Source organism: Kitasatospora sp. NBC_01250, assembly GCF_036226465.1.
Lineage (GTDB): Bacteria > Actinomycetota > Actinomycetes > Streptomycetales > Streptomycetaceae > Kitasatospora.
The window spans coordinates 6,282,403-6,511,018 of the sequence record NZ_CP108476.1 but is presented as its reverse complement, the minus strand read 5'-3'; the positions used below and the strand labels follow the sequence as shown (position 1 = coordinate 6,511,018).

The following is a 228,616-nucleotide window of genomic DNA, read 5'->3' as shown; positions in this document are numbered from 1 at the left end:
CCCGGCTCGACATCCCGGCCTGGTGCGACATGCGCGAACAGACGTACGAAGGCGAAGCCCCGGCCAGCGCCTACGGGGCGGACCGGGGCTTCGCCTACCGGGTGCGGCGGGTCGGCTGACCCGCCGCCGGCCCGGCGGCCGGTGGAGCTCAGGCGAGCTTGGCGCGCACCTCGGCCGCGGCGGCCTCGCCGTAGGCGGCGGCGAAGCGCTCCAGGAAGTGGCCGGTGCGCAGCTCGTACTCCTGGGTGCCGACGGTCTCGATCACCAGGGTGGCCAGCGCACAGCCGATCTGGGCGGCCCGCTCCAGGCCCAGGTCCCAGGACAGGCCCGCGAGGAAGCCGGCCCGGAAGCCGTCACCGACGCCGGTCGGGTCGGCCTTCTTCAGCTCGGGGACGCACCCGACGGTCAGCGACGGCTCGCCCTTGCGGTCGATCCGCACGCCCTTGCTGCCCAGCGTGGTGACCCGGATGCCGACCCGGTCCAGCACGTCGGCGGCCGACCAGCCGGTCTTCGACTCGATCAGCCCGGCCTCGTACTCGTTGGTGAACAGGTAGGCGGCGCCGTCCACGATCTCGCGGATGTCGTCGCCGTCCAGCCGGGCCAGCTGCTGCGAGGGGTCGGCGGCGAAGGCGTAGCCGCGGGTGCGGCACTCCTGGGTGTGGCGGATCATCGCCTGCGGGTCGTCCGCGCCGATCAGCACCAGGTCCAGGCCGCCGACCCGGTCGGCCACCGGCTTCAGCTCGATGTTGCGCGCCTCGGCCATCGCGCCGGTGTAGAACGAGGCGATCTGGTTGTGGTCCTCGTCCGTGGTGCACATGAAGCGGGCGGTGTGCCGCGTCTGCGAGATGTGCACCGACTCGGTGTCCACGTTGTGCCGCTCCAGCCAGGCCCGGTACTCCTCGAAGTCCGCGCCGGCCGCGCCCACCAGCACCGGGCGCAGCCCGAGCAGGCCCATGCCGAAGGTGATGTTCGGGGCGACCCCGCCGCGACGGATGTCCAGGGTGTCGACCAGGAAGGAGAGCGATACCGCGTGCAGACGGTCGGCGACCAGCTGGTCCGTGATACGACCCGGAAAGGTCATCAGATGGTCGGTGGCGATCGAACCGGCGACGGCGATGCGCACGACTGGGCTCCTCGGTTGGGGGCAGCAGGTGAACCCCCTTACGGTACCCGGCAGCACCACGGTCAAAGGTCGTAACGGCCGCGCTCACGTCCGGGGGACTACCTGTGGGTAGGTATGGCCCGATTCGCGTCGGCGGCCTAGGGTCGCGAACGTGAGGCTCGTCATACGCCTCCCGCCCGCGCGCGACCGGGCCCAGGCCGCGTGTCCAAGCGCCCCCGTGGATCGGAAGTCACCGATGCTTGCCAGCCACTCCCCCGTCCAGGCCCGCCGAGTACGACAGGGCGAGGCCGATGGCCTCCTGGGCGAGGCGGACACCGACACCCTCGACGAGCTGGTGGACTCCTCGCGCCGGCTCGGCGCCTTCTGGCCGTTGCTGGCCGGGGGCGAGGAGCCCGGCGGCGCACCGGGCGGACCGATCACGGTGCCCGCCCGCACCCGCGCGTTGGTCGCGGGGATGGCCGAGTACGGGGTCTAGGACAGGCCCCAGCCGCCCCCTCCTCTCCTCCTGACCCGTCCGCGTCAGCCCAGCGGAACCGGATCCCGCCGTGCCACGTCACATCCGCGCAGCCAACGCTGCCGTAGGGATCCGCAGACCTCTGGAGGACGTCGCACCATGGACGAGAACACCACCGCCGAGCAGCTCCACCACCGCGCGGCGCCCCGCTCGAACGGGTCGCTCGGGCGCCGGCGGCGGAGTCTGGCAGCCGCCGCCCTGCTGCTCTCGCTCGCCGCGACGGTCAGTGCCTGCAACAGCGACGGGAGCGCCAAGAACACCGCCGCCGCGAGCAGCACCGGCGCGTCGGCGACCGGGTCGCCCAGCGGTTCCGCCAGTGGCTCCGCCAGCCCGACGCCCTCCGCCGGCGGCTCGGCCGGCGCCGGTACGACCACGGCGCCCGGTTCGGCCCAGCCCAGCGCCCCGGCCGGCAACCCGACGCCCAGCGCGCCCATCAAGTCGGCCCCGGGCACCCCGGCCCCCGCCCAGCCGACCACGCCGGGCGGCGGCGCCCCGTCGCCCGTCACCCCGCTGCCGGTGGACCCGCAGGCGCAGCTGAAGCCGTCCAGCTACCTGGCCAAGGGCAACCAGCTGACGATCTTCTTCTTCGGCGGCGTCTGCGACAAGTACGGCCTGAAGGCGGACGAGAGCAAGGCGGGCCAGGTCACCGTGCAGGTGGTGATCACCCAGAAGCCGCCGGCCGGGCAGAACTGCCCGGACCTGGTCAAGCAGCAGGGCGTGACCACGGACCTCGCCCAGCCGCTGCAGGGCCGCACGGTGCTCTCCTCCACCGGGGCGGACGTGCCGCTGGAGTCGGCGCCCAACGGCGGCCCGGTCAGCGCGAGCAACTGACCGCGGGGGCGTACCGGCCCCGAACACGACGGCGGCGGCCCCGGAAGGATTCCGGGGCCGCCGCCGTCGTCAGGAACTAGCTGAACGAGTCGCCGCAGGCGCAGGAGCCGGTGGCGTTCGGGTTGTCGATGGTGAAGCCCTGCTTCTCGATCGTGTCCACGAAGTCCACCGTGGCACCGCCGAGGTAGGGGGCGCTCATCCGGTCGGTGACGACCTTGACGCCGTTGAAGTCCTTGACGACGTCGCCGTCGAGCGAGCGCTCGTCGAAGAAGAGCTGGTACCGCAGGCCGGAGCAGCCACCGGGCTGCACGGCGACGCGGAGCGCGAGGTCGTCGCGGCCTTCCTGATCCAGCAGGCCCTTCACCTTGGCCGCAGCGGCATCGGTAAGGAGCAGACCACTCTCGACGGTGGTCTCGTCCTGGACGGTCATCTGCTTACTCCCGGTCTATGACGACATACTGCCGCCAGTGCCAACCAGCGGCCGCCCGGATTGATTCCGGGCAGTGGGTCCGATCCGCGGACGGTGGTCCGCGCTCCGTCCATCCATGCTCGCACACCGCGCCCGGGGCGGTCACCGAGCGCTCGGCCGGGCGGAGCCCCGACGGTGCTGGTCGGATGCCCGCAAGCAGCCGCGGACAGCCACGGCGAACCGGGAAGATGGACGGATGATCCTGCGTCAGATCCGCGACAGCCGCGCGGACGCCGAGACCGTCCGACTGATCGCGGCCGAGGCCTTCGGCGCGCTGGGGGGCGCCGCGGGCACCGGGGCCGGACCGGCGCCGACCCCGGCCCAGATCGCCCGGCACCAGGCGCGCACCAGGCACCTGGCCGGCACCGACCCGCAGGGCTGCTGGCTGGCCGAGCAGGACGGGCGGGCGATCGGCTTCGCGCTCTCGATGCGCCGCGAGGGCATGTGGATCCTCGCGCTGACCGCGGTGCTGCCCGAGTTCCAGGGCAAGGGGGTGGGCCGGCTGCTGCTGGAGCGGGCCGCCGAGCACGGCCGGGCCTGCCTGCGCGGCATGACCACCGTCTCCGCCGACCCGGCGGCCGCCCGCCGCTACCGCAAGGCCGGCTTCAGCCTGCACCCGACCATGCGGCTGACCGGCCCGGTCGACCGGGCCGGCCTGCTGGACCCCGGCAGCATCCCGGTGCACCCGGGCAACGCGACCCACCTGGAGCTGGTGGACTCGATCGACCGCCGGCTGCGCGGCACCGCCCACGGCCCTGACCACCGGCTGATGCTCGCGCACTACGACGAACTGCTGGTGGCCGACACCGTGTTCGGCAGCGGCTACTGCTACCGGCTGGGCGGCAGCGTCGAGCTGCTGGCGGCCACCTCGAAACGGCTGGCGGTGCGGCTGCTGCGCGAGGCGCTGGCCCGGGTGCCCGAGGACACCGGGGCCACGGTGGGGTTCCTCACCGCCGAGCAGGAGTGGGCGGTGGACGTCGGCCTGGAGCTGGGGCTGAGCCTGACGAACAGCGGCTGCCTCGCGCTGCGCGGGATGCGGCCGCCGGTGCCCTACCTGCCCAGCGGGGCCTTCCTGTGAGCGTCAGACCATCGTGTCCAGGATCTCCTGGACCATCTCCATCGTGGTGCCCGGGTGCAGGAAGGCGAACCGGGCGACCGTCTCGCCGTCCCAGCCGGTCGGGGTGACGAAGCCGATCTGGTCGGCGAGCAGCCGCTGCGACCAGGCGTAGTAGTCCTGCTCGGTCCAGCCGGTGCGGCGGAAGCAGACGGCGGACAGCTGCGGGTCGTGCAGCAGCTCCAGGTGCTCGGTGCGGCGAATCGTTTCCGCAGTCTCCCGGGCCAGCGTGAGGCCGGCCTCGATCGCGTCGGTGTAGGCCTGGGTGCCGTGCACCGCGAGCGAGAACCAGAGCGGCAGGCCACGGGCCCGGCGGGTCAGGTGGTAGGCGTAGTCGGTGGGGTTCCACTCGTCGCCCTCGTGGTGCAGCACGTCCAGGTAGCCCGCGTCCTGGGTGTGCACGGCCTTGGCCAGGCGCGGCTCGCGGTAGATCAGCGCGGCGCAGTCGAAGGGCGCGAAGAGCCACTTGTGCGGGTCGACCACGAAGGAGTCGGCGTGCTCGATGCCGTTGTAGCGCTCGCGCACCGAGGGGGCGAAGAGGCCCGCGCCGCCGTAGGCGCCGTCCACGTGGAACCACAGGCCGCGCTCGCGGGTCACCTCGGACAGGCCCTGCAGGTCGTCGATGATGCCCTCGTTGGTGGTGCCGGCGGTGCCGACCACCGCGATCACCGTCTCCGGGTTCGGGTCGGCCGCCAGGGCGGCGCGCAGCGCCTCGCCGGTGAAGCGGCGGTCCACGGTGGGGACCTTGAAGGCCTCGACGCCGATGATGTTGAAGGTGTTCTTGACCGAGGAGTGCACCTGGTCGGCCACCGCGACCCGCAGCCGGGCCTCCGGTCCGACGCCCAGCCTGCGGCGGGCCGCGTCGCGGGCCACCACCAGTGCGGAGAGGTTGCCCGCCGAGCCGCCCGAGACGAAGGTGCCGCCGGCCGTCTGCGGCAGCCCGGCCCGGTCGGCTATCAGGCGCAGCACCTGGTTCTCGGCCGCGATCGCGCCGGCCGCCTCCAGCCAGGAGATGCCCTGCAGCGAGGCGCAGGAGACCACCATGTCGAAGAGCAGCGCGGCCTTGGTCGGCGCGCACGGGATGAAGGAGAGGTAGCGCGGGCTGTCGGCGGAGATCACCGCGCGGGACAGCTCGTGGTCGTAGAGCTTGAGCACGTCGGCGGGGGCGTTGCCGCGCTCGTTCAGCAGGCCGGCCAGGTGGGCCCGCAGCTGCTCGCCGTCCCCGGGGTGGTCCAGCGGCACCGGGTCGTACTGCAGGCGCTCGCGCATGTAGCCGAAGACCAGGTCGACCAGGTCGTTGTCGGGCTGGTGCATGCGGTGCGGGACGGCTGCGGACACGGGGGGCTCCTCGGGCTCTGACTGCTCTGATCTTCGGCTCAGATCTGAAGATCAGCCTAGGCAGCGGAGCGGAGCGCCCGCGCGTCCGAATGCGCCGGTTCAGGCAGCTTTCGAGCGTGTTCGACCCGGGTCGCGCAGGATTCCTGCGCGGGCACCGGCGAGGGCTCCGGCTAGCCGATCAGCTGCGACAGCACCACCGAGCTGCGGCTGCGCTGCACGCCGGGCTCACGCCGGATCCGTTCGATGACGGCCTCCAGGTGCCGGGTGTCGGCGGCACGCAGATGGACGAGCGCGTCCGGGTCGCCGGTGACCGTCCAGGCGGCGACCACCTCGGCGAACTGGCGCAGGCTGGCCAGGATCTCCTCGGGAGCGGTGCGCTCGCGGCAGTAGATCTCCACGAAGGCCTCGGTCTGCCAGCCGAGCACCTCGGGGTCGAGCACCACGGTGAAGCCGCGCACCACGCCGCGCGAGCGCAGCCGGTCGATCCGGCGGCGCACGGCGGTGGCGGAGAGGTTGGCGAGCAGGCCGATCTCGGCGTACGAGGCCCGCCCGTCCCGGCCCAGGTGGGCCAGGAGCAGGCGATCGGTCTCGTCGAGCACGACGCCCCCGGACGCTCTGAATCGGTCGCTCTGCTCGCTCATGCGGTGCGGGGTCTCCAGGCTCGGGGCTGACAGGTGGGGGTGCCGTCAGGTGGGGCTACCGAACCATTCTCCCGGTCGCCGGTGATCAGTCCACCGGCGAGCCCGGTCAGGAAACCAGCAGCACGATCTTGCCCCGGGTCCGCCCCTCGGCGATCAGGAGCTGTGCGGAGGCGGCCTGGGCCAGCGGGAAGGTCGAGGCGACGGTGACGGTCAGCCGGCCGCTCTCGGCCAGCTCGCCCAGGGCCGCGAGGTCCGCGGCGTCCGGGCGCACGAAGACCAGCCGGCCGCCGACGGCCATCACCTCGGGGTCGACGATCGAGACGATCCTGGCCGGGTCCTTGACCAGCGCACGGGAGGACTCCAGCGCCTCCGCGCCGCCGACCAGGGCGAAGGCCGCGTCCACGCCGTCGGGCGCCAGCGCGCGCACCCGCTCCACCAGGCCCTCGCCGTAGCTCACCGGCTCGGCGCCCAGCGAGCGCAGGTAGTCGTGGTTGTGCGCGCTCGCGGTGCCGATCACCCGGGCGCCGCGGGCCACCGCGATCTGGGTGGCCAGGCCGCCGACCCCGCCGGCCGCCGCGTGGATCAGCAGCGTGTCGCCGGCGCCGACCGCCAGCGCGTGGACCAGGCCCTGGTAGGCGGTCAGCCCGGCCAGTGGGAGCCCGGCGGCCTGCGCCCAGCCGAGCGCGGCGGGCTTGCGCGCCAGGGTCCGCACCGGGGCCGCGACCAGCTCGGCGTAGGTGCCGTGCTGGATGGCGTCCTTGCGCACGTAGCCCATCACCTCGTCGCCGACCCGGTACTCGGTGACCGCGGCACCCACCCGCTCGACCACGCCGGCCACGTCCCAGCCCAGGATCAGCGGGAAGTGCGCGTCCATCACGGGCTCCAGGCGGCCCTCGCGGACCTGCCAGTCGACCGGGTTCACCCCTGCCGCCCTGACCCGGACCAGGACCGTGTCGGGAGCCACCTTGGGATCGGGCAGCTCGACGTACTCGACGACCTCGGGGCCGCCGTACCTGTTGATCGCGATTGCCTTCATGCCCCTAGGAAACACGCTCGTCCGCCGGATCGGCAGCTCCGCGCCGACGTTGCGTCAGGTCCACACGCAGGGCCGAAAGGAGTCGGACATCGCGTCGAGTCGTTCGTGTCACATTGACATGATGGCCATCGTCAGACTGACGCGAACGGGTTATCATAGATAACGTCAGATAGACGAGAAGGCTGGGAGTGTCCGGCCGCATCAGGAGGGCACCCGCCCGTGACCACCACCGTTGACACCACGTTCACCGAGCCGACCGCCACGCCGCTCGCCCTGCTGCTGCTCGGCCGCCAGGCCGACCCGAACAGCGAGCGCGGCGTGGAGTGCCCCGGCGACCTCCCGCCCGCCTCCGACCCGGACCTGGTGGAGCGCGCCCGCGCCGCCAAGGCCGAGCTCGGCGACCGGGTGTTCATCCTGGGGCACCACTACCAGCGCGACGAGGTCATCGAGTTCGCCGACGTCACCGGTGACTCCTTCAAGCTCGCCCGGGACGCCGCCGGCCGTCCGGAGGCCGAGTACATCGTCTTCTGCGGCGTGCACTTCATGGCCGAGTCCGCGGACATCCTCACCGGCGACGCCCAGCGGGTCATCCTGCCCGACCTCGCGGCCGGCTGCTCGATGGCCGACATGGCCACCGCCGAGCAGGTCGCCGAGTGCTGGGACGTGCTGACCGAGGCCGGCATAGCCGACGTCACCGTCCCGGTCTCGTACATGAACTCCTCCGCCGACATCAAGGCCTTCACCGGCCGGCACGGCGGCACCATCTGCACCTCCTCCAACGCCAAGCGCGCACTGGAGTGGGCCTTCGAGCAGGGCCAGAAGGTGCTCTTCCTGCCGGACCAGCACCTGGGGCGCAACACCGCGGTGCGGGACATGGGCTTCTCGCTGGACGACTGCGTGCTCTACAACCCGCACAAGCCGAACGGCGGGCTGACCGCCGAGCAGCTGCGGGACGCCAAGATGATCCTGTGGCGCGGCCACTGCTCGGTGCACGGCCGGTTCACGGTGGACTCGGTCGCGGAGGTCCGCGAGCGGATCCCGGGCGTGAACGTGCTGGTGCACCCCGAGTGCCGCCACGAGGTGGTCGCGGCAGCCGACGAGGTGGGCTCGACCGAGTACATCATCAAGGCCCTGGAGGCCGCCGAGCCCGGCTCCAAGTGGGCGATCGGCACCGAGCTCAACCTGGTCCGCCGCCTCGCCAAGGCGCACCCGGACAAGGAGATCGTCTTCCTGGACCGCTCGGTCTGCTTCTGCTCCACGATGAACCGGATCGACCTGCCGCACCTGGTCTGGGCGCTGGAGTCGCTGGTCGAGGGGCGGGTGCCGAACGTGATCACCGTCGACCCGGAGACCGAGAAGTACGCCAAGGCCGCGCTGGACCGGATGCTGGCCCTGCCGTAACGGCACCGGCCGAGGCAGCGCGAACGGCTGAGGGGCGGCGCCCACCTGTGGTGGGTGCCGCCCCTCAGCCGTTCGTCCCTACTCCGGCAGACCCGGAATCAGTCCGTCGCCCTCGGTCCGCAGCAGCTCGCGGACCTGATCGAGCGACGCGCCCTCGTCCGGCAGGATCAGCTCGGACGGCTCCAGCGAGTCGTCCGGCAGCGGGGAACCGACCTCGCGGACCGCGCTGAGCAGGCTGCCCAGGCTGGCCCGGAAAGCCTTCTCGTCCCCCGATTCCAGAGCGGTGAGCAGCTCGTCGTCGAGCTGGTTCAGCCGGTTCAGGTGCTCGTCCGCCACCTGGAACTGGCCCTCACCCATGATCCTCATGATCATGCTGGCGTCTCTCCCTGCTGTCGAAGCGGCCGACGTTACTTGTGGTAGTTGATGCTCGGCGGCGGGGTGTCCTGCTGTGCCTGGCCACCACCGTGCTGCTGAGCGCCACCACCGTTGCCCTGCTCGATCGCGGCCGGGCCCGACGAGGGCCCACCGCCGAGCTCGGCCTTCATCCGGGCCAGCTCCAGCTCGACGTCGCTGCCGCCGGCCACCCGCTCCAGCTCGGCCTCGATGTCGTCCTTGCGGCCCAGGCCGCTGGAGTCGTCCAGCGCGCCCGAGGCGAGCAGCTCGTCGATCGCACCGGCACGGGCCTGCATCTGCGCGGTCTTGTCCTCGGCCCGCTGGATCGCGAGGCCCACGTCGCCCATCTCCTCCGAGATCCCGGAGAAGGACTCCGCGATCCGGGTCTGCGCCTGGGCGGCGGTGTAGGTGGCCTTGATGGTCTCCTTCTTGGTGCGGAAGGCGTCCACCTTGGCCTGCAGCCGCTGGGAGGCGAGCGTGAGCTTCTCCTCCTCGGCCTGGAGCTGCTGGTACTGCACCTCCAGGTCGTTGATCTGCGACTGCATCGCGGACTTGCGGGTGAGCGCCTCGCGCGCGAGGTCCTCACGGCCCAGGGAGAGCGCCTTGCGGCCCTGGTCCTCGTACTTCGCGGACTGCTGCTGGAGCTGCGTCAGCTGCAGCTCCAGGCGCTTGCGCGAGGTGGCGACGTCCGCCACGCCCCTGCGCACCTTCTGCAGCAGTTCAAGCTGCTTCTGGTACGAGTAGTCGAGCGTCTCGCGCGGATCTTCTGCACGGTCCAGGGCCTTGTTGGCCTTGGACTTGAAGATCAGCCCCATACGCTTCATGATTCCGTCGCTCATGGGCCTCGGGTGCCCCCTTCTCCGGCCTGCGGTTTCTATCTCGTACCGAAATCTACTGCGAGTGTATGTGCAGCGGGGTCACCACCGCAGTACACCTACCTGCAACAAGAGTGCTACGGCCGCGGCCCCGCTGCCTCCTACCCCAGGTGGATCTCCCGGCCCGCTCCCTGACAGGGCCCCGGGGCGATGCCTCGGGGGATGGGGGTGTTCGGGAGGCCAGCACGTACGCTTGTCGTGTGTTCCGACGCCGTTCAGACGAATCCCCCTCCTCCGCCACCGTGCTGGCCGAGCAGGACGACGCGCCCGCAGGCCGCGACCCGCAGGCCCCCAAGGGCCGCCCGACGCCCAAGCGCAGCGAGGCCGAGGCCAACCGGCGCACCCGGGTGACGGTCCCCAAGGACCGCAAGGAGGCCGCCAAGCAGTCGCGCGAGCGCATGCGCTCAGAGCGCGAGAAGCAGCGCCTCGCGCTGCTCAACGGTGACGAGCGCGCGCTGCCGGCCCGCGACAAGGGCCCGGTGCGCCGCTTCACCCGCGACTACATGGACTCGCGCTGGTCGCTGGCCGAGTTCTTCCTGCCGTTCGCCGTGGTGATCCTGGTGCTCAGCGTGCTGCGCGTGCCGGCGCTGCAGCTGCTCTCCACGCTGCTCTTCGCCCTCTTCCTGGTGCTGGTCATCGTCGACTTCCTGCGCCTGGGCCTCGGGCTGCGCAAGTCGCTGGCCAACCGGTTCCCGGAGGAGAGCCACCGCGGCGCGGTCGGCTACGGCCTGATGCGCAACCTGCAGATGCGTCGACTGCGGCTGCCCAAGCCGCAGGTGAAGCGGGGCGAGCACCCCTGACCGCCGAGCCGCTGCCGTACGACTGGGCCCCCGCCGCGCAGAACGCGTCGGGATCCGGTCTGTACGCGCTGCCCGGCCAGCTGGGGGGCCAGCACGACCGGGACCCGCAGCAGGCGGGGTACGGCTACGGCACCCCCCATCCCGGCGGCCACCCCGGCGGCCCCGCCCCCTCCTACGGCAACCCGCACGGGCTGCCGGCCCGCAGCGGCTCCTTCGCCGGCGGGGCGGGGGCCTGGCTGGAGCGCCAGGGCGGCCTGCACAACCTGGTCCGCCAGGAGATGGTGGCCCGCCAGCTGGCCGAGCAGCTCGCCGCGCACTTCGGCGAGCGTGCCCAGCTGACCCCGCTGCGGGTGCTGGACGTCGGCTGCGGCCAGGGCACCCAGGCGGTGCGGCTGGCCCGGGCCGGCCACCTGGTCACCGGGCTGGACGCGGATCCGGTCACGCTCGGCGCCGCCCAGGCGATGCTGGCCGCCGAGCCGCCGGAGGTCCGCGAGCGGGTCCGGCTGCTGAGCGGCGACGGCCACCACTGCGGGCGCTGGTTCGGGCCCGGCAGCTTCGACGTGGTGCTCTGCCACGGCGTGTTGATGTACCTGCCCGACCCGGACCCGCTGATCGCCTCGCTGGCCCGGATGATCGCGCCCGGCGGCCTGCTCTCGCTGCTGGCCCGCAACCGGGACGCGCTGGCCATGCGGGCCGGACTGACCGGCGACTGGCGCGCGGCGCTGCAGGCCTTCGACTCCGACCACTACACCAACCGGCTGGGCCTGACCGCCCGGGCCGACCGGCTGTGCGACCTGGTCACCACGCTGCGCGAGGTCGCGGTGCCGCTGCGGCACTGGTACGGCGTGCGGATCTTCACCGACGCCATGCCGGACCACGCCGCACCGGTCGACGGGCGCCAGCTCGGCCAGCTGCTGGAGGCCGAGGACCGGGCCGGGCGCGAGGACCCGTACCGGCAGGTCGCCGCGATGCTCCACCTGGTCGGGACCAAGTAGCCGCACGCGGCCGGTCCGGGCGCTACGGCTGTCAGGCCTCGCGCAGGCTCATCGGGTAGATCTCCTGGTCGTCCTCCAGCAGGACCACCCGCTCGACGCCGTCCGCCAGCAGCCGCTTCCACTCCTCGCCGATCCACGACTCGGCGTCGCCCTGGCTGGAGAACTCCTCGTCCTCGCCGGCCGGCGTGACGACCGCGCCGTCCGCCGCCTCGTACCGCCACGTCCACACCATGCCCGGCTCCCTCACTTCCGCTGCCCGCCGGCGCTGGCCGGCCGGTGCTCGATCCGCATGTCCGCGCAGGCTACCGCGCAGGGGTCAGGCTGCCCGCCGCACCGCCGCTCAACCCCGTGCAGCAGGATGGGCCGCATGACTCGCACCCTGATCCTCGGCGGCGCCCGGTCCGGCAAGTCCACCCGGGCCGAGGCGCTGCTGCTCGACCAGCCCGACGTGCTGTACCTGGCCACCGGCGGCCACCGGGAGGACGACGCCGACTGGGCGCGGCGGATCGCCCTGCACCGCGAGCGGCGTCCGGCGGGCTGGCGCACCGCCGAGACCGTCGACCTGGTGCCGGTGCTGGCCGACGGCACCGACCCGGCACCGGTGCTGATCGACTGCCTGGGGCTCTGGCTGACCACCGTGATGGATCAGGCGGACGCCTGGGACGACGCGGCCTGGGAGCAGGGCGCCGCCCGCGCGGTGGAGCAGCGGTGCGCCGAGCTGGCCGAGGCAGTGCGGCACACCGGGCGCCGGGTGGTGGCGGTGAGCAACGAGGTGGGGCTGGGCGTGGTGCCGGCCACCGCGGCCGGGCGGCGCTTCCGCGACACCCTGGGCCGGCTGAACATGGCGGTGGCCGAGGCCGCGGACCAGGTGCTGCTGGTGGTGGCCGGGCAGACCATGACGATCAAGGGGGGCGGCCGGCCCGCCACCGGCTGACCCCTGGGTGAGAAGCCCGCCGCACCCCGGACAGCCCGACCCCCGGTTGGTATGGTTCCGCACGATGGACACCACTGTGGATCTCGATTCCTTCGCCTCGCTCGTGGAGCGCCCCGACGACGTCGCCCGGCGCGCCGCCGAGGATCGCTGGCTGGCGCTGGACAAGCCGCGCGGCGGTCTGGGTCAGCTGGAGGAGCTGGGCAGCTGGCTCGCCTCCGTCCAGGGGGGCACCCGGGCACGCGCGCTCAGCGCGCCCAAGGTGCTGCTCTTCGCCGCCGATCACGGCATCGCCTCGCTCGGGCTCTCCAAACTGCCGGCCGACGGCGGCACCGTACGGCGGGTGCGCGCGGCCCTGGACGGCAGCGCGCCGGTGGCCCGGCTGGCCCGCCGCTACGGTGCCGGGCTGCGGGTGATCGACCTGGCGGTGGACGCGGACGCCGAGGAGTTCGGCTTCGAGGTCAGCCGCTACCGGGTGCGCCGTGGTTCGGGGCGGATCGACACCGAGGACGCGCTGAGCGCCGACGAGGCCGCCCAGGCGTTCCGGATCGGCATGGCGATCGCCGACGAGGAGGCCGACCTCGGCACCGACCTGGTGCTGCTCGGCGACCTCGGGGTCGGCTCGACCACGGTGGCGGCCGTGCTGATCGGCGCGCTCTGCGGCACCGACGCCGCCGCGGTCTGCGGCCGCGGCTCGGGCATCGACGACCGGACCTGGATGGTCAAGTGCGCCGCGATCCGCGACTCGCTGCGGCGCGCCCGCCCCGTGCTCGGCGACCAGCTGGGTCTGCTCGCGGCCACCGGTGGCGCCGACTTCGCGGCGATGACCGGCTTCCTGCTGCAGGCCGCCGTGCGGCGGCTGCCGGTGGTGCTGGACGGCGTGGTCTCGGCCGCCTGCGCGCTGATCGCCCAGCGGATCTCCTTCCGCGCCCCGGAGTGGTGGCGGGCCGCGCTGCTGACCGGTGAGCCCGCACTGGCCAAGGCCTACGACCGGCTCACCCTGACCCCGCTGCACGACCATCAGGTCACCATGGGCGAGGGCGTCGGCGCCCTGCTGGCCCTGCCGCTGCTGCAGGCCGCCTCCGACACGCTCGCCGAGGAGTCCTTCGTGCCCGCCCCGGCGGCGCCCGCGGAGCCCGCCAGGCTGCCCACCGCCGCCGAGCTGCTGGGCCGGCTCTGAGCGCCGCTGAAGCTCGCGAACTCCGCCTGCCCGGACTGCGGTTCGCCTTCGGGACGCTCTCCGTGCTGCGGGTACGGGTGGCGCGCTGGGACCGGGAGGCGGGCGGCCGGGCGATGATCGCCGCGCCGCTGGTCGGGCTGGTGCTGGGCGCGGCGGCCGGCGGACTGGGGGTGCTGGTCTGCTGGCGCGGCGGGCCGCTGCTCGGCGCGGTGGCCTCCGTCGCCGCCCTGGCCGCGCTGACCCGCGGGCTGCACCTGGACGGGCTGGCGGACGTGGCCGACGGGCTGGGCAGCGGCAAGCCCGCCGAGGACGCGCTGCGGATCATGAAGCAGTCCGACATCGGCCCGTTCGGCGTGCTCAGCCTGGTACTGCTGATGCTCGCTCAGATCGCGGCGCTGAGCAGTCAGTTCGCACACTCCGAAGGGCGCGGTGCGCTCGCCGTGCTGACCGCCGCGGTGGCCGGGCGGTGCGCGCTCGGCTGGGGCTGCCTGCGTTCGGTGCCCGCCGCCCGGCCTGGCGGCCTGGGGGCGATGGTGGCCGCCACCGTGCCACTGCCGGCGGCGCTGACCGCCACTCTGCTCAGCGCCGCGGGGCTGGCCCTGCTGGGCGCCCACCCGCGCTACGCCCTCGCCCTGATGCTCGGTCAACTGGCCGCCGCCGCACTGCTGCAGCGCTGCCTGCGCCGGTTCGGCGGGATCACCGGCGACGTGCTCGGCGCGCTGGTGGAGACGGCGGCACTGGCCGCACTGCTGGTGCTCGCCCTCGGCCCGTGAGCCCGAGGTGAACCCCGCGGCGGCTGCGGCCGTACTCAACCCCGGTGAACCCGTGCGGAATCTGCCCCGAAATCCGTCCCGAATCCTTACGGACGCCCGGGCGCGGCGGTATCCCACCATGCGGACTACCATGCGGTGAGCACTGTAGCCCTGCGCCGTCACGGCGGAGCATGCTGGGGCTGTTGCCATACCGCATAAATCCGGCCGTGGACCGCGAAAGAACAGGACGCAAATACGTGACTGCATTGTCTGTGAGCACCTCCTCCGCCGCCGCGCTGCGCGCGGATGCCGTGGTCGTCGGCGTGGCGAAGGGCCCCAAGGGCCTGGTCGTGGCCCCCGGCGCCGAGGCACTGGTCGAGGCCTTCGACGGCAAGCTGGCCGACGTTCTGACCACCCTGGGCGCCACCGGCGCCGAGGGTGAGACGGTGAAGCTGGCCGCTCCGGCCGGCCTGAAGGCCGGCTTCGTGCTGGCCGTCGGCCTGGGCGAGGCTGCCGATGCCGGCTACACCGAGGAGGCGCTGCGCCGGGCCGCCGGCGTTGCCGCGCGCACCCTGGCCGGCGCGAAGAAGGCCGGCCTGGCGCTGCCGGCCGAGTCGGCCGAGCAGGTCGAGGCCGTGGCCCTGGGCGGTCTGCTGGGCGCCTACGACTTCACCGCCTACCGCACCAACGGCGGCGGCAAGGAGCCGGTCGGCGAGCTGATCGTGCTGACCACCCGCAAGGGCAGCAAGGACGCCAAGGCCGGCCTGGAGCGCGCCACCGTGCTCGGCGAGGAGATGAACCGGGCCCGCGACCTGATCAACACCCCGCCGAACGACCTGCACCCCAAGGCCTTCGCCGCCATCGCGCAGGCGGCCGGCAAGGAGCACGGCATCAAGGTCGAGGTGCTCGACGAGAAGGCGCTGGCCAAGGGCGGCTTCGGCGGCATCCTGGGCGTCGGCATCGGCTCGGCCAACCCGCCCCGCCTGGTCAAGCTGGCCTACACCCACCCGAAGGCCAAGGCCACGCTGGCCTTCATCGGCAAGGGCATCACCTACGACTCGGGCGGCATCTCGCTCAAGCCGGCCGGCCACAACGAGACCATGAAGTGCGACATGTCCGGCGCCGCCGCCGTGTTCGCCGCCGTGGTCGCCGCCAAGCGCCTGGGCCTGGCCGTCAACGTCACCGGCTGGCTGGCGCTGGCCGAGAACATGCCCTCGGGCTCGGCCACCCGCCCCGGCGACGTGCTGCGGATGTACGGCGGCAAGACCGTCGAGGTGCTCAACACCGACGCCGAGGGCCGCCTGGTGCTGGCCGACGCGATCGTGCGGGCCGGCGAGGAGACCCCGGACGCGATCGTCGACGTGGCCACCCTGACCGGCGCGATGGTGATGGCGCTGGGCACCCGCACCTTCGGTGTGATGGCCAACTCGGACGACTTCCGCGACCGGCTGCACGCCGTCGCCGGGCGCGCGGGCGAGCAGTCCTGGCCGATGCCGCTGCCGGCCGAGCTGCGCAAGGGCATGGACTCGCCGGTGGCCGACCTGGCCAACATGGGCGAGCGGATGGGTGGCGGTCTGACGGCCGGCATCTTCCTGCAGGAGTTCGTGGCCGACGGCATCGACTGGGGCCACCTGGACATCGCCGGCCCGGCCTTCCACGAGGCCGCGCCGTACGGCTACACCCCCAAGGGCGGCACCGGCAGCGCCGTGCGCACCCTGGTGCAGCTCGCGCAGGAGACCGCGCAGGGCTGAGCCTTACGCTGAGCGAGGGGGCCCGGTGTCACTGGACGCCGGGCCCCCTCGGCCTTTCCGGCCCGTCCGGACAGCGGCCCGACCGGGCTAGTTGTCGATGTATCGATTTTTCCGCCGGTTACCGATCAGTAGCAGTCAGGGGCCGTCCACCTGCGGATTCGACCGCTGTTCGCCTCCGGCGAAACTTTGTTCCACAGGGTGGAATCCCGGCCCGGACGGATCGGCACGACCGCCCAGCCGGGCCGCGTCAAGGCCGCGTTGACCTGCGTCGACAGGGTCGACGACGGGTCTTCGCAGCCCTGCGGAGGCGGTCGCACACCCCCCGCAGGGTGGACCCCGACACCAGCGGCCGTGAACAAGTGCGAAGATGTATTTCCGGCACGACTGGGCGCCCCACAAGGGCTTCCCGCACACCGGACCAGCACCGGCCCGGACGGATCCACACCCCATGGCATGGAGGACGTGACGTGGCGAACGACGCCAGCACCGTTTTCGACGTAGTCATTCTCGGAGGCGGAAGCGGCGGTTACGCCGCGGCGCTCCGCGCCGCTCAGCTGGGTCTGAGCGTGGCCCTGATCGAGAAGGGCGAGCTGGGCGGTACCTGCCTGCACCGGGGCTGCATCCCCACCAAGGCGCTGCTGCACGCCGCCGAGATCGCGGACGAGACGAAGGAAGCCGCCGAGTTCGGCGTGCTGGCAACCTTCCAGGGCATCGACATCAACGGCGTCCACAAGTACAAGGACGACGTGATCGCCGGCCTGTACAAGGGCCTGCAGGGCCTGGTCGCCTCCCGCAAGGTGCACTTCATCCAGGGCGAGGGCCGGCTCTCCTCGCCGACCTCGGTGGATGTCAACGGCCAGCGGGTCGAGGGCCGCCACATCGTCCTCGCCACCGGCTCCGTGCCGAAGTCGCTGCCGGGCCTGGCCATCGACGGCGACCGGGTCATCTCCTCCGACCACGCCCTCAAGCTCGACCGGATCCCGAAGTCGGCCGTCATCCTCGGCGGCGGCGTGATCGGTGTCGAGTTCGCCTCCGTCTGGAAGTCCTTCGGCGTCGACGTCACCATCGTCGAGGCCCTGCCGCACCTGGTTCCGCTGGAGGACGAGAACTCCTCCAAGCTGCTGGAGCGCGCCTTCCGCAAGCGCGGCATCAAGTTCGAGCTCAAGGCCCGCTTCTCGGGCGTGGAGTACACCGAGACCGGTGTGCGCGTCTCCACCGAGAACGGCAAGCAGATCGACGCCGACCTGCTGCTCGTCGCCATCGGCCGCGGCCCCGTCTCGGCGGGCCTCGGCTACGAGGAGGCCGGGGTCGCGATGGACCGCGGCTACGTCCTGGTCGACGAGTACATGCGCACCAACGTGCCCACCATCTCGGCCGTCGGCGACCTGGCCCCGACCCTGCAGCTGGCGCACGTCGGCTTCGCCGAGGGCATCCTGGTGGCCGAGCGGCTGGCCGGCCTCAAGGCCGTGCCGATCGACTACGACGGCGTGCCGCGGGTCACCTACTCCAACCCCGAGGTCGCCTCGGTCGGCATCTCCGAGGCCAAGGCCGTGGAGCTGTACGGCAAGGACAAGGTCGTCACGCTCAAGTACAACCTGGCCGGCAACGGCAAGAGCAAGATCCTCAAGACCGCCGGCGAGATCAAGCTCGTCCAGGTCAAGGACGGCGCCGTGGTGGGTGTCCACATGGTCGGCGCCCGCATGGGTGAGCAGGTGGGCGAGGCCCAGCTCATCTACAACTGGGAGGCGCTGCCCGCCGAGGTCGCGCAGCTCATCCACGCCCACCCGACCCAGTCCGAGGCGCTGGGCGAGGCCCACCTGGCCCTGGCCGGCAAGCCGCTGCACGCGCACGACTGATCGCGCCAGCCCGTCCTTACATTCCCTGAACTTCCTGAACGCAAGACTTGATAGGAGTCGCTGAAACCATGGCGGTCTCAGTAACGCTGCCCGCGCTGGGCGAGAGCGTGTCCGAAGGTACTGTCACCCGCTGGCTGAAGGCCGAGGGCGAGCGAGTGGAGGCCGACGAGCCGCTGCTCGAGGTGTCGACCGACAAGGTCGACACCGAGATCCCCGCGCCGGCCTCCGGCATCCTCGCGTCGATCAAGGTCGCCGAGGACGAGACGGTCGAGGTGGGCGCCGAGCTGGCGATCATCGACGACGGCTCGGGCGCCCCGGTCGCGGCTGCCGCCCCGGCCGCCGAGGCCCCGGCCGCCGAGGCCCCGGCCGCTCCGGCCCCGGTCGCCGCCCCCGCTGCCCCGGCCCCCGCGCCGGCTGCTCCGGCCCCGGTCACCGCTCCGGCCGCCCCCGCCGGCGACGCCACCCCGGTGCTGCTCCCCGCCCTGGGCGAGTCGGTCACCGAGGGCACCGTCACCCGCTGGCTCAAGGCCGAGGGTGACACCGTCGAGGTCGACGAGCCGCTGCTCGAGGTCTCGACCGACAAGGTCGACACCGAGATCCCCTCGCCGGTCGCCGGCGTCGTGGTGAAGATCCTGGTCGGCGAGGACGAGACCGCCGAGGTCGGCGCCCAGCTCGCGCTGATCGGCGCGGCGGGCGCGGTCGCGGCTGCTCCGGCCGCCCCTGCCGCTCCGGCCCCGGCTGCCGCCCCTGCCGCCCCGGCCCCCGCGCCGGCTGCTCCGGCCCCGGCTCCGGTCGCTGCCCCGGCCCCGGCCGCTCCGGCCCCGGTCGCCGCCGCCCCGGCCGCTCCGGCCCCGGCTGCCGCCCCCGCTGCCCCGGCCCCCGCGCCGGCTGCTCCGGCCCCGGTCGCCGCTCCGGCCGCCCCCGCCGCCGACGCCGGTGACGCCTACGTCACCCCGCTGGTCCGCAAGCTCGCCGCCGAGCACGGCGTCGCGCTCTCCACCGTCGCCGGCACCGGCGTCGGCGGTCGGATCCGCAAGCAGGACGTGGTCGCCGCCGCCGAGGCCGCTGCTGCCGCCGCCGCTGCGCCGGCCCCGGTCGCGGCTGCCGCCGCGCCGAAGGCCGCTGCCGCCGCGCCGTCGCCGCTGCGCGGACAGACGGTCAAGATGACCCGGATGCGCAAGGTCATCGGCGACAACATGCTGAAGGCCCTGCACGAGCAGGCCCAGCTGACCAGCGTGGTCGAGGTGGACGTCACCAAGGTCATGAAGCTGCGCGGCAAGGCCAAGGACGCCTTCCTCGCCCGCGAGGGCGTGAAGCTGTCCCCGATGCCGTTCTTCGTCAAGGCCGCCGCCCAGGCCCTGAAGAGCCACCCCTCGATCAACGCCCGGATCAACGAGGCCGAGGGCACCATCACCTACTTCGACATCGAGAACATCGGTATCGCGGTGGACTCCGAGAAGGGCCTGATGACCCCGGTCATCAAGGGTGCGGGCGACCTCAACCTGGCCGGTATCTCCAAGAAGACCGCCGAGCTGGCCAGCAAGGTGCGCGGCAACAAGATCACCCCGGACGAGCTGTCCGGCGCCACCTTCACCATCAGCAACACCGGCTCGCGCGGTGCGCTGTTCGACACCGTCATCGTGCCGCCGAACCAGGTCGCCATCCTGGGCATCGGCGCGACGGTCAAGCGCCCCGTGGTCATCGAGACCGAGGAGGGCACCGTCATCGCCGTCCGCGACATGACCTACCTGTCGCTCTCCTACGACCACCGCCTGGTGGACGGCGCCGACGCCGCCCGCTACCTGGTGGCCGTCAAGGAGATCCTGGAGTCCGGCGAGTTCGAGGTCGAGCTCGGCCTGTAGCCCCGGCTTGCCGTCAGCGGTGAACGTCGGCCGGCCCGCCCCGCTCGGGGCGGGCCGGCCGACGGCGTTTCCGAGCACACCACGGCACGGCCCGCCACCCCCCGTTCACCCGAACCGGGGGCGTGGCGCGAGTGGCGCGGGCGCGGATGGTGTGCGTTTGCCACGTAGAACAGGGATGCTGGAGCGGTGATGTACGAGACGGACTTCTGGCAGATCATCGACGAGTGCCGCGACGCCGCCGACGGTGATCCGGACGACCAGGCCGACCTGCTGGTGGAGCGGCTCGCGCAGCTGACGCCGGACGAGGTGATCGACTTCGCGCGACTGTTCGAGGCGCGGTTCCAGCGCGCGTACACCCGGGAGCTGTGGGGTGCCGCCTACCTGATGCTGGGCGGCGCGTCGGAGGACGCCTTCGACTACTTCCGCTGCTGGCTGATCGCGCAGGGCCGGGAGGTGTTCGAGGGGGCGCTCTACCACCCGGACGACCTGGCGGAGCTGGTGCCCGACTTCGACGAGGAGGAGGACGGCGACGCCGAGGAGTTCGGCTACGCCGCCGACGAGGCGCACGAGCAGCTGACCGGGCTGCCGCTGCCGGACCTGGGCAACAACCAGCCCCGGCTGCCCGAGGGGCCGCGGTTCGACTTCGCCGACGGTGCGGAGATGGCGAAACGATTCCCCAAGTTGTGGGAGATCTACGGGGATTGAGGCGCACCTGAGCGCCCGGACGCCGGCCGGCGTCCGGGCGCTCAGGTGGCGTTCGGGGCGGTGGCCGCCGGCTGGATGCCGGTGGCGATCTGGTCCAGCACGGCGGGGCCCGGGGCCTGCGGGTCGTCGTCCACCGAGCCCACCATGGTGGTGAAGCCGCCGCCGGGGGCCGGCAGGGCGATCAGCAGCAGGTAGCCGGGGCCGGCCTGGGCGGGCACCACGTGCCAGCGGACCGCGAAGCCGCTCTGCCCGGCCACCGTGACCGGTCCGCTGGCCAGCTCCTCGTGCGAGTCGAGCTGGCCGAAGAGCTGCGGCGCGTAGTCGGACATGGTCTGGCGGGCCACCGTCTGCGCGTCCGGGCCGCTCGCCGTCCTGCTGTCGATCTCGAAGTTGCCGCGCACGCAGCCGCCCGGGGTGGCGCACTGGTAGGGGCCGGTGACCAGCAGGAGGGTGGTGGCGGCGTCGTGCTGGGCGACGGACCAGCCCTGGGGCAGCGGGACGCTCCAGTTGTGCGCGGCGTCCGGCACCGGTCCGGCGCCGGGCGAGGCCGGGGACGCGTCCGGCGGGACACTGCCCGGCGAGGCCGTGCCGGGGGCGGGGATGCCGGGCGGGAGGGCGCCGGCCCCGGCCGACGGCGGCCCGGCGGGCGTGGTGGCGGGGCCGGTGGGGCGCACGGGTGCGCCGTTGCCGGACGGGCCGGTGGCGCTCGGCAGCGGGCCGTGGCCGGCGGCGGGCGGCAGCGCCGCGGCGACGGGCCTGCTGCGACTGCTGTGCAGGAACACGATCGAGACCCCGACCGTGAGCACCACCACGATCAGCGCCCCCGCCAGCGCTCCGACGATCAGGCCGGTGCGCCTGCGGGCGGGCGGCGGTGCCGGGTAGCCGGGCGACCGGTAGCCGAAGGGCGGCGGCACCGCCGCGGGGCCCGGCAGCAGCGGCGCGGGGGCCTGCGGCTGGGCCGGGGCCTGGGCCGGGGTCGCAACCGGCGCGGGGTAGCCGTAGCCGATGCCCTCGGCCGGCTCGGGTATGGCCGGATGGCCGTAGGCCGGGGAGGCGTCGGAGAGCGAGCTGGGCGGCTCGGCGGGACCGGCGACCACCGGCCGGGCGGACGGCTGGGGGGCCGGTGCGGGGGCGAGCGGCGGGGCCGGCGGGACGGCTCCGGGCGGTAGGACGGCTCCAAGCGGCGGGGCCGTCGGGACGGCTCCGGGCGGCGGGACGGCCGACGGCGGCGCGGCCCCGTCCCGGCTCCCGTGCGGGGCCGTGGCGAACGGCGCACCCGACGGCGGCAGCGGCCGGGTGCGGGCGGTCCACGCCGTACCGTCCCAGAAGCGCTCGCGGGCGCCGTGTGCGCCTGCGGCGGGCTCCGGGTCGGGGTACCAGCCGGGAGGGGTGAAGTTGCTCACCGCCGTACCGTATCGGGCCCGGTGAACCCACGTCAGCGGTGCCCCGACCAGCGGCGCGCAGGCGGGTCGCGGTCCGCCCGGCCGCCGGGTCCTGCCAGGATGGCGGCATGCGCATCGCTGTCACCGGTTCCTCGGGCCTGATCGGCTCCGCCCTCGTCCGCTCGCTGCTGGCCGACGGCCACCAGGTGGTACGGCTGGTGCGCCACCGCCAGGCGCTGGGCCCGCGGCCCGACGGCTCGGTGGCGATCGGCTGGAACCCGGCCCGCGGCGAGCTGGACCGGGCCGGCCTGGAGGGCACCGGGGCGGTGGTGCACCTGGCGGGCGCCGGGGTGGCCGAGCGCCGCTGGACCCCCGCCTACAAACAGGAGATCCACGACAGCCGGGTGCTCGGCACCCGCACGCTGGCCACCGTGCTGCCGACCCTGGACACCCCGCCCGCCGTGCTGGTCAGCGGCTCGGCCGTCGGGTACTACGGGCAGACCGGGGCCCGGCCGATCGACGAGACGGCACCGGCCGGGGACGACTTCCTGGCCCGGGTCTGCATGGACTGGGAGGGCGCGGCGCAGCCCGCCGCCGACGCCGGGATCCGGGTGGTCCACCCGCGCACCGGGCTGGTGCTCAGCGCGGCCGGCGGTGCCGGCGGGCGGCTGTTCCCGCTCTTCAAACTGGGGCTCGGCGGCCGGCTGGGCTCCGGGCAGCAGTACTGGAGCTTCATCTCGCTGGCCGACCAGGTCGCCGCGCTGCGGTTCCTGATCGACCACCCGGAGCTGACCGGTCCGGTCAACCTGACTGCGCCGGAGCCGGTGACCAACGCCGAGCTCACCGCCTCGCTGGGCCGGGTGCTGCGGCGCCCGACGCCTTTCCCGGTACCGGAGTTCGCGTTGCAGCTGGCGCTGGGCGAGATGGCGGTGGAGGTGGTGGGCAGCCACCGGGTGCTGCCGGCCAAGCTGCTGGCGGCGGGGTTCGCCTTCGCCCACCCGGAGGTCGACCAGGCGGTGCGCGCCGCGCTCTGAGCCGGGTCCGTCCGCTGCCGGCGCAGCGCGCAGAGGGGCGCACGCTACGGCGCACGGCGCCCGCGCATGCCCCCAGGCGTGCTACCGGCGCAGGGCGGAGCCCATCGATCCGGGCCAATGCCCTTGCCTGATCAAGCTTCTGACGGGGCATCACCCCGGGGAACCGTCCCGGCACCCCGCAGCCGTCCGCCGGCCGGAGCTCCGGGACCAGGGAGGGAGCTCGCTCGTGACGCCACAGGACATCACCCGCCGCAACCGCGACGACGACCCCGATGTGATCGTCGTCGGTGCGGGTCTGGCCGGCCTGGCCGCCGCCCGGTCGCTGACCTCCGCCGGACTGGACGTCCAGGTGCTGGAGGCGACCGAGCGGATCGGCGGCCGGATGGCCGGCCACCACCTGGACGGCTACCGGCTGGACCACGGTGGTCAACTGCTCAACACCGGCTTCCCCGAGCTGGTGCGCCGACTCGACCTGGACGGGTTGGAACTGCGCCCGCTGGCCCCCGGCGTGCTGGTGCACAGCGGTGGACGCCGCTACCGGGTCGGCGACCCGCACCTGCCGACCGCCCGCCAGGCCACCAGCCGCTCACCACTGGGCAGCCCGCTGGAGAAGGCCCGGCTGGGGTCGGCGCTCAGCCGGCTGGCCGCCGCCCCGGCCCAGCGGCTGCTGGCCCGCCCCGAGACCAGTACCGCCCGCGCGCTGGCGGAGCGCGGACTGCCGCCCAAGATGGTGGACGGCTTCCTGCGCCCACTGCTCACCGCGCTGCTCAGCGACCCGGCGCTCGGCACCAGCAGCCGGGTCGCCGACCTGGTGCTGCGCGGCTACGCCCGCGGTCACCTCGCGCTGCCCGCCGCCGGCACCGCGGCCGTCCCCGAACAGCTGGCCGCCGGCCTGCCGGCGGGCACGGTGCGGCTGGGCGTGCGGGTGACGGCGGTCGGCGCGGACGGGGTGTGGACCGAGGAGCACGGACGCCTCGGCGCGCGCGCCGTGGTGCTGGCCACCGACGCCCGGTCGGCGGCCGAGCTGCTGCCGGGCCTGCGGTTACCCGACTTCCACCCGGTGACGACCTACTACCACACCGCCGCCGGGACGCCGCTGGAGGAGGCGGTGCTGCTGCTGGACGGCGACCGCACACACGGACCCGCGCCCGTCTCGCACTCGCTGGTGCTCAGCCAGGTGCACGCGTCCTACGCCCCGGCGGGCCGCACGCTGGTGGCCACCACCGTGCTCGGCCGCCGCGCCTTCGGCACCGGCGGGCCCGCCGCCCTGGAACCGGCGGTGCGCGCGCGGCTGACCGAGCTCTACGGGGTGTCGACGCGCGAGTGGGAGTTCCTGAGCGTGCGCCACCTGCCGGACGCGGTACCGGCGATGCCGCCACCGCACAACCTGCGCCGCCCGGTGCGGGTGCTGGCCGGGCTCTACGTCTGCGGCGACCACCGGGACACCAGCAGCGCCCAGGGTGCGCTGGTGTCAGGGCGGCGGGCCGCCGAGGCGGTGCTGCGCGACCTGGACGTGTCCCGGTCGACCGAGGTCAGCCAGGCACGGGCGGCCTGAGCGTTCGGACCGGCCGACGGGAGCCCGGGCAGCACGATCGACCTGCTCGTCCACGCCGAGGGCTTCACCGCCGCCACACCGGTTAAGGGGGCGGCGGTGAAGCCGGCGCAGCGGCAGCTCAGCGCGGTCGGTGGCCGATGGGCGCTCAGATCACCCCCGCCTGCCGGGCCGACTCCTCAAAGGCGCGGGCCGCCGGGCTGCCGCGGTAGGGGGCCAGCCGGCGGTGGAAGTCGCGCAGGTACTCCACCGTGCGGGCCGAGCGCATCTCCCCAGCCGCGCGCAGCGCCTCGGTGGCCAGCGCGCAGGACTCGTCCAGGTCGCCCATGCCGAGCCGGGCGGCGGCCAGCACGATCCGGCAGAAGACCCGGCTGCGCGCGTAGGCGGCGCCGCGCAGCCGCAGCGACTTCTCCGCGTGCTGGGCGGCCGGGCGCCACTGCTGGAGGTCCCGGTAGCAGTGGGCGAACTCGTCGGCGAGCTGGGCCTCGTCGAAGTAGCGGGCCCAGCTGGGCAGGTCGTCGCCGCTGCGGGCGAGCGCGAGGGCCCGCTCGGAGCGGACCAGCGCCGTGGTGCACGAGCGGGCGTCGCCCAGGACGCCGTGCCCGCGCGCCTCGGCGGCGTGCATCAGCGCCTGGATGGTGGCCGGGGCCGCGGTGCCGACGCCCTGCTGCGCCACCCTGGCCAGCTGGACCGCCTCCCGGCCGTGGCCGAGGTGCACCGCCTGCTGGCTCATGGTGATCAGCACATGGCCGCCGAGCACCCGGTCGCCGGCCGCCTGGGAGAGCCGCAGCGCCTGGACGAAGTAGCGCTGCGCCAGGCCGTGCGCGGCGATGTCGAAGGACGTCCAGCCGGCCAGCCTGGTGAGGTCGGCGACGGCGGCGAACAGCGCCCGGCCGATCTGCTCGCCGTAGCGGCCCCGCAGCATCGGCTCGGCCTCGCTCTCCAGGTAGCGCACCAGCGCCTGGCGGGCGTGGCCGCCGCCGTAGGCGTTGTCCAGCGCGCGGAACAGGTCGCCGACCGCCCGGACGGCGGCGATGTCGCCGCGCCCGACCCGCAGACCCGCGCGGGCCACCCGCGCGCTCGCCTCGGCCGGGCCGGCCTGGGCCGGCAGGGTCGCCGTCCTGGTGCCGGAGACCAGCGGTCGCCGTGCCTGCGAGGGCACCCGCCCCGCCGGGGTGACCCGGGGCGCGGCGGGCCCGGCCCCGCGGGGCGGCGGGTCGGCGTGGTCCACGGCCGGGTCGAGCCGGGCCAGCGGGCCGTCCGGTCCGGCGACGTAGATGCCCGCCGAACCGTCCCGGGCCACCTGCTCGTCGCTGCGGCCGATCAGCCAGTCCCGGCTGGGCACCACCAGGCCGGCCGGGGTGAAGGCGATCCGGCGCAGCTCGGACTGCGGCCCGGTGTCCTTGCGCCACATGCTGGCGACGATGTCCACGGCCTCCTGCGGGGTCTCGGCGAACTCCAGGCCCGCGTAGACCGGGGCGCAGGCGTCCAGGCCGATGTCCTGGGCGGACAGCCGCCGGCCGAGCCGCCGGGTGAAGACCTCCGCGATCAGGGCGGGGGTGGCGCCCCTGGGCTGCTGACCGCGCAGCCAGCGGGTGACCGAGGTCTTGTCGTAGCGCAGGTCGAGCCCGTGCTCCAGGCCCAGCTGGTCGACCCGGCGGGCCAGGCCCGCGTGCGAGAAGCCGGCCTCCTCGATCAGCGCGGCGAGCAGCGGGTTCTGCGCGCGGGCGGACTCGGCGCGGGCCGGGGTCTCGCCCGGTGGGCTGTGGTGGAGCTCGGCCGGCCCCAGCGGATGGTCGTCGGGGCGGTGCTGGAGGTCGTCGTCGTCCAGGCCGGGCCGACCCTCCAGGGGGCGCGGCTCGTGCAGTGCGTCCTCGCCGTCCAGATCGTCCAGCCGGTGCTGGCCGTCCGGACCGTGCTGGTCGTCCAGCCGGTGCTGGTCGTCCAGATCGTGCTGGTCGTCCAGATCGTGCTGGTCGTGCTGCTGGCTGTGCTGGTCGTCCGGCCGGTGCGCGCGGCGGTCGGCGAGCGGCGAGCCGTCCTGGCGTTGCGAGGGCAGGGCGGGCGCGCCGGAACGGTCCGGCTCGCCACGCCGTTCGTGCGGGGCCAGCGGGTCGAGCGGATCGTAGGCCGGGCTGTCGGTTGCAGGCCGTTGGGACATGTCAGTCAACACCTCTCGGACGCCGCGGTCCGGCCCCCCGGTGCCGTGCGCGACGCCCCTGTCGGGAATCGGCGTGAATGTAGCGAGCATTCGGGCGCTATGGGTGGATCTGGGCGGGCAATCCTCCGAACGGGTGAAGAGCACGCGTCCGTTCTGAGGAAGGTGCGGCGCTCGGGGTTTGGGCCGCGCGCGCCCCGAGCGCGCCCTCCCACCATGGCTTTCACCGCTACTCGTGTGCCGATGACTGTGGCGGCGGAGCACACGTCACGGCCTTCCCGACCGGCGCCGTGATCTGACAGCATGTCGGGCACCATGGACGACCCCGGCGCCCCACCCGCCGGCGACACCGCCGGCGACCCGTCCGTCAACACCGCCGCCCCGGCGCTGCGACGGCTGCTCGACCTGCTCGCCGCCGGGGCCGCCGCCGAGGACTTCCCCGAGGTGCTCGCCGAGGCCCGCCGTCTGGGCGCCTCCCCCGCCGTGCTCGCCGAGCTGGAGGAGGGCACCCGGCAGGCGCTGCGGGTGCACCGGACGCTGCGTCAGCATCGGCGCCGTGAGGTCGAGTTGACGGCGCTCTTCGACACCGCCACCGACCTGGCCGCCTCCCGCGACCTGGACGCGGTGCTGCGCGCGATCGTGCGCCGGGCCCGGCAGCTGCTGGGCACCGACACCGCCTACCTGACGCTGCCCGACCCGGCGGCCGGGGACACCTACATGCGGGTCACCGACGGCTCGGTCTCGCCACTCTTCCAAGGGTTGCGGCTGGGCCTCGGGGACGGCCTGGGCGGCCTGGTCGCGCAGCGGGCCCGGCCGTACGCGACCGGCGACTACCGCACCGACGAGCGGTTCCGGCACACCGGCCGGATCGACGCCGGGGTGCTGGAGGAGGGTCTGGTGGCGATCCTCGGGGTGCCGCTGCTGGTGGGCGCCGACCCTTCCGAGACAGGCCCCAGGGTGATCGGGGTGCTGTTCGCCGCCGACCGCGCGCCGCGCGTCTTCGCGCCCGACCAGGTGGCCCTGCTCTGCTCGCTGGCCGCGCACGCCGCGGTCGCCCTGGACACCGCGGGCGTGCTGGCCGACACCCGCACGGCGCTGGCCGAACTGAACGCCGCCAACGCCGGGTTGAACACCGCCAACACCGTCATCCAGGCGCACGCGACCGCCGTCCAGCGCGCCGAGCAGGCCCACGACCGGCTCACCGACCTGGTGCTGCGCGGCGCCGACCTGGCGGAGCTGGCCGCCGAGATGGCCACCCTGCTGGGCGGCGAGGTCGCGGTCCACGACGCCGAGGGGCACCCGCTGTCGGGCCGTCAGACCGCGCCGCGCCGACTGGCCGAGGCCGTGGAGCGCTCGCGCACCGAGGGGCGGGCGGTGCGGCACGACGGCGGATGGGTGCACGCGGTGCTGGCCGGGCAGGAGCCGCTGGGCAGCCTGGTGCTGCGCGGGCCGGACGCGCTGGACGACCCGGACCGGCGGCTGTTCGAACGGGCCGGCGTGGTGACCGCGCTGCTCCTGCTGCTGCGCCGCTCGGTCGCCGAGGGCGAGAACCGGGTCCGCGGCGAACTGCTCACCGACCTGCTGACCTCCCCCGACCGCGACCAGGCCGGGCTGCTGGCCCGCGGGCGCCGCCTCGGGGTGGACCTCGCCCGCGGCCACCTGCTGCTGGTCGCCGAGGCCGAGCCGGACGGGCGGGCCCGGCTCGCCGGCGCCGCCGCGCAGTACCTGTTCGGGCTGCGCGGCCGGGGCGGCGCCCGCGGGGTGAGCGCCGAGCACGACGAGGCGGTGGTGCTGCTGCTCCCGCAGGACGCCGCCGGCCCGCCCGAACAGGCCGCCCGGGAGGCCGCCGAGCGGCTGGCCAGGCTGACCGGCGGACCCGTGACGGTGGGCGCCGGACGCCCCGCCACCGGGCCGCCGGCCCTCGCGGCCGCCTGCGCCGAGGGCCGGCGCTGCGTGCGCGCGCTGCGGGTGCTGGGCCGGGCCGGACAGGGGGCCTCGGTCGAGTCGCTGGGCTTCCTCGGCGTGCTGCTCGGCGACGGGCACCAGGTGAGCGGCTTCGTCACCCGCACGCTCGGACCGCTGCTGGCCTACGACGCGCGCCGGGGCACCGAGCTGGTGCACACGCTGCGGGCCTACTTCGCCTGCGGCGGCAGCCTGACCCGGGCCAAGGACGAGCTGCACGTGCACGTGAACACCGTCGTCCAGCGCCTGGACCGGGTGGGACAGCTGCTCGGGGCCGACTGGCAGGAGCCGGAGCGGGCGCTGGAGCTGCAGCTGGCGCTGCGCCTGCAGCTGCTGGCCTGAGCCCGCCCGCAGGGCCGTCCGGGTGCCCCGCGACCCCTCTCGGACATCAGATCGAGCGGGCGTACAGTGGCGAGGTTGGGTCGCGGTCGGTCGCGAACGCCTGGGCAAGGAGCAGCGGTGAGCGAGAACGTGCGGTTCGTCCGGATGCGCATCGGCGAGGGCGCGGTGCCGTACCAGGAGGCGTGGGAGGAGCAGCAGCGGCTGCACGCGCTGCGGCTGGCCGACGAGATCCCCGACACCGTGCTGCTGCTCGAACACCCGCCGGTCTTCACCGCCGGCAAGCGCACCAAGCCCGAGGACCTGCCGCTGGACGACACCCCGGTGGTGCAGGTCAACCGGGGCGGCGAGGGCACCTGGCACGGCCCCGGGCAGCTGGTCGGCTACCCCATCGTCAAGCTGCCGGAGCCGATGGACGTGGTCGCCTACGTCCGCCGGCTGGAGGAGGCGCTGATCCGGGCCTGTGGCGACCTCGGCGTCACCAGCAGCAGGGTGGAGGGCCGCAGCGGGGTCTGGGTGCTGGGCCAGGAGCTGCCCGACGCCGCCGTCGACCCGGCCAAGGTGATCGACATCGGCAAGCTGACCCTGCGCCTGGGCCTGCCGCTGGGCATCGACCCGCGCCTGGCCGGCCCCGAGTACGCGCCCTCCAACGCCGGACAGCGCGGGGACGACCGCAAGCTCGCCGCGATCGGGGTCCGGGTGGCGCGCGGCGTGACGATGCACGGGTTCGCGCTCAACTGCAACCCGGACATGACCTGGTTCGACCGGATCATCCCGTGCGGCATCCGGGACGCAGGCGTCGGCTCGCTCTCCACCGAGCTGGGCCGCGACGTGACCGTCGCCGAGGTGGCGCCGGTGGTGGAGCGGCGGCTGGCCGAGGTCTTCGCCGCGCTGCCCGAGCCCGCGCTGGCCCGCTGAGGCCCTGCCCGAGCCCGCGCTGGCCCGCTGAGACCCTGTCCGAGCACCGGGGCGCTCGGGAATCTCCCGGTGCCGAGCGCTGTTGCCCTGCGAATGCGGGGCACACGCCCAGCACAGGCCGCACAAGCAGAGGCGTACCCTGGGGTACCCCGTCCCACTTCGTTCATAGGAGCCGCACGTGTCCGCTGTCGCGCCCGACGGCAGGAAGCTTCTCCGCCTGGAGGTCCGCAACAGCGAGACCCCCATCGAGCGGAAGCCCGAGTGGATCAAGACCCGGGCGAAGATGGGCCCGGAGTACAACGCCCTCCAGTCGCTGGTGAAGAAGGAGGGGCTGCACACGGTCTGCCAGGAGGCCGGCTGCCCCAACATCTTCGAGTGCTGGGAGGACCGTGAGGCGACCTTCCTGATCGGCGGGGACCAGTGCACCCGGCGCTGCGACTTCTGCCAGATCGACACCGGCAAGCCCGCCGAGTTCGACCGTGACGAGCCGCGCCGGGTGGCCGAGTCGATCGTCACCATGGACCTCAACTACGCCACCATCACCGGCGTCGCCCGCGACGACCTGGCCGACGGCGGCGCCTGGCTGTACGCCGAGACGGTTCGCCAGGTGCACGCGATGACCGCCGAGCGGGCCGCCGGTCGCACCGGCGTCGAGCTGCTGATCCCGGACTTCAACGCGGTGCCCGAGCAGCTGGCCGAGGTCTTCTCCTCGCGTCCCGAGGTACTGGCGCACAACGTCGAGACGGTGCCGCGGATCTTCAAGCGGATCCGCCCGGCGTTCCGCTACGAGCGCTCGCTGGACGTCATCACGCAGGCGCGGGCCGCGGGCCTGGTGACCAAGTCCAACCTGATCCTGGGCATGGGCGAGACCCGCGAGGAGGTCAGCCAGGCGCTGGCCGACCTGGTCGGGGCGGGCTGCGAGCTGATCACCATCACCCAGTACCTGCGCCCCTCGGTGCGCCACCACCCCGTGGAGCGCTGGGTCAAGCCGCAGGAGTTCGTGGAGCTGCAGGAGGAGGCCGAGGAGCTCGGCTTCGCCGGCGTGATGTCCGGGCCGCTGGTGCGCTCCTCCTACCGCGCCGGCCGGCTGTACCGCCAGGCGCTGGAGCACCGCGCGCGCACGACGGTCTGACGCGCGCCTGACGCGTGGTGGGGCCCGGAGCACGCTCCGGGCCCCACCGGCGTATCCGGCCGACGGCTGGCGGCTGGCGGCTGGCGGCTGGCGGCTGGCGGCTGGCGGCTGGGGATGCTCGCGAGGGGACGCCCGCGAGGTGACCCGGGGCTGGCGACGGGTGGCGGCCCGTAACGATTTCCTGCTCGGTTGGACCGAATCGGTACCGGGCTTCGATATCCGATGTCCGCGCCACGTACCATGACCATCATGGCGAGGGAAACATCCGAGACTCCTGGGCGACTCAAGCAGATCCGCCAGGCGTACATCATGACCAAGAAGGTCGACACCAAGATCGGCCTGATCATCGGAGGCGTCGGCCTCCTCACCTTCGGCGTGTTCCTCGCCATCGGTTTCCTGATCGGTCACCCCATCTACCTGGGGATCCTGGGCTTCATCGTGGCTTTCCTGGCCTCGGCCATCGTGTTCGGCCGACGGGCCGAGCGGGCGGCCTTCGGTCAGATGGAGGGCCAGCCGGGCGCTGCGGCGGCCGTGCTGAACAACATCCGGCGTGGCTGGAACGCCAACCCGACCCCGGTGGCCGTCACCCGCAACCAGGACGCGGTCTACCGCGCGGTCGGCCGGCCCGGCATCGCGCTGATCGGCGAGGGCAACCCGAACCGGGTGCGCCCGCTGCTCGCCGCCGAGAAGCGGAAGATGGCCCGCGTGGTGGCCGACGTGCCGGTGCACGACATCATGGTCGGCGACGGCCCGGGCGAGGTGCCGCTGAAGAAGCTGCAGGTCCACCTGATGCGCCTGCCCCGCTCGATCACCCCCGCCCAGGTCACCGAGACCAACGACCGGCTGCGTGCGCTGGGCGACATGCTGTCGAAGGCGCCGATCCCCAAGGGCCCGATGCCCAAGGGTGCCCGGATGCCCAAGGGCGGCCAGGCTCGCTGAGCCCCACCCACCCCCTCGCCCGCCCCGGCCCACCCGGCCGACCGGGCACACCCACGCAAAAGGCCCCGCCTCGGCGGGGCCTTTCCTTTTGCTCCTGCTGCTTGCTGTTACTGCTGCTGTTGTTGTTGCTGCTCCTTGTCCGACTCCGGTGTCAGATCCGGACCTCGACCGTCCCGACCGCCTTGTCGTGCAGGCCGCGCTGGTCACGGTCCCAGACCGCCGCCGGCACCACCAGGCAGAGCAGCAGGGTGCGCAGCAGCATCTGCGGGATGCTCGCCCGTCCGCCGTCCAGCCGCACCACCCGCAGACCGAACAGCCGCTTGCCGATGCTGGTCCCGGTGGTGGAGAGCAGCAGCGCGCTCATCGCGAAGAAGAGCGGCAGGCTCAGCAGGTTGGCCTTGGCCGGGTCGCCGTGGGCGAGCGTGCCGTAGGCGATCAGGCTGGCGATCCAGCCGTCCACGCAGAGTGCGCCGATCCGCCGCAGCGGGCCCGCCATCGAGCCGGGACCCGAGCGCGGGCGGCCCAGCCGCTCACCGCGGTAGCCGAAGTCGGCGCCCATCCGCTCGGCGGCGGCCTTCGGGCCGTCCAACCACGATCCCAGTGCTTCTCTACTGTCCACGAACCCACAGTAGCCGGGCTTACCGGGCGGATCGGCGCCGACTCCCCCTGCGAGTGAATCCGCGTGGCGGGCCCCTTTCAAGTGGTCCAGACCACTTGCAGCGAACGGCGCTGCCGGGGGCCCCTTTTGCCCCCACCCGAGTGACTTTGCCGCCCGTTCGGGCCCGCTGGTTAACATGGGTGAAACGATTGGGTCACCGCAAGGAAACGGCCTGTTCCTATGGTGAGCCGCACCACGGCCGGTTGGGACGACTGGTCCGTGCAGGTCTGGTCCCGGTCAGCGCGGCCGGGCAGAGGAGGACAGTCATGTTCCAGGATGCCGATGAGGTCAAGTCCTACATCGCCGAGAACGACATCAAGTTCGTCGATGTGCGATTCTGCGACCTGCCAGGCGTGATGCAGCACTTCGCCGTCCCCGCGGCCACCTTCGACCCCGCCGAGACGCTGATGTTCGACGGCTCCTCGATCCGCGGCTTCCAGGCGATCCACGAGTCGGACATGGCCCTGGTGCCCGACCTGGCCACGGCACGGCTCGACCCGTTCCGCAAGGACAAGCACCTCAACATCAACTTCTTCATCCAGGACCCGATCACCGGCGAGGCGTACAGCCGCGACCCGCGCAACGTGGCCAAGAAGGCCGAGGCCTACCTCGCCTCCTCCGGCATCGCCGACACCGCCTTCTTCGGCCCCGAGGCCGAGTTCTACGTCTTCGACGAGGCCCGCTTCGAGACCAGCGCGAACGCCTCGTACTACCACATCGACTCCGAGGCCGGCGCGTGGAACAGCGGCCGGATCGAGGAGGGCGGCAACCGCGGCTACAAGGTCAAGTACAAGGGCGGCTACTTCCCGACCCCGCCCGTCGACCACTTCGCCGACCTGCGCGCCGAGATGTCCCTGGAGCTCGCCAACTCCGGCCTGCAGGTGGAGCGTCAGCACCACGAGGTGGGCACCGCGGGCCAGGCCGAGATCAACTACAAGTTCAACACCCTGCTGCACGCGGCCGACGACCTGATGCTGTTCAAGTACATCATCAAGAACGTGGCCTGGCGGAACGGCAAGACGGCCACCTTCATGCCCAAGCCGATCTTCGGCGACAACGGCTCCGGCATGCACGTGCACCAGTCGCTCTGGGTCGACGGCTCGCCGCTCTTCTACGACGAGCAGGGCTACGCGGGCCTGTCCGACATCGCCCGCTACTACATCGGCGGCCTGCTGAAGCACGCGCCCTCGCTGCTGGCCTTCACCAACCCCTCGGTGAACTCCTACCACCGCCTGGTCCCCGGCTTCGAGGCCCCGGTCAACCTGGTCTACTCGCAGCGCAACCGCTCCGCCGCGATCCGCATCCCGATCACCGGCTCCAACGCCAAGGCCAAGCGCATCGAGTTCCGCGCGCCCGACCCGTCGTCCAACCCCTACCTCGCCTTCTCGGCCATGCTGATGGCGGGCCTGGACGGCATCAAGAACAAGATCGAGCCCCTCCAGCCGGTCGACAAGGACCTCTACGAGCTCGCCCCCGACGAGCACGCCGGCGTCCCGCAGGTCCCCTCCTCCCTCCCCGCCGTCCTGGAGGCCCTCGAGGAGGACCACGAGTACCTCCTCGCGGGCGGCGTCTTCACGCCCGACCTGATCGAGACCTGGATCGACTACAAGCGCACCAACGAGATCGCCCCGATCGCCCTGCGGCCGCACCCGCACGAGTTCGAGCTGTACTTCGACCTGTAGGAGTGCCTCCGAGCTGCGGAAACGCAGTTCTATCTCTCAGCGTTTCCGCAGGTCAGGCACCCTCCTGACCTGCGGATACGCTGTCTTCGGACGCGCCGTCGGCCGTCCGACGGCTCGCGATGTGAAATGGGTGCGAAACGGAGAACGGGCCCGCAGGCCGCCGAGCCCGACAGCTTCTCCCGTGCATGGGCCGACAGGCGGCCCTCGCCGGAGGGGAAGTCGGCACCGAGGATCTTGTTGCGCACGCCGAGTTCGAGCTGTACCTCCAAAACGGCAGCGCTACCACCGGCGATCTTCTACCGCAGAGCGCCAAGAGGGCTGAGCGCGACGACGGTGGGAAGACATCGAATGGAAAATACGCCTACGGAGACCCCCTCCTGAGAACCGGAACGGTGCCGGCGGCCCCGCCGGAGCGGCGGGACGGGCGGCATGCACCGGAGTGGCCAACCGGAACGGACCAGGGCCACTAGGTATCGCCGGGCGACCGTCCGCGTCCCAAAGTCTCCACCAACACAGCAGCCTCGCCCGGTGATCAGACCTGGACAGTCCCAGCAGCCCTCCCAGGGCTAACCGACCGGATCGACCTCGGACCTTGGACTTCGAGCGAGGCGACTTGTGTGCCATCACGCGGCACCAGTGGAAACTAGCAGAAGCATAAGTGGCAGGACGCGTAACCCACACTCAAGAGGATGGGCACGTCCCGCCGCTTAGCTTCTGTCATCGCCTCCTCCCCCCATGGCCACCAATCCACCGGATTGGAGGCGTGCTGGAGCAGGTACGGCGACGTCGCGTTCGCGAGTCGGTTCATACCGGCATCGTCGCACGATCCGGACTGTCCAGCCCAGTTTCCGAGAGACAGGTGTGTCCAGCCCTACAGACCCACTGGGGCAAGGTCAGCCCGCGCCACATGGCAAGACATAGATGTCGACTGCGAGGCGTTGACCTCAGTTGGTAGGCTCTTGCGTCGAGGGACCGTGGCAGTAGAGATCGTCGGCTGCGAGCGTCCGGTAGGTGACGCCTTCACAGCTGTTGAGGTCGACGGCGAGCCGGGTCTCTGCTTGCTCCCGTAGGTAGTCACGGACCATGCATGCACCACCGCGTTTGCGCTGCTTGTCGACACCGTACGTCACATCGGAGATCGCGCGGTTGGCTTCGATGGCATAGCGCTTCCCGAGCTCGAAGAGCGTGAAGTGGTTCTTGACCCGCGTGGTGAGTGTGGCATCCCAGGACGCCGGTGGGCTGACGAAGAAACGCAGTTGCACTGTGCCGAAATCATGGATCGTACGTGCGTCCAGCCAGCTCTCATGGGAGATCCGGTCGAGGTATGGATGCAGGATCGTGTTCTCTGCATTATCCGGACGCTTATTGCCCTTGATTAAATTACACCGCTCACAGACGGGGACCAGGTTGAGCGGATCCACGCACAGTGCAGGGAAGAGGCTCTTCGGCATGAAGTGGTCGAGCTGGCGGACGGTGCCCTGTCGGCACAACGGGCACCGTTCGTTGGGTGGAGCGGCCATCAGCTCGTCGCGAATTACCCGCCCCCCGACGGTCTGCATGCCGTTTTCGTACACCCATTCCACGAAGGTGCCACCAGCAATCTCAGGAACCGTAAAGTCCTTCGCGTCAAGGTCGTGCAGGTCCCTGGCAGCCGCGGCTTCGCGCAGCATCTGGCTGGCCTTCCGCACGGTGTCAGCCGCCTTGAGCAGCCGCTCGCGCCGCCCTTCCGCCGTGGTGCTGCGGGCGACGCATGCCTGGTAGCTATCACTTGCCTTCCGCATGGGGACCTCCAGGGGCCACATCAGAGGGGACCATCCGTCTTCTCTGCGAGGAGGATCCGGACCAGCCCCTTTGCCTCTCCGCCGAGCTTGCCGTCAAAATGGGCGAGGACTTCTTCGTATGAATCCAGCGCGGCCACCGCCCTGCCGATCTCCGCATAGAAGCCAGACTCCATCACCTCGAGCCCGAATACCTCGTGGGTCAGCACGCCGACGTTCTCACCGTACGTCTCAATCTGAGGGCGCTCGACGCGGCTACTCTCGCCTTGGCGTATAAGCTTGTAGACGCAGGACTGCGGCATCGCCTGTAGCACGACAGGCGAATGTGTAGCGACTACGGCGACACCGTTGCGGTCGGCCAACAAGCTAGACAATGCCTGTATGAAGGAAGCCAGCAGTGGCGGATGCAAGTGGGCCTCGGGCTCGTCCACCAGGACTAGAGACTGCTCCGCCACAAGACGCACGAGCTGTGTCATGGTCAGTACCACAATCGCGTGACCTGAGCTCATCCGCCCAAAGGCAGCGGCCAGGTCACGCACGTCGGAGTCCGTGACTTTCATGCCGGCCCGTATGTCTCGGGCGTAGGCCGCGATAGCGGAGTCTGCGAACTGCGGGTCACGGCTTAGCAGCATCATGGTGTCGCGCCAGCGCATGAGGTCACGCGAGTCGATGATGGCGTGGACTCCAGCGCTGAAGGCCGCTTGCAGTCGTTGCTGCTGGGTGCCGGTAGACAGATCATCGAGCGAAGTGCTTTGCAGGCCGACGTAGGTGTACTTCACCGCTCGGGGATCACTCTCCTCGACCATTTCGACGAAGGGATCGAACGCGCTGAAGGTGACTGACACCACGTTCACAAACCGCTCGCCGTCTGGGGACGTAGACGTCGGGAGCACATCCACGCGGCCGAATTCCGCGTGCCTCTCGGGCAAGACAACCGCAGCGGCGAGATTCCGCAGCAAAGTCGTCTTGCCAACCCCGTTGCGGCCGATGAGGGCGTGGATATTGCTGGACGGCCTGGAGTCAGGATCGACCTTGAAGTCGAGAGTGCTCTCAGCGCCATGCCCCGGTGCGGTGTAGCGGAACCGGTACTCGGTTAGCCGGACTCCGCCACGGGCGATCCGGTTAAACTGCGCCCTGACCGTCTGTTCCTCAACCGTCCGCAACAGTGATGAGCGTGTCACTGGGTACTGCATAGCAGTCTCAAGAAGGTCGGGGTTGTAGGCAACGTCAGAGAGCCCTCGAAGGATCTCTTCCCGTCTGTCGTGTCCGAGCTTCTTGATGTTGTCGTAGTAGTGGTCGCTCTGCCCGAGGGAGAAGAGTTCACCCGGTGGCGAGCCATCGTAAACCCCGGCACGGATAGGGCTGGGGCCGTCCCCCTGCCCGGCGACGGCGACCTTGACAAAACCTAGGTTCGTCTGCTTCTGCGAGTCTCGGTACCAAAGCGTATAGCTGGTACGGAAACCGAAGTCATCCCAGTCATCGGCCACTAGGACCGCAGCCTCGGGGCCTGAGCGCACTGGCGCATCTTGGGGTAGGACAATGAACTTCACCGGGTCGATCCTCCGATTCTGCGGCGGACACCCGCACTTCGGTCGAACTGAGTTCGAATCCTATCGCCCCGCTCCGACAGAACGATCGCGACGTCGCCGGTTCAAGGGCGCGCACCAAACTGGCGAATCACGCCATCGTCACGCCCACTCTTCCTCTGCGAGGGGCGCTTCATTTAGCCGGTCGCGAAAAATCCGCCAATTCGGCATGAATCTCTCCATGAGCTCGATGAAGCGTTCGCCATGGTTGCGTTCGAGATAGTGCACCATCTCGTGAACAACAACGTATTCGAGGCAACCTGGATGTTTTTTGGAGAGCTCCACATTGAACCAAATCTGCCCGGTCTCGCGATTACACGATCCCCACTTGGTTTTCATGCGCTTGATGTTCCACCGCGGCACCGACACCTCAAGGACGGGTTCCCACTTGGCGATCAAGTCCGGGATCACGTGCCGAAGCTGCTCCCGGCACCAGCGGTCGAGCAGCTCCCGCCGCCGTTCAGCCGTGGTGCCGGCCTGGACGTACAGGAGCAGCCGCTCACCGTCCAGCTCGAAGTGAGCCCGCCCAGGACGCTCCACGACCTTCATCCTGCGGCGGACCCCCCACACGTAGTGCGACTCGCCCGTGACCATCTCTCGCACGGACTGCCGTGCAGCCGACCGAAGCTGCTCGCGCTTCTCTCTGATCCACGGCAGGCGTTGGATCACAGCGAGTCGCACCTGCTCATCGTCGAGCTGGTGCGGCGCCGCCACACGGACGCGTCCCGAGGGTGGATACACACCGATGTGCAGGTTCTTGATGTTCTTGTAGACGACATCGATGTCGATGCCACGGATGGTGAGAGAAGTACTAGCGGTACTCATGGCGTGCCTTTAGCAGATCCATGAGCTCATCAAACCTGTCGAAGTCGGAGGTCAGAGCTTGAGCGAGCGCGCGCCTGACCTTCTTCTCCTTCATCGCGTTGCCCACCCACGAGTCGGGCTTGGTGTGAAGGACGGTGGTGTCCACGACCACGGCCAGCTCCGGTGACGGATCGAAGAAATCAATCAGGGCTCGGCGGCCACCATTGTCAGCCCACTCCGGATACTTGGTGCTTGACTCGCCCTTGCCGATCTTGGACGCATGCTCCAGGAGCTTCGCAAGGTAATCCTTGTAGTCCAGGGCCCCCTGCCGCCGCTCTTCGAGAATGGCGTCGAGCAGCTCCGACATCTTGTCGTAGTACTTCGGGTTCATCGGGTGCTCATCGATGATCACCATGCGCATGTTGTTGGCAATCGTTGCCGCAACCGCTTCCGGGTTCCTCCTGATACCCGCGGGAAGCCTCTCTAGCGCGCCGGATCGCATCTCGACGATCAACTGCATCAGGCCGGCTTCCTCGAAATCGGAGACGACCTCGGAGGGGCTGGCGCTGATGTACGTGTCCAGCAAATGCCGCATACCGGCCTCGTACTGCTTGAAATCGACGTTCTCGCCAGCGCCGAGCTTCACCTCGGCACGCACGTCGGCGTAGTGAGCAATCTCTCCCTTGATCGCTGCGGCTTCGGCGTCGCTGAACCCAGCGGCCTGCATTTCGTTGGCGAGGTTGCCGTATGCGCGGGTCACGGCTGCCACGGACTTGTAGAGCTCGACCCGCTTGGGTTCGTTAGCCTTCAACTGGCCAACGTTGCCATGCTCCCGGGAGCAGAAGTACTGCTGGTACTGGAGGGTGCCCTTCGGTGGTTCGACCGGCTCACAGAGCGCCCGGATCTTCTCCAGTGCCTCATTGAGGTTATCCCGGGCCTTATCGATCCGGTCTGACAGCAGCCCTTGTACGTCCTTCGCTTCGTAGCCTTCAAGAGCACCGCTGGTGTAGTCCTTGATCGCGGACTCAAGGGAGTTGAACAGGTCACGGTAATCGACGATGTAGCCGTAGTCCTTGTCCTCGCCGTCGAGGCGGTTGACCCGGCAGATCGCCTGGAACAGACCATGGTCCTGCATCTTCTTATCGATGTACAGGTACGTAGCGCTTGGGGCATCGAAGCCGGTCAGAAGCTTGTCGACGACGATGAGCAGCCGCATCTGGCCCGGTTCCTTGACGAAACGTTCCTTGACGTCCTTTTCGAACTGCTCGACCTTGCCCATCGCCTTGTCGGCAGGCTCGTTGAAGTGGTCTGCGAGCATCCGCCGATAGATCTCGTACTGGCGCAGCCGCTCGGTTGCGCCGTGGCCTGAGTCTTCCTTAGCGATATCACTCGCCTGCGGTGTGTACGACGTGATGATGGCGCACTTGCCCTTGAACCCGGCCTGGGTAAACAGCTCGTAGAGCTTGCACGCCTGGTAAATGCTCTGACTGACGAGGATAGCGTTGCCGCGGCCATCCGCCAGACGCGGCTTGACCTCCATGTCGAACAGGATGTCATTGACTATCTGCCGGGCCCGTGGCTCCGAACTGGCGACCTTCTGAACGGTGCCCCAGCGCTTCTTGAGCTCAGCGCGAGACAGGTCCGTCATACCGCGGGTCTTGGCCTCGAACCACTGGTCGACCTTCGTCGGCGAGGTCAGGTCCTGGTCGATGTTGCGAGCCTCGTACCGCAAGTCGAGCACGACGCCGTCCGCAATGCCCTCGTTGAACTTGTAGGTGTGGATGAAGCCGCCGAACCGCTGGACAGTGGTGTCCTTGTCCTCCTTGAGGAGGGGCGTGCCCGTGAAGCCGATGAACATGGCGCCAGGCATGAGGGCCTTCATGGCGTCGTGCATCTTGCCGGACTGCGTACGGTGGGCTTCGTCCACGAAGACGAAGAGGTTGCCCTTGGCCCGGAAGTCTTTGGGGACGGTTGCTCTCAGTTCACGGATGAACTCACTCTCAGCTTCATCGCGGACAGCTTCGTCTTCCGAGCCGCGGAACTTGTGAACCAGCGAGCAGATCAGCCACTTCTCGTCCGCATTCAACGCGGCGAGGAGGCCAGGGCCGCTCTTGGTTCGGTAGATTTCCTTCCCGACCCCATGGAAGACCTTTTCGATCTGCTCATCCAGTTCGGTCCGATCAGTAATCAGCAAGACCCGTGGGTTCGTCCCGACTTGAGATTCCCGGATCCAATTGGCCAGCCACACCATCGTCAGGGACTTACCGGAGCCCTGGGTGTGCCAAATGATGCCGCCCTCCCGCTTGGCGATCCGCTCCTGAGCCGCCTTGACGCCAAAGTACTGGTTGTGTCGACACGTCTTCTTCTGTCCTGAGTCGAAGACCATGAAGTCGTGAACCAGCTCGAGCAGGCGCCCCTTCGAGCAGAGTTGCACCAAGGAACGGTCGAGGGGATCTTCAATGTCGGACGGCTCACGCCACGCCAACCAGTGCTTCTCTGGCGTGTCGATGGCGCTGTAACGCAACCCCTCTACGTCGTTGCCGGCCATGACGAGCTGCACCGTGGTAAAGAACGACCGAATGAACTCAGGACGCTGATTCCCGATGCTCTGCCGGATGCCGTCAGAGACGGCGACCTTCGAGCGCTTGAATTCGATCGTCCCGAAGGCGATGCCGTTGACGTACAACACGATGTCCGGGCGCTTGGTGTGCTGCCCCAGAACCGTTACTTCCTCGGCCAGGGCGAAGTGATTCGCTTCGGGGTTCGCCCAATCGATGAGCCACACCGTCTCCACCTGCTCGCCGAAACCAGGCTTAACCTTCACCCCGTACCGGAGCAGGCCGTAGACGTCCCGGTTCGCTTCATACAGGTCGCGTCCCCCACCGAGCGATGCGTCGCTCTTCAGGTCGTCGATCGCCTTGTTGATGAGGTTGTCGCTGTAGCCCCGGGTGCGGAGGTTTTGAGTGAGCAGCTCCACATCAACGTTGGAGTTTGCCGCGCGGTGCTCCCAGTTGCCTAGGTACTCGTAGCCCAACGAGTCTCGGAACAGCTTGACGACACGGTCTTGAGTCTTGCGCTCCGACTGGCCGACGTTGCTCACGCTGCGCTCTCCATGACGGGAAGGCGAGTGCGGCCTGTCAGGAGCTGTTGCATCATGCCTTGCTTGACAGCGCGCGCCTTATCGAGACGGACCTCATGGGCAGTGATTTCGGCATCCATATCAGACAACACCTCAGCAATCGCCGCCTGTTCGCGTCGATCAGTAGGCCAAAGAAGACGAAGATTGCTAAGCCTTGAGCTGCCTAGATGCGCAACCGAGGTAGTCTTCGTAGCGATAACAGAAAACGCCCCCGCCCACTGGCAATACCGAAAGAGATGTGCAGCGAATTCGGGAGACGTCCCCGGGTAGGATCGAAATCGGAGCAGCTGATTCTGCATTGCGCAGGGAGTTCCGAATTCACCGCTGTAAATGGAGCAGCGACCAACGAGCTCTAGAGACTGGCCTTCATTGAGTAGAACATCCCCGCATTCAATGCGAAAGCGTTCAAACTCGACATCTGTCATAGGCATCCATAGAACGTCCTCTAGATCGATTCGCCCATCAAGCACGTTCTTTGTCCGAAGGTAGGGACGCAAGGCTCCAGCACCGCTGACGTTCAGTGCCTTGCCAGCAAGGACATCCCCCATCTCAGCAACAAGATGATACTCCCAGACGCCCTCGAACCCCTGCAGGCGTGTCCGACCGGTCAGGAGCTGCTGCATCATGCCTTGCTTAATCGCCCGCTCCTTGGCGATCTGGCGCTCTAGTGCAGAGATCAGATTGTCGCAATCGCTCAGAGCATCGGCGATTACCCTCTGGTCATCGACCGATAGTGGCAGGGAGACCAATTCGCTGTGGAGGTCGTTACGATTGACTCCAGGCACCCCGCTCTTTCCACTGTGTGCTGCGAAGTTGATCCGCTGCAACAGGTAATAAACGAAGCGCTTGTCATTCCCATGGAAATTGGAGACCCACAGGGTGGTGTTGAGTGGCCAGAAGTCGACCTCTTCGAAAAAGACCTCTCCAATGGTTCCATATCGGCCCGTCACGACTCCCGGTGCCTTGACCATCGGCTGGTCGTGCCATCCGCTGATTCCAGATGAGCTCACGATCGGAGTCGTACCGCGGCGCCGGAGCCTTGACGGAAGATCGAAGCCACGCTGGAGCGTCACCACTGCTCCGAGATGGGTCGTTCGCCAGCCGGTCACTGTTCCACCCCCATCATTTCAAGGTGGCCGGCGACTTTCGCTTCGAGCATCCTCAATGTGGCATTTAGCGAGCTGACCGTCTCCGCGTATCGCTCGCCCAGTTCCTGAATACGCGCCACCAGCGCCAAGGTCAGTGAGTTGACAACCTGAGCGACGCGCTCCGCGATCGTCGTATGCCACTTGTCGTCGAGTACAAGCTGCTTGATTTGAGGCTCGGTGAGATCACCATACTTCTTGAGGGTTGCCAGATCGAGCGCGGCCTGAGACTCCTTGGCGGCCTTCTTGGCGACAGCCTCTTCGTTGTACAGCTTGACCAGGTACTGCAGCGCCGTGATCTCCTCCACGTCGGCTCCCTGATATCGGGCCGCCTTGAGTCGCGTCGAAGCAAGCGGCTTGGAGATCTTGCCATCGTCCATTGCCTCAGCAAGTAGGCCGTCCTCCACGGCGTGCTCCTCGATGTACTCCTCGACAGCGCGGCTTGCCTCTTCGGCCGCCGCATGCAGTGAATCAACCTTGGCCTGCTCCTCCGCAAAGTAACGGGCGAGCACTAGCGCTGGCGGGATGAGGTCCATCTTGTACTTGATGGCACTGCGCCCTGAGCCAATGACAAGGTCCGGGGTCTCAGAGAGCTTGCGCTCCTTGTCCTCGATGGTCTTGCGGGGCTTCGCCGCCTCACACCACCCGTCGTTCATGACGAGGAAGACGTCGTCGTGCATGACGCCGTGCCAATAAGTCATGAGCTGCTCGTAGACGTCGTACCCGTCGACCAGAGGGGTGTTCTTGAACCGGGCCAGTAGATCGTCACTGATGCCAGCGATCAGATCCTTGGGGAGGGTGTCCGGGTTGAGCACTTGCAGGGCCGGCCGGTGCGCGGCGAACCAGTCGTCAACCTGTCCACGGACGTCCATAGCGAACTTCTGGAACTCGTCGGAGTCCAGGATGGCCTGTTGTACCTCAGCCACGCTGACAGCCAGATCGCTATAGCCAGAGCGGTTTGGCTTGAAGAGCGTGTGACGAAGGCTTGGGAATGCCTCCCAGTACCCGTCGAGTGCATCCAGGTCGCGGTCCGGGATCCCGCCCTTCATGTGGGCGTGAAGGTCCTGGATGTCTTCTGGATCGGAGGAATCGATGTACCGCGGGATGTTGAGGTTGTAGTCGTTCTTCGGGTCAGCAATCTCGTGGAGCGCCACCATTTGCGAATAGCGCTCGATCTCAGTCTGCTTGTTGAAGACGTCGACGATCTTGTGGATGTCCTGACTCCGAAGGCGATTCTTGTTGCCGTCCTTCATGAAACCCTTGGAAGCATCGATCATGAAGACGCCAGTGCGCGCGTGGGCATTCTCCTTGTCGAGGATGACGATGCAGGCTGGAATGCCGGTGCCGTAGAAGAGGTTCGCGGGCAGGCCGATAATGCCCTTGATGTAGCCGCGACGCAACAGCTCTCTACGAATGCTCGCTTCGGCGTGACCACGGAACAGCACACCGTGCGGCAAGATGACTGCGGCCTTGCCGTTGCTCTTGAGGGACTTGAGGACGTGCAGGAGGAAGGCGTAGTCGCCGTTCTTCTCCGGCGGCCGACCGAACTCGAAGCGACCGTAGTCGTTCTCCAGGCCGTTTCCCCATGACTTGATAGAGAACGGCGGATTGGCGACGGCGAAGTCGAAGGTCTGTAGCCGTGCGCCCTGGGTGAACTGTGGGCTGGTGATCGTGTCGCCCTTGCGGATTTCACGGTCCTCGTAGCCGTGGAGGATCATGTTCATCTGGGCCAGCGCCCACGTGGCGTTGTCCTTCTCCTGGCCATAAATGGTGAGGCCGCGTGGAGCCTCGTCAGCGACCTTGAGGAGCAACGAGCCGGACCCGCACGTGGGGTCGTAGACCGTTTGGTCCTGTCGGGTGCCCGATCCGATACCGACGACCTTGGCGAGCACCCGCGAGACTTCGGCCGGAGTGTAGAACTGCCCCTTCGATTTGCCCGACTCCGTTGCGAAGTGCCGCATCAGGTATTCGTAGGCGTCGCCAAGCAGGTCGTCGCCCTCAGCGCGGCTACCTCGGAAGTCGAGAACAGCGAAAATCGCCACCAGCTTGGAGAGGCGATCCTGCATCTCCTTGCCCTTGCCGAGCTTCTCCTCGTCGTTGAAGTCGGCCAGGTCGATGACCTTCTCGAGTCCGTTGGCCTCAGCGAGCTTGCCGATGATCTTGTTGATCTTGTCGCCGATCTCCTTATCGCCCTTGAGAGCGACCATGTCATCGAAGGATCCGCCGGCGGGGACGTCGATCAGGGAGTTCGGATCGGACTTGGCCTTGTCCGTCACATACTTCACGAACAGCAGCGTCAGGATGTAGTCCTTGTACTGGCCGGCATCCATTCCGCCGCGCAACTCGTCGCAGCTCCGCCAGAGCGAGCTGTACAGGTCAGACTTCTTGAGGGCCACTACCACGTCACCCCATCGATTGCGTCGAGACCAGAGCCAGACCGCGATTCCACGGCAGGGTGTACGTGTGGCCTGTCCATCCTTCGGCGCCCATCCTTCGTGTGTCCATGCGCGACCGCATCATCACTACCGGTGATGCTCAAGCTGAGTGTCTCAACGATAGCGCCGGGAGGTGACGAAGGATCCCGGTACCATCCGGCGCCCAAGGACGCATGTCGAGCTCACCGCTCTACGCAAGGAGAACGCCGATCTGCGGTGCTCGTGCGAGCTCCTCAAGGCCACTTCGGTTTTTTTGCCCAGGAGCTCGACCCCACCCGGCGACGGTACTGAGGCTCATCGACGAGCACCAGCACCGCTTCGGAGCCGAGCCCGTCCTCCGGGAACTGCACATCCCCCGCCTCCCCCTACCACCGCTGGCGCTCCGCGTCCACGAGCCCTGCGAACGCAGACGGTACGACGCCGAGCTGACCGGGCGGATTCACTACATCCACGCCGCCTTTCGGCGCGAGGTCACTCACGTCGGCCGCAAGCGGGTCGAGCCCCTGATGCGCCAGGCCTGCCTCCAGGGCGTCAGCCCGCGCCGGCCCCCGCTCGTTCACCCGCCACGACCAACGGACGACCTCACCCCGGACCTGGTCCAGCGCGATTTCACCGCCGACGCTCCGAACCGGCTGTAGGTCGCCGACATCTCGCTCGTCCCCACCGGCGAGGGCCCCGTGGCGACTGGCCACGATCCGCGACGCCTTCTCCCGCTGGATCGTGGGCTGGCACACCTCCGAGCACGCGGACGCCGCCCTGGCCCTCATCACCTGGGATGCGCCTGCATGGCCAGGGAGGCTCATCCATCACAGCGACCACGACTACCCAGTACATGTCCATCAAGCCACAACCCGCCCGCTGAAGGCAGGAACCGCCCGGGGTGCCGCCAGCCACGGCACCGCCTACCGGCCGACCCCAGGCTTCACGGCTTCCACGGCTCGCGCCAGCTGTGCATTCGCGCTGTGCTCGATGCCCCGGAACCCGTTCCCGAGGTAGCCGCCAATCACGATGACGGTGGCCGCCGCGCCGAGGGCGAGCGCCAGTCGTTCACCTCTCGACAGAGCGGTCGCGCCCTCCGACGGTGCGGTTCGGCGGTAAACGAGCACCCCGGTCGCGAAGGCCCCGGAAACGACAAGGGCAGTGATCAGGTCAAAGGTTATGTACAAGAAGCCCCTCGGGTTCGGAGCCCGCCGCCGAAACGGGACGCCTTGGCGGCGGGCACAGGCAAACGGCCTGGTTCACGGACGGACGCGACGCCCTCGGTCGGGGCCGCATGGGTCGGCTACTCGGCGTCCAGCTTCTGTCGCAGCTGATCCAACGTGGAACCGTCGGGCGTCCGCCAGAGGGTCCAGCCGTTGATGATGTTGCCAGTCACGGCCTCTGCGGCCTTCGACGGCGAGGGAAAGGGAGAGGAGTGCCCGTCGACGACGAGCTGACCATCGGCGGTGACAACGGCGCGGCCCGACCTGTTGGCGCGGCGCTGACGGAACGTGAGGACAGTCCCCGGTTCGAGCAGGTCGGCGCGCATCAACCCAGCCAGGGGCCCCTGGGGAATGACCGGAGCGACCTGCGCGAAGCCAGTCGCTTCACCGAGGGACAGGGTGACGTGGACGGTGACGTCACCGCTCGCACTTACGAGTCGGGCGATGACAGCGGGGTCGAAGTGGATGCTAAGCGTGGCCATGCGCGCCCCTGACGTAGGCGGCCTCCCCCGACGGGATGCCTTGACTTGCCTTCGACTTTAAGCAGCACAAGCCGCTTGAGTCAACTCTGCCATCCAGCAGTTAAGGAGAAGTCTGGGTGTTGGGTTCCGACCGGGTCCCCTGCGGACACGGTTGGCAGTGAGGCGCCGACAGGACGCAGGACCTGCAGACGCCTCAGCGGCCACCCGGGAGGCATTCGGAGCAGCGCCGCGTGCCGCATCCCCCGCGATCGGCGCTGCGGCTGCCTTCATCTCGCCAGGAAGCTGTTCAGCGCTTTGCTGCGGATGTCCCGCGTCGTTGCCAGCTGGTCCAGCAACCGCCGCTCATGGGCATCGAAGCTCGCCATGGCTTCACCGATGGACCGCTGGGTGTCGAGATCGGGAAGGACGACGGGCAGCATCCCGAGCACCTCGAGAGAGATGGTGCGCAGGGCCAGGCTCCCGGTCGAGTGCGCGTCGAGCCACTCCCGAGCCCCAGGGCTGCGCAGGAACGCCGCCAAGTAGTGAGAGTCGACGGTGCCGGGAGGACTGATCACGAAACAGCCGGTGCCGCAGACCCATCCCTGCTGTTCTTCTCCGACCACGGCGCATCGTCCGAGATCGCCACGGCGCGCTACCACGATGTCCCCGATATTCAACCGGAAGCGGTCAAGCCGTTCGGCATGCTGCTCGGAGATGCACTTGATGCCGTCCACGATGAAGCCGACGTCCGAGATGTCCTTCGGCATCACAACGGGGACCCCGCCGACCCCCACGTAGTCCTGGGCCCGGACCCGGCTTCCCGAAGGCCCCGCGAGCAGCCGCACAGGACGCCCACCGGCCGTCGAGTCGCCGCTCACCACGTCCTTCAGCAGCAGGCTCTGGCATCGGATGCCGTCCTGCGCCAGTTGATCCTGTGCGCCGGCGATCTGCGCCAGTTCCGCTCCGAGCTCCGATGCCTCTCGGTTGCGCCGCTCGAAATCGGCCAGCATGGCGCTCAGGTCTGCAGCCCCGCTCGGCCCGCTCTCCGTCCGGAGGTAGGTCCGCGGATCCAAATTTCCTGTGTTCTCGATGAGCTCGGCATAGGAAACCGCTCGGGCGAAACCCGGCTCGTCCACCTCCTCCGAGGTTCCGAGCCAGAGTCGGAAGCAGTCTGCGATGCGATCGACGTCCTCACCCGACAGCACGCGGGGCCGCTCCGACGGCTGGCCCCCCACGCTGCGAGCATCGACGAGGATCACGGAGTCGCTACGCTGCGCCGGCCGGGACCGGCGGCCCCGGCCGAGTACCCAGACGTGCACGGCGATATTGGTACCCGCGAAGAGGTGCGCCGGCAGCGCGATGACCGCGAGAACCGCGCCCAGGGCGACCATCTCACGGCGGATCCGCGCCTCCGCTCCTCCCGCCCAAGCCGCCCGCGCAGGCATCACAACCGCCGCGATCCCCCCTTCCTTGAGCTGGGACCAGGCAAGCTGCAACCAGGCGAAGTTGGCGCTCGACTCCGGTGGCGAGATGAACTGCCGGTGCTCCCACCCGTCGATGCGCTGATTGAACGGCGGATTGCTCAGCACCCGGTCGGCACGGCCCAGGCTCCGGTCCCGCAACAGCGTCGCCGGATCCGCCAGTTCCACCTGCGGCACGCTCACCCCGTGCAGGGCCAGGTTCAACATCGCCGGGCGCACGTTGCTCCGATCCGCCGCGTACGCCTCGAACGAGTTGTCGCCGACCGGCCCCCGCCCGGCCAGGTACCGAGCAGCGGCCGCAAGCACGCTGCCGGTACCACAGGCCGGATCCATGATCCGGTCTCCCGGACGAGGGTCGGCCAGATCGACGAGCAGATCGGCGACCCCGCGCGGCGTGTAGAACTCCCCTCCAGGCAATGCCCCTTCAGCGGCATGCCGTTGGAGCAGCAGCTCACAGACCTCAGCCACCGCGACTTCTCCGAAGCCGGGGCCCCGGTCCAACGCCGCGACGAAAGCCGTCATCCAGGCGGCATCGTCCGGTCCACTCCCGAGGTCGAGGTCGGCCGACCATGGCAGCGGAAAACCCGGATGCCTGGCCGCGTCCTGCAGAGCCCCCCGAAGTTCGGCCACCGGAGAGAAACCGGCTGCGGCCTCCGCCGAAGCGCGTTTCCACCGCTTCACGAAATCGCCCTCGGGCCGGCCTCCCGCCTCCGCAAAGGCGGCCAGCACCAGGATCGCCAGCATCGCGTCGAGGTCACCGACCGTACCGCGGCCGCGCCGGTAGGGCGCATACGCCCGCCACAACCGCTCGGCGAGCTCTGCTGCCGGATTTGCCGCTTCTGCGATCATCGAATGCTCTCCCTCGAAATCCTTCTCCTGCTACTTCACCTGGCTGATGAAGTACGCCCCGGCGGTGACCGTGATCAGCAGGCACAGTCGCAACGTCGCCCCCGTGCTCTGCATCGCCTTACCCAGCAGTTCGATGAACGCCCTCATTGCGCTCGGCTCCCCTCAACGGATCATATGCGCAGTATCACTGCGCAATTAGCCTGACCATGCCAGGAGGCAGCTGACAAACCCCGGCAGGTTGGCGCGGTTCCCACATTAGCGAAGCAAGCCGTCATACATAGAGGGGAGCGGCGAACGAGCAAGAGGCCCCCGGCGCGGTCTGCGGAGCTCTGCGCAGCGTTGCTGCGCAGTATCCCCACGAGGTAACCGCCAGCTCCGGCCACCGATCAACGCGACAGCTCCTGCGGCGACAGCACGTCAACGAAGCTTGCGTGTGACTCAGATCACACCAATGGGATTGGAGACTCCCTGCCCGCAGGAGCCTGGGGCACCCCGGACCGGAGCACCGACGCGACTCCGCTTCGATGTGCGGCTAGAGGAGGCACCGCTGGACGATCGACAGCCAACGGGGCGACGGGGCGACGGCTCCGGCAGTAAGCGAAGTCAGGAATCGGCCTCCACTGGCGGATCGAACGGACAGCGACAGGGACGTCGAGCTACTGCTCGAGCACAGAGGCTGGACGCTGCGCCTGCCAACCCAATTGGACCTGCTTCTCGGCGGAAAGCACCTCCGCCACGCGAAACAGGACGCGAAGCACGGAAAGTCTCCGTCATGTAATAGAAAGTGTCTTATACTGCAACCATGAAGCCACTCCGAGCCGGGACCACCGAGAACATCTCCGTGTCCATGCCCACCGAGCTGGTCAGTGAGCTCCGCTCTCGAACCGGTCGCCGCGGGCTGTCTAGCTACGTCACCGAGGCAGTCCGGCACCAGCTCGCCATGGACGGGCTCGCCGAGATCGTCGCGTCGCACGAAGAGGAACACGGCGTGCTCACGGAGCAGGAGATCGAAGCCGCTCGTCGTGAGCTGTTCGGCGACCAGAACGCCGGTACGGTCGAACGGGGCGCTGCGTGAAGGAGCAGCCGGCCCGGTCGCTGGTACTCGACTCCGAGGCGCTCTCCCTGCTCCTGCTTAACGACCGCACGATGGCGGCTCGCATCGAGGCATCCCGGCAGGTCGGAGTACCTGTCCTCGTGTCTGTGCTCACCATCGTCGAAGCAGCACAGGGAAAGACCGACCCGGCGCGCTTGAAATGGGTGCTCTCCCGGCTGCGGGTGGAGCCAGTCAGCCAGGAGGACTCCCTGACCGCGGTGGCGCTGCTCCGGGACGCCGGCGGGCTGCACGGGCACAAGTACGCCATCGACGCTCTCGTCGCCGCGCTCGCACTACGGGCCCCAACCCCTGTGATCGTGCTGACCTCCGACCGCGACGACTGGTCGAAGCTCTGCGGAAGCCGCGTGATCATCAGAGAGCTGTGATGCCCGCGGACTACTGGGTTTGTGAGTTCACTGGCACCAGTGGCAAACGGCATCGCCGACGGACAGCAGCACCGGCACCCCGTGCCGCTCGGCCTCCTCGAAAGCCTCCGGGCCCCAGGGCCACCAGTCGACCCTGTTGTCAGCGTGCTGGAAGAGCACCGAAGCTCCCCTGGCTGCTGTCCAGTGTCGCTCCACAGTGCGGGTTGGCACAGCTAGCGCAGCACATTCAGTGGTTCCCATCACGAACGTGACCACCGCCATCGCCACGATGACGGACGATCAGATGGTTACTGCCGTCTACGCCTGCCTGGCGGAGCGGGACCTGCTGCCCGGCGGCACGGGGTGACCGCCGGCATGCCAACGCCAACGCCGTGGTCACTGCGCGCCGAGACCACCACGTGGCTCTACACGGCCCGATGAGGCCGGCGACCGTTCCACACACTCGCACCACATACGCGCAGGGCGCCTTCATCATCGGCTGTGACAATCAGCGCGTTACGTGCCCGAACGGGGTGACCAGCACCCAGTGGCACCAGCGCGTTCCAGGGCCGGAGTGCCGACCATTCGGGTCCGGTTCTCCCGGGCCGACTGCCGGCCCGGCCCTGCGCTGCGGGAGTGCGTCAACTCACCCAGAGCCAAGTGCTGGGAGATCAACCTGCGTCCCCGCGAGGAGTACGAAGTCCGCCAGCACGCCCGCGAGCTCCAGCAGAGCGACGGGTGGAAGGCCCGGTACAAGATCCGCGCTGGTGTCGAGGGAACAACCTCCCAAGCGGTCAGGGCCTGCGACCTACGCAGCGCCCGTTACCGAGCCATGCCGAAGACAAGCCCCCAGCACCAACGCACCGGAGCGGCGATCGGCCTCATCCACATCGACGCCTGGCCCACCGACACTCCCCACGCCCGACCGCGCACCAGCATCCTGGCAACGCTTCGCCAACAGCATCCTCTTGCCGGGGCGGCGGCCCTTCCTCTGTGCGGCTCTTCGGACAGAAGCGGTCGCCATCCCTGACCATCGGCTGCCAAAGCAGCACCCAAGCACCCGGAGCACTTGTGACCACGAACACCGTCCATCGCGCCACCCGGTTCGCCGCTGTCTACGCGCTGTTCAGAGCCTCCGCGGACGTGGCCGACCACTGGGTTAACGCGGCAAAGGCCGTGTCCACCTTCCTCTGCGTCTCGCTTTCGAGGGGCATTCGCCGAGCGCGGTCCGCCCGAGATTCCGTTCGGGTGTCTCGGTTAGCGGGCGTCGACAGTGCGCCTCGGAATGCACTCTCGGGGGTGACGGCATGACGACGTCGATCGATCAGCTCGCCACCTTGGCGACGTTCGGTTCCGTCTGGGCTGTGCTGGCTGTTGGTCACAACGTCGCGGACCACGTACTCGGCCAGAGCGATCACCAGGCCGCGAACAAGGGTGCGCCGAGCGCCGATGATGTGTCCGCCGGGGTGAGTCCGCGCCGGGGTTGGATGGCCTGCCTGGCCCATGTTGGCCAGTACCACCTCGTCATGGCCGCGCTTCTCGCCCTGGTATGGCTGTTCATCCCGATCCCGCTGTCCGTGACCGGGCTGGCCGCCGGCTTTGCATGGTCGGCGGCCAGCCATGCTGTGCTGGACCGGCGTTGGCCGGTGCGATGGCTGCTGCAGCACACCGGCTCGCCGGACTTCGCCAGCCTGCGGACGGCCGGGCTCAATGGGATGTACTTGGCTGATCAAGCTCTGCACGCCTTGGCTCTGCTTGTCTCCGCGCTCCTGATCACCCGCTTGTGATTTCCGCTAGATGACTACCTGTTTCCAATCCCCGAAGCCACAGGTCAACCCGCGAATGTCCGAAATGAGGGATTCGTGGAAGTGCTCGTCGAACGGTCACTCCGACCGTTCGACGACCGGAGTGTCGGGGTGGGACACGAAGTACGGGGCGGTCTCCAGGGAGACCTCTCACCCGGAGGCTGGCGAACTCGGTCGGCGGACCGACTCGGCCTTGATCGTTCTCAAGTTGGTGGCCACCTACTTGCCCTGGGGCCCACCTGATACCCAGGCTACCGAGCCCGTCGGCCCGAGGGCTTGAGAGCAAGGTTCTCAAGAGAGCAGGAACACGATTGCGCAGATGATCAGCACGAGGGCGGTCGCGCATCCTCCGCTTGTTGGCGGAGAAGCACTACGCCTGCCGGGAGCTGTTGGCGGAGAAGGGCGACGCCTGGCGGGAGTCCAAACACCAGGGCGATAGCCCTGGAGCTCTCCCCTTCGGTAGACGAATGACGACTTCATGAATTCGTCACGAGCTTGCGCCTTCCATTGCTTGTGCATAGCCGCCCCGACCGCGGCTGGATGTGCACCGTCGGGCACTCGGAATACTAGCCATGCCCGGGGTGGCTCCATGTCGCTCCACAGCATGAACTCACCGCCCGTGACATCGCTGGTCAAGAGCGCCGCGCAAGCCGCAAAGTTTGGCCACTGGCCGTCGCCCTCGCCTAGCAAAAAGGTGCGCAGATCAGAGCTCGCCTGGCTGGCGGTGTCGAACGTTCTGAAGTGCTCGGCACCGTAGGAGCCGTCAGTGAAATCTTGCGAGAAGTCCCTTGGCCCACGCTCCCTGGCCTCCCAGGGGCTCGGAACCTGAAGCCAGGTCCACTTTTCCATGCTGCCTCCCTTGGAATGCAGTCTCTGACCAGCGGTCCGCACGGACGACCCCGGAGCGGAAGACGGCACGGACACCGTCGTCGCCTCACAGTCCGGCCCGTGAGCAAGAGAGGCCCGGCCACCTTCGGCCGGGCCTCTCTTGCTTACTTCGGTTGCCAGAGTGCCATCCTGTCGTTGTGCCGCTTCTTACGGCTAAGCGAGTCCTTCATCCAGACCTCCCGTGCCCGGTGCTGCCAGAGCTGATAGGTCGCTAGAGCAGCACTCTGAACCGAGGACGCCCCCTCGCGCACCGTGAAAACCATCCAGGTTCGATGATCATCGAACCAAATGACGAACTCACCTAGTGGGAACCGCGGCAGGCTGTCCGTTTGATAGTGCACCCGCCCGCCAACGTCTAACAGCCAGCCCCGCAGGTCGATGATGGCCTCGCTGGCGGTCTCGAAGGTCGTGAACGACTTCCCATAGGGATTGAAGTGTGTGTGATGGCGTTGACTGAGCACGCTCGCATCGAGCTGGCCCCAAGGGGGGTAGATCCCCACGCAAGTCCACCTGGCCATGAGGCTCACCTCCCGGATCGCTCGACAGAATTGATGGCACATCGGCGTTGTGGCTGTCGACGGAGTGGTGACTACCCAAGTTCCGCTCGCTCATGCTCACCCGCCGCCAGCGTCTGCATGTGCGTGATCCACACTCCGGGTGCTTCGAATGCCACTCGCTAGGCCACCACGCCCTGAAGGACATAGGCGCTCAGCGGCGGGGCAGGGGGATGACGCTCCCGGCATCGTCCCCTTGCTCCATGTCGGTTGCCAGGGTGGCGAGTTCACCGCTGAACGTACTTCGCTCGCGGCGGAGGCGCTGGAGCTCGTCGTCCTTGGCCGCGAGGGCGGACAGCAGCATTCGGTGGCGTTCCTTGAGCTGGTTGAACTCCGTGTGGGTGCGGGCGAGTTTGCCGGTGAGCCGCTGGTTCAGATCGCGCAACCGGGCGATGCGGGCCTCACGCGGATCGGGCTGCTGGCCAGCTGCCTGGGCGGCCGCCCGCCGTTTCTCGAACTCGTCCTTGAGGTGGCCCCAGGTCCGGTAGAGGGAGGCGCGGGAGATGCCGGCTTCGCGGGCGAGCGTCTTGACGTCGCAGGCCCCGCCGGCAGGAATCTGCCCGGCCAGCAGACGGTCGATGGCCGCCCGGATCCGCCGCTCGATCTGGTCGCGCTGGTCCTGACTGAGCGCCATCTCATTCGGCCTTTCCGGATGCCTTGTCGATCTCTTCGAGGATCCGCTTCGAGCGGTCGAGCTCGGCCCGCAGCCGGCTCTTCTCCCCGGCCGGGACGCGGGGGCTGGCCAGCAGCTCGGCGCCATTGGTCGCGGCGGCCTGCCAGACGGGACGGTGGATGAGGTGATGAGTGGCCTGCGGACAGCGGCTGCTGTCGCACAGCCCGGTCAGCGGGGCCGCTGCGGTCTTGGTGCCGGCGAGCTTGAGGCACAACGCCTTCGCCGGGTCTTCGAACCAGCAGTAGTTCGCCGCGGAGAGGTGCAGCGCCGAGGCCTTCCGCTTCAACAGCAGTTCGACTTGGCGGTCGGTGACCACCTTCGCCGGGCCCGGATCGTGCTGCTCGAGCTCGTTCTCGACGGAGCGGAAGGTGGCCAGCAGGGCGTCGGCCCCGGGGCCGGCCGGGAGCTGGCCTTCTTGGTACTGGCGGAAGGACTCGACGGTCCGGTTGAGCTTCTCCTTCGCCTCCGCCGTCTTCCACTCGTGGTGGAAGACGGCCTGGGCGCCTCCGGGGCGGCCTGCGTATCCCTCGCTGGTGGCCACGGAGAGGTGCTTGAAGTGGACCTTGGTGGCGAAGAGGCCTCCTGGGCGGGCCGCCATCTCCACGGACAGCGTCCGCCGCAGACGTCGGGGGTGCACCGCCACCTCCGGGATCGGTTCCAGGCCGAGCCGCTGTCCGGCCGGCGAGGCGACCCACTTCCGCAGCCAGGTCATCGGCCCTCTGCCCTCGAAGCCGTTGAAGTGGCCGAACAGAAGCTGCCCGGGCTCGGCGTCGGTGAGCTGCTCTGCCAGGGCGATGACGCGGACGACCTCCTCGATGACGACCCACTCGTCGGGCTCGCCTCCCCAGCGGCGGGCCTTGATGACCTTGCCAACGAGGCGGTGGCGGGCCAGGCCGGTGTCGTCGTCGCGGTCCGTGCGGCGGCAGCCGACGACCAGCTCCATCAGCTCGCTGGAGCGCATCCCGGTCAGCGCCGAGGTGGCGACCACGCAGGCGTGGCCGGCGACCCGGACCAGCGAGTCGGCGAAAATATGGGACAGGGGGAGCGACCACGGGACCATCTCGCCGGTGTCCGCGCGAGGGACCTCAACTCCGTTGCGGCACCACACGTACTCGGTGCCGACTTCGGCGACCGCCTCCTCCAGCATCGGCCGGGCCCTGGCCAGGAGGCGCTTGCCGACGTCCCGGTGCCCGATCGGCCGCAGCAGGTGCTGGAAGTTGAAGTCCAGCAACGGGTCGTGGCGGTCCCATCCGCGCCGCAGGCGCTTGGCCACCTGCCACGTCTCGATCTTGGGCAGCGGCTCGGCGGCCCGCAGGTGCTCCTCGACGAGCGAGGCGAGCAGGCCGGCGTCGTTGAGGTTCCGGTTCCATTCGATCTGCTGGCGGGCCAGGCGCTCGGCCCGCAGTGCGGCCCGCAGGCCAACGATGTGGGGGCCGAGCACGTCGACCAGGTGCAGGCACGCGGTCAGCAGCGGGCCGAGGACGGTGTCGTCCAGCGGCGCGGTCTTGATCACGATATGAGGGCGTGTCGGGGCACCGGTGACCTGCCCGGGCGTCCTGTCTCCCCAGGGGCGGAACCCGGGCCGGTGGCGGTCGGCGGACAGCAGCTCGCCGTAGTCGGCGATGTCCTGCATCCCCGACACCACCGACCGCAGCGAGCTCCCGAGCTTGTCCCGCAGGACTGCGCCGGTCTCCTTGTCCCGCACGACGCCGTACTCGCGCAGGAAGGCCTCGCAGTGGTCCTGGGTGACGGCGGCGAGCGAGCTGACCCGGCGTTCGGCCAGCCAGTTCAGCCAGAAGGTGAGGTGGTAGAGCCGGGCCTGGACCGTCCGGGGGTGACGCGGGACGCGGCGGGCCTGCGGCACGGCGAGCACGCGTTCGTCCTGGCTGGCGACCCAAGCGAGGGCGAGCTCCTTGGCGACCACGCGCCAGCCCGAATGGAGGATGCGCTCGAACGGCCAGGTCTTCTCCGCCAGCGACATCTGGACCGGGGCGTCGGCCCAGCCGGTGAGCGACCACACGTCGTCCTCGAAGCGGGGCCGGGGGTGGCCGTCGAGCCAGGAGAGCCGGGCGGTGGTCGCGATGTCCGCCCCGGCGAACACCGACCTGCGGGGCTGCCCGGCCGGGACGGGGAGGGCACTCACGATGTCATCTCCTCGGCTCGCAGCGGCAGTTCCGCGTCATCGTCGTGGACCTCGCCGTGAGCGGCCTCGATGGCGGCTTTCTCGAAGCGCGGCAGGATCTCGGCGGAGAGCCGGCGGGCGTACGGGGCGAGGGTCGCGGCGAACTGCTCGTGCGGCATCTGACGGAACTGTCGGGCGAAGTAGGCCTTCAGCCGGAGCAGGTTGGGCAGGTGACGTGGGGCGAACAGCGCCAGCGGGCAGAGCAGGCAGACCCATGGCCGGGCCGGGCACGGCTTGCCTTTCGGGCCGTGCAGCCCGGCGAGCTGGTCGGAGCAGGCCCCGCTGAACACGTCCCTCTCGCCCGAGAGCAGTTCGGCGAGCACGCCTTCGTCCAGGCCCAGGCGCCGCACTTCCTCCGGCAGGCGGGCGGCGGTAACGGCCTCGTCGACGACCACGGGCGTGCTCGCGCGCCGCAGCAGGTCGCCCTGCGCGTCCCGGGCGATCTCTCCGACGACGGCCTTCTGAGCCGGGGTCGAGGCTGCCAGGTAGTGGTCTCCCTCGACCTGCGGGGAGTGGTTCGGGTCGATCGTGGCCCGCAGCGACCACTGGCGCTGGCCGCGCTCGGCGATGAAGGTCGTTCTCAACCGTCGCCGGTCGATCCAGAGCGGCGCTCCAGCTTCGGAGTGCAGGTCGTGGTCCTTGACCCACTTGCGCAGCACGTGGTTGGCGAAGGTGGCCCGTCCCGGCAGACCCTGCAAGGTCACCAGCCAGAAGTGCACGGCCAGTTCGGCCGGGACGCGCCCGCGCAGCAGCGCGCTGTGCGCCTGCCATCGCTCCAGCAGCCGCGATGCCCGGGCCGGGAGCACCAGGCTCTCGTCGGCGGTGCGGCCCTTGGTGTAGGAGAGGAGGGTCGCCTGCCGTCCGGCCCACCGGATGCCGGAGACCTCCAGGCCGGTCAGTCCGTCCGGGACGATGCCGGTCCACGCTGCCAGCAGCAGCACGTAGGGAACCGCCTGGTCGTGGGAAGGGAACAGCGCGTCGCGGACACGGCGGATGCCGCGATACCTTCCCTTGAACTCCTGCTCCGTCAGGCCCATGTGCTCGGCAACCACAGCCGACCGGACCGGACCGGTCCGCAGCAGCAGCCAGGCCCCGTTCGCCTCGTTCCAGCCGCCGACCGCCGGGTCCTGCCCGCTCTCGGCGAGCGCGACCATGGCTTGGTGCACGTTGTCGAGGCGGCGTACCTCGCGTTTGCAGAGGTCGATGACCCGGTTCCACTCGGCCGGCTCGTAGGGCTGCAGCGGACCGTTGACCACAGGGCGTGTGTAGTTGGTGCCGAACACCATCTGCCGGACCGGCTCGTCGAGCAGTTGGTGATGCTGGTCGAGGGCCCGCAGGATTGTGCGGGTGCGGTATTCGACCAGGTAGTGCGAGCGCAGCCAGAAGGAGCCGAGCATCGCCCGGGTCAGCTCGGCGGCGGAACCCTGGAAGCCGTCCTCGGCCAGTTCACGGACCATCCGCCGCAGGGAGTAGAGGAAGCTCAGGACCGTGGTCCGCTTGCTGAGCGGCCCGTGGGGGTGGACCGAGGCAGCGAGGCCTTCGGCCAGGTCGGCGGCCAGCCGGGCGTTCGGCAGGTCACCGATCTCGATCACGCACGGCTCTTCGCCGGGAAGGGACACTTTCAGCGCGAGCGGCTCGTCGATCACTTCGGCCGGCATCAGAAGTCCTCCTCGAACTCGGAGTCGGCCTCGGCGAGCACGGCCGGGGTGATGGCCCCGTGAGCGTTCTCCCAGGCCGCGCGGTAGATCCGGTGCACGTCCAGCCGCTTGAGGTAGACCTCCGTGGTGACCACGCTGGAGTGCCCGAGCAGGTCGCGCAGGATCAACAGAGGATCGGCTTTCAACAGGTAGAGCGCCAAGCCCGAGGCATCGCCGGTGGCTGCCGCGAGTTGGGCGGCCTGCCGGTAGTGGCCCTCCACCAGCTTCTCCAGCGTGGCCATCGCGAAGGTGTGCCGGCACCGGTGCGGGGCGACGTCCGGGAACCGCGGCTCGAAGCGGCCGCGGATTCGGCGGGCCGTTCGGCGGAACAGCGTTCCCCAGTCCACGAAGGGCCGGCCGTCGTAGCTCAGTGCCAGCAGCAGGGAGCCGCCTTCCGGGCCGACCAGCCGCAGGCGTTCCTCCGGCCGAAGGGCCGACCAGGTCGTTCGTCGGCCGTTGATCCGGCCGCCGTAGAAGTCCGCGTCCTCCGCGACCAGCGGGTTCTTCGGCCTCCACGAGCCGCGCGACATCTCCCGGTCGAGAGCGGCGTAGGAGTGCACCGCCGCCGGTGCGGGGTAGTCGATCCACGTCGTGCGGAACTTGCGGCCCTTGGCTCCCAGCTGCGGAACCGCCCAGGGGATCGGCACCTCGGTTGGCTCAGCGGGCAGCGGCGGAACCTCGTGGACCAGCAGGTAGGTGAACTCCCGGCTCCGCATCCCGGTGCCCAGCACCAGGCCGCCCATCGCCGCGTTCCGGCCTGGGAAGCGTCCGCGGAACGTCGCGTCCTCCAACCCGTCCGGGCCCAGGCCGGCCAGGCCGTAGCGGAAGAGATCAGCGAAGTCCGCCTCCAGGTACTGCACCGTCACATGCGGCTTCGGCCTTCGCATCCGAGCCTGGTTCCGTTCGGTCTCCACCAGCCGGCCCTGCACCATCCGCTTGCCGACGGCCACCGTGAAGGGCACCGCTGTCGCCAGCCCCTCGCTGCCGGCCCAGCTGTAGAACCGGCTGAGCGCGGTGATCTGCAGCTCCCAGGACGAGGAGTCCAGCCGTTCGTTCAGCGGTCCCGACAGCCGACGGTCCGCGTACGTGCCGAGAGCGGCGACCAGGTCCTCCCGGGCGCCGAACACCTCGACACGGTGTCGTCGCAGGTGAACCAGCCAGTCCCGAGCCGCCAGCGCGTACGCCCGCCACGAGTTCGGCGAAGGGGCCCCGCTCGACGGCAGCGTCCGCAGCCACGCGTTCACCGCCCGCGTCGCCCGCGGACCGTCCTCGTCCTCGAACGCGAAGTCGTCATCGAGAAGTACCGGCATCCGCTCAGGGATCAGCGGCTGACCGCCAAGCCCCCAGGACTGCCAGCCCTCGGCAGAGAAGTAGTGCACCAACACACGGCGGGACGGTAGGCCCGCGACACGACCCTCATCAACTGCTAACCCCACGCCCATCCAACGGGAGCTGAGGAATGTGAGACACGCCAAGAAAGCAGCAACAAACTGGATCCAGACCGACCACCAGGCCGCCACCAAAGCTCAGCGGGACGGTGTACCAGGGCAGTCCGGAGCAGCCGGCCGCCGGGCCTGTACCGCCCACGTGGTGTCCTACACGGCGACGCAGGCCGCTGCCCTGCTGTTCGCGAACCGGGCCCTCGTGCTCGGGCTGCGGCCCTCCCGCATCGCGGTCGCGCTTCTCCTCTCTGCCGCCAGCCACTTCGCGGCCGACCGTCGCGAGATACTGCGCCGACTAGCCCGTGCCACCAAGGGCGGCCGCTTCGTCGACCTCGCGGACGGCGGGTTGAACGGCGCCTACCTGATGGACCAGGCCTGGCACCACGGGTTCGAGGCGTGCGCCGCCTTCGTCGCCTCAGGCTGATCGGCAGCCCGGTCAGGTCAAGGCGTGTGAGTCAGCCGCGCAGTCCGGACACGCGCTCCGCCCACCGTGCCAGGTCGATTGTCAGCATCCCCTTGCTGTGGAAGCGCCCGATCCAGAGGTCGTCCAGCAGTCCCCGGGCCCTGCGGTGCCCTAGCTGGAGCCCCTGAGCCAGATGATCCCGGCTGACCTTCAGTACCACCTGACCGGTCCGGCTGCCGGTCTTACGGAGTTCGTCGCGGACGAGCGGCCGCACCAGGGTGGCCAGCCGGACTTCCGCGTCCCCGCGCCCCTGGACCACTGACATCTCGTACGCTCGGTGGGCGAGGTACTTGGTCAGCAGACGCTCAGCCTTCTTGAGTGCCAGAAAACGGTTGAGGCGTTCAGCTTGCCCGACCAGTACTACCACCCGTGTGTGCGCAACGACCTGGGCTGTCCTCGGTGCTTCCGGCTCGATCATGGGCGTCTCCCCGACCAGGTCATCGCTGGCCCGGAAAGCCAGCACCGCCGGCTGGTCGCGATCGTCCTCCCACCGCTCGATCCTGAGGGCGCCGTGCTGCACCACGAAGACCTCGTTCGAGAGGGAGCCCTGGCGGATCAACGGATCGCCTGGTTCGAGCACCTTGGACCGCCATCCGTCGGTCATTTCCTTCCACCAACCACCCATCAGGCTCCGAAAGGTTGTGCCCTCCGGGAGGGCGCGACGTCCATTCCCACTGTCGTACATGCCCAGCAAGATATGACACTCCTACCCATGACCCGTTGATTCGAAGGGTGTTGACGGATCTTCGGACTGATTTCACTCTCCGGTGCTACTCTTCCGGGCTCTCTTCCGGGCGAGCCTCACCTCTTCTCACCGCGCGCGTAGCACTCCTCGATCCCGCGCCGTACTGCCAACGGCACCAAGCCACGGCCCCTCACCGCCCCACACTCGTGAAGGACGAGAACGGACGGCCGGACCGGCTCCACTGCTGGCCGGGACAGCACGCGCTCAGGAGGCTCGATGACCAACCACCCTGCCCACGGCGACCGCACGTTCCTGGGCGTGCCGCTGCCCGACCACCGCGGCGTCGTCGTTCTGGACCAAGAGGCGTTCACCCAGCAGCCGGGTTCAATCCAGGCCGAATTCGCCACGGTGATCGGCGAATTGACCGACGAGGCGCTCTCCCGCGCCGGCCTTGAGTCGGTCCGGGAGAACAAGCTGTTTCTCCGCGACAACGGCGACGGGTTCGTCTTCGGGTGCTCGCCGAAGCACCTTCCGGGGCTGCTGGACCAGTTCCTCCCCGAGCTTCAGGCGGGCCTCGCCCGCCACAACACCACGCCCGGCAGTCGGCAGTTGCGGCTGCGGGCCGCCATCGCGTGCGGCCCGCTGCCTGCCGAGGGCGGGCCGAGCGACGGTTACGGCACGGCCCGCAACGAGGCCCACCGATTGGTGGATGCCGGCATGCTCAAGTGGGCCATGGCAGAGGCGAGTCCGGACGCGACCCACCTGGGGGCGATCGTCTCGGACCGCGTGTACCAGGACGTCGTGGTCGCCGGGTACTGTGCGCTGCACCCGGACCGGTTCGTCAAGATCACCGCTACCGTGCCGGGCAAGACGTTTCACGCACCGGCCTGGATCTACGTACCCGCCCCGTCCGGCGGCCTGCTCACCCTCCCGCCGACCCCGCCCTGTGCACCGCCCGAGGCGGCGATGACGAGCCTGCTCCCAGCAGGCGAGGATCCCGCCCGGGCTCCCGGGGCCCGGATGCGGACGAACACGGTTCAGGACGTGGGCCAGGGAGTGGCGTTGGCACACAGCTCCACCGGGGACGTGACCCTCTCGTTCACCACTACGACGGACCGCGAGGGACAGCGCCAGTGACAGCACCTCCTGCCACCCCGCCCCCGGGCCCGGCTGCCACGACAGCCGACCACCCGCCGGACTCCGTCCCGACCGGCCACTACCAGCAGCTGGTGCAATCCGTCCAGCAAGGCATGACCGTGTACGGCCTGACGGGCAACGTCACTATCACCTTCCAGCTCCCATGCCAGTGCGATCCGCCGCACTCCTGCGAACGTCGCACCTCCCACGCGGCGCACGGCCTCGCCGTCGGCCTCCAAGAGTTGTTCCACGAGCTGCGTGCGCAGTGGCGGCGGCTGGTCGACCCGATCGGCCCTGGCACTGCACCACCCGACTCCCCAGAAGACACCGACCCGTGAAGGCGGTCCCCCGCGTCCCCGGCGTCACCTGTGGTGGCGCTGGCCCGGGGACCGTGCATCGCCCCGAACGGCCATGACAGTGCCTCACACCCAGACTCATTGGAGGACTTCGTATGACCGCCGGCACCTCGTCCGCCCTCGCACTCGCGCAACCGACAGGGCTCGGACCGTTCACCGATCCCGGGATTCGCGCGGCGGACCAGTCGCAGAGCTGTTTCGTCATCAGCCCGGCCGCGGAGCCGCGCACCGAGATCGACTCACCCGCCCGAAAGGCTCGCGCGAGCGCGCTGTTGATCTTCGAGACGATCGTGGAGCCGGCCTGTGCCCGCCTCGGCATCGGACCGGTGCGGTCCGATCAGATCTCCCGAACCGGCGAGATCACCGAGCAGGTCTGTCGGCAACTGCTGGCAGCCGATCTGGTGATCGCCGACGTGAGCGGCGGCAATCCGGATGTCATGTACGGGCTGGGCCTGCGGCACTCCACGGGCAAGCCGGTTATCCACATCGGGGAGACTGGCAAACTGCCGTTTGATATCGCACCGTTCCGCACCATCACCTTCAGGAGCTCACCCGCCGGGATGGCCAAGGCCAGGGACAAGCTGACCGAGGCGCTCTCTCTGATGCTGCGTGAGGGCTTCAACCCGCTCATCCCCGCCCACGTCCTCCATGGCGCGGCCAGGCCTGACGCCGAGAGGCCGCCGTCCGGCGACCCGGCCGGGAATGCGGACCCCTCGGAGGGCGATCCTCTCGGCCTGGTGGAGCGATTCACGGAGCTGGCACCGGATTTGGAGGAGACGTCTGGCCACATCGCGGCGATCATCGCGCTGGTCACCGAAATCGCCGCAGCAGCCGAGCAGTTCGGCCCCGACATGCGGCATGCAGCCCGGTACGGAAGTCCAATGAGCACGCAACTCGCTTTTACCAAAAGGCTGTCGGCCGCGCTCACCGGACCGGCCGCCGAGCTGAGGGAGTCGGCGCAGCGGTTCACCGAGCGCATGGCCGGCATCGACACCATCGTGCAGGCCGCGCTGGACCTCTTCGAGAGGGTTCCGCCCGTTCGTTGGAGCGCCGATGATCGGGGGTTCCTGAGCCAGCTCGTCGACATCTCCGCTGCCGCCCGCCAGGGCGCCGAGACGCTCGCCATGTTCCGGACCATCATGGACGTGATGATCGCCGTGCATCGCGAACTCCGGGGCCCGGCCGGGGACATCGCCATCGCGGTGGCACGACTCAGCGAGGCGATGACTGTACTGGAGGCATGGGACCAGCGGGCCAAGCGGCTGGTGACCTGAGCACGGACTCGACCACGAACGCTCGAGGACAGCGACCGCCGTTCACTGCGGCCCCGTCGGCAAAGGGCTGGCCCTCTGCGGTTCTCTCCACTCTTCTCATGAATCAGATCGGACACCCGAGGACCGGATGTCGAAATCCGGCGATGGGCGACAACCATGGATTGAGGCACGCAGCATGTCAGGCATCTTCCACCAGATCGAGTCAAGCACCCGGAAGATCTTCGGGGACGGCCCGGTCTGCGTGCACGTGGGGAACGTCAAGGACTGCGACATCAAGCGGCACCCCACCTATCCGAAGTTCCGCGCCGAGGCAATCCTGGCGGGGGTCCGCTCCGCTCCGAGTTCCCGGCTCTGGGAGTCCTTGATCGCCATGGGCAGGCTATGCGACCTGGACGGTGACGACACCTGGCGGCTGGTCATCCTCGACTGCATCGTCCCCTGTTTCCGTTCGCTCTCCACCCGGATCGCCCGGGACTTCCGGGTCGAGCTCGAGGAGATCCGCTCGGCGATGGTGGTGGCCGCGCTGGAGGTCTGGGCCGCCACTGCTGCGGGCGTTCCGCCACGCCTCGTGAGGGATCGCATCGTGAAGTCAGCCTTCGAGGTCGCCTTCCAGCGGGGGAAGACTGGCTCACCGGAGCTCATGACGGACCAGCTCGATGTCTTCGCCCCACCAGCGGTGCCCGTCGTCGACCACTCCATGCGGGCGTCCTCGATCATCGACGTCGGCCGTATCCGTAGTGCGGAGGTCGCAGAGCAGATCAGGGGCGAGCGGCTCGGAGCGCTTCTCCACGGACTGGGCTGCTTCGACGCCGTGCAAGACTTCCACGAGGACATGCGCGCTGGCCGCCGATCGGGGTCGATCAGCCAGGCGGTCAAGGCCTCGGGTCTGTCCCGATCGCGGTTCTCCAACAGCAACCTCTACTACTACGCCTCGGACCTCTACCCGTCGTTCATCGGGCTCCGGGAGGCAGCTGGCGTGATCGGGCTCCCGGAGTCCACCGCGTACCGGCTGATCCGGGCGGGACAGTTCCCTCTTCCAGTGGCGAGGGCAGGCCGCAGCTACAAGGTCTCCGTCAGGGCCCTCATGCACTTCACGGACATCCCGGACACTATCGTCCATGCCGACGACATCGAGAACGGCGCTCTCCACGCGAGGGGCGCCACGCAATGAGCGCCTCTCGCCAAGCCCGGATCGAGTACTGGCCGGCTTCCAGTAGCGGCTCAGTCGGCGAACGGGGCGATGAGGCGCAGCTGGGTGCGTGCCACACGCTCAGGCCCTCCGGATGCTCATAGCGCGAATGCCGCATACGGCCGGCCATGCGCGACATCGTGCAGAGCCGTCCCGACCCGCTCGTCCACACCAGTGACCTCGACAAGGCCTGCGGGCAGACCCCAGACCGCGCCGGACCCGCCCATCCGGGCCAGCACGGTCTGCGTCCGCTTGTGATAGGCAGTCAAGTTGAAGCGGGCCCCACTTGGGACGTCCTGATCAGGCAGGTACTCGGAGCCCCGGCGCGCCAGCAACCGTCCGCCGATTCGCGGCTGCTCGCGCACAACGAGCCATCGCGCCCCGGCGGGTGAGGGGCCGCCGAGGAGCTTGAGGTCGGTCTAGGCCGTGTCTCACAATTCCCGTCGGATCAGCGCGCGGCGTTGGGCGCCCGGCTGGGCGTGCCGGCGAAGCGTCCTCGTACTGGGTCGTACTTGGATGATTCGCCGGTGCGTCCAGGCGGGATGCCCGGCGTCGCGCGCCTGGCGGGAATTGTGAGACACGGCCTAGATCTGGAGTGCTGCGTACCGGCCCACTGCGAGCAGCCAACGCGACCTCCTCGTCACCATTCGATGCTTCTCAACGCATCTCGTGGGTCGAGGCAGAGACGTGTGCACCGACCGTGAAATGATCTTCTGCGAGCCCACCATTTCTGCAGTTCAGGGGCATCTTCGAGCTCTATTTCGACCTGTAGGAAAGTCGCTGCACAGCTGGCCCCCGGCGTCCTCCACGGAGGGTGACGGGGGCTCGGCGTGCGATCTCTAGGAGCGTGCCGGGGGCTCCGGGATGCGCCAGGTGATCTGGAAGCGTTCGGCCGGCGGGAGGCCGGGGCGGCCGACGGGGCGGATCTCCTTGATGAGGTAGCCGAAGACCATGTGGTGCGCCTCCTCCGAGACCTCGTACCACGTGTCCGGGGTGATGGCCATGACCTCCCGCATCAGGGGCATGTCCGACTCCGAGCGCAGCATGTCCACCCGGTCCTCGCGGCTCATGGTCTCGTCGGCGCGCATCGCGCGGATCGAGTCCTGGAGCAGGTTGGGTTCGGTCCGCAGGCGCCGGAGGATTTCGCCGCAGCCGTACCGGAACACCGCGAACGCCTCCTCCGTTTCGTGGTCCGGGTCCTGGTAGCCGTAGGGTGCACCGCTCTCGGCGCCCACGTAATCGCCCTTCAGGGTGCGCAGCAGGGCACGCAGGGCGAACTCCGCACCGTGCTCCTCGATCAGCCGCACCCCCGCGCGGACCCAGTCGTCCTCCGAGATCATGGGCTCGTGCGGGCCCGCGAGCGAGGGGTGGATCTCGATGGCGGTGTACGGGTTGATCAGGATTCCGGCGATCTGCTCGGCAGTCCACTGGCCGTCCTCGCCGCCCCAGCCGCTCTGGATGAACTCCTGCGTCGACTTCAGCGCCCCCGACTCCCCGTCACGCATCGTGCGCCACAACCGGAGGAAGCGGGCCACTTCGGCCTGCGGATCGCGCGGCGGACTGCACCGCTCGGCGAGCACCGCGACGATCGAGTGAACGGTCTCCCAGCGCGGCACGCGAAGGCCCTTGAGTGCGGTCCGTACGCCCTCGTGGCTGACCTTGTCCGGGAGATCATCCCGATCCTTGATGAGTCCGCTCACCTTTCGCGGACTCAACCAGCCAGCTGCCCGCTGTAGTTCCTGGAGCGCCTCGACCAATTCGCGGTGAGTTTCTTGCAGTTGAGAGGACGAATCGGTAGCCACGGCTTTGAGGTCTTCCTTTCGCAGAGGTGTCAGACTTCGCCAACATCTTAAACTCAAGGACTTTTCAGGACATTTCACCAAGGATCGGACCGTCTCTTGCCAGACGGTGACTCGGAGTCAGCGGTGACCGGGAGCATGGATGACGGCGCCAGTCATTGTCTGCGCCCCTTCCCGAGGAGCTGCCCGCCGATGCACATCCCTGCCTACGCCCGCGACACAATCCGCGCGGCACTGCCGACCATGCCCACCAGTCGCCAAGTGGGCTGCCTGGACTGCTGCTTGTGCGACGAGCCGTTCGGGGACCGGGTGCCCGTCCCGCTCGGGCCGACCGAGACGTCCGGGCTCTTCGGCTGCCACCCCTGCCTTCGCCGGCTGGTGGCCCGGGCGCGGCGGACACGGGATGCCGCCATGGTCCAGGACGCCGAGCAGGCCCGGGCGGAGGCCGCCGCCTGGGCCGAGGTGCGCGAACACCACCTGATCGAGCTCGAAAGTGTGCGCCAGGCCGCCGAAGCCGTCGCCCGCCTCACCACCGACGAGAGTGTCGAGCCGCTGCGGATCGCCTGGCTGCTGGTATCGCTGGAGTCCGCCTACGCCTGGGCCACCGATGACGCCCCCGAGCCGCCGCCCTCCGCTGCGGCCCGCGACGAGGAACTGTCCGACAGCGGGTTCCGGCTCTCCCTGGAGATGATCTCGGCCAGGGAGGCGGTGGTGGACCGGCTGGCCTACCACCTGATCAACGAAGCGACACCGCCCTCCCCCGAGATGTGCGAGGAGTTCGACTGCCCGAAGGGCTGCTCCGGGCGCCACGACAGCTCGGACATCGACTGCGGGCCGGATGCCGTGTTCGAGGATCTGGCGGAGCACGGAGTCGTCGTCGAGCACCCGGGCACCGCCCCCATCCGCTCGCGGTGGCGCACCCTGCCTCCGGACCCGGCCCAGGGCAGGCCAGTTCCGGAGATGGCTGAGCAATTCACCGCCGCACTGGAGCACTTCGGCATCGATCCCACCGACACCGAGGTCCTGATCAGCGCAGCAGCGGTCGGCCTGGTCGCCGACACGTGGCGCGACGGACCGCTGGACGCCATCCACGCGGCCGCCGCCGGACCGAGCGACGGCGAGATCCTCGCGCAGAGCATCGACCTGTACCGCACCGCCCGGGAAGCCCTCACCGCCGCGCGGACGGACGGCCCCGAGGCGCTGCTCGCCTTCCAGGCCGTCGCCGCGGACCTCCAACTCCCCTGGGCCGGTGGCTCGTCCTTCACGCTGCGCGGGTGCGGGGAGCCCACCGAGGAGTTCGTCCAGCACCTCGACGACCGGGTCTGGTTCACCTCGAAGCTCATCCGCGAGCAGGGCTGGCAGGCAGGGCTGCTGCACCGCGCCGCGTCAGCCGCGCTCAAGGCTCCCACCCACTTCGGGATGGAGCGCTGGCCCGATCGGGTCACCGAGGCGCTGGCTCGGCTGACCGCCGTGGACCGCTCCGGAGCGCCCGAGGCGCTGGCCGACCTCGCGGCGGTCGAGGCCGCGCTGCTCGAAGCACCCGACCGGCTGGGCGTGGCCGCCCTGGACTGGCTCTGCGTGCGAGGCGTGCTCGAGTGACCGGCGGCACCCGGCTCCGACGCACTCCCCACCATCCAGAGAGAAAGCGATACACCGCCGTGAAGTGGGACGACCTGACCCTGACCATCCTCGCCGCGTTCGGCGCCGTCACCCTCCTGCTGACGCAGGTCGGTGAGGTGCTGGCCAAACTGCCGCAGGTCATCCGGGCCTGGCGGCGGGTGCGGCGGGAGCTGCGCCGCGGGGACGGCCCCGATCCGCAACCGCCGCGGAGCCGGACGCTCGCCTGAGGATCAGCGCCCCACCGGGCTCAGGGCCAGCAGGGCCAGGTCGTCGGTGGCCGGGCCGCCGTGGGCCTGGACGTCGGCGCCGACGAAGAGGACGAGCTGTTCGGGGGTGACGCAACTGCGGGTGGCGAAGCGGGTGGCGAGGCGTTTGGTGAGGGGGTAGAAGGTGCCGGCCTCGTCGCGGGCCTCGGTGACGCCGTCGGTGTGCAGCAGCAGGGTCTGGCCGACCGCGAGCGGGACCGAGGTGGGCGGGGTGGGGTGCTGGGTGCGCAGGTGGCCCAGGCCCAGCGGGAGGTCCTGGCGGCAGTGCACGGTCTGCACGGTGCCGCCGGTCAGCAGCACCGGGTCCAGGTGGCCGCGGTTGATCAGCTGCACCGAGTCGGCGCCGGGACGGTGCTCCAGCAGGACGGCGGTGACGAAGAGCTCCTCGTCCTCGCGCTCCACGGCGACGCGGCGGACCTGGCGGTCCAGCAGGGCGGCGAGTTCGGCCAGTTCGGCGGTCTCGTGCGCGGTGGCGCGGAAGGCGCCGAGCAGGTCGGCCACGGTGCTTACGGCCTCCAGGCCCTTGCCCCGCACGTCGCCGAGCAGGACCCGGGTGCCGAAGGGCGTGTCGCACAGCTCGTACAGGTCCCCGCCGATCGCCACCTCGGCCTGCGCGGCCCGGTAGTGGCCGGCCGTGCGCAGCGAGCCGACCTGCTCGGGCACCGGGTGCAGCACGGTGCGCTGCAGCGCCTCGCTGACGGTGCGGGCCCGGACCAGGTGGCGGGCCTGCCGGATGCGCTGGTGGGCGAGCATCACCCCGGCCAGCGCGGCCAGCAGGGTGGAGAGGTAGACCCAGAGGTGGTGGTGCTCGTAGAGGTGGCCGGCCCGGGCCGCGAGTGCCAGCTGGAGGACCAGCGCGCCGATGCCGGAGGCGGCGGTGGCCAGGGCGCCGAAGCCGAAGGCGACCAGCACGGGCAGCCCGGTGAGCAGGAAGCCCGCCGCCGTGGCCTGGGGAAAGGCGACCTCGATGATCAGGTCGATGAGGATCAGCAGGGTGGGCAGCCAGCGCACCCAGTGCGGGGCCAGGTCCGCCTCGTGGTCCGCGGCGGCGGGGCCTGCGAAGCTCGCGCGCAGCCGGGCGCCGAGGGTGCCGCGTGCCGCGGCGGCCTCGGAGCGGGCGCCCTTGGCGGGCGTCCCGGGCCGCACGGGGACGGCGGCCTTCGGCGGCACAGCGGCGGCCTTCGCCGGCACAGCGGCGGCCTTCGGCGGCACGGCGGACCTCGCGGGCACGGCAGACCTCCTCGGCCGCTGGGGAACAGGGGTGAGCCTCCATGGTCGCCCACCCACCGCTTCGGCACCGGAGGCCCTTCGGCCCGCCGCCTCGGGACCAAAGTCCCGGTTTCTGCGGGCGTCAGCCCCGCAGCGCGACCGGCAGTTCCTGGTAGCCGCGCAGCACCAGGCGCGAGCGGCGCACCGGTTCCCCCGCCAGGGTCAGCCGGGGAAAACGGTTCAGCAGGGCGGGCAGTGCGCAGGTCGCCTCCAGCCGGGCCAGCTGGGCTCCCAGGCAGTAGTGCGGTCCGCCGCCGAAGGAGAGCGCCTGGCTGTCCTGGCGGGTCGGGTCGAACAGGTCGGGTCGGTCGTAGCGGGCCGGGTCCCGGTTGGCCGCGCCGATCAGCAGGAAGACCCCGCTGCCGGGCGGTACTGGCACCCCCGCCACGCTCAGCCCCTCGGCCAGCGGCAGCCGCGTGGTGAGCTGCACCGGGGAGTCGTGGCGCAGCACCTCCTCGACGTAGCCGGCCGAGCTGATCCGGCCGCTGCGCAGTCCGTCCGCCGCCCAGCGGTGCTCGAAGGCCAGCGCCAGTCCGTTGCCGAGCAGGTTGGTGGTGGTCTCGAAGCCGGCCACCAGCAGCACGATCAGGTTGGCCAGCAGCTCCCGGTCGTCGAGCCGCCCGTCGGCGCCGTCGGCGACCCGGACCAGCGCGCTGACCAGGTCGGGGCGCGGATCGGCGCGCCGTTGTGCGGCCAACTCGCCGAAGTAGTCGGCCAGTTCGTCGGCAGCGGTATCCGCTGCGGCGAGTTCCCCGTCGCTCACCAGCGGCTCCAGGATCGCCGCGAGGGCACCGGCCAGGCCGCGGAAGCGGTAACGGTCCCGCTCGGGCACGCCGAGCAGCTCGCAGATCACCCCGACCGGCAGCCGGAAGGCGAAGGTCTCCATGAAGTCGACCGGGCTGCCGTCCGCGCCGAGTTCGGCGAGTTCGGTCAGCAGCCGGTCGACGGCGGCCCGCACCGCCGGCGCGAGCGCGGCCACCCGGCGGGCGGTGAAGACCGAGGCGATCAGCGACCGCATCCGGGCGTGGTCGGGCGCATTGCTCTCCAGGACCGAACGGCTGAGCAGCAGCCTGGAGGAGTGCTCGTGGAAGAGCGGATCGAAGTCGTGGCGGGCCCGGGCGTCGGTCACCCCGAAGGCGGAGTCGCGCAGCAGCTGGTGCACCGTGCGGTATCCGGTGGCGAGCAGCATGTCGTCCCAGACGCGGCAGACCGGGCCGAGCCGGTGCGCGCGGGCGTAGAGCGGGTAGGGGTCGGCGGAGCCCGCCGGGGTCAGCAGAGCGTCGATGATCTCCGTGCCGTCCATGACGTCCATACCCGGTATCAACCGAGCGGCGGGGCGGCCGAGTTCCCGCGGCGGCATACCCTGGGCGGATGGAGATCTGGATCAACCCCCGCTGCAGCAAGTGCCGCAGCGCGCTCACCGCGCTGGACGCGGCCGAGCTGAACTACACCGTGCGGCACTACCTGGAGGACCCGCCCTCGGTGGCCGAGCTGACGGCGGTGCTCGGGCGGCTGGGCCTGGAGCCGTGGGACATCACGCGGCTGGACGAGGCGGTGGCCAAGGAGCTGGGCATGCGCCAGTGGGAGCGCACGGCCGCGCAGCGGCAGCGCTGGCTGGAGGCGCTGGCGGAGCACCCGATTCTGGTGCAGCGCCCGATCATCACCGCCGACGACGGACACGCCGTCGTCGCCCGCACCCCGCAGGCGCTCCGGTCGGTGCTGCCCGAGCAGTCCTGAGGCGCGTCGGCCGGCTCCGCGGCGCGGTGCCGGATGCGCGTTCGGCCGGATGCGCGGCCGCACGCCCGGCCGGATGCGCGAGACTGGGCGAGTGGCAGACCAGACGACCTTCATCGCCTTCCTGCGCGCCGTCAACGTGGGCGGTCGCACCGTCACGATGGAGCGGCTGCGCACGCTCTTCGGCGAGCTCGGCCTGACCGGCGTACGGACGTACATCCAGAGCGGCAACGTCTTCTTCACGGCGGACGCCGGGGTGGACCGCGCCGCGCTGACCGGCCGGATCGAGGCGCACCTGAGCCAGGCGCTCGGCTACCAGGTGCCCGTCATGCTGCGCACGGTGGACGAGCTGGCGGCCACGCTGGCCCTGGACCCGTTCCACGAGGTGGAGATCACGCCGGAGGTCCGGCTCTGCGTGGTCTTCCTCTCCGAACCGCTCCCCGCCGGCCTCGCCCTGCCGCTGCGCTCCCCCAAGGGCGACCTGGAGGTGATCGCGGCAACGCCCGGCGAGGCCTTCGTGGTCGCCCGGCACCTGCCCGGACGCTCGGCGGCCAACCCGGCGACGGTCTTCGGCAAGGGCTACCAGGGTCACGGCACCAGCCGCTTCTTCCACACCGCGGTCAAGATCCTCGCTGCGGCGCGCAAGGGCTGAGCGGGGCGAGGGCGCTCCGACGCGGCCGGCGCGAACCGCGGTCGGCCCGGCCCCGGCCCCGGACAGCAGCGCGCGGGTCCGCCGCTCGGGCGACGGGCCCGCGGGGACCGGTCGGCGGCTCAGCCGGCGGCCAGGCGCGCCACGGTGGCGGAGCTCAGGGCGAGCGTGTCGGCGGACAGCGGTGCCAGTGCGGCGCGGACGGCGTCCTGGTCGCCCTGCTTGGCGACGGCGACCAGCGCGGCGGCGTCCTTCTGCAGGGCGGCGAGCCGGTCCTCGGCGGCGGCCGTCGGCAGCGGCGCGGCCAGGCGCTGGATCGGCCCGCCCGGGAGCACCCCGGCCGGTACCGAGGGCGCGGACGGCTCGGCGGCTCCGGAGGGCGCGGCGGCTCCGGACGGCTGCGCCGCGTCGCCGGCCGTCGCGGGCAGCACCGACTTGAGCTTCTCCGCCGCCATCCCCAGCTGTCCCAACCTGCCCTGCAGCGCGGGCTCCTCGGTCGCGGTGCCGGAGCCCGGGGCGCTCACGGTGACCAGCTGGTTCACCGCCTGGAGCACGCCGCCGAGCGCACCCATCGCCGCCATGGTCCCGGCCGCGTCGGGCGCCACCGCCGGACTGATCATCGGATGCCGGCGGTCGGCGGCCAGCGGGCTCGCGCTGCTGACCGCGATGCCGGTGGTGGTGGCGATGGCGCCGGCCAGCGCCGTGCTGAGCAGGACCGTGGTCCACTTGCTGTCCATGGGGTCGGGCTTCCTTCCAAGGAGTCGGGGCCTGAGCGGCCTTCCTCCACCTTGGGCACCCACAGTGACGGGCCGCCATCGCGGATAGTCCGAAAGTGGCCCAACTACTGCGCCGCACCGGCCAGATAGGGGCCTGACCAGCAGCTGAGCAGCGGCACCCCGATGGGCCGGCCGACACCGAAAGTCACCACCGGAGCCGGGCCCCTCACTCCCCGATCGGCGAGGTCCCCCACAGCTCCGCCGCGCATCGCGCGTAGACCGCTTGCCAGTGCGGCCAGTGGCGGGCCGTCAGGTCGTCGCACTCGGCCAGCAGCGCCTCGATCTGCTCCGGCGCGACCCCCTCCAGCAGCCAGGCCAGGGCGTCCGGCGTGCCCGGACCGTCGGCCATCCGCAGCAGGTCGAGCAGCTCGCCCAGGGTGCCGGCCCGGGACTGCGGCGGGAGCAGCTTGGCCATCTCCGGCAGCACCTGCTCCTCCTCGATCCGCAGATGGGTCTCCAGCCGCGCGGCCAGCTCCTCAACCGCGTAGGCCACCGGCCAGGCACTGGCCGGGTCCCGGGTGGCCACCCGCATCAGCGTGGTGGTGCGGGTGAAGGAGTGGTCCAGGTTGTGGTGGTCGTCCTCCAGCCAGTTGACCAGCAGCCGCAGCTCCGGGGCGAAGCGGCGCAGCAGCGGCCAGAGCCGGGCGTCCTCCTGCTCGTGGTGGCAGGTGAGCATCGCGGTCATGAAGTCCCAGTGCCGCTGCAGGGCCGCCGCGCCCGCCTCGTCATCGGGCTGCAGCAGGCGCAGCGCGGTGGGCAGCCGGGCGAGATCGCGACGCAGCGCCGCGTGGACCAGGCGCAGGCCGGCGAAACGGACGGGGCGCACGGCCGGCACCACCTCGTGGGAGCCGCGCGGGGCGGGGACGACAAGCAGATGCGGCTGCATGGCACTCTCTTCAGGACTGTCATGGCGGGGGTTCCGGGGCCGGGCGGCGCCGCTTCCCGGAGCGGGCGTGAGCGGGAGGCGCGACGTTGCGGTTCCAGCGTGCTGACAGTCGATCAGAGGCGAATCAACACCGGGTTGCTGCGCAGCTCAGAGGGGGTGCAAGGAGAAAACGGGCGGCGCCGACCGTTCGTCGGCGCCGCCCGTTCCGCTCGCCCGCCGCAGCGGGGTTCACACCGCAGCGGGGATCACGCCGCGGTGGGCCCCTGGAGGTTCTGGGTGAGCCACTGCAGGGTGTCGGGGATCATCTTCTTGAAGTGCGAGGTGAGGTGCTTGCCGCCCGGCTGCTCGTAGTAGTCGATCTTGGTGGGCGGGGCCGCCTTCGCCACCCACGCCTTGACCAGCTTGACCTCGTCCGGCGTGGCACCGCCGGCCGTGGCCAGCATCCGCACGTCCGCCTTGCTCTGGGCGACCAGCACGTCGGGGCTGTTGGCCAGCCGCTCGGCCTCGTGGCCCTTCCAGAACGAGGAGTCCGGGTTCCAGTAGCCGTCGATCGGCACCGCGGCCTTGTAGGTGTCCGGGTGCTGCAGCGCCATCTTGGCGCTGCAGAACGCGCCGGTGGAGGCGCCCATCAGGCCCCAGCCGTCCCGGCTCTTGAGGGTGCGGAAGTTGGCACGCACGAAGTCGGGAACGTCCTGGGACATCCAGGTGCCCATCTTCGGCTGGCCGGGAATGTCGCTGCAGTCCAGGGTCTGCTTCTCGTCGGAGACCAGGTTCTGCACCGGCATCACCATGATGAACGGGTGTGCCTTGCCCTGCTTGACCAGCTGCTCGTCCGCCACCTGGATCGGCAGCTGGTCGTCGGTCCAGGTGTTGTAGCCGTTGCTCTGGCCGCCCGCGTAGAGGGTGAGCACCGGGAAGCCGTAGTTCGCGTACTTGGGGTCGTTGTACTCCGGCGGGAGCCAGACCCACACCTTGCCGGTCACCCCGGACTTCTTGCCGGCCAGCGTGGTCATCATGATCGGCCCGGCCGCGGTGTCCCGCGCCTTGCTCAGCTGGGTCACCGGACCGGTGGGCATCGCCACCGTGGCCGATTCGCCGCTCGGCGACGCCGGGGCGGACGGCGAGCCGCTCGGCGACGCGGCGCCCGACGGGCCGCCGGAGGCACCGGCGGCACCGGCGGCACCGGGCGAGGCCGGGACGGGGGCGGCGACCGGTGCGGCCTTGGCCGCCGGCTTGCCGCCGCCGGACCCGCACGCGGCGAGCGCGCCCGCCAGGACCAGGGCGACGGCGGAGGACAGGACGACACGTGGACGGGCGAGCGGCGGCTGCAAGGTCGGACTTTCCGGGTGGTGGGTGGCGCCCGGACGGATGGGCCCGGGCGGCGGCGACCTGGGCGGAGGTCGGCGGGGTGCTGTCGATCCTACGACGCGCACCCCGGCGAACGTGGTTGCGACCGGGCGGCCCGGCAGCCGGTGACCGGGGCCGTTCCGGCAAAGATCCGCCGATCGGCGGGGGTCGATCGGCCGGTCGGCGGACGCCCGGACGGCGACCGGGAGCCGCCGATCTGACGGGCGTCACTCGCCCGTCGGAACCCGACGCAGCAGCAGCCGGTCGGTCCGCCCGGTGACCGCGCAGCGGTACAGCTCGGCGTACTTGGGTGAGGGTGTACCCGGTGCGACGGGCGTGGTCACAGCAGCCCCAGGGAGGTGAATGGTTCGGTGATGACCCGCTCCAGCACCGGCACCGCGGAGGACCGCACCAGGGTCCGGGCTCCGAAGACGGCGGGCACGATGTCGGCGGCCACCTCGGCGCCGCGGTGGCTGCGCTCGGCCACCTCGGCCCGCAGGTCGTCCAGGTACTCCTCGGCCACCAGGATCCCGCCGGCCAGCACCACCCGGCTCGGATTGAGCAGGTCGACCAGGGTGGCGATGGCCCGTCCGGCCCGCCGGGCCCGGCGGCGGAGCAGCTCCTGCGCGCGCACGTCCCCGCTGCCGGAGCCGGCCGGGCGGGCGGCGGCCACCAGGCGCTCCAGGTCGAGCGAGCCGCCGGCCGCGCCGTGCCCGGTGGGACCGAGCAGGCCGGCCGAGCGCGCCTCGGCGACGAGCGCGAGGTCGCCGGCCGCCGCGCTCAGGCAGCCGGTGCCGCAGCGCGGGCAGCGCACGCCCGGCTCGTCGGTGGCGAGCAGGTGCTCGATGCCGCCGGCCGCCGCGCCGGGGCCGCGGTGCACGGTGCGGTCCACCACGATCGCGGCGCCGAGCACGTTGCCGATGAAGACCAGCGCGAAGTCGTCCACCTCGCGGCCGGCGCCGAACCACAACTCGGCGCGGGCGATGGCGCGCACCGTCTGCTCCAGCACCAGCGGCCCGGGCAGCCTGCCGGTCAGCTCGTCGAGCAGCGCCACCTCGTGCCAGCCGAGCGGCCCGTGCTCGACCACCTGGCCGCGCGCGCCGTCCACCCAGCCGCCAATGCTCACCCCGGTGCCGACCAGGCGGCGCCCGGCCAGCCGCTCGTCCAGGAAGGCCCGCACGCCTTCGGCGGCCCGCGCGGCGATCCGGCGCGGTGTCGGCTCGCCCTCGTCGCCGTGCGCGAGCTCGCGTTCGACCAGTACCCGGCCGTCCAGGCCGACCAGGCCGAAGGTGGTGCGCAGCAGGCCGATGTGCACGCCGAGCGCCACGGTGCGCTCGGGGTCGACCCGCAGCGGCACCCGGGGGCGGCCCTGAGTGGGCTCCACCGGGGCGAGTTCGCCGAGCAGCCCGGCCTCGATCAGGGTGCTGGTGAGCTTGGTGACGCTGGGCGCGGACAGCCCGGTGTGCCGGGCGATCTCGGCCCGGGAGACCGGGCCGTAGGCGAGGACGGCGCGCAGCACGGCGGAGGCGTTGCCCTGCCGCATGTACTCGGCGCGCTGTCCCGGGGTGATCAGGCCCTGGGGCTGCTCGCTGCGGGTGGTCCCCCTGCGGATCGTCACGGTGATCGCCTCCTCCCCGGCACCCTATCGCCCGGCCACCCTTAGTTATTTTCCGAAACTTAGTGATCACCGGCGCTCCTGACAAGACCGCCGCCACCTGCGGCGCGCTCTTCGGTGCGCTCCTACCAATGACAGCGCCGCACCCGGTCGGCGATCATCGGCTCACCACCAGCCCAGGGAGTCCCGCATGCCGCAGCAGATCGCCGTCGTCACCGGGGCCGGCACCGGCGTGGGCCGGGCCGTCGCGCTCGAACTCGCCGCCGCCGGCTGGCAGCTGGCACTCGCCGGACGGCGGGCCGAGCCGCTGCACGAGACCGCCGCGCTGGCCGGGGCGCCCGCCGCCGTGATCCCGACCGACGTCACCGACCCGGCCGCGGTCACCGCGCTCTTCGCCGAGGCGGCCGAGCGCTTCGGCCGGCTCGACCTGCTCTTCAACAACGCCGGCAGCTTCGGCGCGGCCGTCCCCGTCGAGGACCTCGCCGTCGAGGACTGGCGCGCGGTGATCGACCTCAACCTGACCGGCGCCTTCCTCTGCGCCCAGGCCGCCTTCCGGCAGTTCAAGGAGCAGCGGCCGCAGGGCGGGCGGATCATCAACAACGGCTCGATCTCCGCCCACGTACCGCGCCCGCACAGCATCGCCTACACCGCGAGCAAGCACGCGGTCACCGGGCTGACCAAGTCGCTGTCGCTGGACGGCCGGCCGTACCGGATCGCCTGCGGGCAGATCGACATCGGCAACGCCGCCACCGACATGACCGCCGCGATGGGCCTCGGGGTCCGCCAGGCCGACGGCCGGATCGCGCCCGAGCCCACCATGGACGTGGCGGACGTGGCCCGCACGGTACGGCAGATGGCCGAGCTGCCACTGGAGGCCAACATCCAGTTCGCCACCGTGCTGGCCACGAACATGCCCTACATCGGGCGCGGTTGAGCCGGTCCGCCGGGAGGGACCGGGACCGGGCTCAGAGCGCGTCCGGGCCGCGTTCGCCGGTGCGCACCCGGATCAGGGTGTCCACCGGGACCATCCAGACCTTGCCGTCGCCGATCTTCCCGGTCCGGGCGGCGGCGACCAGGGCCGCGATGACCGGCTCGGCGTCGTCGTCGGCCACCACCACCTCGAGCCGCACCTTGGGGACCAGGTCGACCCGGTACTCCGCACCCCGGTACACCTCGGTGTGCCCGCGCTGCCGGCCGTAGCCGCTGACCTCGGTGACGGTCAGGCCGTGCACCCCGAGGTCCTGCAGTGCGGTCTTGACGTCGTCCAGCTTGTAGGGCTTGAGGACGGCGGTGATCAGCTTCATACCGCGTGATGGTAGCGATCGGTGTGCCGACGACACGTCAACCTCGCCTGCGACCAGCACTTTCACTCAGCACTTGACACACTTTGACTGCTTGTCAGGAGCCGGCCTGCCGCCGGCCGGTCACCGGGGCGGCGGCCGGCAGCCCCAGCACGGTCAACGCCGTCCGATAGGCCGCCATCGCGAGTCCCGTCTGCTCACGCTCGGCCCAGGAGTCGCCGAGCCGGCGCCACAGCAGGGCCACCGAACGGTGCTCACCGGCCCTGGCCAACAGCATTCCGCAGCGCAGCAGCTCGGCCTCGCCGAGAGCCGCTTCGCCGCCCGCCAGATGGGCCCGCCCGAAGGCCAGGGCGAGCGCCGCACGCTCGTGCGCCAGGTCCTCACCGGTCGCCTCCACCAGCAGTACGCCGCGCTCGGCCCACTCCAATGCCGCCTCTGGATCGCCGAGTTGGACCAGCACCTCGGCCAACAGTGCGACGCAGAAGACCACTTCACCGACCCCGGCGCTGTCCCGCAGGATCTCGTAGGCAGCAGGCAGCAGTTGGGCCGCCCTGGCCGGCTCGCCCCGGGCCACCAGCACCAGGGCCAGGTCGCACCGGAGCAGGCCCTGGTGCCGGGCATTGTCCGTCTCCGCCATCAACACCAGTGCCCGCTCGGCGAGTTCCAGCGCCTCGTGGTAGCGGCCGAGCTCCCGGGCGATCAGCGAGGCGTTCCACTCCAGCGCACCGCGGGTCTCCCGGGAGCCGGTCGATCCGGCCAACGGCAGCAGCCGTTCGGCCAGCAGCCTGGCCGAGACCAGGTCGCCGCGCTGGACGTAGCAGCTCGTGAGGGTCGAGCCGAGCTGCAGGTGCTCGTCCAGGAGCGCGGGCCGGCGCAGCCGCAGCTCGCGCAGCGCCCGCTCGCCGACGTCCACGCTCATCGCCTGGTCCCCGACGTCCCGGTAGCAGCGGCACAGCGCCATCGAGAGCAGGGCCCAGTCCGCGCTGCCGACCTCGGTCCCCGGCTCCGCCAGCAGGTCGCGGTAGGCGCCGATCGCCGCCTCCAGGCGGCCCAGCTTCTCCAGCGCCCAGGCCCGCCCGCGCCGGGCACGCCGGGCAGTGGCCGGGTCGGGCGGCGGGTCGGCGGCCAGCACCCGGACGAAGACGGCCAGCGCCTCGGCGTCGCCACCGTTGCGCAGCGCCAGCTCGGCGAAGGCGGTGTCCAGCCGCAGCGTCACGGGCCCGTCCTCCTGTCGTGTTGCCCCCACCGACCACCGACCGTCGACCACCGCTGGCGGATCGCCGACCAGTGCAACTGCCTTCACCGGGTGGTGACTTGAACCCAGGCTACGCGCCCGCTTCAGGGCCCCGCGGGCCGCAGCACCAGCGGCAGCGGAGCCGCGCCCGACAGGCCGGCCGCCGCGAGGCCCTGACGGTAGGCGTTCATCGCCGCCTCCGGCCGGCCGTGACCGAGCCACTGATCGCCCAGCGCCCGCCAGGCCTCCGCGCGCTCGCGCCCGGCGACCACCCCGGCCGTGGCCGTCTCCAGCAGCCGGGCCACGGTCGTCAGGGCCGCGCCCGCCTCCCGCGCGCGGCCCTGCAGCCGGCGGGCCTCTGCCCGGCGACCACCCCGGCCGTGGCCGTCTCCAGCAGCCGGGCCACGGTCGTCAGGGCCGCGCCCGCCTCCCGCGCGCGGCCCTGCAGCCGGCGGGCCTCGCCCAAATGCAGCCAGGCCCGGACGCCGATCATGCCCTGGTCGGTGCCGGCCAGCTCCAGCGCGCGGCGGGCCTGCGCGGCCCCCGCCGCGTACTCGCCCAGCAGCAGCTCCGCCCGGGCCAGGCTCAGCGCGCAGCCGGCCCGGTCCGTCCCGCACCCGCGGCGGGCCAGCTCCCGCTCGGCCGATGCGAGGTACTCCTTGGCCAGCACCGGCTCGGGCGCGGGGCCCTCCAGCAGCAGCGCCCCGTAGCCGGCCCGCAGCAGACCCAGCTGACGGGCCAGCTCCTCCGCCGCGGGCAGCACGAGCGCGCGCTCGGCCAGGGTGAGCGCGAGCCCGGTGTCCCCGCGCTGCTGGGCGCGACGGCTGGCGTGCCGGAAGACGGCGGCACGGGCGGGCGGAGCACCGGTGCGCCCGCTGTGCGGCAGCAGCCGGTCGGCCAGCGCCCTGGCCTCCGCCAGGCGACCACTGCGGTGGTGCGCCTCCAGCAGCACCACGCCCAGGGCCAGGTGGTCCTCGGTGTCGGCGGCGAACACCTGGTCCAGCCGGGCCAGTGCGCCGCGGCCCAGCTCCCCGGCGCTGGCCGGCTCGCCCACCCGCAGGTGGCAGCGGCACAGCGCCACCGCCAGCCGCAGCCAGGCGGCCGATCCCGCGCCGAGCGCCGGATCGCGGTACAGCTCGTGCAGGACGGCCAGCGCCTCGCCCGGGCGGTCCAGCTCCTCCAGCGCGTGGGCGCGGGCGAGCCCGGCCCGGCGCCGGGTGTCCTGGTCGATCGGCGGCGGCTCGGCCAGCACCGCCTCGCAGGCCGCCAGCCCCGAGCCGTACTCCCCGCCGTGCAGCGCGAGCTCCCCGAGGGTGACCCGCAGCAGCAGATCCCGCTGGCGTTCCAGCTCGTGGTCGCGCTCCTGCCCGGTGCGCAGGTACTCCACGGTGCAGCCGAGCCCGCCGGCCAGCCTGCGCAGGATCGCCGGCGTCACGGCGCGCTTGCCGGACTCCAGCAGCGACAGATAGCTGACCGACAACCCCTCGCCGGCCAGGTCGCTCTGCTTCAGACCGCGCTCGCGGCGCAGGTCCCGCAGTCGTCGGCCGATCTCCGCTGTCGCGTCCTGCCCGGATTCCATGCCCGCCCTTGCCTCTACTGTCCGGCGCTGACCAAGCACCGATGGTGACTTGACTCCCTTGTTTACAGGATTGACAACGCCGCTCCAAGAGCCCGGACGCAATGCGCGACAGCCCTTGCCACGCCTGGAAGCCGAAGCCGCGCGAATCCCGCCTCGCACCTGGAGTTGCGAACGCGTAACAATGGAACCCATGTGTGTCCCTCCGACGCGCCCCGATCGCGCGTACCGTGCCGCCTCCCCCACCCCGGTCGGGGGCAGCCGCCTCGCACTGTGGGAGGACAAGCGGTGATGAATCCACGACCAGAGGATGATCGGACGGGTACGGAACGTCTGGCAGACTTCTCGTCCATGGGGGAACCGACCGACACCCGGACGCAGGACGGCGACGAAGCCGCCCAGCTCCGTCACGACAGCTCCGTCCGAGCCACCGGCCGTCCGGCCGACGAGGCCGCGGACGGAGCCGGCGGCAGCACCGCCCTGCGCACCGAAAGGTCGCTGCGCAGTCGGATCACCGCGCAACGCCGCATCCCCGCCCGGCCCCGGCTCTGGTTCGAGCTCGCGCTGATCGGCCTCAGCTACTGGCTGTACTCGCTGGTCCGCAACGCGTTCCCGACCCAGGCGGCGGTGGCACAGCAGCACGCCGACTGGGTCTGGCACGCCGAGCAGTTCCTCGGCATCGCCGTCGAGCGCTCGATCAACCACGGCGTCAACTCGGTCACCTGGCTGATCGTCGGGATGAACTACTACTACGCCACCCTGCACTTCGTGATCACCATCGGCGTGCTGGTCTGGCTCTACCGCAGCCATCCCGGCCGCTACGCGGCCGCGCGCACGGTGCTCTTCATCACCACCGGCGTCGCGCTGCTCGGCTTCTACTTCTTCCCCCTGGCACCGCCGCGGCTGGCCGGTTTCGGCTTCATCGACACCGTCACGGTCCACCACACCTGGGGCTCGCTGGCCTCGGGGGCGGCGGCCAGCGCCACCAACCAGTTCGCCGCGATGCCCTCGATGCACATCGGCTGGTCGGTGTGGTGCGGGCTGACGATCTTCTTCCTGGCCGAACGCACCTGGGTGCGGGCGCTGGGGCTGGTCTACCCGCTGCTCACCCTGACGGTGATCATCTCCACCGCCAACCACTACTGGATGGACGCGGGCGGCGGCCTGCTCTGCCTGGGCATCGGCTTCGTCGGCACCCGGCTGGTGTACCACCGCTGGGCCTACCAGTTCCCGCAGATCCCGGCCTCCTGGCAGAAGGCGGCGGTACCCGAACAGCGGCCCACCCCGGTGGCCGCAGGACGCCGCTAGCACCGGTTCACGCACCGCGCGCCGGGCGCCCGTCACGGGATCACCCATGGCGGGCGCCCGGCGTGTGCAGCGCCGCTCAGCCGCTCGTTCAGCCGTCCGCACGGCCGCTCGGCCGTGCACCCGGCCGCCCGCTCAGCCGTAGAAGAGGCGCTCCACCACCGTCCGGGCGCGCCGGGTGGCCCGCCGGTAGTCGTCCATCAACTCCCCGCTGTGCCCCGCCCCGTACCCCAGGTAGCGGGCCACCTGGGCCAGCTCGCGCGGCTCGTTCGGGAAGCTGTCCCCCGGGCGCCCGCGCACCAGCATCACCGCGCCGCGCACCCGCGAGGCCAGCACCCAGGCGGTGTCCAGCACCTCGGCGTCCTCGCCCGCCAGCAGGCCCGCCCGGGCGGCTGCGAGCAGCGCCTGGCGGGTCCTGGTGGTGCGCAGCCCGGGCAGCTCGTGGCCGTGCCGCAGCTGCAGGAGCTGCACGGTCCACTCGACGTCCGCGAGGCCGCCGCGGCCGATCTTGGTGTGGGTGGTCGGGTCGGCCCCGCGCGGCAGCCGCTCGCTCTCGATCCGCGCCTTGATCCGCCGGATCTCCAGCAGGTCCCGCTCGGGCACCCCACCGAGCGGGTAGCGCAGCGGGTCGATCAGCTCCCGGAACCGCTCCCCCAGCTCCGCGTCCCCCGCCACCGGCTCGGCCCGCAGCAGCGCCTGGCTCTCCCAGACGTGCGACCAGCGCGCGTAGTACGCCGCGTACGAGCCGAGCGTGCGGGTCAGCGGCCCCTGTCGGCCCTCGGGACGCAGATCGGCGTCGACCAGCAGCGGCGGCTCGGTGGAGGGCGCGGCCAGCAGGGTGCGCAGCTCGTTGCAGACGGTGCGGGCGGCGGCGGTGGCGTCGTGCCGGGTGTCGGGCAGCGCCTCGTGCACGAAGAGCACGTCGGCGTCCGAGCCGTAGCCGAGCTCACGGCCGCCGAACCGGCCCATCGCGATCACCGCGAGCCGGGCCGGGAAAGCCTCGCCGTGTGCCTGTTCCCAGCCCGCCGTGCAGGCGGCCAGCGCCCCGGCGAGGGTGGCCGCGTTGAGGTCGGTGAGCGCGGTGGCGGCGGCGTCCAGGGCCTCGCCCGGATCCTCGCCGAAGCGCCCGAGCAGGTCGGCGGCCGAGGTGCGGAACAGCTCGCGGCGGCGCACCGAACGGGCCGCGGCCACGCCCGCCGCGGCGCTCGGCGCCCGGCCGACCGCCGCCCGCACCTCCTGCTCCAGCGCGGCCCGCCCGCGCGGCACCAGCCCCTGCGGATCGCCCAGCATGGCCACCGCCTCCGGCGCGCGCAGCAGCAGGTCCGGGGCCAGCCGACCGGCCGACAGGATCCGGGCCAGCTGCTCGGCCGCCGCGCTCTCGTCCCGCAGCAGGCGCAGGTACCAGGGCGTGCGGCCGAGCGCGTCGGAGACCTGGCGGAAACCCAGCAACCCCGCGTCCGGGTCGGCGGAGTCGGCGAACCAGGCCAGCAGCACCGGCAGCAGGGTGCGCTGGATGGCGGCCTTCCGGCTCACCCCGCTGGCCAGCGCCGTCAGGTGGCGCCGGGCGGCCGGCGGATCGGCAAAGCCGAGCGCCTTGAGCCGCTCCTCGGCCGCCTCCTGGCTCATCGCCGGGGTGCCCGGGGTGAGCGCCTCGCCGGCCGACAGGTCGGCCACGGCCGCCAGCAGCGGACGGTAGAAGAGCTTCTCGTGCAGCCGGCGCACCTCCAGGGCGTGCCGCTTCCACTCGCGCTCCAGCGCCGCCACCGGATCGGCGCGGGTGTCGCCGTTGATCATCGGCGCCATCGAGCGGGCCAGCCGGCGCAGGTCGGCCGGGTCCTTGGGCATCAGGTGGGTGCGCCGCAGCCGGTGCAGCTGGATCCGGTGCTCCAGCTCGCGCAGGAAGCGGTAGGCGGCGTCCAGCGAGGCGGCGTCCGCCCGCCCGACGTAGCCGCCGGCCGACAGTGCGGCCAGCGCCTCCAGCGTGTTGCCGCTGTGCAGGCCCGCGTCGGTGCGGCCGTGCACCAGCTGGAGCAGCTGGACCGAGAACTCCACGTCGCGCAGCCCGCCGGGGCCGAGCTTGAGCTGGCGGTCCAGCTCGGTGGCCGGGATCGCCTCGATCACCCGGCGGCGCATCTGCTGCACGTCCGCGACGAAGTTCTCCCGCTCGGCCGCCTGCCAGACCAGCGGTGCCAGCGCCGCCACGTACGCCTCGCCCAGCTCGGTGTCACCGGCCACCGGGCGGGCCTTCAGCAGCGCCTGGAACTCCCAGGTCTTGGCCCACCGCTGGTAGTAGGCGAGGTGGCTGGCCAGGGTGCGCACCAGCGGCCCGTTGCGGCCCTCGGGACGCAGGTTGGCGTCCACCGGCCAGATGGTGCCCTCCCGGGTGGTGTCCGAGCAGAGCCGCATCATGGCGGCCGCCAACCGGTTGGCGGCGCTCAGCGCGAGGTGCTCGCCGACCCCCTCACGGGCCTCGGCGACGAAGATGACGTCCACGTCGGAGACGTAGTTGAGCTCGCGGCCACCGCACTTGCCCATGCCGATCACGGCCAGCCGGCAGGCGTCGGCGGCGGCCGGTTCCTGCTCGGCGGCGATCATCAGCGCGGTGCGCAGGGTGGCGCCGGCCAGGTCGGCCAGCTCGGCGGCGGTCTGCGCCAGATCGGTGGTGGCGGTCAGATCGCGCGCGGCGATGGTCAGCAGGCAGCGGCGGTAGGCGGCGCGCAGCGCGTCGGCCGGCTCGCCCTCGGCGGCCCGTACCCGCTGCTCCAGCTCGCGCCGGAACTCGCCGGTGCCCGGGTGCATGTCGCGCTGTTCGAAGGTGACCAGGGCGTGCCAGTCCTGCGGGTGGGTGGCCAGGTGGTCGCCGAGCGCGGCCGAGGCGCCGAGCACCCCGAGCAGCCGGTCGCGCAGCGGCTTGGAGGCGGTCAGGGTGTCTCGCAGGGCGTGCCGTTGGCTCTCGCCGAGCGCTTCGAGCAGCCGGGCCAGGCCCAGCAGGGCGAGGTCGGGGTCGGCGGTGGCGCCGAGCCCGTCGAGCAGGATCGGGTCATCGGCCAGCCCGTGCAGGGCGGGGGCGGACAGCCGGCGCACGGCCGCCTCGGGGTCGGTGAACCCCCGGCGGACCAGCCGGTTCTCGGGCCTGCTGACGCGGCTCCCAGCGGAGGTCATCGCACTCCTCGTCGCTCATATGATCAGCATTTAGCCTAGGCGCTTTTCCCAGTCATTCCCCGCCGTGGCCCCCCGACGCACAACCGCCGTGGGCCCGGCCCGGTCCACCCGGACGGCCCAAGGCGCGCTGCGCGCCACGCCGACGACGGTGGAGGGTGGACAGCGCACGGGCCGCTCGGGCCCGCCGCCGCACCCGAGGGGTGTCCATGCGCCTGATCAGCCTGCCGCTCGGCCTGATGACGGCCATCGCGCTGACCGTCTCGACCGCCACCGTCGCCGGCGCCGCTCCCGGCGCCGGCACCTCAGCACCGTTCGCGGCGGCCACCGTCGCCTTCACCGACGACTTCCACACCCTGGACGTGGGCCCGGGCCACACCTGGGGCTGGCAGACCGGCGCCTACCAGGACTGCGTGGACAACCAGCACGACTTCAAGCTCGACCACCTCAGCGAGTCGGCGCTGAGCGCCGCCGGCGGCCACCTGACCATCACGGCCTCCCCGCGTCCCGACGGCAACTGGGACACCGGCCTGCTGACCACCGGCGACTCCTGCGACACCGGCGGCGACGGCACCGAGATCCGCACCGGCGACCTGATCATGGCCCACGTCCGGCTGCCCGACGCCGACTCCGGCGCCTGGCCCGCGCTGTGGAGCTGGCGGGACGGGCAGAACGAGGTCGACGTCTTCGAGTGGCAGGCCGACCACCCCGGCACGCTGGAGTTCGTCAACCAGGTCCACAGCGGCACCGGCCGCTACACCAACGCCGCGGTGTCCGCCGACGGCTGGCTCTACGTCGGCGCCCGGCTGGGCGCCGACAACACCACCTGGTACGTCGGCCCCAGCCTGGACCACCTCGCCGTCGCCTACGCCGACCACAGCGGGGTCGGCCCGGACTTCGCGGCCTACCCGGTGCTCAGCCTCTCCGTCAACAACGGCGTCTACCACCCGGCCCCGACCACCTCGAAGCCGATCTCCTTCAGCGTCGACTCGCTGACCGTCTACCGCCCGGCACCACCCGGCCTGCCCGACTCCTGAGGCCTGTGCGACGCCTGACCGTCCGTCAGCCGCCTCGCCGCGGTGGCCGTCAGGCCTGCACGGATGCCTGCGCGGAGCGCAGCTCGGCGTTGCGCCGGGTCTTGACCCAGCCGTTGCGGCCCTTGACGAACCGTCCCGCCGCCCGCCAGGTGCACAGGCAGTAGAGCCAGATGTAGCAGGAGTAGGCCACGCCCCAGCCGAGACAGCGCCACAGGCCCGCCGCCCGCTCGCACTTGAGCCAGTAGAGCGGGCCCCAGATGGTGAACTGGATGACGCTCAGCACCAGGTAGGCCAGCAGCAGGCCGTAGCCGCCACCGCTCGACAGGAACGCGCCGAGCGCCTCCGGATGGCGTACGAAACGCACCGCCAGCAACACCGCCAGGGCCGGGAAGACCACGCTGCCGAACAGCTGCAGCCAGGGCTGCAGGAGGCAGTAGGTGATCTCCAGGACGCCCATCGTGGTCAGCTTCCGGGAGTCCCAGATCCGCGGCAGGTAGCGCATGCACTGCATGGCGCCCTGGCTCCAGCGGGCCCGCTGGGCGAGCAGTTGCCGGACGTTCCACAGCCCTTCCTGGTCCACCCAGGTGTCCCGGGTGAACGCGGTGCGCCAGCCCGCCAGGGTCAGCTGGAGGCCGAGCTCGTAGTCCTCCAGCAGCGAGCCGCCCCACGGCCCGCCGCCCTCGCCGGTCGTGGTGGCCTCCTGGAGTGCGATCCCCTGCAGCGCGGAGAGCCGGGTGAACTGGCCGTTGCCGCCCATCGCCACCGTGCGGGTCATCCGCCGGCTGAGCTGCACGGCCGGGATCGCGGTGCGGAACTCCAGGTCCTGCATCCGGACCAGGGTGCGGGCCAGCAGGTTGCGCACCAGGTAGGGGTGGGGCAGCGGCCGGCGCTCGTCCCGGTTGGCCATCCGCACCTCGATCTGCACCGCCGCGATCCCGGGGTCGCCGAAGAGGTGGTCGGCGGAGATGATGCCCAGGCAGCCCGGGCCCGGGGTGCCGTCCGCGTCGAACACCCCGACGATCACCCGCTCGGGCGCGACGTCCTCGGGCAGCCACGCGCACAACGCGCGGTAGGCGGCGTTCAGCGCCGCCCCCTTGCCGGTCCTCGCCTGCGGCAGGACGCGCTGGACCAGGTGCACGTACGGATCGGTGGCCGCGGCCTCGCTGATCACCCGCGCCGTCCCGTCGACCGAGGCGTCGTCGATCACCCACACGTGCAAGGCCGGGTGCAGCCCGCGCAGCCGGGCCAGCGTCTGGCCGATGACGGCCTCCTCGTCCCGGCAGGGCACCAGCACGTGCCAGTCCAGTGCCGCCGCGTCGCCCGGCGGCCGCGGCCTGCTGCGCAGCAGCGGCGTCACCAGGACGGCCACGTAGGCGACGAAGACCGCGCCCAGCAGCAGGGAGACCGCCATGGCGAAGCTGAGCACCGTGCCGGCGGAGTGGTTCACGGGGTACCGCCTCTCGATCCGCTGGGCCGCAGGGGTCCGGTCGGCCGCAGCCGCGGGGGCCGGAGCACGCCGTCACGTGCTCCGGCCCCACGGGCCAACTCGCCGACCGGGTGACCGGCCTCAGGCATTCCCGCCGCGCTGGCGCGCGGCCCGCGTCAGCAGGGCACCGCCGAGCACCATGAGCACGGCCAGCACGGTCAGCAGCAGGGTGTGGCTACCGGTGGCGGCGAGTTCGCAGGTACCGGCGGCCGCGGCGGCGCCACCTACACAGGGCTTGTACACGGACGTCCTCCAGGGAGTCGTTGGGTCGTACGGGGTTCGCCGGCGGCCGTCGCGGCCACCGCGTCTGGGGGAACCGGCAACCCGGGCGAACCGCTCGTCCGCCCGGCCGACACGGCCCGGCCACGCGCGTCGGCCAGCGCCAGGGTCAGCGCGGTGATCCGCTCGCCGGCCCGCCCGTCGCCGTACGGGGACGGCAGCGCGGCCAGCCTCGCGGCCAGCGAGGCGTCGGCGATCAGCCGACGCGCCAGCTCGCCGATCGCCGGCCCCGGGCGGAGCAGGGTGGCGAAGCCGGCCTCGACCGCCTCCGGGCGCTCCGTGCTGTTGCGCACCACGATCAGCGGCTTCTTCAGCACCGTGCACTCCTCCTGCACGCCGCCGGAGTCGGAGACCAGCAGTCGGGCCCGGCTCGCCAGGCCCAGGAAGGACGGGTGGTCGATGGGCTCGATCGCCCGCAGCGCCGCGAGCCGCTCGGCCAGGCCGTGCCGGGCGATGCACCCCCGGGTGCGCGGGTGCATCGGGAACAGCACCGGCAGTCCCAGCCCGCCGAGTTCGGTCAGGATCCGCTCCAGCCGGGCCGGGTCGTCGGTGTTCTCCGGCCGGTGGACGGTCGCCAGCACGTACTGGTCCGCCCGCACCCCGTGGCGCCGCAGCAGCGCGGCGCACTCGGCCGGCCCCGGCATCGACTCGGCGACCGCCTCGACGATGGTGTTGCCGGTGAGGTGGATGCGGCTCTCCGGCACCCCCTCCGCCCGCAGATTGGCTGCCGCCACCGTGGTCGGCGCACAGTGGGCGTCGGCCAGCACCCCGACCACCTGACGGTTGATCTCCTCGGGCATCTCCCGGTCGCGCGACCGCAGTCCGGCCTCCACGTGGACCACCGGCACCCCGTGGTAGTGCGCCGCCTGCGCCCCCGCCGAGGTGGTGTTGGTGTCGCCCTGCACCACCACGGCCGCCGGCGGCTCGGCGGTGAAGAGGTCCGACAGCGCCGAGATCATGTCGCCGATCTGACGCCCGCGCACCGCGCCGCCGATGTCGGTGAGCCGGACGTCGGGCGGCGCCAGTCGCATCGCCCGGAAGACCCCGCCGGCCATCGCCTCGTCATAGTGCTGCCCGGTGTAGACCACCCGGGCCCGGTCACCGAGACCGCGGATCACCCCGGCCAGTTTGAGGATCTCGGGCCGGGTCCCGAGCACCACCGCGACCGCCTCCGAGAGCGGACTGGACACCACCGACCGACCTCCTGGGCTCACGTGGTGCCATCCGCACCGCCCAGGAGGATTAACCGAATATCGGCCTGCCCTGCCCACCAGCCCCGAGATCCACCCTGATGGCCCGCCCCATCACCCCACCGGCGCACGAACGGACCCGCCCCAGCCGGCCAACCCTGCCAGCGGGACGGGCCCGTACGTCGCCCGCTTGCTGCGGGGCCTTCAGCGCACCTGGAGGTCAGCGGACCCGGTAGATCTGACCGGTTTGCGCGCCTGGGAGGCGCCCTGGCGGACCAGCTCCAACCGGCTCAGCGCCTTCCCCTGGCGCCGCCGTCTACCTCGCCCACCCAGCCCACCCCGTCCGTCCCCGGACGGGAGACCTCCTCGCGGTGGTCCGGGAAGTGGTGAGCGGCCAGCCGGGGCCGGTTCACCCGCCCCGGCTGACGCTCTGACCTGCGCCTACAGCACCTGCAGGTTCTTCCGCAGCTCGAAGGGGGTGACCTCGGAGCGGTACTCCTCCCACTCCTGGCGCTTGTTGCGCAGGAAGAAGTCGAAGACGTGCTCGCCCAGTGTCTCGGCGACCAGTTCGCTGCGCTGCATCAGGTCGATCGCCTCGCCGAGGTTCTGGGGCATGGGCTGGATGCCCATGGCGCGGCGTTCGGCGTCGGACAGGGCCCAGACGTCGTCGTCGGCGCCGGGCGGGAGTTCGTAGCCCTCCTCGATGCCCTTGAGGCCGGCGGCCAGGGTGACGGCGTAGGCGAGGTAGGGGTTGCAGCCGGTGTCCAGGGAGCGGACCTCGACGCGGGTGGACCCCTGCTTGCCGGGCTTGTACATCGGGACCCGGATCAGCGCCGAGCGGTTGTTGTGGCCCCAGCAGATGTACGAGGGGGCCTCGCCGCCGGCGCCCGCGGTGCGCTGGGAGCCGCCCCAGATCCGCTTGTAGGAGTTGACCCACTGGTTGGTCACGGCGGCGGTCTCGGCGGCGTGCCGCAGCAGGCCGGCGATGAAGGACCGGCCCACCTTGGAGAGCTGGAACTCGGCGCCGGACTCGTGGAAGGCGTTGCGGTCGCCCTCGAAGAGGGAGAGGTGGGTGTGCATGCCCGAGCCCGGGTGCTGGGAGAAGGGCTTGGGCATGAAGCTGGCGTGCACGCCCTGCTCCAGTGCCACCTCCTTCATCACCAGGCGGAAGGTCATGATGTTGTCGGCGGTGGAGAGCGCGTCGGCGTACCGCAGGTCGATCTCCTGCTGGCCGGGGGCGCCCTCGTGGTGCGAGAACTCCACCGAGATGCCCATCGACTCCAGCATCGTGATGGCCTGTCGGCGGAAGTCGTGGCCGACCCCGCGCGGGGTGTGGTCGAAGTAGCCCGACTGGTCGGCCGGCTCGGGCGCGGTGCCGTCCCCCGGGAGGTTCTTGAGCAGGAAGAACTCGATCTCGGGGTGGGTGTAGAAGGTGAAGCCCTGGGCGGAGGCCCGCTCCAGGGTGCGCTTCAGCACGAACCGCGGGTCGGCATAGGAGGGCGAGCCGTCGGGCATCAGGATGTCGCAGAACATCCGCGCGGTGCCGGGGACCTCCGAGCGCCAGGGCAGTATCTGGAAGGTGGTCGGGTCCGGCTTGGCGATCATGTCCGACTCGTAGACCCGGGCGAAGCCCTCGATCGCCGACCCGTCGAACCCGATCCCCTCGTCGAAGGCCTGCTCCAGCTCCGCCGGGGCCACGGCCACCGACTTGAGGAAGCCGAGCACATCGGTGAACCACAGCCGGACGAACCGGATGTCACGCTCTTCGAGCGTACGAAGCACGAACTCCTGCTGCTTGCCCATGGGGACAGTCTCACCTCTGCTCTTTACGTTCGTGTTACGCAAAGACCCCACCCACGAGCACCCCTCGGTGGGACATGCGAACGACTACTGCCCATCATTCCGGATTCCGGCGCCACTGGAGCACCGGGTGGCAGGAACAGCTCGGGAACGGGGTCCGAACGACTCGAACTGATGACGGCCCCCACCCCCCCATAGCGTCAGAACGACGATTACACTGGCCCCATGCCGAATCTCCGCCTCGCACTGGCCCAGTTCGACCCCTCCGTCGGGGACATCGCGCACAACAGCGACGAGGTGGTGCGCTGGAGCAAGCGCGCGGCCGAGCGCGGGGCGCGGTTGGTCGCCTTCCCCGAGATGGCCCTGACCGGGTACCCGGTCGAGGACCTGGCACTGCGGGCCTCCTTCGTCGAGGCCTCCCGGTCCGCCCTGGTGGAGCTGGCCGAACGGCTGGCCGCCGAGGGGCTGGGCGACCTGCCGGTGGCGCTGGGCTACCTGGGGCGGGCGCAGACGACCTCCTCGCCGCAGAACTGCGCGGCGGTGCTGCACGGCGGCAAGGTGGTGACCAGGTTCGCCAAGCACTTCCTGCCGAACTACGGCGTCTTCGACGAGTACCGCTACTTCGAGCCGGGCGACCAGCTGCCGGTGCTGCGGCTGGACGGCGTGGACGTGGCGCTGGCGATCTGCGAGGACATCTGGCAGGAGGGCGGCCGGGTGGCCGCCGCGGGCCAGGCCGGGGCGGGGCTGCTGCTGGTGCTCAACGGCTCGCCGTACGAGCGCAACAAGGACGACGTGCGGCTCGAACTGGTCCAGCGCCGGGCCGCCGAGGCGGGCTGCACGCTGGCCTACCTGAACATGGTCGGCGGCCAGGACGAGCTGGTCTTCGACGGCGACTCGCTGGTGGTGGACGCGGCCGGCCGGGTGCTGGCGCGGGCACCGCAGTTCGAGGAGAGCCTGCTGGTGGTGGACCTGGAGCTGCCCGGGGCCAGCGTCACCGCGGCGGACGGCGAGCGGTTCAGCGACGGGCTGCGGCTGGTCCGCACCGACCTGGGCGGCCAGGTGCAGCCGCGGCCGGCGCAGCCGGAGGGCGAGATCGTCCCCGGACTCACCGACGAGGCGGAGATCTACGCCGCGCTGGTCACCGGCACCCGGGCGTACGTGCGCAAGAACGGCTTCAAGTCGGTGCTGATCGGCCTCTCCGGCGGGATCGACTCGGCACTGGTGGCGGCGATCGCGGTGGACGCGATCGGCGCCGAGAACGTGCACTGCGTGTCGATGCCGAGCCAGTACTCCTCGCAGCACTCCAGGGACGACGCGGCCGAACTGGCCCGGCGCACGGGGCTGCACTTCAGGACCGTCTCGATCGCGCCGATGTTCGACGCCTACATGGGCTCGCTCGGGCTCACCGGACTGGCCGAGGAGAACCTGCAGTCCCGGCTGCGCGGCACGCTGCTGATGGCGATCTCCAACCAGGAGGGCCACATCGTGCTGGCCCCGGGCAACAAGAGCGAGCTGGCGGTCGGCTACTCCACGCTCTACGGCGACTCGGTGGGCGCCTTCGGCCCGATCAAGGACGTCTACAAGACGCTGATCTTCCAGCTGGCCCGGTGGCGCAACCAGGCGGCGGTGGAGCGCGGCGAGGTGCCGCCGATCCCGGAGAACACCATCAGCAAGCCGCCGAGCGCCGAGCTGCGCCCGGACCAGGTGGACAGCGACTCGCTGCCCGACTACGACCTGCTGGACTCGATCCTGGACGCCTACGTCGAGGGCGACCAGGGGCGCGACGCGATCGTGGCGCTCGGCTTCGAGGCGGCCGTGGTGGACCGGGTGGTGCGGCTGGTGGACACCGCCGAGTACAAGCGGCGGCAGTACCCGCCGGGCACCAAGATCTCGCCCAAGGGCTTCGGGCGGGACCGCCGGCTGCCGATCACCAACGGCTGGCGCCGGGGCTGAGGACGGCGGGTGGGCCGCCGGTGCGCAGACCGGCGGCCCACCCGGGGCGTCAGCGGTTGCAGCGGGCGGCCCGGGGCGTCAGCGGTTGTAGCGGTAGTCAGCCGCGATCGCCCGGTGGTCGCTGCCGTCGGCCGGCAGCACCCAGGAGTCGGTGGGCTTCATCCCGCGGCTCATGATCTGGTCGATCCGCGCCATCGGGAACTGCGCGGGCCAGCTGAAGCCGAAGCCGGAGCCGGCCGAGCCCTGGGCCGAGCGCAGCTGCGAGGTGACCGGGGCCAGGCTGCGGTCGTTCATGGTGCCGTTCAGGTCGCCCAGCAGCAGCACCTTGCCCAGCGGCTCGGCCTGGATCGCGTCACCCAGTGCCTGTGCGCTGACGTCGCGCTGCCCGGCCGTGAAGCCGGCGTCGAACTTGACCCGCACCGAGGGCAGGTGGGCGACGTAGACGGCGAGCGGGCCCTTGGGGGTGGCCAGCTGGGTGCGGAAGGCCCGGGTCCAGCCGATCTTGATGTCGACCACCCGGGTGCCGCTGATCGGGTACTTCGACCAGAGGCCGACCGTGCCCTCCACCGTGTGGTACGGGTACTCGGCCGCGAGCCCGCTGGTGTAGGTGGGCAGCGAAGCGCCGGTCAGCTCCTCCAGCGCGACGATCTGCGCGCCGGAGGCGTTGACCAGCCGCACGGTACCGGCCGGGTCGCGGTTGTCGGCGTCGACGTTGTGGGTGAGCACGGTGAAGCTCGAACCGTCGGCGGCGCCCGTGCCACTGCTCTTGTCGCTGAGCTGCCCGCCGAAGAGCATCGTCCACAGCACGGTCGGCAGCAGCAGCGCGATCAGCGCGACGGCCGAGCGGCGCAGCAGTGCGGCCACCAGCAGGAGCGGCACGGCCAGGCCCAGCCAGGGCAGGAAGGTCTCCAGCAGGCTGCCGAGGTTGCCGACCGAGTTGGGCAGCTCCCGGTGGAAGCCGAGCAGCACCCCGACCAGCACGGCCAGCGCCGCGATCAGCCAGCCCCGGCGCCAGGTGGTGCTGCCGCGGCGGTCGCGGCCCCACTGGAGCACCCACGGGCGCCGCCGCCCGGTGCCGGAGCCCGTCGAGCCCGACCCGGCGGGCTCGGTGCCCGCGGCGGGCTCGGTGCCGGCAGCCTCGAGGACGGGTGCGGCCTCCGAGGCGGGTGCGGCCTCGGGGACGGGTGCGGCCTCGGCGCCCGCAGCCATCGGCGCGGCGCCGTCGGCGCCAGCCCATGCCTCGCCGGCCTGCGTCATGCGGTGACCCCCTGCTGGTCTGGGTGCGTGTCCAAGCTGTCGACGGACGTATCCCGAAATATGGGATCTTCGGCTCAGCCTATGCCGTGACAGACGCACCGCAGCACATCGAGGGTTCCGCCGATCGGGCAGCTCAGGCGGCGCCGACCCGCTGAGCCGGGCCACGCAGCCCCTCCAGCAGGGAGTCCACGATGGTGGCGGCGAGCTCGGGGTCGTCCAGCGGCGAGTCGTCCCAGACCACCGCGCGCAGCAGCATCGGGCCGATCAGCATCTCGCCGAGCAGTTCGCTGTCCAGGTCGGCGCGGAACTCTCCGGCGGCCACGCCGCGCTCCACCACCCGGCGGATCTTCTCCCGGCGCTCCAGGACCACCTGGGCGTAGTAGGTCTCCTTGAGCGCGGGCATCGAGTGCATCTGGTCCAGCACCATCCGCAGCACCCAGCGGGAACGCTTGGCCAGGCCGCGCCGCCGCATGAAGTCCAGGATCACCACCAGGTCGTCCCGGGCGCTGGTGCCCGGCAGGGCCGGCTCCGGCTCCTCCAGCCGGACCAGCACGTCGACGAGCAGCGCCTCCTTGTTGGCCCAGCGGCGGTAGATGGTCGCCTTGCCCACCCCGGCGGCCTGGGCGATGCCCTCGATGGTGAGGTCCGCCAGGCTGCCGCCCTCGGTCATCAGCCGCTCCACGGCCGCGTGGATCGCCTGCTCGGCGGCCTCGGAGCGGGGCCGCCCCCGCCGCGGCGGCACGCACGGCGGCGGCGCGGCGGGGGCGGTGAGGGTGGCCTGACGGTCCGTGTCCATGGGGCCATTGTCCATCGTGATGCTCAGGCCTTGGTCGATTCGGCGGCCGGTACGGCACGCAGCGTCGGCGCATCGGCGGGGGCGGCACCGGAGCCCGGGGCCGCGACCTTGCCGGGCAGGAAGAACCAGGCCAGCAGCGCGCCGACCAGGGTGACCACGGCGGACAGGCCCGCCACCACGTGCATCGCGTGGATGAAGGAGTCGAAGGCGGGCTGGACCAGCACGCTGCCCCGGGGCCCCATGCTCCCGGCCACGCCCAGGGTGGCCTCCACCGACTCGCCCGCCTTGTCGCGCAGGGCCGGCGGCAGCAGGGTCAGCTTGTCCGCGATGCCGTCGCGGTAGCTGGTGGAGAGCACGGCACCGAGCACCGCGACGCCGAGCGAGCCGCCCACCTGGCGGAAAGTGTTGTTGAGCGCCGAGCCGGCACCGGCCTTCTCCCGCGGGAGCGAGCCCATGATCGCCACGGTCACCGGCGGCATGACGTGCGCCATGCCGGCGCCCATGACGAAACCGATCACCTCCAGCACCCAGATCGGGGTGGACTGGCCAAGCAGCAGGTAGCCGAGGAAGGCGATCGCGATCAGGGCCATGCCGCCGGCGCAGGTGGCGCGCACGCCGAGCTTGTCGACCACCAGGCGCGCCCTCGGCGCGAAGATCAGCTGGGCGCACGCCAGCGGCAGCATCAGCGCACCGGAGGCCAGCGCACTGTAGCCGCGCACGCTCTGGGTGTAGAAGACGCCGAAGAAGGAGACGCCCATCAGCGCGAAGAAGACCAGGCCGATCACCGTCACCGAGGTGGAGAAGGCCTTGTTGCGGAACCAGGTGACGTCCAGCGCCGGGTGGCTGACCCGCCGCTCGTAGACCACGAACGCGACCAGGGCGAGCACCCCGACCAGCACCGGCACCCAGGCGGCCGCGGCGGTGAAGTCGGCCAGCTCGCCGCCCTTGATGATGCCGTAGATCAGCGCCACCAGGCCGATGATCGACAGCAGCACGCCGACCGGGTCGAGCTTGCCGGGGTTGGGGTCGCGGGAGTCGGGGACCAGCAGGAACATCGCGACCAGCGCCACCGCGACGATCGGGACGTTGACCAGGAAGACCGAGCCCCACCAGAAGTGCTCGATCAGCAGACCGCCGGTGATCGGGCCGATCGCGATCGCCAGACCCACCGCGCCGGCCCAGATGCCGATGGCCTTGGGCTGCTCGTGCCGCTCGAAGACGTTCATGATGATCGCCAGCGTGGCGGGCATCACGAAGGCCCCGCCCAGGCCCATCACCGCACGGAAGCTGATCAGCTCGCCCGGGCTGGAGGCCAGCGCCGAGAGCAGCGAGCCGACGCCGAAGATCAGCATGCCGACCAGCAGGGCCTTCTTGCGCCCGAACCGGTCGCCGAGCAGGCCGGAGGTGAAGAGCAGCCCGGCGAAGACCAGGGTGTAGGAGTTGATCGCCCACTCGAGGTCGCTCTGGGAGGCGCCCAGACCCACCGGCGCCGGGGTCGCGATGGTCTTCATCGCGACGTTGAGGATCGAGTTGTCGAGGACGACCACGAGCAGCGCCAGGATCAGCGTGCCGAGGATCGCCCACCGACGGCGGTGGATGGCTTCCGGCACGCGTGGCGCGACGCCGGCTACTGCGGTGGTCATACGTCTGTCCCGTTCCGTACGGAGGTGTGCGGCGTGCTGGCGAGGTGCCGGCCGGAGCCGCCGAGCGGTAAGCGGAGACTCATCGAGACGGCAGCGTCTCGTAATCCCCCCGGCCCGACTGTACCGCCTTTTGCGATACGAGACGTACTCGTTTCGCAAATCCCTGCTGCCGGGAACCGGCGGGCCCGCCGCGCCGCCGCTGGGCCCCCGGCTCTTTGCGCCGCGCCCGGGCCGTGCAAGCATGGAGGAGATCCGGGGACGCCGTACGGCGCCACGAGACCACAACCCTTCAGGAGCCTGTTCGATGAACGCTTCTCAGCTTTCGCCTGCCCAGACGCCGACCGGCCCGGACCAGACCGGCCAGTCGCACTCCGGCCAGACGCAGCACTCCCTCTACGGCGGGGTCACCAACCGCCGGGTCACCGTCCGGGACCTGGCCGCCGCCAAGCAGCGCGGAGAGCGGTGGGCGATGCTCACCGCCTACGACGCCCTGACGGCCGGCGTCTTCGACGAGGCCGGGATCCCGGTGCTGCTGGTCGGCGACTCCGCCGGCAACTGCCACCTCGGCTACCAGACCACCGTCCCGGTCACCATGGACGAGATGGTGATGCTCAGTGCCGCCGTGGTGCGCGGCACCGAGCGCGCGCTGATCGTCGGCGACATGCCGTTCGGCTCCTACCAGGAGTCCCCCGCGCAGGGCCTGCGCAACGCCGCGCGGCTGATGAAGGAGGCCGGCGTCGGGGCGGTCAAGCTCGAAGGCGGCGAGCGCAGCGCGCACACCATCGAGCTGCTGGTCGACGCCGGCGTGCCGGTGATGGCCCACATCGGCCTGACCCCGCAGTCGGTGCACGCCCTGGGCGGCTACCCCGTACAGGGCCGGGGCGAGGAGGCGGCCCACAAGCTGCAGCGCGACGCCAAGGCCGTCCAGGAGGCCGGTGCCTTCGCGGTGGTGCTGGAGGCGGTACCGGCCGAACTGGCCGCGCACGTCACCGAGTCGCTGGCGGTGCCGACCGTCGGCATCGGTGCCGGGTCCGGCTGCGACGCCCAGGTGCTGGTGTGGACCGACATGGCCGGCATGACGGCGGGGCGGGTGCCGAAGTTCGTCAAGCAGTACGCCAACCTGCGCAGCGTGCTGGGCGATGCCGCCCGCGAGTTCGCCGCCGACGTGCTCGGTGGCAGCTTCCCGGCGCCGGAGCACACCTTCAAGTAGCGGTTTCCGTGCCCCGTCGGCCCGCTGTCGGCGTCCTGACAGCGGGCCGACAGCGGTGACAGCGGGCCGACGGCGGCGGCGGACAGTCTTGAGCCATGACACCGACCGCCACCGCCCCGAACGACCGGGGGCACCTCACCTCTCTCCCCCGCGACAGCCGGCCGAACGCCGTGGAAGCCCGCGGGATCGTCAAGCGCTTCGGCGGCCCGTCGGGGACCACCGCGCTGGACGGCGTCGACCTGACGGTCCGCCAGGGCACCGTCCTCGGCGTGCTCGGCCCCAACGGCGCCGGCAAGACCACGCTGATCCGGGTGCTGTCCACGCTCATCAAGCCGGACGCCGGCACCGCCACGGTCTGCGGGTTCGACGTGCTGCGCCAGCCCAAGCAGCTGCGCCGGACCATCGGCCTCACCGGACAGTACGCCTCGGTGGACGAGCTGCTCTCCGGCTACGAGAACCTCTACCTGATCGGCCGGCTGCTCGACCTCTCGCGCAAGGACGCCAAGGCCCGCGCGAGCGAGCTGCTGGAGCGCTTCTCGCTCACCGAGGCGGCCCGCCGCGAGGCCAAGACCTACTCCGGCGGGATGCGCCGCCGGCTCGACCTGGCCGCCAGCATGATCGGCCGCCCCCGGGTGCTTTACCTGGACGAGCCCACCACCGGACTGGACCCGCGCACCCGCAACGAGGTCTGGGCCGAGGTCCGGCGGATGGTGGCGGACGGCAGCACCGTGCTGCTCACCACCCAGTACATGGAGGAGGCCGAGCAACTGGCCACCGACCTGACCGTGATCGACCGCGGCCGGGTGATCGCCAACGGCTCGGTGGCCGGGCTCAAGGAGCAGGTCGGCGGAAAGACCCTGCGGATCCACCCCGCCCGCCCCGGTGAACTCCCCGAGATGGCCCGGAGCCTGGCCGAGGCCGGCGTCGCCGGTGCCCTCGGCCACCCGCAGCACGAGGTCCTCACCGTGCCGATCAACGACGAGGCACAGCTGACCACCGTGATCGGCGTGCTCGGCAGCCGCGGCTTCGGCATCGCGGCCATCGACACCGAGGTGCCCAGCCTGGACGAGGTCTTCCTCGCCATCACCGGTAAGCCGTCCGCCGCACACATCGAGGGGCCCCAGTCATGACCACCGCGACCATCGCACCGCCGCGCCCCGCCGAGCGGCTGGCCGCCGACGGCCGGACCACCCTGCGCGACCACCTGCGCCACATCGGCGCGCTGACCCGCCGCAACCTGATGCGGGTCAAGGCCGACCCCGAGTCGATGTTCGACGTGCTCCTGATGCCGATCGTCTTCACGCTGCTCTTCGTCTACGTCTTCGGCGGCGCGGTCTCCGGCAACCAGCAGTCCTACAAGCAGTACCTGATCCCCGGACTGCTGGGCAGCACCGGTCTCAACCTGGCCATGGCGGTGGGCACCGGCCTCAACAGCGACCTGGCGACCGGGGTGATGGACCGGTTCCGCAGCCTGCCGATCGCCCGCTCCTCGGTGCTGGTCGGCAAGATGCTGGCCGAGGCGCTGCGCGGACTGCTCTCCTTCATCATCCTGATCGGCTTCGCCCTGCTCCTCGGCCTGCACCTGCCGACCGGCGGGTTGGGCGTGCTGGAGTCGATCGGGCTCTCGATGGTCTTCGCGATGTCGCTGGTCTGGGTCTCGATGCTGCTGGGTCTGACCGCGCGCAGCCCGCAGGCCGTCCAGGGGCTCGGCATGCTGGTGATGATGCCGCTGCAGTTCGGCAGCTCGATCTTCGCGCCTACCGGCACCATGCCCGGCTGGCTGCGCGCCTTCACCCACTACAACCCGCTGTCCAACCTGGCCGATGCCAACCGCAGTCTGATCAACGGCGGTCCGTTGACCCACTCGGTGACCATGGTGCTGCTCTGGTCGGTGGGGGTGACCGCGATCACCGCGCCGCTGGCGGTGTCCCGGTTCCGCAAGCGGGTCTGACGCGCCCGCCGACGGGCCGTCAGGCCTCCTGCGCCAACGCGTCCATCAGGGCCGTGATCGCCTCCCAGGAGAGCGCACGGCCCTGTTCGGCGCACCGGTCGAACTCCGCGGCGCCCAACAACGCGGTCAGGTCCCGCTGCTGGCGCTCGCGCTCGGTCCGGTCCACGAAGGATCCCCGGACGTTGCGCCAGCCGCGGTGCACCCCGAACAGCACGGCGGCCCGCGCGGCGGTGTCCCGGTCACCGTCCCGCCCGGCCTGCGCCAGGAGGACCCCGATCACGGCCGGCAGCACCTGCAGCATGCTGTGCTGCGCGAAGAGGAAGGCCTCCGAGCGCGTGCGGCGCAGCGTGCTCAGCCCCGCCCGCAACAGCCGCGCCCCCTCCTCCACCTCACCGCACCGGGCCGACAACGCGGCGTCGAAGCAGTCCAGCACGCCGCCCATCAGGCCCAGCTGCGCGATGCCGGCCGAGCCCTGCCGCAGCTCGCGCAGCTCGGCCAGGGCGGCGTGCTCGTCCCCCCGCTGCATGGCCAGCGCACCGAGCAGCAGACGGCCGAAGAACAGCGCGCCGCGTTCCTCCTGGCCGCCGTGCGCGCCGGCCGCCACGCCGGTGCGGATCATCCGCTCGCCCTCGGCCTCGTCCAGTTCCAGCAGCGCCTCGCCGAGCCGGATCTGGAGCATCGGCACCTCCTGGGGACCGCCGGTCTCCTCGGCCAGCACGATCGCGCGCCGGTAGGCGTCGATCGCACCGGCCGTGTCGCCGTAGTGGCCGGCCGTCTCGGCCTGGACCCCCAGGGTCTCGGACAGCCCCCAGCCGTCGCCGAGCCGGGTGTAGATCGCGATCGCCTCCTCGCCGTCCAGCCGGGCCTGCTCCAGCCCGCCGACCAGGTCGTTGGTGAACCTGGCGCGCACCTGCAGGACCCAGGCCAGCTCGCTCTGCCGGCCGAACCGGCGGCAGCCCGCGACCACCCCCTCCAGCAGCCGCGGCATGCTCTCGAACCGCTCCGTCAGCAGGCTGGCGAAGATCCGCAGCAGCGGCGGGTGGGTGAAGGACTGCGGCAGGTCCGGGTGGTAGAGCCGGTTGATCTGCCGCACCCGCTCCAGCACATCGATCTCGTCGGCCAACTCCTCCTCGAACCTGAAGCGGGCGACCGTCTGGAAGACCCCGGCCTGCCGGCGGGCCTCGGCCAGCACCGGCTCCGGCCACGGCAGCGGGTGCTCCAGCGGCCCCTGCTCGAGCGGTTCGGGCAGCGCGGCGTCGGCGGTGAACGGGTCGGGCCCCAGCAGGCAGACCTGGTTCAGCCAGTCCGCGGCCTCGGCCTGGAAGTCGCGCAGCATCCAGAACCACGACATGGCGAGCACCAGGCTCAGCGCCTGCTGCTCGGCCCCGGTGTCCACCGCGTGGCGCAGCGCGGCCCGGACGTTGTCCTGCTCCCGCTCCAGCACGAGGAGCGCCCGCGCCTGCCGGCGACCGTGCAGGTCGAAGTAGGCGGTGCGGGCCAGTTCGCGGAAGGCGGCCAGGTGGCGCTCGGTCGCCGCGCCGGCGCCGGTCTCGGCCAGCCGCTCGGCGGCGTACTCGTGGATCGTCTCCAGCATCCGGTAGCGCGGTGGTGCCTGCGGGTCGAGACCGGCCACCAGCAGCGACTTGTCGACCAACGAGAGCAGCAGCTCGGCCACCTGCTCGGAACGCACCGACTCGCCGTCGGCGCAGACCCGTTCGGCGCTCTCGAGGGACGCGCCGCCGGCGAAGACCGACAGTCGGCTCAGCACCGCACGCTCCCGCTCGTCCAGCAGCTCCCAGCTCCAGTCCACCACCGCGCGCAGCGTCTGCTGGCGCGGCAGCAGGACCCGGCTGCCGCCGGTGAGCAGGGCGAAGCGGCTGTCCAGGCGGTCGGCGAGCTGGCGCGGCGTCAGGCCGCGCAGCCGGGCCGCGGCCAGCTCGATGGCCAGCGGCAGCCCGTCCAGGCGGCGGCAGATCTCGGCGCAGGCCACCGGGTCCTCGTTCACCGTGAAGCCGGCCCGGGCGGCCGCGCCGCGCTCGCCGAGCAGCCGCAGCGCGACCGGGTCGGGCAGCGGCTCCACCGGCAGCACCATCTCGCCGGGCACCCCGAGGGGCTCACGACTGGTCGCCACGATGCTCAGCCGCGGGCACTCAGCGAGCAGTTGGTCGGCGAGTTCGGCGGCGGCCTGGATCACGTGCTCGCAGTTGTCGAGCAGCAGCAGCATCCGGGCCGGGCCGCAGTGCTCGACGATCCGGCGCACCGGGTCGTCCGGGCGGCCCTCGGTGAGGTTCTGGTGCAGCACGGTGGCCCGCAGGCCCAGTGCGGAGAGCACCGCGCCGGGGACGGCGGACGGGCTCTCCAGCGGCGCGAGTTCGGCCTGCCAGACCCCGTCCGGCCAGTGCGCGCCCGCCTGGGCGAGGCGGCCCGCCTCCAGCGAGAGCCGGGTCTTGCCGGAGCCGCCGGGGCCGGTGAGGGTGATCAGCCGGGCCGAGCCGATCAGGGCGGCCAGCGCGTCCAGGTCCTGCTCACGGCCGACGAAGCTGGTCAGCCCGGGGCGCAGGTTCCCGGCGGCGGGGACGCCCGCACCGGGGGCGGGGGCGGGTGGCTCGGGCAGGTCGGCGGGGGCCGGGACGGGCGGCGGGCCCGGTATCCGGGGCGGCGGAGCGGCGGGCGCCTGCTGGAGCAGCTCCTGGTGGACGGCCCGCAGCTCCGCCCCCGGGTCGGCCCCCAGCTCCTCGGCCAGCGCGCGGCGCAGCCGCTCGTAGCGCTCCAGCCCCTCGGCGGTGCGCCCGAGGCGGTGCAGCGCGCGGATCCACAGCACGTGCAGCGGCTCGTCCAGCGGGTGGTCGGTGCAGAGCCCGGCCAGCTCGGCAGCCACCTCCGCGGCGTGTCCGAGCGCGAGGTCCGCGCTGATCCTGTCCCGGCGTGCCTCGGCCCGCTGGGCCTCCAGGCGCACCGCGCTGCCCGCCCGGTCCGGCAGGTCGGCCAGCACCGGGCCGCGCCACAGCGCCAGCGCGGCGCGCAGCTGCTCGGCCGCGGTCCCGGCGTCGCCGGCGGCCAGCGCACGCCGGCCTAGCGCGGCCAGCTCCTGGAACCGGCCCAGGTCGCTGTCGACCGCGGTCAGCCAGTAGCCGCTGGGCCCCGAACCCACCTCGGCGCGCCCGATGGTGCGGCGCAGCCGGCCCACCAGGGTCTGCAGCGCGGCGCCCGCGTCCTGCGGGAGCTCACCGTCCCAGACCTCGGCGACCAGGACGTCGGCCGGTACTGGGCGCCCCTGGCGCAGCACCAGCGCGGCCAGCAGCGCGCGCAACCGCGCACCGCCGAGCGCAACCGGGGTGCCGTCGTCGTGGTGGGCGGTCGTGGTGCCGAGGATGCCATAGTGCACGGGGACCATTCTGCGGCCTGTCGGGCGGCTGCCCCGCCGGATTTCCGGGCTCGCGGCGCCACCCGGGCGGTGGCGGCGGAACGGGCCCGGGCGCCGAGGCGTTCACCTGGTGGCGCTTGTCCATCGCGCGGGCCGACCGGCATGATCGATGGGACCGGGCCGACCAGCCCGCCGATCCGCCCCACCAGCCATTCGCCGAACGGCCTGGCGATCCAACGACGGAGACCCGCTTTCATGAGTTTTGCCGACACACGCCGCTCGAACAGCGAGGAGCGCCGGATCAGCCCGGTGTTCTGGGTGCTGCTGGGCATCCTGGGCACCTCGGGCTGGGCGGTCTGGACCGGCTTCGGCTCGGCGGGCTTCGGCGTCTTCCTCTTCGTGGTCGCCGGCTGGATGGTCTCGCTCTGCCTGCACGAGTACGCGCACGCCAGGACGGCGCTGCACGGCGGGGACATCACGGTCGGCGCCAAGGGCTACCTGACGCTCAACCCGTTCAAGTACGCGAACGCGCTGATGAGCTTCGTGCTGCCGGTGGTCTTCGTGGTGCTGGGCGGGATCGGTCTGCCCGGCGGCGCGGTCTACATCGAGCGGCACCGGATCCACGGGCGGCTCAAGCACAGCCTGGTCTCGGCGGCCGGCCCGCTGGTCAACCTGGCCTGCGCGGTGCTGCTGCTGGCCCCGGTGGGCGCCGGCTGGCTCGACAACCTGCCCGGCACCACGCAGGTCGGCCCGTACGAGGTGAGCGTCTTCCCGGCCGCGATGGCCTTCCTGGGCCTGCTCCAGGTGAGCGCCGCGCTGCTCAACCTGCTGCCGGTGCCGGGCCTGGACGGCTACGGGATCATCGAGCCCTGGCTCTCGCTGAAGACCCGGCGCGCGGTCGAGCCGTTCGCGCCCTACGGGCTGATGGCGGTCTTCATCGTGCTCTGGCAGTCCCAGGTGAACGTCTGGTTCTTCAACCTGGTCTACAACATCATGAGCCTGTTCGGCGTGAAGGGCGGCTACGCGGACCTCGGGCAGTACCTGTTCCGGTTCTGGTCCCACTAGGACAGGCGCTGGCTGCCGGGGAGTCCCGCCTGCGGCTCGCACCGCGGGCGGGTCAGGCCCGCTACTGGCCGGCCCGCTGGGCCAGCTTCTCCTTGCGCAGCAGGTACCAGGCGATGTTGCTGGCCACGCCCGCCAGCAGGACCCAGATCACCCCGAGCCAGTTGCCCTCCAGGAACGAGACCACCGCGGCGGCCAGCGCGAGGACGATGACGATCAGGGCGTACAGGGCGTTGCGGGGCATGGCGGTGGGCTCCAGCGGTCGGCGGTTGTCGCGCCCATTCTCCCGGAAGGCCCGGACCCGCCCCAAGCCGGGTGGGTCCGGGCCTTGCGTGTCGTCACACGAAGTCGGCCGTCAGCCGTCTCAGACGTCGGTGATCCGCAGCCCGGCGTGCGCCTTGTAACGGCGGTTGACCGAGATCAGGTTGGCCACCAGCGACTCCACCTGGTGGGCGTTGCGCAGCCGGCCCGCGAAGATGCCGCGCATGCCCGGGATCCGCTCGGCCAGCGCCTGCACCACGTCGGTGGCGGCGCGCTCGTCGCCCAGGACCAGGACGTCGGTGTCGATGCTGTCGATGGACGGGTCCTGGAGCAGCACCGCGGACAGGTGGTGGAAGGCGGCGGTGACCCGCGAGTCGGGCAGCAGCGCGGCAGCCTGCTGGGCGGCGCTGCCCTCCTCCGGGGTGAGCGCGTAGGCGCCCTGCTTGTCGAAGCCCAGCGGGTTGACGCAGTCCACCACGATCTTGCCGGCCAGGTCGCCGGCCAGGTTCGCCAGCAGCTCGCCGTGCCCCTCCCAGGGCACCGCGACGATCACGATGTCGCTCTCCCGGGCGGTCCGGGCGTTGTCCGCGCCGCGCACCCCGAGGCCGATCTCGGCCGCTGCCAGCTCGGCCCGCTCGGCGCTGCGCGAGCCGATGACCACCTGCTGGCCGGCCTTGGCCAGCCGGTAGGCCAGGCCGCGGCCCTGGTCACCGGTGCCGCCGAGGACGCCGACCACCAGCTCACTGATCTCGGGGCGCTCACGGGCGGGGGTCGGGGCCGGGGCGGGGCCGTTGGCTGAGGCGGGACCGTTCGCTGAATCGAGGGAAGTCATACCGAGGATCCTGCCAAAGCCGCGGGCCCAGCTCCATCCTGTCGCCATGGACGTGACGAGAGTGAGCGCGCTGCGCGAGGTGCTGTCCGGCTCCCCGCTGCTGGACGCGACCAGGGATTTCGCCGGCTCGCTGCGCACCGCGGTGACCAGGCGCAGCGCGCGCGGCCTGCTGCTGGTCGGCAGCACCGGCTACGAGCCGTGGCACCTGGCGGCGCACCTGGGCGAGGAGGCCGCCTGGTCCCAGGTCCCGCAACTGGCACCGACGCTGATCCGCCACCAGGTGCCGCCCGGCGCCGCCGTCCCCGCCCAGCTGCGGCACGACCTGCGGCGCCTCGCCGCGGCCGGGCGCGGCGAGACGGTGCTGGTGGTCAGCCCCGAGGCGGCCGGCGTGGGGCTGCTGGAGCGGGTGCGGGACGCGCGCCGGGGCGGGGCGACGGTGCTCGCGCTGGAGGCCGGTGACCTGGAGCTGGCCGGTCTCGCGCACGAGCGGCTGACGGTGGACAGTCCCGCGGAGCCGGGCTTCGACCTGGTGCAGCACCTGGTCAGCGCGGCTGCCGGGGAGCGGCCCCGCTCACGCCTCGGGGCGCTGGCCGGACTCTCCAGGCTGGCGCGGCAGTTCACCACGGAGCCGGTCAACCGCTGGTGAGCGGGCGCCGGCCGGCGCGCTGAGCGGCCCCGCGCAGGCCGTTAAATGCGTTGCGGCGATCCGGGGAACGCCGGAGCATGGCAGCTCGTGAGTGACGAGAACCCAGCGCGGCCGAGCCTGCTGAGCCGACTGCGCCCGGACCTGACGCCATGGCGCTCCTCACGGGACTTCCGGCTGCTCTGGGGCTCGGGCTGCGTCTCCAGCTTCGGCAGCTTCCTCACCTACGTCGCCGTTCCGCTGCAGATCAAGCAGCTGACCGACTCCTACCTCGCGGTCGGCGCCATCGGCGTGGTCGAGCTGCTGCCGCTGATCGTCTTCGGCCTGTGGGGCGGTGCACTCGCCGACGCGCTGGACCGGCGCAAGCTGGTGCTCGGCGCGGAGGCCGGGCTCGGCCTGCTGAGCGGCCTGCTGCTGCTCAACGCGCTGCTGCCGCACCCGATGCTCTGGCCGATCTACCTGGTCGCCGCGCTGGTCGCGGCGCTGGACGGACTGCAGCGCCCGGCCCTGGACACCCTGGTGCCGCGGATCGTGGCGCACGAGCAGCTGACCTCGGCCTTCGCACTGATCTCGCTTTACCGCAGCGCCAGCACCGTGCTGGGCCCGGCCCTGGCCGGTTTCATCGTCGCCTACAGCGGCCCCGGCACCGCGTACGCGCTGGACGTGCTCAGCTTCGCGGCCTCGCTGCTGCTGCTCGTGCGGATGCGCGCGGTACCGCCGCCCACCGGCGCGGTGAAGCCCTCGGTGGCCGCGGTCATGGCCGGCGTCCGGTACGCCTGGAGCCGTCCCGAGCTGCTCGGCACGTACGTGGTGGACATCGCCGCGATGCTCTTCGCCTTCCCCAACGCGATCTTCCCCTTCCTCGCCGACGACCTGCACGCGCACTGGGCGCTGGGCCTGATGTACGGCGCCTCGGCGGTCGGCTCGCTGATCGTCTCGGCCACCAGCGGCTGGGCCGGCTCGGTGCACCGGCACGGCCGGATGGTGGTGCTGGCCGCGCTCGCCTGGGGCGTGGCGATGACGGGGGCCGGGCTGACCGGCTCCGTCTGGCTGGTGCTGCTCTGCCTGGCCGCGGCCGGCGGCGCGGACATGGTCAGCGGGATGGGCCGCTCCACCCTGTGGAACCAGTCCATCCCCGACGAGCTGCGCGGGCGGCTGGCCGGGGTGGAGCTGCTGAGCTACTCGGTCGGCCCGCAGCTGGGGCAGGTCCGGGCCGGCGGCACGGCCTCGCTGGTCGGGGTGCGCGGCTCGGTCTGGATGGGCGGGCTGGCCTGCGTGCTGAGCGTGGGCGCGCTGGCGGCGGTACTGCCGAAGCTGCTCGCCTACGACGCGCGGACCGACCCGCACGTGGCGGCGGTCCGCGCGGCGCGCGAGCGGACGGTGGACCCGGCCGGGACGGTCGCCGCCGGCTAGGGCCGGTCCGGCCGGGCGGCGACCTGCGCGGCCGTCAGTCCTCGTCGTCCTTGGGGCGGTCGTGCCAGCGCGGGTCGTTCTCCCACTCCGTGTTGCGCTCGCGCGCCGTCTCCATCGCGTGGGCGGCCTCGTCCGGGGAGGCGTACGGGCCCAACCGGTCCTTCGCCGGGCACTCCGGGCCCTCCTCGACCTTCTGGTGCTTGATGCAGTAGAACCACTCGCCCGGCTTGCCGACCGTGCCTCGCTTGAACAGCGCCATCATCGCTCCTCCTGGTCAACGCCCGGGCCGTGGGCGCCCGGGCCTGCCCTCCGGTATACCCGGTTCGGGCCCGGGGCCCCGCGGACCGGGCGATAGACTCGCGGCCATGGCTCACCTCGTTCCCGGTACCCAGTCCCCCACCCGCAAGGTCCCGGCGCACATCGCCCGCCCCGAGTATGTCGGCAAGCCCTATCCGACGCCGTACACCGGGCCCGAGGTGCAGGACGCGGAGACCGTCGAGAAGATGCGGATCGCCGGCCGGATCGCCGCGCAGGCGATGGCGGCCGCCGCCGAGCTGATCGCGCCCGGGGTGACGACCGATCAGCTGGACGCGGTCGCCCACGCGTACATGTGCGACCACGGCGCCTACCCGTCCGACCTCGGCTACCGCGGCTTCCCGAAGTCGATCTGCACCTCGATCAACGAGGTGATCTGCCACGGCATCCCGGACTCGACGGTGCTGCAGGACGGCGACATCGTCAACATCGACGCCACCGCGTACATCCACGGGGTGCACGGCGACCTGAACGCCACCTACCTGTGCGGCGAGGTCGACGAGGAGTCGCGGCTGCTGGTCGAGCGGACCCGTGAGTCACTCGACCGGGCGATCAAGGCGGTCAAGCCGGGGCGCCAGATCAACGTGATCGGCCGGGTGATCGAGTCCTACGCCAAGCGCTTCGACTACGGCGTGGTGCGCGACTTCACCGGTCACGGCATCAACACCTCGTTCCACTCCGGCCTGATCATCCCGCACTACGACAGCGACCGGGCGACCCAGGTGATCAAGCCCGGGATGACCTTCACCATCGAGCCGATGCTCACCCTGGGCACCTACGACTACGAGATCTGGCCGGACGGCTGGACGGTGGTCACCAAGGACCGCAAGCGCACCGCCCAGTTCGAGCACACCCTGCTGGTCACCGCCGACGGCGCGGAGATCCTCACCCTGCCGTAGCGGTGACACCGCTCGGCGCCCCGGGGCCTGGCCCCGGGGCGCCTGGGTCGGTGAGTCAGCCGATCAGCCACTGCTCCTCGGCGACCGCGCCGACCTCGGTGCAGGCGTCGGTGAGCACGTCGAGCACCCGCAGCGGGTCCGGCAGCGGCTGCTCGGGCCCGCGCAGCCAGCGGACCTGCGAGCCGTCGGAGAGTGCGGCCGGCGGCAGCAGGGTGTAGGAGCCCCGGCAGTGCCAGCGCAGACCGGGGTGCTCGGACACGGTGTCCGGGTGGGTGTCCAGCTCGCTCGACCACCACTCGTCCTCGTCCTCGGGGGTGCCCCGGGTGGCCGTGAAGAAGAGGTAGCGCTCCTCGCCGACCGCCGCCACCGGCCCCTCCACGCCCAGCGCGGCGAGCCGCTCCAGCGCCAGGCGCCCGGCTTCGGCGGGGACGTCCAGCACGTCGTGGGCGCGGCCGGTGGCGGTGATGAAGTTGGTCTGCGGATCGCGGGAGAGCCAGCGGGAGAGCTGCTCGGGATCGGTGGTGGCCTGCGACTGCCAGGCGAAGGAGACCGGGTGCTGGGCCGGAGCCGGACAGCCGACCCGGTCGCACGAGCAGCGGTGGCCTGCCGGGTGCGCGGCCGGCGCCAGCGGGAAGCCGGCGTGGACAGCACCGAGCAGCAGATCGAGCCGGGCCGCCGGGGAGGTCGCGCTGCCCGCGGCCGACCGCTCGCGCTGGTGATCGCGCCGTGGCCACCAGGCCGTCCACCTGCTGCTGGCTTCCATCGGGCCCCTCTCGCACGGCTGCGACTGGTGTGCCACAGCGTTCGACGCTCCTACGGACGCAACGCCCGACGCCGCTCGTGACTTCCCGGGATCACCGGAGGCCGTCTGGGCGGCGATCGCCGGCCACGCCGACGCGCACCGTTCGCGGCCCGTTGCGGGCCGGCTGGCCCAGGCCGGGCCCGAGGGCGTACAGAGCAGGATAAGGGAGTTCGGAGGCGTCCCCGACCCGGGGGTGTTTGGGTCCGCAGCCCGGATGATGCGAAGCTGGCCGGATGAGGAGCGCGGATACGGAATTCATCGGCGGGCCGCTGGACGGCCGGGTACTGCCGATCTACCTGAGCCCGTTCAACGCCGTACCCAAGGTGTACAAGGTGCCGGTGCCCGCGCACGACGAGGAGCCGGCCCGGACGCTGGTCTACCTGCGGGCCAAGCGGTACAGCGCCAAGGGGCGCCCGCGCTGGGTCTACGAGTACGCACCGGAGCAGTCCGGGCAGCCGGAGCAGCCGGACGGCGCCGACCACCCCGACCTGCCGGACCGGCCGGAGTAGCCCCCGAGCCGGTCCGGACCGGCGCTCACCCCTCCTCGGCGAGGATCAGGTAGAGCTTCTTGCGGGCCTCGACCAGGACCGCGAGCCCCTTGGCCCGCTGCTCCTCGGTGCCGGTCGCCATCACCTGGCGAATCGCGTGCTCCACCGAGGAGAGCGCCTGGCCGACCTCCTGCACCGCCTCCCAGTCGACGCCGCGCCCGGCCTCCTGCCAGGGCTCCGGCGCCCCGGCCTCGGCCGCCGCGCGACCGGCCTCGGTCAGCGTGAACAGCCGCTTGCCGCCGGACTCCTGAGCCTCGATCAGCCCCTCCTCCTCCAGTAGCTGGAGGGTCGGGTAGACCGAACCCGGGCTGGGCCGCCAGGCCCCGGAGGTGCGCTCACCGATCTCGGTGATCATCTCGTAGCCGTGCATCGGCCGCTCGGTCAGCAGCGCCAGCAGCGAGGCGCGCACATCGCCGCGCCGGGCCCGCCCGCCGTGCCGCCCACCACGCCCGCGGCCGCCGTGGCCACCGCGGAACGGACCGCCGAAGGGCCCGCCGCCGAACGGACCGCCGAAGGGCCCACCGGGCCCGACCGGCGGGCCGTAGGCACCGCGCTGCTCGGCGTACTCACCGGGGATGCGGTCGAACGGACGACCGCCGTCTCGGCGGCCCCGGCCGCCATGTGTCCTCTGCATGCGCATGATGCGCACCACCTTCCATGGATCGACCCCGGAGCGGTCACGAAGAGTCACGCCGCTCACGATGAGTCGCGATCGGATCGCGAGCCACTCTCGTACGATCTCGATGCTTCGACGATATATCGCTAACTATCGCTCGTCAACCATGCCCGAGCGCCCCCGCGGCCGGCAGGGGCCCGTACCGCTGGATCCGGCCACCACCCGGGGGCCGATCGCGGGCGTCCGCGGCAAGGACCCGTCAGCGGGTGGCCGAAACCCGTCGGCCCGCAACAAATCCCTGACACATAGCTCGTACATCAACTAGCGTCATGCCGTCGCCGGCTACCGGCGATCACGGGGGAGACGTGTGCATTCCGGGGGCAGCGGGGGACCTGCGCTGCGCTGATGGCTGCTGCCCGCCCTCGCGGCGCCGGCGACAGCGCTGCCGGGCCGGATCCATCCTGCTCACGTCCCCGAAAGGCTTCTCCCGATGAAGCGTGCACTCAAGAAGATCGGCGCGGTCGCGACCGCGACGGCCGCCGTCCTGATGACGGGTGCTCCGTCCGCCTCCGCGACGGTGGGCCCGGGGGTCAAGATCCCGCTGACGACGGCCACCCCGAACTCCCGCTGCGGCGCGGAGTGGATCGCCTACCAGACCTACCTGAAGTTCCAGTGCGACGGGAACCTGGTCCTCTACCGCACCAGCGACAACCACGCCATGTGGGCCAGCGGCACCTACTACGGCTACATCCCGAACCTGCTCGACTTCGCGCACCAGGGCTACATCTCGCTGTGGTCGGGCAGCGACGAGGTCGCCGAGATCGGCAACATCTCCAACCCGGCACCGAACGGCGTGGTGGCGGTGCAGGACGACGGCAACATGGTCATCTACAACACCGCCGGCCAGCCGGTCTGGCAGACCGGCACGTACAACAACCAGCAGGGCTCCGTGCACGGTCAGGGCGCCTGAGCGCGCGGCCGTACCACGCGGCCGTACGCCTGCGTGGTGCGGCCGCGCCCCGGCTCTCGGCAGCGATCGGATCGGCCGGGACTCGCCGTCCCGAAAAGCCCGGCCGCATCCGCGCCGCCCGCTACGGTGACCGGCATGGCCGGTGAAAAGGATCTCCAGAAGCTGCTCGCGGAACTGCGCCCGGAGTTGAACCCGGGCCGCTTCGTCTACTGCACCTTCCCCGGGCGGGTGCCGGCCGGGCTGCAGCCGGTCGTGACGGTGGCCGAGCCGGAGGGCGTGACGGTCGTGGTGGCGCAGCAGGAGGCCGAGGAGCTGGGCCTGGCGTACGACTACGTGGCGGCCTGGATCACGCTGCGCGTGCATTCCGCACTGGAGGCGGTCGGCCTCACGGCGGCGGTCGCCGGGCGGCTGACCGAGGAGGGGATCAGCTGCAACGTGGTGGCCGGCTTCCACCACGACCACCTCTTCGTGGCCGCCGACGACGCCGACCGCGCGCTGCGCGCACTGGAGCGGCTCACCGCCGGGGCCCGCGCCCAGTACGCGTAGGGCCCGGACTACTGGCGTTGCAGCACGACCACCTGGTCGCGGCTGAAGACCACCTTGTAGGTCGAGCCCGGGTGCAGGGCCGCGCCGTACCCGGGCAGGTCGGTCGGGCCGCCCGCCCAGCCGGCCAGGTCGATGCAGAGGTAGTCGGGGGCCGGCTGCTTGGCGCCGCCGAGCCAGTAGGCGTCGTCGCGCGCCGCCAGCCGGGCCAGCGGTGCCATCGAGGCCTCGACCCGCACGTTCGGCGGGATCTGCGCGATCGCCGCGCGCAGCGCCGCCGCGTGCTCCCCGCCGCTCCAGGCGCCCGGGTCGGCGAGGCCGCCGAGCCCGACCGGCAGACTCACCGTGCAGGCCACCGCGATCCCGAGGCTGGCGGGCACCATGCCCTCGGCGAACCCCTTGAGCACCGAGTGCTCGGCCCGGCGGATCCGGGCGACGGCGTCCACCAGGGCCAGGAAGAGGATCGGCATCAGGGTCGCGTTGTAGTGCCAGTCCGGGCCCCAGAACATCGGGTTGGCGGAGCCGAACCGCCAGGCCAGGGTGGGCAGCGCGAGCACCAGCAGCGGCGAGCGCAGCGCCAGGAAGCCGACGATGCCCAGCAGCCAGCCGACCGTCTTCCACACCGTCAGCCGGGTGAACGGGCCGCTCAGCACCTGCCACAGGTGCGGGTGCTCGCCGCCCGGCAGTTTGGACCAGTAGTCGAACTGGTGGTGCGGGTTGAAGTGCGGGATCAGCAGCAGGATGGTCAGCGCGGTGAAGACCACGCCGAAGACGAGCAGCACGGTGCCGGTGTACCAACGGCGCGCGCGCAGCACCAGCACCACGCCGACCGCCGCGGCCGTCAGCCCGAGGTCCTCCTTGACCAGCACCAGCGGCATCGCCCACCAGGCGGCCCGCTCCCAGTTGCCGAGCAGGATCTGACGGCACACCAGCGCGAGCAGCGGAACGGCGAAGGCGATCTCGTGGAACTCCGCGTCGATCGCGCGCTGCAGGCCCCAGGAGAGGCCGTACGCGGTGCCGATCAGCAGCCCGCGGCTGGTCGAGCCGCCGAGCACCCGGGCGGCGGTGTCCGAGACCACCCCCACCGACCAGGCGAACAGCGCCGCCTGCGCGAGCAGCAGGGTGGCGGCCGAGGGGACCAGCCAGAAGGCGGGCGCGAGCAGCGCCAGGATCGGCGACCAGTGGTCGCCCAGGGCGTTGAACCCCTGCCCCTTTATCGAGACCACCGGAGCGTGCAGGTGCGCGTAGCCCTTGACCACTTCGGTGAAGATGCCGAGGTCCCAGGAGGGCGAGCCGAAGCGCTCGTAGCGCACCAGCGCGAGCAGGCCGTAGCCGATCAGGAAGGCCAGCGCGAGCAGCAGGTGCGGCCGGCTGCCGCCCAGCTTGGCCAGGCCGCCGGCGCGCGCGGCACGCGCCACCCGCACCGCCCGGCCCCAGCTGGGGACGCGCTGGATCGGGATCGCGCTCTCGCGTGTCTCGGCCATGCCGGTGCCTTCCGATTGAATGTACGAAAGAGGCACGCTATCGCGAGCCGGATCGAACGGCACGGTCACGCCAGGAAACAGCCCGCACGTCCACCCCTTGGGGCACGCCCTAGGCTGGATGCATGCCTTCCTCATCGCTGCCCGCAGTGCTCCGGATCGTCTCCCGCTCCTCCCCCATGGCGCTCGCCCAGGTGGAGCGGTTCCGCACCGAACTCGCCGTGCTGCACCCGGGGATCCGCACCGAGGTGGTCCCCGTCAGCACCGCCGGCGACCGCTGGACGGGCGCGCTCTCCGCGCTCGGCGGCAAGGGCGCGTTCACCAAGGAGGTGGACGCCGCGCTGCTCGCGGGCGAGGCGGACGTCGCGGTGCACTGCGTCAAGGACGTGCCCGCCGACCGGCCGCTGCCGGCCGGCACCGTCTTCGCCGCCGTGTTGCGCCGCGACGACCTGCGCGACGCGCTGGTTCACCCCGGCGGCCTGACTCTCGATCAGCTGCCCCCCGGCAGCCGGATCGGCACCTCCTCGGTCCGCCGGGTCGCCCAACTGGCCGTCAGCCACCCCCATCTGAGCTGCGTGCCGATGCGCGGCAACGCCAACAGCCGGCTGGCGAAGCTCGCCGCGGGCGAGGCCGACGCCCTGCTGCTGGCCGCCAGCGGACTCGCCCGGATCGGCGAGGAGCAGCAGATCAGCGAGGTGCTGAGCCTGGAGGCGATGTGCCCGCCGATCGGCGCCGGCGTGCTGGCGCTGCAGTGCCGCGAGGAGGACACCAGCACCATCGAGGCGGTGCGCGCGCTGAACGACGAGGCCACCTGGCGGGAGACCACCGCCGAGCGGATGTTCCTGCACGTGCTCCAGGGCCACTGCAACAGCCCGATCGCCGGCTTCGCGCGCGCCGAGCGGGACGGCCGGCTCTCGCTGCGCGGGCGGGTCTTCTCGCCGGACGGCAAGAGCGTGCTGGACGCCCACGAGTGGGCCGGGCCGCTGGACCCGGCCACCCTGGGGACCTCGGTGGCGGTGGCACTGCTGCGGCAGGGCGCGCGCGAGCTGATCGACAGCATCCCGCACTGAGCGCACCCGGCCGGCCACCCCGTCGCGGTGGACCGGCCGGACAGGGCCTGTCCGGCCGGTGTTCGCCGGACAGGCCCTACTTGAACCAGTGGCGGACGCCGTGGTGCTGCGAGCAGGTGCCCTGGAAGTGCGCGGAGTCGGAGGTGCTGCCGTCGGCGCACTCGGCGGTCTCGCCCGAGTGCGCCGGGGTCAGGCCGAGGTCCCAGCCGCAGTCGCCGGTGGTGTGCGAGGCGCAGCTGCCGGCGGGGGCCTTGGTCTGCGCCGGGGGCTGCGACGTCGGCTCGGCCGCGGGCCCGGTGGGCTCGGCCGGCTTCGTCGGCGGTGCGACCGGGGCGGACGGCCGGCTGGTGGGCGAGTGCGTCGGCTGGTGGCTCGGGGCCGCCGCGGTCGGGGCCGCCGGGCTCGCGCTCGTCGGCGTGGGTGCGGGTGCCGACGAGGCGGGCGCGGGCGCCTGAGCCGTCGTCCGCGTGGCTGCCGCCTGCGGCTTCGCCGTGTCCGTCGCGTCCGGGTCGCACCCCGCCGTCAGCAGCACCGCCGCCACCGCGCCGGCCGCGATCCAGCCGCCGGCCCTGCGCGGACCCTTCGTCCAGTTCCCCACTGGTCCCCCACCCCTCGTACGTTTCTCGGACATCATTGCGTCCGATCTTCATACTTTATTAAGGGGTATCGGCACCACCCTTCACCCGGTCACCGATCGGTCACACCGCGCACCGCCCGCTACTCCCCCTCCCGGCGGTGCTCCTCCGCCGCCTCGGCCACGCCCGCCTCGTGCCCGGCCGCGTAGACCCGGCGCACGAAGTCGGCGGCCTGTTCCTGCGTCAGGTCGCTGGTCAGTGTCATCAGCTCGTCAGTGAATCGGATCAGCCAGTGCTGTCGGTGTGCCATGCCTCCTATGACACAGCGTCAGATGTCCACCGCGCACGCCGACCTCACCCGTTCGGGGGTTCGAGCCCCGTACGCGGCACCGATCCGCGAGACTGACCGCCACCATGCCCCGCGAGGCGCAGCCGACACTCTGGGAACCCTGGGAGCAGCCGATGCCGACCGCCCAGCACCTGCCGATGATTCAGCACATCCAGCAGACGCTGTCCGACTATCTGACCCACCATCCGAGCAGCACGCCGAGTTGGCCCCCGCGCTGGCACTGGCCGCCGAGTTGGCCGCCACCCCCGGCGCCGACCCGGCCGAGCACTTCACGGTCAGCACGGCCGTCCAGGGCCCCGGCGGCGTGGTCCTCTACCTGCACCACCGCGCCCAGGCGGCCTGGCTGCTGCCCGGCGGACACCTGGACACCGCCGACGGCTCGCTGCTCGCCGCCGCCGAGCGCGAGTTGGCCGAGGAGACCGGGATCCGCACGGCGGTGGCGGTCGGGGAGCTGCCGCTGGAGTTCTTCCGGTACGTCAGCCGGCTCACCGGCAGCACGGCCTACCACGCCCGGTTCCGGCACACCGTCGATCCGCTGCCCGACTGCCGGCTCCAGGAGTCGGAGGTGACGGCGGCGCGCTGGATCCCGCTCGCCGAGCTGACCGACCGGCGGCTGCGCGAACGGCTGACCGGGCCCGGCCCGGATGCGGCGGTCGGCCGGGGATCGGCGAGCATGTCCGGATGACCTCCACGTACGCGCACGTCGAACGCGAGCGCCGCTTCCTGCTCGCCGCGCCACCGGACCCCGATGCCGTCACCGCCACCCGCCGGATCACCGACCGCTACCTGGACGGCACCCGGCTGCGGCTGCGCCGGATGGCCTGCGTGGACGACGGCACGGTGGTCCACAAGTTCACCCAGAAGGTGCCCGCCGAACGACCCGGCCCGGTCCAGGGGTTGATCACCAACACGTATCTGACGGCCGCCGAGCACCAGGTGCTCGCCGCCCTCCCCGCGGCGGTCCTGAGCAAGACCCGGCTCAGCGTGCCGCCGCTCGGCATCGACGTCTTCGACCCGCCGCTGCACGGCCTGGTGCTCGCCGAGGCCGAGTTCACCAGCGACGAGGCCGCCGAGGCGTTCCGGCCCCCGGCCGGGGTGGTCGCCGAGGTGACCGCGGACGCGCGCTTCACCGGCGGGCGGCTGGTCCGCACCGAGCGGGCCGAGCTGCTCGGCTGGCTGGCCGGGTACGGGATCGCGGTGCCGGACGGGCGGTAGGGTCGCCCCGCACGGCGACCAACAGGGGCGGGGGCGGATCGCATGGCACGGGTACTGCTGCTGGACGCGGCACCGGGCGAGTTGCTCGGGCGGGAGCTGACCAGGCTGCTCGACCACGGGCTCGCCGTCACGCTCAACCTGCGCCGCATCCCCGCCGCCGAGCGCCCGGCGGTGCGCGCCGCCTGGGGCGGCCGGGTCGGGTTCACCGACTTCGACGCCTTCGACCAGCAGGCGCTGATCGCCGCCACCGTCCAGGACGGGCGAGGGCACGACGCCGTCAAGTCCCGCTCGGGTCCGGCCCTGCGCGCCGCCTTCCTGGCGGCGGCCGCCGACCCGGCGCTGGCGCACCCGCTGCGGGTGATCGGCCGGGCGGGCGCGGGCACCGACCACGTCGACCTGCCCGCCGCCACCGCGCACGGCGTCACCGTGACCCATACGCCCGGCGCCAACGCCGCCGCGGTCGCCGAGTTCGCGCTGGCCCAGCTGCTGACCCTGACCCGTCGGCTGCAGGAGCACAACCGGGCCGCGCACCAAGGGCGCTGGCCGACCGCCGTGGCCCCGGCCGCCGAGCTCTCGGAGCTGACCCTGGGGATCGTCGGCGCCGGACGGATCGGACAGGCGCTCGCCGGGCGGGCCACCGCGCTCGGGATGACCGTGCGGACGCTGGGCCGGGAGGGCGACCCAGGGCCTGCCCTGGCGGCGCTGCTCGCCGCCAGCCAGGTGGTCTCGCTCCACCTGCCGCTGACCGGGCGGACCCGCGGCCTGATCGGCCGGGCCGAGCTGGCGCTGCTGCCGCCCGGGGCGATCCTGCTGAACACCGCGCGCGGCGGCATCGTCGACGAGCAGGCGCTGGCCGAGGCGCTGCGCGATCCGGCGCATCCGCTGGCCGCCGCCGCGGTCGACACCTTCGAGCACGAGCACGCCGCCTTCGCCTCACCGCTCTTCGGCCTGCCGAACGCGCTGCTCACCCCGCACGTGGCGGGGATGACCCGGGGCGCGATGGCCACCGCCGCGCTGCGCTGCGCGGACCAGGTGGCGGCGCTGCTGGCCGGCGCCCGCGCGGGCGTGCCCGTGGCGAACTGAGCCGCGACGGCCGCTGAACGGGCGTCAGCAAGGCGTCAGGAGCGGGGCCATGATCGTTGGGATCTCGTCAAGGGCGGGTGAACCCGGGCTGAACTCCGGTGAGCTGGCGGGGTGCCGAATCCTCCACTGCCCGATGTGCCGTCCCCCACCGGCGGCTATCGCAACGCCCCCACCCAGGACCCGCCGTACAACGGACCGAGCCTTCCGACGCTGCCGAGCCTCGACGGCACCCTGGTCGTCGACTTCGCCCTGATCGGCAAGGCGGGGGCCGACGCGGGCAACGCGGCCGACAGCATGGCCACCGCCTGGACCGCCCTGAGTTCCGCCGCGCTGTTCGGTGCGGCGCCCTGGGGGGACGACGCCGCCCTCGGCCAGGGCTTCGACCAGCAGTTCGCGCAGCCGCGGGACGACCTGCTGAAGGCGATACAGGCGCTGCCCGACACCCTGAAGCACCTCGCCGACGCCCTCGGCGGCGCCCACGCCACGCTCAAGAGCGGCGATGAGCAGAGCAAGGACCTCGCCCGGTCGTTCCTGCCGCCCGGCACCGGAGGCGCATGATGGCGGTCGATGCCCCCCACGCCCACCTGTCACAGGACGTCCAGAACCTGATCATGATCCTGGTGGGCAACCAGTGGCCCACCGGGGACGAGACCTCCCTGCGGACCGAGGCGGCGGCCTGGAGCGCGGCGGGGGCCGCGGTCCGCACCTGCATCCGGGACCTGGCAGACGCCAAGGCCCAGCTCGACCAGGGCCTGACCGGCAGCACCAAGGACGCCTTCGACGCCTATCTCGCCAAGCTCGCCACCGCCGACGACGCCGCGATGCCGCTCATCGCCCAGTGCTGCGACGCCGCCGCCGATGCGCTGGACAACCTGGCGAACGAGATCGAGACGCTGCGGATCGAGATCATCGGCGCGGCGGTGGTCCTCGCCATCCAGTTGGCGATCGATCTCGCGATGTGGATCTTCGGCGGCGCGGCGGCGGCACCCGTGGAGATCGCGATCACCCGGGCCACCGTGCTGGCCTTCCTGCGCAAGGCGATGATCAGCGCGCTGGCCCGGATCGCCGAGTCGGTGCTGGCCCAGGTCGGCTTCGACCTGCTGGCCCAGGTGATCGAACTGGCCCAGGGTCACCGCAAGTCGATCGACGGCAGCGAGCTGAACACGGCGGCCATCAACGGCGCGATCGGCGGCGCGGTCGGCGTCGGCGCCGGATGGCTCGGCAAGGGTCTCGCCAAGGGCCTGGGCAAGGGCCTCGGGAAGGGCTTCACCTCGCTGACCGGCAACGAGGCCGGCAAGTTCGCCAAGGGCGCGGCCGACCTGGTCTGGAACACCGGCTACGGCGCGCTGACCGGGATGGCCGAAGGCGCCGCGCAGGACGCGAGGTGGGGGCTGTCGGGCGACTACGTCTCCGGTGCGGCCAACGGTGCGTTCGGCGGGGCGTGGGGTTCGCGACACGCGGCGATGAACCCCGGGAACAAGTTCTCCCTCTCGCCGGCCGACCACTTCGAGGGCTGGCTGAACGGCAAGCTGGAGGGGCCGCCACCGCCGGCCGGCGGCGGCACCCACGGAGGTGGGGACATCGAGCTCAAGCCGCTGCCGCCACTGCCGCCGCCGGACCTCGACAAGCCGCTCCCGCCGCCACCGATCCCCCGGGCCACCAGGCCCTCGACGTCAGGCGGGCCACAGATCACGGTGCTCGACCCGCCGCCGACCGAGGACGCCCCGCCGACCACCGGTGGCCCTCCCGTGCTGCCGCTCCCGGACTTCGGGCCGGAGCTGCCGACGCACCTGTTCGACCCGACCCCGCCGCCGAGTCCCCGCCCGCATCCGCAGAGCGTCTCGGACTCCGTGCTGGCCGAGCTCAACCCCGGTCCGCACGGCGGCTCCTGAGCTCGTCCCAGGAGATCCCCAGCAGCCGCAGCACCGCCGTCGTGCCCGCGGCGGCGAGGATCACCAGCAGGAACGGCGCCCGGCGCCAGGCCAGCACGCCACCCACCAGCACGCCGAGCGGGCGGGCGAATCCGGCCGGGCCGTGGCCGGCGAAGAGGGAGAAGGTCGCCACCCTGATCTCCGAACACAGCTGACCGGCCCCGCGGCAGCGCGGGGCCGGTCAGGTACGGGGCCGGCGGCGGACCGTCAGGTGACGGGCGCGGTCCAGGCCGCCGACCAGGTCTGCGGACCGACGACGCCGTCCACCTGGAGCCCCTTCTCCTGCTGGAACTGACGGCAGATCGAGTCGCTCTGCTGGCCGTAGTAGCCGTCCACGCCGATCGACCAGCCGCGGTCCGCCATCCGCTGCTGCCAGACCCGGACGTTGTTGTCGTGCAGCAGCGGGTCCTGCAGCCGCAGGTACTCCCCGGGCCAGGCCGGCGCGCTCGGCTGGGGTGCGAACGACAGAGCCCAGGAGCGCAGTTGGTCGGTGCTGTCGAGGTGGCAGTAGTCCTTGTCCGCGTCCCCGGTGTCGTCGTACTGGTGGAAGAGCCAGTTGGCCGTGATCCCCGGCTGACCGGCCGGCACCCCGGCGGTGGCGATCCACAGGAAGTCCTGGAAGAACCCGCTGGTGTCGACGTTCTGCCAGTAGTCCAGGTTGCAGTACAGACCGACCGGGCTGTGCGGCAGCCGCCCCTTGACGTACCGCAGCCAGGTGTCCTTGTAGCTCACCTGCGTGCTCGACGCGACGCCTCTGTTGGCTGCGTCGTAGCCCTCCCAGTCCAGGCAGACCAGCTCGCCCTGCTCCGGCTGCACCAGCGAGAGGAAGTAATCGGCCTCCGTCTGCGGCGAGTCGGCCATGTCGGGGTAGTGGTAGTACCCGACCACGAGCCCCGCCCCGCGCGCGTGGTCGCGCTGCGCGGTCCACTCGGGATTGGTGTAGCTGGTGCCCTGGCTGACCTTGACGAATGCGAAGCTCAGGCCGGTCGTGTCCGGCGTGGCCGACTGGTAGCTTGCCCAGTCCTGACCGTAGATCCCCAACGGACTCCTCCGTCTTCGGCGACCCTGGCCGCCCGGCACCGCGCCCGCGGCGCACTCGCACCGTACGGTTCGCGGCGTCGGCCCGGCTGCTGACGTGGTCTGTATGCCCACCTGTCAGCCCGCCACGCGCGGGCGCACGCTGCCGGTACGCCAACGTCGGAGACCGCCCGTCCTGGCGGAAACGCCCTGTTCTGATCCCTTCCCGTGAATCCGTCTCCCGGGCGGGACCGGATGTCCCGCCCGGGAGACGGATTCAGTGGGCCACCGGGCTCAGCTGTTGTTCGGGCAGCAGTACGGCATGGTCTCCCAGCCGGCACAGAAGGCGCTGTCCCAACACTTGTAGACGCTGGCCCGACCGGGGCTGTATGCGCCACAGGTCGAGTCGGTGATGCACCGGCTGTCCTTCACCCACCAGGTCGCCTCGGCGGTGACCTTCGGGGCCACGGCGTTGGCCATGCGGTCCGCGATGCGCTGAAGAGTACGCATGCGCTCTCCTCTCCTCAGGGACCGCAGGGCGCGGTCCGGTGCTCGGACGCTAGGCGGTCGGTGTCGAGGGATCGTTCGGGTGCTTCTGAATCTTTCGCGAATGCGGTCGCCCTAGGCTGCGGCGGACCGGGAAGAGGAGGTCGTCCGTGTTCTGCACTGCTGTTGCCTGCAGGAGTCTGCTCGCGCTGGTCTTCGGCGTGTCGGTCTTCTCGAAGCTGCGCAGCCGCCATGCGTTCGCCGGCTTCGTCGCCGGCGCCCGGGCGCTGCTGCCCGCGCCGGTACCCGCCGGGCTGCCCGTGCTCGGCGCCGCGGTCGCGGCCGAGGCCGCCGCGGCCGTGCTGACCGTCCTGCCGTGGACGGCACCGGCCGGTCTGACCCTGTCCTGCGGGCTGCTGATCGTCTTCAGCTGGGCGATCGCGGCGGCCCTGCGGCGCGGCGCACCGCCGCCGTGCCCGTGCTTCGGACCGTCCGCGCGTCCGGTGGGCCCGGTCCACCTGGTGCGCAACGGCCTTCTGGCGGCCGCGGCCGTCCTCGGCATCCTTGCCACCTCGGCGCAGCACACCGCGCAGCCGGCCGCCGTGCTGCTCGCGCTCGCGGCCGGCGCCCTGCCGGCCGCCGTGGTGATCAACCTCGACGACATCGTCGATCTCTTCGCGACCGGCCGATAGGAACCGTCATGGCACTACTGACCGCAGCCGTCGTCCTCGTGGGCCTGCTCGGCGTCCTCAACCTGGTCCTGACGTACGGGGTGATCCGCCGGCTGCGCACCCAGCCGCCCGCCGGCGCCTCGGGGCAGCGGCCGCCGATCGACGCCGCCAGCGTGGGCACGACCGCTCAGCCGTTCTCCGTCGTCACCGCCGACGGCAGCGAGCTGTCCCGGGAGGGTCTCGAACCCGGCACCGTGGTCGGCTTCTTCGCGCCCGGCTGCGAGCCGTGCGCCGAGCTGCTGCCCCGGTTCGTCGAGTCCGTCCGCCGGGCGGGTCTGCCGGTCGAGCGGGTGCTGGCCGTGATCGCCGACGGGCTGGGGAAGTCCGACTACGCGAACGCGCTGGCCCCGGTCGCGCGCCTGGTCGTCGACCGGGAGGCGGCCAAGCTGGTCACCGCCTTCGCGGTGACGGGCATGCCCGTGGTGTGCCAGGTCGGCAGCGACGGCGACCTCACCGTGCTCACCCGGGAGCTCACGGAACTCGGCAGGCCGGTTGCCGCATGACCGGCCGCACGAACGGCCGGGCGAACAACCGGCTGCTGGCCATCCGCACGGCGCTCGGACTCGCGGCCCAGGCCGCCCCGCTGGCCCTGGCAGGCGTCTGGCTCACCGCGCTGGCGGGCGCCGCACTGCCGGTGGCGATCGCCTGGCTGACCAGGTCCCTGATCGACCGGCTGACCGACGCGTCCAGCGCCGCCCCCGGAGCGGTCGCCACGGCTGTCGCGCTGTCCGTGACCGGCGTGGCCGCCAGTGTGCTGCCGTTCGCCGACCAGCTGCTGCGCGGGCAACTGGCCCGGGAGGTCGGGGTGGTGGCGCAGGACCGGCTGTACGCCGCCGTCAACGCCTATGTGGGTCTGTCCCGGTTCGAGAACCCGGCGCTGCTGGACCGGCTGCGACTGGCCCAGCAGTGCGGCCAGGACGCGCCGCCCCAGATCATCGCCAGCGCGGTGATGCTGACCAGGACGGCACTCTCCCTCCTCGGCTTCACCGTCTCGCTCGCCGTGGTGAGCCCCTGGCTGGCCGGGGCCGTGGTCCTCGGCGCGCTTCCGGTGCTCCGGGCCGAACTGCGGATCGCCAGGGCCTGGAGCACGACGGTGGTCGGCCTCACGCCGCTGGAGCGGCGGGAGATGTTCTACGGTCAGCTGCTGACCAGTGTTCACGCGGCCAAGGAGATCCGGCTGTTCGGGATCGGCGGCTTCCTGCGCGACCGGATGCGGTCGGACCGTCGCGTGATCAACGACGCCCACCGCGCGATCGAGCGGCGCACCGTCGTCAGCCAGATCCTGCCGAACCTCGGCACGGCGGGCATCGCGGCGGCCGGGCTGGTGTGGGTGACCCATGCCGCCGCGCAGGGAGCCGTCTCCGTCGGCACCGTCTCGGTCGTGGTGGCGGGCATCGCGGCCGTCCAGAGCGGGCTGGGGACCGCCGCCGCGACCCTCGCGGCCACCCAGCAGAAACTGGTGCTGTTCGAGAGCTACCTCGACGTCCTGACCGAGCCCTCCGACCTGCCGGTCTCCGGCATCGACACGGAGTTGGAGCCGCTGCGCTCGGGCATCGAGCTCCGCGACGTCTGGTTCCGGTACTCGGACAGCCACGACTGGATCCTGCGCGGGGTGAACCTGACCGTACCGGTCGGCCGCTGCCTCGCACTGGTCGGCGAGAACGGCGCCGGCAAGACGACGCTGGTGAAGCTGCTGTGCCGGTTCTACGACCCCACCCGCGGCCAGATCCTGTGGGACGGCGTCGACCTGAGGGATCTCCCGGTGGCACAGCTGCGCGGCCGGGTCAGCGCGATCTTCCAGGACTTCATGCACTACGAGATGACCGCCGCCGAGAACATCGCCGTCAGCGACCTGTCGGCGCTCTCGGATCCGGCCAGGATCCACGCCGCCGCCGAACGCGCCGGGATGGCGGAGAAGCTCGCCTCGCTCCCGCTGGGCTACGACACCCCGTTGACCAGGTCGCTCTCGCTCACTGCGGGCCGGACCGGCGCCGAGGAGGGCGTCGAGCTCTCCGGCGGACAGTGGCAACGCGTCTCCATGGCACGCGCCTTCCTGCGGGAGGATCCCGATCTGCTGATCCTGGACGAACCCACCGCGGGGCTGGATCCGGCCGCGGAGAACCGGATCCACCAGGCCGTCCGCAGCTACCGCGAAGCGCGCACGAGCTTGCTGATCTCGCACCGCCTGGGCACCGTCCGGGACGCGGACCTCATCGTGGTGCTCAAGGACGGGGTGATCACGGAGCAGGGCAGCCATGACGAGCTGATCGCCGCCGACGGGCGCTACCGGAACCTGTTCGACCTGCAGGCGGCCGGCTACACGGCCACGGCGGCGGTGACGTCGTGACGGTTGCCGCGCGGCTGATCGTGCTGCTCCTGACGTCGACCGCACTGATCGCCCTGATCGCCGTGAGCGCCCTGGCGGTGCGGCGCGGCCGGATCGTCATCACGGTCCGCGGCTCCAGCATGGCACCGGCCCTGGGCGACGGCGACGTGCTGATCGGCCGCCGCGTCGATCCGGCCGCGCTGCGGGCCGGTCAGGTGGTCCTGGTGGAGAAGCCGAGCCCGCTCGGCGGCTGGCACTGGCCCCAGCGCGAGGGACCGCTCGCCCGCCGCACCTGGATGGTCAAACGCCTGGCCGCGCTGCCCGGCGACCCGGTCCCGGACGCGGTGGCCGGCTGCCTCCCGGCGCCGCCACCGGCGTTCGTGCCGGAGGGTCTGCTCGTGGTGATCGGTGACAACACGGAAGCGAGCGTCGACTCCCGGGAGTTCGGGTTCGTGCCGCTGCGTGCGGTGCTCGGCGTGCAGCTGCGGGACCGTGGCTAGGCCGGCCGGCGGCCGGCACCGGCGGATCATCCGGCGATCAGCTCCGCGTAGAGCTCGCGCAGCTCCCGCCCGGCCGGCAGGCCGAGTTCGGCGCGGTGGACCTGGTCGGCATCGAAGTAGGCCCCGGTCACACCGCTGAGCTCACCCAGTACGTGGTGGGCGCGCATCCGAAGTGCCCAGGCACGACTGCGCAGCGGCGACTCGGCGAGCAGTTCCATGAGCGTGTGCAGGGCCGCCCGCGGCTCGTTCAACCGCAGGTACGTCGCGGCCAGGTCCTCGACGGTGCGCGTCCGCTCCTCCTCCAGGTGGGCCAGCCAGCGCGCCAGCGGACCACACCTCGGCACACCGACCGCAGCACTGTCCGACTCCCACAGGCCCAGCGCGGAGTTGAGCAGATCGGCGGCCCGGCCGTGGTCACCCCTCGCGGCGGCGACTCGTGCGGCGGCGATCTCCGCCTCGAAGAGCACGTGGTCACAGGCGAGCGGCGGGACGTCCAACCGGTATCCCCCGGAGGTGTTGAGCAGCCGGGCCGACGGGCCGACGGCCTGCCGCAAGCCCGTCGCATGCGTCCTGATGTTCCCGACGGCGCTGCGCGGCGGCTCGCTGTCCCACAGTGCGGCGACGATGGTGTCAATCGGGACAATCCGATTCTGATACATCAGCAGAATGGCCAGGAATGAGCGAAGCTTGGCGCCTCTCAGCTCAACCGGGATCGCACCTTCTTCGGCACTGACGCGAATGCCGCCGAGCATGCGGAATACAATTCCCAAGCCGTCCACCCCCGAGTTGCGGCAGAGACCGTTCTCCCACCGCACGAGCTATTACCCCTGATAAAGGGAGACTGCCGCCGACCCGTCCCCAGGGTCGGCGGCAGCCCAAGTCGGGGTCATCATACATGCATGAAGAACGGATAGCCACGGCATTAACGGACGTTAATTGCCACCACCCCACCAGCCCCGCCCGGCTGGCGCGTAAATCACTTGACAAGCGAGTCCGGCAGGGGCTCGCGCACGTCCTTCAGCTACGAAGAATACGGATCCCGGCAGGTCTTCCGTACACGTCTGCCGAGGGCGTATTTTAATCGCCATATGCCAGCGGGGGCGGGCGCAACACATCTCGGTCGCCCGACGACTGGCCATCATCATGGGGGTTTCATGCGCCATCGAAAAAGGCGCGCTGCGCTGACGGGTGCCCTCGCACTCCTGTCGACTCTGACCGTGGCACTGCCCGGTAGCACAGCGCATGCCGACGTTCCGAACCCGTCGGCTCAACAGTCGGCCGGGCAGGGCACGCAGCCGCCCGTCGCCGGTGACTCGAAGGTGACCGATCCGGACGCGTCGCTGCCGAAGGGCTGGCAGTCCTCGGGCGACCGCGCGGTGACGACCACCGGCGACTCCTCGGGCTTCCGCATCCTTGTGGCCGACAGTTCCCAGGCGTACCAGTGGCGCACCGTCGCCTCGCTCTCCGAGCCCGGGTTCGACACCGACATGTGGATCGGCAACTCGTGCGTGACCGGCTCCGGCAAGCGCGCGGCCGTCGTCTACGCGCCGCGTCAGTTCACGAACCAGCCGCAGCTCATGCAGCGCGGTGCCTTCGCGGCCATCGTCGACCTGGAGTCGGGCGCGGTCACCAAGCTTCCCGATCAGGTGTCGCTGGCCTACTTCGACCCGGGCTGCGGCGCCGATGAGAACGTCGTCTTCACCCAGAACGGCGATGCCGACCTCGGCCGGACCAGGGTGCTGACCATCGACGCGGCCACCGGCAAGCCGGTCCGCGCCGCGACCGTCGCAGGTCAGCTCACCTCCGCGGTGCCCGTGGGCGACGCGGTCGTCGGCGCGGCCGGCGGTCAGCTCACCAAGGTCGACGCCGCGGGCCGCACCAGCGTCCTCGCGACGACCTCCGGGGCGGCCTCCTCCGTCCACCCGGACGCACAGGGCGGTGTCACCTTCCTGGACCACCAGGGCGACACCGCGGTGGCCAAGCGGCTGGCGCAGGGCAAGGTCTCGACTCTGGCCGAGGGCAGGACCGGTGACGTCGGCGTCCAGTCCGGCTCCGGCGGCCGGGTCTTCCTGACCGGCAAGCCGAAGGACTCGACCACGCTCCCGGCCGAGGTGCAGCAGCTCCCGGTCCCCGCCGACGCGACCGTTTCGACCCAGGGGTCGCTCGCCATCGACCAGGCGGTCTCCGCCCGGGTGCGCACCCTGGCGGACAACCCGCTGGCGGCGACCGGATCCGGCGAGCAGGGCCCGGACGAGATCCAGGGCGAGGTGCCCGGCACCGGCAAGAAGCTGTCCTTCGCGCTGACCCCGCCCAAGCCCACCCCCGACACCAACGCCGGTGCCGCGACCTCTCCGGCGCTGGCCAACGCGGCCTCCGCCACGACGCCGCCCAGCACGAAGACCCCTGCCGCAGCCGCCTCGCGCCTGGCCGGACCCGCCGTCAAGGCGTCGGCCGTCACGGCCTCCGCCACCTCCGCGGGGAGCCCGACGTCGACCATCGACGACGACCGCGCCTGCGCCGTGCCGCGCAACGACCCGAGCCAGCAGGCCTACCAGCCGACCCCGGCCCAGGTGGAGTGGGCGGCCGACATGGCGGTGCGCGGCGACCTGACCAGCAACTGGATCAACCAGGGCGGCTGGCGCGCCCTGGACGGCCTGGGGACGGTCAACCCGCAGGGGATGTTCCCGCTGCCGAGCCTCAACGGCGCCCCGACCGGCCACATTCCGCCGCAGGTCCTGCTCGGCGTCCTGACCCAGGAGTCGAACCTCTGGCAGGCGGAAGGCGGTGCGATTCCCGGCCAGTTCAGCAGCCCGCTGACCGGTAACTTCTACGGTCACCCCCGCTCCAACGGCGACCCCAACCAGGACCCGTGGGCGGTCAACTGGGGTGCCGTCGACTGTGGTTACGGCATGGGCCAGCAGACGGACGGCATGCACTCCGCCAACCAGCTGCGACCGGGCGACCAGGCCTGGCCGGCCGACCAGCAGAAGGCCGTCGCCCTGGACTACGCCTCGAACATCGCGGTCGCGGCCCAGACGCTCGCCACCAAGTGGAACGAGCTGCACGACCCGAACGCGCCCATGAAGCTCAACAGCGACAACCCGGCGTCGATCGAGAACTGGTTCACCGCCGCCTGGGACTACAACGCCGGCTTCACCAAGTACAACCCGGCGAACCCCTCCGCGCCCTGGGGGCTGGGCTACCTCAACAACCCGGCCAACCCGCTCTACCAGGTGGACCGGCAGCCGTTCCTCAACTTCAACCACTACGCCGACGCGGCGCACCCGCAGCTCTGGCCGTACGAGGAGAAGGTGCTCGGCTGGGCGGCCTGGCCGATCAACACCGGCCGCTCGTACGACAACAACGGCAACCTCAACCACGGCAACACCGCGGGCTACGCGGCCGCCTGGTGGGACAACGACGCCCACCGCACCCTGGTCAAGCCGCCGCTGGACACCTTCTGCAACACGCAGAACAACTGCGACGCCACCAAGCCGCCGCGCTGCGAGGTCGACCACCTCGGTCCCGACTGCGACACCCCCTACTGGTGGCACTCCTCCACGGCGTGGAAGACCTGCGACGTGGACTGCGGCCACGAGACCATGACGTACAAGACGCTGCGGATGGAACCCGGCAACGGGACCACCGGTGCACCGGACTGCGCCGGGCCCGGGGCCGGCTACGCCGCGGTGCCGGCCGGCGCGCTGGTCATCGACTCGGTCTCGGGGGCGGTGCCACCCATGCGGGCCGACTGCACCCGGACCTGGACGAACGCGGGCACGCTCAGCTTCAACTTCCAGCAGACGCAGGGCACTTACGAGGCCAAGTCCGACCTGCACCAGATCGGCGGCGGCTTCGGCGCCCACTTCTGGTACGCGCACACCCGCAACGGCAGCAACTACGTCACCAGTGCCTCGAACGACATCACCAAGCCCACCCAGGCCACCGGCCCGATGGCGATCACGGGGACCTGGCAGCTCGGCCAGCCGCTCAACGCCTGGACCAAGGTCGCCGTCCACATTCCGGACTCCGGCTCCCAGACCCGGCAGGCGATCTACACGATCCACCTCGGTGACGGCACCACCGAGAACCGCATCGTGAACGCCAACTCCAACACCAACCAGTGGGTCAGCCTCGGGGTGTTCAACTTCGCGGCCACCGGCAACGACATCCAGGGCGTCGAGCTGAGCAACTTCACCCAGGACGGTACCGGCGCGAGCGGCGACGACATCGCCTGGGACGCCGCCTACTTCCAGCCGCTGCCCGCCAAGCCCACGGACTTCGTGGTGGCGATGGGCGACTCCTACTCGTCCGGCGAGGGAACCGGCAGCTACTACTACAACACCGACGTCAACGGCGCCAACAACACCACCCGCGACGACTGCCACCGATCCCCCCTCGCCTGGTCCCGTCAGGGCGTCCTGCCGGACAGCGCCAACTCCATCGGGACCCGGGCGGACACCGGTGACTCCACGATGGACTACCACCTGATCGCCTGCGGCGGCGCGCGCAGCCACAACATCCTGTCGGTCCAGTCGCCGCCCGACGCCTTCGCACCACCCGGTAAGAACGACTCCGGTTCGCACGAGAACGGGGAGTTCGCCCAGCTCGACCAGGGCTACCTGGACGCGAACACCACGCTCGTCACGCTCTCGATCGGCGGCAACGACGCGCGGTTCAGCAGCGTGGTCATGAACTGCATCCTCAACATCGCATTCAGCGACTGCGCGGCCACGACGCTGAGTGGCGACACCGCTCCCCTCGGTCAGGCCGAGCCCAGTGTCATCAACTCACAGGTCCACGACTCGGTCCTGCTCGACCTCCAGGAGATCCACAAGCGCGCACCCAATGCCAGGATCGTCCTCATGGGCTATCCGCCGCTCTTCGAGAACCACGGGAACTGCCTCCAGAACCGTCTCAACAGCGCGGTGATCACCGCGTACGGCATCCTGGGGCCGCTGGGCGCAGGCGTGGCCGGGGCGGCCGACATCGCCGCCAGCGTGCACATCGGTCCGGACGCCGACTGGATGGACCAGATCGCCTTCACCCTGAACTCCGCCTTGGGAGACGCCGCCGGTGTCGCCCGCCAGTCGGGGATCCCCGTCACGTTCTCCGACCCGACGGCCGTCTTCGCCGGCAAGGCGATTTGCGGCAGCCCGCAGAGCATCAACGACTTCGTGCTCACCAAGGCAGCCGGTGAGAACCCCTCGAACCCGGTCTCCGGGCAGTCGTTCCATCCGACCGCCAACGGTGCGACCCTGTACGGGCAGGCTCTCACCCAGACCCTCAACAGCACGGGCAAGTAGTTGACCAAGCGCTCCAAGCGGACCGCCGCGGTGATCATCGGCATACTCTGCCTGGTCACCGCGGCGGTCGCCGGCCTCGTCCACGTCATCGACCGGTTCACCCGGACCGGTGGTGATCTCGCGTACGCACACGCCAAGACGGCGGCCCGCTCGATCGCCCACCAGGTCCAGCAGGACTTCGACAGGTCCGCGGCGGCGGACAGCGCGTCCGACCGCACGGCGGTGGCGCAAGGCCTGGTGAAGTCCGTCCCCCAAGGACAGCAGGGCAACGGTCTCGTCTTCGCCACCGGCAGCGACGGAGCCACCAGCAGCGTCTCCTTCGCGGTCGACGCCCACGCGTCCAGTCCCGACACGATGGGGGCCGGCGAAGCCGAGTCCTCGATCCGCCTGTGCGTCAAGCTCTCCTGGAACAGCGGGGCGGACAAGCCCTCACGGCTGAGCGACACTCCCTGCCCGGCAGATCTGCAGCCGGGCGGCAAGGGGGAGCCCGGGTACGTCTCCAGGCTCGTCACCCTGTCCGACTGAATCGACGGCTGCCGCAGGGGCCGGAACGGACCTGTGGCAGCCGTCAGTCGGGCGTGCGCCCTGAACTGCGGCGGTACAGGAGGCGGTTGAGTCGGCCTGTACGCCGGGTTCTGTCTCCCGGGGTGCTTGCGCGGCCCGGGGAGGCGGTCATCCATCTAGGGCTGCCGTTGCCGACAGCCTCGTGCGGTCTACCCGCGAGCTCGGGCGAGCAGCCCTCGAACACCCGCGCACGGTGCCCGAGGGCACCGATCTTGACCTTGCTCCGAGTGGGGTTTACCGAGCCGGCCGAGTCACCTCGGTCGCTGGTGGTCTCTTACACCACCGTTTCACCCTTACCCGCCGCCGCTTGCGCGACCACGGGCGGTCTGTTTTCTGTGGCACTGTCCCGCGGGTCACCCCGGGTGGGCGTTACCCACCACCCTGCTCTGTGGAGCCCGGACGTTCCTCGGCGGATCCGTGAGGACCCGTCGCGACCGCCCGGCCGGCTCAACCGCCGTGCTGGCTATCGTAGCCGGTCGGAGGGCGTCGGCCGGACAGCGGGCCGACCCGACGCCGGGGCGGGGGCGGTGGGGTCGAGGCGGGCGGCGACCCGCTCGGCGGTGCCGCGGGCCCAGCCGGTGGTGGTGACCACGCCGAGCAGGGCGATCACCCCGCCGAGGGCGGTGATGATCCACCAGCCGGCGTGGCTGGCCGGGGCCAGGCCGGTGGCCAGCGGGCCCACCACGGCGGCGGTGACCACGGTGCCGATCACCGCGACGCCCAGCGACTGCCCGACCTGGCGGCTGGTCGAGGCGACGGCCGCCGCCACCCCGGCCTGCGCGCGGGGCATACCGCTGACCGCGGCGTTCGTGATCGGCGCGTTGACCAGGCCGAAGCCGAGCCCGAAGAGGCTGTAGGCGAGCAGCAGCAGGGCGGGCGGCGAGGTGGCGGTCAGCCGGGTGAGCAGCGCCCCGCTGGCGGCCAGCGCGGGACCGGCGATCAGCAGCGGCAGCCGCGGGCCGCGCGAGCCGACGATCCGGCCCGAGATCGGGGCGCAGACCAGCGTGAAGGCGGCGATCGGCAGCGTCCACAGGCCGGCCTCCACCGGGCTGTAGTGGCGCACCTCCTGCAGGTACAGGGTGTTGAGGAAGAGGAAGCCGCCGAGCGAGGCGAAGGCGCAGACCGCGATCACGGTCGCCCCGCTGAACGGCGCGCTGCGGAAGAACCGCAGGTCGAGCAGGGGTTCCCGGCGGCTGCGCTCCCAGAGCGGGAAGGCGATCAGCGCGAGCAGCGCGACCACGGCCAGGGTCAGGATGCCCGGCGAGGTCCAGCCCTGCCCCGGCCCCTCGATGATCGTGGCGGTGCCGGCGCCGAGCGCGACGATCGCCAGCAGCTGGCCGACGGGGTCGAGCCGGCGCGGCTTCGGCGCCCGGGACTCGGGGACGAAGCGGGCGGCCAGCACGAAGGCCAGCAGGCCGATCGGGATGTTGATCAGGAAGATCGAGGGCCAGCCGTAGCTGTCCACCAGCAGGCCGCCGAGCACCGGGCCGAGCGCCATGCTGATGCCGACCACGCCGCCCCAGACCCCGATGGCCTGGGCCCGCTCGCGCGGATCGGTGAAGACGTTGGTGATGATCGACATGGCGACCGGGTTGAGCATCGAGCCGCCGATGGCCTGCACGGCGCGGAAGGCGATCAGCCAGCCGAGGCTCGGGGCGATGCTGCACAGCAGCGACCCGAGCACGAAGAGCAGCAGGCCGAGCTGGAATATCCGGCGCCGCCCGACCCGGTCGGCGACCGAGCCGGAGAGGATCAGCAGCGAGGCCAGCACCAGGGTGTAGGCGGCGATCACCCACTGCAGGCCGGAGGCGGGTGCGTGCAGATCGCGCTGGATGGCGGGGAGCGCGACATTGACGATGGTGTTGTCGAGTCCGACGATCAGCAGGCTCAGACAGCAGATCGCCAGGATCAACAGGCGCCGCCGTCGGGTGAGGGCGGTCGGCTCGGTTACGTCAGTCACTCGGCCATCCTATGCATTCGTAGGATGATTTCGGAATGCCTCCCAGGCAGAGGTATTCACCGGATCCGTCAGCGCGTGCCGGCCAGCGCCTCGCAGTACACCTTCAGCCCGGCCGCCTCCAGGGCGAGGTAGCGCCGGGTCAGGCGCCCGAGCAGCAGCCCGGCGAGCCAGGCGAGCGGCCCGTTCTGCCGCAGCTCCAGGGTGACCTCGGTGCCCCGCGGCTCGGCGGCTCCGCGCGGGTACGGGTACAGCAGGTGCGCCGCCACCGTGCGCACCCCCGGCGCCTGGCTCTGCCAGGTGAACGAGCTCGCCGGCTCGAAGACGGTCACCCGCCACCGGGCACCGGGCAGCCTGGGCTGCTTGACCCAGGCCTCGGACCCGACCCCGAACGAGGAGCCGGCCCCGGCGGGCGCTCCCGGGCGGGACAGGATCCGGACCAGCTCCACCGTCGGCGTCCACTTGCGCCAGCCCTGGACGTCGGACAGCACGGCCCAGACCGCCTGCGGCGAGGCGAGGATCTCGACCTGCTCGATGTATCTCGGCATCGTGCACCCCCTCGCCTCCATGGTAGGGAGCCGGTTGGCGGGCCCGGTAGATTTGCACGGCACCATCCGCACCGCTGGAGCACGAAACCGCTGGAGCACGAAAGAGGAGGCCGCGCATGGCGTTCCAGGTCCTGCTGCCGCCGTCCGAGGGCAAGGCCGAGGCACCCGACGGGCCGCCGCTCGCACCCGCCGGGCTCTCGCTGCCCGCGCTGACCGGGGCCCGCGAGCGGGTCCTCACCGCGCTGGTCGAGCTGTGCCGGGGCGATGAGGACACCGCCGCCGAGGTGCTCGGGCTCAGCAAGGGCCTGCGCGGCGAGATCGCCCGCAACGCCGCCCTGCGCACGGCGGGCACGCTGCCGGCCGGCGAGCTGTACACCGGCGTGCTCTACGACGCGCTGGGCCTCGGCAAGCTGGACGAGGCCGCCTACGCGCGGGCCGAGCGCTCGCTGCTGATCTTCTCCGGCCTGTGGGGCGCCGTCCGGCTCGGTGACCGGATCCCGGCCTACCGCTGCTCGGGCGGGGTGAAGCTGCCGCCGCTGGGCGCGCTCGGGACCTACTGGCGCGGCGAACTGGCCGAGGTGCTGCCGGGCGAGGCGGACGGGCTGGTGCTGGACCTGCGCAGCTCGGCGTACGCGGCCGCCTGGAAGCCGGCCGGTGAGACCATCGCCCGCACCGCCACCGTGCGGGTGCTCCAGGAGCGGGACGGCAGGCGCACGGTGGTGAGCCACTTCAACAAGGCCACCAAGGGGCGGCTGGTGCGCGACCTGCTGAACTCGGGCGCGGAGCCGGCCACGCCGGGCGCGCTGCTGGAGGTGCTGCGCGAACTCGGCTACACCGTCGAGGTCGCGGCGGCGGGGACGGCGCGCAAGCCGTGGCAGCTGGACGTGGTGGTCACCGAGATCCACTGAGACGCACCGTCAGGGGCCTTGCCGTGCAAGGCCCCTGACGGATGGTCAGCACAGGTGGCCGGATGGTCAGCGCAGGTGGCCGGTGTCGTTGAACAACCGCAGCGAGGCGTTGCCGTCGCTGTAGTACTGCACGGCGCAGAGCGAGGCGGCCGACAGCTCCATCCGGTAGACCGCGTCCGGCGGGGCGCCGAGCGCGAGCCGGGCCAGCGTCTTGATCGGGCTGACGTGCGAGACCACCAGCACCGTCTGCCCCGCGTACCGGGCCAGGATCCGGTCCCGGGCCGCACCCACCCGCTGGGACAGCGCGGCGAAGCTCTCGCTGCTGCCGGTGGGCCTGGCCCTGGTGGAGGCGAGCCAGGCGTCGAGGTCCTCGGGGTGGCGCTCCTGCACCTCGGCGAAGGTCAGGCCCTCCCAGGCACCGAAGTCCAGTTCACGCAGGCCCTCCTCGATCCGCACCGGCAGGCCCAGCCGCACGGCCGCGGCCTCGGCGGTCTGACGGGTGCGCAGCATCGGCGAGCTGACCACGGCCTCCACGGTGCCGCGCGCGGCCAGCGCCTCGGCGGCCCGTTCGGCCTGCCAGCGGCCCTTCTCGGAGAGCTGCGGATCGCTGCCGGTGCTGCCGGAGAACCGCTTCTGCGGGGTGAGCGCCGTCTCGCCGTGCCGCAGCAGCACCAGCGTGGTGGCAACCACCTGATCGCCCGCCGCGGCCCAGCCGGCCTGCGGCGCGGGAGCCTGGAGCACCAGGGCGGGTGCGGGCTCGTCGACCGCCGCGGCGGATGCGACGGGGTGGGCGCTCGGCTCGCCCCTGGGCTGCCACGGCCTGCCCGCCTGGCCCGCGTCCATCGCCTCGTTGGCCAGCCGGTCCGCGTCCTTGTTCCGCTCGCGCGGGATCCAGGAGTAGCCGACCTGCCCGGGCGGGAAGACCGTGCGCGCCTCGGCGGCCAGCGGCTGCATGTCCGGGTGCTTGATCTTCCAGCGCCCGGACATCTGCTCGACCACCAGCTTGGAGTCCATCCGGACCTCCACGCCCGCGGCCGGGTCGATCGCGTGCGCCGCCCGCAGGCCGGCGATCAGTCCCCGGTACTCAGCCACGTTGTTGGTGGCCCGGCCGAGGTACTCGGCGGCCTCGGCGATGATCCGGCCGGTGTCGCCGTCACGGACCACCGCGCCGTAGCCGGCCGGGCCCGGGTTGCCCCGGGACCCGCCGTCGGCCTCGACGATCAGCCTGCGGGCGGTCACCGGATCAGATGCCCGACTCTGCGGTGCGCACCAGGATCCGGCCGCAGTTCTCGCAGCGCACGACCGCGTCCTTGTGCTCGGCCTTGATCGCGTTCAGGTCGGAGACCGCGAACTCGACCCGGCAGCCCTCGCAGCGGCGCTGGAAGAGGCGGGCCGCGCCGACGCCGCCCTGCTGCTCGCGCAGCCGGGTGTAGAGCTTCAGCAGGTCGGCCGGGACCACCTGGGCCACGGCCTCGCGGTCGCGGCCCACCTTGGCGGCCTCGGCGTCGATCTCGGCGAAGGCCGCGTCACGACGGGTGACGGCCTCGCCCAGCACGACCTCGGCGTGCTCCAGCCGGGCGGTCAGCTCGGTGACCCGGGTCTGGGCCGTCTCCAGGCGCTCCATCACCTCCAGCACCACGTCCTCCAGGTCGGCCTGGCGCTTGGCCAGCGAGCCGATCTCGTGCTGCAGGTTCTCCAGGTCCTTGGCGGAGCTGACAGCGCCGGAGTCCATCCGCTGCTGGTTGCGGGTGGCGCGGGTGCGCACCTGGTCCACGTCCTGCTCGGCCTTGGTCAGCTCGCGGGCGGTGTCGCCCTGCTGGGCCTGGGCGGCGATGACCAGGTCCTTGAGCGCGGTGTGGTCGGCGGTGGCCTTGTCGATCTCCGCGTGCTCGGGCAGGGTGCGGCGCCGGTGGGCCAGCTGGTCGAGCTTGGAGTCGATGGCCTGCAGGTCGAGGAGGCGGATCTGGTCGGCGGGCGCGGCGTTCAAGCGGGGGGCTCCTGTGATGACGGGGTCGAGCGGATGGCAGGTACGGGGGGCGCGCGGGGCGCCGGTGGTCGGCGGCGCTAGCGGGCCGACGGCGGGTCGAACGGCATCGGCGTGTGCGCCGTCCACGGGTCGGTGACCAGGGTGGAGACCCGGGTCGTGAGGTCCCAGCCGGCCTTGGCGGCGGCGGCACCCAGGTCGCGGGCGGCCAGGTTCAGCCAGGGCCACTCGGTGGCCCAGTGCGCCGCGTCGAGCAGCGCGGTGTCCGGGCCGGCCTCGGCGGCCTCGGAGGCCGGGTGGTGGCGCAGGTCGGCGGTCAGGTAGGCGTCCACGCCCGCGGCCCGGACCTCGGCGAAGAAGCTGTCACCGGAGCCGCCGCAGACGGCGACCCGGCGGATCGGGCGCTGCGGGTCGCCGGCCACCCGCACACCGGCGGCGGTCGCGGGCAGACCGGCCGCCACCCGGGCGGCGAAGTCGGCCAGCGCCAGCGGCTCGGGCAGCTCGCCGATCCGTCCGGTGCCCCGGCGGCCGGCCGGGTCGCTCGGGTCCGGGATCAGCGGTCCGGTGATCCGCAGGCCGACGGCCTCGGCCAGCGCGTCGGAGACGCCCGGGTCGGCGTGGTCGGCGTTGGTGTGTGCCACCTGCAGGGCGATTCCGGCGCGGATCAGGGTGTGCACCACTCGGCCCTTGAAGCTGCTCGCGGCCACGCTGGTGGTGCCGCGCAGATAGAGGGGGTGGTGGGTGACCAGCAGGTCGGCGCCCCAGGCCACGGCCTCCTCGACCACCGGCTGCACGGGGTCGACGGCGAACAGCACCCGGCGCACCTCGTCGTCCGGATCGCCGCAGACCAGGCCGACGGCGTCCCATGACTCCGCCCAGTGCGGCGGGTAGAGCTCGTCGAGCGCGTTGATGACGTCGGACAGTTTCGGCACCCGTTGAGACTACCGCGCGCCGGGGCGGCGCCGGGGCCGCGGGCCGGGCGGGGAGCGGGTGCGGGGCGCGCGGGCCCGGCACCCGGGCCGGGCGTCAACCGGGGCACGGTGCCGAGCACGCCGCCGCCGCGACCGCGCACCCGGGCCGCGCGCCGGGAACCGCCATGGCAGAGCGGGACGGGCGTCCGCAGCGGAACGCGCCTGTGGATCACCCTAACGAGTGAAGTGACCCGGCCTGCGTTGAGCGCCCTCGGCCCCAAAAGTAACTTCGCTGGAGCGAAGGGGAGTTATCCGTTCCGGGGGACTCCAGGGGACACCGGGAGCAGCCACGGCGGGTCGGCGAGGAGAGAGTGGGGGTGGGACGCGGATGGGGGTGGGCATACCGCTGCGACCGGCCGGGGAGCCGGCGCCGCTGGGGAGCAGCTGGCGGACCGGGGCGCCCGCGGACGACACGCTGGTGGAGGTGGCCCGGGCGGCCGTGGCCGGCACCGCGGCGCCGGATGGCGGCGGAGCGGGCGGCTGGGAGGCCGCCTTCGACGACTTCTGGTGCACGGTGCGTCCGCCCGAGGCGCTCGCGCACCCCGGGCTGCTGCCCGCGCGGGGCTGGAAGATCCACATCAGCGCGGCCGGCACGGTCGCCACCGAGGTGCTCTCGGCGGTGGCGGGGGTACTGGCCGAGGATCCGTGCGTCTTCAGGTTCGCGGCCGACCGGGAGCGGCTGCACCGGATCAACGCGCGCGCCGGCGATCACGGCCCGGCCTGCGGGTTCATCACCGTCCACCCGATGGACGAGGCGCAGTTCCTGCGGCTGCTCGAAGAACTGCACCTGGCCACCGAGGGCCTGCCGGGTCCGGCGGTGCCCGGCACCCGGCCGTTCGCACCGAACAGCCGGGTGCACTACCGCTACGGCGCCGTCGCCGGGCAGCGGTCCGAGGACGTCCGGGGGACGGGTCACCGGTGCCCGCCGCCGGTGGCCGACCCCGTCGAGGGGAGGGGGCCGGCCACCGGCGGCGGCGCTGGAGGCGGGCGACAGGACGCAGGCAGCGTGCTGGTCGGCGACCGGTACGCGCTGACGGCGGCGGTGCGGTCCGGCGGCCGGAGCCGGGTGTACCTGGGCACCGACACCAGCACCGGCGTGCCGGTGCTGGTCAAGCAGGCCCGGTCCCGCATCGGGGTGGACCGGACGGGCGCCGGGGCCCGCCCCGCGCTGCGCCGCGAGGCCCGGTTGCTGGGCGAGCTGGCCGGGCAGGGGCTCACCGCACGACCGCTGGAGCTGATCGAGCAGGCCGACTCGCTGCTGCTCGTCCAGGAGCACCTCCCCGGCCAGCCGCTGGGCAGTTGGGTGGCGGCCCGGCTGAGCCCGGGCAGCGCGCCGGGCGTGCCGTGGGAGCAGGCCGGGCCGATGGCGCTGGCGCTCACCGATCTGCTGACCCGGGTGCACGCCCACGGGCTGGTGCTGCGCGACCTGTCCCCCGACAGCGTGCTGGTCGCACCGACGCCCCGGGGCCCGCAGCTGCGCCTGGCCGACCTCGAACGCGCCTGCCCGGCAGGCACGGTGGCCGGCCCCGCGGGCGCCCCGGGCTACCGGGCACCGGAGCAGGGGGCGGTGGGCGGGCGGCCACCGGGGTCCGGGGAGAGCCGGCCGGCCGAGCCGGCGGCCGACCTGTTCGCGCTCGGCGGCCTCCTCTTCCTGCTCGCCACCGGGCACGACCCGCTGCTGCCCGAGGATCTGCCCAGGTTCCGGCCGGTGCCCGAACGGCTCGGCCGCTGGCTGGCGCTGGCCGCCCGCGAGAGCGACACGGCGCGGCGGCTGGCCCCGGCGGTGCTCGGCCTGCGGGCCGAACCGCCCGGCCGGCGCTGGACCCTGGACCAGTTGCGGGAGCTGCTGACCCGGACGCGGGCAACGCCGTCGGCGGGCGCGCCCGCCGCGCCGCCACCGGAACAGGTCGACCGCGTCCTCGACCGGGTACTGCTCGACGGGCTGCGCCGGCTGGCCATCAGCGCCACCCCGCGGCGCCCGGACCAGCTGTGGCCCGCCGTCCCCGGCGGGCAGCACGCCGACCCGTGCGGCGTCCGGCGCGACACGGCCGGCGTGCTCGCGGTCCTGGCCCGCGCCCTGCGGCAGCCGGGCCTGCTGCCCGCCGAACCGCGCTCGGCGGTGGAGCTGACCGTGCGCCAGGCCGCGCGCTGGGTCGAACGCCACTGCGCCGCCGCGCCGTTGGCGCTGCCGGGGCCGCCCTTCGCGCGCTCCGGCGCGATCTGGGCCCTGCTGGACGCCGCCGAGGCGCTCGGCGACCCGGCGCTCGGCGAGCGGGCCCGCCGGCTGGCCGCCCCCGTCCCGTGGCAGCGGCCCGGCCCGGCCCGCTGCCACGGCGCGGCGGGTGCCGGGTTCCTGCGGCTGCGGCTGGGCGACACCGAGGCCGCACTGGGCATCGCCCGGGAGCTGCTGGCGGCGGCCGAGCAGGAGGCCTGCGGCACCCTCCGGCCGGTACCGAAGGACGTCGACGCCGACCTCGACCACGTGCCCGGCGTGGCGGGCGTCGGTGCCTTCCTGCTCGCGGTGCACCGGGCCACCGGCGACGCCGCAGCCTTGGCCGGCGCCGAGCGCGCCGCCCGCACCCTGGCGGCCACCGCGTGCCTCGCCGGCGCGGCGGCCCGGTGGCCGCAGCGCGCCGGCGAGCCGCCCGGCGTCCGCCTCGCGCACGGGTGCGGCGGCGCCTCGCACGCGGGCGGCTTCCTGGTCCGGCTCTGGCAGCACACCGGCGACCCGGCCCTGCGCGAACCGGCGGTGGCGGCGGGTCTCGCGCTGCTGGACGGCCACCGGCACGGCGGCACCGGCGCCTGCCGGGCCCTGGCCGACGACGGCGAGTACCTGCTGGATCTGGCCCGGGCCACCGGCGAGCCGCGGTTCCGGGCCGGGGCGCGCGAGCTGGCCCAGCTGATCACGGCACGCGCGACCCTGCAGGACGGCCTGCTGGTGCTGTCGGACGGGACCGGGACGGGCTGCCCGCCGACCCACGGCACCGGCAGCGCCGGACCGCTCGCCTTCCTGCTGCGCCTGCGGCACGGCGGCCCGCGGCTCTGGCTGGACCTGCCGACGGACCCGGTGGCCGCGGTCCCCCGACCCACCGGCAGATTCGAAGAGGTGTCCCCGTGACCGCCGCCCTGCGCACGACGGCGCCGGCCTTGCGCCGGCTGAGCTTCACCTTCGCCGCCGACGGCTCGCACGCCGCCTGCCTGGCGGCCGGCGCCGAAGGCGGCTGGTATGCCGAGAGCTGGCGGCTGACCGCCGACGCGCCGGCCGAGCCGACCGCCCTGCCGCTGCCCGGCGGCCGGTGCGAGCAACTGCGCTCGCAGCTGGTGTCGCTGCCGGACGGACGGGTGCTGGTCTGCCGCCACGACGGCGAGCGCCACGACCTGGTGCTGCTGTCCGCCGCGGCGCAGCCCGGCGGGCCCGCGGTGGAGCAGCCGCTGGCGACCCTGCGGATGGCCGGTCTCCGTCTGCTCCCCCTGCCCATGGACGGTGTTCCCGCGCAGGACGCGCCGGTGGCCGTGGCGCTCGGGACCGATCCCCTCCCCCGCACCAGCAGTGGCGGCGGCCCGCTCGCGACCACCACCGCCTGGCTGGTGTACGCCGACGGCCGCGCCCCGGGCCGGGTCGCCGAACTGCCCGGACTGCACGGCGGCGGCGTCTGGCTGGACCACGACGGCCGGATGCTCGCGCTGGACGGGGTGCGCGCCAAGCTGGTGCGGACCGTCGCGCTCGATCTGCGGCTCGGCACGGCGACCCCGCTGCTGGAGATCGCCGAGCACAGCAACGACCGGCTGCTGCTCTGCGACCCCGCCACCGGCTTCCTGCTGCTGCGCAGCGACGCCCCCGGCGAGGACCGGCTCGGCTGGGGCGTCCTGGGCAGTTCCGACCCGGTGCGCTTCCCCGACTGCCTGCACACCCCCGGGCAGTTGCTGCGGCCGGTGGCGCTGGAGCCCGGGGCGCAGCGGGCAGGGCAGAGCCGGGTGGCCGTCCAGCTCGACCGCGGCGCGGGCTCGGCGCTGGCCCTGTGGCGGCCGGCCGCCGGGCAGTTGGAGCCGCTGGCGGTGCCGCCGGGGCGGCTCGGCGGCATCGGTCACTGGTCGCCGGCCGGGCTGCGGATGCCGTACTCCGCTCCCGACCACCCGGCCGCCCTCGCCGCGCTCCAGGTCGACCTGCTGCGCGGCCAGGCGGCGCCGCCGCTGACACCGGTGGCCAGCGGGCTGGCGCCGGGCCTGGCCAACTCCCGCGCCGGGGCGGCGGCGAGCGGGCGGCCGTGGTCCGCCGACCCGCCGTGGCCGGCCGGTGCCGTGACGGCGCCGCCGCGGGCCGGCTGGCGGCTGGACGGCAGCGCCGCCCCCGCCGGTGGCGGCGCCTGGCACGGTGCACGCTGCCTGGAACTGCCCGGTCCCGCCGGGCCGTTGGAGGCGGTGGTGTACGGCGGCGAGGGCTGGCTGAGCAGCCCTCGGCTGGTGCTCGCGCTGCACGGCGGTCCGGCCGACGCCTGGCGGCTGGAGTTCGACCCCGCGCTGCAGCGGATGGCCGCCGCGGGCCTGGCGGTGCTGGCGCCCAACCAGCGCGGCAGCACCGGCTACGGCAGCGAGCACGCGATGGCGATCCGTGGCGCCTGGGGCGGTCCCGACCTGGCCGACGTGCTCACCCTGCTGGCCGACGTCGCGACCCGGCGCGCGGCGCTGGGCCTGGCGCCGCCCGCCCTGTTCGGGGTCAGCTACGGCGCGTTCCTGGCGCTGCTCGCCTGCGCCCACGCGCCGCGTGAACAGGTGGCGCGCTGCGCGGTGGTGGCCCCGTTCCTGTCCGGCGCGCGCCTGCTGGCCGAGGCCGCCGCGCCGGTGCGCTCGCTGGCCGCCCGGCTCGGCGGCGACGAGCCGATCGAGGACGCCTACGGCCCGCGTGACGTCCTGGCACTGGCCGAGCGGCTGACCGCACGGCTGCTGATCGTCCACGGCGACCGGGACGAGGCCGTCCCGGTCAGCCAGTCCCGCGCACTGCGGCACGCGCTGCTGCGCCTGGGCCGGGTGGAGGGCACCGACTTCCGCTACGTGGAGGCGGTCGGCGCGGGCCACGAGGTGCTGGCCGAGGAGGGCTCGGCGGTCCTGCACGAGCTGCTGGCCGGCTTCCTGCACGGCGACCGGACCGCGTAGGGCGATCGGTCCGGGTCGGCGCGATCGGTTCGGGTACGTCCCGCCGAACATGTGACCGACCGTCGGACACGCCGACGCGCGTACCACGGGCCCCGGCCAGCACAGCCCGTCCTACCAGCACCTCAGCGCCCCGCACCGGCCGACACGGCACATCTCGATAGGTTCTTGTCCCACCCTGCCGTTAGGGTGACTAACCAACGGGGTGATCGCCTCGGCGTGTCGCGGCCCACCGCGGCCCACCAGGTGTCGGTTTCCCCTGTCCGGCCCGGTCACGGCCGGCGGTGCCGTGCGGCACCACAGACCTTGCACCCACGCACGGAAAAGACAGAGCTGATGTCCGAAACCCTCACCGCCACCACCGACCACGGCGCCGACGAGGCCACCTCCAGGGACTCGATCCACGGGCGCCACCGCGGCGGCACCGCTGCCGACGACAACCCCGAGGCCGACCCGCACGGCAAGCACCGCCTGAACGCGGGCGCCCGCTGACCTCCGGGCCGGCCCGCCGGCCGGCTCGGACCCCAGCCCCACCCGAGGGCCCGGCACGTCACCCGCGTGCCGGGCCCTCGGGCGTGCTCCCACCGGCTACCGGGCGGTAACCGGCGCGGCGCCGCCATCGAGTAGGGTCCCGGGGACCAGGGCCCCACCGGCGCCGGACGCCCGACCAGCGGCAGCCGGCCGGGGCCAGTACGAGGGAGCAGCAGCCATGACCGAGACCCGGGAGCAGTCCGTCCCCGCACCCGAGGTGCTCGCGGCCTTCACCGCGGCGGACGGCTTCATGCCCGTGGACGAGGGGCTGGCGCTCTACGCCGCCGCCGTCGAGGCCGCGGCGCGCACCGGGCTGCCGGTGCTGGAGATCGGCACCTACTGCGGCCGCTCGGCGATCCTGCTGGCCGACGCCGCCCGGCGCACCGGCACCGTGGCGCTGACCGTGGACCACCACCGCGGCTCCGAGGAGCAGCAGCCCGGCTGGGAGTACCACGACGCGACCCTGGTCGACCCCGAGGTCGGCCTGATGGACACGCTGCCGCGGTTCCGCCGCACCCTGCACGCGGCCGGTCTGGAGCAGCACGTGATCGCGCTGGTCGGGCGCTCGCCGCAGGTCGCGGCCGTCTGGGGCGGCAAGCTCGCGCTGGTCTTCATCGACGGCGGCCACACCGACGAGCACGCGAGCGGCGACTACCAGGGCTGGGTCCCGCACCTGGCGGCGGACGGCCTGCTGGTGGTGCACGACGTCTTCCCCGACCCGGCCGCCGGCGGCCAGGCTCCCTACCGGGTCTACCTGCGGGCGCTGGCCGAAGGCTTCGAGGAGGTCTCGGTCACCGGTTCGCTGCGGGTGCTGCGCCGCCCGGCGGCCTGATCGCGAGCCGACCGCGGCCTGACCGCGGGTGCCGCCCGCCGCACGCCCCCGCCCCCGCTCGGCGGGCCCGCTCCGCCACGCCGTTTTTCGGCCGGCAGCGCCCCGCCGGAGGCGGCCGGCCGGTACCGTGACGACCGACACCCGGGCCCGCGCACGGCCGCACGCACCGGGCGTCGCCGCACCGCGCACCGCCGAGCCGCCGACGGCGCGGGCACACTGACCACGACCGAGCACCGAGCAGCCACAGGGCGAGACCTGAGGGCGGGGGCCACACCATGACGGACCAGGGCGACATGACACCGGCGGTCTGGGATCCGACCGCGCGCGGTGGCGAAGGCGGCTGGGTGCGGCGCCCGGCGCCGGGGACGCAGCCCACCGGCCCGGGCGCGCCGGTGCCAGCGGCCGGTCCCGGCCCGGTCCCCGGCGCGCCCGGGCCCGGCGACCAGGGACCGCCCCCGGTGGCCCGGCCGTACCTGGCTCCGGGCGCCCCGGCCGGCTCACCACCGCCCCCCGCCGCCGCACCCGCCGCGCCGCCGTGGCAGGGCGCCCGGCCGCCGGCCGCCGGAGGCTTCCCCGACCACGCCACCGCCCAGGGCGCCGGCCGCCCCACCGCTCCCCCGCCGATGCCGCCGTTGCCACCGGGCCCGCCGGGCGGCGGCGACTTCGACGCGACCCAGGCGATCCCGCGCACACCCGCGCAGGCCGGCCCGCCCTTCGCCCAGCAGCCCTTCGCCCAGGCCGGCTACCCTCCGCCGCCTGCGCAGGCCTCGGGCGGCATCAACCTGCCCGGCCGCTACGAGGAGTTGGAGCCCGCCGGACCCGACCGGGACGGGCGCCGGCGCCGCGGCCCGCTGGTGGTCGGCGCCGGCCTGGTGCTCCTGCTCGCGATCGGCGGCGGCACCGTGCTGGCGCTGGAGAACTCCGGCTCCAGCAGCCCCACGGCGAAGGCCGCCCCGCCCGCCACCAGCACCCCGTCGGGCTCGCCGAGCCCGGGCGGCGCGCCCACCGGCACCCCGTCAGGCGCACCCGGTGCCGGCTCCTCGGCGAGCGCCGGCGCCTCCGCGGGGGCGAGTTCCTCGGTGTCGGCGAACGCGCAGGCCGAGGCCCAGGCGCTGGACGCGCTGCTGACCCAGGGCGAGTCGGCCAGGGCCCCGATCAGCAGCGCGGTGGCGCTGGTCGGGAGCTGCCCGGCCAAGTCCGACATCGACAGCGCCGCGCAGACCCTGGACACCGGCGCCCAGCAGCGCGACCAGCTCGTCGCCTCGCTGGACAAGCTGAACATGGCCGACGTCCCCGGCGGCGCGGACGCGGTCGCCAGCCTGAAGACGGCCTGGCAGGACTCCGGCGACATCGACCGCGCCTACGCGGCCTGGGCCCGCACGATCAGTGCCCAGGGCTGCGGCGGCAGCGGCACCGCCCCGAACACGCCCGACAAGCAGCGCGCCGACCAGCTGAACCCCCAGGCCACGCAGGCCAAGAAGGACTTCGTGACGAAATGGAGCGCGCTGGCCGGCAGCTACGGCCTGACCGCCCCCACCTGGGACAGGATCTGACGACCAGTGAAGCGCACCACACGCACCAACCGTGCCGACCGCACCGACCGCACCGCCGTGACCCGCCTGCTGGCCGCGCCGCTCGGCCTGCTCACCCTGCTCGCGCTCGCCGGGTGCGGCACCTCCGCCCGGGCCGGCGCCGACGCGGTCGGCGCGCTGGCAGCGCCCAGCACGGCCGGCACCGGCAGCGCGACCACCCCGTCCGCGAGCCCCAGCCCTGCTCCCGGCACCAGCCCGATCAGCGGCCCGGCCAGCACCCCCGGCGCCGGTGCGAGCCCGAGCCCGGCCGGCCCCTCCGGCAGCCCGGCCGCCGGCAAGCCGCTGGCCGGCCGCACCATCGTGCTGGACCCCGGCCACAACCCCGGCAACGTGGACCACACCACCGAGATCAACCGCCAGGTGGACGTGGGCAACGCCCACAAGGAGTGCGACACCACCGGCACCGAGACCGACGCCGGCTACACCGAGGCCGAGTACACCCTCGACGTGGTGCACCGGCTGCGCGACCTGCTGCAGGGCCTGGGTGCCACCGTGCTGCTCACCCAGGACGGCGACCGCCCCTTCGGCCCCTGCGTGGACGAGCGCGCGGCGATCGGCAACACCGCGCACGCGGACGCCGCGATCTCCGTGCACGGCGACGGCGGCCCGGCCTCCGGCAGCGGCTTCCACGTGATCATGCCCGCCAAGGTGGTGGCCGGAAAGGCCGACAACAGCGCCATCGTCGGCCCCTCGCACCAGCTCGGCCTGGCGATCCGCGACACCTTCCACGCCGCTACCGGCGAGCCGTACGCGGACTACGTCGCCGACCAGGGCCTGGACACCCGCAGCGACCTCGGCGGCCTCAACCTGTCGACCGTCCCCAAGGTCTTCATCGAGTGCGGCAACATGCGCAACGCCGGCGACGCCGGGAAGATGACGGATCCCCAGTGGCGCCAGCGCGCGGCCCAGGGCCTGGCCGACGGTTTCACCCGGTTCCTGAGGCCCGCGGGCTGACCCCGACCGGGCGACGCCCGCAAGCCCAGTCCCGCGGGTCCGGGCCCGGTTGACTAGAATCACTCCCCGTCACGCCGTCACGCCACACCAGCGAGGGGACCGATCAGTGAATCTGCGCGCTCTCACCAGGGGAGATGCCGCCGTCGCAGGTGCGGCCGTGCTCCTGCTCATTTCGTCGTTCCTCCCGTACATCTCCGTCGACTGCTCGCCGTCGCTGAAGCAGTTCGGCGGCTGCTCGACGGTGTACTCCACCAGCGTCTGGACCAGCGACCTCTTCCCGATCCTGCCCTCGGTCTACCTGCTGGGCATCGCGGCCGCCGCGCTGGTGCTGCTGCAGCGCTTCCAGGGCGAGGCCGCCAAGACCCGGCAGATCCTGGGCCTGCGCCTGGACCAGTGGGGCGTCTCGTTCTCGGTCGTCGCGCTCTGGACGGCGCTGTGGGCGCTGGGCAGCGGCTCGGACCACTCGTGGGGCGCCTACCTCGGCGTCGTCGCCGTGCTCGTGCTGGCCGGTGCTGCCGTGGCCGGGCCGCTGGTGCCCGCGCTGCAGGCCCCGCTGCTGACCGACAAGCCCGCGGTTCCGCAGGGCTACCAGCCGCCGGCGGGCGGCTACCCGGGCGCTGCCCAGGGCTACCAGCAGCCCGGCGGCTACGGCTTCCCGGCGCCGGGCGCGGGCCAGCAGGTGCCCGGCCAGAGCTTCGGCGGCCAGCAGTTCGGCGGCCAGCCGCAGCAGCCGGGCGGCTACGGCTTCCCCGCGCCGGACGCGGGCCAGCCGATGGCGGGCCAGCCCGGCCAGGAGTTCGGCTACGGCCAGCCCGCCGCCGGCCTCGGCGCCCAGCCGGTGCCCGCGGCCGCCGCCCAGGCACAGCCGCAGGACGCCGCCTTCGCCCAGGCCGCCGCCCAGGCCCCCGCCGCCGCGCAGCCCGTTCCGGCCGCCGCCGAGCCCGCCCCGGCCGCCCAGCAGGCCCCGGCCGCGCAGCAGGTCCCGGCCCCGGCTCCCGCGGCCGACTTCGCGCCGTTCTGGTTCGCCGTGCCCGAGCCGCGCCAGCTGGCCCCCAAGGACGGTCCGGCCGGTGCGCCGGTCGGCGAACTGCTGCCCGGCACCTGGTACCTGGCGGTGGACCAGCGCGGCACCGCGCTCGTCGCCCAGCTGCAGGACGGCACCCAGGGCGTGCTGGCCGACGTCTCGGGCATCCAGCGCGGCTGAACCCGCCCCGCACGAACGAAGGGCCGACGGGAGTCTCCCGTCGGCCCTTCGCGTTGCGCTCACGCCGCGCGGCTCAGCAGCAGCCCTGGACCGCGAGCCCGTGCGGCAGCCGCTCGGCTCCGAAGACGGCCACCGTCGCCGGGTCGCCGCGCAGCGCCGCGACGGCGAGCAGCAGTGCGCCGGCCGTCCAGGTGGTGCGTTCCTCGGGCCAGATGGCGTCGTCCTCGAAGACGTAGCCGGTCCAGTAGGAGCCGTCCTGGTGGCGCAGGTGCTGGATCCAGCGCAGGATCTCGACCGCGCGCTCGGCGTCGCCCACCGACCAGAGCGCGAGCGCGAGTTCGGCGCTCTCACCGCCGGTCACCCAGGGCCGGTCGCTGACGCAGCGCACGCCGAGCCCGGGCACCACGAAGCGGTCCCAGTCGGCCTCGATGCGCCGCAGCGCGGCCGGTCCGCGCAGGGCGCTGCCCAGCACCGGGTAGTACCAGTCCATCGAGTAGCGGCCCTTGTCCAGGAACCGCTCGGGGTGCGCGGCCACCGCGTGCTGGAGCCGGCCGGTGGCCAACTCCCAGTCCGGCTGGGGCTCCTGGCGGTAGTCGGCGATGGCGAGCCCGCAGCGCAGCGCGTGCAGGATGCTGGCCGAGCCGGTGAGCAGCGCCTCGTCGGCGGGGGTGCCGTCCTCGGCCAGCCGCCAGGCGATCGGCCCGCCGGGCAGCTGGGCGCCGACGGTGAAGTCCAGCGCGCGGCGGACCACCGGCCACATCCGGTCCAGGAAGGCCTCGTCACCGCAGGTCAGGTGGTGGTGCCAGACGCCGACCGCCACGTAGGCGCAGAAGTTGGTCTCCACCGCGCGGTTGCTGACGCCGTCCGCGCCGTGCTCGAAGTAGCCCGCGTACCAGGAGCCGTCCGGGTTCTGACAGTCCGCCAGCCAACGGTAGGCGCGCTCGGCCGCGGCGTGCTCGCCGGCCGCGTCCAGCGCCATCGCGGCCTCGGTGTGGTCCCAGGGGTCGAGGTGGCCGCCGGTGAACCACGGGATGGCGCCGTCGGGCCGCTGCTCGGCCAGGATGCTGCGTACCGTGGCAGCCGCCTGCGGCCCGTCCAGCACGCCGGGCAGCAGCAGCGGCCCGGGGGTGGCCACCCCCTCGTGGGCCGTCACGCGCCGGCCCGGTTGGGCTTGCTGGCGTAGGCGACGAAGCTCTTGCCGATCACCGGGTTGAGCGCGGCCTCGGCGGCCTTGGTGAGCTTGCTGATCACCGGGGTGCCGACGATGTCCCAGACCAGCAGCTGGTGGTAGGCCTTGACCGGCAGCGCCTTGTCGTTGTCGACGCCGACCGCGCACTTGATCCACCAGTACGGCGCGTGCAGCGCGTGGGCGTGGTGGGTGCCGTAGGGGGTGAGACCGGCCTCGCGGATCCGGTCGAGCAGCTCGTCGCCGCGGTAGATCCGGATGTGGCCGCCCTCGACCTCGTGGTACTCGTCGGAGAGCGCCCAGCAGATCTTCTCGGGCAGCCAGCGCGGCACGGTCACCGCGAGCAGCCCGCCGGGCTTGAGCACCCGGAACATCTCGTTGAGCACGCCCTTGTCGTCGGGGATGTGCTCCATCACCTCGGAGATGATGATCTTGTCGAAGGACTCGTCCTCGAACGGCAGCGCCAGTGCGTTGCCCTCCATCGCCACCGCGCTCGCCCCGGCGGGGGCCTCGCCGGCCGCGTCCATCGCGTCGAACCAGCGCTTGACCTCGGCGATCTCCTCGGCGTTCTGGTCCAGTGCGACCACGTTGGCGCCGCGGCGGTAGCACTCGAACGCGTGCCGGCCGCCGCCGCAGCCCAGGTCGAGCACCCGATCACCGGGGGCGAGTGGGAAGCGGGAGAAATCGACGGTCAGCACGGTGTGGAGCTCCCATTCGGTACACGGAGGGTCGGGTAACGCACGTTCAGGCCACGCTCTTCACCGCGGGCCGAGGACCGTCAGGCGACGTAGCGCCAGCCCGCGCCCGAGCGGGCCCGCTGCCCGACGCCGGTGGCGATGGCCGCGCGGTAGCGATCGGCGGTGAGTTCGGCGGCGCGCTCCCAGGTGAAGTGGGCCAGCACCCGCTCCCGGCCTGCCGCGCCGAGCCGGGCGCGCAGGGCGGGATCGTCCAGCAGCCGGCCCAGCGCGCCCGCCAGCGCGCCCGCGTCGCCCGGCGGCACGGCCAGGCAGCTCTCCTCGTCCGGGCCCGCCACCTCGGGGATCGCCCCGCCGGTGGTGGCCACCAGCGGCGTGCCGGTGGCCATCGCCTCGGCGGCCGGCAGCGAGAAGCCCTCGTAGAGCGAGGGCACGCAGGCCACCTCGGCCGAGCGGTAGAGGTCGACCATCTCCTCGTCGCTCAGGCCGGTGCGGAACTCGATGTGCTCCTCCAGGCCGAACCGGCGCACCGCGTCGGCCACCGGGCCCTCGCCCTGCTTCTTGCAGACCACCACCAGGTGCGCGTCCCGCTCGGTGCGGACCTTGGCGAGCGCCTCCACCAGGTGGACCAGGCCCTTGAGCGGCACGTCCGCGCTGGAGGTGGTGACGATCCGGCCCGGCACCACCGCGACCTCGTCCGAGGGCGACCAGCGCCCGGTGTCCGCGCCGATCGGCACCACCGAGACGGCCCGGGGGGCGGCGCCCAGCTGCTCGACGATCCCGGCCTTGGAGCTGCCGGAGACGGTGATGATGTGGTCGAGGCGGGCGGCGACCCGGCGCTGCATCCGGGTGAAGGCGTACCAGCGGCGCAGCGAGAGCCGGCGCAGCCGGGTGGCGGCCGCCGTCAGCTCCAGGCGGCGGTCCTCGGTGACCGGGTGGTGGATCGTGGTGACCAGCGGGAAGCCGTGCCGGGCCAGGCCCAGCAGGCCGTAGCCGAGGGTCTGGTTGTCGTGCACCACGTCGTAGCGGCCGCGGTGGGCGGCCAGGTACTGGCGGGCCCGCAGCGAGAAGGTGAGCGGCTCGGGGAACCCGCCGGTCCACATCGTGGCGACCTCCAGCAGGTCCACCGGGCCGCGCAGTTCGGCCGCCGCGGGGGTGCGGAACGGGTCGTCGGCGCGGTAGAGGTCCAGGCTGGGCAGTTCGACCAGGCGCACCGAGCCGGGCCCCTCGACCTCGTCGAGCACCGGGAAGGGCTGGGCGCCGATCACGTCGACGTGGTGACCGAGCCGGGCGAGCTCCCGGGACAGGTGGCGGACGTAGACGCCCTGGCCACCGCAGAACGGGTCACCGCGGTAGGAGAGCAGCGCGATCCGCAGCGGCCGCTGGTCGGCCGTGGAGGGTGGCTGCCCCGTCATGGATCGGCCCCTTGAACATGTGAACAGTGCGAGACCTCGAAGATACCGGCCCGTAGCTTCGGCATCCCGGGCGGGGAAGGTGATTCACGCCACGCTCCCCCGCGCTCCGCCCGCACGGCGGTTCCACGGCCGCGACCCGGCGGCTCCTTTGCATACGGACGGTCCGGTGGCGGCCGGAAGTGCCCAGCAGCGGTCCGCTTGGAAAAGCCCGTTAGAGTTGCCGGTGGCCGCAACCGGCGCTGACCCGAGCCGTCGGCGGGGACCGCGGACCACCCGCCGTCCAGCGAAAGGCCCCCGCCGCACCATGCTCACGCCCGCCCGTACCGGCGCCGCCCTGCTCACCGCCGCCCTGCTGACCGGTCTGGTCGCCGGGCCCGCGCTGGCCGACACCGGCTCCTCGCCCAGCCCCGCCACCCCGGCCTCGCCCTCGCCGGTGGCCCCGCCGGCCGCGCTGTACGGCAAGGGCGACCCGACCTACGACGGTGTCTGGCGCCAGGCGATGGCACTGATGGCGCTGAACAGCGCGAAGGTGACGCCCGGCGCCGCGGCCGTGGACTGGCTGACCGGCCAGCAGTGCGCCGACGGCGGCTGGCCCTCGTTCCGCGCCGACGCCAAGGCCGCGTGCACCGCCGCCACCGAGGACAGCAACGCCACCGCGCTGGCCATGCAGGCGCTGGTCGCGCTCGGCGGCCACCAGGCCGCGGTGGACAAGGGCGTGCAGTGGCTGAAGACCAATCAGAACAGCGACGGCAGCTGGTCCTACAACCCCGGCAGCCCGGGTGACGCCGACTCCACCGGCCTCGCCGTCAGCGCGCTGCGCGCCGCCGGCGTCGACCCGACCCAGGTGGCCAAGGACGGCAGGACCGGCCTGACGGCGCTCGGCGCCCTGCAGTTGGGCTGCGCCGCACCCGCCGAGCAGCGCGGCGCCCTCGCCTACCAGGCCGCCGCCGCGGGGCAGCCGGCGAGCGCCAACGCGCTGGCCACCGCCCAGGCCACCCTCGCCATCGCGGGCGGCTCGCTGCCGGTGGCCGCCGGCAGCCCGACCGGCCCGGCCCCCAAGGCGCCCGAGTGCGCGACGGGCACGGACGCCGCCGCCGGAGGCGCCGCCTCCGCGGAGAGTGCCGCGGCCTACCTCGCCACGACGCTGGCCGCGGGCGGCCAGCACCTGACGCTCAGCACGCCGGGTGCCGCCGCGCCGAGCCCCGACTACAGCGGCACCACCTGGGCGGTGCTGAGCCTGGTCCGGTCCGGCCACCCGCAGCAGGCCGCCGGAGCGGTGGACTGGCTGGCCGCCAACGGCGGCAGCTGGACCAAGGGCCCGGCGGGCCCGGACGCCGGTGCCACCGCGGCGCTGATCCTGGCCGCCCAGGCCGCCGGCCGCGACCCGCACAGCTTCGGCGGCACCGACCTGGTCAAGCAGCTCACCGACAGCGGGCCCGCGGTGCAGACCGCCGCCAAGGAGAGCAAGAAGAAGAGCGGCTTCTCGCCCTGGCTGCTGGGCTGTGGCGTGCTGATCGGTATCGGCGGCGGCCTGGCGATCAGCCTGAGCCGCAAGCGCGGCCAGTGATCCCGGCCCGGCCGAGCGGGGCGGGGCAGCGCGCCGCCCTGCTGGCCCTGGCGCTGGTGGCCGCCCTCGCCACGCTGACCGTGCTGGCCGGGCGGGCCGAGGCGGCCGGCTACCGGTACTGGTCGTTCTGGCGCGGCGCCGACGGCGGCTGGAGCTACCAGCAGCAGGGCCCGGCCACCTATGTCCCCGCCGACGGCTCGGTCGACGGCTGGCGCTTCGCGCTGAGCCCCGACGGCGGCCAGGACGCCGCCCGCCCCACCGGCGGGGCGGCGGACTTCGCCGTGCTCTGCGCCGACACCCCGGCCAAGCCGGGCCTCAAGCGGGTCGGCGTGGTGCTGGACTTCGGCACCCGGACCGACGCGCCGTCAGGCTCGGTGCCGCCCGCGGCCCGCACCGGCTGCGCCCAGGTGCGGCAGCAGGCCAGCTCGGCCGAGGTGCTCGCCGCGCTCGCCCCGCCGCTGCGCTACGACACCAACGGCATGCTCTGCGCCATCGCCGGCTACCCGGCGGCCGGCTGCGGCGAGGCCGTCTCCGGCAGCAGCGGCAGCACCACCAGCGGCGCGACCAAGGCCCCGAGCAGCGGCCCGAACCTCGGCCTGGCCGCCGGCGGCGCGCTGGTCGTGCTGCTCGGCGCGGGTGCCGTCTGGCAGGTCCGGCGCCGGCGCCGGACCTGATCCCGATGGCCCTGACCGCCCTGCGCCGCGCCCCGCGCCCGCTGCACCCCGCCGCCTGGTGGCTGTGGGCGCTCGGCCTGGCCACGGCCGCCTCCCGGACCACCAACCCGCTGCTGCTGCTCCTGATCGTCGCCGTCGCCGGCTATGTGGTCGCGGTGCGCCGCACCGAGGCGCCGTGGGCCCGCTCCTACGGCACCTTCCTGCGGCTGGGGTTGGCGGTGCTGGTGCTGCGACTGGGCTTCACCGTGCTGCTCGGCTCGCCGGTCCCCGGCACCCACGTGCTGCTGACGCTGCCGCAACTGCCGCTGCCCGGCTGGGCGCAGGGCGTGCGGGTCGGCGGCCGGGTGACCCTGGAGGGGCTGCTCGCCACGCTCTACGACGGGCTGCGGCTGGCCACCCTGCTGATCTGCGTCGGCGCCGCGAACGCGCTCGCCTCGCCCGCCCGGCTGCTGCGGCTGCTGCCCGGCGCGCTCTACGAGGTGGGCGTGGCCGTGGTGGTGGCGATGTCCTTCGCGCCGAACCTGGTCGCCGACGTCCAGCGGCTGCGGGCCGCCCGCCGGCTGCGCGGCCGTCCGGACCGCGGTCTGCGCTCCGTGCTCAGCGTCGGTCTGCCGGTGCTGGAGAGCGCGCTGGAGCGCTCGGTGGCGCTGGCCGCCGCGATGGACAGCCGCGGCTTCGGCCGCACCGCGCCGGTGCCGCGCGCGGTGGCCCGGGCCACCGCCGCGCTCACCCTGCTGGGCCTGCTCGGTCTCTGCGCGGCGGCCTACGGGCTGCTCGCCGACGGCGGCGCCGGCTGGGCGCTGCCGGTGCTGCCGGCCGGGGTGGCCGCGAGCGCGGGCGGCCTGGCGCTGGGCGGGCGGCGCACCGTGCGGACCCGCTACCGCCCCGACCGGTGGGGGCTGCCGGAGTGGCTGGTCGCCGGCTCCGGGGTGCTGGTCGCGGCGGTCATGATCTGGCTGGTCACCCGCACCCCGGCGCCCTTCGCGCCCACGGTGGTGCCGCCCACGGTGCCCGAACTCCCGCTGGTCGCGGCCCTCGCCGTGCTGCTCGGCCTGCTCCCCGCCGTCGCCGCCCCCGCCCCGCGCCCGCTGACCCTGCGCCGCCCCGCCGGCGCCGACTTCCGGAAGGCCGACCGCCCGTGATCACCTTCGACCAGGTCTCGGTGCACTACCCGGACGCCGCCGCGCCCGCCCTGACCGGTCTCGACCTGACCGTGCCCGAGGGTGAACTCTGCCTGCTGGTCGGCCCGTCGGGGGCCGGCAAGTCCACCCTGCTCGGCACCGTCAACGGACTGGTCCCGCACTTCACCGGCGGCGTGCTGCACGGTCGGGTGACCGTGGCGGGCCGCGACACCCGCGACCACCGGCCGCGTGAACTCGCCGACCTGGTCGGCACCGTGGGCCAGGACCCGGGCGCGCACTTCGTCACCGACACGGTCGAGGACGAACTCGCCTACGGCATGGAGTCGCTGGGCCTGGCCCCGGCGGTGATGCGGCGCCGGGTGGAGGAGACGCTCGACCTGCTGGGCCTGGCCGAGCTGCGCGACCGCCCGCTCGCCACCCTCTCCGGCGGCCAGCGCCAGCGGGTGGCGATCGGCTCGGTGCTGACGGTGCACCCCAAGGTGCTGGTGCTGGACGAGCCGACCTCCGCGCTCGACCCCGGGGCCGCCGAGGAGGTGCTGGCGGTGGTGCAGCGGCTGGTGCACGACCTCGGGACCACGGTGCTGATGGCCGAGCACCGCCTGGAGCGGGTGGTCCAGTACGCCGACCAGGTGCTGCTGCTGCCGGGCGACGGGGGCCCGGCGGTGCTCGGCGAGCCGGCCGAGGTCCTCGCCCACTCCCCCGTCCACCCGCCGGTGGTGGGCCTGGGCCGGCTGGCCGGCTGGTCGCCGCTGCCGCTCTCGGTGCGCGACGCCCGTCGCCGGGCCGCCCCGCTGCGCGCCCGGCTGGCCGGCGCCGACCCGGCAGCCGGGCGTCCCCGCGGTGACGCGGCCGGCGCCCCGGTCGCCGAGACCGCCCGGCTGACCGTGCAGCGCGGCCCGGTGCCCGCCCTGCGCGAGGTCTCGCTGACCCTGCGCCGCACCGAGATCACCGCGCTCATGGGCCGCAACGGCGCGGGCAAGTCCACCCTGCTCGGCGCGCTCGCCGGACTGCACGCCCCGACCGGCGGCAGCGTGCGGATCGGCCCGCTCACCCCGCACCGGGCCCGCCCCAAGGAGCTGGTCCGCCAGATCGGCCTGGTTCCGCAGGACCCGCGCGACCTGCTCTGCACCGCGACCGTGGCCGCCGAGTGCGCCGCCGCCGACCAGGACGCCGACGCAGCGCCCGGCAGTTGCCGCGCGCTGCTGGAGCGCCTGCTGCCGGGCCTGGCCGACGACACCCACCCGCGCGACCTCTCCGAGGGCCAGCGGCTGACCCTGGCGCTGGCCGTGGTGCTGACCGCCCGCCCCGCGCTGCTGCTGCTCGACGAGCCCACCCGCGGCCTGGACTACGCGGCCAAGGCCCGCCTGGTGACGATCCTCGGCGCGCTCGCCGCCGAGGGCCATGGGATCCTGCTGGCCACCCATGACGTGGAGCTGGCGGCCGAACTCGCCCACCGCACCCTGGTGCTGGCCGAGGGCGAGCTGGTCGCCGACGGCCCGGCGGCCGAGGTGGTGCTGGCCTCCCCGGTCTACGCGCCGCAGGTCGCCAAAGTGCTGGCCCCCGAGCCGTGGCTGACGGTCCGCCAGGTGGCCGCCGCCCTGCGCGAGGCGCCCGGGGCGCCGGAGCGGGCGGCCGACCGGTGAACCTGGCCCGCCCCGTCCCGCTCGGTCCGCGCTCGATCGCGATGCTCGCGCTCACCTCCCTGGTGGGTCTGGCCGCCTTCGGCTGGCCGCTGCTGGCCGCGCCGTCCTCCACCCTGGTGGGCCACGCCGCGGATGCGCCCTGGCTGTTCGCGCTCCTGCTGCCGCTGCTGCTGGCCGTGCTGGTCGCCCAGCTCTCCGAGCACGGGCTGGACCCCAAGACCGTGGCCCTGCTCGGCGTCCTCGCCGCCGTCGGCGCCGCGCTGCGTCCGCTGGGCGCGGGCACGGCGGGCCTGGAGCCGATGTTCTTCCTGATGGTGCTGGCCGGGCGGGTGCTCGGCCCGGGCAGCGGCTTCGTGCTGGGCGCGGTCACCATGCTGGCCTCCGCCCTGCTCACCGGCGGGGTCGGCCCCTGGCTGCCGTTCCAGATGCTCAGCATGGGCTGGGTCTGCCTGGGCGCGGGGCTGCTCCCCGGCCCGGCCACCCTGCGCGGGCGCGGCGAGCTGGTGCTGCTGGCCGGCTACGGCGCCGTGGCGGCCGTGCTCTACGGCACCGTGATGAACCTGCAGGGCTGGCCCTACATCGGCGGCCTGGGCAGCTCGATCGCCTTCGTCCCCGGCGCCCCGCTGACCACCAACCTCCCCAAGTTCGCGGTCTACTGCCTGACCACCTCGATGGGCTGGGACCTGCCGCGCGCCGCACTGACCGCCACCCTGTGCCTGACCGTCGGCACCCCGGTGCTGCGCGCCCTGCGCCGCGCCACCCGGCGGGCCGCCTTCGACGCCCCGGTGCGCTTCGAGCCGCCTGCTCCGTCCCCGGTGGCAGCCCGGGATACCGCGCAGGGATGACGAAGATCCGGCCCGGCCGCCCTAGGAGGCTCGTGAAGATCTTGGGTTCTGGCCTCGCCGCGCGAGCGGCGGGGCCAGACTGTTTCTTGTGGCGATGGGTGAGTGGTCCGGGGAGACGGTCGGGCCGGATGTCTGGGAGACGTGCCGGGGGTTGATCCCGGTGGGCAGCGTGTTCGCGTTCCTGGCCGAGCACCGTGGTGAGTTGTTCCCGGCGGTGATGTTCGCGGACATGTACCCGTCGGCGAACGGGCGGCCGAGCATGCCGCCGCAGATCCTGGCCGCGGCGATCGCGCTGCAGGCCCTGCACGGCCTGTCGGACTTCGAGACGGTCCAGGAACTGCGGTGCGACCTGCGGTGGAAGGCCGCGTGCGGACTGGGCCTGAACGACACCGCGTTCGACCCGTCGCTGCTGGCCTACTTCCGCCGCCGGCTGGCCCGCTCTCCCCGGCCCAACCGGATCTTCGAGGCCGTGCGTGAGGTCGTGCGGGCCACCGGCGTCCTCAAGGGCAAGCACCGGCGGGCGCTGGACTCCACCGTGCTGGACGACGCGGTCGCCACCCAGGACACCGTCACCCAGATCATCGCCTCCGTCCGGGCGGTGATCCGCGAAGTCCCCGGCGCGGATGCGGTCGCGGCCGTGCACTGCACCGCCCACGACTACACCGACCCGGGCAAACCCCGCATCGCGTGGAACGACGAGCAGGCCCGAGCCGACCTCGTCGACGCCCTGGTCGGCGACGCGCTGCGGCTGCTCGGGCACCTGCCCGAGCAACAACTCGGCGAGAAGGCCGCGAACGCGGTCGGCCTGCTGGCCCTGGTCGCGGGACAGGACGTCGAGCCCGCCGAGGACTCCGACGGACGCGACGGACGCTGGCGCATCACCCGGGGCACCGCCCACGACCGGATGGTCTCCACCGTCGACCCCGAGGCCCGGCACGTGCACAAGACCCGCACCCACCGGCAGGACGGCTTCAAGGCCCACCTCGCCATCGAGCCCGAGACAGGGTTATACACCGCGGTCGCCCTGCGGCCCGGCGCTGGAGCAGAACACCACGAGGCCGCCGTCGGACTCGACCTGCTCGCCGACGAGGACGCCCCGGTGGACGCCTTCGCAGACACCGCCTACTCCACCGGCGACGCCCGCCAGGCCCTGGAACAGCAAGGGCACCGACTGTTCCTCAAACCCGCCCCACTGCGGGCAGCCGTCCCCGGCGGCTTCACCCTCGACGACTTCACCATCGACACCACCGCCGCCACCGTGACCTGCCCCGCCGGACACACCGTCCCGCTCTCCGATCCCGGCGGCCGCCACCAGCAGCGCAAGGCCACCTTCGCCGGCCTGTGCACCGGGTGCCCCCTGCGCGAGCGGTGCACCAAGGCCAGGGCCGGACGCACCCTGACCATCCGCCCGCACCACGACCTCCTCACCGCCGCCCGCCGCCAGGCCGCCACCGACCCCGACTGGCAAGCCGACTACCGCCGCTGGCGACCACCCGTCGAACGCGCAGTCGCCTGGATCGTCCACCGGGGCAACCGCAGACTCCGCTACCGCGGCACCATCAAGAACGACACCTGGCTCCACACCCGAGCCGCCGCCCTCAACCTCCGCCGCCTGATCAACCTCGGACTCACCCACACCGGCAGCACCTGGCAACTCACCCCGGCAACCAACGCATAACCAGAGGGGCAGCCCGGCCTACGGCCGGACAGCCCCTCAACAAGATCTTCACGAGCCTCCTAGGCCGTGTCTCACAATTCCCGCCAGGCGCGCGACGCCGGGCATCCCGCCTGGACGCACCGGCGAATCATCCAAGTACGACCCAGTACGAGGACGCTTCGCCGGCACGCCCAGCCGGGCGCCACCCAGCCGCCAGGCTGGGTGGTGGGGGTACCTCCCGGCCGAAGGCTGGGGGAGCCGCGCGCTGATCCGACGCGAATTGTGAGACACGGCCTAGGCTGCCGCAATGCACAGCGGCATGGCACGGGGGTGGGAGCTGCTCCGCCGGCACCCCGGGACGGTGGACACCGCCCTCGCGTTCGTCATGGGCGGCCTCACCCTGGCGTTCGCCCTGCAGACCCGGCACCAGCTGCACGTCCAGGACCACTACCCGCTGTTCGGCACCTCGGCGATCCTGCTGACCCTGGCGGTCAACCTCCCGCTGGCGCTGCGCCGCCGCCGGCCGTGGACGACCCTGCTGGTCTCCGGCGCGGCCCTGGCCGTCTACACGGCCGCAGGGAACGAGTCCTCGGAGAACCTCTGGGCCCCGCTGTTCGCCTTCTACACGGTGATCAGCCGCCCCGAGCGCCGGGCCACCAAGGCGGCGGTCGCGCTGACCGCCGGGCTGTGGTGCTGGAACGCGCTGGAGGTCGGGGTCTCGGTGCTGTTCGCCGTCGGCCAGACGGCGGTGGGCGTCGGCATCGTCTGGTACTTCGCCGAGGGGATGCGCAACCTGGGCCTGCGCAACGCCCAACTCGCCCGGCTGACCGCCCAGCTGAACGCGGAGCAGGCCGCCCGCGCGCAGCACGCGGTCACCGAGGAGCGGGTGCGGATCGCCCGCGAGCTGCACGACGTGCTGGCGCACCACCTCTCGGTGGTCGCCCTGCAGGCCGGGCTGGCCCGCTACGTCTTCACCGCCGATCCCCCCACCGCCAGCGGCGCCCTGGACACCATCGCCGAGACGGCCCGGCTGGCCCTGGACGAGATGCGCGGCCTGCTCGCGCTGCTGCGCGTCGCCCCCGACGGCGGATCCCCCGGCGACGAACCCGGTGCCTACCTGCCCGCTCCCGGGCTGGCCCAGCTGCCCGAGCTGGTGGAACGGCTGCGCGTCGCGGGCCTGGGGGTCGAACTGACCGTCACCGGCCGGCGGCGCGAGCTGCCCCCGGGCCTGGACCTGGCCGCCTTCCGGGTGCTCCAGGAGTCGCTCACCAACACCCTCAAGCACGCGGGCCCCACCGCCCGCGCCGAGATCGAGCTGCACTTCGACACCCACACGCTGACCGCCCGGGCCGCCGACGACGGCGGCACCGGCGGCCCGGGCGCGGTACCGGTCGCCACGGTGTCCGGCGGCCACGGCCTGATCGGCATGCGCGAACGGGTCCAGCTCTACGGCGGCCGGCTGACCGCCGGGCCCCGGCCGGCGGGCGGCTACGAGGTGCTCTTCACGCTCCCCCTCGCACCGCCCGCCTGACCGGTCCGCCCTCAGGCCTGCTTGGGGCCCGCCGACTGCACGACCTCGAAGGACCACAGCGTGGACCCGGAGGCCGCCGGGCGCTGCGCCCCCTCACTGCCGGCCGGCCGGTGCGCGGCCTGCATCGGCCCGGTCATCCACGCCTGGAACGCCTCCTCGGTGGCCCAGCGGGTGTAGACGAGGTACTGGTCGGTCCCCTCCATCGGCCGCAGCAGCTCGAACCACTCGAAGCCGTCCTGCCCCTCGACGGCCCCGGCCCGCGAGGCGAACCGCTGCTCCAGCACCTCCCGCTGCTCGGCGGGAACGGTCAGCACATTGATCTTCACGACAGACATGTCCCCATCGTCGCACCCCCGCGGCCCGCTCAGAACGACCGCCCCTCGCTGTGCGGGACGTGCTCGCCCGTCGTGCGGTCGGCGCGGTCCGGGCGGTCGCGCTGGTCGCCGCAGAGTGAGTTGCTCAGCCGGGTGAGCAGATCGGCCAGGTCGGCGAACTGCTTCTCGTCCCAGTCGCCGAGCAGTTCGGAGAGCTGGGTGCGGCGGGCCGCCACCAGTTTGAGCGCGGCCTGCTCGCCCGCCTCGGTCAGCCGCAGCGGCAGCCCGTTGCGCAGGGCCAGGCCCCGGCCCTCGACCTCGCGGGCCGCCGCCTCCACCACGCCGGGCGGCAGGATCCGCCGCTCGGCCAGTTCGGCCGGCTCCACCGAGCCCTGATGGTGCATCTGGAGCACCAGCCAGCTGGCGGCCGGCTGCAGGTCCAGGCCAGCCCGCTCGGTGATCCGCCGGTACAGGTCGCGGCGGGCCTCACGGGTGTTCAGCACGGTCAGCGCGCGGGCGATCTCGTCCACCGAGGAGCGCTCCACCGGGTTCATCCCGATCGACTCGCCGAGGTCGGGCGCGGTGACCGAGGCGCGCAGCGGCTCCTCCCGGATGAAGAGCGAGAAGAGGAAGGCGACGAACGCCACCGGCGCGGCGTAGAGGAAGACCTCGGCGATGGAGCTGGCGTAGGCGTGCAGCACGCTGTGCGCGACGGCTGCCGGCAGGGACTTGATCACGTGCGGGTCGGCGGTGATCGAGCTCAGCGCGAAGCCGGGCGGCAGGTGCACCCCGCGCAGCGCATCGGTGAGCTTGTGGGTCAGCTGGGTGGTGAAGATGGTGCCGAAGATCGAGACGCCGAAGGAGGCGCCGATCGAGCGGAAGAAGGTCGCGGCGGCGGTGGCCGCGCCCAGGTCCTGGTAGCCGACGGAGTTCTGCACGATCAGCACCAGCACCTGGAGCACCAGGCCGAGACCCAGGCCGAAGACCAGGAAGTACAGGCTCATCACGGTGGTCGAGGAGGATTCGGTGAGCCGCGAGAGCAGGATCAGACCCACCGTCACCACCGCCGTGCCGGCGATCGGGAAGATCCGGTAGTGCCCGGTCCGGGCGACGTACTGCCCCGAGCCGATCGAGGTGACCAGCATGCCGAGCACCATCGGCAGCATGTGCACGCCCGACATGGTGGGCGAGACGCCCTGCACCACCTGCAGGAAGGTCGGCAGGTAGGTGAGCGCGCCGAACATCGCGAAGCCGACCACGAAGGAGATCACCGCGACCAGGCTGAAGGTGCGCGAGGCGAAGAGCCGGGGCGGCAGCACGGCCTCCGTCGCGGCGCGCTCCACCTGGACGAAGGCGGCCAGCAGCACCAGCCCGAGCACGCCCAGGCCGATGATCTGCCAGGAGCCCCACGGGTAGCTCACCCCGCCGAGCGAGGTCATCAGCACCAGGCAGGTGGCGACCGCCGCGATCAGCACGATGCCCAGGTAGTCGATCCGGTGCTGCCGCTTGACCTCCACGCTGTGCAGCACCGCCGCGATCACCGCCAGCGCGACCACGCCGATCGGCAGGTTGATGTAGAAGACCCAGCGCCAGGAGAGCTGGTCGACGAAGAAGCCGCCGAGCAGCGGGCCGAGCACGCTGGTGGCTCCGAAGACCGCGCCGAACAGGCCCTGGTACTTGCCCCGGTCACGGGGCGGCACCAGGTCGCCGACGATCGCCTGGGTCAGCACGATCAGACCGCCGCCGCCCAGGCCCTGCAGGGCGCGGAAGGCGATCAGCTCGCCCATGTTCTGGGCCACGCCGCAGAGCGCCGAGCCGATCAGGAAGATCACGATGGAGGCCTGGAAGAACCGCTTCCGGCCGTACATGTCGCCGAGCTTGCCCCAGAGCGGGGTGGCGGCGGTGGAGGCCAGCAGATAAGCGGTGACCACCCAGGAGAGGTGCTCCAGGCCGCCCAGGTCACTGACGATGGTGGGCAGCGCGGTGGAGACGATGGTCTGGTCGAGGGCGGCGAGCAGCAGAGCCAGCAGCAGCGCACTGATCGGGACCCAGAGGTTGTGGACGGGCGCGTCCTGGGAGATCAGCGGTTCGGGCTCGGTCTCCGGTGCCGCCATGGCGGTCCTCCTCGGTCCTAATTGCCGCTTATATGATGATCCGTCCGACTTCTCGCCTTCATGGTGTCAGATTTGCCCTGTTCTGCGGCGAACGATTGCGCCATTCGTAAGCCGGGCGCCCCTGTTGGGCACGATGCGGGTCCTGCATAATCGGGCGCAATCCACGCAGTCGACGCTCCAGGAGGACCGGGCCATGCCGGGATTCGCCCCTTACGGCCCCGGCCCGGAGCCCGACGGCCCGTATCCGGACGTCACCCAGCACCCGGACGTCACCGAGACCGCGGTGCTGCCGCACCTGGAGGGCCCGCCGCTGGTGCGCCCGTACGTCCCGCCGGTCGCGGTGACCGACGAGGTCGCACCGCCGCACGTCACCGCCGTCCTGCCGCCCGTGCCGGACGCCGCCCCGGCGCCGCCCAGCGCCCCGGCGCGCGAGCTCGGGCTCTTCCCGCTGGCCGGCGACCTCGCACCGGCCGGCGGCGGGCGGGCGGCGAACCGCCGGGCCCGGGGCCGCGGCAGTAGACGCGGCGGCGTGATCGCCGCCGCGGGCGCCGGGGTGGTCGCGCTCGGCGTGGGTCTGGCCTTCGCCCTCTCGCCCGGTCCGCAGAGCAACCACGAGGCGCTGCCGGTGCTGCCCACCGGCGCACCCGACCCGGCCCCGTCGCCCAGCCAGACCCCGCAGTCCGCCCCGACCACGGCCGCCGCCAGCACCGCCCCCACCAGCAGCGCGCCCGCAACGTCGGCCCGGCCGACTTCCGCCGCGCCGCGGCCGGTGACCAGGACGGTCGCCCCCGCGACCACCCAGGCCCCCGCGCCCCCGCCCGCCACCCCGGCCACCACCGCGGCCCCGGCGCCCGCGCCCTCCAGCGCACCCCCGAGCACCCAGGCCCCGGTCACCACCGCACCGCCGACCAGCGCGGCACCGAGCGGTCCCTCCCCGAGCGCCTCGTTCCAGACGCTGCACCAGGGCGACTCGGGCCCCGCGGTCACCACGCTCCAGCAGCAGCTGCGCGCGGCGGGGTGCGGCAATCGCTTCACCCCGGGCACGTACGACAACCGGACGGTGCAGGCGGTGCAGTACTTCCAGGACCAGAACAACGTCGGCGACTACCGCGACTACGGCGTCTACGACCAGCAGACCCGCGACGCGCTGGCCGCCGGGGACACCTGCTACTAACCCGTCACCGCTCCCACGATGCTCACGCCGGCCAGGATCAGCATCGCCGCCGCGGCCACCCGGATGATCACCTTCATCGGCACGTGCTTGAGCAGCTTCTGACCGCCCAGGATGGCCAGGCCGCCCACCGCGCACAGGGCCAGCCAGGCGCCCAGGCCCACCGAGAGCGGGTCGGCGTACTTCGCGGCCAGGTTGGCGGTCATGATCTGGGTCAGGTCGCCGAACTCGGCCACCGCCACCACCAGGAAGCTGGCCCCGGCCACCTTCCAGAAGCCGGTGGAGGACGGCTCCTTCGCCTCGTGCCCCTCGTCCTCGTCCTTGTGCAGCAGCAGCATCACGGCGCCGGCCAGGAAGAGCAGCCCGCTGACCCCCTCCACCCAGCGGTGCGGCAGCAGCGCCAGCAGGCTGCCGGCCGCGAGCGCCAGGCCGACCTGGACCGCCATCGCCGCCGCGACACCCGCGAAGACGTAGGCCGCCCTGTAGCGGGTGCCGAGCATCAGCGCGGCCAGCGCCGTCTTGTCCGGCAGCTCGGCCAGGAAGATGATGCCGAAGGTCACGGCGAATACGGTCAGTTCCATCGGGGGTGATGTCCCTACGGTCGGGCTGCCCGACCGCACGGCCCCAATAAAAAAGAGACCTCGGCCCGGCAGCACTGGTCACGATCACAGCACTGCGGCCGAAGGTCTCGCCAACACCCCTGACGAGGTGTCCCGGGCGCCGGGCCGCTCCGCGAAGAGCCGGCCAGTATGTCGACGGTCCGGTGGAGGGCTACTCCCCTTCAACGCCTCTACTGTACCGGACGCCGCAGCCGCCACCGGCTGGCCCGCGGCCCGGGGCGACCGGCCCCGCGCACCTGCACCGGGCGCCGGACCAGTCCGCGGCCCACCAGCTCCAGCACCACCACGATCGCCACCGCCTCCACCGCGAGCAGCGCGACCAGCACGAAGAGCTGCACCGCGCCCGCGGCCACCGGCGAGGAGCCGCCCAGCAGCATGCCGACGAAGGCGCCGGGCAGCGTGACCAGGCCCACCGTGCGGGTCTGGTCCAGCGCCGGCACCAGCGAGGTGGCGGCCGCTGTGCGGCAGATCTCCAGCCGGGCCTCGCGGTCCGGCAGGCCCAGGGCGAGGGCCGCCTCCACCTCGCCGTGCCGCTGGTTCAGCTCGTCCAGCGCCCGGCGCCCGGCCAGCGAGGTGGCGCTCAGCGCGCCGCCGATCAGGATCCCGGCCACCGGCACGACGGACAGTCCCTGCAGCGGCAGCAGACGGCCGGCCAGCAGCAGGACCAGCACCGGCAGCACCCCGGCGCCGATCGGTGCCGCCGCCCAGGCCCAGCTCCAGCCGGGCTCGTCGGTGATCCGCCGCCCGGCGGTGCGCACCGCCACGGAGAACATCAGCAGCACGAAGACCGCGGTCCACCAGAGCGAGTGCACCACGAAGGTGATCACCAGCGAGACCGCCGCGAGCTGCACCACCGCCCGCACTCCGGCCCGCAGCACCGCGTGGCCGTGCCCGAGCATCCCGCGCCCGGCCACCGCGACGGCCGCCACCAGCAGCACCACCATGGCCACCCCGAGCAGCGGGGTGACCGGCAGCAACTGCCCCGAGCCGCTGGACGCCGCCAGCGTCGGCGTCACCTCAGATCCAGCTGGTGAACCACATGTGGTCCTGCCACACGCTCATCGGAATCACCTGCGCAGTGTAGAGCGGCAGGAAGTAGAGAAAACACCCCATGACGGCCAGCACGATGCCGCCCGCCGCGACCGAGCCCACCGCCCGCCGGGCCGGGGTGACTCCCGCGGGGCCCACCATGGCGCCCAGCATCTGGGCCACCGCCAGACAGAGGAACGGGACCAGCACCACCATGTAGAAGGAGAAGATGGTGCGCTGCTGGAACTCGAACCACGGCAGGTAGGTGGCGGCCACCCCGCAGAGCACCGCGCCCGAGCGCCAGTCCCGCCGGAAGAACCAGCGGTAGAGCAGGTAGGCGAGCGCGAAGCAGGCCGTCCACCACAGCAGCGGGGTGCCGAGCGCCAGGATCTGCGTGGTGCAGCCGCCCGAGGAGGTGCAGCCCTGCTGGCCGGTCGGCACCGGCTGCCAGTACATGCTCACCGGACGGCCCTGGACCAGCCAGCTCCACGGGTTGGACTGGTAGGTGTGCGGGGTGGTCAGCGTGGTGTTGAAGCGCCACATCTCGGACTGGTAGTGCCACCAGCTGCGCAGCGCCGCGGGCAGCAGGCCCGAGCGGCCGTCCGCCCAGTGCCGGTCGTAGCCGCCGGAGGTGGCGAACCAGCCGGACCAGGAGGCCAGGTAGGTCAGCGCACCGACGACCACCATCGAGCCGAAGGCGGGCGCCGCGTCCCGGCGCAGCATGCTGCGCAGCGGGGAGCGGGCACCGGCGGCCCGGCGGCCCGCCTGGTCCCAGAGCACGGTGAGCAGGCCGAACGCGGCCAGGATCTGGGCGCCGTTCCACTTCACCGAGCAGGCCGCACCCAGCAGCAGTCCGGCGGCCAGTCGCCACGGCCGCAGGCCCAGGCCGACCCGGTCGGCGTCCACGCCGGGCTCGGCCAGCCTGGCGCGCACCCGGTCGCGGTCGATCAGCAGGCAGCCGAAGGCCGCCAGCACGAAGAACATCAGCACGCCGTCGAGCAGCCCGGTGCGGCTCATCACGAACTGCAGGCCGTCCACCGACATCAGCAGCGCGGCCGTGCAGCCGATCAGGGTGGAGCCGAAGAGCCGGCGGCCGATCCTGGCCAGCATCAGCACCGACAGGGTGCCGAGCAGCGCGACCATCACCCGCCAGCCGAAGGGGTTCAGCCCGAAGGCGGCCTCGCCCAGCGCCATCACCCACTTGCCGAGCGGCGGGTGGGCGATGAAGGCGGGGGCCGAGGTGAGCGGGATCACCTGGGGGTGGGCGAGGATCTGGTCGTTGGCGTTGGCCGGCCAGACGCCCTCGTAGCCCTGCTGGAGCAGCGACCAGGCGTCCTTGGGGTAGTACGTCTCGTCGAAGACGAAGGCGTTCGGCGAGCCGAGGTTCCAGAACCGCAGCACCCCGGCGAAGAGCGCCACCGCGAGCGGCCCCAGCCAGCCGGCGTACCGGCCCAGCCAGGGCGCGCGGCGGCGCAGCTCCAGCAGCACGGACGGGCGGGCCGGCGGCGCCTGCGCCGCCGGCCGCTCGGTGACTGCCGTATCTGCCATGACCCCACCGTGCCCGACTAGCCGATCAGTGCCGCCGGCCCTGGCCGACGGCGCTCTCCCCCGTCACCCTCTCATGCCGCCGTCTGCAGCTCGCGGATCGGCACGATCACCGGGGCCGGCGCCTCGGCGTTGTCCTGCACCGGGGTCAGGTGCCGGCGCAGCCGCAGCGCCAGGACGATGATCAGCAGCGTGCAGCAGGTCATCGCCGCCAGGTAGAGCGGCCAGGTGCCGGAGCCGACCAGCAGCACGCCCACCGCCGGGCCCACCGCGATGGCGGTCTGCTTGACCAGCGCGAAGGCCGAGTTGTAGGTGCCCAGCAGCCGGGCCGGGGCCAGGTCGGCGACGATCGGGCCCAGGGTCGGGGCCAGCATCGACTCGCCGACGCCGAACAGCACGTAGATCGAGACGATGGCGACGGTGGCCGCCGCGGCCTCGCCGCGGACCAGCCCGGCCAGCAGCGCGGCGCCCCAGGCGCCGAGCCAGACCACGCCGGTGGCGGCCATCGCGGTGGTGCGCCGGCGCCGGGCGGTGATCCGCACCATGAACATCTGCAGCACCACGATGGTCAGCGCGTTGGCGCCGATCGCCATGCCGAGGGTGGACGGGGCGGTCTTGACCGTGTCGGTGGCGAAGGCCGCCACGCCCGACTCGAACTGGCCGTAGCAGGTGAAGAAGATCAGCCCGGCCAGCAGGCACAGCCGCAGCATCGCCTTGTCGGCGGTCAGCGCGCGCAGTCCGCTGCGCTGCTCGGTGCCCTCGGTGACCAGCACCGGCGCGGGGCCCGGGATCCGGGCCGTGCCGGTGACCAGCGCCAGGCCCAGGAAGGTCAGCGCCTCGATGGTGAACAGCCGGGTCAGGCTCGCCGGGTCGGCCACATTGACGATCTGCCCGCCGACCAGCGCGCCGATGCCCATGCCCAGGTTGACCAGGGTGAACTGCAGCGCGAAGGCGTGCGAGCGGGTCTTCGCGGTGGAGCAGCGCACGATCATGGTGGCCAGCGCCGGCTGGCAGGTGGTGACACCGCCGCCGAACAGGAAGGCCGCGATCAGCAGCCCGGTGGTCCCGCTCGCCTGCCCGAAGGAGAAGGCGCCGGTGGCCGCCAGCGCGCAGCCGGCCAGCAGCACCGGTCGCGGACCGTAGCGGTCGATGCCGCGCCCGGCGAACGGCAGCACGACGAGCGCGGCCAGCGCGAAGAGGGTGAAGACGAGGCCCGCGGTGAGCGAACCGAGCCCGCGCACCTGGTCCACGTACACGAACATGTACGGCATGGTGAAGCCGCTGCCGAAGGCGCTGAGCGCGTTGCCGAGCTGGACGCGACGCAGGGGGCCGCCCGCGCCGTACTTCTGCTGCTTCATGGAGACACCCCTTTGTCGGTCGGGAGCCGGCGGATCACTGGACTGCTTCGGATCGACGCTTCGACTCGCAAGATTTCAGAGCTAAAGTCTATGGATGGAAACACTGTCGTGTCAAAGTCTTAATGGGGGCAGTCGAGCGTGGGAGACTGAGGCCATGAGCGCACCGAAACCCGCGCCGGACGCCGGCAACGAGCTGGACATCTCCGAGCAAGTGGCCATCTACCAGCGGGAGTTCCCCATCGTCGACCCCCAGGTGGAGACCATCGTCTCCTCGCTGTCGCGGGTCGCCCGGCGGATGGGGGTGGCCTACAGCCGGCAGTTGACTGTGCTCGGAATCACCAGCGCCGAGTGGGAGGTGCTCAAGGCGCTGGTGATCGCCGGCAGCCCGTACCGGCTCGGCCCCGGCGAGCTGGCCAAGCGGCTGGGCCTGACGCCGGCCGCGATGACCCACCGGATCGACCGGATGGTGGCCGAGGACCTGGTCACCCGGGAGCGCGACGAGTCCAACCGGGTGCGGGTGATCATCGAGCTGACCGAGAACGGCCGGGACAAGTGGCTGGAGTCGATGCGGATGGCCGCCGTCTTCGAGGAGGAGCTGCTCCAGGACGTCGGCGCCGACGAGCGCGGGGTGCTCTCCGGGCTGCTCGGACGGATGCTGACCCGGCTCGAGGACGGCGGCGCCTGAGCGGGGGCGCGGCGCGCTGAGTGGCGGGAGCACCGCGGCGGCGGCAGGGTGAGTCCGGGGGGCAGGAACGTCTGTCCGGACCACTCTCCGCCCTGGAGGCGACACTCATGCCCGTGGTCAGTACTCCCTACCCACCCGGCACCCCGTGCTGGGTCGACCTGATGGCCCCCGATCTCCAGGCGGCCATCGACTTCTACCGCGACCTGTTCGGCTGGCAGGGCGAGCGCGGCCCCGACGAGTTCGGCGGCTACGCGGTGCTCACCCTGAACGGCAAGCCGGTGGCCGGCATCGGCCCGGCCGTCTCCATGGACGGCAACCCGCCGCCGCCCACCGTCTGGACCACCTACCTGGCCACCGCCGACGCGGACGCCACCGCGAGCAGGGTCACCGCGAACGGCGGCAAGCTGCTCTTCCCGGTGATGGACGTGGGCACGGTCGGGCGGATGTTCCCCGCCGTCGACCCGACCGGCGCGGTCTTCGGCGTCTGGCAGGCGGTGGACTTCGGCGGCGCGGAGATCGTCAACGAGCCCGGCGCGGTGATCTGGAACGAGCTGAACACCCCCGACGTCAAGGGCGCCGCCGCCTTCTACAAGGCGGCGCTCGACATCGAGTTCGCCCCGATGCCGGAGATGCCCGAGTACAACGGGCTGCTGGTGGAGGGCAAGACGGTCGGCGGCGCGCAGGGCCTGGGCAGCTTCCCGCCCGGCACGCCCCCGCACTGGGCCACCTACTTCGCGGTGGACGACGCCGACAGCGTGGTGGACGCCGCGGTGCGGGCCGGCGCCACGCTGCTGGCGCCCGCCACGGACACCCCGGTGGGCCGCATCGCCGGGCTCAAGGACCCGCAGGGCGGGGCGTTCAACGTGATCAAGCCGCAGCCGTTCGAGGCGGGCTGACCGGCCGGCCCCGGCAGGCCGGCGCAGTGGGCCGCGGCCCGGACCAAGGTGGTGCTCGGTCCGGGCCGCGGTGCTGTGCGGGAGCGGCGCGGTGCCGCTCGGCGGGGTGGGTCAGCAGGGGCCGTTGTCGGTCCAGACGCCCCAGGCGCCGCTCTGGCTCGGGTCGTCGCCGGTGGTCCACCACTTGTTGGTGTAGCTGTGGCCCTTCCAGGAGACCTTGGTGCCGGCCGTGGCGTAGACCGCCGAGGCGGACCAGCTGGGGGCGGCGCAGACGCCGGTGGTGGGCGAGGAGGTGACAGGCGGCGTGGTCGGGCCGGTGGGGCCGGTCGTCGGACCCGTCGTCGGACCCGTCGTCGGGCCGGTGGTCGGACCCGTGGTGGGGCCGGTGGTCGGACCCGTCGTCGGGCCAGTGGTGGGGCCAGTGGTCGGACCGGTCGTCGGGCCGGTGGTCGGCGGCGCCGGGCAGCTGGCGGCCGAGCCGTTGGTGGCGTCGACCATCTTGTCGAAGAGCCCGGTCTGGGTGCCCAGGTCGTAGAGCGAGAAGGCGAAGGAGCCGCCGAGGCCGTTGCAGTGCAGGTAGTCCGCCTTGGCCTGGATCGACTGGGCGTCCTCACCGGACCAGAAGTTGGTGCCGTCGTAGAAGTACGCGGCCTGCGCCACCGGGTCCCAGAACGTGTCGGCCGGGTTGTCGACGACGCCGTTCAGCTCCTTGTACATCCGGATGCCGTTGACGTTGCCGGACATCGCCGCGCCGGGCGCGGGGCCGGTCGCGGTCTGGAAGAGGCCGTGCGAACTGCCGGCCGGCACGCCCGTCCAGCCGCGGTAGTAGAACGGCACCCCGATATTGATCTTGTTCGCGGGGAAGCCGCCCGGGATGCCGTACTGCGGATCACCCGCGGTCCAGGCCTTGATGGCCTCGTCGATCGAGTACTTGCTGGTCCCGGGGGCGATCGGGCCGGATGGATCTGCCGGGTCCGAGTACAGCGCCGCCTGGTGGTTGGTCGGCCCGGTGGCCTCCCAGCCGCCGTGCATGTCGTAGCTCATCACGTCCATGAACGTCAGGTACTGGCCGATCTTGTCGGTCTCGACGTTCTGGATCTTGTCCTGGCCGGCGCCGACCGCCGCGCTCAGCGCGTAGGTCTTCCCGTCGGCCTTGCCCTGCGCGTCCAGCTCGGAGCGGAGCTCGGCCAGCAGCGCGGTGTAGTTCTGCTTGTCGGCCGGGGCGGCGTGGTTGCCGGTGTGGCCGCCGCCGCCCGGGTACTCCCAGTCGATGTCGAAGCCGTCGAAGATGCCGGCCGCCGAGCCCGGACCGCCGAAGCCGGCGTCGGTGGGCAGGTTGCCCTTGATGAACATGTCGATGCAGGAGGAGGCGAAGGCCTTGCGCGAGGCGTCGGTGGCCGCCACGTCGGAGAAGTACTTCGAGTAGGTCCAACCGCCGATCGACAGCAGGATCTTGAGGTTGGGGTTCTTCGCCTTCAGCTCCTTGAGCTGGTTGAAGTTGCCCGTGATCGGCTGGTTCCAGGTGTCCGCGACGCCGCTGACGCTGCTGGAGGCGTCGAAGGACTTCTCGTAGTCCGCGAAGGCGTCCGCCGCGCCGTCACCGGCGCTGGGGTTGTTGTCGTCCTGGGAGGCGGCCTTGGTGGCCTCGAAGCACTTCCCGCTGGTCGGGTCGATGTTCTCGAAGTCGTAGATCAGGTAGTCCAGTTTGCCGGCCTCGCCGGTGTCCTGGATGGTCTTGGCGGTGTAGGCGTTCGCGTAGACCGACCACTGGTCGAAGTAGGCCACCTTGAGGCCGCCGCTGGTGGCGGGCGCACCGGTGGTGTTGGTGGCAGCGGCCAGCGCGGTGCCGCCGGAGGTCAGCGAGAGCGAGGCGCCGAGCAGCAGCGAGGCGCAGGCGCCGAGGGCGAGGGCCGCGAGCCCCTTGGAACGGCGGCGCCCGGCGGGGGCGCCATCGGCTCCCCTGGGGAGCGTGCGAGTGAACATGGGTGCGTGACTCCTGGCTGTGGGGGACCGTCACGCCCGCGGGGACCGGCGGGGTGGGTGGGACCACTCAGCCATGGGCATGACATGGGGGAATCGTGCGGACGCCGAGCGCCCCAGGGCCACCGCCAGAGGCCGGAACCTCTGACGGTGACTCAGGGGCTCCCTGCACCTGTCGATTAAAATGGACTAGACCAACATCGGCGTCAAGAGCCGGTATCGGCACTTGAGTTGCCGTTAAGGTTCGCCCCACCGGGCCTTGAGGTCTGACCTGGCCCTAAACCTCTGTGTCCGAAGCAAGGTCCGTCTCAGGATGTAGTCGGGCTGCATCTGGCGTCGCAACCGTGCCCCGTTCGACTCCTCCTCACGCGGCTCGTGGCGTCCGGGGCCGCCACCTAGCGTGGACAGCGTCGCCCGTCCCCCCTCGTTTGAGGACCAGAAAATGATCGAAGCCGTCGGCCTCACCAAGCGCTACGGCCCCAAAACCGCCGTCCAGGACCTGAGTTTCAGCGTCCGCCCCGGCATCGTGACCGGCTTCCTCGGCCCCAACGGCGCCGGCAAGTCCACCACCATGCGGATGCTGCTCGGCCTGGACAACCCGAGCGCCGGCCACGCCACCATCAACGGCCGCCGCTACGCCGACCACCCGGCCCCGCTGCGCGAGGTCGGCGCGATGCTGGAGGCGCGCGCCATCCACACCGGCCGCTCCGCCTTCAACCACCTGCTCGCGCTGGCCGCCACGCACGGCATCGCGCGCTCGCGGGTGGAGGAGGTGATCGACCTGGTCGGGCTGCGCCAGGTCGCCCGCAAGCGGGCCGGCGGCTTCTCGCTCGGCATGGGCCAGCGCCTGGGCATCGCCTCCGCGCTGCTCGGCGATCCCGCCACGCTGATCCTCGACGAGCCGGTCAACGGCCTCGACCCCGAGGGCATCCTGTGGATCCGCAACCTGCTCAAGTCCCTTGCCGCCGAAGGCCGCACCGTGCTGGTCTCGTCGCACCTGATGAGCGAGATGGCACTCACCGCCGAGCACCTGATCGTGATCGGCCGCGGACAGCTGATCGCCGACACCTCGGTGGCCGACTTCACCGAGCGCGCCTCGCGCGGCGGCGTGCTGGTGCGCACCCCCGACTCGGTGCGGCTCGGCGAGCTGCTGCGCGAGCTGCCCGGCGTCACCGTCACCGCGGGTGACGACGCCCAGCTGCTGACCGTGGACGGCACCGACAGCGAGCGGGTCGGCCGGCTGGCCGCGGAGCACGCCCTGACGCTCTTCGAGCTGACGCCGCAGAAGGCCTCGCTGGAGGAGGCCTTCATGGAAATGACCAAGGACGCCGTCGAGTACGACGCCGTGGTCGCACCCCGCACGCTGGTCGAGGAGCACGCCGCATGAGCACCGCCACCGCCACCCCCGCCGCCCCCGCGGCGGCCCCGGCCCGGACCGTGACCGGCAGCCCGGTCACGCTGGCCCGGGTGGTCCACTCCGAGTGGATCAAGTTCCGCACCCTGCGGTCGACCTACTTCACGCTGCTCGCCGCGGTGGTCTTCATGGTCGGTTTCGGCCTGCTCGCCTGCTACGGCGCGATCGACCACCTGAACCACCCGGACGTCCGTGACCACGGCTTCTCGATCAACGCCGCCGACCGCAGCCTGCGCGGCTACCTGGCCGCCCAGCTCGCCGTCGGCGTGCTCGGCGTGCTGGTGGTCAGCGGCGAGTACAGCACCGGCATGATCCGCGCCTCGCTCTCCGCCGTACCGCGCCGGCTGCCGGTGCTCTGGGCGAAGGCGGCCGTCTTCGGTGCGGTGACCTTCGTGGTGACCCTCATCACCGCGTTCGTCGCCTTCTTCGGCGGCCAGGCGGTGCTCTCCAGCCACAACGTGCAGACCACGCTGTCGGCCGCCGGCGTGACCCGCACGGTGATCGGCACCGCGCTCTACCTCACCGCGATCGGCATCTTCGCGGTCGCCATCGGCACGCTGATCCGCAACACCGCCGGTGGCATCGCCGCGATCTTCGGCATGCTGCTGGTGCTGCCCACCCTGGTCGAGGTGCTGCCCGCGAACTGGAGCGCCCACATCTCGCCCTACCTGCCCGGCGCGGCCGGCCAGGCGGTGGCCACCCTCAACCCGGACCCGGGCACGCTCGCCCCGTGGACCGGCTACGGGGTGCTCTGGATCTACGTCGTGGCCGCGCTGATCGGCGCCGCCGCGGTGCTCAAGCGGCGTGATGCCTGACCTGCTCCGGGTGCACAATGGCGCGATGAGTGCGATCGACCAGCTCCCGGCAGCCCTCGGGCGGCGCTTTCCCAGCGCCGCCCGAGGGCTGGCCACGATGCGGGGCTGGCTGCTGGAGGAGCGCTACCCGTTCGCCGTCGACCTCGCGTTCGCCCTGGTGGTGCTCGCCCTGTCCAGCGCGGCGCACGGCCGGGACCTGTCCCGGCACCCGCTGGTCTGGCTCCCGCAGCTCGCGCTGATCCTGCCGCTGGCGTTCCGCCGCCGGGCCCCGCTGGCCGTCTTCGGCGTGATCGCGGGCGTCTCCTTCGTCCAGTGGCTGACCTACCAGGCGATGCCCGCCAACATCGCGGTGCTGCTCGCGCTCTACACCGTCGCGGGCCACTGCGCGCGCCGCAACGTCCTGCTGTCGTACCTGGTCGCCGAACTCGGTGTCGCGCTGGTCGTCTCCGACATCCGCCACGCGGGCGAACTGGCCGACCCGCTGCACACCATGTTCAAGGCCGCCTTCGCGCTCTCCGGCGCCACCACCGCCGCCGCCGTGCTCGGCCTCAACGTCCGGGCCCGCCGTGCCCAGCTGCGCGCGCTGCGCGAGCGGGCCCGCGAGCTGGAACGCCAGCGCGACCAGCAGGCCGCCCTGGCGGTGGCCGAGGAGCGCTCGCGGATCGCCCGCGAGATGCACGACATCGTCACGCACAACCTCTCGGTGATGGTGGCACTGGCCGACGGCGCGGTCTACGCCAACCCGACCGCCCCCGAGAAGGCCACCGCCGCGATGCGCCAGTCGGCCGAGACCGGGCGCCAGGCGATCACCGACATGCGCCGCTTCCTGGGCGTGCTGCGCGCCGACGAGCCCGACGCGCTGCGCCACCCGCAGCCGGGCCTGGGCCAGCTCGCCGCGCTGGTCTCCCAGGTGCGCGCCGCCGGCCTGCCCACCGAGCTGCGGGTGACCGGCGATCGTGCCGCCGTCTCCCCCGGCGCCCAGCTGACCGTCTACCGGCTGGTCCAGGAGTCGCTCACCAACACGCTCAAGCACGCCGCCTCCGGCGCCCGCGCCGAGGTCACCGTGGAGTGCACGGAGCAGGCCCTGCGGGTGGAGGTCCGCGACGACGGGCGCGCGCTGCACCCGGCGGCGCCCGGCGGCTTCGGCGCGGGTGGCGCCGACGAACGCTCCCGCGAGTCCGGGCACGGCCTGGCCGGCATGCGCGAACGGGTCGCCGCCTATGGTGGTGGCCTCACCGCGGGCCCGCTGCCGCACGGCGGCTGGCAGGTGGCCGCCACCCTCGACCTCGGCCCGGACCCCCAGGAGGCACCCCGATGACCATCCGCGTCCTGCTGGTGGACGACCAGCCGCTGCTGCGGGTCGCCTTCACCCTGGTGCTGGACTCACAGCCCGACCTGGCGGTGGCCGGCGAGGCGGAGGACGGCGCCCAGGCGGTGCGCCTGGTGCTGGAGCACCGCCCCGACGTGGTGCTGATGGACGTCCGGATGCCCGGCATGGACGGCATCGAGGCCACCCGGCGGATCGTCGAGGAGTCCCCCGACACCAAGGTGCTCATCATGACCACCTTCGACCTGGACGAGTACGCCTTCGCCGCGCTGCGCGCCGGTGCCTCCGGCTTCATGCTGAAGAACGCCCAGCCGGCCGAACTGCTCAGCGCGATCCGCAGCGTGGCCGCCGGCGACGCGGTGGTGGCCCCCCGGATCACCCGGCGTCTGCTGGACACCTTCGCCTCCCAGCTGCCCGCCGACGGCGGCTCGCCGGTCCGCGCGGAGAGCGCCGTCGAGACGCTGACCGCCCGCGAGCGCAGCGTGCTGGAGCAGGTCGCCCGCGGCCTGTCGAACGCCGAGGTGGCGGCCGAGCTCTACCTCGCCGAAGCCACCGTGAAGACCCACGTGAGCCGGATCCTGCTCAAGCTCGGCCTGCGCGACCGGGTCCAGGCCGTCGTCTTCGCCTACGAGAACCGCCTGGTTCTGCCGACCTGAGGCCTAGGCTGATCAGAGGCGGTCGATGGCGGTGAGGTCGATCGCGATGGGGTAGGGGAAGTCGGTCTTCAGCTCGTCGTGGTAAATACCGGTCAGACCATAGGACTTGGTGGCCGGGTCCCGTTCGTAGACGTAGACGACGGGGCGGCCCTTGTCACCCTTCTCGACCCGCCAGAAGTGCGGGATGCCCGCCTCGGCGTACTTACGGGGCTTGACCTCGCGGTCCCGGATGACGGAGTCGGGCGAGACGACCTCCACGGCGAGCACGACGTCGGCGACCTGGTACCCCGTCTCGTCACGCTCGGCGGTGACCGCCGAGGCACGCACGACGGACAGGTCGGGCTCGGGCCGGTCGCGCATGCCCAACGTGATGGCCATCTCGCGCACCACCCGGACATCGTCCGGCGCGGTGGCACGCAGTCCCACTTCGAACAGGAACATCGCCACCGAGTGGAAGTACTTCTGCGGACTCACGAAAATCAGGCTCCCGTCGAGCAACTCCGTGTGCGGCGGGAGGTCGGGCAGGCGATCGAGGTCATCGGCGGTGAACCCGTCCACCGGCGGAATCAGCCAGTCGGGTACGGCAGTCATGGTTCCTCCCATGGGCGCGATCCTCGCCTACGAGGCCAGCGTATCGGGAGGCCTTCCAGGCCGGATCACTCTTCCGTGCGAGTCCCCAGGGAAGTCACATGCTCAGGTACACCGCGCTGCCGATGCCGGCGAGCATGCAGTAGACGGCGAACGGGGTCAGGCTGCGGTCCTCGAAGTACTTGGTGAGGAACTTCACCGACACGTAGCCCGCCACGAACGCGCAGAGCGAGCCGACCAGCAGCGGGCCGCGGATGCCGGCGTTCTCGGGCTTGAGCAGCTCGGGCATCTTGAGGACGGCGGCGGCGCCGATCACCGGGGTGGCGAGCAGGAAGGAGAAGCGGGCGGCGTCCTCGTGGTTGAGGCCGCGCAGGATGCCGGTGCTCATCGTGACGCCGGAGCGGCTGATGCCCGGCAGCAAGGCGAGGATCTGGGCGGCGCCGATCCAGGTGCCCTGGCGGAAGCTGAGCCTGGCCAGCCGGCGGTCCGATTCGATCGCGGGGTCGGCGCCCGGCGTGTGCGCGACCTGGGCCCCGGCCCGGCGACGCCCTCCACCGCCGCGGCGCAGCCGGTCGGCGCCCAGCAGCACGAAGCCGTTCAGCGCCAGGAAGACCGCCGCGACCACCGGCTTGCCGAGCGCGTCGCGCAGCGCCTTCTCGGCGACCAGGCCCACCAGGCCGACCGGGATGGTGCCGACGATCAGCAGCCAGGCCAGCCGCTGCTCGGAGGTCTCTATTCGGCGCTCGCGGATGGAGCTGAACAGACCCCGCACCACCCGGACCCAGTCCTTGCGGAAGAAGAGCACCAGCGCCAGCGCCGTCGCCAGGTGCAGGCCGACCAGCACCGACAGGTAGGGCGAGGAGGCCGCCGTGACGTTCAGGTCCTTCTGGACGCTGCCGCCGATCAGTGCGGGTATCAGGATGCTGTGCCCGAGGCTGGAGACCGGGAAGAGCTCGGTGACGCCTTGCAGCAGGCCGACGCCGATCGACTCCGGGTAGGTCAGGGACATCGCACACCTTCTGCACTGGTACGGGTCGTGGGAGGGCGACAGCGTACCCAGGCGTGCTGACACGGGCTCGGGCCCCTCCCCGGCAGAACGTACTACGGATCTGTAGACGTCAGCCGGGGCGAGGCCCGAATTCACCTGCTGCTCATCTGCTCGCTACTCGGGCTCACTCTCCATCGCCTTGGCAGCCGCCTCCCGGATGCCGCGCTCGCGCTTGCAGACCACCGAGAAGGCGCCCGCCGCCGAGGCCACGAAGGCCAGCGCACCCAGCCACGGACGGTTCAGCCGGTGGCCGGTCAGCTGGTCGAGCGAGTAGCAGCCGGGCCCGGCGATGCCCAGGGCCAGGCCGCAGACGCCGAGCAGCGCCGGGTACTCGTAGCCGCCCTTGGTGGCGAAGAAGCCGTGCGGGAAGTGCACCACGCTGGCGCCGGCCATGGTGCCCGCCACGATCGGCCCGGCCACCGGGGTGGCAAGCCCGGCGATCAGCAGCGCACCGCCGCCGGCCTCGCCGAGGCCGGCGGCCAGCGCGCTCTGCCCACCCGGCTTGAACCCCATCGCCTCCATGCCGCTGGCGGTGCCCTCCAGGCCGCCGCCACCGAACCAGCCGAAGAGCTTCTGGCCGCCGTGGGCGAAGAGCACCCCGCCGACGGCGGCGCGCAGGGTGAGCAGCCCCAGATCTGTGCGGTTGACGCAGCCCATAGTGTCCTCATCTCCTCTGCCCCCGTGCGCCTCCCATCCCAGCCGACCCCCGGCGCCTCCTCGACCGGAGCAGGCCATCCGGGGGACCCTGGAGGCCTGACGAGGGAGGCCCGCCGATGACGGCGCAGCGCGAGGTCCGGCAGCCCGGGTCCCAGCGGCCCGAGTTCCAGCTGGACGGCACCGGGGCCGGTACCCGGGCCGGCCTGTACGCGGCGCTGGGCAGCGCGGTGAACGGTCCGGGCGGCTACTACGGCCGCAACCTGGACGCGCTGGCCGACTGCCTGCGCGGCGGCTTCGGCCCGCAGCCGCCGTTCACCCTGGTCTGGCACGACTGGACGGTGGCCGAGCACTCGCCCCAGCTGCCGGACGGCTACGCCCGCGCGGTGGTCGACCTGCTGCGTGAGACGGGAGTCACGGTGCGGCTGCGCTGACCCCCGGTGCGGCAGCGTCCCGGCGCGCCCGGGCTCGACGATGCTGTGGGGATGTCGGTTCTCAACCTGAGCAGTGCGTTCATCACCTTCTTCGCCGTGGTCGGCCCGCCCAAGGTGCTGCTGGCCTACGCCCAGCTGAGCCGCACCCGCACCCTTGCGGAGGTGCGCCGGCTGCTCGCGGTCAGCTCGCTGCTGGCCCTGCTGGTCGGCGTGGTGATGGCGTTCAGCGCGGATGCGATCACCAACTTCTTCCACGTCAGCGACGAGTCGCTGCAGCTGGCCGGCGGGGTGATCTTCTTCCTCTACGCGGTCGGCCTGGTGCTCGGCGTGCACTTCGGCGGCGCGAGCGAGGACGAGGAGGACGGGCTGTCCAACCCGCTGGCCGAAGGGGTGCGCGAACTGCTGCTGCCGTACGTGGCGAGCCCGCTGGCGATGACGGCCGTACTGGTGGAGTCACTGACCAAGGAGGAATGGGGCTGGCGGTTCACGGTGGCCGGCGCGTACACCGCGGTGGTGGCGATCAACACCGTGTGCGTGCTGGTGCTGGCTCCGCTGCTGCGGCGCACCCACCAGACCTCGCTGGAAGTGCTCTCCCGGCTGCTCGGTCTGCTGCTCGCGGCGGTGGGCGTGGAGCTGTTCCTGAACGGCCTGCAGGGGCTGGGCGTGCCGTTCCACAGCGCCGGCGGGCACTGACGCCACTGTGTCGGCGGGCGCTGACGCCACCGCACCGGCGGGCGCCGACCCCACTACGCCGCCGGGCGCCGACCGTTCACGGAACGACCACCGGGCGCCAGGGCACCGGGGTGGAGAGGATCATCGAGGTCGCCGGCTGCCCGTAGGTGCCCAGCCGGTCGATCAGCTCCTCGAACCGAGCCATCTCCGGCACCGCCACCAGCAGCACGCAGCAGGCCCCGCCGGTGACCCGGTAGAGCTGGAGCACCTCCGGCCAGGTCGCCACTGCCGGATCGCGCAGCACGCAGCGCGGGCCGTAGCACTGCACCTGCACCAGCGCGGTGATCGGCAGCCCGGCCCGGGTCAGGTCCACGTGCGCGTGGTACCCGCCGATCACCCCGTCCGCCTCCAGCCGGCGCACCCGCTCGGCGACGGCCGGCGCCGAGAGGCTGACCCGGCGGGACAGTTCGTTGTACGAGAGCCGCGCATCGGCCTGCAGCTCGGCGAGCAGGCGGCGGTCGAGAGCGTCCAAGGCCCCTCCTTTCCGAGTGACAGGCCGAACCGGAAAAGACCTTGCAAGCGCAAGGTCAGCGGCCCGATCGGGTCCCCGTCACCCATTCAAGAGCGCGCGGGGCCGCCGCACAATAGGGGGCAACCAGCCACCAAGGGGGAACGAGATCATGGCCCCGTCCACCGTCCAGACACCCAACCTGGCTTTCGACCCCACGCGTGAGGGGGCGGTCGCGGACCTGCGGACCAGCGGCGCCACCCCCTACGAGAGGTACGCCCGGCTCGACGTCCTGCACACCCTGCAGCAGCCGCGCAGCACGGTCGACGCCGAACTCTCCTTCATCATCACCACCCAGGTGATGGAGCTCCTCTTCGACCTGCTCAAGCACGAGTGGACGCTCACCCAGCAGGCACTGCGGGCCGACGACCTGCCCGGCGCGGTGGCCGCGCTGCGCCGCGGCGCCCACGTCCAGGACGTGCTGAACAGCTCCTGGGACCTGCTGGCCACGCTCACCCCGGTGGAGTTCAGCGCGTTCCGGCCGGTGCTCGGCGAGGCCTCCGGCTTCCAGTCCTCGGCCTACCTGCGGCTGGAGTTCACGCTCGGCAACAAGTCCGAGCGGCTGCTGGAGATGTACCAGGGCTCCCCCGAGGTGCACCGGGAGCTGTCCGAGGCACTGACCGGGCCGAGCCTGTACGACGACGTGCTCGCCCTGCTCGCCCGCCGCGGGCTGACCGGCGAGCCGACGGTGAGCAGCGAGCGCTACCGCGCCGACGAGGCGGTCCAGGCCGCCTGGCACACCGTCTACACCGACCCCGGCCAGGCGGAACTCGTCGTCCTGGCCGAGGCACTGCTCGACACGGCCGAACGCGTCTCCCGGTGGCGGCAGCGCCACTACGCTTCGGTGAAGCGGTCGATGGGCGCCAAGCCCGGTACCGGCGGCTCCAGCGGCCTGAGCTGGCTCAAGGCCGCCGCCGATCAGGACGTCTTCCCCGAACTGTGGAACGTACGAGGAGAGTTGTGAGCAGCAGCCTGGTGCAGATCCCCACCTCCCGTGAACAGTGCCTGGCCCTGGACGCCGACGATCCGCTCGCGCTGTTCCGCGCGGAGTACACCCTGCCGTCCAACGGCGTCTACCTGGACGGCAATTCACTCGGCGTGCTGCCGGCCCGCACCCCCGAGATCGTCCGCCGGACGGTCGAGGAGGAGTGGGGTCAGGACCTCATCACCAGCTGGAACAAGCACGGCTGGACCGAACTGCCGTTCACCCTGGGCGACCGGATCGCCCGACTGGTCGGGGCCGGGCCGGGCGAGGTGGTGGTCTGCGACAGCGTCTCGGTCAACCTCTTCAAGGTCCTGACGGCCGCGCTACGGATGCGGCCCGGGCGGCACACGGTGCTCGGCGAGCGCGAGTCCTTCCCCACCGACCTGTACATCGCCGAGGGGGTCACCGGCCTCTTCGAGGGCGCGCGCAGCGTGCTGCTGCCCTCGCTCGACTCCGCCGACGACCTGGACGCCCACCTGGACGAGGGGGTGGCCGCCGTGGTCCTCTCCCAGGTCGACTACCGCACCGGGCGACTGCTCGACATGGGCGAGATCACCGCCAAGGTGCACCGGGCCGGCGCGCTGATGATCTGGGACCTGTGCCACTCGGCGGGCGCGCTGCCGATCGACCTGACGGCCCACCAGGTCGACTTCGCCGTCGGCTGCACCTACAAGTACCTGAACGCCGGCCCGTGCGCGCCCAGCTTCCTGTACGCCGCACCGCGCCACCACGCCGCCGCCGAGCAGCCGTTGACCGGATGGTTCGGGCACGCCGCGCCGTTCGCCTTCGAGCCCGGCTACCGGCCGGCCGAGGGGATCGGTCGGTTCCTCACCAGCTTCCCGCCGCTGCTGGCGCTGGCCGGGCTGCGGGCCACCCTGGAGATCTGGGAGAAGGTCGACCTCGCGCAGCTGCGGGCCAAGAGCCTCGCGCTGACCGGGCTGTTCATCGACCGGTGCGCGGACCTGGAGGTGGTGACGCCCGGTTCGCCCGAGCTTCGCGGCAGCCAGGTGGCGATCCGGCACCCGGACGGGTTCCCGGTGGTGCAGGCGCTGATCGAGCGCGGAGTGATCGGCGACTTCCGGGCGCCGGACCTGATGCGCTTCGGCTTCACGCCGCTGTACCTGTCGTACACCGAGGTCTGGGACGCGGCGCAGGCGCTGCACGAGGTGCTGGCGAGCGGGGAGTGGCGCGAGGAGCGGTTCGGCAGGCGGGGTGCGGTGACGTGAGCCGCTGAGCCCCGGGTGCCGACCTGAGCTGAACGAGGCCGCCCGGCCACCCTGATGAGGGTGGCCGGGCGGCCTCGGTGTTGCGGCTGTCGGGGGCGGCCTTGGGGGTTCGGCCCGTCCGGCAGTTCTCTACCTCGTGGTCGGCTCAGCTGTGGCGGCCTCGACGACGGCGGTTGCCGAAGAGCAGTGCGCCTGCACCGGCCGCCAGCAGCGATCCGGCCAGGCCGAGCAGCGGGACGGTACCGGTCTCGCCGGTGGTCGGCAGCTGACCGGTGTGGCTCGGCGCGGGGTGCGGGCCCTGGCCGTGGTCATGGTCGTGGTCGTGACCGTGGCCGTGGGACGGGGCGCAGGTGGGGGTCGGCGTCGACGTCGCGGTGGGAGTCGGGGTCGGCGTAGGCGTCGGGGTAGGCGTCGCGGTGGGAGTCGGCGTAGGCGTCGGGGTCGGGGTCGGGGTCGGCGTGGGAGTCGGCGTCGGCGTGGGCGTCGGCGTCGGCGTCGGGGTCGGCGTCGGCGTGGGCGTCGGCGTCGGCGTCGGGGTCGGCGTGGGCGTCGGCGTCGGCGTCGGCGTCGGGGTCGGCGTGGGCGTCGGCGTGGGCGTCGGCGTCGGCGTCGGGGTCGGCGTGGGAGTCGGCGTCGGCGTCGGCGTCGGCGTCGAGCAGTCCGGGAGGTCGCCGTTGAACGGGTAGGCGTGGATCTCGTAGCCGCCCGTGCCGGTCTGGATCAGGCTGCCGGCCAGGTAGACCCGCCCGTTCATGCCGGGCTGGGCGAGCGTCATCGTCCCGTTCGGGTTGCCCGCCAGGACCGAGCCCTGGAACTGCGCGCCGCCCTTGATCTCCGCGGTGTCCTGGGTCGGGAAGTTCCACAGCAGCGTGGGCCCGAGGGTGGTCAGCTGGTCGCCCGGCAGCCCCGTCCCCGTATTGGTGTTGATCAGCGCATTGGGCTCCAGCATGTTGACGATCACGGTCGCGCCGGCCGGGATGTTCTTGAAGTTCAGGTCGATCGCCCGGGCCGCCGTGCCCAGGTCCTGGGTCACGTTGAAGACCTGGCGGGCGCTGGTGCCGTCGCCCGTGAAGGTGGCGTCGAAGCTGGTGACCGCCACCGTGCCGGTCGCGGCCGCCGCAGCCGCGCACGCGGAGATGGACTCGATGTCGGTGCGCAGCGGGGCGTAGGTGCTCGCCACCGTGGAGTCCTGGATCTGCTGCCCGTTCGGGACCAGGTTGATCGTCCCGGTGCTCAGCGCGCCGTAGCGCAGGTTGCCCCAGACGGTGGTCTTGGAGTCCGAGCCGCCGATCTCCACCGAGTTGCCCGGCAGCACGGTGACGTTGCCGCCGACCGAGACGAAGTCCGAACCGGTGGGCGGCGGGACCCGCGAACCGACGCCGACCACGCCCATGTTGAACAGGCCCCCGCCGTCGGTCTTCTCCACCGTGAGGTTGCCGAGCGTCACCACCCGGCCCTCGACCTCGGCCGCCCGCCCTGTGACGGTGTAGTCGCCGCCGGTGAAGACGTTGATGTTGGAGTCGCGGCCGGCGAAGTCGCCGTTGCTGACCGGCGGGAAGGGCACCGGGCAGTCCGGCCCGGCGCAGGGCCCCAGCGGCGTCGGGAACGGCACCGCGGACGCGCCGGGCAGTGCGATCACCGCACCTGTCACCGTGGTCGCCACCAGGAGCGCGGCTTTGGTCACGTGTCTCATGCGTCTACCTCCCTGGCCCCGGCGTCTGGGGTGTGCCGGGCTCGGCTGACCAGGGCGGACGCGGACCATCCAAGGCAAACGGTGGGCAAAGGCGGGGTAGGCGGCACCGCCCCAGAGTGATCATCATTCGAATCCCACTCGGACGGCGTAGTTTTGGGCCGGGGTCAAGCCGCCGAACGGGCGAGTGTTAGCGTGCCGGGCGGGGCTGCCGCACTCCAGCGCCCCCGGGCCCCCGCCCGCCACCTCGGACAAGCGCGAAGGCTGTCGATCCCCATGGCCAAGTTTCTGTTGAGCCTGCACGTGCTGGCTGCGATCATCGCGATCGGCCCGGTGACGGTGGCGGCGAGCATGTTCCCCCGCAAGGCGCAGGCCGCGCTGGCCGCCGCCGGGAACCCGGAGGCCGCCGCGGGCGAGTTGGCCGAGAACACCGCCTCGGTGCGCCTGCTCTACCGGATCACCCAGGTCTACGCGCTCCTCGGGATCGCCGTGCCGGTACTCGGCATCGGGACCGCCCAGGTCATGGGCGTGATGGGCAGCGCCTGGCTGATCGCCTCGCTGGCCATCACCGTCGTCGCCGCGCTGGTCCTGCTGGTGCTGGTGCTGCCCCGGCAGGAGGCCGTGGTCTCCGCGCTCGCCGGCCGGCCGGACGCCGACCCGGTGGGCGCGGCCGCGGGGCTCAAGCTGCTCACCATGAGCACCGGGATCTTCGCGCTTCTCTGGGCCGTGGTGACGGTCCTCATGGTGCTCCGCCCGGGCTCCACCACCCACGCCTGACGCCTCATCGGCTGTCCGGTGCACCGGGCCGGACGGCCCCCGGCCTGGTGATCCGCACTCCGGCGCGCTTCACCGCACGCGCCACGATCGCGGTCTCCACCCGGTCGGCACCCAGGGGGCCGAGCACCTCGGTGCTGAAGCGGTAGAGCGCCCCGTGGTCGGGGCAGAAGACGGCGGCCATCAGATTGTGCGGCCCGCTGGTCGCCACCACGCCGTGCACCTGCGGGTGCGCGGCGAGCACCCGGCCCGCCTCGGCCAGCCGCCCGGGCGGTACCGAGAGCCAGAGGTTGGCGTCCACCGTCATGCCGAGCAGGCGCGGGTCGACGGTCGCGTGGGTGCGCAGCAGGCCCGCCGCCGCCAGTCGGCGCAGCCGACGGCGCACGGTGGACTCCGGGGCGTCCAGGGCCTGGGCCAGCCCGGCCGCCGAGCGGCGCGCATCCTCGGCCAACTCCCCCAGCAGCGCCCGGTCCAGCTGGTCCAGTTCCGGCGGCGCGGCCGGCGCGGCGGTCGACGGTGCGGGCTCGGCGGGGGTCGGGTCGGCGGCGGTCGGCGCGGTGGGGGGCAGCGCGGTGGGGGTCAGCGCGGCGACCTCCTCCGGGGTCAGCAGCCCGGCCTGCCAGCGGGCGGCGTCCGCGAACAGGTGCAGCACCGCGTGGACCGTGGTCTCGACCACCGCGTCGGTGGCCGGCAACTGGCGGTAGAGCAACTGGTCGCGTCCGGCCCGGTCGGTGACCACGACCGCGCTGATCTCCTGACCGCCGAGCATCAGATCGACGAACGGCACGTCCGACCTCGCCACCAGCGCGTCCGCCACCGCGGCCACCCGCCCGCTCAGCACCCGTACCCGCAGCAGCAGCGCGCCCACCGCCTCGTCCGCGGCCCGTGGCAGCAGCACCACCCGCAGCACTCCGGTCTCGCGCAGCCGGGCCAGCCGCCGGGTCACGGTGCGCACCGAGACGCCGAGCACCTCGGCCAGCAGGCCCGGCTCGGCCCGGCCGTCCACCTGCAGGGCGCAGACCAGGCGGCGGTCCAGCGGGTCGAGCAGGGTGGCCGGATCCGTCGTTTCGGTGCGCATGGTTGTCCGATCTCCGCCGCCAGGGCGGGTTGCGACGTCGTGATCTGCCGCGGTGACGGTACTCCTTGGGCCGACGAGAACACCACCCGAGAGGAGCCGGACCGATGGAGCAGCTGATCACCGAGATCGAGCAGGTCGCGCAGGTCGAGCAGGTCGTGCGCGAGGTCGGCCATCTGCTGGCCGAGCGGCAGAGCGCCGAACCGATCGCGGCGCGCACCCGCGCCGAGGCGCTGGCCGCGTTCGGCGCGCTGGACCGGCCGGCCACCGGCCTGCTGCGCGAGCGGCTGGGCGCCCTGCGGCCGCAAGCCGGCTGGCTGACGGACGAGTTGGCGACCGCACTACCGGCCGACGGCGAGTGGTGGAGCTGCGACGCCACCGATGGCGCCGTGCAGTACCTGCTGGGCCTGCCGCACTGGGCGGTCACCGCGACGCTGCTGCGCGAGGGCCGGGCCGTGCTCGCGGTGGTCCACGCACCGCGGCTGGGCGCCACCTACACCGCCGTCCGCGGTGCCGGGGCCCGGCTGAACGGACGTCGGATCAGGCCGTCCGAGCGGGAGTTGGCCGTTGCCGTGGTCGCCACCAGCCACCCGCCGACGATCACCGAGGAGCCGGACGCGCTGCGCCGGGTCGGCGCGACCACCTCCGCGGTGATCGGGGCCGGGGTGCTCGCGGTGCGCAACCTCGGGCCGACCGCGCTGCAGGTGGCCCAGGTCGGCTCCGGCCACCTGGACGCGTTCTGGGAGTGCGGACTGGATGCGCCCAACCTGCTGGGCGGGGCGCTGATCGCGGCCGAGGCCGGGGCCAGGGTCACCGACCACGCGGGCCGGCCCTGGCAGCCGTCCACCTCGACCGGCTTCCTGGCCGCGCCGGTCGGGCAGCACGAGGCGCTGGTTCGGGTGCTCGGCGCCGTGGCGTGACGTGAGGGGCGCGAACGGCGCGAACGGCGCGGCGGAGTGAACGGCGGCGCGGCGGAACCACGGTGACCGGCGGCACGTCCCTGCTGGGCAAACCTGCAGCCCGTCGGAGGAGCCCGCATGACCACCAGCGCCACCCGCTGTCTCTACCTCGCCCGGCACGGCGAGGCGCTGCCGGGGCAGCCGGGGCAGGACGGGGCAGGCCTCTCCGAGAACGGGCGGCGGCAGGCGGTGCTGCTCGGGCGGCGGCTGCGGGACGTGCCGCTGGCCGTGGTGCACCACGGTCCGCTGCCGCGGGCGGCGCAGACCGCGCGACTGGTCGGCGAGCAGCTGGGCGCCGTCCCGCTGCGGCTGGACGAGGCGGCCGGCGACTACCTGCCCTGCATACCAGGAAGAGCCGAACTACCGCAGGAGAGCAGCGACTTCCTGCTCGACTTCCTCGGCGAGGTGCCGGCCGCCGAGCGCGAGCGGGGCGCGGCCCTGGCGGCGGAGGCGACAGCCCGCTTCACCGGTCCGGTGGCGGGCGAGGCGGACCGGCACGAACTGGTGGTCACCCACGCCTTCCTGATCGCCTGGCTGGTCCGGCACGCGCTGCACGCACCCGACTGGCGCTGGCTCGGCCACAACAGCGCCAACGCCGCGCTCACCGTGATCCGCTACGCGCCCGACCGCCCGGCCGCCGTGATGACCCTCAACGACCAGCGCCACCTGCCCACCGAGCTGCGCTGGACCGGCTTCCCCCCGGAGTGGCACATCTAGGGAGTGTCCGGGGGCTGGTTCCAGGCCGGGCGCTCGGGGTCGTCCGCCCGGACCAGGACGTCGGCCGCCTCGTCCGGGTGGACGTCCTCCTGGTAGCGGGCGAAGGCCGGCAGGGTCCACTGCTCCGGCTCCGGGGTGCGGCGGCGCAGTGCGGCCTGCGACATCCGCAGATGCACCGTCAGGTCGGCCGGGAACCAGCGCCCGAGCAGCAGCGGGCCGTCCAGCACCAGCACGGCGCCCGGGGGCAGTTCGACGTACGGGCTGCGGGTGGAGCGGTCGGTGTCCGGGTCGCGCAGGTCGGGCAGCACCCGCCCGCTGCCGCCCGGGTCCAGTGGCGTGAACACCTCCCGGAAGAGCGCGTTGTCGTCGAGCCAGAGGTCGAAGTAGGCGTCGGCGTCCTGGTGTCCGTACTCCAGGCGGATCGAGGCCGGGCGCAGGAAGGAGCGCGAGCGCACCCGCTGCACGGCCCGGCCGCGCAGCCGCAGCTCCTCGGCCAGGTCGGCGGCCAGCCGCTCGGGCCGGGCCGCTGGGGCGCCGTCGATCAGCACCCGGGGCCAGGCACCGCCGTCCGCCGGGGTCAGCCGCTCGACGCGGTCGGCCAGTTCGGCGGCGAGCCGCGGCCAGCTGATCGGGTGCAGTCGGACGGCGCTCATCGGTGCGTACTCCTGGTCAACTCGCGGTCTCCAGCAGGGTCTTGCCGAGCGTGGCGCGGGACTCGATGGCCGCGTGCGCGTCGGCCGCCCGCTCCAGCGGGAAGCGCTGGCCGATCACCGGGCGCAGCCGGCCCGCGGCGGCCTCGGCGAGCGCGTGCTCGGTGCAGGCCCGCAGCTGCTCCGGGCTGCGGTCGGCGCTGACCAGCCGTACCTCGCGGGCGGCGGCCTGCGCGTCGGTGATCCCGGCCCACTCGCCGCTGGCCAGGCCGTAGCTGTCCATCCGGCCACCGGACGCGAGCAGTCCGAAGGCGGCCCGACCGACGGCACCGCCGACACCGTCGAACACAACGTCGACCGGGCCGACTTCCTGCTCCACGCGCACGGCCCAGTCGGCCTCGCGGTAGTCGAAGGCGAAGTCCGCGCCGAGCTCACGGGCCAGCGCCAGCTTGCCCGCCCCACCCGCGACGGCGACCACCTGCGCCCCGGCCGCCTTGGCCAGCTGCACCAGCAGGCTGCCGACCCCGCCGCCGGCCGCCTCCACCAGCACCCGGTCCCCGGCCGCCACCTCAGCCGCCCGCAGCTGCATCACCGCGGTCCGCCCGTCGGCGAGCAGCGCGACCGCGTCGTCCAGCGCGACACCGTCCGGCACCGCGAACACCCCGTCGGCCGGGACCGCCACCCGCTCGGCGTATCCGCCCGACCCTCCGGTCCCCGTCACCACCCGCCGCCCGAGCAGCCGCGGATCGGCCCCCGCACCCAGCTCCCCGACCGTGCCGCCCACCCCGTTGCCCGGGATCAGCGGCGGCTCGGCCCGGAACGGCCCGGCCCCGGTCGCCCGGAACTGCGTCTCGACGAAGGTGATGTTCGCGTAGGCGACGTCGACCACCACCTCCCCGGCCTCCGGCACGGGGTCGGGCGCCTCCCCCGCGACGAGGACGGACGGGTCGCCGAACTGCTTCAGCCAAACGGCACGCATGGGTGTGACTCCTTGATCGCTTTGACGGCCGATCAGCATCCTCGCTCATCAAGTGAGCTTGAGGTCAAGCGGCGGCCGGCTCCGCGATCAGGGCGGTTCCCACCGTGCGGAAGCCGAGTCGGGCGTAGATGCGGGCGACGTCCTCGGTGTCCGCCGAGAGGAAGACGGTCCGTACCCCGGCCGCGCGGGCGTCCGCGACCAGGGCGGCGGTGACGGCGAGGGCCAGGCCCCGGCGGCGGGCGGTGGGCAGGGTGCCGAGGCCGGCGATCTCGGCCACCTCGCCGACCGCGAGGCACTGGCCCGCGCACAGGGCCGAGCCGTCGCGGAGGGCGGCGGCCACCGCGGTCAGGCCGGCCCGGATGCGGTCGGCCGTCCGAGGGACGTCGGCGGCGCGCTCGCGGATGGCGGCGGCGAGTTCGGCGGGGCCCGCCGTGCCGACGCGGGTGCCGGGCTCGGCGAAGGCCAGGTGGGGGACGGCGAGGGCGCCCGGCAGGGCCGGGTCCTCGGGCCCGACGATCCGCACCGAGGCGTCGTCCGGCGCGGCGACGGCCGGGGTCGGTGCATCCGGGGCGAGCACCATCAGCGGGTGCTCGTGCACGGTGAGGCCGGCCCGCTCGGCGGCCGGGCGCAGGGTGGGCGAGGTCTCGGCCACCCATTCGAAGGCCTCGGGGAGGCCCAACTCCCGCTGGCGGGCGCGGACCCGGCGCACGTCGGCCTCGGTCACCGGTGCGGTGCCGGGCCGCGCGGGCCGCGCGTAGTACGGCCAGCCGGCGCCCTCGCGGACGAAGAGGGTCAGCGGTCCGAAGTCCTCGGTGCGCGCGGCGGCGCGCGGCACGGCGTCGTAGTAGCCTTCCAGGCGGGCCAGCAGGTCGTCATCGGTGGAGGTCACCGGCGGATCCAAGCACTGAAGTGCCGGCAGCGCCATTGGATTTGCCCCGGACTCCGTCAGCCCATCCCCAACTGCCGGGCCAGCTGCGGCTCCAGTGGATACGGCCGCTCGGGCGGCAGCAGCCGGGCGGCCTGCGCGGTGCGGCCGGAGCGGACCAGCGCGGCGATCCTGCGCACGCGCGGGGTGAGGTCGGTGATGGAGACGGTCCAGTCGTCCGCCAAGGCATCGATGAGAGCGCGCCCGACGCCGACCTGGATGCTGTAGTGGTTGAGTGCGGCACCGGACAGCGAGCGCTCCGGGTCCCACTGCAGGTGCACGACGGCCCGCGCCAGCGCGGCCGGGTCGGCCGTGGTGAGCACGGCCGAGCCCAGCGCCCGCCGCCAGCCCTCATGGGTGATCCGGACCGCCAGCACCCGCTCCTGGCCGGGCTTCCGGGCCCAGTTGCTGCGGTGCATCAGCCAGCGGAAGGAGGGCTTGAGCCAGGTCATCCGGCCGCGCGAGAAGGGCGCCACGAAGCGTCCGGAGGCCACCGCCGGATCGGCGATCGCCGGGGCGTAGGCCTGGTAGAGCACGATGCCGGTGGCGTCGTGGTCGGCACGGATCTCGCGCAGTGGGGTCACCCCGGGAGTCTGCCCCGGCGACCGGCGGACGGAAAACCGGTTTTCACCGCGGCAGGCGCCCGCGCGGACCGGAGGGCACACTCCGGCCCGCACGAGCGCCGATCATTGACGGTGCGTCAGCTTTCGTGGGCCGAGGCGTCGTCGATCAGGAAGGCGGTCGTGGGAGTGAGGCCGCTCTCGTGCGAGACGAGCTGGAGACCGATGGTGGTACCCCAGCCGACCTGGCTGATGAAGGGGCTCAGGTCCACCGACTGCTGCTGGTAGCCGTTGGTCGGGTTCTGGCTGCTCCAGGTCCGCACCGTGCCGAGCGGCTGGCCGGTGTACTGGTCGACCGCCACCAGCGAGAGCGTGTCGGGCGCGCTGCTGGAGGTGTTGGTGGTCTCGGTGTCGAGCCAGAAGGAGAACGTGGCCGAGGAGTAACCGGGGTAGGTGTCCAGGTAGTTGGTGATCGAGTCGGCGCCGGTGTCCTGACCCAGCCAGGCGTACCAGCTGCCGGAGTGCGGCGCGTGCAGGCTGGAGGGCGTGATCACGTTGTAGCCGGAGGGGCTCCACGCGTCGGTCATCACGGTGTGGTCGACGTCCGCCGAGCCGTTCTCGAAGCCCGCGTCGGTGAGCTGCTCGATGCCGCCGCAGCCCGGCTGCCCGGCACTGGTGACGGACTCCCAGAACCCGGTGCTCGCCGTCATCCCCGAGGTGTCGGTCGCGTTGACGGTGACCCGCTGGTAGCCGTTGGTGGCGGCGGCGGTGCCGGAGATGACGCCGGTCGCGGCGTTGATGCTCAGGCCCCCGGGCAGACCGGTGGCGCTGTAGCCGACCGCCGAACCCGCGCTGTCCACCGCGACGGCGGGGATCGAGACGGGGGTGTTCGGCGCGTCGATCCGGTCGCACATGGTGCTGAGCACCACGGGCGGGTTGGTGTAGACCGGGTCCGAGGCCATGCACAGGTGGTCGGTGTTGGACCAGAGCGTCTGCAGCGGGAACGAACCGGTGGACAGGTTCTCGAAGAAGAGGCCGCCGTTGGAACCCTTGGGGATCCAGGCGCACTTGTCGGCGATCTCCTGGCCGGTGCCGTCCGTCCAACCGCCCGGGGTGTCCGGGTCGGTGACCGTCTCGGCGTACTCGTGGCCGCCGATGATGCCGTAGCCGTCGAGCCTGCCGCGCGCGGTGTTCTCGCCGAACCAGTTGGTGCCGCAGCCCGCGACGTCGGTCAGGTAGGGCATGTTGGTGTACGCCAGCTGACCGTAGGACGAGCGCTGGAAGTCGTGCCAGGCGCAGTAGCCCAGCTCGTGCCACTTGTCCGGGTCGGTGCCCTGCGGCGAGTCGATGACGTACTGCACGTTGCGGTTCTGCGCCTCGGTGGTGTTGCCGAAGTGCTGGGCGGCCGCGAGGGCTTCGGCCCCGAGCTGCGGCTCGGTGGCGGCCTGCGGGGCGGCCGTGCCGTTGTCCACCCAGACGCCGGCGAGCACGCTGCCCGCCTGCGGGTAGGGGATGTGCGCCGCGCTGGAGGGGCACTGCACACTGCCGGTCGCGATGCCCTCGCAGTACTGGGTCAGCACCGCGCTCCAGCCGTCGCCGGCGCCGCCGAGGCCCTTGAAGAAGTCCTGCTGGTAGGGGACGGCCTGGTCCTTGTCGCTGGACATCACCACGTCGCCACTGGAGTTGGTGGACGGGGTGCCCCACTGCGAGCCCCACACCACCAGGTAGACCTTGGGCGGCCCGATCACCACGCCGGCGGAGTCCTGGCCGCCCTTGTAGGTGACCTGCTGGTCGTACTCGTTGGCGACGTTGCCGTCGCCGTCGTCCCCGGTGCCCGGGTCGGCGCCGTCGGCGAGGTTCGGCGTGACCTTGCCGCCGCTCTTGCCGGCGGAGTTCGCGGCGAGCTGCGCGGCGGAGGCCGGGTGGGCGGCGCCGATCCGGCCGGGTGCCGCGCGGTGCGGGCCGGCCGGGGCGGCGACGCTCTTCGGGGTGCCGGGCTTGGCCGGCGCGGCCACGGCGCCGGGGTGGCCGGGGTCGGCGGCGGCCGTCAGCGGGCTGGCCAGCCCGGCGGCGGCCAGGGCTGCGGCCACGGCGAGCAGCGCCGTCCGCCGGCCGCGGTGGAGCAGGCCCGATCTGTCTGTGATCACGGGGTCAGCGTCCGTTTCTGGTGGCGTGGAGGACCCGCCCGCGGCCTGCGGGCGGGGGGTGGTCCAGAACGCATGATGCAATGTGCAATACGATATTTTACTGATCGGGGCAGCACAAGACCCAACGCAACCACTCAGAAGTGATACGCGCTTATGGTGCTTTCTGTTTGATATGCGAACGACCCGACGGTCCGGCGGACCCGTCAGCCGGCGCTGCGCTTGAGCAGCGTGATCCCGTCCTGGGTGTCCGCCACCGTGTATCCCGCCTGCTCGGCGTCGCTCACCACGCGGTTCCACCCGGCCGGGCAGTTGGAGGTGTCGGCGGTGGGGTCCTTCGGGTCGACCACCAGCCACTGCACCGGCTGGGGCGGCTTGTGGTACGGGCAGGCCATGCTCACCGTGGTCCGGCTGGTCAGCTGGGCGGCGAGCTGGTTGGTCGCGGCCACCGTCGCGCCGTCGGGGACCTCGGCGGCCAGGCGCAGCGCGGCCCGTTCGTGCAGCGTGGTGCGCCAGGTGGCCGGACTGACCACCTCGGAGAGCGGGAAGGAGGGCAGGGTCGCCACCGTCACCGCCAGGCCGGCCGCCAGCACCAGGCGCAGCCGCAGCCCGGAGAAGTACGCGGGGCGGCGCGCCAGCACGTCGATCATCGCGCCGAACGCGATCGGCACCAGGATGCCGTTGTAGTGGTAGGACTGGCCCCAGTAGGCGGGGTTGTGCGAGATGAAGCGCCAGCCGAGAGTGGGCAGCGCGATCGCGGCCAACGGGGAGCGCAGCGCCAGGAACGCGGTGGGCGCCAGCAGCATCAGCACGGTGTCCAGCCGGGTCGGCGGCCACCAGTGGTTGCCCGGGATGTGCGGGGCGGCGCTGGGCTCCAACTGCTGAAGGTAGTCGTTGGCCCCCAGCGGGCTGGCCATCGGGATCAGCACGAACATCTCCACCGCGGTGGCGACCAACCCCACCACGACGAGCGTGATGCCGAGCTTGCGCGGGCCGCGCCAGGCGATGTAGCAGCCGAACATCGCCACGGTCAGCCCGAGGTCCTCCTTGACCAGCACCAGCGGCAGCGCCCAGAGCGCCGCCTGGCGCCAACGGCCGCGCCCGGCCGCCTCCATGGCGAAGGCCACCAGCGGGACGCCGAAGCAGATCTCGTGGAAGTCGAAGGCGACCACCCGGGCGATGCCCCAGGCGCAGCCCATCCCGAGCCCGGCGGCCAGGCCGACCCACAGGCCCCTGGTCTGCTGGGCCCACCGGGTGATCGGGATCACCGCGAGCGCGAGCAGCAGGGCCTGCGCGACCAACAGCGTGATCGGCGTCGGGAAGAGGCGGTAGAAGGGCGCGATCACGGCGATGATCGGGCTGAAGTGGTCGCCGAGCACGCTGTAGCCCGGGCCCTTGAGGGCGGCGACCGGCGCGTGCAGGTGCGCGTAGCTGCGGATCGCCTGCTCGAAGATCCCGAGGTCGTAGCCGCCGGACATGACGCGCTGCTGGCGCCGGATCGAGACGATCGCGTAGACCACGAAGAAGAGGCCCGCCAGACCGTAGGGCAGCCAGCGCGGCCCCACCCGGTCCGGGGCGGCACTCTGCGGGGAGCCGGTCCCGGTCGCCGGTATCGGCTCGGCGATCGTTTGCTGTACGGCGTGTCCCGTCACGAGACGGTCCCCCTCAGAGTCTGCCCGGCGCCCTCACCTGGGCAGTATTCAGAGCAGCCGATCCTACCATCGGAGAATTGTGCGTCGGCTCACGACCCCTGGGAGGCCTCGCCGACCCGGCCGTCGAGACCGGGGACCGTGGCGGCGATCGGGCCGGACAGGTCCACCAAGGGATCAGGGGCGTTCGGGTAGGCGCCGGCCGGCACGGCGACCTCGACGTACAGGCTGAGCTGGCTGGTGGTGAAGCGGTAGCCGCCGTGGCCGTCGTGCTCCACGAACCACTGGACGCCGTGGGTCTCGGGCCCCAGGTCATGGGAGCCGTCCAGTGCGGCCGGCCTCGGCACCCCGCAGCGCAGCACGGTCCGCGGCGAGCTGTGCCAGACCGCCACGTAGGGCGAGGAACCGGCGGCCTCCCGCGGGTGGCCGAGCAGCTGGTCCGGCAGTGCGGCGGCCAGCGAGCGACAGGCGGCCGCCACCCGTGCGTCGGGGGTCGGCGCAGCGGTCGGCGGCTGCCAGCCGGGCGCGCCGCCGCTCGCGACCACCAGCGCCACCACGGCGGTCAGGACGACCGGGGGCAGCAGCCAACGCAGCGGCGCGGGAAGCCTCTTGAGCAACTGGGTCGGATTCGGCGGCATCGCACGATCGTACGCGTCCGAGTCGGCGACCCTCAGGGCGGCACCGGCAGGTCGGCCAGCGCCGCCGCGGTGGCGGCCCGGGAGCGGGCGTCCAGCGCAGGCGCGGTGCCGCGCAACCGGTGCGCGCTCTCGACGGCGGCCAGCGCGAGCAGGCCGGGGAGCAGATCGACGCTGCGCCGCGCCAGCCAGGCGGTGCCCCTGGTGGCGAGCCACCAGAGGTCGGCGGCGCGCCCCGGCGGCGGGGGTGCCTGGACGGCGGACGGCGGCGGCCCGACCCGGTGGCCGGACTCCGCCAGCAGGAGGTGGAACTGACGGGCGATCAGCAGATGGCCGGCCGGACTCGGGTGCAGCCGGTCGGCACTGAGCAGGGCCCGCTCGCGCAGCCACGGAAGCCCCGCGAGGTGGAGGTGGACCGCCCGGTAGCGGTGGGACAGCTCGTGGACGACGGCGTTGACCGCGGCCATCCGCCGCTCCAGCGGCCGGGCCAGCGCGGCGGGCAGGCCGAGCAGCAGACCCGGGTCGGGCAGGCAGGCGGTCAGCGGCACGGCGCCCCGATCGACCAGCGCGCGCAGCGTGGTGTCCAGCGCGGCGGCGGTGCGGGCGATGTCGAAGCCCGCGCGCAGGGTGTCGTTGCCGCCGATGACCACGGCGGCGAACTGCGGCTCCAGGGCCAGTGCTGCCGGGAGTTGAGTGAGCGTCAGATCGGCGGCGAGTGCTCCGCTGGCCGCCAGGTTGTGGTGCGCGACCAGCGCCGGGTCCGACGCCAGCGCGGGGGCGAGCAGCGCGGTCCAGCCCCGCCAGCCGTCCGCGCAGGGGCTGCCCACCCCTTCGGTGAGCGAGTCGCCGAGGGCGGCGAACCGGACGGCCTGCGGACGGGCGGCGGCTCCGGCGGCCCCGGACCGGGTCGGCGCGGTCATCGCGGCCTCCCGACCAGCTCCGCCTCGCCCGCCCGGTGCGCGGCCAGGAACGCGGAGACCGCGGCGGGCCAGCCGTAGCGCTCGGCCCTGGCGCGCGCCGCCGCCCGCCGCCCGGCCGCCGGACGGGCCAGCAACTCGGCCACCGCGGCGGCGAATCCCGCACCGGTGTCGACGGCCACCGCCCCCGCGGGCCCGACGATGTCCGGCAGCGCGGAGGAGCGGCTGACCGCCACGGGGGTGCCGCAGGCCAGCGCCTCCAGGGCCGCCAGCCCGAAGGTCTCCACCGGCCCCGGGGCCAGCACCACGTCCGCCGAGGCCAGCAGCGCGGCCAGCCCGGCCCGGTCGGCCAGGTGCCCGAGGAACCGGACGGGCAGCCGGGCCCGGTCGGCGCGCTCGGCCAGCCGGGCGTGCAGCGGCCCGGTGCCGGCCACCACGAGGACGGCGTCCCGCCCGCCGCGCCGCAGTTCGGCCAGGGCCGCCAGGGCCAGGCCGGGACGCTTCTCCGGTGACAGCCGGGAGCAGAGCACCAACAGCGCCCGGCCCGGGCCGGCGTACCGGGCGCGCAGCGCGGGGTCGTGGCAGCGCGGGTGCAGCCGCGCGAGGTCGACGCCGAGCGGCGCGCGGACCAGGTTGCGGGTGCCGAGCCGGGCGAACTCCTCGGCGGCCCAGGCGGTGGTGCACACGACGGTGTCGTAGCACCGCGCGGTACGGGAGTTGAGCCGGTCGGCGAGGGCGCGGGCGGCCGGGGCCGGCAGCCCGCGGGTGCGCAGCAGGCCGGTGACGTTCTCGTGCGAGACCATCGCGGCGGGGATCCCCTGACGGCGGGCCCAACTGCCCGTCCAGCGCAGGGTGGTGCGGTCGGAGACCTCCAGGCGGTCCGGGGCCAGCGCGGTCAGGGTGCGGGCCAGCAGGCGGCGGTCGGTGAGCAGCCGGTAGCCGCCGCTGGCCGGCAGTACGGGGCCGGGCAGCGTCACCACCCGTCCCTGGTCGGTGAGTTCGTCCCGGTGCTCGGGGCCCGGCAGGACCAGCACGGGCTCGTGCCCGGCCGCCAGGTAGCCCGCGCCCAGGTGGCGCAGCGCGGTGCGCAGGCCGCCGGAGACGGGGGTGACGAAGTTCGCCACCCGGACGATCCGCAGCCCGGCGCCGCCGGTTGCTCTCGGCGCGCTCATGCCGGCTGCTCCTCGACGGGGGCGGGTGCGGGGACGGCTGCGGGTGCGGGTACCGGGGCAGGCGTCAGCGCGGGCCCGGGCGTCGCGCCCGAGGCCACCTCCAGCACCTCGCCCCGGTGCTCGGCCAGCACCTCGGCGTAGTGCCGCAGCAGCAGGTCCCCCACCGCCTCCCAGGTCCGCGCGGTGACGTCCGCCCGCCCGGCCCGCCCGTAGGCGGCCCGGCGCCCGGGGTCGCCCGCCAGCTCGGCGACCGCCTCGGTCACCGCCCGCCCGTCGCGCGGTGCCACCAGCAGGCCGGTGCGACGGTGGCCGACCAGGTCGAGCGGACCGCCGGCGGCCGGGCCGATCACCGGCACGCCGCTGGCCATCGCCTCCTGGATGGTCTGGCAGAAGGTCTCCAGCGGACCGGTGTGCACGAACAGGTCCAGGCTCGCGTAGCAGCGCGCGAGCTCCTCGCCGGTGCGGCGGCCGAGGAAGACCGCACCGGGCAGCGCGGTGCGCAGGGCGGCGGCGCTCGGCCCGTCGCCGACGATCACCAGCCGCACGCCGGGCAGCGCGCAGACGCCCGCCAGCAGGTCGACCCGCTTCTCCGGCGCCAGCCGGCCCACGTAGCCGACCAGCACCTCGCCGCCGGGGGCCAGCGCACGGCGCAACGCCTGGTCGCGGTGGCGCGGGTGGAAGCGCAGCGAGTCCACGCCGCGCGGCCACAGGTGCACCCGCGGGACGCCGTGCGCCGTCAGGTCCTGGGCGGCGGGGGTGGAGGGGGCCAGGGTGCGGGCGGCGGCCCGGTGCACCGTGCGGATCCGGTGCCAGGCGGTGGCGGCGCCGAGGCCGCCGCCGACCCGGTAGGCCTGGGCGTAGCCGGCCAGGTCGGTCTGGTAGACGGCGACGGCGGGCAGCCCCAGCCGGGCGGCCTCGGCCATCGCCCGGGCGCCGAGCACGAACGGGCTGGCCAGGTGGACCAGATCGGGCCGGTGGGCGGTGAGCGCCGCGGCCAGCCGGGAGCTGGGCAGCGCGAGGCGGACCTGGGGGTAGCCGGGCAACGGGACGGAGGGGATCCGCACGACCGGCAGCGGGGCGGCGTCCGGTCCGAAGGAGTGCGCCGGGCAGCTCGAACCGCGGGCCGGCGCGGGAGTGATGACCAGGGGTTGGTGGCCGCGCCGGACCAGGTGCTCGGCGGTGCGGAGCACGCTGTGGGCGACGCCGTTGACTTCGGGCGGGAAGGACTCGGTGACGAGGGCGACACGCATGCCTAGGTTGTTGCCGGGCCGAACGTGCGCTGGGCCAAAGGGATCTGTCGAACAGGCGAACTGCGGCCAGCTCTTTGCCGCTGCCGCCGGTCGCCGCTGCGCCACGGCGGGTCCGGCCCGGTCAAGCCGAGCCTGCGCGGCCAGGGCTCAGGTTTGCCTCCGCCATGTCAAACAATCATGACAATTCGGTGCGGCACGGCTAGGCAACCGGCCGGTAACCAACTTACGGTCAACTCCCCACCCCCCAGCGTGAGGAGTCGCCCATGACCCGTCACCGCTCCGGCCGTCCGGGCAAGCCCAGACGGCTCAGGTTCCCGGCCGCCGCCCTCGCGGCCCTGCTGGCCGGCGCTCTGCTGGCCGCCTCGCCGGGCGCGGCCTCGGCCGGCGCCCGTCCGGCCGCCGTGCCCGCCGCGGCGCCCGACTACTGCGGCGGCCAGTGCAACGACATCCTGCCGCCCGGCGAGAACGGCAACGCGACGCTGGCCGACATCATCGGCAACAAGCTCTTCGGCACCCGCCCGGCGCACACCGACGACCAGCTCGGTCCGTACGCCTCGCTCGCCTCCGCCTATCCCGGCCTCACCGACGCCCAGTTGGGCGACTTCTTCAACGACTCCTCGTTCGGCGTGCCGGCCGACCAGATGGCCAGCAGCATCAGCCCGCGCCCGGACGTCACCATCGTGCGCGACAAGGCCACCGGGGTCCCGCACGTCACCGGCACCACGCGCTACGGCACCGAGTTCGGGGCGGGTTACGCCGCCGCGCAGGACCGGCTCTGGGTGATGGACCTGTTCCGCCACGTGGGCCGCGGCGAGCTGTCCGGCTTCGCGGGCGGCGCGGCGGCCAACCGCCAGCTGGAGCAGAGCTTCTGGCAGGCCGCGCCGTACACCGAGGACGAGCTGCAGCAGCAGATCGACGCCATCTCGCAGGAGGGCCCGCGCGCCCAGCAGGCGCTGGCCGACGCGCAGGCCTACATCGACGGCATCAACCAGTACATCACCCAGGCGTACAACAGCCGGACCTTCCCCGGCGAGTACGACCTGACCGGGCAGATCAACGCGATCACCAACGCCGGTTCGATCCAGCCGTTCAAGCTGACCGACCTGGTCGCCCTCGCCTCGGTGATCGGCGCGCTGTTCGGCTCCGGCGGCGGCGGACAGCTGCAGTCGGCCGAGGTCAAGCAGGCCGCCGAGGCGCGCTACGGCACGGCGGTCGGCGACCAGGTGTGGCAGTCGCTGCGCGAGGCCAACGACCCGGAGGCGGTCACCACGCTGCACGACGGGCAGTCGTTCCCCTACGCGCTGCCGCCCGCCGACCCGCAGGGCGTGGCGATGCCCGACCCCGGCTCGGTCGTCCCCGAGCAGCTGATCTACGACGCGACCGGCTCGGCCACCAGCAGCACCACCGCGGCCCCCGGCGTGCTGCCGGGCAACCTGCTGACCGCCAAGCACGGCATGTCGAACGCCCTGCTGGTCTCCGGCAAGGACACCGCCAGCGGACACCCGGTGGCCGTCTTCGGCCCGCAGACCGGCTACTTCGCGCCGCAGCTGCTGATGCTGGAGGAGTTGCAGGGCCCCGGGATCAGCGCGCGCGGCGCCGCCTTCGCCGGCCTGAGCTTCTACGTGGAGCTGGGCCGCGGCCAGGACTACGCCTGGAGCGCCACCTCGGCCGGCCAGGACATCACCGACACCTACGCCGTGCCGCTGTGCACCACCGACGGCTCGCCGGTCACCCTGGCCGCCCAGTCCTACCTCTACCACGGCGTCTGCACGCCCTTCGACAAGCTGGTGCAGCAGGACTCCTGGGCGCCGACCACCGCCGACTCCACGCCGGCCGGCTCCTACTCGCTGGTGATGTACAGATCCGACTACGGGCTGGTGACGGCCCGCGGCACGGTCGGCGGCAAGCCCGTCGCCTTCACCTCGCTGCGCTCCACCTACCAGCACGAGGCCGACTCGATCATCGGCTTCCAGATGCTCAACGACCCTGGCGCGGTGCACGATCCGGCGAGCTTCCAGCAGGCCGCCCAGAACATCAACTACGCCTTCAACTGGTTCTACGCCGACGACCAGCACATCGCCTACTACAACTCCGGCAGCAACCCCGTGCGTTCGCCGGTGGTCGACCCCGGCCTGCCGGTCATGGCCGAACCCGCCTACGAGTGGCAGGGGTTCGACCCCGCGACGAACACCGCGCAGTACACCCCGCCCGCCCAGCACCCGCAGTCGGTGGACCAGGACTACTACGTCTCCTGGAACAACAAACAGGCCCAGGACTACGGTTCGGCCGGCTACGGCAACGGACCGGTGTACCGGGCCAACCTGCTGGACTCGCGGGTGAAGGCGCTGGTGGCGGGCGGCAAGGTGACCCGCGCCTCGCTCACCCAGGCGATGGAGGACGCGGCGGTCACCGACCTGCGCGGTGAGGACGTGCTGCCCAAGCTGCTCCAGGTGATCGACAGCGCTCCGGTGACCGATCCGAACCTCGCCCCGGTGGTCGCCGAGCTGTCGGCCTGGCAGGCGGCCGGATCGAAGCGGACCGAGACCACCGCGGGCAGCCAGACCTACACCGACGCCGACGCCATCCGGATCATGGACGCCTGGTGGCCGCTGGTCGCCGACGGGGTGATGCACCCCGGGCTCGGCGACCAGCTGTTCAGCGCGCTGACCGGCGCGCTGCAGATCAACGAATCGCCCTCCGGCGGCCAGACCGGCCCGGTCGGCGGTGGTTCGGTGAGCGCCAACGAGTCGATCCCGCACAAGGGTTCGTCGTTCCAGTACGGCTGGTGGAGCTACCTGGACAAGGACCTGCGCTCGGTGCTCGGCGAGCCGGTGACCGATCCGCTGGCCCAGCCCTTCTGCGGCGGTGGCAGTCTGACGGCCTGTCGGACGGTGCTGCTCGACACCCTCCAGCAGGCGGCGGCCGAGACGCCGGCCCAGGTCTACCCCGGGGACAGCGACTGCGCGGCGGGCGACCAGTGGTGCGCCGACACCATCATCCAGCGTCCGCTGGGCGGGGTGACCGACGGCAAGATCAGCTGGCAGAACCGGCCGACCTACCAGCAGGTGGTGGAGTTCCCCTCGCACCGCTGACATGCCTGGTGGGGGTGCCGACTTCGGCACCCCCACCCGGTGTTCGTGCCGGTCAGTCCTGCTGGACCGGAGCCGGGGCGCCGACCCGCACCCCGCGCAGCAGCACCGCCGCGAGCACCGCGCCCAGCGCCATCAGCACCGCGGCACCGATCGCCGCACCCTGCATGCCACTGGTGAACGCCTGCCGGGCCGCCGCGAGCACCTCGTGCGAGAGCCCGCCCGGCAGCTGCCCGGCCACCACGTCGGCCCCGCCGAGCGAGTCGCGCACCGGGCCGAGCAGGTTGCCCGGCAGACCGGCCGGCAGCAGGCCGCGGATGTCCGAGCGGTAGAGCGCCGTGCCGATGCTGCCCAGCAGCGCCATCCCGAGCGCGCCGCCCAGCTCGGTGCCCGACTCCAGCAACCCGGCTGCCGCACCTGCCCGTTCGGCCGGCGCCGCGGCCATCACCACCTCACTGACCTGCGACATCACGCCGACCGCACCGCAGGCGTAGAAACTGGCGGCGACCAGCAGCAGCCAGAGCGGCGAGTGGGGGGTCACCAGCGCCAGCAGGGCGAACCCGGGCAGCATCACGGCGAATCCACCCGCCACCACCGGGCCGGGCCCGAACCGCCGGCCGAGCGAGGCTGCCACCGGAGCCACCGCGCCGACCAGGAGGCTGGGCAGCACGCTCCACAGCGCGGCCCGCAAAGTGCTCATGGCGAGCACCAGTTGGAGGTACTGGGTGAGGTAGATAGCCATCCCGACCAGCGCGAACATGGCCAGCACGTTCATCGCGACCGAGGCGGAGAAGGCCCGGCTGCGCACCAGCACCAGGTCGATCAGCGGGTAGGGGTGGTTGCGCTGACGGCGCACGAAGACCGCCCCGAGCACCGCGCCGACCAGGATCGCGACCGGCGGCAGCGGCTGGAACCCGTTGCGGGCCAGCTCCTTGACGCCGTAGACCAGCGACAGGATCGCGGCCAGCGAGAGCACGGCGCTCACCAGGTCGAAGCGGCCGTCCCGGCGGCGCGGCGTCTCGGGCACCAGGATCGGGCCGAGCACCAGCAGCAGCGCCATCGCCGGCAGGTTGATCAGGAAGACCGAGCCCCACCAGAAGTGCTCCAGCAGGATGCCGCTGAGCACCGGTCCGACCGCGACCCCACCGCTGGTCACCGCGGTCCAGGTGGCGATGGCCTTGCTGCGCTGGGCGGGGTCGGGGAACAGGTTGCGGATCAGGCCGAGGGTGGAGGGCATCAGGGTGGCGCCCGCCACGCCGAGCACGGCGCGGGCGCCGATCAGGGTGGCCGCGCCACCCGCGTAGGCCGCCAGGGTGGAGGCGGCGCCGAAGGCCAGGGCGCCGATCAGCAGCAGCCGGCGGCGGCCGATCCGGTCGCCGAGCGCGCCCATGGTGATCAGCAGACCGGAGAGCACGAAGCCGTAGATGTCGAAGATCCAGAGCTGCTGGGTGCTGCTCGGGTGCAGGTCCTGACTGATGAACGGCACGGCGAAGTAGAGCACCGAGACGTCCATCGAGACGAGCAGCAGCGGCAGCAGCAGGACCGCGAGCGCGATCCAGGCCCGACGGGTGGCGGCGGGTGCGGGTGCGGTGTCACCGACCGGGCGGGCCGGGCGTTCCTGGGTGTCCATCTGCTGTCCCCCTGGGCGGTCAGGTGCGGCGAGGAGCCGACGCGTACGACGTACGCGCTTCGATGCGTACAGGGTACGCATAGTGCAGTGCGCGGCGCAACGGTCGCCCTAACGAGTTCAGCACAGGGCAGCTTGGCCAGCACCAGTAGTGCACTAGTACACTCGACGGAGAAGGCAGCACGAATGGCGAGGAGAGAACCCATGGCCACCCCTGACGCACCGCCCTACCTGCGGATCGCTGCGGAGCTGCGGGGGCGGATCGCCGCCGGCACCCTGAAGCCCGGCGCGCGGGTGCCGTCCACCCGCGCGATCACCCAGGAGTGGGGCGTGGCGATGGCCACCGCCACCAAGGTGCTGGCGACCCTGCGCCAGGAGGGCCTGGTCCACTCCCGCCCCGGCGCGGGCACGGTGGTCGCCGACCCGCTGCCCGCGCGGCCGGCCGCCACCGTCGTGCCCGCCGCCGCACCCGAGCCCGCCACCACGCCCGACGTCGCCCCCTCCCCCACGCCCACCACCGCACCCGCACCCGCACCCGCCCGCCCACGGCGACGGGAGGCGCGCGGCGGCGACCAGCAGCTGACCCGCGAGCGGATCATCCAGGCCGCCATCACCATCGCCGACGCCGAGGGCCTGGCCCCCGTGACCATGCGCCGGGTCGCCGCCGAACTCGGCGTCGCCCCCATGGCGTTGTACCGCCACGTGGCGAGCAAGGAGGAGCTGAGCGACCTGATGGCCGACACCGTGATCGGCCGCGTACCGCTCCCGCCCGCCGACCTCACCGGCTGGCGCCCCCGGCTGGCCGCACTGGCCCACCTGCAGTGGTCGATCTTCCGCCGCCACCCCTGGCTGGCCGGCACGATCTCGCTCACCCGGCCCACCCCCCTGCCCGCCGCACTGCGGCACGGCGAGTGGGTGCTCAGCAGCGTCCAGGGCTTCGGCCTCCCGCCGACCACCCGGCTCTACCTCCACATCACGATGTTCGCCTTCGTCCGCGGCATCGCCGTCAACCTGGAGGCCCAGGCCCGCGACCACGCGAACAGCACGCTGACCGACGAGGAGTGGATGCAGTCCCAGGAGGCCAACCTGGCGGCCACCTTCGGCAGCGGCCAGTACCCGGTCTTCGGCGCCCTGCTCGCCGAGCTGGACATCGAGACCGGGGAGGACAACTTCGACTTCGACCTCGACCAGCTCTTCGAGTTCGCACTGGCCCGGCTCCTCGACGGGCTCGCCCTGCTCCTCGAACCGCCGGCCGCCCGGGCGGACTGACGCGGCCCCACGGACTCCGGAAATCCGGGTGGCGCTCCACCGGCCCGTTCTTATACGCTGTAGAAGTCATATACGCCGTACAGGAGCGGAGCAGGAATGCCCCAGGTGGAGCGCAGGCAGGACCGGTGGGTGATCCTCGCGGTCATCTGCCTCGCACAACTCGTCGTGATTCTGGACAACACCATCCTCAACGTGGCGATCCCCTCCCTGACCGAGGAGTTGGGCGCGACCACGGCGCAGACCCAGTGGATCATCGGCGCCTACTCGCTCGCCCAGGCCGGCCTGCTGATCGCCGCCGGCGGGCTCGCCGACCGGTACGGCCGCAAGAAGGTGCAGCTGCTCGGACTCGCGCTGTTCGGGGTCGGCTCGCTCGGCGCGGCCCTGGCCGGCAGCCCCGGGCAGCTGATCGCCGCCCGCGCGGGCATGGGCGTCGGCGGCAGCCTGCTGCTGGCCACCAGCCTGGCCATCATCGTGCGCACCTTCGACGCCGAGGAGCAGCCCAAGGCCATCACCGTCTGGAGCGCCATCGCCTCCCTCGGCTTCGCCCTCGGCCCGGTGCTCGGCGGCCTGCTGCTCAACCACTTCTGGTGGGGCTCGGTCTTCCTGGTCAACCTGCCGGTCGCGGCGCTGGGCCTGGTCGCCATCGCCAAGCTGGTGCCCGAGTCCAAGGACCCGCGCGGCGACTCCCCCGACCTGCTCGGCGCGGTGCTGTCCATCGCGGGTCTGGTCGGGGTGGTGTACGCGATCATCCAGGGCCCCGGCATCGGCTGGACCTCCCCGCGCACCCTGCTGCCCGCCGGCCTCGGCCTGCTCCTGCTGCTGCTCTTCGTGCTCTGGGAGCGCCGGGTCGAACACCCCCTGCTGGACCTCTCCTTCTTCCGCAACGCCCGCTTCCGGGGCGCGGTCTCCGGCGGCATCCTGGTCGCCTTCGGCCTGGGCGGCTCGCTCTTCCTGCTGACCGAGCACCTGCAGTTCGTGCTCGGCTACGGTCCGCTCGCCGCCGGCCTGCGCACCGCCCCGATGGCGCTGACCGTCGTCGCGCTCAACTTCACCGGCATCGGCATGCGACTGACCACGAAGCTCAAGCCGCCGTTCGCGATCGCCGGAGGCCTGGGCCTGCTGGCCGCCGGTCTGGCCGCGATCGCCGAGTTCGGCCGCAACGGCTCCTACCCGGGCATCCTGCTCGGCCTGGTGCTGATGGGCACCGGTGTCGCCTGCTCGCAGCCCACCATGGCCACCGCGGTGATGTCCTCGATCCCGCCGGAGAAGGCCGGCCTCGGCTCCGGCCTGATGGGCACGCTCAGCGAGCTGGGCAACTCGCTCGGTGTCGCGGTGCTCGGCGCGGTGCTCACCGCCGGCTTCGCCTCCTCACTGCCCTCGGGGTTCCCGCACACGGCGGCCCGCTCGCTGCCGGACGCGCTCGCCGCCGCCGGCCCGGACGCCGGCCACCAGCACCAGGTCCGCAGCGCCTTCGCGGACAGCCTGACCAGCAGCCAGCTGATCGGCGCGGTGGCCGTCCTGCTCGGCGGACTCGTCGCCGCCTGGCTGCTCAGCCGGGCGGCCGGCCAGCCGCAGCTCACCGCCGAGCCCGAGTCGGCAGCTGCCGAGCCGCTCGCTCCGGCGGGCTGAGCAACCCGCTCGGCGGACGCCCCCTACCATCGCTGCATGGCCGCCGACCAGCGGTCATGCAGCGATGACCCCGAAGGACAGAGCATGGCCGACACGCCCCGCGACCCCGCTGTCAGCATCTGGGTGCGCCCGCCCAAGCGCGCCAAGCGCGGCAGTGCCCCCACCGGCCTGAGCCGGGACCGGATCGTGCACGCGACCGTGGCCCTGCTGGACGCCGCGGACGCGCAGAGCTTCTCCATGCGCCAGCTGGCGGCCGAGCTCGACGTCACGCCGATGTCGGTCTACTGGTACGTCGACAACAAGGACGAACTCCTCGAACTCGCCCTGGACCACGTGCTCGGCGAGACGCGCGCCGTGGCACTGGCCGAGTACGAGACCTGGCGCCAGCACCTGAGCGCCATGGCCCACGCCTACCGCGACTGCTTCCAGCGTCACCCCTGGGCCGCCCTGCTGGTCGGACAGTTCATCGCCCTGGGCCCCAACTCCCTGGCCTTCTCCACCAGCGGCGTCGAGGCGATCGTCCGCACCGGCCTGCCCAAGGACCAGTTCAGCGCCGCCCTCGGCCTGGTCTTCGAGTACACCTACGGCTTCGCGGTGCTCGACGCGCAGTGGACCCGCCGGGTCCGCCAGTCCGGCCTGAACGAGGACGAGTTCTACCAGCGCGTCCACGGCGTGGTCCAGCAGGTCGACCCCCGCTTCACGGAGAACGCCGACGTGGTCGAGTCCCAGCACGCCAACGGCTCCGGCGCCGCCCGCAACCACCGCTTCACCCAGGGCCTGGACCTCGCCCTGGCCGGCATCGAAGCCACCATCGCCGCGGCCCGCCCGAGGAGCTGACCGACCCGCCCTCGCATTCCGCCGGACGCCACCCCCGTTCCCCGCCCCGCCGACCCAGCTGCACCACGCCCGTTCCCCCTGCCCGACGCCGAGCCCCCCTGGTTCCGGCCGGCGATCTAGCATGGGAGGAAGTCCTACTCTCCAGGCCCGCGCCGCAGCGGCAGGGAGGCCCGCATGGCGTTCGACACCGCTGGTTTCGAGCAGACGGACAGCAGCCGCTACATACCGATCTCCGAACACGGCCTGATCGGCGATCTCCGTACGACCGCCCTGGTCGGCACGAACGGCACCATCGACTGGTACTGCTGCCCGCGCTTCGATGCGCCCAGCGTCTTCGGGGCCATCCTCGACGCCGACCGGGGCGGGTCGTTCGAGCTGGCCGCCGAGGTCCCGACCCGCACCCGGCAGTTCTACTTCCCCGACACGAACGTGCTGATCACGCGGTTCTTCGCCGCGGACGGGGTGGCGGAGATCCAGGACTTCATGCCCGTGGTCGACGAGTCGCGCGAGGCGGCCCGGCACCGGCTGATCCGGCGGGTGGTCTGCGTCCGCGGAGCCCTCCCGTTCCGGGCACGGATCGCCCCGCGCTTCGGTTACGGCACCGAACCGCACACCACGCACCTCGAAGGCCACGCCGCGGTGTTCCGCTCCCCTTCACTGTCGCTCGCCCTGACCGCCACCGCACCCCTGGAGACCGACGGCCTGGACGTGTGGTCGCGCTTCAAGCTCCTCGAGGGCGAGTCCAACGTGTTCGCCCTCGACCAGGTCGACGACGAGGTCCCGACCCGGTCGTGCCCGCGGGCCGAGGCGCAGGAGCAGGCCGAGGCGACCGTGCGGTTCTGGCGCCACTGGCTGGCCGGTTCGCGCTACCACGGGCGCTGGCGGGAGATGGTGAACCGCTCCGCGCTGCTGCTGAAGCTGCTCACCTACGCGCCGACCGGTGCGATCGTCGCCGCACCGACCACCAGCCTGCCCGAGCAGATCGGCGGCGGGCGCAACTGGGACTACCGCTACGTCTGGGTCCGCGACGCCGCCTTCTGCGTCTACGCCATGCTGCGCCTCGGGTTCACCTCCGAGGCGGAGGCCTTCATGGGATTCCTGTGCGAGCGCGGCCTCATGCGCGGCAACGGTGCGGCCGGCCCGCTGCAGATCATGTACGGCATCGACGGGCGCAGCGAGCTGCCCGAGTACGAGCTGCCGCACCTGGAAGGCCACCTCGGCTCCGCACCGGTCAGGGTCGGCAACGCCGCCACCGGCCAGCTCCAGCTGGACATCTACGGAGCCCTGATCGACTCGATCTACCTGTACGACAAGTGGGGACAGCCGATCAGCAGCGCCCGCTGGGACGAGGTCGGCACGATGGCGGACTGGCTCTGCGAGCATTGGGACCAGCCCGACGAGGGCATCTGGGAGACCCGCGCGGGCCGGCGCAACTTCGTGTACTCGCGGCTGATGTCCTGGGTGGCGCTCGAACGGGCGATGCGGATGGCGAACCACCGCGGCCTGCCGGCCGACCTGCCCCGCTGGCGGGAGTCCCGGGACGCGATCTACCGGCAGATCATGCAGCGCGGCTGGTCGACCGAGCGGGGCGCCTTCGTCCAGGCCCTGGACGACGGTGACCTGGACGCCTCGCTGCTGATGATGCCGATGGCCAAGTTCATCGCCCCCACCGACCCCAAGTGGCTCTCCACCCTGGACGCGCTCACCACGAACCTGGTCTCCGACTCGCTGGTCTACCGCTACGACCCCACCGCCAGCCCCGACGGCCTGCACGGCCCCGAGGGCACCTTCTCCATCTGCTCGTTCTGGTACGTCGAGGCGCTGGCCCGCGCAGGCCGGCTGGAGGAGGCCCGGCTCGCCTTCGAGAAGATGCTCACCTACGCCAACCACCTCGGCCTCTACGCCGAGGAGATCGGCCCGACCGGCGAACAACTCGGCAACTTCCCCCAGGCCTTCACCCACCTCTCCCTGATCAGCGCCGCCTTCAACCTCGACCGCGCCCTCGGCTGACCCGGATCGTTCCGACCTGCCTCACCCGAGCACACGAGCGGTCACGGGGTGCCCACCAGTACGTGCGCACCCGAAAGACGGGCCGAGCCCAGCCGTTGCCCTCAGTCGTCGAACGCACATGGCCCGGACCGTCATCGGTCCGGGCCATCGATGCTGGTGGGCGCAGACGGTTTCGAACCGCCGACATCTGCTTTGTAAGAGCAGCGCTCTACCGCTGAGCTATGCGCCCCCGCCGCCTGCTGGTCCCGGATGGGGGCGTGCGGTGAAAGGTAAGAGTACCTGGTCCCGGGCGCGGCACGGTGCAGGGTGCGGGGCGGGGCTAGGGAGGTGGGGGGTGATCGGGGAGAATGAGGGGTCCAGTTCGGTGGAGCAGGGAGCACGCGGTGAGGGCGGGTAGCACGCGGGGGTACGCGGGGCGGGTCGCGGCGGAGCTGCTGGTGGTGCCCGTGGCGATGGCCGGGGTCCTCGTGGCGGTGGCCGGGTCGTTCTCCGGGCCGGGGGCCGGCGGTGGGCGGTCCTGGTGGCGGCGTGGCGAGGACGGGCAGCGGGCGGCGGCGGTGGCCGCGCGGGACGCGGCGCAGGAGGCGTTCTACGAGCTGGACTCCGCGCAGCGCGAGGTGGAGCTCGCCGTCGAGACGGTGCGGGCCGCCGAGGAGGGTGCGTCGGTGCGCCAGGTCCTCGCCGACTTCCAGGATCTGAGTGCCCGGATCAACCAGGTCACCATGGCGTACCTGGCGGCGTTGGACTCGATCGACCTGGAGGCCGTGGAACTCGCGCCGGGGGCGGCTGCCCAGGCCAGGCAGCGGCTGGAGCAGGCCCAGCGCGAGCTGGCGGCCAAGCAGACCGAGCTGGCCGACTTCCTGCAGCGGCTGCAGCCGCTGGTGCAGCACGCGGAGGCGCAGCTGGTGCGGGTGGTGCCGGCGGTCGAGCAGGCCAAGCAGGCGCTGCTGGCGGCCGGCGGCGGGCTGGAGGCGGTGCGGGCGGCGGGCCTGGGGGCGGACGATCTGGCGGCCCGGCTGGCCGAGCTGCGGCCGGAGCTGACCAAGCTCAACGAGGGTGCGGCCCGGCACGGCGTGACGGACACGCTGCGACGGGCCGAGGACGTACGCCTGCGGGCGACCGCGATCCTGGCGGACGCCGAGCAGCGGCCGGAGCGGGCCCGCGAGATCGACCGCCGGGTGGCGAGCCTGCGGACCCGGGTGCAGGCGCTGGAGACCAAGGCCGGCACGGTCGAGCCGACGCTCAGCGAACTGCGCCGGCGGTTCTCCGCGGAGTGCTGGCAGGACCTGCAGCGGGTGCCGCAGCAGGTCGCGGAGGCGGGCCGGGCGGCGCAGTCCAGGCTCGCGGAGGCGGCCCGGGCTCGCGACGAGCAGCGGTGGGCGGACGCGGCGTCGGTGCTCGGGACGGTGCGGGCGCTGCTGGAGACGGCCGACGGCTCGGTGGCCGCGGTGGCCGACCGACTGCGGCGGCTGAACGCGGCGGAGCGTGATCCGCAGGCGGAGGTGGAGCGTGCGCGCTTCGCGCTGCGGGACGCGCAGCGGCTGGCCATGGCCGGACGCCAGGCGCCCGATCCGCGCCACGCGGGACCGCTGGACGCGGCGGTGGGGCGGCTGGACCGGGCGGTCGCCGCGTTGTCGGCGGCCGGACGGCACCCGGACTACTGGCGCTTCCTCACCGAGCTGGACGGCGTGCGCGCGACGGCGGCCGAGGTGGTGGGGCTGATCCGCGGCCAGTTGGGCCAGCAGTAGCGAGCCGGAGCCGGAACCACCGCGCACCGCAGAAGCCGCAGAAGCCGCAAAGTCTGCAAGACCCGCACGACCCGCACGACCCGCACGACCCGCACGACCCGCACGACCCGCACGACCCGCAAGCAGCGAACCGCTCGCCGCTCCGGCCCGGACGCGCGGGCCCCGCGCAGCGGCCCCGCACCGCAATCGACCGCTGCCGGGGTGAGTCCGCCCCGGCCGGGTACGCTGCGGGCATGCCACGCTACGACTTCCGCTGCCGTTCCTGCGGTGCGACCTTCGAACTGCGCCGCGCCATGGCCCAGGCCAACGACCCGGCGACCTGCCCGCAGGGGCACGCCGACACCGTGAAGCTGCTCTCCACCGTCGCCGTGACCGGCGCGGGCGGCGGCAGCGCCCCGCAGCCGCCCGCCGGCGGTGGCGGTGGCTGCTGCGGTGGGGGCTGCTGCGGCTAGCCAGTGCCCGGCGGACAGGCCCTAACCGTCGGTGGCCTGGCCGTTCAGCTGCCGGACGCGGGCGAGCAGCGCGCTCAGGATCTGCTCGCCCGCGAGCGCGCCGCGCTGCTCCAGCGCCGTCACCCGCGGGCCGGTCCAGCCCCGCTCGGCCAGTTCGCCGTGGCCGGGGCGCCAGGCGTGGTCGGCGGCGAGCAGCAGGTCGGCATCGAGCAGCGAGTCCCCGGCCGCCAGCACCGTGGCCCGGCCGCCCTGGCGGCGGACCACCTCCGCGACCGCGGCGCTCTTGGTCAGCACGCGGGGGACGGCGTAGAGCTTGCGGCCCTGGAGCGAGACGGTCCAGCCCCGCTCCGCGCACCAGGCGGTCAGCTCGTCGAGCCAGGCGGCGGGCAGCCGCTCACGATCCACGATCGCGTAGACGAACAAGCCCTCGGCCACCCGCTGCCGCAGCAGCCAGCCACCCTCAGCACCACCGCCACCACCGCTGCCGCCACAGCCGGCGCCGCCCGCAGCGCCGCGACCCGCCAGCCGCTCGGCCACCTCCGGCAGCGGCGCGGCGTGTGCGGCGAGCCGCTGCGCCACGACGGCCGCCCAGTCCTGGTCCGGCTCGCCCGCGACCAGCAGCCGGCCCCCGTTGGCACAGATCGCGTACGGCGGACGCCAGTCGGCCCCGTCACCACCGCCCGCCGGGCCGAAGCCACCAGCACCCGCCGGGCCGGGCAGCCGGATCCGCCGGTACTGCTCGACGGTGCGGGTGGTGGCCGGGACGAACACCGCCTCCCGGGCCAGCTCGGCCAGCAACTGGGCAGCCCGCTCGGTGAGATGGCTCAGCGGAGCGCCCTCACCGTCGCGCTCGACCAGCCGCAGCCGCACCGGCGAGCCGGGCGGCAGTTCGGCCGACCGCAGCGAGTAGATCAGCGTGCGGTCCAGATCGCTCGCCACCATCACGGCCGACGCCGAGCGACTCTGACGCTCCGTCATACCGCGTGCCCCGTCGGCCCGGTCGCACCCCGGCTGAACTGCGGGTGGATCAGTCCCACGCACGAGTACGGCAACTCGTCCACCTCCTCCACCGGCACGCCGCGCTGCGCGGCCAGCAGCCGGACGTGGTCCAGATCCGCCCCCGCGCCCCGGCGGGCCAGGATCCGCCACGGCACCCGGCGCAGCAGGACCCGAGTGGTCTCGCCCACGCCGGGCTTGACCAGGTTGAGGCTGCCGATCCCGTACTCGGCGCTGATCCGCTCCACCGCGGCCCAGCCCGTCCAGGTCGGCGCCCGGTCGGCGTCGGCCGGCGGCTCGGCGGCGGCCACCTCCGCGCGGACCTCGGGGAACCACTCGGTCACCGTGTCCAGGAAGGCGCGCGAGACGTCCGCGGGCGCCAACTCCTGGTAGTACTTGGCGCCGTGGAAGTCGCCGGGCCCGATCAGGTCCCGCCGCAGCACGGTGCGCGAAATCAGGCCGGAGACCGTCGAGTTGAGGCAGGCGGACGGGATCAGGAAGTCCTCCCGGGTGCCGAAGGTCCGCACGCAGCGGCCGGGGTCGGCGAGCACCGCGAGGTCGGGGTCGAACGGGGTGCCGGCCAGCGCCTCGGACAGCTCCCGGGTGATCGCACCCTTCCCGGTCCAGCCGTCCACGAAGACGACCTGACGCGGATCATGACGCTCCGCCAGATAGCGCAGCGCGACCGGATCGACGCCCCGGCCACGGATGATCGAGACGGCGTAGTGCGGCGCGTCGATCCGGTGCTCGGCGGCCAGCCAGCGGCGGATCAGGATGCCGACGGGGGTCCCGGCCCGGGCCAGCGAGGCCAGCACCAGGTCCCGGCCGCGCTCACGGACCAGCATCTCCGCGACGGTGCCGACGGCCAGCGCGATCCGCCGGGCCGAGCCGCGCAGCGCCTGCTGGAACAGCTCCAGGTACTCGGGGCCCGGGTGGTACTCCACCGGCAGCGACTCCGCGTAGTGGGCGCCGCCGGACTGCACGGCCTCCTCCCGCTCCTCGGTGGGCGCCTCCAGCGCGACAGCGGACAGATCGGTCAGCAGCCAGCCCACCTCCTCGGCCGCGTAGGAGGAGAAGGCCGGACCACGCAGCGGGACCGGCAACGGCGCGGGCGGCGCACTCGCAGGCACCGGCGCAGACAACGCACCCGCAGGCACCGGCGCGAGCAGCGCCCCCACCGGCGGCGCGGCGGCAGCGCCGGGGTGCCAGACCGGCAGCACCACCAGCACCACCCGGTCCGTCACCGCCCGCAGCTGGTCCAACAGCCCGCCCGCCGAGCGCAGTTCGGGCGTGTCGGAGACGGCGTCGACGACCAGCACGACCGTCTCGAACCGCCGCGCCGCCTCCCGCCCCGGCGCCACGTTGTACGCGAACCGCGTGCCGCCACCCTCCTGCGGCGCACCGTGCGCGGGAAAGGCCAGCCCGCTCCGGATCGCGTAGCCGGGGTCGTCCACCACGAGGACCGGCGAGCGCGTGGTCGTCGAGAAGCGGACCGAGCAGCCCACCGACGCGCCCGCGCCCTCCAGCGCCGCCTCCAGCGCGTGCGCCAGCCGCAGCGGCGCGTAGCTCAACTCTTCGCAGCCCAGCACCAGGACCCGCCGCTCACTGCCGCGCAGTTCCTTGGCCAGCCGCTCCCCCAGATCGGGCAGCGCCGCCTCCAGCGCCCGGCGCTGCGCGGGCCGGAATCCGTGCCGCCCGCCCTCGGGCACCTCGGCCGGCCACGGCAGCTCGGCCCGCACCAGCTCACCGCGCGCCGCCCGGCCGGCTCCCGCCTCACCCGCCCCGCCCGGCACGTGCCCCGCCCCACTCGCCGCGGATCCCCCGTCCGCGGCCAATGCCGCCACCAGCTCCCGCCCCCGCGCATTCGCATCCGCCGGCAGTCGCACCCGCCCCTGGGCCAGCGCCACCACCTCGACGCTCGCACCCAACTCGGCTGCGAACGCGGCCAGTCGGGCCCGGTCGGTGTCACCGCGCAGGTCGACCAGCGCGGCCAGCAGGTACCGCCGACGCGGCCAAATCCGGTGCAGCGCCTCGATCGTGTTCAACACCGTCTGCCCGGTCGACAGTTCGTCGTCCACCAGGACCAACGGCCCGTCACCCGCGAGCAGTTCCGGATGGTCGGGCAGCAACAGGTGCGAGGTGGCGTGCGAGTGCACCTCCTCGAAGCCGGCCGCCGGCACCATCCAGGCCACCGGCCGCCGGGTGGAGTGCAGATAGCACGCGTCCAGCTCGTCGGCCACGCAGTGGCCGAGCCCGGTCGCGGTCTCGGCGAAGCCCAGCACCGTCACCGGCTCCGCCGGGCCCACCCCGTCGCCCAGCCCCTCGCCCGCCCCGCCGTCGCCCAGCCGCTCGCGCACCGCCGCGCCCAGCCGCCGTCCGGCGCCGAGCACCAGCCCGGGCCGCTGCGGCACGTGCTTGCCGAGCACCTGCGAGACCAGCAGCTGCGCCCGCTTCGGATTGTCCCGGACCGCGAGCCCGAGCAGCTCGGTCAGCTCGGGATCCCCCACCAGCTCCATGCCCAGCCGCTCGGTGACCCAGTCCCCGGACCACACCGCACCGTCACACACGCCAGCACCCATCCGATCAGCACCCACCCCTCCGGCACCCACGCGATCAACGCCCACCACGAACCTCCGCATCCCGGCAGGCCGCGAACAGCTCCGCGAACCCGACCCCCGCCCGTGCCACCCCGAACAGCTCAGCGCGCCCCAACACCCGCTCCGCCCAGGCGCGGTGCGGCTTGACCTCGTTCATCTTGTTGGCGTACGCCGAACCCACCACGCCCCCGCCGCGCTCCGCCGCGCTGCCGAGCACGTCCCGCGCGTCGCAGTACTCCTCGTGTCCGACCACCAGGCTGGCGTGCACCGCCGGTACCTGGCTCGGGTGCACGCAGGTCTTGCCCAGCAGCCCGTTGACCCGGTCGAGTGCGATTTCGCGCAGCAGGCCGGTCAGCTCCGCCCCGCTGCGCCCGAGCGGGAAGTACTCCCAGACCGGCCCGGTCACGGTGAATCCGCTGCCGTCCGCCCGGCCGAGCACGTTGACCACGTCCCCGATCACGCCGGCCACCAGGGCCAGGTCGTAGGCCGTCGACTCGGGCGACCGGCGCAGCCCGTAGGCCGCGCACAGGTCGGTCACACCGAGCCGAACGGCCAGCACCCGGTCCCGGTACTTCGCCAAGAGCGCAGCTATGCCGAGCAGTTCCAGGCGGCGGTGCTCCAGGTGGGCGAGTTCCGGCGACTCCAGCACCGGCATGGCGAACATCCGCTGTCCGCAGGCGAGTTCGGCGTCCGCCACGGCGTCCAGATAGCGCGCGCCGTTCTCCTCGGTGAACTTGGGCAGCACGAAGCCGCTCAGCAGCCGGGCCGCCGTGCCCAGCCGACCCACCAGCACCCCGATCTGCTCAGGGACCCGGACCCGCACAAAGAGCAGCGGCAACCCGACCGGCCCCGGACCGGCCGCGCCGACCGGCTCCGCCAGCGCGCGCAGCCCGTCGACCAGGTTCGCCTCGGCGGCGGTCACCTCGCCGTCGGCGATGGCGTCCTCCAGGCAGAGCACCATCGAGGTCACCCCGCGGGCCGCCTGCCTGCGCACATCGCTCACCAGCGTGCCGCGGGTGGCGGGCAGATAGAGGGTGGCGCCCAGCGCGGTGGCCAGCGTCGCCGCCGGGGCATGCCGGTCGAACGCCGCCGGCTCGACCAGGAAGAGCCGACGGCGGACGTCCACGCCGAGGTGGCCGAAATGGCGCAAAATGCACTCCCAGGAGCGTCGCGACGAACGGGCGGAGCGGAACGGAGAAGTCAGCGGACCGACCGGGTGAAGCAGGCGAGGGCGCGGACCGCGGACCGGACGAGCGGCTCGGCGCGGGCGGAACCGACTGCTTTCGCCACGAACCAGAGCGCCCGGCGAACCGTCGGCACCGCGGACCGAAAGCGTCGAATCCACAGCTCGCACCCCCTTCGGCCGCCATCGTACGGTCCACGGCGAGACCTGGCGGCGGCAGGGAACATGGAATTCGCTGAACATTCTCCGCCCGCCCCGAACCACCGCAAAGCCAGACCGGAAGACCAGAGCGAAAGAAGCGGAAGAACACGATCATCGGATTGGCGCCCATAAATTGCTTGCTCAATTGCGCAAGTTTTCAGCCAGCACAATCCGCCGCACCACCCGGCAGCACGCCGCGGACCCTCCCGCACCCACGTTGTCCGCAGCGGTGCCCAGCAGGCAGGATGGACAGCTATGACGCACGTGATGGCGAAGGGCGCCAACATCTCGCTGACCGCGACCGCGGTCCGCGCCGTGCTGCGCTGGAGCGCGGCACCGGGGACCCCGGACCTGGACGCCTCCGCGCTGCTGCTCGGCGCCGCCGGCAAGGTCCGCTCCGATGCCGACTTCGTCTTCTACAACCAGCCGCGGCATCCTTCGGGCACGGTGCGTCACCTGCCCAAGCACCAGAGCCCGGGCGGTGAGGAGATCACCGACGCCATCGAGGTCGACCTCGGGAAGCTGCCGGCCGAGGTCCACCGGGTGGTGCTGGCCGGCTCGGTCGAGGGCGGCGACTTCCGCGCCGTCCGCGGGCTGCGGGTGCTGCTCCACGACGCGGCCGCGCCCGGCGCCGAGCCGCTGGCCGAGTTCCCGGTCAACGAGACCGAGCCGGTCTCGGCCCTGGTCTGCGCCGAGCTCTACCGGCGGGACGGCGGCTGGAAGTTCCGCGCGGTCGGTCAGGGCTACGCCTCCGGCCTCGGCGGTCTCGCCACCGACTTCGGGATCGCGGTCGAGGAGGACGCCGCTCCCACCGCCACCGCCCGGCCCGAGCCGGCGCCCCCGGCACAGCACCCCGCCGCGCCCTCGGCGCGGCCCGCTCCGCGCACCGAGGAGCCCGGCACCTACACGCTCGCCCCGGCCGTCCCGTCCCCCGCCGCCGGCATCCCGGCCGTCCCGTCCCCGGCCGCCGGCGCCCCGACGCCCCCGCCGCCCGCCGCCGCGCCCGTCACCGCCACTGCGCCCGCGCCCACCAGCGCGCCCGGGTACGGCTACCCGCAGCAGCCGCCGACCGCCCCCGCCTACCCGCCGGCTCCGCCGCACCAGCCCAGCTACGGCTACCCGCAGCAGCAGCCCCCCTACGGCTACCCCCAGCAGCCGGCCCCCGCCCCGGCGCCCGCCCCCACGTACGGCTACCCCCAGCAACCGCCGCCCTACGGCTACCCGCAGCAGCCCCCAGCGCCCCTGCCGTCCCAGCCCACCCAGGTGCTCGACCCGGACTTCGCCCTGCCCCCGCAGGGCCCCCAGTTCCAGCCCCGCTGACCCCGCCCCGCAAGGGCGCGGACCCCGGCTACTCCTCCTTGTACCCCCGCTGCCAGTCCATCCCGAACCCGTACAGCCGGTCCAGGTCCGACTGGAACCCGTGCACGTACCGCACCTCGCGACGGACCATCAGCTCCCCGTCCCGGTTCTCGATCAGCACCACCGCGCACGAACGGGCCGCCGCCGCCCGCTCGTCCAGGTTGATCTCCAGCCGCGGCCCGCTCGGCGGCACGATCTGGATCTGCGCGTGCGTCTGGTCGAAGGCCGGCGTGCCGTCGTAGATGTAGACGAAGATCAGCAGCCGCTTGAACTGGTCCTTCTTCTCCAGGTTGATGTACATCGTCTCGCCGGACGGCGCCCCGTACTGGTCGTCGCCGCTCAGCTTGATGTAGGGCGGATGCTGCAGGTCCCCGAAGAACTTCCCGAGCGGCTGGACCACGCCCCGGGTCCCGTCGGTGAGTTCGTACATGCAGGCGAGGTCGAGGTCGACGTTCTCGGCGCCGCCCTGGGTGGTCTCGGTCTGGGACGGGCGCAGCAGCCGGGGCTGGAGCAGCTTGCGGCGCAGCGCGCCCTGCGAGCCGGAGACCAGACGGGCGGTCCAGTGCAGGTTGACGTAGAGGGTGCCGGTGGTCGCCCCGGAGGTGGTGATCGAGTGCTGCGGCCGGGACTTGGTGAGCGTCACCTTCCCCACCTGCCCCATCATGTCGGGCAGGTTCCGCTCGCCGCGCAGGTACTCCCAGATCGTGGCCATCCCGACCGCCCCCAGCCCAGAGGTGTCGCCGTCCGGCTCCGGCGCCGGACAGCTGACGAGTCATTGTGCACTGCGGTCCATACCCAGCAGCGGCTCTGAGCCACCGTCGGTTTCGAACACGACACCGGCTGTCCGGTCCGCCGCCGGCTCTGCCACCCGAGCGGCGGATAGCAGCACGATCGTGACTCCCGTACCATGCCGCCCCGCCAGACGCGATATCGTCTAGCCGCACAGGTGTCCCCGTCACCCGCGCGAGCTCGACACGGCCTGGCCCCACCCGTCCCGTCAGCGCGTTCCTGCGTGCACGACGGACCATCAGGGCGGGTGCTCGCTCTGGGAACTGACGCCGTTCCGGCCATCGCCGGGGACCGTCCACTCCCACCCGACCGCGGAAAGCAGAGGCCAACGCCGCAATGTCATTCTCGTCCACACAGCTGGCCTGGGTCGTCGTCGGCGGCGCGGCCCTGCTCGTCATAGCCGTCCTGACGGCCACGCTGCGCTTCAAGAGTGCCAAGACCCAGGAGAACGGGGACTCCTGGGAGCGCAGCGAGGAGCGCCGCCGCCGCAAGGAGATGGTGTACGGGATCTCCTCCTACGTGCTGCTCTTCTGCTGCGCCGGCGTCGCGGCCGCGCTCTCCTTCCACGGCCTGGTCGGCTTCGGCACCCAGAACCTGGGCTTGTCGGGCGGCTGGGAGTACCTCGTCCCGTTCGGCCTGGACGGCGCCGCGATGTTCTGCTCGGTGCTCGCCGTGCGCGAGGCCAGCCACGGTGACGCGGCGCTCGGCTCCCGCCTGCTGGTCTGGCTCTTCGCCTTCGCCTCGGCCTGGTTCAACTGGGTGCACGCGCCGCGCGGCGGCGACCACGCCGGTGCCCCGCAGTTCTTCTCCGGCATGTCGATCTCGGCCGCCGTGCTCTTCGACCGCGCGCTCAAGCAGACCCGCCGGGCGGCGCTGCGCGAGCAGGGCCTGATACCGCGTCCGCTGCCGCAGATCCGCATCGTGCGCTGGCTGCGCGCCCCGCGCGAGACCTACGCCGCCTGGTCGCTGATGCTGCTGGAGAACGTCCGCAGCCTGGACGAGGCGGTCGAGGAGGTCCGCGAGGAGCGGCAGGCGAAGCTGGACGCCAAGGTGCAGGCACGCAGTGCGGACCGCCGCGAGCGGGCCGAGCTGAAGGCGATCTCCCGGGGCGGTGTGCTGGCCCGCACCCGCGGCGGGCGCCAGGTGCCCGCGCTGACCGCCGGCGCCGGCGACGGCCAGCCCGCTTCGGAGCCTGCCCTAGCCGAAGCCGCCCTCACCGACCACGCCGTGACCGAAGGCGCACCGGCCGGCTCCGACGCCACCCGCAGCACCCTCGGCCGGTCCGCACTGGAGCCCGCCGCGCTCTCCGCCTCCCCGCGCCGCACGGCCGTCGGCGGCAGCCGCAGCGCCTCCGACAGCATCGACCTGACGGCCGAGGACGACACCCTCGCGCTGCCCAAGCTCGACTCCCCCTTCGACTCCCTGGAGCGCAAGCTGCGCGCCATGGAGAAGCGCCTGGGCTGAACCCCCGGCGGGCGGCACGGACAGGCCGCCGCCCCGGGAACGACGGGAAGGGCCCTGCTCGTGCGAGCAGGGCCCTTCCCGTCGGTGGCGGCGACCGGCGGTCAGCGCTTGCCGACCGCCGTCGGCTCCGGTTCGGCCACCGACTCCAGCGCAGCGGTGCGCCGGTTGCGCAGCATCGAGGAGGCGAGGGCGGCGCCGATGAAGGCCACGCCGATCAGCCCGGTGACGATCTCCGGGATCTTGTACTCGATCGAGATCAGCAGGATCGCCGCCAGCGCGCCGATCGCGTAGTGGGCGCCGTGCTCCAGGTAGACGTAGTCGTCCAGGGTCCCCTTGCGGACCAGGAAGACGGTCAGCGAGCGGATGTACATCGCCCCGATGCCCAGGCCCAGGGTGATCTGGAAGATGTCGTTGGAGATCGCGAAGGCGCCGACGACCCCGTCGAAGGAGAACGAGGCGTCCAGCACCTCCAGGTACAGGAAGAGGAAGAACGCGGCCTTGCCGGCCACCTGGACCAGCGACTTGCCGGGCTTCGCGGCGGCACCGGCCCCGGCGGCACCCTCCTCCTCGGCCTCCTCGTCACTCTCCTCGGCAGCCTCCATGTTCGACTCGAAGACACCCGAGAGCCCGTTGACCGCGAGGTAGGTCGCCAGCCCCAGCAGCCCCGCCAGCAGGACCGTTTCCGCGTGCCCCGCCGCGAAGAAGCGGGCCGCCAGCGCCAGCGCGACCAGTGCGATCACCGAGGAGAGCGCCTCCAGCCGGCCGATCCGCTCCAGCGGGCGCTCGATCCAGCGCAGCCAGTGGTAGTCCTTCTCCTCGAGGATGAAGTCGAGGAAGATCATCAGCAGGAAGGTCCCGCCGAACGCGGCGATCGCGGGATTGGCCGCTTCCAGATGCTGGGCGTAGGTCAGACCGTGGTACGTGTGGCCGGAGTTGAGCGCGAGGTCGATCACCGTGCTCGGGCCGATGTGCGCGGTCAGGCCTACGACCAGCAGCGGGAAGAGCAGCCGCATGCCGAAGACGGCGATCAGCACGCCCACCGTCAGGAAGATCTTCTGCCAGAACGGAGTCATCCGCTTCAGCACTGTGGCGTTGACCACGGCGTTGTCGAACGAGAGTGAGATCTCCAGGACCGCGAGGATCAGCACCACGCCGAAACCCTCGGCGCCCCAGATCAGCCCGGCCGCGATCAGCCCGGCGACCGTGGTCGCGAAGGACCATCCGAAAGTGCGGAGGAACACGGTATTACTACCTTTCGGTGACATGGCGCGCCGAGAATTTGACGATGCCTTTACTGTACGTTGACCCCAAAGTCGAGGGCGATTCCGCGCAGACCGGACGCGTACCCCTGGCCGACCGCCCGGAACTTCCACTCGCCCTGGTAGCGGTAGAGCTCGCCGAAGATCATCGCGGTCTCGCTGGAGGCGTCCTCGGTCAGGTCGTAGCGGGCGATCTCCTGACCGCCGGCCTGGTTGACCACCCGGATGTAGGCGTTGCGGACCTGGCCGAAGCTCTGCACCCGCGCGTCCGCGTCGTAGATCGAGACCGGGAAGACCACCTTGTCGACCTGCGCGGGCACCAGGTCCAGGTTGACCACCATCACCTCCTCGTCGCCCTCGTCACCCTCCTGGCCGCCGACCAGGTTGTCGCCCAGGTGCTCGACCGAGCCCTCCGGGCTCTTGAGGTTGTTGTAGAAGACGAAGTACTCGTCGCCGAGCACCCGGCCGCCCGAGCAGAGCAGCGCGCTCGCGTCGAGGTCGAAGGGCGCGCCGGTGGTCGACCGGGCGTCCCAGCCCAGGCCGATCTGAACCTGGGTCAGGCCGGGCGCGGCCTTGCTCAGCGAGACGTTGCCGCCCTTGGCGAGCGTGACACTCATCGTCGTCTTTCCTCCCACTCCCTGGCAGCCGGCACCGTGCGGTGAGACACAGAGGGCGAACTCCACATGTACGCCCTCCGGCCCCCGAACGGTTCCGAACCGCCCACTGAACATGCTGAACTTCGAACCTATCAAGGGGGCGGAACCCCGCTTCAGCCCGGCGTTCGGGTATCCGGCCGCCGGGCCACGCGCTCCCCGGCCGGGCCGTCAGCGGACGCACCTTTTCGCCGTACGCACGGCAGGACCCCGGTCGCCCGAGCGGGCGACCGGGGTCCTGGTCGGGCCATCCGTCCGAGGTGCCGTCAGACGTTCACACCGAAGTCCTGGGCGATGCCGCGCAGGCCCGAGGCGTAGCCCTGGCCGATGGCGCGGAACTTCCACTCGGCGCCGCTGCGGTAGAGCTCGCCGAAGACCATCGCCGTCTCGGTGGAGGCGTCCTCGGTCAGGTCGTAGCGGGCGATCTCCTGACCGCCGGCCTGGTTGACCACCCGGATGTAGGCGTTGCGGACCTGGCCGAAGTTCTGCAGCCGGGTCTCCGCCTCGTAGATCGAGACCGGGAAGACGATCTTGGCGACCGAGGCCGGCACGGCGGCCAGGTTGACCTTGATCGTCTCGTCGTCGCCCTCGCCCTCACCGGTCAGGTTGTCGCCGGTGTGCTCGACCGAACCGTCCGGGCTGGTCAGGTTGTTGAAGAAGACGAAGTCGCTGTCCTTGGCGACCTTGCCCTGCTCGGTGCAGAGCAGCGCACTGGCGTCCAGGTCGAACTCCGCGCCCGTCGTGGTGCGCGCGTCCCAGCCGAGGCCGACGAGCACCGCGGTCAGGCCCGGGGCCTCCTTGGTCAGCGAGACGTTGCCGCCCTTGCTCAGGCTGACACCCACAGGTTCCTCCAAGATGCGGGAGGCACCCGGGCGGCGCCTCGGCGGTGTGGCCGTCGAGCCCTTGGGACCGACCCACGCTCCGACCAACGGCCAGATCGTAGTACCGGGTTCCCGGACCGCACACTAGGCGGCCCGGCGTGGCTGGTGGGGATCTCCGGCCCCGGGCCCCGCCCGGGAGCCCCGGGCCGGAGATCCCCGCCAGGCGCCGCCTCAGAGCGCGGCGAGCACCGTGAGGTACTCCTGCTCGTCCCGGGCGTCCGGCAGGCCGTTGACGACCGACCAGCGCACCACGCCGGCCTTGTCGATCACGAAGGTGCCGCGGACCGCGCAGCCCTTCTCGCCGTCGAAGACGCCGTAGGCCTCGGAGACCGCGCCGTGCGGCCAGAAGTCCGACAGCAGCGGGTAGGAGAGGCCCTCCTGGTCGGCGAAGACGCGCAGGGTGAAGGGCGAGTCGTTGGAGACCGCCAGGATCTGCACGTCCTCGTTCTGGAGCCGCGGCAGCTCCTTCTGGATCGCGCAGACCTCGCCGGTGCAGACACCGGTGAAGGCGAAGGGGTAGAAGACCAGGACGACGTTCTTCTCGCCCCGGAAGTCGGAGAGCTTGACCAGCTCGCCGTGCTGGTTCTTCAGCTCGAAGTCCGGAGCCTGGGTGCCGACCTCGATGGCCATGGTGAGACCTTTCTCAGCGGTGGGCGCGGCGCGCACCGTGCCCACGGGTTCCCGCGGGCGACGCACCGGCCGACCGCGCGATCATCCTCGCATCCGGGCTCCGGATTTCGGCCGTACGAGTGAGCCGGCACCACCCGGCAGGGGCGATTCACGGCCGATTTCGCCGCGAGCGAACAACGGTCTCGGTGATCCCGACAAACCGGCCGCGCAGACGGCGGGACCCCGCTGGAGGCTCCTCCAGCGGGGTCCGTCAGGCTCCGGGTGCGCCGGGCTCGGTGCGGCCCGACGCGGTGCGGCCCGGCTCAGTGCGGGCCGCGCTCAGGGTGGGCCGGAGCCGGGGCGGCCGGGCTCAGCGCCGGCCGGACTTCGCCGCCTTCGGCGTGGCCAGGCGGGTACCGGCCCAGTCCTTGGCCACCGTGATCGAGCTGGTCTGCGAGAGGCCCGCGGTCTGCGCGGCCTCCGCGACCTCGTGCGCCTCGACGTGGCCCTCACGGCCCTTCTTGGGCGTCAGCAGCCAGATCAGGCCGCCATCGGCCAGGTACTCCTGGGCGTCGACGAGGGCATCGGTCAGATCCCCGTCCTCCTCGCGGTGCCACAGCAGGACGGCGTCGGCGACGTCGTCGTAGTCCTCGTCGACGAGGTCCTCACCAGTGATCTCCTCGATGCCCTCGCGGAGCTCCTGGTCGGTGTCTTCGTCGTACCCGAGCTCCTGAACGATCTGGCCGGGCTCGAAGCCCAGCTTGTTAGCCGGGTTGGACTTGTCCGCGGGGTCCGCGGTCGCGCTCACGGGAATAACCTCCAGTATTCGGCCTGGCGTCGATGCCAGGGCTGTGGCCGTAGTCCACACGGGCGCGGCGGTTCGCGCAAGTACCCGACCCCCGATCCCACCCAAAGGTTGACGTCTCGTAGCAAGACACGCCGAGTCCTGTGCCGGGAATCACACCGATTTGCCCTTTTGCGGACCGTTCGCCCATGCTGCGGATGCCACTCGTCCGCCGGCAGGTTCGCGATCAGTCGACCGCCTTCCCGCCCGCGATACGAACGGCATTCGAGACCAGTACGACCACGGGCGTAAAGTCTCCTGTTGGCCCTCACCCCGACCGCCCGCCATCGGACGAGCGGGGCACCTGGAGCAGTCCAGGTACACAGGTCGGACCACCTCTTCGTAAGACCCGGTGGAGTCGGTGACGGCGATGACGCCCGAAGCGCCCCCACCTGACCGATTCGCCCACCAGGCGCTTCGGTTACCCATCGGTAGAGATGACGGATCTCCGAGTTGCGGTACACGATGGAGGCGGCGCGACACACCTCAGTTTCGACCGACAGTGAAGGAACAGCGTGGCTTCCGGATCCGATCGCAACCCGATCATCATTGGCGGCCTTCCGAGTCAGGTCCCGGACTTCGATCCCGAGGAGACCGCGGAATGGCTGGAGTCGCTCGACGCGGCCATCGACGAGCGGGGCCGTGAGCGCGCCCGCTACCTGATGCTCCGCCTGATCGAGCGCGCCCGCGAGAAGCGTGTCGCCGTGCCCGAGATGCGCAGCACGGACTACGTCAACACCATCGCCACCAAGGACGAGCCGTTCTTCCCCGGCAACGAGGAGATCGAGCGCAAGGTCCTGAACGCGACCCGCTGGAACGCGGCCGTGATGGTCTCCCGGGCCCAGCGCCCGGGCATCGGCGTCGGTGGCCACATCGCCACCTTCGCCTCCTCCGCGTCCCTGTACGACGTGGGCTTCAACTACTTCTTCCGTGGCAAGGACGCCGACGGCGAGTCCGGCGACCAGATCTTCTTCCAGGGCCACGCCTCCCCCGGTATCTACGCCCGCGCCTTCCTGCTGGACCGACTGAGCGAGCAGCAGCTCGACGCCTTCCGCCAGGAGAAGTCGAAGGCCCCCTACGGCCTGTCCAGCTACCCGCACCCGCGGCTGATGCCGGACTTCTGGGAGTTCCCGACCGTCTCGATGGGCCTCGGCCCGCTCGGCGCGATCTACCAGGCGCGGATGAACCGCTACCTGGAGCACCGCGGGATCAAGGACACCTCCGACAGCCACGTCTACGCCTTCCTCGGCGACGGCGAGATGGACGAGCCGGAGTCGCTGGGCCAGCTGTCGCTCGCCGCGCGCGAGGGCCTGGACAACCTGACCTTCGTCGTCAACTGCAACCTGCAGCGCCTGGACGGCCCGGTCCGCGGCAACGGCAAGATCATCCAGGAGCTGGAGTCGCAGTTCCGCGGCGCCGGCTGGAACGTCATCAAGCTGGTCTGGGACCGCAGCTGGGACCCGCTGCTGGCCCAGGACCGTGACGGCGTCCTGGTCAACAAGCTGAACTCCACCCCGGACGGCCAGTTCCAGACCTACGCCACCGAGACCGGCTCGTACATCCGCGAGCACTTCTTCGGTGACGACCTGCGGCTGCGCGCGATGGTCGAGAGCATGTCCGACCAGCAGATCCAGCACCTGGGTCGCGGCGGCCACGACCACAAGAAGGTCTACGCGGCCTTCAAGGCGGCCCGCGAGCACAAGGGCCAGCCGACCGTCATCCTGGCGCAGACCGTCAAGGGCTGGACGCTGGGCCCCAACTTCGAGGGCCGCAACGCCACCCACCAGATGAAGAAGCTGACGGTCGAGGACCTGAAGCGCTTCCGCGACCGCCTGCACCTGCCGATCACGGACAAGCAGCTCGACGAGGGCTACCCGCCCTACTACCACCCGGGCAAGGACTCCGAAGAGATCCAGTACATGCACGACCGGCGCCGGGAGCTGGGCGGCTACGTGCCGACCCGCAAGGTGCGGCCGCGCAAGCTGGAGCTGCCGGGCGACGACGCCTACAAGGGCGTCAAGAAGGGTTCCGGCCAGCAGACCATCGCCACCACCATGGCGTTCGTCCGCGTGCTCAAGGACCTGATGCGGGACAAGGGCATCGGCAACCGCTTCGTGCCGATCGCGCCGGACGAGTACCGGACCTTCGGCATGGACTCGCTCTTCCCGTCCGCCAAGATCTACAACCCGCTCGGCCAGACCTACGAGTCGGTCGACCGCGAGTTGCTGCTGGCGTACAAGGAGTCCCCGACCGGCCAGATGCTGCACGACGGCATCTCCGAGGCCGGCTGCACCGCCTCGCTGATCGCCGCCGGTTCGTCCTACGCCACCCACGGCGAGCCGCTGATCCCGGTCTACGTCTTCTACTCGATGTTCGGGTTCCAGCGCACCGGCGACCAGTTCTGGCAGATGGCCGACCAGCTGGCCCGCGGCTTCGTGATCGGCGCCACCGCCGGCCGCACCACGCTGACCGGTGAGGGCCTGCAGCACGCCGACGGCCACTCGCACCTGCTGGCCTCGACCAACCCCGGGGTCGTCGCCTACGACCCGGCCTACGGCTTCGAGATCGCGCACATCATGCAGGACGGTCTGCGCCGCATGTACGGCTCCTCCGCCGAGCACCCGCACGGCGAGGACGTCTTCTACTACATGACGGTCTACAACGAGCCGATCCAGATGCCGGCCGAGCCGGAGAACGTGGACGTCGAGGGCATCCTCAAGGGCATCCACCGCTACCAGGCCGGCACCGCGGGCCAGATCCCGGCGCAGATCCTCGCCTCCGGCGTGGCCGTGCCGTGGGCCCTGGAGGCCCAGCGGATCCTGGCCGAGGAGTGGAACGTCAAGGCCGACGTGTGGTCCGCGACCTCCTGGAACGAGCTGCGCCGCGACGCGGTGGAGGCCGAGGAGTTCAACCTGCTGCACCCCGAGGAGCCGCAGCGCGTCCCGTACGTGACGGAGAAGCTCTCCGGCGCCGAGGGCCCGTTCGTCGCGGTCTCCGACTGGATGCGCGCGGTGCCGGACCAGATCGCGCGCTGGGTGCCGGGCCAGTACCAGTCGCTGGGTGCCGACGGCTTCGGCTTCGCCGACACCCGTGGTGCGGCGCGCCGGTTCTTCCACATCGACGCGCAGTCGGTGGTGCTGGGCGTGCTGACCGAGCTGGCCAAGCAGGGCAAGATCGACCGCCACGCGCTGAAGGAGGCGATCGACCGCTACCAGCTGCTGGACGTGGCCGCCGCCCACCCGGGCGCTGCGGGCGGCGACGCCTGAGCCGGCCGGACCGTCGAACACCCCGAGGGCCGGACTCCTGCTGGAGTCCGGCCCTCGGGCTTTTCCACACCCGGGAGGCCCATCGTCCGGCCCAGTCCAGCGCGCCCGGCGGCCGCCCCGGTGGTGATGATCGCCCCATGCACGACGACGAGATCCTGGCCCGCGCGCGCTGGCTGCTGCGCGAGGTGCAGCTGTCCCCCGCCGAGGCGCACACCCGCCTGTTGGACTACTTCCCGGATCTGGAGCGCGAGGAGCGCAGCCGCTACCTGCGCGAGGCGGCGGCAGTGCCGGTCGAGCGCCCCGGCCTGACCGGCCGGCGCTAAGGCCGGACAGGCCTGGGGCCTCTCCGGCAGACGGCAGACGGGTGGCGCCCGGGCCCCGCCCGTCCCCACGAGCTCGTCGGCCGCGCGGGCGCCACCGCGACGAGATTATGTCAGCAGCTGACAATCGGCAATCAGTGACTTATGGTGCCCGATGAATCACGGCACGGCGTGCCGCCCGGGGGCAGCGGCTTCACCTCCCGGCCGGGCCCGGACCGCGCGCTATCGTGTCGGCATGTCCACCACCACCGCTGCCCCGCCCGCCGCGCCCCCGGGTCTGCGCGAGCGCAAGAAGCAGCGCACCCGGGACGCCCTGGTGGACGCGGCACACCGGCTCTTCCTCACCCAGGGCTACGCGCGCACCACCGTGGACGAGATCGCCGCCGCCGTGGACGTCTCGCAGCGCACCTTCTTCCGCTACTTCGCCAACAAGGAGGAGGCCGCGCTCGCGGTGCTGGCCGACGCCGAGCGGTACTTCCTGGAGCGACTGCGGGCCCGGCCGGCCGCCGAGAACCCGCTCACCGCGATGCACGCGGCCGTCTGCGAGTCCTGGCGCGACCTGCACGACGCGCACCGGCACGACGGGCGCGGCGTCACCGCCGCGCTGGAGCTGGTCGCGCTGATCGAGTCGACTCCCACCCTGCTCGCCGCCCACCTGCGCCGCTCGGCCGAGCAGGAGCAGCGGGTGGTCGAGGTGCTGGCCGCCCGCGAGGGGGTGGACCCGGCCACCGACCTGCGCCCGCGGCTGCTGGCGGCCACCTTCGGGGCCGTGATCCGCTCCGCCCACCAGGCCTGGACGGCCGCCGGGGGGTGTCCCGGCGCCGACGGCCCGGACGGCATGATCGCCATGATCGGGCGTCACCTCGACCAGCTCGGACCGGCGTTGGCCGGCGACTGGCACTGACGAACGAGCGGGTCGCACGGGGGTCACTGTGACTCAACCCACAGTTTAGGGCGGCTCCAGCACTCCTTCGGACCGAATACGCTGGCCGACTGAACGTTGTCTTGTCCCGGCCGCCGTGTGGATCCGATCACTCGATCGTCCCGGCCGCCATAGCACCAGGAGTTGACGCGAATGCAGCGCAGGCGGCTGAAGCGCATGCTGATCGGCGCTTTCGCGGCCTGCTCGGTGCTGGCCGACGCCGGCGCCGCGGCCGCCCAGGCCGCGGCCTCCAACGAGCAGGTCGCGATCACCACCCCGCCGGCCGGTTCCAGCGCCTGGGTGCACGACACCTCGCTCGGCCGTCCGCTGCCCGACCCGGCCACCGCCGACGCGGCCACCGTGGCAGGCTTCTTCGCCACACTCTCC

General features: G+C 72.4%; 200 protein-coding genes, 1 tRNA gene, 1 other RNA gene and 3 pseudogenes (2 of these 205 running past the window's edge). 103 read left to right on the top strand and 102 right to left on the bottom strand.

Annotated elements, in window-relative coordinates:
* Positions 1-119 carry the 3' end of a cysteine desulfurase/sulfurtransferase TusA family protein gene (locus tag OG500_RS27545; protein WP_327069536.1) on the top strand. The gene continues 1,297 nt to the left of window position 1, outside the view, so only the last 119 of its 1,416 coding nucleotides appear in the window; the start codon falls outside the window, past its left edge; its stop codon occupies positions 117-119.
* Between the two features lie 29 nt (positions 120-148).
* Here OG500_RS27545 and OG500_RS27540 read toward each other — a convergent pair whose 3' ends face one another.
* Positions 149-1,123 (bottom strand): carbohydrate kinase family protein, encoded by a 975-nt coding sequence (locus OG500_RS27540; protein ID WP_329584062.1) that lies wholly within the window; start codon positions 1,121-1,123, stop codon positions 149-151.
* A 235-nt stretch (positions 1,124-1,358) separates the two neighbouring features.
* On the opposite strand from OG500_RS27540, the gene OG500_RS27535 reads away from it, so the two are divergent.
* Together OG500_RS27535 and OG500_RS27530 are read left to right on the top strand one after the other, a co-directional pair.
* A complete protein-coding gene (locus tag OG500_RS27535; protein WP_327069534.1) occupies positions 1,359-1,598 on the top strand; it encodes a hypothetical protein in 240 nt (79 codons plus the stop codon).
* A 138-nt stretch (positions 1,599-1,736) separates the two neighbouring features.
* On the top strand, positions 1,737-2,468 hold the full coding sequence (locus OG500_RS27530) for a hypothetical protein (RefSeq protein WP_329584059.1): 732 nt from the start codon (positions 1,737-1,739) through the stop codon (positions 2,466-2,468).
* Positions 2,469-2,544: 76 nt separating this feature from the next.
* On the opposite strand, the gene erpA is transcribed toward OG500_RS27530, so the two are convergent.
* Positions 2,545-2,898 carry an iron-sulfur cluster insertion protein ErpA gene (gene erpA / locus OG500_RS27525; protein WP_035850108.1) on the bottom strand — a complete coding sequence of 118 codons (354 nt, stop codon included), beginning with the start codon at positions 2,896-2,898 and terminating at the stop codon, positions 2,545-2,547.
* 235 nt (positions 2,899-3,133) lie between these two features.
* On the opposite strand from erpA, the gene OG500_RS27520 reads away from it, so the two are divergent.
* Positions 3,134-4,015 (top strand): GNAT family N-acetyltransferase, encoded by an 882-nt coding sequence (locus OG500_RS27520; protein ID WP_329584054.1) that lies wholly within the window; start codon positions 3,134-3,136, stop codon positions 4,013-4,015.
* A 3-nt stretch (positions 4,016-4,018) separates the two neighbouring features.
* Here OG500_RS27520 and OG500_RS27515 read toward each other — a convergent pair whose 3' ends face one another.
* The 3 genes from OG500_RS27515 to OG500_RS27505 all read right to left on the bottom strand — a co-directional run bounded on the left by OG500_RS27515 (position 4,019) and on the right by OG500_RS27505 (position 7,066).
* A complete protein-coding gene (locus OG500_RS27515; protein WP_327069531.1) occupies positions 4,019-5,389 on the bottom strand; it encodes a pyridoxal phosphate-dependent decarboxylase family protein in 1,371 nt (456 codons plus the stop codon).
* 170 nt (positions 5,390-5,559) lie between these two features.
* Positions 5,560-6,030, bottom strand: coding sequence for an Lrp/AsnC family transcriptional regulator (locus tag OG500_RS27510; protein ID WP_391442861.1), 471 nt, complete (start codon positions 6,028-6,030; stop codon positions 5,560-5,562).
* 106 nt (positions 6,031-6,136) lie between these two features.
* A complete protein-coding gene (locus OG500_RS27505; protein WP_327069530.1) occupies positions 6,137-7,066 on the bottom strand; it encodes an NADP-dependent oxidoreductase in 930 nt (309 codons plus the stop codon).
* 219 nt (positions 7,067-7,285) lie between these two features.
* Here OG500_RS27505 and nadA point away from each other — a divergent pair, with 219 nt between their 5' ends.
* On the top strand, positions 7,286-8,467 hold the full coding sequence (gene nadA, locus OG500_RS27500) for a quinolinate synthase NadA (protein ID WP_327069529.1): 1,182 nt from the start codon (positions 7,286-7,288) through the stop codon (positions 8,465-8,467).
* 78 nt (positions 8,468-8,545) lie between these two features.
* On the opposite strand, the gene pspAA is transcribed toward nadA, so the two are convergent.
* The gene (pspAA, locus tag OG500_RS27495; RefSeq protein WP_327069528.1) at positions 8,546-8,839 is read right to left on the bottom strand and encodes a PspA-associated protein PspAA; all 294 of its coding nucleotides are present in this window, start codon (positions 8,837-8,839) and stop codon (positions 8,546-8,548) included.
* Between the two features lie 35 nt (positions 8,840-8,874).
* Positions 8,875-9,684 (bottom strand): PspA/IM30 family protein, encoded by an 810-nt coding sequence (locus OG500_RS27490; protein ID WP_327069527.1) that lies wholly within the window; start codon positions 9,682-9,684, stop codon positions 8,875-8,877.
* A 251-nt stretch (positions 9,685-9,935) separates the two neighbouring features.
* On the opposite strand from OG500_RS27490, the gene OG500_RS27485 reads away from it, so the two are divergent.
* Complete coding sequence (locus tag OG500_RS27485) at positions 9,936-10,535, top strand: DUF3043 domain-containing protein (protein WP_327069526.1); 600 nt, start codon at positions 9,936-9,938, stop codon at positions 10,533-10,535.
* Positions 10,536-10,813: 278 nt separating this feature from the next.
* The gene (locus OG500_RS27480; protein WP_327069525.1) at positions 10,814-11,530 is read left to right on the top strand and encodes a class I SAM-dependent methyltransferase; all 717 of its coding nucleotides are present in this window, start codon (positions 10,814-10,816) and stop codon (positions 11,528-11,530) included.
* Between the two features lie 31 nt (positions 11,531-11,561).
* Here OG500_RS27480 and OG500_RS27475 read toward each other — a convergent pair whose 3' ends face one another.
* Positions 11,562-11,762 (bottom strand): hypothetical protein, encoded by a 201-nt coding sequence (locus OG500_RS27475; RefSeq protein WP_329584051.1) that lies wholly within the window; start codon positions 11,760-11,762, stop codon positions 11,562-11,564.
* A gap of 135 nt (positions 11,763-11,897) precedes the next feature.
* Between OG500_RS27475 and cobU the strand changes: the two genes are divergently transcribed.
* The 7 genes from cobU to OG500_RS27440 all read left to right on the top strand — a co-directional run bounded on the left by cobU (position 11,898) and on the right by OG500_RS27440 (position 20,567).
* A complete protein-coding gene (cobU, locus tag OG500_RS27470; protein ID WP_442907069.1) occupies positions 11,898-12,464 on the top strand; it encodes a bifunctional adenosylcobinamide kinase/adenosylcobinamide-phosphate guanylyltransferase in 567 nt (188 codons plus the stop codon).
* Between the two features lie 64 nt (positions 12,465-12,528).
* Entirely contained in the window at positions 12,529-13,641 is a 1,113-nt protein-coding gene (locus OG500_RS27465) for a nicotinate-nucleotide--dimethylbenzimidazole phosphoribosyltransferase (protein ID WP_329584050.1), read from the top strand.
* On the top strand, positions 13,638-14,414 hold the full coding sequence (locus OG500_RS27460; protein ID WP_442907151.1) for an adenosylcobinamide-GDP ribazoletransferase: 777 nt from the start codon (positions 13,638-13,640) through the stop codon (positions 14,412-14,414). Before OG500_RS27465 ends, OG500_RS27460 begins: the two co-directional genes overlap by 4 nt.
* A gap of 236 nt (positions 14,415-14,650) precedes the next feature.
* On the top strand, positions 14,651-16,144 hold the full coding sequence (locus tag OG500_RS27455) for a leucyl aminopeptidase (protein WP_327069522.1): 1,494 nt from the start codon (positions 14,651-14,653) through the stop codon (positions 16,142-16,144).
* Positions 16,145-16,611: 467 nt separating this feature from the next.
* Positions 16,612-18,000, top strand: a complete 1,389-nt coding sequence (gene lpdA, locus OG500_RS27450) for a dihydrolipoyl dehydrogenase (protein ID WP_327069521.1) — start codon at positions 16,612-16,614, stop codon at positions 17,998-18,000.
* Between the two features lie 68 nt (positions 18,001-18,068).
* The gene (gene sucB / locus OG500_RS27445; RefSeq protein WP_327069520.1) at positions 18,069-19,862 is read left to right on the top strand and encodes a 2-oxoglutarate dehydrogenase, E2 component, dihydrolipoamide succinyltransferase; all 1,794 of its coding nucleotides are present in this window, start codon (positions 18,069-18,071) and stop codon (positions 19,860-19,862) included.
* Positions 19,863-20,051: 189 nt separating this feature from the next.
* On the top strand, positions 20,052-20,567 hold the full coding sequence (locus OG500_RS27440; protein WP_327069519.1) for a DUF4240 domain-containing protein: 516 nt from the start codon (positions 20,052-20,054) through the stop codon (positions 20,565-20,567).
* A 41-nt stretch (positions 20,568-20,608) separates the two neighbouring features.
* On the opposite strand, the gene OG500_RS27435 is transcribed toward OG500_RS27440, so the two are convergent.
* Entirely contained in the window at positions 20,609-21,970 is a 1,362-nt protein-coding gene (locus OG500_RS27435; RefSeq protein ID WP_329584048.1) for a DUF2510 domain-containing protein, read from the bottom strand.
* Between the two features lie 107 nt (positions 21,971-22,077).
* Here OG500_RS27435 and OG500_RS27430 point away from each other — a divergent pair, with 107 nt between their 5' ends.
* Together OG500_RS27430 and OG500_RS27425 are read left to right on the top strand one after the other, a co-directional pair.
* Entirely contained in the window at positions 22,078-22,983 is a 906-nt protein-coding gene (locus OG500_RS27430) for a TIGR01777 family oxidoreductase (RefSeq protein ID WP_327069517.1), read from the top strand.
* Positions 22,984-23,209: 226 nt separating this feature from the next.
* A complete protein-coding gene (locus tag OG500_RS27425) occupies positions 23,210-24,538 on the top strand; it encodes an NAD(P)/FAD-dependent oxidoreductase (RefSeq protein WP_329584046.1) in 1,329 nt (442 codons plus the stop codon).
* 145 nt (positions 24,539-24,683) lie between these two features.
* On the opposite strand, the gene OG500_RS27420 is transcribed toward OG500_RS27425, so the two are convergent.
* Positions 24,684-26,324 (bottom strand): regulator, encoded by a 1,641-nt coding sequence (locus tag OG500_RS27420; RefSeq protein WP_442789365.1) that lies wholly within the window; start codon positions 26,322-26,324, stop codon positions 24,684-24,686.
* A 684-nt stretch (positions 26,325-27,008) separates the two neighbouring features.
* Here OG500_RS27420 and OG500_RS27415 point away from each other — a divergent pair.
* From OG500_RS27415 to OG500_RS27400, 4 genes are all read left to right on the top strand, one after another.
* Positions 27,009-28,997: a helix-turn-helix domain-containing protein gene (locus OG500_RS27415; protein ID WP_327069515.1), complete on the top strand. Its 1,989-nt coding sequence runs from the start codon at positions 27,009-27,011 to the stop codon at positions 28,995-28,997.
* Positions 28,998-29,141: 144 nt separating this feature from the next.
* A complete protein-coding gene (lipB, locus tag OG500_RS27410) occupies positions 29,142-29,912 on the top strand; it encodes a lipoyl(octanoyl) transferase LipB (RefSeq protein WP_327071705.1) in 771 nt (256 codons plus the stop codon).
* A 178-nt stretch (positions 29,913-30,090) separates the two neighbouring features.
* Complete coding sequence (gene lipA / locus OG500_RS27405) at positions 30,091-31,044, top strand: lipoyl synthase (RefSeq protein WP_327069514.1); 954 nt, start codon at positions 30,091-30,093, stop codon at positions 31,042-31,044.
* A 249-nt stretch (positions 31,045-31,293) separates the two neighbouring features.
* Positions 31,294-31,983: a DUF4191 domain-containing protein gene (locus OG500_RS27400; RefSeq protein WP_327069513.1), complete on the top strand. Its 690-nt coding sequence runs from the start codon at positions 31,294-31,296 to the stop codon at positions 31,981-31,983.
* A 151-nt stretch (positions 31,984-32,134) separates the two neighbouring features.
* Here the strand turns inward: OG500_RS27400 and OG500_RS27395 are convergent, their stop codons facing one another.
* On the bottom strand, positions 32,135-32,602 hold the full coding sequence (locus tag OG500_RS27395; protein WP_327069512.1) for an RDD family protein: 468 nt from the start codon (positions 32,600-32,602) through the stop codon (positions 32,135-32,137).
* 305 nt (positions 32,603-32,907) lie between these two features.
* Here OG500_RS27395 and glnA (OG500_RS27390) point away from each other — a divergent pair, with 305 nt between their 5' ends.
* Positions 32,908-34,323, top strand: a complete 1,416-nt coding sequence (glnA, locus tag OG500_RS27390; protein ID WP_329584042.1) for a type I glutamate--ammonia ligase — start codon at positions 32,908-32,910, stop codon at positions 34,321-34,323.
* A gap of 652 nt (positions 34,324-34,975) precedes the next feature.
* On the opposite strand, the pseudogene OG500_RS27385 reads toward glnA (OG500_RS27390), so the two are convergent.
* The 7 genes and pseudogenes from OG500_RS27385 to OG500_RS27355 all read right to left on the bottom strand — a co-directional run.
* Positions 34,976-35,131, bottom strand: a pseudogene (locus tag OG500_RS27385) (DUF255 domain-containing protein); the annotation flags it as partial.
* Between the two features lie 136 nt (positions 35,132-35,267).
* Positions 35,268-36,104 carry an HNH endonuclease gene (locus OG500_RS27380; protein WP_329584040.1) on the bottom strand — a complete coding sequence of 279 codons (837 nt, stop codon included), beginning with the start codon at positions 36,102-36,104 and terminating at the stop codon, positions 35,268-35,270.
* A gap of 20 nt (positions 36,105-36,124) precedes the next feature.
* Positions 36,125-37,651, bottom strand: coding sequence for an AAA family ATPase (locus tag OG500_RS27375; protein ID WP_329584038.1), 1,527 nt, complete (start codon positions 37,649-37,651; stop codon positions 36,125-36,127).
* A gap of 138 nt (positions 37,652-37,789) precedes the next feature.
* Entirely contained in the window at positions 37,790-38,512 is a 723-nt protein-coding gene (locus tag OG500_RS27370) for a M48 family metallopeptidase (RefSeq protein ID WP_329584037.1), read from the bottom strand.
* Positions 38,499-41,591, bottom strand: a complete 3,093-nt coding sequence (locus OG500_RS27365) for a type I restriction endonuclease subunit R (RefSeq protein ID WP_329584035.1) — start codon at positions 41,589-41,591, stop codon at positions 38,499-38,501. The genes OG500_RS27370 and OG500_RS27365 overlap by 14 nt, the downstream gene beginning before the upstream one ends.
* The gene (locus OG500_RS27360) at positions 41,588-42,739 is read right to left on the bottom strand and encodes a restriction endonuclease subunit S (RefSeq protein WP_329584033.1); all 1,152 of its coding nucleotides are present in this window, start codon (positions 42,737-42,739) and stop codon (positions 41,588-41,590) included. Before OG500_RS27360 ends, OG500_RS27365 begins: the two co-directional genes overlap by 4 nt.
* The gene (locus OG500_RS27355) at positions 42,736-45,171 is read right to left on the bottom strand and encodes a type I restriction-modification system subunit M (protein WP_329584031.1); all 2,436 of its coding nucleotides are present in this window, start codon (positions 45,169-45,171) and stop codon (positions 42,736-42,738) included. Before OG500_RS27355 ends, OG500_RS27360 begins: the two co-directional genes overlap by 4 nt.
* A 212-nt stretch (positions 45,172-45,383) precedes the next feature.
* Here OG500_RS27355 and OG500_RS38235 point away from each other — a divergent pair, with 212 nt between their 5' ends.
* The gene (locus OG500_RS38235) at positions 45,384-45,848 is read left to right on the top strand and encodes an IS3 family transposase (protein WP_442907068.1); all 465 of its coding nucleotides are present in this window, start codon (positions 45,384-45,386) and stop codon (positions 45,846-45,848) included.
* Positions 45,849-46,492: 644 nt separating this feature from the next.
* Here OG500_RS38235 and OG500_RS27350 read toward each other — a convergent pair.
* A complete protein-coding gene (locus OG500_RS27350; protein ID WP_329584029.1) occupies positions 46,493-46,894 on the bottom strand; it encodes a DUF4357 domain-containing protein in 402 nt (133 codons plus the stop codon).
* 266 nt (positions 46,895-47,160) lie between these two features.
* The gene (locus tag OG500_RS27345) at positions 47,161-49,203 is read right to left on the bottom strand and encodes an N-6 DNA methylase (RefSeq protein ID WP_329584028.1); all 2,043 of its coding nucleotides are present in this window, start codon (positions 49,201-49,203) and stop codon (positions 47,161-47,163) included.
* 802 nt (positions 49,204-50,005) lie between these two features.
* On the opposite strand from OG500_RS27345, the gene OG500_RS27340 reads away from it, so the two are divergent.
* Positions 50,006-50,278: a hypothetical protein gene (locus tag OG500_RS27340; RefSeq protein WP_329584026.1), complete on the top strand. Its 273-nt coding sequence runs from the start codon at positions 50,006-50,008 to the stop codon at positions 50,276-50,278.
* Entirely contained in the window at positions 50,275-50,682 is a 408-nt protein-coding gene (locus OG500_RS27335) for a PIN domain-containing protein (RefSeq protein ID WP_329584024.1), read from the top strand. Before OG500_RS27340 ends, OG500_RS27335 begins: the two co-directional genes overlap by 4 nt.
* A gap of 33 nt (positions 50,683-50,715) precedes the next feature.
* Here the strand turns inward: OG500_RS27335 and OG500_RS27330 are convergent.
* A pseudogene (locus OG500_RS27330) lies at positions 50,716-50,841 on the bottom strand (DUF255 domain-containing protein); the annotation flags it as partial.
* 340 nt (positions 50,842-51,181) lie between these two features.
* Between OG500_RS27330 and OG500_RS38230 the strand changes: the two are divergent.
* Positions 51,182-51,691, top strand: coding sequence for a transposase (locus tag OG500_RS38230; RefSeq protein WP_442907067.1), 510 nt, complete (start codon positions 51,182-51,184; stop codon positions 51,689-51,691).
* A gap of 277 nt (positions 51,692-51,968) precedes the next feature.
* The gene (locus OG500_RS27325; RefSeq protein WP_329584022.1) at positions 51,969-52,448 is read left to right on the top strand and encodes a hypothetical protein; all 480 of its coding nucleotides are present in this window, start codon (positions 51,969-51,971) and stop codon (positions 52,446-52,448) included.
* Positions 52,449-53,458: 1,010 nt separating this feature from the next.
* Here OG500_RS27325 and OG500_RS27320 read toward each other — a convergent pair.
* The 5 genes from OG500_RS27320 to OG500_RS27300 form a co-directional block, all read right to left on the bottom strand.
* The gene (locus OG500_RS27320) at positions 53,459-53,854 is read right to left on the bottom strand and encodes a hypothetical protein (protein WP_329584020.1); all 396 of its coding nucleotides are present in this window, start codon (positions 53,852-53,854) and stop codon (positions 53,459-53,461) included.
* Between the two features lie 208 nt (positions 53,855-54,062).
* Complete coding sequence (locus tag OG500_RS27315; RefSeq protein WP_329584018.1) at positions 54,063-54,542, bottom strand: hypothetical protein; 480 nt, start codon at positions 54,540-54,542, stop codon at positions 54,063-54,065.
* A gap of 1 nt (position 54,543) precedes the next feature.
* Positions 54,544-56,724, bottom strand: a complete 2,181-nt coding sequence (locus tag OG500_RS27310; protein ID WP_329584017.1) for a hypothetical protein — start codon at positions 56,722-56,724, stop codon at positions 54,544-54,546.
* On the bottom strand, positions 56,721-58,421 hold the full coding sequence (locus tag OG500_RS27305; RefSeq protein ID WP_329584015.1) for a hypothetical protein: 1,701 nt from the start codon (positions 58,419-58,421) through the stop codon (positions 56,721-56,723). The genes OG500_RS27310 and OG500_RS27305 overlap by 4 nt, the downstream gene beginning before the upstream one ends.
* The gene (locus tag OG500_RS27300; protein ID WP_329584013.1) at positions 58,421-59,845 is read right to left on the bottom strand and encodes a site-specific integrase; all 1,425 of its coding nucleotides are present in this window, start codon (positions 59,843-59,845) and stop codon (positions 58,421-58,423) included. Before OG500_RS27300 ends, OG500_RS27305 begins: the two co-directional genes overlap by 1 nt.
* Before the next feature lie 205 nt (positions 59,846-60,050).
* Between OG500_RS27300 and OG500_RS27295 the strand changes: the two genes are divergently transcribed.
* Positions 60,051-60,326: a hypothetical protein gene (locus tag OG500_RS27295; protein ID WP_329584011.1), complete on the top strand. Its 276-nt coding sequence runs from the start codon at positions 60,051-60,053 to the stop codon at positions 60,324-60,326.
* A 31-nt stretch (positions 60,327-60,357) separates the two neighbouring features.
* Here the strand turns inward: OG500_RS27295 and OG500_RS27290 are convergent, their stop codons facing one another.
* Positions 60,358-60,969 (bottom strand): Crp/Fnr family transcriptional regulator, encoded by a 612-nt coding sequence (locus OG500_RS27290; protein ID WP_329584009.1) that lies wholly within the window; start codon positions 60,967-60,969, stop codon positions 60,358-60,360.
* A gap of 399 nt (positions 60,970-61,368) precedes the next feature.
* On the opposite strand from OG500_RS27290, the gene OG500_RS27285 reads away from it, so the two are divergent.
* The 4 genes from OG500_RS27285 to OG500_RS27270 all read left to right on the top strand — a co-directional run bounded on the left by OG500_RS27285 (position 61,369) and on the right by OG500_RS27270 (position 64,988).
* Positions 61,369-62,187 carry a hypothetical protein gene (locus OG500_RS27285; protein WP_329584007.1) on the top strand — a complete coding sequence of 273 codons (819 nt, stop codon included), beginning with the start codon at positions 61,369-61,371 and terminating at the stop codon, positions 62,185-62,187.
* Positions 62,188-62,279: 92 nt separating this feature from the next.
* On the top strand, positions 62,280-62,525 hold the full coding sequence (locus OG500_RS27280; RefSeq protein ID WP_329584005.1) for a hypothetical protein: 246 nt from the start codon (positions 62,280-62,282) through the stop codon (positions 62,523-62,525).
* 113 nt (positions 62,526-62,638) lie between these two features.
* The gene (locus OG500_RS27275) at positions 62,639-63,817 is read left to right on the top strand and encodes a hypothetical protein (RefSeq protein ID WP_329584003.1); all 1,179 of its coding nucleotides are present in this window, start codon (positions 62,639-62,641) and stop codon (positions 63,815-63,817) included.
* A gap of 175 nt (positions 63,818-63,992) precedes the next feature.
* On the top strand, positions 63,993-64,988 hold the full coding sequence (locus OG500_RS27270) for a helix-turn-helix transcriptional regulator (protein ID WP_329584001.1): 996 nt from the start codon (positions 63,993-63,995) through the stop codon (positions 64,986-64,988).
* A gap of 857 nt (positions 64,989-65,845) precedes the next feature.
* On the opposite strand, the gene OG500_RS27265 is transcribed toward OG500_RS27270, so the two are convergent.
* Positions 65,846-66,808, bottom strand: coding sequence for a hypothetical protein (locus OG500_RS27265; RefSeq protein WP_329583999.1), 963 nt, complete (start codon positions 66,806-66,808; stop codon positions 65,846-65,848).
* A gap of 189 nt (positions 66,809-66,997) precedes the next feature.
* On the opposite strand from OG500_RS27265, the gene OG500_RS27260 reads away from it, so the two are divergent.
* Both OG500_RS27260 and OG500_RS27255 read left to right on the top strand, forming a co-directional pair.
* Positions 66,998-68,404: a hypothetical protein gene (locus OG500_RS27260; protein WP_329583997.1), complete on the top strand. Its 1,407-nt coding sequence runs from the start codon at positions 66,998-67,000 to the stop codon at positions 68,402-68,404.
* Positions 68,405-68,463: 59 nt separating this feature from the next.
* Complete coding sequence (locus OG500_RS27255; RefSeq protein WP_329583995.1) at positions 68,464-68,652, top strand: hypothetical protein; 189 nt, start codon at positions 68,464-68,466, stop codon at positions 68,650-68,652.
* A gap of 3 nt (positions 68,653-68,655) precedes the next feature.
* Here the strand turns inward: OG500_RS27255 and OG500_RS27250 are convergent, their stop codons facing one another.
* A complete protein-coding gene (locus tag OG500_RS27250) occupies positions 68,656-69,921 on the bottom strand; it encodes a PP2C family protein-serine/threonine phosphatase (protein ID WP_327069503.1) in 1,266 nt (421 codons plus the stop codon).
* Between the two features lie 121 nt (positions 69,922-70,042).
* Positions 70,043-71,272: a cytochrome P450 gene (locus OG500_RS27245; protein WP_327069502.1), complete on the bottom strand. Its 1,230-nt coding sequence runs from the start codon at positions 71,270-71,272 to the stop codon at positions 70,043-70,045.
* Between the two features lie 59 nt (positions 71,273-71,331).
* On the opposite strand from OG500_RS27245, the gene OG500_RS27240 reads away from it, so the two are divergent.
* Both OG500_RS27240 and OG500_RS27235 read left to right on the top strand, forming a co-directional pair.
* On the top strand, positions 71,332-71,697 hold the full coding sequence (locus OG500_RS27240) for an ArsC/Spx/MgsR family protein (protein ID WP_327069501.1): 366 nt from the start codon (positions 71,332-71,334) through the stop codon (positions 71,695-71,697).
* Positions 71,698-71,788: 91 nt separating this feature from the next.
* Positions 71,789-72,346 carry a DUF1697 domain-containing protein gene (locus OG500_RS27235; protein ID WP_327069500.1) on the top strand — a complete coding sequence of 186 codons (558 nt, stop codon included), beginning with the start codon at positions 71,789-71,791 and terminating at the stop codon, positions 72,344-72,346.
* A 119-nt stretch (positions 72,347-72,465) separates the two neighbouring features.
* Here the strand turns inward: OG500_RS27235 and OG500_RS27230 are convergent, their stop codons facing one another.
* From OG500_RS27230 to OG500_RS27215, 4 genes are all read right to left on the bottom strand, one after another.
* Positions 72,466-73,080: a hypothetical protein gene (locus OG500_RS27230; protein WP_327069499.1), complete on the bottom strand. Its 615-nt coding sequence runs from the start codon at positions 73,078-73,080 to the stop codon at positions 72,466-72,468.
* Between the two features lie 205 nt (positions 73,081-73,285).
* Positions 73,286-74,005, bottom strand: coding sequence for a hemerythrin domain-containing protein (locus tag OG500_RS27225; protein WP_327069498.1), 720 nt, complete (start codon positions 74,003-74,005; stop codon positions 73,286-73,288).
* Positions 74,006-74,250: 245 nt separating this feature from the next.
* A complete protein-coding gene (locus tag OG500_RS27220; protein ID WP_327069497.1) occupies positions 74,251-75,336 on the bottom strand; it encodes an alpha/beta hydrolase in 1,086 nt (361 codons plus the stop codon).
* Between the two features lie 356 nt (positions 75,337-75,692).
* Complete coding sequence (locus OG500_RS27215) at positions 75,693-76,970, bottom strand: ROK family transcriptional regulator (RefSeq protein ID WP_327069496.1); 1,278 nt, start codon at positions 76,968-76,970, stop codon at positions 75,693-75,695.
* A gap of 187 nt (positions 76,971-77,157) precedes the next feature.
* Between OG500_RS27215 and OG500_RS27210 the strand changes: the two genes are divergently transcribed.
* Positions 77,158-77,901: an SDR family oxidoreductase gene (locus tag OG500_RS27210; protein WP_327069495.1), complete on the top strand. Its 744-nt coding sequence runs from the start codon at positions 77,158-77,160 to the stop codon at positions 77,899-77,901.
* Positions 77,902-77,932: 31 nt separating this feature from the next.
* Here the strand turns inward: OG500_RS27210 and OG500_RS27205 are convergent, their stop codons facing one another.
* The 4 genes from OG500_RS27205 to OG500_RS27190 form a co-directional block, all read right to left on the bottom strand.
* The gene (locus tag OG500_RS27205) at positions 77,933-78,271 is read right to left on the bottom strand and encodes a P-II family nitrogen regulator (RefSeq protein WP_327069494.1); all 339 of its coding nucleotides are present in this window, start codon (positions 78,269-78,271) and stop codon (positions 77,933-77,935) included.
* A gap of 94 nt (positions 78,272-78,365) precedes the next feature.
* Positions 78,366-79,484: a CDC27 family protein gene (locus OG500_RS27200; RefSeq protein ID WP_327069493.1), complete on the bottom strand. Its 1,119-nt coding sequence runs from the start codon at positions 79,482-79,484 to the stop codon at positions 78,366-78,368.
* 122 nt (positions 79,485-79,606) lie between these two features.
* On the bottom strand, positions 79,607-79,807 hold the full coding sequence (locus tag OG500_RS27195; protein WP_327069492.1) for a hypothetical protein: 201 nt from the start codon (positions 79,805-79,807) through the stop codon (positions 79,607-79,609).
* Positions 79,808-79,812: 5 nt separating this feature from the next.
* On the bottom strand, positions 79,813-81,081 hold the full coding sequence (locus OG500_RS27190; protein WP_327069491.1) for a helix-turn-helix transcriptional regulator: 1,269 nt from the start codon (positions 81,079-81,081) through the stop codon (positions 79,813-79,815).
* A 348-nt stretch (positions 81,082-81,429) separates the two neighbouring features.
* On the opposite strand from OG500_RS27190, the gene OG500_RS27185 reads away from it, so the two are divergent.
* On the top strand, positions 81,430-82,386 hold the full coding sequence (locus OG500_RS27185; protein ID WP_327069490.1) for a phosphatase PAP2 family protein: 957 nt from the start codon (positions 81,430-81,432) through the stop codon (positions 82,384-82,386).
* A gap of 132 nt (positions 82,387-82,518) precedes the next feature.
* Here the strand turns inward: OG500_RS27185 and OG500_RS27180 are convergent, their stop codons facing one another.
* Positions 82,519-85,545, bottom strand: coding sequence for a bifunctional [glutamine synthetase] adenylyltransferase/[glutamine synthetase]-adenylyl-L-tyrosine phosphorylase (locus tag OG500_RS27180; RefSeq protein ID WP_327069489.1), 3,027 nt, complete (start codon positions 85,543-85,545; stop codon positions 82,519-82,521).
* A 206-nt stretch (positions 85,546-85,751) separates the two neighbouring features.
* On the opposite strand from OG500_RS27180, the gene OG500_RS27175 reads away from it, so the two are divergent.
* A complete protein-coding gene (locus OG500_RS27175; protein ID WP_327069488.1) occupies positions 85,752-86,579 on the top strand; it encodes a beta-glucanase in 828 nt (275 codons plus the stop codon).
* A 49-nt stretch (positions 86,580-86,628) separates the two neighbouring features.
* Here OG500_RS27175 and OG500_RS27170 read toward each other — a convergent pair whose 3' ends face one another.
* The 4 genes from OG500_RS27170 to glnA (OG500_RS27155) all read right to left on the bottom strand — a co-directional run bounded on the left by OG500_RS27170 (position 86,629) and on the right by glnA (OG500_RS27155) (position 91,337).
* Entirely contained in the window at positions 86,629-88,026 is a 1,398-nt protein-coding gene (locus OG500_RS27170; RefSeq protein ID WP_327069487.1) for a glycosyltransferase family 2 protein, read from the bottom strand.
* A gap of 120 nt (positions 88,027-88,146) precedes the next feature.
* Positions 88,147-88,308: an LPXTG cell wall anchor domain-containing protein gene (locus tag OG500_RS27165; protein ID WP_327069486.1), complete on the bottom strand. Its 162-nt coding sequence runs from the start codon at positions 88,306-88,308 to the stop codon at positions 88,147-88,149.
* Positions 88,290-89,537 (bottom strand): non-hydrolyzing UDP-N-acetylglucosamine 2-epimerase, encoded by a 1,248-nt coding sequence (wecB, locus tag OG500_RS27160; protein WP_329583989.1) that lies wholly within the window; start codon positions 89,535-89,537, stop codon positions 88,290-88,292. Before wecB ends, OG500_RS27165 begins: the two co-directional genes overlap by 19 nt.
* A 438-nt stretch (positions 89,538-89,975) precedes the next feature.
* Complete coding sequence (gene glnA, locus OG500_RS27155; RefSeq protein WP_327069484.1) at positions 89,976-91,337, bottom strand: type I glutamate--ammonia ligase; 1,362 nt, start codon at positions 91,335-91,337, stop codon at positions 89,976-89,978.
* Between the two features lie 222 nt (positions 91,338-91,559).
* On the opposite strand from glnA (OG500_RS27155), the gene OG500_RS27150 reads away from it, so the two are divergent.
* Positions 91,560-93,287, top strand: coding sequence for an NAD+ synthase (locus OG500_RS27150; protein WP_327069483.1), 1,728 nt, complete (start codon positions 91,560-91,562; stop codon positions 93,285-93,287).
* 78 nt (positions 93,288-93,365) lie between these two features.
* On the opposite strand, the gene OG500_RS27145 is transcribed toward OG500_RS27150, so the two are convergent.
* The 3 genes from OG500_RS27145 to OG500_RS27135 form a co-directional block, all read right to left on the bottom strand.
* On the bottom strand, positions 93,366-94,544 hold the full coding sequence (locus tag OG500_RS27145; RefSeq protein WP_327069482.1) for an endonuclease/exonuclease/phosphatase family protein: 1,179 nt from the start codon (positions 94,542-94,544) through the stop codon (positions 93,366-93,368).
* 133 nt (positions 94,545-94,677) lie between these two features.
* On the bottom strand, positions 94,678-95,340 hold the full coding sequence (locus tag OG500_RS27140; protein WP_327069481.1) for a TetR/AcrR family transcriptional regulator: 663 nt from the start codon (positions 95,338-95,340) through the stop codon (positions 94,678-94,680).
* A gap of 23 nt (positions 95,341-95,363) precedes the next feature.
* Positions 95,364-96,983, bottom strand: a complete 1,620-nt coding sequence (locus tag OG500_RS27135) for a DHA2 family efflux MFS transporter permease subunit (protein ID WP_327069480.1) — start codon at positions 96,981-96,983, stop codon at positions 95,364-95,366.
* Positions 96,984-97,287: 304 nt separating this feature from the next.
* On the opposite strand from OG500_RS27135, the gene panB reads away from it, so the two are divergent.
* The 3 genes from panB (at position 97,288) to OG500_RS27120 (ending at position 100,144) form a co-directional block, all read left to right on the top strand.
* Positions 97,288-98,193, top strand: a complete 906-nt coding sequence (gene panB / locus OG500_RS27130; protein WP_327069479.1) for a 3-methyl-2-oxobutanoate hydroxymethyltransferase — start codon at positions 97,288-97,290, stop codon at positions 98,191-98,193.
* Positions 98,194-98,363: 170 nt separating this feature from the next.
* Entirely contained in the window at positions 98,364-99,323 is a 960-nt protein-coding gene (locus tag OG500_RS27125; RefSeq protein ID WP_327071704.1) for an ATP-binding cassette domain-containing protein, read from the top strand.
* Positions 99,320-100,144, top strand: a complete 825-nt coding sequence (locus OG500_RS27120; RefSeq protein ID WP_329583985.1) for an ABC transporter permease — start codon at positions 99,320-99,322, stop codon at positions 100,142-100,144. The genes OG500_RS27125 and OG500_RS27120 overlap by 4 nt, the downstream gene beginning before the upstream one ends.
* A gap of 19 nt (positions 100,145-100,163) precedes the next feature.
* Here OG500_RS27120 and OG500_RS27115 read toward each other — a convergent pair whose 3' ends face one another.
* Positions 100,164-103,538 carry an AfsR/SARP family transcriptional regulator gene (locus tag OG500_RS27115; RefSeq protein ID WP_329583983.1) on the bottom strand — a complete coding sequence of 1,125 codons (3,375 nt, stop codon included), beginning with the start codon at positions 103,536-103,538 and terminating at the stop codon, positions 100,164-100,166.
* Positions 103,539-103,763: 225 nt separating this feature from the next.
* On the opposite strand from OG500_RS27115, the gene OG500_RS27110 reads away from it, so the two are divergent.
* Positions 103,764-104,573 (top strand): site-2 protease family protein, encoded by an 810-nt coding sequence (locus OG500_RS27110; protein WP_327069476.1) that lies wholly within the window; start codon positions 103,764-103,766, stop codon positions 104,571-104,573.
* Positions 104,574-104,634: 61 nt separating this feature from the next.
* Here the strand turns inward: OG500_RS27110 and OG500_RS27105 are convergent, their stop codons facing one another.
* Together OG500_RS27105 and npdG are read right to left on the bottom strand one after the other, a co-directional pair.
* Entirely contained in the window at positions 104,635-104,814 is a 180-nt protein-coding gene (locus tag OG500_RS27105) for a hypothetical protein (RefSeq protein ID WP_327069475.1), read from the bottom strand.
* 120 nt (positions 104,815-104,934) lie between these two features.
* A complete protein-coding gene (gene npdG / locus OG500_RS27100; RefSeq protein ID WP_327069474.1) occupies positions 104,935-105,663 on the bottom strand; it encodes an NADPH-dependent F420 reductase in 729 nt (242 codons plus the stop codon).
* A gap of 46 nt (positions 105,664-105,709) precedes the next feature.
* Between npdG and OG500_RS27095 the strand changes: the two genes are divergently transcribed.
* Together OG500_RS27095 and OG500_RS27090 are read left to right on the top strand one after the other, a co-directional pair.
* Positions 105,710-106,309 carry a hypothetical protein gene (locus tag OG500_RS27095; protein WP_327069473.1) on the top strand — a complete coding sequence of 200 codons (600 nt, stop codon included), beginning with the start codon at positions 105,710-105,712 and terminating at the stop codon, positions 106,307-106,309.
* An 87-nt stretch (positions 106,310-106,396) separates the two neighbouring features.
* The gene (locus OG500_RS27090; RefSeq protein ID WP_327069472.1) at positions 106,397-107,719 is read left to right on the top strand and encodes an MFS transporter; all 1,323 of its coding nucleotides are present in this window, start codon (positions 106,397-106,399) and stop codon (positions 107,717-107,719) included.
* A 34-nt stretch (positions 107,720-107,753) separates the two neighbouring features.
* Here OG500_RS27090 and OG500_RS27085 read toward each other — a convergent pair whose 3' ends face one another.
* Positions 107,754-107,978 carry a hypothetical protein gene (locus OG500_RS27085; RefSeq protein ID WP_327069471.1) on the bottom strand — a complete coding sequence of 75 codons (225 nt, stop codon included), beginning with the start codon at positions 107,976-107,978 and terminating at the stop codon, positions 107,754-107,756.
* Between the two features lie 106 nt (positions 107,979-108,084).
* On the opposite strand from OG500_RS27085, the gene map reads away from it, so the two are divergent.
* Entirely contained in the window at positions 108,085-108,933 is an 849-nt protein-coding gene (map, locus tag OG500_RS27080) for a type I methionyl aminopeptidase (RefSeq protein WP_327069470.1), read from the top strand.
* Between the two features lie 55 nt (positions 108,934-108,988).
* On the opposite strand, the gene OG500_RS27075 is transcribed toward map, so the two are convergent.
* Positions 108,989-109,696: a bifunctional DNA primase/polymerase gene (locus OG500_RS27075; RefSeq protein ID WP_327069469.1), complete on the bottom strand. Its 708-nt coding sequence runs from the start codon at positions 109,694-109,696 to the stop codon at positions 108,989-108,991.
* Between the two features lie 272 nt (positions 109,697-109,968).
* Here OG500_RS27075 and OG500_RS27070 point away from each other — a divergent pair, with 272 nt between their 5' ends.
* Positions 109,969-110,244 carry a hypothetical protein gene (locus OG500_RS27070; RefSeq protein WP_327069468.1) on the top strand — a complete coding sequence of 92 codons (276 nt, stop codon included), beginning with the start codon at positions 109,969-109,971 and terminating at the stop codon, positions 110,242-110,244.
* 25 nt (positions 110,245-110,269) lie between these two features.
* Here the strand turns inward: OG500_RS27070 and OG500_RS27065 are convergent, their stop codons facing one another.
* Entirely contained in the window at positions 110,270-110,917 is a 648-nt protein-coding gene (locus tag OG500_RS27065; RefSeq protein WP_329583976.1) for a PadR family transcriptional regulator, read from the bottom strand.
* Between the two features lie 472 nt (positions 110,918-111,389).
* Between OG500_RS27065 and OG500_RS27060 the strand changes: the two genes are divergently transcribed.
* Together OG500_RS27060 and OG500_RS27055 are read left to right on the top strand one after the other, a co-directional pair.
* Positions 111,390-111,869, top strand: a complete 480-nt coding sequence (locus OG500_RS27060) for a hypothetical protein (RefSeq protein ID WP_329583974.1) — start codon at positions 111,390-111,392, stop codon at positions 111,867-111,869.
* 135 nt (positions 111,870-112,004) lie between these two features.
* A complete protein-coding gene (locus tag OG500_RS27055; RefSeq protein WP_327069466.1) occupies positions 112,005-112,415 on the top strand; it encodes an ACT domain-containing protein in 411 nt (136 codons plus the stop codon).
* Positions 112,416-112,423: 8 nt separating this feature from the next.
* Here OG500_RS27055 and OG500_RS27050 read toward each other — a convergent pair whose 3' ends face one another.
* Complete coding sequence (locus tag OG500_RS27050; RefSeq protein WP_327069465.1) at positions 112,424-113,896, bottom strand: DUF2079 domain-containing protein; 1,473 nt, start codon at positions 113,894-113,896, stop codon at positions 112,424-112,426.
* A 122-nt stretch (positions 113,897-114,018) separates the two neighbouring features.
* Here OG500_RS27050 and hemC point away from each other — a divergent pair, with 122 nt between their 5' ends.
* Positions 114,019-114,963, top strand: coding sequence for a hydroxymethylbilane synthase (gene hemC, locus OG500_RS27045; protein WP_327069463.1), 945 nt, complete (start codon positions 114,019-114,021; stop codon positions 114,961-114,963).
* A 76-nt stretch (positions 114,964-115,039) separates the two neighbouring features.
* On the opposite strand, the gene OG500_RS27040 is transcribed toward hemC, so the two are convergent.
* On the bottom strand, positions 115,040-115,561 hold the full coding sequence (locus OG500_RS27040) for a DUF3761 domain-containing protein (protein ID WP_327069462.1): 522 nt from the start codon (positions 115,559-115,561) through the stop codon (positions 115,040-115,042).
* Between the two features lie 119 nt (positions 115,562-115,680).
* Positions 115,681-115,848 carry a hypothetical protein gene (locus tag OG500_RS27035; RefSeq protein ID WP_327069461.1) on the bottom strand — a complete coding sequence of 56 codons (168 nt, stop codon included), beginning with the start codon at positions 115,846-115,848 and terminating at the stop codon, positions 115,681-115,683.
* Between the two features lie 241 nt (positions 115,849-116,089).
* On the opposite strand from OG500_RS27035, the gene OG500_RS27030 reads away from it, so the two are divergent.
* The 5 genes from OG500_RS27030 to OG500_RS27010 all read left to right on the top strand — a co-directional run bounded on the left by OG500_RS27030 (position 116,090) and on the right by OG500_RS27010 (position 120,077).
* Complete coding sequence (locus OG500_RS27030; RefSeq protein ID WP_327069460.1) at positions 116,090-116,572, top strand: NUDIX domain-containing protein; 483 nt, start codon at positions 116,090-116,092, stop codon at positions 116,570-116,572.
* Entirely contained in the window at positions 116,569-117,102 is a 534-nt protein-coding gene (locus OG500_RS27025) for a hypothetical protein (protein ID WP_327069459.1), read from the top strand. The genes OG500_RS27030 and OG500_RS27025 overlap by 4 nt, the downstream gene beginning before the upstream one ends.
* A gap of 42 nt (positions 117,103-117,144) precedes the next feature.
* Complete coding sequence (locus OG500_RS27020) at positions 117,145-118,185, top strand: NAD(P)-dependent oxidoreductase (protein ID WP_327069458.1); 1,041 nt, start codon at positions 117,145-117,147, stop codon at positions 118,183-118,185.
* Positions 118,186-118,320: 135 nt separating this feature from the next.
* Positions 118,321-118,743, top strand: coding sequence for a hypothetical protein (locus tag OG500_RS27015; protein ID WP_327069457.1), 423 nt, complete (start codon positions 118,321-118,323; stop codon positions 118,741-118,743).
* The gene (locus tag OG500_RS27010) at positions 118,743-120,077 is read left to right on the top strand and encodes a WXG100-like domain-containing protein (RefSeq protein WP_327069456.1); all 1,335 of its coding nucleotides are present in this window, start codon (positions 118,743-118,745) and stop codon (positions 120,075-120,077) included. The genes OG500_RS27015 and OG500_RS27010 overlap by 1 nt, the downstream gene beginning before the upstream one ends.
* Here the strand turns inward: OG500_RS27010 and OG500_RS27005 are convergent.
* From OG500_RS27005 to OG500_RS26995, 3 genes and pseudogenes are all read right to left on the bottom strand, one after another.
* Positions 120,049-120,249 (bottom strand): annotated as a pseudogene (locus tag OG500_RS27005) (hypothetical protein); the annotation flags it as partial. The gene OG500_RS27010 and the pseudogene OG500_RS27005 overlap by 29 nt on opposite strands.
* Positions 120,250-120,323: 74 nt before the next feature.
* Positions 120,324-121,157 (bottom strand): GH25 family lysozyme, encoded by an 834-nt coding sequence (locus tag OG500_RS27000; protein ID WP_327069455.1) that lies wholly within the window; start codon positions 121,155-121,157, stop codon positions 120,324-120,326.
* A 270-nt stretch (positions 121,158-121,427) separates the two neighbouring features.
* The gene (locus tag OG500_RS26995) at positions 121,428-121,643 is read right to left on the bottom strand and encodes a hypothetical protein (RefSeq protein WP_327069454.1); all 216 of its coding nucleotides are present in this window, start codon (positions 121,641-121,643) and stop codon (positions 121,428-121,430) included.
* Positions 121,644-121,789: 146 nt separating this feature from the next.
* On the opposite strand from OG500_RS26995, the gene OG500_RS26990 reads away from it, so the two are divergent.
* From OG500_RS26990 to OG500_RS26975, 4 genes are read left to right on the top strand one after another with little or no spacing between them, the layout of a single operon-like run.
* Positions 121,790-122,311, top strand: a complete 522-nt coding sequence (locus tag OG500_RS26990; protein WP_329583969.1) for a MauE/DoxX family redox-associated membrane protein — start codon at positions 121,790-121,792, stop codon at positions 122,309-122,311.
* An 8-nt stretch (positions 122,312-122,319) separates the two neighbouring features.
* Entirely contained in the window at positions 122,320-122,853 is a 534-nt protein-coding gene (locus tag OG500_RS26985) for a hypothetical protein (protein WP_329583966.1), read from the top strand.
* Complete coding sequence (locus tag OG500_RS26980) at positions 122,850-124,697, top strand: ABC transporter ATP-binding protein (protein WP_329583964.1); 1,848 nt, start codon at positions 122,850-122,852, stop codon at positions 124,695-124,697. The genes OG500_RS26985 and OG500_RS26980 overlap by 4 nt, the downstream gene beginning before the upstream one ends.
* A complete protein-coding gene (locus OG500_RS26975) occupies positions 124,694-125,176 on the top strand; it encodes a S26 family signal peptidase (RefSeq protein WP_329583962.1) in 483 nt (160 codons plus the stop codon). The genes OG500_RS26980 and OG500_RS26975 overlap by 4 nt, the downstream gene beginning before the upstream one ends.
* A 26-nt stretch (positions 125,177-125,202) precedes the next feature.
* On the opposite strand, the gene OG500_RS26970 is transcribed toward OG500_RS26975, so the two are convergent.
* Positions 125,203-125,835 carry an AfsR/SARP family transcriptional regulator gene (locus OG500_RS26970; RefSeq protein WP_329583960.1) on the bottom strand — a complete coding sequence of 211 codons (633 nt, stop codon included), beginning with the start codon at positions 125,833-125,835 and terminating at the stop codon, positions 125,203-125,205.
* A 660-nt stretch (positions 125,836-126,495) separates the two neighbouring features.
* Between OG500_RS26970 and OG500_RS26965 the strand changes: the two genes are divergently transcribed.
* A complete protein-coding gene (locus tag OG500_RS26965; protein ID WP_329583958.1) occupies positions 126,496-130,482 on the top strand; it encodes a golvesin C-terminal-like domain-containing protein in 3,987 nt (1,328 codons plus the stop codon).
* Positions 130,483-131,007, top strand: a complete 525-nt coding sequence (locus tag OG500_RS26960) for a hypothetical protein (protein ID WP_329583956.1) — start codon at positions 130,483-130,485, stop codon at positions 131,005-131,007.
* Between the two features lie 83 nt (positions 131,008-131,090).
* On the opposite strand, the gene rnpB is transcribed toward OG500_RS26960, so the two are convergent.
* The 3 genes from rnpB to OG500_RS26945 all read right to left on the bottom strand — a co-directional run bounded on the left by rnpB (position 131,091) and on the right by OG500_RS26945 (position 133,551).
* An RNA gene (gene rnpB / locus OG500_RS26955) (RNase P RNA component class A) lies at positions 131,091-131,496 on the bottom strand.
* A 13-nt stretch (positions 131,497-131,509) separates the two neighbouring features.
* The gene (locus OG500_RS26950; RefSeq protein ID WP_329583954.1) at positions 131,510-133,006 is read right to left on the bottom strand and encodes a DHA2 family efflux MFS transporter permease subunit; all 1,497 of its coding nucleotides are present in this window, start codon (positions 133,004-133,006) and stop codon (positions 131,510-131,512) included.
* A 68-nt stretch (positions 133,007-133,074) separates the two neighbouring features.
* Entirely contained in the window at positions 133,075-133,551 is a 477-nt protein-coding gene (locus tag OG500_RS26945; RefSeq protein ID WP_327069449.1) for an SRPBCC family protein, read from the bottom strand.
* 116 nt (positions 133,552-133,667) lie between these two features.
* Here OG500_RS26945 and yaaA point away from each other — a divergent pair, with 116 nt between their 5' ends.
* Positions 133,668-134,459, top strand: a complete 792-nt coding sequence (gene yaaA / locus OG500_RS26940) for a peroxide stress protein YaaA (RefSeq protein ID WP_329583951.1) — start codon at positions 133,668-133,670, stop codon at positions 134,457-134,459.
* Between the two features lie 66 nt (positions 134,460-134,525).
* On the opposite strand, the gene OG500_RS26935 is transcribed toward yaaA, so the two are convergent.
* The 3 genes from OG500_RS26935 to OG500_RS26925 form a co-directional block, all read right to left on the bottom strand.
* On the bottom strand, positions 134,526-135,698 hold the full coding sequence (locus OG500_RS26935; protein ID WP_329583949.1) for a bifunctional RNase H/acid phosphatase: 1,173 nt from the start codon (positions 135,696-135,698) through the stop codon (positions 134,526-134,528).
* Between the two features lie 4 nt (positions 135,699-135,702).
* Positions 135,703-136,446 carry a zinc ribbon domain-containing protein gene (locus tag OG500_RS26930; protein ID WP_329583947.1) on the bottom strand — a complete coding sequence of 248 codons (744 nt, stop codon included), beginning with the start codon at positions 136,444-136,446 and terminating at the stop codon, positions 135,703-135,705.
* A 77-nt stretch (positions 136,447-136,523) separates the two neighbouring features.
* The gene (locus OG500_RS26925) at positions 136,524-137,375 is read right to left on the bottom strand and encodes a Nif3-like dinuclear metal center hexameric protein (protein WP_327069445.1); all 852 of its coding nucleotides are present in this window, start codon (positions 137,373-137,375) and stop codon (positions 136,524-136,526) included.
* Positions 137,376-137,742: 367 nt separating this feature from the next.
* Here OG500_RS26925 and lanL point away from each other — a divergent pair, with 367 nt between their 5' ends.
* The 7 genes from lanL to OG500_RS26890 all read left to right on the top strand — a co-directional run bounded on the left by lanL (position 137,743) and on the right by OG500_RS26890 (position 147,675).
* Entirely contained in the window at positions 137,743-140,532 is a 2,790-nt protein-coding gene (lanL, locus tag OG500_RS26920) for a class IV lanthionine synthetase LanL (protein WP_329583944.1), read from the top strand.
* The gene (locus OG500_RS26915; RefSeq protein WP_329583942.1) at positions 140,529-142,565 is read left to right on the top strand and encodes a S9 family peptidase; all 2,037 of its coding nucleotides are present in this window, start codon (positions 140,529-140,531) and stop codon (positions 142,563-142,565) included. The genes lanL and OG500_RS26915 overlap by 4 nt, the downstream gene beginning before the upstream one ends.
* A 333-nt stretch (positions 142,566-142,898) precedes the next feature.
* Positions 142,899-143,054, top strand: a complete 156-nt coding sequence (locus OG500_RS26910; protein ID WP_329583941.1) for a hypothetical protein — start codon at positions 142,899-142,901, stop codon at positions 143,052-143,054.
* 217 nt (positions 143,055-143,271) lie between these two features.
* Entirely contained in the window at positions 143,272-143,925 is a 654-nt protein-coding gene (locus OG500_RS26905; RefSeq protein WP_329583939.1) for a class I SAM-dependent methyltransferase, read from the top strand.
* 275 nt (positions 143,926-144,200) lie between these two features.
* Positions 144,201-145,478 carry a hypothetical protein gene (locus OG500_RS26900; protein ID WP_327069440.1) on the top strand — a complete coding sequence of 426 codons (1,278 nt, stop codon included), beginning with the start codon at positions 144,201-144,203 and terminating at the stop codon, positions 145,476-145,478.
* A gap of 6 nt (positions 145,479-145,484) precedes the next feature.
* Positions 145,485-146,471, top strand: coding sequence for an N-acetylmuramoyl-L-alanine amidase (locus OG500_RS26895; RefSeq protein ID WP_329583937.1), 987 nt, complete (start codon positions 145,485-145,487; stop codon positions 146,469-146,471).
* 157 nt (positions 146,472-146,628) lie between these two features.
* Positions 146,629-147,675: a hypothetical protein gene (locus OG500_RS26890; RefSeq protein WP_327069438.1), complete on the top strand. Its 1,047-nt coding sequence runs from the start codon at positions 146,629-146,631 to the stop codon at positions 147,673-147,675.
* A gap of 73 nt (positions 147,676-147,748) precedes the next feature.
* On the opposite strand, the gene OG500_RS26885 is transcribed toward OG500_RS26890, so the two are convergent.
* The 3 genes from OG500_RS26885 to OG500_RS26875 all read right to left on the bottom strand — a co-directional run bounded on the left by OG500_RS26885 (position 147,749) and on the right by OG500_RS26875 (position 150,971).
* A complete protein-coding gene (locus OG500_RS26885; protein ID WP_442907066.1) occupies positions 147,749-148,828 on the bottom strand; it encodes a prenyltransferase in 1,080 nt (359 codons plus the stop codon).
* Entirely contained in the window at positions 148,825-149,559 is a 735-nt protein-coding gene (locus tag OG500_RS26880) for a class I SAM-dependent methyltransferase (RefSeq protein WP_327069437.1), read from the bottom strand. Before OG500_RS26880 ends, OG500_RS26885 begins: the two co-directional genes overlap by 4 nt.
* Positions 149,560-149,639: 80 nt before the next feature.
* The gene (locus OG500_RS26875) at positions 149,640-150,971 is read right to left on the bottom strand and encodes a glycosyltransferase family 4 protein (RefSeq protein WP_327069436.1); all 1,332 of its coding nucleotides are present in this window, start codon (positions 150,969-150,971) and stop codon (positions 149,640-149,642) included.
* A 304-nt stretch (positions 150,972-151,275) separates the two neighbouring features.
* Here OG500_RS26875 and OG500_RS26870 point away from each other — a divergent pair, with 304 nt between their 5' ends.
* The 7 genes from OG500_RS26870 (at position 151,276) to OG500_RS26840 (ending at position 160,030) form a co-directional block, all read left to right on the top strand.
* Positions 151,276-152,538, top strand: a complete 1,263-nt coding sequence (locus tag OG500_RS26870; RefSeq protein WP_329583935.1) for a prenyltransferase/squalene oxidase repeat-containing protein — start codon at positions 151,276-151,278, stop codon at positions 152,536-152,538.
* On the top strand, positions 152,535-153,212 hold the full coding sequence (locus tag OG500_RS26865) for an SCO2322 family protein (RefSeq protein ID WP_329583934.1): 678 nt from the start codon (positions 152,535-152,537) through the stop codon (positions 153,210-153,212). Before OG500_RS26870 ends, OG500_RS26865 begins: the two co-directional genes overlap by 4 nt.
* 5 nt (positions 153,213-153,217) lie before the next feature.
* Positions 153,218-154,354: a CbiQ family ECF transporter T component gene (locus OG500_RS26860; RefSeq protein ID WP_327069433.1), complete on the top strand. Its 1,137-nt coding sequence runs from the start codon at positions 153,218-153,220 to the stop codon at positions 154,352-154,354.
* Positions 154,351-155,997, top strand: a complete 1,647-nt coding sequence (locus OG500_RS26855) for an ABC transporter ATP-binding protein (RefSeq protein WP_329583932.1) — start codon at positions 154,351-154,353, stop codon at positions 155,995-155,997. Before OG500_RS26860 ends, OG500_RS26855 begins: the two co-directional genes overlap by 4 nt.
* A gap of 41 nt (positions 155,998-156,038) precedes the next feature.
* Positions 156,039-156,842, top strand: coding sequence for an ECF transporter S component (locus tag OG500_RS26850; protein ID WP_329587764.1), 804 nt, complete (start codon positions 156,039-156,041; stop codon positions 156,840-156,842).
* 94 nt (positions 156,843-156,936) lie between these two features.
* Positions 156,937-158,520 carry an IS1182 family transposase gene (locus OG500_RS26845; protein WP_327071662.1) on the top strand — a complete coding sequence of 528 codons (1,584 nt, stop codon included), beginning with the start codon at positions 156,937-156,939 and terminating at the stop codon, positions 158,518-158,520.
* Between the two features lie 286 nt (positions 158,521-158,806).
* On the top strand, positions 158,807-160,030 hold the full coding sequence (locus OG500_RS26840; protein WP_329583930.1) for a sensor histidine kinase: 1,224 nt from the start codon (positions 158,807-158,809) through the stop codon (positions 160,028-160,030).
* A gap of 11 nt (positions 160,031-160,041) precedes the next feature.
* Here OG500_RS26840 and OG500_RS26835 read toward each other — a convergent pair whose 3' ends face one another.
* Complete coding sequence (locus OG500_RS26835) at positions 160,042-160,365, bottom strand: antibiotic biosynthesis monooxygenase family protein (RefSeq protein WP_327069430.1); 324 nt, start codon at positions 160,363-160,365, stop codon at positions 160,042-160,044.
* A 29-nt stretch (positions 160,366-160,394) separates the two neighbouring features.
* Entirely contained in the window at positions 160,395-162,458 is a 2,064-nt protein-coding gene (locus OG500_RS26830) for an MFS transporter (protein ID WP_327069429.1), read from the bottom strand.
* A gap of 193 nt (positions 162,459-162,651) precedes the next feature.
* On the opposite strand from OG500_RS26830, the gene OG500_RS26825 reads away from it, so the two are divergent.
* Complete coding sequence (locus tag OG500_RS26825) at positions 162,652-163,632, top strand: peptidoglycan-binding domain-containing protein (RefSeq protein WP_329583927.1); 981 nt, start codon at positions 162,652-162,654, stop codon at positions 163,630-163,632.
* Here the strand turns inward: OG500_RS26825 and OG500_RS26820 are convergent.
* The 4 genes from OG500_RS26820 to OG500_RS26805 form a co-directional block, all read right to left on the bottom strand.
* The gene (locus OG500_RS26820) at positions 163,629-164,210 is read right to left on the bottom strand and encodes a TMEM165/GDT1 family protein (RefSeq protein ID WP_327069427.1); all 582 of its coding nucleotides are present in this window, start codon (positions 164,208-164,210) and stop codon (positions 163,629-163,631) included. The two genes, OG500_RS26825 and OG500_RS26820, sit on opposite strands and share 4 nt — an antisense overlap.
* A 209-nt stretch (positions 164,211-164,419) precedes the next feature.
* Positions 164,420-165,193, bottom strand: a complete 774-nt coding sequence (locus tag OG500_RS26815; RefSeq protein ID WP_329587761.1) for an ABC transporter permease — start codon at positions 165,191-165,193, stop codon at positions 164,420-164,422.
* A 73-nt stretch (positions 165,194-165,266) separates the two neighbouring features.
* On the bottom strand, positions 165,267-166,826 hold the full coding sequence (locus OG500_RS26810) for a dolichyl-phosphate-mannose--protein mannosyltransferase (protein ID WP_327069426.1): 1,560 nt from the start codon (positions 166,824-166,826) through the stop codon (positions 165,267-165,269).
* A 71-nt stretch (positions 166,827-166,897) separates the two neighbouring features.
* Positions 166,898-168,181, bottom strand: a complete 1,284-nt coding sequence (locus tag OG500_RS26805; protein WP_327069425.1) for an MFS transporter — start codon at positions 168,179-168,181, stop codon at positions 166,898-166,900.
* A 154-nt stretch (positions 168,182-168,335) separates the two neighbouring features.
* Between OG500_RS26805 and OG500_RS26800 the strand changes: the two genes are divergently transcribed.
* Together OG500_RS26800 and OG500_RS26795 are read left to right on the top strand one after the other, a co-directional pair.
* Complete coding sequence (locus tag OG500_RS26800) at positions 168,336-168,866, top strand: MarR family winged helix-turn-helix transcriptional regulator (RefSeq protein WP_329583924.1); 531 nt, start codon at positions 168,336-168,338, stop codon at positions 168,864-168,866.
* A 107-nt stretch (positions 168,867-168,973) separates the two neighbouring features.
* A complete protein-coding gene (locus OG500_RS26795) occupies positions 168,974-169,762 on the top strand; it encodes a VOC family protein (protein WP_327069423.1) in 789 nt (262 codons plus the stop codon).
* Between the two features lie 111 nt (positions 169,763-169,873).
* Here the strand turns inward: OG500_RS26795 and OG500_RS26790 are convergent, their stop codons facing one another.
* Positions 169,874-171,745: a glycosyl hydrolase family 18 protein gene (locus OG500_RS26790; RefSeq protein ID WP_329583921.1), complete on the bottom strand. Its 1,872-nt coding sequence runs from the start codon at positions 171,743-171,745 to the stop codon at positions 169,874-169,876.
* Between the two features lie 439 nt (positions 171,746-172,184).
* Here OG500_RS26790 and OG500_RS26785 point away from each other — a divergent pair, with 439 nt between their 5' ends.
* The 4 genes from OG500_RS26785 to OG500_RS26770 are packed head-to-tail and all read left to right on the top strand — an operon-like array spanning position 172,185 to position 175,954.
* The gene (locus OG500_RS26785) at positions 172,185-173,129 is read left to right on the top strand and encodes an ABC transporter ATP-binding protein (RefSeq protein ID WP_327069421.1); all 945 of its coding nucleotides are present in this window, start codon (positions 172,185-172,187) and stop codon (positions 173,127-173,129) included.
* Positions 173,126-173,971, top strand: a complete 846-nt coding sequence (locus OG500_RS26780) for an ABC transporter permease (protein ID WP_327069420.1) — start codon at positions 173,126-173,128, stop codon at positions 173,969-173,971. Before OG500_RS26785 ends, OG500_RS26780 begins: the two co-directional genes overlap by 4 nt.
* Positions 173,972-173,996: 25 nt before the next feature.
* A complete protein-coding gene (locus OG500_RS26775; RefSeq protein ID WP_329583919.1) occupies positions 173,997-175,289 on the top strand; it encodes a sensor histidine kinase in 1,293 nt (430 codons plus the stop codon).
* The gene (locus tag OG500_RS26770; protein ID WP_327069418.1) at positions 175,286-175,954 is read left to right on the top strand and encodes a response regulator transcription factor; all 669 of its coding nucleotides are present in this window, start codon (positions 175,286-175,288) and stop codon (positions 175,952-175,954) included. Before OG500_RS26775 ends, OG500_RS26770 begins: the two co-directional genes overlap by 4 nt.
* 12 nt (positions 175,955-175,966) lie before the next feature.
* On the opposite strand, the gene OG500_RS26765 is transcribed toward OG500_RS26770, so the two are convergent.
* From OG500_RS26765 to OG500_RS26755, 3 genes are all read right to left on the bottom strand, one after another.
* Positions 175,967-176,545: a Uma2 family endonuclease gene (locus tag OG500_RS26765; RefSeq protein ID WP_327069417.1), complete on the bottom strand. Its 579-nt coding sequence runs from the start codon at positions 176,543-176,545 to the stop codon at positions 175,967-175,969.
* A 94-nt stretch (positions 176,546-176,639) separates the two neighbouring features.
* A complete protein-coding gene (locus OG500_RS26760) occupies positions 176,640-177,551 on the bottom strand; it encodes an undecaprenyl-diphosphate phosphatase (RefSeq protein WP_329583916.1) in 912 nt (303 codons plus the stop codon).
* A 153-nt stretch (positions 177,552-177,704) separates the two neighbouring features.
* Positions 177,705-178,247, bottom strand: a complete 543-nt coding sequence (locus OG500_RS26755; protein WP_327069415.1) for a DoxX family protein — start codon at positions 178,245-178,247, stop codon at positions 177,705-177,707.
* 116 nt (positions 178,248-178,363) lie between these two features.
* Between OG500_RS26755 and OG500_RS26750 the strand changes: the two genes are divergently transcribed.
* Entirely contained in the window at positions 178,364-178,678 is a 315-nt protein-coding gene (locus OG500_RS26750) for a barstar family protein (protein ID WP_327069414.1), read from the top strand.
* Between the two features lie 51 nt (positions 178,679-178,729).
* Entirely contained in the window at positions 178,730-179,371 is a 642-nt protein-coding gene (locus OG500_RS26745) for a MarC family protein (protein WP_327069413.1), read from the top strand.
* 76 nt (positions 179,372-179,447) lie between these two features.
* On the opposite strand, the gene OG500_RS26740 is transcribed toward OG500_RS26745, so the two are convergent.
* A complete protein-coding gene (locus OG500_RS26740; protein WP_327069412.1) occupies positions 179,448-179,882 on the bottom strand; it encodes an Lrp/AsnC family transcriptional regulator in 435 nt (144 codons plus the stop codon).
* 148 nt (positions 179,883-180,030) lie between these two features.
* Between OG500_RS26740 and OG500_RS26735 the strand changes: the two genes are divergently transcribed.
* Complete coding sequence (locus OG500_RS26735; protein WP_327069411.1) at positions 180,031-180,882, top strand: tryptophan 2,3-dioxygenase; 852 nt, start codon at positions 180,031-180,033, stop codon at positions 180,880-180,882.
* The gene (gene kynU / locus OG500_RS26730; protein ID WP_329583912.1) at positions 180,879-182,129 is read left to right on the top strand and encodes a kynureninase; all 1,251 of its coding nucleotides are present in this window, start codon (positions 180,879-180,881) and stop codon (positions 182,127-182,129) included. The genes OG500_RS26735 and kynU overlap by 4 nt, the downstream gene beginning before the upstream one ends.
* A gap of 145 nt (positions 182,130-182,274) precedes the next feature.
* Here kynU and OG500_RS26725 read toward each other — a convergent pair whose 3' ends face one another.
* Positions 182,275-183,822: a choice-of-anchor A family protein gene (locus OG500_RS26725; protein ID WP_329583910.1), complete on the bottom strand. Its 1,548-nt coding sequence runs from the start codon at positions 183,820-183,822 to the stop codon at positions 182,275-182,277.
* 273 nt (positions 183,823-184,095) lie between these two features.
* Between OG500_RS26725 and OG500_RS26720 the strand changes: the two genes are divergently transcribed.
* Positions 184,096-184,596: a hypothetical protein gene (locus tag OG500_RS26720; protein ID WP_327069408.1), complete on the top strand. Its 501-nt coding sequence runs from the start codon at positions 184,096-184,098 to the stop codon at positions 184,594-184,596.
* Between the two features lie 4 nt (positions 184,597-184,600).
* On the opposite strand, the gene OG500_RS26715 is transcribed toward OG500_RS26720, so the two are convergent.
* Complete coding sequence (locus tag OG500_RS26715) at positions 184,601-185,671, bottom strand: Lrp/AsnC family transcriptional regulator (protein ID WP_329583907.1); 1,071 nt, start codon at positions 185,669-185,671, stop codon at positions 184,601-184,603.
* A gap of 104 nt (positions 185,672-185,775) precedes the next feature.
* Here OG500_RS26715 and OG500_RS26710 point away from each other — a divergent pair, with 104 nt between their 5' ends.
* Together OG500_RS26710 and OG500_RS26705 are read left to right on the top strand one after the other, a co-directional pair.
* On the top strand, positions 185,776-186,588 hold the full coding sequence (locus OG500_RS26710; protein WP_329583905.1) for an inositol monophosphatase family protein: 813 nt from the start codon (positions 185,776-185,778) through the stop codon (positions 186,586-186,588).
* A 117-nt stretch (positions 186,589-186,705) separates the two neighbouring features.
* Positions 186,706-187,344 (top strand): histidine phosphatase family protein, encoded by a 639-nt coding sequence (locus OG500_RS26705; protein WP_329583903.1) that lies wholly within the window; start codon positions 186,706-186,708, stop codon positions 187,342-187,344.
* Here OG500_RS26705 and OG500_RS26700 read toward each other — a convergent pair.
* The 10 genes from OG500_RS26700 to OG500_RS26655 form a co-directional block, all read right to left on the bottom strand.
* Positions 187,341-187,997 (bottom strand): uridine kinase, encoded by a 657-nt coding sequence (locus OG500_RS26700; protein ID WP_329583901.1) that lies wholly within the window; start codon positions 187,995-187,997, stop codon positions 187,341-187,343. The two genes, OG500_RS26705 and OG500_RS26700, sit on opposite strands and share 4 nt — an antisense overlap.
* A 16-nt stretch (positions 187,998-188,013) precedes the next feature.
* On the bottom strand, positions 188,014-188,973 hold the full coding sequence (locus tag OG500_RS26695) for a zinc-binding dehydrogenase (RefSeq protein ID WP_329583899.1): 960 nt from the start codon (positions 188,971-188,973) through the stop codon (positions 188,014-188,016).
* Between the two features lie 64 nt (positions 188,974-189,037).
* Entirely contained in the window at positions 189,038-189,898 is an 861-nt protein-coding gene (locus OG500_RS26690; RefSeq protein ID WP_442907065.1) for a GNAT family N-acetyltransferase, read from the bottom strand.
* A 20-nt stretch (positions 189,899-189,918) separates the two neighbouring features.
* The gene (locus OG500_RS26685) at positions 189,919-190,482 is read right to left on the bottom strand and encodes a DUF4291 domain-containing protein (RefSeq protein ID WP_329583895.1); all 564 of its coding nucleotides are present in this window, start codon (positions 190,480-190,482) and stop codon (positions 189,919-189,921) included.
* 116 nt (positions 190,483-190,598) lie between these two features.
* The gene (locus tag OG500_RS26680) at positions 190,599-192,605 is read right to left on the bottom strand and encodes an Ig domain-containing protein (protein ID WP_329583894.1); all 2,007 of its coding nucleotides are present in this window, start codon (positions 192,603-192,605) and stop codon (positions 190,599-190,601) included.
* A gap of 203 nt (positions 192,606-192,808) precedes the next feature.
* Complete coding sequence (locus OG500_RS26675) at positions 192,809-194,254, bottom strand: DUF2079 domain-containing protein (protein ID WP_329583893.1); 1,446 nt, start codon at positions 194,252-194,254, stop codon at positions 192,809-192,811.
* Between the two features lie 89 nt (positions 194,255-194,343).
* Positions 194,344-194,889: a DUF3515 family protein gene (locus OG500_RS26670; protein ID WP_329583891.1), complete on the bottom strand. Its 546-nt coding sequence runs from the start codon at positions 194,887-194,889 to the stop codon at positions 194,344-194,346.
* A 32-nt stretch (positions 194,890-194,921) separates the two neighbouring features.
* Entirely contained in the window at positions 194,922-195,806 is an 885-nt protein-coding gene (locus OG500_RS26665) for an SGNH/GDSL hydrolase family protein (RefSeq protein ID WP_327069397.1), read from the bottom strand.
* Complete coding sequence (locus OG500_RS26660) at positions 195,803-196,975, bottom strand: glycosyltransferase (RefSeq protein ID WP_327069396.1); 1,173 nt, start codon at positions 196,973-196,975, stop codon at positions 195,803-195,805. The genes OG500_RS26665 and OG500_RS26660 overlap by 4 nt, the downstream gene beginning before the upstream one ends.
* Positions 196,972-198,225: a glycosyltransferase family 4 protein gene (locus OG500_RS26655; RefSeq protein ID WP_329583888.1), complete on the bottom strand. Its 1,254-nt coding sequence runs from the start codon at positions 198,223-198,225 to the stop codon at positions 196,972-196,974. Before OG500_RS26655 ends, OG500_RS26660 begins: the two co-directional genes overlap by 4 nt.
* Positions 198,226-198,488: 263 nt before the next feature.
* Between OG500_RS26655 and OG500_RS26650 the strand changes: the two genes are divergently transcribed.
* Positions 198,489-201,317, top strand: a complete 2,829-nt coding sequence (locus OG500_RS26650) for a penicillin acylase family protein (RefSeq protein ID WP_329583886.1) — start codon at positions 198,489-198,491, stop codon at positions 201,315-201,317.
* Between the two features lie 52 nt (positions 201,318-201,369).
* On the opposite strand, the gene OG500_RS26645 is transcribed toward OG500_RS26650, so the two are convergent.
* Complete coding sequence (locus tag OG500_RS26645; RefSeq protein WP_327069393.1) at positions 201,370-202,944, bottom strand: MFS transporter; 1,575 nt, start codon at positions 202,942-202,944, stop codon at positions 201,370-201,372.
* A 201-nt stretch (positions 202,945-203,145) separates the two neighbouring features.
* On the opposite strand from OG500_RS26645, the gene OG500_RS26640 reads away from it, so the two are divergent.
* The 4 genes from OG500_RS26640 to OG500_RS26625 all read left to right on the top strand — a co-directional run bounded on the left by OG500_RS26640 (position 203,146) and on the right by OG500_RS26625 (position 208,686).
* Complete coding sequence (locus tag OG500_RS26640; RefSeq protein ID WP_329583883.1) at positions 203,146-204,210, top strand: TetR/AcrR family transcriptional regulator; 1,065 nt, start codon at positions 203,146-203,148, stop codon at positions 204,208-204,210.
* 96 nt (positions 204,211-204,306) lie between these two features.
* Positions 204,307-205,839, top strand: a complete 1,533-nt coding sequence (locus OG500_RS26635) for an MFS transporter (RefSeq protein ID WP_329583882.1) — start codon at positions 204,307-204,309, stop codon at positions 205,837-205,839.
* Positions 205,840-205,923: 84 nt separating this feature from the next.
* Positions 205,924-206,676, top strand: coding sequence for a TetR/AcrR family transcriptional regulator (locus tag OG500_RS26630; protein WP_327069390.1), 753 nt, complete (start codon positions 205,924-205,926; stop codon positions 206,674-206,676).
* Positions 206,677-206,850: 174 nt separating this feature from the next.
* Positions 206,851-208,686 carry a glycoside hydrolase family 15 protein gene (locus OG500_RS26625; RefSeq protein WP_329583881.1) on the top strand — a complete coding sequence of 612 codons (1,836 nt, stop codon included), beginning with the start codon at positions 206,851-206,853 and terminating at the stop codon, positions 208,684-208,686.
* 154 nt (positions 208,687-208,840) lie between these two features.
* On the opposite strand, the gene OG500_RS26620 is transcribed toward OG500_RS26625, so the two are convergent.
* Positions 208,841-208,915 (bottom strand) — tRNA-Val (locus tag OG500_RS26620).
* Positions 208,916-209,033: 118 nt separating this feature from the next.
* Here OG500_RS26620 and OG500_RS26615 point away from each other — a divergent pair.
* Positions 209,034-210,434: a hypothetical protein gene (locus tag OG500_RS26615; protein ID WP_442907064.1), complete on the top strand. Its 1,401-nt coding sequence runs from the start codon at positions 209,034-209,036 to the stop codon at positions 210,432-210,434.
* A gap of 233 nt (positions 210,435-210,667) precedes the next feature.
* Positions 210,668-210,886, top strand: coding sequence for an FmdB family zinc ribbon protein (locus tag OG500_RS26610; protein WP_327069387.1), 219 nt, complete (start codon positions 210,668-210,670; stop codon positions 210,884-210,886).
* 21 nt (positions 210,887-210,907) lie between these two features.
* On the opposite strand, the gene OG500_RS26605 is transcribed toward OG500_RS26610, so the two are convergent.
* The 3 genes from OG500_RS26605 to OG500_RS26595 are packed head-to-tail and all read right to left on the bottom strand — an operon-like array spanning position 210,908 to position 215,629.
* Positions 210,908-211,864, bottom strand: a complete 957-nt coding sequence (locus OG500_RS26605; protein WP_329583877.1) for an HAD family hydrolase — start codon at positions 211,862-211,864, stop codon at positions 210,908-210,910.
* The gene (locus OG500_RS26600; protein ID WP_327069385.1) at positions 211,861-214,461 is read right to left on the bottom strand and encodes a phosphoribosyltransferase; all 2,601 of its coding nucleotides are present in this window, start codon (positions 214,459-214,461) and stop codon (positions 211,861-211,863) included. The genes OG500_RS26605 and OG500_RS26600 overlap by 4 nt, the downstream gene beginning before the upstream one ends.
* 34 nt (positions 214,462-214,495) lie before the next feature.
* Positions 214,496-215,629 carry an HpcH/HpaI aldolase/citrate lyase family protein gene (locus OG500_RS26595; RefSeq protein ID WP_329583875.1) on the bottom strand — a complete coding sequence of 378 codons (1,134 nt, stop codon included), beginning with the start codon at positions 215,627-215,629 and terminating at the stop codon, positions 214,496-214,498.
* Between the two features lie 489 nt (positions 215,630-216,118).
* On the opposite strand from OG500_RS26595, the gene OG500_RS26590 reads away from it, so the two are divergent.
* Complete coding sequence (locus OG500_RS26590) at positions 216,119-217,183, top strand: TerD family protein (protein ID WP_327069383.1); 1,065 nt, start codon at positions 216,119-216,121, stop codon at positions 217,181-217,183.
* 28 nt (positions 217,184-217,211) lie between these two features.
* Here OG500_RS26590 and OG500_RS26585 read toward each other — a convergent pair whose 3' ends face one another.
* A complete protein-coding gene (locus tag OG500_RS26585; RefSeq protein WP_442789235.1) occupies positions 217,212-217,934 on the bottom strand; it encodes a TerD family protein in 723 nt (240 codons plus the stop codon).
* Positions 217,935-218,347: 413 nt separating this feature from the next.
* Between OG500_RS26585 and OG500_RS26580 the strand changes: the two genes are divergently transcribed.
* Positions 218,348-219,475 (top strand): DUF2637 domain-containing protein, encoded by a 1,128-nt coding sequence (locus OG500_RS26580; RefSeq protein WP_327069382.1) that lies wholly within the window; start codon positions 218,348-218,350, stop codon positions 219,473-219,475.
* Positions 219,476-219,576: 101 nt separating this feature from the next.
* Here the strand turns inward: OG500_RS26580 and OG500_RS26575 are convergent, their stop codons facing one another.
* The 5 genes from OG500_RS26575 to OG500_RS26555 all read right to left on the bottom strand — a co-directional run bounded on the left by OG500_RS26575 (position 219,577) and on the right by OG500_RS26555 (position 223,685).
* Entirely contained in the window at positions 219,577-220,716 is a 1,140-nt protein-coding gene (locus OG500_RS26575; RefSeq protein ID WP_327069381.1) for a DUF475 domain-containing protein, read from the bottom strand.
* Positions 220,717-220,766: 50 nt separating this feature from the next.
* Positions 220,767-221,351, bottom strand: a complete 585-nt coding sequence (locus OG500_RS26570) for a TerD family protein (protein ID WP_327069380.1) — start codon at positions 221,349-221,351, stop codon at positions 220,767-220,769.
* Positions 221,352-221,653: 302 nt separating this feature from the next.
* Positions 221,654-222,229, bottom strand: coding sequence for a TerD family protein (locus OG500_RS26565; protein ID WP_327069379.1), 576 nt, complete (start codon positions 222,227-222,229; stop codon positions 221,654-221,656).
* 210 nt (positions 222,230-222,439) lie between these two features.
* Positions 222,440-222,898 (bottom strand): peroxiredoxin, encoded by a 459-nt coding sequence (locus OG500_RS26560; protein WP_327069378.1) that lies wholly within the window; start codon positions 222,896-222,898, stop codon positions 222,440-222,442.
* Between the two features lie 349 nt (positions 222,899-223,247).
* Positions 223,248-223,685 (bottom strand): DUF3052 domain-containing protein, encoded by a 438-nt coding sequence (locus tag OG500_RS26555; RefSeq protein WP_327069377.1) that lies wholly within the window; start codon positions 223,683-223,685, stop codon positions 223,248-223,250.
* A 551-nt stretch (positions 223,686-224,236) separates the two neighbouring features.
* Between OG500_RS26555 and aceE the strand changes: the two genes are divergently transcribed.
* The 4 genes from aceE to OG500_RS26535 all read left to right on the top strand — a co-directional run.
* Positions 224,237-226,987: a pyruvate dehydrogenase (acetyl-transferring), homodimeric type gene (aceE, locus tag OG500_RS26550; RefSeq protein WP_327069376.1), complete on the top strand. Its 2,751-nt coding sequence runs from the start codon at positions 224,237-224,239 to the stop codon at positions 226,985-226,987.
* Positions 226,988-227,124: 137 nt separating this feature from the next.
* Positions 227,125-227,310, top strand: a complete 186-nt coding sequence (locus OG500_RS26545) for a hypothetical protein (protein WP_327069375.1) — start codon at positions 227,125-227,127, stop codon at positions 227,308-227,310.
* Between the two features lie 232 nt (positions 227,311-227,542).
* Positions 227,543-228,211 carry a TetR family transcriptional regulator gene (locus OG500_RS26540; protein WP_327069374.1) on the top strand — a complete coding sequence of 223 codons (669 nt, stop codon included), beginning with the start codon at positions 227,543-227,545 and terminating at the stop codon, positions 228,209-228,211.
* Between the two features lie 171 nt (positions 228,212-228,382).
* Positions 228,383-228,616, top strand: partial view of an alpha/beta hydrolase gene (locus OG500_RS26535; protein ID WP_327069373.1) — the 5' end (the start) only. 945 nt of this gene lie beyond the right edge of the window; only the first 234 of its 1,179 coding nucleotides appear in the window; the start codon lies at positions 228,383-228,385; its stop codon lies off the right edge, out of view.

Coding starts and splice junctions, on each gene's coding strand:
- OG500_RS27535 (WP_327069534.1), top strand. CDS start 1,359: ATGCTTGCCAGCCACTCCCCCGTCCAGGCCCGCCGAGTACGACAGGGC.
- OG500_RS27530 (WP_329584059.1), top strand. CDS start 1,737: ATGGACGAGAACACCACCGCCGAGCAGCTCCACCACCGCGCGGCGCCC.
- erpA (WP_035850108.1), bottom strand. CDS start 2,898: ATGACCGTCCAGGACGAGACCACCGTCGAGAGTGGTCTGCTCCTTACC.
- OG500_RS27520 (WP_329584054.1), top strand. CDS start 3,134: ATGATCCTGCGTCAGATCCGCGACAGCCGCGCGGACGCCGAGACCGTC.
- OG500_RS27510 (WP_391442861.1), bottom strand. CDS start 6,030: ATGAGCGAGCAGAGCGACCGATTCAGAGCGTCCGGGGGCGTCGTGCTC.
- OG500_RS27505 (WP_327069530.1), bottom strand. CDS start 7,066: ATGAAGGCAATCGCGATCAACAGGTACGGCGGCCCCGAGGTCGTCGAG.
- pspAA (WP_327069528.1), bottom strand. CDS start 8,839: ATGATCATGAGGATCATGGGTGAGGGCCAGTTCCAGGTGGCGGACGAG.
- OG500_RS27490 (WP_327069527.1), bottom strand. CDS start 9,684: ATGAAGCGTATGGGGCTGATCTTCAAGTCCAAGGCCAACAAGGCCCTG.
- OG500_RS27480 (WP_327069525.1), top strand. CDS start 10,814: ATGGTGGCCCGCCAGCTGGCCGAGCAGCTCGCCGCGCACTTCGGCGAG.
- OG500_RS27475 (WP_329584051.1), bottom strand. CDS start 11,762: ATGGTGTGGACGTGGCGGTACGAGGCGGCGGACGGCGCGGTCGTCACG.
- cobU (WP_442907069.1), top strand. CDS start 11,898: ATGACTCGCACCCTGATCCTCGGCGGCGCCCGGTCCGGCAAGTCCACC.
- OG500_RS27465 (WP_329584050.1), top strand. CDS start 12,529: ATGGACACCACTGTGGATCTCGATTCCTTCGCCTCGCTCGTGGAGCGC.
- sucB (WP_327069520.1), top strand. CDS start 18,069: ATGGCGGTCTCAGTAACGCTGCCCGCGCTGGGCGAGAGCGTGTCCGAA.
- OG500_RS27440 (WP_327069519.1), top strand. CDS start 20,052: ATGTACGAGACGGACTTCTGGCAGATCATCGACGAGTGCCGCGACGCC.
- OG500_RS27430 (WP_327069517.1), top strand. CDS start 22,078: ATGCGCATCGCTGTCACCGGTTCCTCGGGCCTGATCGGCTCCGCCCTC.
- OG500_RS27415 (WP_327069515.1), top strand. CDS start 27,009: ATGGACGACCCCGGCGCCCCACCCGCCGGCGACACCGCCGGCGACCCG.
- lipB (WP_327071705.1), top strand. CDS start 29,142: ATGCGCATCGGCGAGGGCGCGGTGCCGTACCAGGAGGCGTGGGAGGAG.
- OG500_RS27400 (WP_327069513.1), top strand. CDS start 31,294: ATGGCGAGGGAAACATCCGAGACTCCTGGGCGACTCAAGCAGATCCGC.
- glnA (WP_329584042.1), top strand. CDS start 32,908: ATGTTCCAGGATGCCGATGAGGTCAAGTCCTACATCGCCGAGAACGAC.
- OG500_RS27380 (WP_329584040.1), bottom strand. CDS start 36,104: ATGCGGAAGGCAAGTGATAGCTACCAGGCATGCGTCGCCCGCAGCACC.
- OG500_RS27370 (WP_329584037.1), bottom strand. CDS start 38,512: ATGAGTACCGCTAGTACTTCTCTCACCATCCGTGGCATCGACATCGAT.
- OG500_RS38235 (WP_442907068.1), top strand. CDS start 45,384: ATGTCGAGCTCACCGCTCTACGCAAGGAGAACGCCGATCTGCGGTGCT.
- OG500_RS27350 (WP_329584029.1), bottom strand. CDS start 46,894: ATGGCCACGCTTAGCATCCACTTCGACCCCGCTGTCATCGCCCGACTC.
- OG500_RS27345 (WP_329584028.1), bottom strand. CDS start 49,203: ATGATCGCAGAAGCGGCAAATCCGGCAGCAGAGCTCGCCGAGCGGTTG.
- OG500_RS27340 (WP_329584026.1), top strand. CDS start 50,006: ATGAAGCCACTCCGAGCCGGGACCACCGAGAACATCTCCGTGTCCATG.
- OG500_RS27325 (WP_329584022.1), top strand. CDS start 51,969: ATGACGACGTCGATCGATCAGCTCGCCACCTTGGCGACGTTCGGTTCC.
- OG500_RS27315 (WP_329584018.1), bottom strand. CDS start 54,542: ATGGCGCTCAGTCAGGACCAGCGCGACCAGATCGAGCGGCGGATCCGG.
- OG500_RS27305 (WP_329584015.1), bottom strand. CDS start 58,421: ATGCCGGCCGAAGTGATCGACGAGCCGCTCGCGCTGAAAGTGTCCCTT.
- OG500_RS27290 (WP_329584009.1), bottom strand. CDS start 60,969: ATGACCGACGGATGGCGGTCCAAGGTGCTCGAACCAGGCGATCCGTTG.
- OG500_RS27275 (WP_329584003.1), top strand. CDS start 62,639: ATGACCGCCGGCACCTCGTCCGCCCTCGCACTCGCGCAACCGACAGGG.
- OG500_RS27270 (WP_329584001.1), top strand. CDS start 63,993: ATGTCAGGCATCTTCCACCAGATCGAGTCAAGCACCCGGAAGATCTTC.
- OG500_RS27260 (WP_329583997.1), top strand. CDS start 66,998: ATGCACATCCCTGCCTACGCCCGCGACACAATCCGCGCGGCACTGCCG.
- OG500_RS27245 (WP_327069502.1), bottom strand. CDS start 71,272: ATGGACGTCATGGACGGCACGGAGATCATCGACGCTCTGCTGACCCCG.
- OG500_RS27240 (WP_327069501.1), top strand. CDS start 71,332: ATGGAGATCTGGATCAACCCCCGCTGCAGCAAGTGCCGCAGCGCGCTC.
- OG500_RS27230 (WP_327069499.1), bottom strand. CDS start 73,080: ATGGACAGCAAGTGGACCACGGTCCTGCTCAGCACGGCGCTGGCCGGC.
- OG500_RS27225 (WP_327069498.1), bottom strand. CDS start 74,005: ATGCAGCCGCATCTGCTTGTCGTCCCCGCCCCGCGCGGCTCCCACGAG.
- OG500_RS27210 (WP_327069495.1), top strand. CDS start 77,158: ATGCCGCAGCAGATCGCCGTCGTCACCGGGGCCGGCACCGGCGTGGGC.
- OG500_RS27205 (WP_327069494.1), bottom strand. CDS start 78,271: ATGAAGCTGATCACCGCCGTCCTCAAGCCCTACAAGCTGGACGACGTC.
- OG500_RS27190 (WP_327069491.1), bottom strand. CDS start 81,081: ATGGAATCCGGGCAGGACGCGACAGCGGAGATCGGCCGACGACTGCGG.
- OG500_RS27185 (WP_327069490.1), top strand. CDS start 81,430: ATGGGGGAACCGACCGACACCCGGACGCAGGACGGCGACGAAGCCGCC.
- OG500_RS27180 (WP_327069489.1), bottom strand. CDS start 85,545: ATGACCTCCGCTGGGAGCCGCGTCAGCAGGCCCGAGAACCGGCTGGTC.
- OG500_RS27175 (WP_327069488.1), top strand. CDS start 85,752: ATGCGCCTGATCAGCCTGCCGCTCGGCCTGATGACGGCCATCGCGCTG.
- glnA (WP_327069484.1), bottom strand. CDS start 91,337: ATGGGCAAGCAGCAGGAGTTCGTGCTTCGTACGCTCGAAGAGCGTGAC.
- OG500_RS27150 (WP_327069483.1), top strand. CDS start 91,560: ATGCCGAATCTCCGCCTCGCACTGGCCCAGTTCGACCCCTCCGTCGGG.
- OG500_RS27145 (WP_327069482.1), bottom strand. CDS start 94,544: ATGACGCAGGCCGGCGAGGCATGGGCTGGCGCCGACGGCGCCGCGCCG.
- OG500_RS27140 (WP_327069481.1), bottom strand. CDS start 95,340: ATGGACACGGACCGTCAGGCCACCCTCACCGCCCCCGCCGCGCCGCCG.
- OG500_RS27135 (WP_327069480.1), bottom strand. CDS start 96,983: ATGACCACCGCAGTAGCCGGCGTCGCGCCACGCGTGCCGGAAGCCATC.
- panB (WP_327069479.1), top strand. CDS start 97,288: ATGAACGCTTCTCAGCTTTCGCCTGCCCAGACGCCGACCGGCCCGGAC.
- OG500_RS27120 (WP_329583985.1), top strand. CDS start 99,320: ATGACCACCGCGACCATCGCACCGCCGCGCCCCGCCGAGCGGCTGGCC.
- OG500_RS27115 (WP_329583983.1), bottom strand. CDS start 103,538: ATGGTCCCCGTGCACTATGGCATCCTCGGCACCACGACCGCCCACCAC.
- OG500_RS27110 (WP_327069476.1), top strand. CDS start 103,764: ATGAGTTTTGCCGACACACGCCGCTCGAACAGCGAGGAGCGCCGGATC.
- OG500_RS27105 (WP_327069475.1), bottom strand. CDS start 104,814: ATGCCCCGCAACGCCCTGTACGCCCTGATCGTCATCGTCCTCGCGCTG.
- npdG (WP_327069474.1), bottom strand. CDS start 105,663: ATGACTTCCCTCGATTCAGCGAACGGTCCCGCCTCAGCCAACGGCCCC.
- OG500_RS27095 (WP_327069473.1), top strand. CDS start 105,710: ATGGACGTGACGAGAGTGAGCGCGCTGCGCGAGGTGCTGTCCGGCTCC.
- OG500_RS27085 (WP_327069471.1), bottom strand. CDS start 107,978: ATGGCGCTGTTCAAGCGAGGCACGGTCGGCAAGCCGGGCGAGTGGTTC.
- map (WP_327069470.1), top strand. CDS start 108,085: ATGGCTCACCTCGTTCCCGGTACCCAGTCCCCCACCCGCAAGGTCCCG.
- OG500_RS27075 (WP_327069469.1), bottom strand. CDS start 109,696: ATGGAAGCCAGCAGCAGGTGGACGGCCTGGTGGCCACGGCGCGATCAC.
- OG500_RS27070 (WP_327069468.1), top strand. CDS start 109,969: ATGAGGAGCGCGGATACGGAATTCATCGGCGGGCCGCTGGACGGCCGG.
- OG500_RS27065 (WP_329583976.1), bottom strand. CDS start 110,917: ATGCAGAGGACACATGGCGGCCGGGGCCGCCGAGACGGCGGTCGTCCG.
- OG500_RS27060 (WP_329583974.1), top strand. CDS start 111,390: ATGAAGCGTGCACTCAAGAAGATCGGCGCGGTCGCGACCGCGACGGCC.
- OG500_RS27055 (WP_327069466.1), top strand. CDS start 112,005: ATGGCCGGTGAAAAGGATCTCCAGAAGCTGCTCGCGGAACTGCGCCCG.
- OG500_RS27050 (WP_327069465.1), bottom strand. CDS start 113,896: ATGGCCGAGACACGCGAGAGCGCGATCCCGATCCAGCGCGTCCCCAGC.
- hemC (WP_327069463.1), top strand. CDS start 114,019: ATGCCTTCCTCATCGCTGCCCGCAGTGCTCCGGATCGTCTCCCGCTCC.
- OG500_RS27035 (WP_327069461.1), bottom strand. CDS start 115,848: ATGGCACACCGACAGCACTGGCTGATCCGATTCACTGACGAGCTGATG.
- OG500_RS27025 (WP_327069459.1), top strand. CDS start 116,569: ATGACCTCCACGTACGCGCACGTCGAACGCGAGCGCCGCTTCCTGCTC.
- OG500_RS27020 (WP_327069458.1), top strand. CDS start 117,145: ATGGCACGGGTACTGCTGCTGGACGCGGCACCGGGCGAGTTGCTCGGG.
- OG500_RS27010 (WP_327069456.1), top strand. CDS start 118,743: ATGGCGGTCGATGCCCCCCACGCCCACCTGTCACAGGACGTCCAGAAC.
- OG500_RS26995 (WP_327069454.1), bottom strand. CDS start 121,643: ATGCGTACTCTTCAGCGCATCGCGGACCGCATGGCCAACGCCGTGGCC.
- OG500_RS26985 (WP_329583966.1), top strand. CDS start 122,320: ATGGCACTACTGACCGCAGCCGTCGTCCTCGTGGGCCTGCTCGGCGTC.
- OG500_RS26980 (WP_329583964.1), top strand. CDS start 122,850: ATGACCGGCCGCACGAACGGCCGGGCGAACAACCGGCTGCTGGCCATC.
- OG500_RS26970 (WP_329583960.1), bottom strand. CDS start 125,835: ATGTATCAGAATCGGATTGTCCCGATTGACACCATCGTCGCCGCACTG.
- OG500_RS26945 (WP_327069449.1), bottom strand. CDS start 133,551: ATGCCGAGATACATCGAGCAGGTCGAGATCCTCGCCTCGCCGCAGGCG.
- yaaA (WP_329583951.1), top strand. CDS start 133,668: ATGGCGTTCCAGGTCCTGCTGCCGCCGTCCGAGGGCAAGGCCGAGGCA.
- lanL (WP_329583944.1), top strand. CDS start 137,743: ATGGGGGTGGGCATACCGCTGCGACCGGCCGGGGAGCCGGCGCCGCTG.
- OG500_RS26910 (WP_329583941.1), top strand. CDS start 142,899: ATGTCCGAAACCCTCACCGCCACCACCGACCACGGCGCCGACGAGGCC.
- OG500_RS26905 (WP_329583939.1), top strand. CDS start 143,272: ATGACCGAGACCCGGGAGCAGTCCGTCCCCGCACCCGAGGTGCTCGCG.
- OG500_RS26900 (WP_327069440.1), top strand. CDS start 144,201: ATGACGGACCAGGGCGACATGACACCGGCGGTCTGGGATCCGACCGCG.
- OG500_RS26875 (WP_327069436.1), bottom strand. CDS start 150,971: ATGACGGGGCAGCCACCCTCCACGGCCGACCAGCGGCCGCTGCGGATC.
- OG500_RS26870 (WP_329583935.1), top strand. CDS start 151,276: ATGCTCACGCCCGCCCGTACCGGCGCCGCCCTGCTCACCGCCGCCCTG.
- OG500_RS26860 (WP_327069433.1), top strand. CDS start 153,218: ATGGCCCTGACCGCCCTGCGCCGCGCCCCGCGCCCGCTGCACCCCGCC.
- OG500_RS26850 (WP_329587764.1), top strand. CDS start 156,039: ATGCTCGCGCTCACCTCCCTGGTGGGTCTGGCCGCCTTCGGCTGGCCG.
- OG500_RS26845 (WP_327071662.1), top strand. CDS start 156,937: ATGGGTGAGTGGTCCGGGGAGACGGTCGGGCCGGATGTCTGGGAGACG.
- OG500_RS26840 (WP_329583930.1), top strand. CDS start 158,807: ATGCACAGCGGCATGGCACGGGGGTGGGAGCTGCTCCGCCGGCACCCC.
- OG500_RS26835 (WP_327069430.1), bottom strand. CDS start 160,365: ATGTCTGTCGTGAAGATCAATGTGCTGACCGTTCCCGCCGAGCAGCGG.
- OG500_RS26830 (WP_327069429.1), bottom strand. CDS start 162,458: ATGGCGGCACCGGAGACCGAGCCCGAACCGCTGATCTCCCAGGACGCG.
- OG500_RS26825 (WP_329583927.1), top strand. CDS start 162,652: ATGCCGGGATTCGCCCCTTACGGCCCCGGCCCGGAGCCCGACGGCCCG.
- OG500_RS26820 (WP_327069427.1), bottom strand. CDS start 164,210: ATGGAACTGACCGTATTCGCCGTGACCTTCGGCATCATCTTCCTGGCC.
- OG500_RS26815 (WP_329587761.1), bottom strand. CDS start 165,193: ATGGTGGTGCTGCTGGTGGCGGCCGTCGCGGTGGCCGGGCGCGGGATG.
- OG500_RS26810 (WP_327069426.1), bottom strand. CDS start 166,826: ATGGCAGATACGGCAGTCACCGAGCGGCCGGCGGCGCAGGCGCCGCCG.
- OG500_RS26805 (WP_327069425.1), bottom strand. CDS start 168,181: ATGAAGCAGCAGAAGTACGGCGCGGGCGGCCCCCTGCGTCGCGTCCAG.
- OG500_RS26800 (WP_329583924.1), top strand. CDS start 168,336: ATGAGCGCACCGAAACCCGCGCCGGACGCCGGCAACGAGCTGGACATC.
- OG500_RS26795 (WP_327069423.1), top strand. CDS start 168,974: ATGCCCGTGGTCAGTACTCCCTACCCACCCGGCACCCCGTGCTGGGTC.
- OG500_RS26790 (WP_329583921.1), bottom strand. CDS start 171,745: ATGTTCACTCGCACGCTCCCCAGGGGAGCCGATGGCGCCCCCGCCGGG.
- OG500_RS26785 (WP_327069421.1), top strand. CDS start 172,185: ATGATCGAAGCCGTCGGCCTCACCAAGCGCTACGGCCCCAAAACCGCC.
- OG500_RS26780 (WP_327069420.1), top strand. CDS start 173,126: ATGAGCACCGCCACCGCCACCCCCGCCGCCCCCGCGGCGGCCCCGGCC.
- OG500_RS26775 (WP_329583919.1), top strand. CDS start 173,997: ATGAGTGCGATCGACCAGCTCCCGGCAGCCCTCGGGCGGCGCTTTCCC.
- OG500_RS26770 (WP_327069418.1), top strand. CDS start 175,286: ATGACCATCCGCGTCCTGCTGGTGGACGACCAGCCGCTGCTGCGGGTC.
- OG500_RS26765 (WP_327069417.1), bottom strand. CDS start 176,545: ATGACTGCCGTACCCGACTGGCTGATTCCGCCGGTGGACGGGTTCACC.
- OG500_RS26760 (WP_329583916.1), bottom strand. CDS start 177,551: ATGTCCCTGACCTACCCGGAGTCGATCGGCGTCGGCCTGCTGCAAGGC.
- OG500_RS26755 (WP_327069415.1), bottom strand. CDS start 178,247: ATGGGCTGCGTCAACCGCACAGATCTGGGGCTGCTCACCCTGCGCGCC.
- OG500_RS26750 (WP_327069414.1), top strand. CDS start 178,364: ATGACGGCGCAGCGCGAGGTCCGGCAGCCCGGGTCCCAGCGGCCCGAG.
- OG500_RS26745 (WP_327069413.1), top strand. CDS start 178,730: ATGTCGGTTCTCAACCTGAGCAGTGCGTTCATCACCTTCTTCGCCGTG.
- OG500_RS26735 (WP_327069411.1), top strand. CDS start 180,031: ATGGCCCCGTCCACCGTCCAGACACCCAACCTGGCTTTCGACCCCACG.
- OG500_RS26725 (WP_329583910.1), bottom strand. CDS start 183,822: ATGAGACACGTGACCAAAGCCGCGCTCCTGGTGGCGACCACGGTGACA.
- OG500_RS26720 (WP_327069408.1), top strand. CDS start 184,096: ATGGCCAAGTTTCTGTTGAGCCTGCACGTGCTGGCTGCGATCATCGCG.
- OG500_RS26715 (WP_329583907.1), bottom strand. CDS start 185,671: ATGCGCACCGAAACGACGGATCCGGCCACCCTGCTCGACCCGCTGGAC.
- OG500_RS26710 (WP_329583905.1), top strand. CDS start 185,776: ATGGAGCAGCTGATCACCGAGATCGAGCAGGTCGCGCAGGTCGAGCAG.
- OG500_RS26705 (WP_329583903.1), top strand. CDS start 186,706: ATGACCACCAGCGCCACCCGCTGTCTCTACCTCGCCCGGCACGGCGAG.
- OG500_RS26700 (WP_329583901.1), bottom strand. CDS start 187,997: ATGAGCGCCGTCCGACTGCACCCGATCAGCTGGCCGCGGCTCGCCGCC.
- OG500_RS26695 (WP_329583899.1), bottom strand. CDS start 188,973: ATGCGTGCCGTTTGGCTGAAGCAGTTCGGCGACCCGTCCGTCCTCGTC.
- OG500_RS26690 (WP_442907065.1), bottom strand. CDS start 189,898: ATGGCGCTGCCGGCACTTCAGTGCTTGGATCCGCCGGTGACCTCCACC.
- OG500_RS26670 (WP_329583891.1), bottom strand. CDS start 194,889: ATGCCGCCGAATCCGACCCAGTTGCTCAAGAGGCTTCCCGCGCCGCTG.
- OG500_RS26665 (WP_327069397.1), bottom strand. CDS start 195,806: ATGACCGCGCCGACCCGGTCCGGGGCCGCCGGAGCCGCCGCCCGTCCG.
- OG500_RS26660 (WP_327069396.1), bottom strand. CDS start 196,975: ATGAGCGCGCCGAGAGCAACCGGCGGCGCCGGGCTGCGGATCGTCCGG.
- OG500_RS26655 (WP_329583888.1), bottom strand. CDS start 198,225: ATGCGTGTCGCCCTCGTCACCGAGTCCTTCCCGCCCGAAGTCAACGGC.
- OG500_RS26650 (WP_329583886.1), top strand. CDS start 198,489: ATGACCCGTCACCGCTCCGGCCGTCCGGGCAAGCCCAGACGGCTCAGG.
- OG500_RS26645 (WP_327069393.1), bottom strand. CDS start 202,944: ATGGACACCCAGGAACGCCCGGCCCGCCCGGTCGGTGACACCGCACCC.
- OG500_RS26640 (WP_329583883.1), top strand. CDS start 203,146: ATGGCCACCCCTGACGCACCGCCCTACCTGCGGATCGCTGCGGAGCTG.
- OG500_RS26635 (WP_329583882.1), top strand. CDS start 204,307: ATGCCCCAGGTGGAGCGCAGGCAGGACCGGTGGGTGATCCTCGCGGTC.
- OG500_RS26630 (WP_327069390.1), top strand. CDS start 205,924: ATGGCCGACACGCCCCGCGACCCCGCTGTCAGCATCTGGGTGCGCCCG.
- OG500_RS26625 (WP_329583881.1), top strand. CDS start 206,851: ATGGCGTTCGACACCGCTGGTTTCGAGCAGACGGACAGCAGCCGCTAC.
- OG500_RS26615 (WP_442907064.1), top strand. CDS start 209,034: ATGAGGGGTCCAGTTCGGTGGAGCAGGGAGCACGCGGTGAGGGCGGGT.
- OG500_RS26610 (WP_327069387.1), top strand. CDS start 210,668: ATGCCACGCTACGACTTCCGCTGCCGTTCCTGCGGTGCGACCTTCGAA.
- OG500_RS26605 (WP_329583877.1), bottom strand. CDS start 211,864: ATGACGGAGCGTCAGAGTCGCTCGGCGTCGGCCGTGATGGTGGCGAGC.
- OG500_RS26600 (WP_327069385.1), bottom strand. CDS start 214,461: ATGGGTGCTGGCGTGTGTGACGGTGCGGTGTGGTCCGGGGACTGGGTC.
- OG500_RS26590 (WP_327069383.1), top strand. CDS start 216,119: ATGACGCACGTGATGGCGAAGGGCGCCAACATCTCGCTGACCGCGACC.
- OG500_RS26585 (WP_442789235.1), bottom strand. CDS start 217,934: ATGGCCACGATCTGGGAGTACCTGCGCGGCGAGCGGAACCTGCCCGAC.
- OG500_RS26580 (WP_327069382.1), top strand. CDS start 218,348: ATGTCATTCTCGTCCACACAGCTGGCCTGGGTCGTCGTCGGCGGCGCG.
- OG500_RS26570 (WP_327069380.1), bottom strand. CDS start 221,351: ATGAGTGTCACGCTCGCCAAGGGCGGCAACGTCTCGCTGAGCAAGGCC.
- OG500_RS26560 (WP_327069378.1), bottom strand. CDS start 222,898: ATGGCCATCGAGGTCGGCACCCAGGCTCCGGACTTCGAGCTGAAGAAC.
- OG500_RS26545 (WP_327069375.1), top strand. CDS start 227,125: ATGCACGACGACGAGATCCTGGCCCGCGCGCGCTGGCTGCTGCGCGAG.
- OG500_RS26540 (WP_327069374.1), top strand. CDS start 227,543: ATGTCCACCACCACCGCTGCCCCGCCCGCCGCGCCCCCGGGTCTGCGC.